This is a genomic window from Granulicella pectinivorans (genome assembly GCF_900114625.1).
GTDB classification, from domain to species: domain Bacteria; phylum Acidobacteriota; class Terriglobia; order Terriglobales; family Acidobacteriaceae; genus Edaphobacter; species Edaphobacter pectinivorans.
Genome location: NZ_FOZL01000002.1, coordinates 57672 through 285822, shown reverse-complemented (window position 1 = coordinate 285822; position 228151 = coordinate 57672). Strand labels below are relative to the sequence as shown.

At 62.3% G+C, this 228151-nt stretch carries 194 protein-coding genes, 1 tRNA gene and 1 other RNA gene (2 of these 196 only partly in view); 103 read left to right on the top strand and 93 right to left on the bottom strand.

The genetic code is table 11. The annotated features are described in order from the left end of the window. Positions 1 to 500 carry the end of an IMP dehydrogenase gene (gene guaB / locus BM400_RS19035; RefSeq protein WP_089842739.1) on the top strand. 1027 nt of this gene lie to the left of the window's left edge, so the window shows 500 of its 1527 coding nt (coding positions 1028-1527); its start codon lies off the left edge, out of view; its stop codon occupies positions 498 to 500. A 50-nt stretch (positions 501 to 550) separates the two neighbouring features. Here the strand turns inward: guaB and BM400_RS19030 are convergent, their stop codons facing one another. Continuing rightward, the gene (locus BM400_RS19030) at positions 551 to 1750 is read right to left on the bottom strand and encodes an MFS transporter (RefSeq protein ID WP_175529147.1); all 1200 of its coding nucleotides are present in this window, start codon (positions 1748 to 1750) and stop codon (positions 551 to 553) included. A gap of 54 nt (positions 1751 to 1804) precedes the next feature. Here BM400_RS19030 and BM400_RS19025 point away from each other — a divergent pair, with 54 nt between their 5' ends. The 4 genes from BM400_RS19025 (at position 1805) to BM400_RS19010 (ending at position 5492) form a co-directional block, all read left to right on the top strand. Continuing rightward, entirely contained in the window at positions 1805 to 2101 is a 297-nt protein-coding gene (locus BM400_RS19025; RefSeq protein WP_089842733.1) for a DUF503 domain-containing protein, read from the top strand. Positions 2102 to 2122: 21 nt separating this feature from the next. After that, positions 2123 to 2524, top strand: coding sequence for a 30S ribosome-binding factor RbfA (rbfA, locus tag BM400_RS19020; protein WP_089842730.1), 402 nt, complete (start codon positions 2123 to 2125; stop codon positions 2522 to 2524). A gap of 70 nt (positions 2525 to 2594) precedes the next feature. Next, the gene (locus BM400_RS19015; protein ID WP_245782034.1) at positions 2595 to 4463 is read left to right on the top strand and encodes an ArnT family glycosyltransferase; all 1869 of its coding nucleotides are present in this window, start codon (positions 2595 to 2597) and stop codon (positions 4461 to 4463) included. Positions 4464 to 4499: 36 nt separating this feature from the next. Then, positions 4500 to 5492, top strand: coding sequence for a GNAT family N-acetyltransferase (locus BM400_RS19010; RefSeq protein WP_089842728.1), 993 nt, complete (start codon positions 4500 to 4502; stop codon positions 5490 to 5492). A gap of 414 nt (positions 5493 to 5906) precedes the next feature. On the opposite strand, the gene moeB is transcribed toward BM400_RS19010, so the two are convergent. The 4 genes from moeB to BM400_RS18990 all read right to left on the bottom strand — a co-directional run bounded on the left by moeB (position 5907) and on the right by BM400_RS18990 (position 9174). Further along, entirely contained in the window at positions 5907 to 7124 is a 1218-nt protein-coding gene (gene moeB, locus BM400_RS19005; protein WP_089842725.1) for a molybdopterin-synthase adenylyltransferase MoeB, read from the bottom strand. Between the two features lie 344 nt (positions 7125 to 7468). Next, positions 7469 to 7759 carry a MoaD/ThiS family protein gene (locus BM400_RS19000; protein WP_089842722.1) on the bottom strand — a complete coding sequence of 97 codons (291 nt, stop codon included), beginning with the start codon at positions 7757 to 7759 and terminating at the stop codon, positions 7469 to 7471. Further along, positions 7756 to 8232 carry a M67 family metallopeptidase gene (locus BM400_RS18995; protein WP_089842719.1) on the bottom strand — a complete coding sequence of 159 codons (477 nt, stop codon included), beginning with the start codon at positions 8230 to 8232 and terminating at the stop codon, positions 7756 to 7758. Before BM400_RS18995 ends, BM400_RS19000 begins: the two co-directional genes overlap by 4 nt. 6 nt (positions 8233 to 8238) lie before the next feature. Beyond that, positions 8239 to 9174, bottom strand: a complete 936-nt coding sequence (locus BM400_RS18990) for a PLP-dependent cysteine synthase family protein (protein ID WP_089842716.1) — start codon at positions 9172 to 9174, stop codon at positions 8239 to 8241. Positions 9175 to 9252: 78 nt separating this feature from the next. Here BM400_RS18990 and BM400_RS18985 point away from each other — a divergent pair, with 78 nt between their 5' ends. The 3 genes from BM400_RS18985 (at position 9253) to BM400_RS21785 (ending at position 10337) form a co-directional block, all read left to right on the top strand. Continuing rightward, entirely contained in the window at positions 9253 to 9657 is a 405-nt protein-coding gene (locus tag BM400_RS18985) for a hypothetical protein (protein WP_089842714.1), read from the top strand. An 8-nt stretch (positions 9658 to 9665) separates the two neighbouring features. Then, a complete protein-coding gene (locus BM400_RS22180) occupies positions 9666 to 9830 on the top strand; it encodes a hypothetical protein (protein ID WP_175529146.1) in 165 nt (54 codons plus the stop codon). 111 nt (positions 9831 to 9941) lie between these two features. Continuing rightward, a complete protein-coding gene (locus tag BM400_RS21785) occupies positions 9942 to 10337 on the top strand; it encodes a hypothetical protein (protein ID WP_141224014.1) in 396 nt (131 codons plus the stop codon). On the opposite strand, the gene rsmI is transcribed toward BM400_RS21785, so the two are convergent. Continuing rightward, positions 10218 to 11081, bottom strand: a complete 864-nt coding sequence (rsmI, locus tag BM400_RS18980; protein ID WP_089842710.1) for a 16S rRNA (cytidine(1402)-2'-O)-methyltransferase — start codon at positions 11079 to 11081, stop codon at positions 10218 to 10220. The genes BM400_RS21785 and rsmI overlap by 120 nt on opposite strands. 41 nt (positions 11082 to 11122) lie before the next feature. After that, entirely contained in the window at positions 11123 to 12163 is a 1041-nt protein-coding gene (locus BM400_RS18975; protein ID WP_245782033.1) for a CBS domain-containing protein, read from the bottom strand. Between the two features lie 89 nt (positions 12164 to 12252). Between BM400_RS18975 and rsmD the strand changes: the two genes are divergently transcribed. Further along, complete coding sequence (gene rsmD / locus BM400_RS18970; RefSeq protein ID WP_089842704.1) at positions 12253 to 12825, top strand: 16S rRNA (guanine(966)-N(2))-methyltransferase RsmD; 573 nt, start codon at positions 12253 to 12255, stop codon at positions 12823 to 12825. A 1-nt stretch (position 12826) separates the two neighbouring features. On the opposite strand, the gene BM400_RS18965 is transcribed toward rsmD, so the two are convergent. From BM400_RS18965 to thiL, 3 genes are all read right to left on the bottom strand, one after another. Further along, positions 12827 to 13405: a hypothetical protein gene (locus BM400_RS18965; protein WP_089842702.1), complete on the bottom strand. Its 579-nt coding sequence runs from the start codon at positions 13403 to 13405 to the stop codon at positions 12827 to 12829. 68 nt (positions 13406 to 13473) lie between these two features. After that, positions 13474 to 14586, bottom strand: coding sequence for a cystathionine gamma-lyase (locus BM400_RS18960; RefSeq protein WP_089842699.1), 1113 nt, complete (start codon positions 14584 to 14586; stop codon positions 13474 to 13476). 168 nt (positions 14587 to 14754) lie between these two features. Beyond that, positions 14755 to 15666, bottom strand: a complete 912-nt coding sequence (gene thiL / locus BM400_RS18955; RefSeq protein WP_089842695.1) for a thiamine-phosphate kinase — start codon at positions 15664 to 15666, stop codon at positions 14755 to 14757. A 274-nt stretch (positions 15667 to 15940) separates the two neighbouring features. Here thiL and BM400_RS18950 point away from each other — a divergent pair, with 274 nt between their 5' ends. Beyond that, on the top strand, positions 15941 to 16993 hold the full coding sequence (locus tag BM400_RS18950; protein ID WP_089843920.1) for a M23 family metallopeptidase: 1053 nt from the start codon (positions 15941 to 15943) through the stop codon (positions 16991 to 16993). 37 nt (positions 16994 to 17030) lie between these two features. Next, positions 17031 to 17549, top strand: a complete 519-nt coding sequence (locus BM400_RS18945) for a hypothetical protein (protein WP_089842692.1) — start codon at positions 17031 to 17033, stop codon at positions 17547 to 17549. Between the two features lie 77 nt (positions 17550 to 17626). On the opposite strand, the gene BM400_RS18940 is transcribed toward BM400_RS18945, so the two are convergent. The 4 genes from BM400_RS18940 to rbsD all read right to left on the bottom strand — a co-directional run bounded on the left by BM400_RS18940 (position 17627) and on the right by rbsD (position 21046). Continuing rightward, positions 17627 to 18160 (bottom strand): thioredoxin domain-containing protein, encoded by a 534-nt coding sequence (locus BM400_RS18940; RefSeq protein ID WP_089842690.1) that lies wholly within the window; start codon positions 18158 to 18160, stop codon positions 17627 to 17629. Between the two features lie 48 nt (positions 18161 to 18208). Beyond that, positions 18209 to 19189: a threonine ammonia-lyase gene (locus tag BM400_RS18935; protein WP_089842687.1), complete on the bottom strand. Its 981-nt coding sequence runs from the start codon at positions 19187 to 19189 to the stop codon at positions 18209 to 18211. 138 nt (positions 19190 to 19327) lie between these two features. Beyond that, the gene (locus BM400_RS18930; protein WP_089843917.1) at positions 19328 to 20473 is read right to left on the bottom strand and encodes a YXWGXW repeat-containing protein; all 1146 of its coding nucleotides are present in this window, start codon (positions 20471 to 20473) and stop codon (positions 19328 to 19330) included. A 183-nt stretch (positions 20474 to 20656) separates the two neighbouring features. After that, complete coding sequence (gene rbsD / locus BM400_RS18925) at positions 20657 to 21046, bottom strand: D-ribose pyranase (RefSeq protein WP_089842685.1); 390 nt, start codon at positions 21044 to 21046, stop codon at positions 20657 to 20659. 57 nt (positions 21047 to 21103) lie between these two features. Between rbsD and BM400_RS18920 the strand changes: the two genes are divergently transcribed. Then, positions 21104 to 22033, top strand: coding sequence for an aldo/keto reductase (locus tag BM400_RS18920; RefSeq protein WP_217644134.1), 930 nt, complete (start codon positions 21104 to 21106; stop codon positions 22031 to 22033). Positions 22034 to 22118: 85 nt separating this feature from the next. Here BM400_RS18920 and BM400_RS18915 read toward each other — a convergent pair whose 3' ends face one another. From BM400_RS18915 to BM400_RS18880, 8 genes are all read right to left on the bottom strand, one after another. Further along, complete coding sequence (locus BM400_RS18915) at positions 22119 to 23693, bottom strand: EAL domain-containing protein (RefSeq protein ID WP_089842682.1); 1575 nt, start codon at positions 23691 to 23693, stop codon at positions 22119 to 22121. A 136-nt stretch (positions 23694 to 23829) separates the two neighbouring features. Next, a complete protein-coding gene (locus tag BM400_RS18910) occupies positions 23830 to 25395 on the bottom strand; it encodes an EAL domain-containing protein (RefSeq protein WP_175529145.1) in 1566 nt (521 codons plus the stop codon). 91 nt (positions 25396 to 25486) lie between these two features. Further along, positions 25487 to 26332 carry an amidohydrolase family protein gene (locus BM400_RS18905; RefSeq protein WP_089842675.1) on the bottom strand — a complete coding sequence of 282 codons (846 nt, stop codon included), beginning with the start codon at positions 26330 to 26332 and terminating at the stop codon, positions 25487 to 25489. Between the two features lie 205 nt (positions 26333 to 26537). Next, on the bottom strand, positions 26538 to 27881 hold the full coding sequence (gene fucP / locus BM400_RS18900) for an L-fucose:H+ symporter permease (RefSeq protein WP_245782031.1): 1344 nt from the start codon (positions 27879 to 27881) through the stop codon (positions 26538 to 26540). 188 nt (positions 27882 to 28069) lie between these two features. Then, positions 28070 to 29080: a zinc-binding alcohol dehydrogenase family protein gene (locus BM400_RS18895; RefSeq protein ID WP_245782030.1), complete on the bottom strand. Its 1011-nt coding sequence runs from the start codon at positions 29078 to 29080 to the stop codon at positions 28070 to 28072. Between the two features lie 205 nt (positions 29081 to 29285). Further along, positions 29286 to 31931: an ABC transporter permease gene (locus BM400_RS18890; protein WP_089842669.1), complete on the bottom strand. Its 2646-nt coding sequence runs from the start codon at positions 31929 to 31931 to the stop codon at positions 29286 to 29288. Continuing rightward, positions 31928 to 32266 carry a PadR family transcriptional regulator gene (locus BM400_RS18885; RefSeq protein WP_089842667.1) on the bottom strand — a complete coding sequence of 113 codons (339 nt, stop codon included), beginning with the start codon at positions 32264 to 32266 and terminating at the stop codon, positions 31928 to 31930. Before BM400_RS18885 ends, BM400_RS18890 begins: the two co-directional genes overlap by 4 nt. Before the next feature lie 96 nt (positions 32267 to 32362). Beyond that, positions 32363 to 33895, bottom strand: coding sequence for a DUF5060 domain-containing protein (locus BM400_RS18880; protein ID WP_089842664.1), 1533 nt, complete (start codon positions 33893 to 33895; stop codon positions 32363 to 32365). A 51-nt stretch (positions 33896 to 33946) separates the two neighbouring features. Here BM400_RS18880 and BM400_RS18875 point away from each other — a divergent pair, with 51 nt between their 5' ends. From BM400_RS18875 to BM400_RS18865, 3 genes are read left to right on the top strand one after another with little or no spacing between them, the layout of a single operon-like run. Next, positions 33947 to 34285 (top strand): MmcQ/YjbR family DNA-binding protein, encoded by a 339-nt coding sequence (locus BM400_RS18875; RefSeq protein WP_089843911.1) that lies wholly within the window; start codon positions 33947 to 33949, stop codon positions 34283 to 34285. 47 nt (positions 34286 to 34332) lie between these two features. Next, a complete protein-coding gene (locus BM400_RS18870; protein WP_245782029.1) occupies positions 34333 to 36540 on the top strand; it encodes a GH92 family glycosyl hydrolase in 2208 nt (735 codons plus the stop codon). 9 nt (positions 36541 to 36549) lie between these two features. Next, entirely contained in the window at positions 36550 to 37431 is an 882-nt protein-coding gene (locus BM400_RS18865; protein WP_089842660.1) for a Nif3-like dinuclear metal center hexameric protein, read from the top strand. Positions 37432 to 37438: 7 nt separating this feature from the next. On the opposite strand, the gene BM400_RS18860 is transcribed toward BM400_RS18865, so the two are convergent. From BM400_RS18860 to ribD, 3 genes are all read right to left on the bottom strand, one after another. Continuing rightward, positions 37439 to 38701, bottom strand: coding sequence for a dienelactone hydrolase family protein (locus tag BM400_RS18860; protein WP_089842657.1), 1263 nt, complete (start codon positions 38699 to 38701; stop codon positions 37439 to 37441). A gap of 82 nt (positions 38702 to 38783) precedes the next feature. Beyond that, on the bottom strand, positions 38784 to 39428 hold the full coding sequence (locus BM400_RS18855; protein ID WP_089842655.1) for a riboflavin synthase: 645 nt from the start codon (positions 39426 to 39428) through the stop codon (positions 38784 to 38786). Between the two features lie 9 nt (positions 39429 to 39437). After that, positions 39438 to 40610, bottom strand: coding sequence for a bifunctional diaminohydroxyphosphoribosylaminopyrimidine deaminase/5-amino-6-(5-phosphoribosylamino)uracil reductase RibD (ribD, locus tag BM400_RS18850; RefSeq protein ID WP_089842652.1), 1173 nt, complete (start codon positions 40608 to 40610; stop codon positions 39438 to 39440). A gap of 512 nt (positions 40611 to 41122) precedes the next feature. Between ribD and BM400_RS18845 the strand changes: the two genes are divergently transcribed. The 4 genes from BM400_RS18845 to BM400_RS18830 all read left to right on the top strand — a co-directional run bounded on the left by BM400_RS18845 (position 41123) and on the right by BM400_RS18830 (position 42617). Beyond that, a complete protein-coding gene (locus tag BM400_RS18845) occupies positions 41123 to 41371 on the top strand; it encodes a RebB family R body protein (protein ID WP_089842650.1) in 249 nt (82 codons plus the stop codon). Between the two features lie 281 nt (positions 41372 to 41652). Next, positions 41653 to 41922: a RebB family R body protein gene (locus BM400_RS18840; RefSeq protein WP_089842647.1), complete on the top strand. Its 270-nt coding sequence runs from the start codon at positions 41653 to 41655 to the stop codon at positions 41920 to 41922. Between the two features lie 35 nt (positions 41923 to 41957). Further along, positions 41958 to 42242: a RebB family R body protein gene (locus BM400_RS18835; protein WP_089842644.1), complete on the top strand. Its 285-nt coding sequence runs from the start codon at positions 41958 to 41960 to the stop codon at positions 42240 to 42242. Beyond that, complete coding sequence (locus BM400_RS18830; RefSeq protein ID WP_089842641.1) at positions 42243 to 42617, top strand: RebB family R body protein; 375 nt, start codon at positions 42243 to 42245, stop codon at positions 42615 to 42617. 55 nt (positions 42618 to 42672) lie between these two features. Here the strand turns inward: BM400_RS18830 and ftsY are convergent, their stop codons facing one another. The 6 genes from ftsY to BM400_RS18800 all read right to left on the bottom strand — a co-directional run bounded on the left by ftsY (position 42673) and on the right by BM400_RS18800 (position 49275). Further along, entirely contained in the window at positions 42673 to 43689 is a 1017-nt protein-coding gene (gene ftsY, locus BM400_RS18825) for a signal recognition particle-docking protein FtsY (protein ID WP_089842639.1), read from the bottom strand. A 379-nt stretch (positions 43690 to 44068) separates the two neighbouring features. Further along, a complete protein-coding gene (locus BM400_RS18820; protein WP_089842636.1) occupies positions 44069 to 45310 on the bottom strand; it encodes a GAF domain-containing sensor histidine kinase in 1242 nt (413 codons plus the stop codon). 103 nt (positions 45311 to 45413) lie between these two features. Continuing rightward, positions 45414 to 46406, bottom strand: coding sequence for an NAD(P)H-dependent glycerol-3-phosphate dehydrogenase (locus BM400_RS18815; protein ID WP_089842633.1), 993 nt, complete (start codon positions 46404 to 46406; stop codon positions 45414 to 45416). Then, positions 46403 to 47041, bottom strand: coding sequence for a glycerol-3-phosphate 1-O-acyltransferase PlsY (plsY, locus tag BM400_RS18810; protein WP_089842631.1), 639 nt, complete (start codon positions 47039 to 47041; stop codon positions 46403 to 46405). The genes BM400_RS18815 and plsY overlap by 4 nt, the downstream gene beginning before the upstream one ends. Positions 47042 to 47110: 69 nt before the next feature. Continuing rightward, positions 47111 to 48379, bottom strand: a complete 1269-nt coding sequence (locus BM400_RS18805; RefSeq protein ID WP_089842628.1) for a competence/damage-inducible protein A — start codon at positions 48377 to 48379, stop codon at positions 47111 to 47113. Positions 48380 to 48456: 77 nt separating this feature from the next. Next, complete coding sequence (locus BM400_RS18800; protein ID WP_089842625.1) at positions 48457 to 49275, bottom strand: hypothetical protein; 819 nt, start codon at positions 49273 to 49275, stop codon at positions 48457 to 48459. A gap of 52 nt (positions 49276 to 49327) precedes the next feature. Between BM400_RS18800 and BM400_RS18795 the strand changes: the two genes are divergently transcribed. After that, the gene (locus tag BM400_RS18795) at positions 49328 to 50365 is read left to right on the top strand and encodes a glycoside hydrolase family 43 protein (protein WP_089842622.1); all 1038 of its coding nucleotides are present in this window, start codon (positions 49328 to 49330) and stop codon (positions 50363 to 50365) included. A 99-nt stretch (positions 50366 to 50464) separates the two neighbouring features. Here BM400_RS18795 and BM400_RS18790 read toward each other — a convergent pair whose 3' ends face one another. Continuing rightward, positions 50465 to 50866 (bottom strand): hypothetical protein, encoded by a 402-nt coding sequence (locus BM400_RS18790; protein WP_089842619.1) that lies wholly within the window; start codon positions 50864 to 50866, stop codon positions 50465 to 50467. A gap of 102 nt (positions 50867 to 50968) precedes the next feature. On the opposite strand from BM400_RS18790, the gene BM400_RS18785 reads away from it, so the two are divergent. Further along, a complete protein-coding gene (locus BM400_RS18785) occupies positions 50969 to 52150 on the top strand; it encodes an MFS transporter (protein WP_089842617.1) in 1182 nt (393 codons plus the stop codon). 182 nt (positions 52151 to 52332) lie between these two features. Then, entirely contained in the window at positions 52333 to 53556 is a 1224-nt protein-coding gene (locus BM400_RS18780; RefSeq protein ID WP_175529144.1) for a GGDEF domain-containing protein, read from the top strand. A gap of 1 nt (position 53557) precedes the next feature. Here BM400_RS18780 and BM400_RS18775 read toward each other — a convergent pair whose 3' ends face one another. From BM400_RS18775 to BM400_RS18765, 3 genes are read right to left on the bottom strand one after another with little or no spacing between them, the layout of a single operon-like run. Further along, positions 53558 to 54643, bottom strand: a complete 1086-nt coding sequence (locus tag BM400_RS18775) for a Vgb family protein (protein ID WP_089842610.1) — start codon at positions 54641 to 54643, stop codon at positions 53558 to 53560. Positions 54644 to 54684: 41 nt separating this feature from the next. Continuing rightward, a complete protein-coding gene (locus BM400_RS18770; protein ID WP_089843908.1) occupies positions 54685 to 55170 on the bottom strand; it encodes a phosphatidylglycerophosphatase A family protein in 486 nt (161 codons plus the stop codon). 24 nt (positions 55171 to 55194) lie between these two features. Beyond that, a complete protein-coding gene (locus BM400_RS18765; RefSeq protein WP_089842607.1) occupies positions 55195 to 55413 on the bottom strand; it encodes a DNA gyrase inhibitor YacG in 219 nt (72 codons plus the stop codon). Positions 55414 to 55537: 124 nt separating this feature from the next. On the opposite strand from BM400_RS18765, the gene BM400_RS18760 reads away from it, so the two are divergent. Genes BM400_RS18760 through BM400_RS18750 form a run of 3 tightly spaced genes read left to right on the top strand, consistent with a single transcriptional unit; the run spans position 55538 to position 57446 of the window. Beyond that, a complete protein-coding gene (locus tag BM400_RS18760; protein WP_141224013.1) occupies positions 55538 to 56398 on the top strand; it encodes a hypothetical protein in 861 nt (286 codons plus the stop codon). 12 nt (positions 56399 to 56410) lie between these two features. Then, positions 56411 to 56971 carry an RNA polymerase sigma factor gene (locus tag BM400_RS18755; RefSeq protein ID WP_089842603.1) on the top strand — a complete coding sequence of 187 codons (561 nt, stop codon included), beginning with the start codon at positions 56411 to 56413 and terminating at the stop codon, positions 56969 to 56971. After that, positions 56961 to 57446 (top strand): hypothetical protein, encoded by a 486-nt coding sequence (locus BM400_RS18750; RefSeq protein ID WP_089842600.1) that lies wholly within the window; start codon positions 56961 to 56963, stop codon positions 57444 to 57446. The genes BM400_RS18755 and BM400_RS18750 overlap by 11 nt, the downstream gene beginning before the upstream one ends. Before the next feature lie 10 nt (positions 57447 to 57456). On the opposite strand, the gene BM400_RS18745 is transcribed toward BM400_RS18750, so the two are convergent. Next, entirely contained in the window at positions 57457 to 58827 is a 1371-nt protein-coding gene (locus BM400_RS18745) for an EAL domain-containing protein (protein ID WP_089842599.1), read from the bottom strand. Between the two features lie 244 nt (positions 58828 to 59071). On the opposite strand from BM400_RS18745, the gene BM400_RS18740 reads away from it, so the two are divergent. Continuing rightward, entirely contained in the window at positions 59072 to 60016 is a 945-nt protein-coding gene (locus BM400_RS18740) for a YHYH protein (RefSeq protein ID WP_089842596.1), read from the top strand. A 45-nt stretch (positions 60017 to 60061) separates the two neighbouring features. Then, the gene (locus tag BM400_RS18735) at positions 60062 to 61825 is read left to right on the top strand and encodes a DUF885 domain-containing protein (RefSeq protein WP_089842593.1); all 1764 of its coding nucleotides are present in this window, start codon (positions 60062 to 60064) and stop codon (positions 61823 to 61825) included. On the opposite strand, the gene BM400_RS18730 is transcribed toward BM400_RS18735, so the two are convergent. The 6 genes from BM400_RS18730 to BM400_RS18705 all read right to left on the bottom strand — a co-directional run bounded on the left by BM400_RS18730 (position 61816) and on the right by BM400_RS18705 (position 70007). Then, positions 61816 to 63432 carry a sensor domain-containing phosphodiesterase gene (locus BM400_RS18730; RefSeq protein WP_089842591.1) on the bottom strand — a complete coding sequence of 539 codons (1617 nt, stop codon included), beginning with the start codon at positions 63430 to 63432 and terminating at the stop codon, positions 61816 to 61818. The two genes, BM400_RS18735 and BM400_RS18730, sit on opposite strands and share 10 nt — an antisense overlap. Before the next feature lie 169 nt (positions 63433 to 63601). After that, entirely contained in the window at positions 63602 to 65401 is a 1800-nt protein-coding gene (locus tag BM400_RS18725; RefSeq protein WP_245782028.1) for a MiaB/RimO family radical SAM methylthiotransferase, read from the bottom strand. Between the two features lie 155 nt (positions 65402 to 65556). Beyond that, on the bottom strand, positions 65557 to 66324 hold the full coding sequence (locus BM400_RS18720) for a hypothetical protein (protein ID WP_089842586.1): 768 nt from the start codon (positions 66322 to 66324) through the stop codon (positions 65557 to 65559). A 336-nt stretch (positions 66325 to 66660) separates the two neighbouring features. After that, positions 66661 to 66807 carry a hypothetical protein gene (locus tag BM400_RS22175; protein WP_175529142.1) on the bottom strand — a complete coding sequence of 49 codons (147 nt, stop codon included), beginning with the start codon at positions 66805 to 66807 and terminating at the stop codon, positions 66661 to 66663. Positions 66808 to 67156: 349 nt separating this feature from the next. Next, entirely contained in the window at positions 67157 to 68167 is a 1011-nt protein-coding gene (locus BM400_RS18710; RefSeq protein ID WP_089843903.1) for a pectinesterase family protein, read from the bottom strand. 97 nt (positions 68168 to 68264) lie between these two features. Then, complete coding sequence (locus tag BM400_RS18705; RefSeq protein WP_089842580.1) at positions 68265 to 70007, bottom strand: MutS-related protein; 1743 nt, start codon at positions 70005 to 70007, stop codon at positions 68265 to 68267. A gap of 29 nt (positions 70008 to 70036) precedes the next feature. Between BM400_RS18705 and ffs the strand changes: the two genes are divergently transcribed. Beyond that, positions 70037 to 70134: signal recognition particle sRNA small type (gene ffs / locus BM400_RS18700), an RNA gene on the top strand. A 640-nt stretch (positions 70135 to 70774) separates the two neighbouring features. Here the strand turns inward: ffs and BM400_RS18695 are convergent. Beyond that, positions 70775 to 74392 (bottom strand): choice-of-anchor D domain-containing protein, encoded by a 3618-nt coding sequence (locus BM400_RS18695; protein ID WP_089842577.1) that lies wholly within the window; start codon positions 74390 to 74392, stop codon positions 70775 to 70777. Positions 74393 to 74590: 198 nt separating this feature from the next. Between BM400_RS18695 and BM400_RS18690 the strand changes: the two genes are divergently transcribed. The 3 genes from BM400_RS18690 (at position 74591) to BM400_RS18680 (ending at position 77074) form a co-directional block, all read left to right on the top strand. Further along, positions 74591 to 75616 carry a beta-ketoacyl-ACP synthase III gene (locus tag BM400_RS18690; RefSeq protein WP_089842574.1) on the top strand — a complete coding sequence of 342 codons (1026 nt, stop codon included), beginning with the start codon at positions 74591 to 74593 and terminating at the stop codon, positions 75614 to 75616. Between the two features lie 169 nt (positions 75617 to 75785). Further along, the gene (locus tag BM400_RS18685) at positions 75786 to 76346 is read left to right on the top strand and encodes a PadR family transcriptional regulator (protein WP_089842571.1); all 561 of its coding nucleotides are present in this window, start codon (positions 75786 to 75788) and stop codon (positions 76344 to 76346) included. A gap of 41 nt (positions 76347 to 76387) precedes the next feature. Next, positions 76388 to 77074, top strand: a complete 687-nt coding sequence (locus tag BM400_RS18680; protein WP_089842568.1) for a DUF2306 domain-containing protein — start codon at positions 76388 to 76390, stop codon at positions 77072 to 77074. Between the two features lie 100 nt (positions 77075 to 77174). On the opposite strand, the gene BM400_RS18675 is transcribed toward BM400_RS18680, so the two are convergent. The 4 genes from BM400_RS18675 to BM400_RS18660 form a co-directional block, all read right to left on the bottom strand. Then, positions 77175 to 78194 carry a hypothetical protein gene (locus BM400_RS18675; RefSeq protein WP_175529141.1) on the bottom strand — a complete coding sequence of 340 codons (1020 nt, stop codon included), beginning with the start codon at positions 78192 to 78194 and terminating at the stop codon, positions 77175 to 77177. 44 nt (positions 78195 to 78238) lie between these two features. Next, a complete protein-coding gene (locus tag BM400_RS18670; protein WP_089842565.1) occupies positions 78239 to 78955 on the bottom strand; it encodes a YqaA family protein in 717 nt (238 codons plus the stop codon). A gap of 56 nt (positions 78956 to 79011) precedes the next feature. Beyond that, entirely contained in the window at positions 79012 to 79863 is an 852-nt protein-coding gene (locus BM400_RS18665) for a menaquinone biosynthetic enzyme MqnA/MqnD family protein (protein ID WP_089842562.1), read from the bottom strand. 115 nt (positions 79864 to 79978) lie between these two features. Next, positions 79979 to 81205 carry an acyltransferase family protein gene (locus BM400_RS18660; protein ID WP_089842560.1) on the bottom strand — a complete coding sequence of 409 codons (1227 nt, stop codon included), beginning with the start codon at positions 81203 to 81205 and terminating at the stop codon, positions 79979 to 79981. Between the two features lie 43 nt (positions 81206 to 81248). Between BM400_RS18660 and dprA the strand changes: the two genes are divergently transcribed. The 3 genes from dprA (at position 81249) to BM400_RS18645 (ending at position 85927) form a co-directional block, all read left to right on the top strand. Further along, positions 81249 to 82415, top strand: a complete 1167-nt coding sequence (gene dprA, locus BM400_RS18655) for a DNA-processing protein DprA (RefSeq protein WP_089842557.1) — start codon at positions 81249 to 81251, stop codon at positions 82413 to 82415. Between the two features lie 264 nt (positions 82416 to 82679). Beyond that, on the top strand, positions 82680 to 85442 hold the full coding sequence (gene topA / locus BM400_RS18650) for a type I DNA topoisomerase (protein WP_089842554.1): 2763 nt from the start codon (positions 82680 to 82682) through the stop codon (positions 85440 to 85442). A 200-nt stretch (positions 85443 to 85642) separates the two neighbouring features. After that, on the top strand, positions 85643 to 85927 hold the full coding sequence (locus BM400_RS18645) for a DUF427 domain-containing protein (protein ID WP_089842551.1): 285 nt from the start codon (positions 85643 to 85645) through the stop codon (positions 85925 to 85927). A gap of 122 nt (positions 85928 to 86049) precedes the next feature. On the opposite strand, the gene BM400_RS18640 is transcribed toward BM400_RS18645, so the two are convergent. The 3 genes from BM400_RS18640 to BM400_RS18630 form a co-directional block, all read right to left on the bottom strand. Further along, on the bottom strand, positions 86050 to 87573 hold the full coding sequence (locus BM400_RS18640) for an ATP-binding protein (protein WP_089842548.1): 1524 nt from the start codon (positions 87571 to 87573) through the stop codon (positions 86050 to 86052). A gap of 160 nt (positions 87574 to 87733) precedes the next feature. Next, on the bottom strand, positions 87734 to 88210 hold the full coding sequence (locus BM400_RS18635) for a DUF4174 domain-containing protein (protein ID WP_141224012.1): 477 nt from the start codon (positions 88208 to 88210) through the stop codon (positions 87734 to 87736). A gap of 75 nt (positions 88211 to 88285) precedes the next feature. Next, positions 88286 to 89926, bottom strand: a complete 1641-nt coding sequence (locus BM400_RS18630; protein WP_245782027.1) for a hypothetical protein — start codon at positions 89924 to 89926, stop codon at positions 88286 to 88288. A gap of 99 nt (positions 89927 to 90025) precedes the next feature. Here BM400_RS18630 and BM400_RS18625 point away from each other — a divergent pair, with 99 nt between their 5' ends. Together BM400_RS18625 and BM400_RS18620 are read left to right on the top strand one after the other, a co-directional pair. Next, positions 90026 to 91054, top strand: coding sequence for a VWA domain-containing protein (locus BM400_RS18625; RefSeq protein ID WP_245782026.1), 1029 nt, complete (start codon positions 90026 to 90028; stop codon positions 91052 to 91054). A 126-nt stretch (positions 91055 to 91180) separates the two neighbouring features. Then, positions 91181 to 92275, top strand: a complete 1095-nt coding sequence (locus BM400_RS18620) for a VWA domain-containing protein (protein WP_089842538.1) — start codon at positions 91181 to 91183, stop codon at positions 92273 to 92275. Between the two features lie 204 nt (positions 92276 to 92479). Here the strand turns inward: BM400_RS18620 and BM400_RS18615 are convergent, their stop codons facing one another. Further along, the gene (locus BM400_RS18615; RefSeq protein WP_175529140.1) at positions 92480 to 94684 is read right to left on the bottom strand and encodes a DUF4139 domain-containing protein; all 2205 of its coding nucleotides are present in this window, start codon (positions 94682 to 94684) and stop codon (positions 92480 to 92482) included. Between the two features lie 191 nt (positions 94685 to 94875). Between BM400_RS18615 and BM400_RS18610 the strand changes: the two genes are divergently transcribed. Then, positions 94876 to 96021, top strand: a complete 1146-nt coding sequence (locus tag BM400_RS18610; protein WP_089843897.1) for an acyl-CoA dehydrogenase family protein — start codon at positions 94876 to 94878, stop codon at positions 96019 to 96021. A 223-nt stretch (positions 96022 to 96244) separates the two neighbouring features. On the opposite strand, the gene BM400_RS18600 is transcribed toward BM400_RS18610, so the two are convergent. Further along, positions 96245 to 99076 carry a PIG-L family deacetylase gene (locus BM400_RS18600; protein WP_175529139.1) on the bottom strand — a complete coding sequence of 944 codons (2832 nt, stop codon included), beginning with the start codon at positions 99074 to 99076 and terminating at the stop codon, positions 96245 to 96247. A gap of 66 nt (positions 99077 to 99142) precedes the next feature. Here BM400_RS18600 and BM400_RS18595 point away from each other — a divergent pair, with 66 nt between their 5' ends. The 7 genes from BM400_RS18595 (at position 99143) to BM400_RS18570 (ending at position 105978) form a co-directional block, all read left to right on the top strand. After that, positions 99143 to 99604, top strand: coding sequence for a hypothetical protein (locus tag BM400_RS18595; RefSeq protein ID WP_175529138.1), 462 nt, complete (start codon positions 99143 to 99145; stop codon positions 99602 to 99604). A gap of 51 nt (positions 99605 to 99655) precedes the next feature. Continuing rightward, positions 99656 to 100321: a Bax inhibitor-1/YccA family protein gene (locus BM400_RS18590; RefSeq protein WP_089842524.1), complete on the top strand. Its 666-nt coding sequence runs from the start codon at positions 99656 to 99658 to the stop codon at positions 100319 to 100321. A 54-nt stretch (positions 100322 to 100375) separates the two neighbouring features. Then, positions 100376 to 101788, top strand: a complete 1413-nt coding sequence (locus tag BM400_RS18585; protein ID WP_245782025.1) for an APC family permease — start codon at positions 100376 to 100378, stop codon at positions 101786 to 101788. 166 nt (positions 101789 to 101954) lie between these two features. After that, positions 101955 to 102086 carry a hypothetical protein gene (locus BM400_RS22870; RefSeq protein WP_281245523.1) on the top strand — a complete coding sequence of 44 codons (132 nt, stop codon included), beginning with the start codon at positions 101955 to 101957 and terminating at the stop codon, positions 102084 to 102086. A gap of 83 nt (positions 102087 to 102169) precedes the next feature. After that, positions 102170 to 103141 carry a protein-methionine-sulfoxide reductase catalytic subunit MsrP gene (gene msrP, locus BM400_RS18580; RefSeq protein WP_089842521.1) on the top strand — a complete coding sequence of 324 codons (972 nt, stop codon included), beginning with the start codon at positions 102170 to 102172 and terminating at the stop codon, positions 103139 to 103141. A 15-nt stretch (positions 103142 to 103156) separates the two neighbouring features. After that, complete coding sequence (locus BM400_RS18575; protein WP_089842518.1) at positions 103157 to 103861, top strand: protein-methionine-sulfoxide reductase heme-binding subunit MsrQ; 705 nt, start codon at positions 103157 to 103159, stop codon at positions 103859 to 103861. Between the two features lie 83 nt (positions 103862 to 103944). Continuing rightward, positions 103945 to 105978, top strand: coding sequence for a DUF1800 domain-containing protein (locus tag BM400_RS18570; RefSeq protein ID WP_089842515.1), 2034 nt, complete (start codon positions 103945 to 103947; stop codon positions 105976 to 105978). A gap of 380 nt (positions 105979 to 106358) precedes the next feature. Here BM400_RS18570 and BM400_RS18560 read toward each other — a convergent pair whose 3' ends face one another. Both BM400_RS18560 and BM400_RS18555 read right to left on the bottom strand, forming a co-directional pair. Continuing rightward, complete coding sequence (locus tag BM400_RS18560; RefSeq protein WP_089842509.1) at positions 106359 to 107093, bottom strand: PIG-L deacetylase family protein; 735 nt, start codon at positions 107091 to 107093, stop codon at positions 106359 to 106361. Then, positions 107084 to 107863, bottom strand: a complete 780-nt coding sequence (locus BM400_RS18555) for a ribonuclease HII (RefSeq protein WP_089842506.1) — start codon at positions 107861 to 107863, stop codon at positions 107084 to 107086. Before BM400_RS18555 ends, BM400_RS18560 begins: the two co-directional genes overlap by 10 nt. A 363-nt stretch (positions 107864 to 108226) precedes the next feature. On the opposite strand from BM400_RS18555, the gene BM400_RS18550 reads away from it, so the two are divergent. Then, on the top strand, positions 108227 to 109507 hold the full coding sequence (locus BM400_RS18550) for a hypothetical protein (protein WP_141224010.1): 1281 nt from the start codon (positions 108227 to 108229) through the stop codon (positions 109505 to 109507). A gap of 242 nt (positions 109508 to 109749) precedes the next feature. Here BM400_RS18550 and rplS read toward each other — a convergent pair whose 3' ends face one another. Beyond that, positions 109750 to 110106 carry a 50S ribosomal protein L19 gene (gene rplS / locus BM400_RS18545; RefSeq protein ID WP_089842498.1) on the bottom strand — a complete coding sequence of 119 codons (357 nt, stop codon included), beginning with the start codon at positions 110104 to 110106 and terminating at the stop codon, positions 109750 to 109752. Between the two features lie 105 nt (positions 110107 to 110211). Next, entirely contained in the window at positions 110212 to 110724 is a 513-nt protein-coding gene (locus BM400_RS18540) for a hypothetical protein (RefSeq protein WP_089842495.1), read from the bottom strand. A gap of 176 nt (positions 110725 to 110900) precedes the next feature. Between BM400_RS18540 and BM400_RS18535 the strand changes: the two genes are divergently transcribed. Continuing rightward, positions 110901 to 112058 carry an acyltransferase family protein gene (locus BM400_RS18535; RefSeq protein ID WP_089842493.1) on the top strand — a complete coding sequence of 386 codons (1158 nt, stop codon included), beginning with the start codon at positions 110901 to 110903 and terminating at the stop codon, positions 112056 to 112058. Between the two features lie 121 nt (positions 112059 to 112179). On the opposite strand, the gene trmD is transcribed toward BM400_RS18535, so the two are convergent. Next, on the bottom strand, positions 112180 to 113010 hold the full coding sequence (gene trmD / locus BM400_RS18530) for a tRNA (guanosine(37)-N1)-methyltransferase TrmD (RefSeq protein ID WP_089842491.1): 831 nt from the start codon (positions 113008 to 113010) through the stop codon (positions 112180 to 112182). Positions 113011 to 113180: 170 nt separating this feature from the next. Here trmD and BM400_RS18525 point away from each other — a divergent pair, with 170 nt between their 5' ends. Then, positions 113181 to 114017, top strand: a complete 837-nt coding sequence (locus BM400_RS18525) for a hypothetical protein (RefSeq protein WP_141224009.1) — start codon at positions 113181 to 113183, stop codon at positions 114015 to 114017. Positions 114018 to 114020: 3 nt separating this feature from the next. Here BM400_RS18525 and rimM read toward each other — a convergent pair whose 3' ends face one another. From rimM to BM400_RS18505, 4 genes are all read right to left on the bottom strand, one after another. Further along, positions 114021 to 114689 carry a ribosome maturation factor RimM gene (gene rimM / locus BM400_RS18520; protein ID WP_245782024.1) on the bottom strand — a complete coding sequence of 223 codons (669 nt, stop codon included), beginning with the start codon at positions 114687 to 114689 and terminating at the stop codon, positions 114021 to 114023. A gap of 20 nt (positions 114690 to 114709) precedes the next feature. Beyond that, positions 114710 to 115045, bottom strand: coding sequence for a KH domain-containing protein (locus BM400_RS18515; RefSeq protein WP_217644133.1), 336 nt, complete (start codon positions 115043 to 115045; stop codon positions 114710 to 114712). 257 nt (positions 115046 to 115302) lie between these two features. Continuing rightward, positions 115303 to 115560 (bottom strand): 30S ribosomal protein S16, encoded by a 258-nt coding sequence (rpsP, locus tag BM400_RS18510; protein ID WP_217644132.1) that lies wholly within the window; start codon positions 115558 to 115560, stop codon positions 115303 to 115305. A gap of 242 nt (positions 115561 to 115802) precedes the next feature. Next, positions 115803 to 116672: an alpha/beta hydrolase gene (locus tag BM400_RS18505; protein ID WP_245782023.1), complete on the bottom strand. Its 870-nt coding sequence runs from the start codon at positions 116670 to 116672 to the stop codon at positions 115803 to 115805. 57 nt (positions 116673 to 116729) lie between these two features. On the opposite strand from BM400_RS18505, the gene BM400_RS18500 reads away from it, so the two are divergent. The 8 genes from BM400_RS18500 to BM400_RS18465 all read left to right on the top strand — a co-directional run bounded on the left by BM400_RS18500 (position 116730) and on the right by BM400_RS18465 (position 124836). Next, positions 116730 to 117440: an esterase family protein gene (locus BM400_RS18500; protein WP_089842480.1), complete on the top strand. Its 711-nt coding sequence runs from the start codon at positions 116730 to 116732 to the stop codon at positions 117438 to 117440. Positions 117441 to 117530: 90 nt separating this feature from the next. Then, positions 117531 to 118739 carry an ATP-grasp domain-containing protein gene (locus BM400_RS18495; RefSeq protein WP_089842477.1) on the top strand — a complete coding sequence of 403 codons (1209 nt, stop codon included), beginning with the start codon at positions 117531 to 117533 and terminating at the stop codon, positions 118737 to 118739. 122 nt (positions 118740 to 118861) lie between these two features. Then, a complete protein-coding gene (locus BM400_RS18490) occupies positions 118862 to 119893 on the top strand; it encodes an ATP-grasp domain-containing protein (protein ID WP_089843886.1) in 1032 nt (343 codons plus the stop codon). Positions 119894 to 120114: 221 nt separating this feature from the next. Continuing rightward, positions 120115 to 121218: a carboxylate-amine ligase gene (locus BM400_RS18485; RefSeq protein WP_089842474.1), complete on the top strand. Its 1104-nt coding sequence runs from the start codon at positions 120115 to 120117 to the stop codon at positions 121216 to 121218. A 122-nt stretch (positions 121219 to 121340) separates the two neighbouring features. Beyond that, a complete protein-coding gene (locus BM400_RS18480) occupies positions 121341 to 122426 on the top strand; it encodes an aminopeptidase (RefSeq protein ID WP_089842472.1) in 1086 nt (361 codons plus the stop codon). Continuing rightward, entirely contained in the window at positions 122426 to 123658 is a 1233-nt protein-coding gene (locus BM400_RS18475) for an ATP-grasp domain-containing protein (protein ID WP_089842470.1), read from the top strand. The genes BM400_RS18480 and BM400_RS18475 overlap by 1 nt, the downstream gene beginning before the upstream one ends. Before the next feature lie 47 nt (positions 123659 to 123705). After that, complete coding sequence (locus BM400_RS18470; protein ID WP_089842467.1) at positions 123706 to 124059, top strand: PilZ domain-containing protein; 354 nt, start codon at positions 123706 to 123708, stop codon at positions 124057 to 124059. A gap of 24 nt (positions 124060 to 124083) precedes the next feature. Then, positions 124084 to 124836: a response regulator transcription factor gene (locus BM400_RS18465; RefSeq protein ID WP_089842465.1), complete on the top strand. Its 753-nt coding sequence runs from the start codon at positions 124084 to 124086 to the stop codon at positions 124834 to 124836. 68 nt (positions 124837 to 124904) lie between these two features. Here BM400_RS18465 and BM400_RS18460 read toward each other — a convergent pair whose 3' ends face one another. Beyond that, positions 124905 to 125489 (bottom strand): YceI family protein, encoded by a 585-nt coding sequence (locus BM400_RS18460; RefSeq protein ID WP_089842461.1) that lies wholly within the window; start codon positions 125487 to 125489, stop codon positions 124905 to 124907. Positions 125490 to 125691: 202 nt separating this feature from the next. Here BM400_RS18460 and BM400_RS18455 point away from each other — a divergent pair, with 202 nt between their 5' ends. Beyond that, the gene (locus tag BM400_RS18455) at positions 125692 to 126954 is read left to right on the top strand and encodes an MFS transporter (protein ID WP_089842458.1); all 1263 of its coding nucleotides are present in this window, start codon (positions 125692 to 125694) and stop codon (positions 126952 to 126954) included. A 36-nt stretch (positions 126955 to 126990) separates the two neighbouring features. After that, complete coding sequence (locus tag BM400_RS18450; RefSeq protein WP_089842455.1) at positions 126991 to 128544, top strand: GGDEF domain-containing protein; 1554 nt, start codon at positions 126991 to 126993, stop codon at positions 128542 to 128544. A gap of 6 nt (positions 128545 to 128550) precedes the next feature. Here the strand turns inward: BM400_RS18450 and BM400_RS18445 are convergent, their stop codons facing one another. The 4 genes from BM400_RS18445 to BM400_RS18430 all read right to left on the bottom strand — a co-directional run bounded on the left by BM400_RS18445 (position 128551) and on the right by BM400_RS18430 (position 131647). Beyond that, positions 128551 to 129519, bottom strand: a complete 969-nt coding sequence (locus tag BM400_RS18445) for a cytochrome D1 domain-containing protein (protein ID WP_089842452.1) — start codon at positions 129517 to 129519, stop codon at positions 128551 to 128553. A 16-nt stretch (positions 129520 to 129535) separates the two neighbouring features. Then, complete coding sequence (gene pdxH, locus BM400_RS18440; protein WP_089842449.1) at positions 129536 to 130165, bottom strand: pyridoxamine 5'-phosphate oxidase; 630 nt, start codon at positions 130163 to 130165, stop codon at positions 129536 to 129538. A gap of 125 nt (positions 130166 to 130290) precedes the next feature. Further along, on the bottom strand, positions 130291 to 131019 hold the full coding sequence (cobA, locus tag BM400_RS18435; protein WP_089842446.1) for a uroporphyrinogen-III C-methyltransferase: 729 nt from the start codon (positions 131017 to 131019) through the stop codon (positions 130291 to 130293). After that, positions 131012 to 131647, bottom strand: coding sequence for a precorrin-2 dehydrogenase/sirohydrochlorin ferrochelatase family protein (locus BM400_RS18430; protein ID WP_089842443.1), 636 nt, complete (start codon positions 131645 to 131647; stop codon positions 131012 to 131014). The genes cobA and BM400_RS18430 overlap by 8 nt, the downstream gene beginning before the upstream one ends. Before the next feature lie 233 nt (positions 131648 to 131880). Between BM400_RS18430 and BM400_RS18425 the strand changes: the two genes are divergently transcribed. Continuing rightward, a complete protein-coding gene (locus tag BM400_RS18425) occupies positions 131881 to 132801 on the top strand; it encodes a carbohydrate kinase family protein (RefSeq protein ID WP_089842439.1) in 921 nt (306 codons plus the stop codon). Between the two features lie 256 nt (positions 132802 to 133057). Then, positions 133058 to 133801 carry an outer membrane lipoprotein-sorting protein gene (locus tag BM400_RS18420; protein WP_175529137.1) on the top strand — a complete coding sequence of 248 codons (744 nt, stop codon included), beginning with the start codon at positions 133058 to 133060 and terminating at the stop codon, positions 133799 to 133801. Between the two features lie 18 nt (positions 133802 to 133819). On the opposite strand, the gene BM400_RS18415 is transcribed toward BM400_RS18420, so the two are convergent. Next, positions 133820 to 135550, bottom strand: coding sequence for a nitrite/sulfite reductase (locus BM400_RS18415; protein ID WP_089842434.1), 1731 nt, complete (start codon positions 135548 to 135550; stop codon positions 133820 to 133822). A 226-nt stretch (positions 135551 to 135776) separates the two neighbouring features. Between BM400_RS18415 and BM400_RS18410 the strand changes: the two genes are divergently transcribed. Further along, on the top strand, positions 135777 to 136469 hold the full coding sequence (locus BM400_RS18410; protein ID WP_141224008.1) for an SGNH/GDSL hydrolase family protein: 693 nt from the start codon (positions 135777 to 135779) through the stop codon (positions 136467 to 136469). Positions 136470 to 136471: 2 nt separating this feature from the next. Here BM400_RS18410 and BM400_RS18405 read toward each other — a convergent pair whose 3' ends face one another. The 3 genes from BM400_RS18405 to BM400_RS18395 all read right to left on the bottom strand — a co-directional run bounded on the left by BM400_RS18405 (position 136472) and on the right by BM400_RS18395 (position 142837). Then, entirely contained in the window at positions 136472 to 137578 is a 1107-nt protein-coding gene (locus tag BM400_RS18405) for a carboxypeptidase-like regulatory domain-containing protein (protein ID WP_089842428.1), read from the bottom strand. Between the two features lie 256 nt (positions 137579 to 137834). Then, positions 137835 to 138509 (bottom strand): phosphate signaling complex protein PhoU, encoded by a 675-nt coding sequence (gene phoU, locus BM400_RS18400; protein ID WP_089842425.1) that lies wholly within the window; start codon positions 138507 to 138509, stop codon positions 137835 to 137837. A 110-nt stretch (positions 138510 to 138619) separates the two neighbouring features. Next, positions 138620 to 142837, bottom strand: a complete 4218-nt coding sequence (locus tag BM400_RS18395) for a sodium:solute symporter family transporter (RefSeq protein ID WP_089842423.1) — start codon at positions 142835 to 142837, stop codon at positions 138620 to 138622. A gap of 92 nt (positions 142838 to 142929) precedes the next feature. On the opposite strand from BM400_RS18395, the gene BM400_RS18390 reads away from it, so the two are divergent. Continuing rightward, entirely contained in the window at positions 142930 to 143844 is a 915-nt protein-coding gene (locus tag BM400_RS18390; protein ID WP_089842421.1) for an N-acetylglucosamine kinase, read from the top strand. Here BM400_RS18390 and BM400_RS18385 read toward each other — a convergent pair. The 3 genes from BM400_RS18385 to BM400_RS18375 all read right to left on the bottom strand — a co-directional run bounded on the left by BM400_RS18385 (position 143841) and on the right by BM400_RS18375 (position 147471). Next, on the bottom strand, positions 143841 to 145193 hold the full coding sequence (locus tag BM400_RS18385; protein ID WP_089842418.1) for an Hsp70 family protein: 1353 nt from the start codon (positions 145191 to 145193) through the stop codon (positions 143841 to 143843). The two genes, BM400_RS18390 and BM400_RS18385, sit on opposite strands and share 4 nt — an antisense overlap. A 115-nt stretch (positions 145194 to 145308) precedes the next feature. Next, the gene (nagA, locus tag BM400_RS18380; protein ID WP_089842415.1) at positions 145309 to 146448 is read right to left on the bottom strand and encodes an N-acetylglucosamine-6-phosphate deacetylase; all 1140 of its coding nucleotides are present in this window, start codon (positions 146446 to 146448) and stop codon (positions 145309 to 145311) included. 36 nt (positions 146449 to 146484) lie between these two features. Continuing rightward, the gene (locus BM400_RS18375; RefSeq protein ID WP_089842412.1) at positions 146485 to 147471 is read right to left on the bottom strand and encodes a nucleoside hydrolase; all 987 of its coding nucleotides are present in this window, start codon (positions 147469 to 147471) and stop codon (positions 146485 to 146487) included. A gap of 119 nt (positions 147472 to 147590) precedes the next feature. Between BM400_RS18375 and BM400_RS18370 the strand changes: the two genes are divergently transcribed. Further along, complete coding sequence (locus BM400_RS18370) at positions 147591 to 149477, top strand: sensor domain-containing diguanylate cyclase (protein ID WP_089842409.1); 1887 nt, start codon at positions 147591 to 147593, stop codon at positions 149475 to 149477. 165 nt (positions 149478 to 149642) lie between these two features. Beyond that, a complete protein-coding gene (locus BM400_RS18365; protein ID WP_089842406.1) occupies positions 149643 to 150185 on the top strand; it encodes a DUF4142 domain-containing protein in 543 nt (180 codons plus the stop codon). 54 nt (positions 150186 to 150239) lie between these two features. Here the strand turns inward: BM400_RS18365 and BM400_RS18360 are convergent, their stop codons facing one another. The 4 genes from BM400_RS18360 to BM400_RS18345 all read right to left on the bottom strand — a co-directional run bounded on the left by BM400_RS18360 (position 150240) and on the right by BM400_RS18345 (position 155304). After that, a complete protein-coding gene (locus BM400_RS18360) occupies positions 150240 to 151766 on the bottom strand; it encodes a SulP family inorganic anion transporter (protein ID WP_089842403.1) in 1527 nt (508 codons plus the stop codon). 5 nt (positions 151767 to 151771) lie between these two features. Next, entirely contained in the window at positions 151772 to 152461 is a 690-nt protein-coding gene (locus tag BM400_RS18355; RefSeq protein WP_089842401.1) for a carbonic anhydrase, read from the bottom strand. 121 nt (positions 152462 to 152582) lie between these two features. Beyond that, on the bottom strand, positions 152583 to 152978 hold the full coding sequence (locus BM400_RS18350) for a hypothetical protein (RefSeq protein WP_089842398.1): 396 nt from the start codon (positions 152976 to 152978) through the stop codon (positions 152583 to 152585). A 103-nt stretch (positions 152979 to 153081) separates the two neighbouring features. Next, the gene (locus tag BM400_RS18345; protein WP_089842394.1) at positions 153082 to 155304 is read right to left on the bottom strand and encodes a beta-N-acetylhexosaminidase; all 2223 of its coding nucleotides are present in this window, start codon (positions 155302 to 155304) and stop codon (positions 153082 to 153084) included. A 135-nt stretch (positions 155305 to 155439) separates the two neighbouring features. Between BM400_RS18345 and uxaC the strand changes: the two genes are divergently transcribed. Beyond that, positions 155440 to 156855 (top strand): glucuronate isomerase, encoded by a 1416-nt coding sequence (uxaC, locus tag BM400_RS18340; protein WP_089842391.1) that lies wholly within the window; start codon positions 155440 to 155442, stop codon positions 156853 to 156855. Between the two features lie 66 nt (positions 156856 to 156921). On the opposite strand, the gene BM400_RS18335 is transcribed toward uxaC, so the two are convergent. After that, positions 156922 to 157560 (bottom strand): hypothetical protein, encoded by a 639-nt coding sequence (locus BM400_RS18335; protein WP_141224006.1) that lies wholly within the window; start codon positions 157558 to 157560, stop codon positions 156922 to 156924. 529 nt (positions 157561 to 158089) lie between these two features. Here BM400_RS18335 and acs point away from each other — a divergent pair. Together acs and BM400_RS18325 are read left to right on the top strand one after the other, a co-directional pair. Next, complete coding sequence (gene acs / locus BM400_RS18330) at positions 158090 to 160051, top strand: acetate--CoA ligase (protein WP_089842385.1); 1962 nt, start codon at positions 158090 to 158092, stop codon at positions 160049 to 160051. 97 nt (positions 160052 to 160148) lie between these two features. Further along, positions 160149 to 160841: a queuosine precursor transporter gene (locus BM400_RS18325; protein WP_089842382.1), complete on the top strand. Its 693-nt coding sequence runs from the start codon at positions 160149 to 160151 to the stop codon at positions 160839 to 160841. A 235-nt stretch (positions 160842 to 161076) separates the two neighbouring features. Here the strand turns inward: BM400_RS18325 and BM400_RS18320 are convergent, their stop codons facing one another. Further along, positions 161077 to 162453 (bottom strand): DUF1015 domain-containing protein, encoded by a 1377-nt coding sequence (locus BM400_RS18320; RefSeq protein WP_089842378.1) that lies wholly within the window; start codon positions 162451 to 162453, stop codon positions 161077 to 161079. A 122-nt stretch (positions 162454 to 162575) separates the two neighbouring features. Here BM400_RS18320 and BM400_RS18315 point away from each other — a divergent pair, with 122 nt between their 5' ends. Continuing rightward, positions 162576 to 162776, top strand: a complete 201-nt coding sequence (locus BM400_RS18315) for a hypothetical protein (RefSeq protein ID WP_089842375.1) — start codon at positions 162576 to 162578, stop codon at positions 162774 to 162776. Beyond that, positions 162773 to 163753, top strand: coding sequence for an SPFH domain-containing protein (locus tag BM400_RS18310; RefSeq protein ID WP_245782021.1), 981 nt, complete (start codon positions 162773 to 162775; stop codon positions 163751 to 163753). Before BM400_RS18315 ends, BM400_RS18310 begins: the two co-directional genes overlap by 4 nt. 244 nt (positions 163754 to 163997) lie before the next feature. Here BM400_RS18310 and BM400_RS18300 read toward each other — a convergent pair whose 3' ends face one another. The 3 genes from BM400_RS18300 to BM400_RS18290 form a co-directional block, all read right to left on the bottom strand. Next, positions 163998 to 164867: a TIM barrel protein gene (locus tag BM400_RS18300; protein WP_089842366.1), complete on the bottom strand. Its 870-nt coding sequence runs from the start codon at positions 164865 to 164867 to the stop codon at positions 163998 to 164000. A gap of 40 nt (positions 164868 to 164907) precedes the next feature. Next, positions 164908 to 165660 carry an ankyrin repeat domain-containing protein gene (locus tag BM400_RS18295; RefSeq protein WP_089842364.1) on the bottom strand — a complete coding sequence of 251 codons (753 nt, stop codon included), beginning with the start codon at positions 165658 to 165660 and terminating at the stop codon, positions 164908 to 164910. A gap of 95 nt (positions 165661 to 165755) precedes the next feature. Beyond that, positions 165756 to 166142: a VOC family protein gene (locus BM400_RS18290; RefSeq protein ID WP_089842360.1), complete on the bottom strand. Its 387-nt coding sequence runs from the start codon at positions 166140 to 166142 to the stop codon at positions 165756 to 165758. Between the two features lie 401 nt (positions 166143 to 166543). On the opposite strand from BM400_RS18290, the gene BM400_RS18285 reads away from it, so the two are divergent. From BM400_RS18285 to bglX, 26 genes are all read left to right on the top strand, one after another. Continuing rightward, on the top strand, positions 166544 to 167803 hold the full coding sequence (locus BM400_RS18285) for an efflux RND transporter periplasmic adaptor subunit (protein WP_089842357.1): 1260 nt from the start codon (positions 166544 to 166546) through the stop codon (positions 167801 to 167803). Positions 167804 to 167849: 46 nt separating this feature from the next. After that, positions 167850 to 168572, top strand: a complete 723-nt coding sequence (locus tag BM400_RS18280) for an ABC transporter ATP-binding protein (RefSeq protein ID WP_089842354.1) — start codon at positions 167850 to 167852, stop codon at positions 168570 to 168572. Positions 168573 to 168627: 55 nt separating this feature from the next. Continuing rightward, on the top strand, positions 168628 to 168897 hold the full coding sequence (locus BM400_RS18275; RefSeq protein ID WP_089842352.1) for a hypothetical protein: 270 nt from the start codon (positions 168628 to 168630) through the stop codon (positions 168895 to 168897). Positions 168898 to 168923: 26 nt separating this feature from the next. Then, the gene (locus BM400_RS18270; protein ID WP_089842349.1) at positions 168924 to 171377 is read left to right on the top strand and encodes an ABC transporter permease; all 2454 of its coding nucleotides are present in this window, start codon (positions 168924 to 168926) and stop codon (positions 171375 to 171377) included. Between the two features lie 73 nt (positions 171378 to 171450). Further along, positions 171451 to 174003 (top strand): ABC transporter permease, encoded by a 2553-nt coding sequence (locus tag BM400_RS18265; protein ID WP_089843883.1) that lies wholly within the window; start codon positions 171451 to 171453, stop codon positions 174001 to 174003. 61 nt (positions 174004 to 174064) lie between these two features. Then, a complete protein-coding gene (locus tag BM400_RS18260) occupies positions 174065 to 176596 on the top strand; it encodes an ABC transporter permease (RefSeq protein ID WP_245782019.1) in 2532 nt (843 codons plus the stop codon). Between the two features lie 54 nt (positions 176597 to 176650). Then, positions 176651 to 179164: an ABC transporter permease gene (locus BM400_RS18255; RefSeq protein ID WP_089842346.1), complete on the top strand. Its 2514-nt coding sequence runs from the start codon at positions 176651 to 176653 to the stop codon at positions 179162 to 179164. 65 nt (positions 179165 to 179229) lie between these two features. Next, positions 179230 to 181689 (top strand): ABC transporter permease, encoded by a 2460-nt coding sequence (locus tag BM400_RS18250; protein ID WP_089842343.1) that lies wholly within the window; start codon positions 179230 to 179232, stop codon positions 181687 to 181689. Between the two features lie 22 nt (positions 181690 to 181711). After that, positions 181712 to 182413, top strand: a complete 702-nt coding sequence (locus BM400_RS18245) for an ABC transporter ATP-binding protein (protein ID WP_089843875.1) — start codon at positions 181712 to 181714, stop codon at positions 182411 to 182413. A 44-nt stretch (positions 182414 to 182457) separates the two neighbouring features. Beyond that, positions 182458 to 184359, top strand: a complete 1902-nt coding sequence (locus BM400_RS18240; RefSeq protein ID WP_089842339.1) for a TolC family protein — start codon at positions 182458 to 182460, stop codon at positions 184357 to 184359. 128 nt (positions 184360 to 184487) lie between these two features. Continuing rightward, complete coding sequence (locus BM400_RS18235) at positions 184488 to 185873, top strand: sigma-54-dependent transcriptional regulator (RefSeq protein ID WP_089842336.1); 1386 nt, start codon at positions 184488 to 184490, stop codon at positions 185871 to 185873. Beyond that, the gene (locus BM400_RS18230) at positions 185863 to 187212 is read left to right on the top strand and encodes a sensor histidine kinase (protein WP_245782018.1); all 1350 of its coding nucleotides are present in this window, start codon (positions 185863 to 185865) and stop codon (positions 187210 to 187212) included. Before BM400_RS18235 ends, BM400_RS18230 begins: the two co-directional genes overlap by 11 nt. A gap of 29 nt (positions 187213 to 187241) precedes the next feature. Beyond that, positions 187242 to 187754: a bifunctional adenosylcobinamide kinase/adenosylcobinamide-phosphate guanylyltransferase gene (cobU, locus tag BM400_RS18225; RefSeq protein WP_089843869.1), complete on the top strand. Its 513-nt coding sequence runs from the start codon at positions 187242 to 187244 to the stop codon at positions 187752 to 187754. Continuing rightward, positions 187754 to 188794 (top strand): nicotinate-nucleotide--dimethylbenzimidazole phosphoribosyltransferase, encoded by a 1041-nt coding sequence (gene cobT, locus BM400_RS18220; RefSeq protein WP_089842333.1) that lies wholly within the window; start codon positions 187754 to 187756, stop codon positions 188792 to 188794. The genes cobU and cobT overlap by 1 nt, the downstream gene beginning before the upstream one ends. Beyond that, a complete protein-coding gene (gene cobS, locus BM400_RS18215; protein WP_089842330.1) occupies positions 188791 to 189546 on the top strand; it encodes an adenosylcobinamide-GDP ribazoletransferase in 756 nt (251 codons plus the stop codon). Before cobT ends, cobS begins: the two co-directional genes overlap by 4 nt. Further along, positions 189543 to 190136: a histidine phosphatase family protein gene (locus BM400_RS18210; protein WP_089842328.1), complete on the top strand. Its 594-nt coding sequence runs from the start codon at positions 189543 to 189545 to the stop codon at positions 190134 to 190136. Before cobS ends, BM400_RS18210 begins: the two co-directional genes overlap by 4 nt. Beyond that, positions 190133 to 190714, top strand: a complete 582-nt coding sequence (locus tag BM400_RS18205; protein ID WP_089842325.1) for a cob(I)yrinic acid a,c-diamide adenosyltransferase — start codon at positions 190133 to 190135, stop codon at positions 190712 to 190714. Before BM400_RS18210 ends, BM400_RS18205 begins: the two co-directional genes overlap by 4 nt. A gap of 188 nt (positions 190715 to 190902) precedes the next feature. Next, entirely contained in the window at positions 190903 to 191373 is a 471-nt protein-coding gene (locus tag BM400_RS18200) for a DUF4126 family protein (RefSeq protein ID WP_089842322.1), read from the top strand. Further along, positions 191370 to 192743: an FAD-containing oxidoreductase gene (locus tag BM400_RS18195; protein WP_089842319.1), complete on the top strand. Its 1374-nt coding sequence runs from the start codon at positions 191370 to 191372 to the stop codon at positions 192741 to 192743. Before BM400_RS18200 ends, BM400_RS18195 begins: the two co-directional genes overlap by 4 nt. 119 nt (positions 192744 to 192862) lie before the next feature. Continuing rightward, the gene (locus tag BM400_RS18190; protein WP_245782017.1) at positions 192863 to 193984 is read left to right on the top strand and encodes a LacI family DNA-binding transcriptional regulator; all 1122 of its coding nucleotides are present in this window, start codon (positions 192863 to 192865) and stop codon (positions 193982 to 193984) included. A 41-nt stretch (positions 193985 to 194025) separates the two neighbouring features. Next, positions 194026 to 195531, top strand: a complete 1506-nt coding sequence (locus BM400_RS18185) for a carboxylesterase/lipase family protein (protein WP_245782016.1) — start codon at positions 194026 to 194028, stop codon at positions 195529 to 195531. A gap of 43 nt (positions 195532 to 195574) precedes the next feature. Next, positions 195575 to 196093, top strand: coding sequence for a hypothetical protein (locus BM400_RS18180; protein ID WP_089842316.1), 519 nt, complete (start codon positions 195575 to 195577; stop codon positions 196091 to 196093). Between the two features lie 318 nt (positions 196094 to 196411). Next, positions 196412 to 199711 (top strand): TonB-dependent receptor, encoded by a 3300-nt coding sequence (locus BM400_RS18175; RefSeq protein WP_245782015.1) that lies wholly within the window; start codon positions 196412 to 196414, stop codon positions 199709 to 199711. A 115-nt stretch (positions 199712 to 199826) separates the two neighbouring features. Further along, entirely contained in the window at positions 199827 to 200969 is a 1143-nt protein-coding gene (locus BM400_RS18170) for a tetratricopeptide repeat protein (RefSeq protein WP_175529136.1), read from the top strand. Then, positions 200935 to 202665: a CRTAC1 family protein gene (locus BM400_RS18165; protein ID WP_245782014.1), complete on the top strand. Its 1731-nt coding sequence runs from the start codon at positions 200935 to 200937 to the stop codon at positions 202663 to 202665. Before BM400_RS18170 ends, BM400_RS18165 begins: the two co-directional genes overlap by 35 nt. 127 nt (positions 202666 to 202792) lie before the next feature. Beyond that, entirely contained in the window at positions 202793 to 205096 is a 2304-nt protein-coding gene (bglX, locus tag BM400_RS18160) for a beta-glucosidase BglX (protein ID WP_245782013.1), read from the top strand. A 100-nt stretch (positions 205097 to 205196) separates the two neighbouring features. Here the strand turns inward: bglX and BM400_RS18155 are convergent, their stop codons facing one another. Together BM400_RS18155 and BM400_RS18150 are read right to left on the bottom strand one after the other, a co-directional pair. After that, positions 205197 to 208157, bottom strand: a complete 2961-nt coding sequence (locus tag BM400_RS18155) for a glycosyl hydrolase family 28-related protein (RefSeq protein ID WP_089842310.1) — start codon at positions 208155 to 208157, stop codon at positions 205197 to 205199. Positions 208158 to 208194: 37 nt separating this feature from the next. After that, positions 208195 to 209589, bottom strand: a complete 1395-nt coding sequence (locus BM400_RS18150; RefSeq protein ID WP_089842307.1) for a glycoside hydrolase family 30 protein — start codon at positions 209587 to 209589, stop codon at positions 208195 to 208197. Between the two features lie 236 nt (positions 209590 to 209825). Between BM400_RS18150 and BM400_RS18145 the strand changes: the two genes are divergently transcribed. Next, the gene (locus BM400_RS18145) at positions 209826 to 212240 is read left to right on the top strand and encodes a heavy metal translocating P-type ATPase (protein WP_089842305.1); all 2415 of its coding nucleotides are present in this window, start codon (positions 209826 to 209828) and stop codon (positions 212238 to 212240) included. Between the two features lie 29 nt (positions 212241 to 212269). Here the strand turns inward: BM400_RS18145 and BM400_RS18140 are convergent, their stop codons facing one another. From BM400_RS18140 to BM400_RS18130, 3 genes are all read right to left on the bottom strand, one after another. Beyond that, positions 212270 to 213067, bottom strand: a complete 798-nt coding sequence (locus BM400_RS18140; protein WP_089842303.1) for a class I SAM-dependent methyltransferase — start codon at positions 213065 to 213067, stop codon at positions 212270 to 212272. Positions 213068 to 213157: 90 nt separating this feature from the next. Next, positions 213158 to 213397, bottom strand: coding sequence for an anti-sigma factor family protein (locus BM400_RS18135; RefSeq protein WP_089842300.1), 240 nt, complete (start codon positions 213395 to 213397; stop codon positions 213158 to 213160). After that, positions 213394 to 214041 carry a sigma-70 family RNA polymerase sigma factor gene (locus BM400_RS18130; RefSeq protein WP_089842297.1) on the bottom strand — a complete coding sequence of 216 codons (648 nt, stop codon included), beginning with the start codon at positions 214039 to 214041 and terminating at the stop codon, positions 213394 to 213396. The genes BM400_RS18135 and BM400_RS18130 overlap by 4 nt, the downstream gene beginning before the upstream one ends. A gap of 140 nt (positions 214042 to 214181) precedes the next feature. On the opposite strand from BM400_RS18130, the gene BM400_RS18125 reads away from it, so the two are divergent. The 3 genes from BM400_RS18125 (at position 214182) to alaC (ending at position 217875) form a co-directional block, all read left to right on the top strand. Continuing rightward, on the top strand, positions 214182 to 216572 hold the full coding sequence (locus BM400_RS18125) for a lytic transglycosylase domain-containing protein (protein WP_245782012.1): 2391 nt from the start codon (positions 214182 to 214184) through the stop codon (positions 216570 to 216572). A gap of 18 nt (positions 216573 to 216590) precedes the next feature. Next, a tRNA-Leu gene (locus tag BM400_RS18120) sits at positions 216591 to 216679 on the top strand. A gap of 20 nt (positions 216680 to 216699) precedes the next feature. Next, positions 216700 to 217875, top strand: coding sequence for an alanine transaminase (gene alaC / locus BM400_RS18115; protein WP_089842291.1), 1176 nt, complete (start codon positions 216700 to 216702; stop codon positions 217873 to 217875). An 89-nt stretch (positions 217876 to 217964) separates the two neighbouring features. On the opposite strand, the gene BM400_RS18110 is transcribed toward alaC, so the two are convergent. Both BM400_RS18110 and BM400_RS18105 read right to left on the bottom strand, forming a co-directional pair. After that, complete coding sequence (locus tag BM400_RS18110) at positions 217965 to 218300, bottom strand: c-type cytochrome (protein ID WP_175529135.1); 336 nt, start codon at positions 218298 to 218300, stop codon at positions 217965 to 217967. 22 nt (positions 218301 to 218322) lie between these two features. Next, complete coding sequence (locus tag BM400_RS18105) at positions 218323 to 220497, bottom strand: tetratricopeptide repeat protein (protein WP_089843853.1); 2175 nt, start codon at positions 220495 to 220497, stop codon at positions 218323 to 218325. A gap of 257 nt (positions 220498 to 220754) precedes the next feature. Between BM400_RS18105 and BM400_RS18100 the strand changes: the two genes are divergently transcribed. Both BM400_RS18100 and BM400_RS18095 read left to right on the top strand, forming a co-directional pair. Beyond that, on the top strand, positions 220755 to 221381 hold the full coding sequence (locus BM400_RS18100; protein ID WP_089842285.1) for a response regulator: 627 nt from the start codon (positions 220755 to 220757) through the stop codon (positions 221379 to 221381). Continuing rightward, positions 221378 to 221893 carry a hypothetical protein gene (locus BM400_RS18095; protein ID WP_089842283.1) on the top strand — a complete coding sequence of 172 codons (516 nt, stop codon included), beginning with the start codon at positions 221378 to 221380 and terminating at the stop codon, positions 221891 to 221893. The genes BM400_RS18100 and BM400_RS18095 overlap by 4 nt, the downstream gene beginning before the upstream one ends. Before the next feature lie 24 nt (positions 221894 to 221917). Here BM400_RS18095 and BM400_RS18090 read toward each other — a convergent pair whose 3' ends face one another. Together BM400_RS18090 and BM400_RS18085 are read right to left on the bottom strand one after the other, a co-directional pair. Beyond that, the gene (locus BM400_RS18090; protein ID WP_089842280.1) at positions 221918 to 224578 is read right to left on the bottom strand and encodes a multicopper oxidase domain-containing protein; all 2661 of its coding nucleotides are present in this window, start codon (positions 224576 to 224578) and stop codon (positions 221918 to 221920) included. A gap of 89 nt (positions 224579 to 224667) precedes the next feature. Continuing rightward, entirely contained in the window at positions 224668 to 225027 is a 360-nt protein-coding gene (locus BM400_RS18085) for a hypothetical protein (protein WP_141224004.1), read from the bottom strand. Positions 225028 to 225134: 107 nt separating this feature from the next. Between BM400_RS18085 and BM400_RS18080 the strand changes: the two genes are divergently transcribed. From BM400_RS18080 to rpmG, 3 genes are all read left to right on the top strand, one after another. Next, positions 225135 to 226079: a ZIP family metal transporter gene (locus BM400_RS18080; RefSeq protein WP_245782011.1), complete on the top strand. Its 945-nt coding sequence runs from the start codon at positions 225135 to 225137 to the stop codon at positions 226077 to 226079. Positions 226080 to 226161: 82 nt separating this feature from the next. After that, a complete protein-coding gene (rpmB, locus tag BM400_RS18075; protein WP_089842272.1) occupies positions 226162 to 226392 on the top strand; it encodes a 50S ribosomal protein L28 in 231 nt (76 codons plus the stop codon). A 3-nt stretch (positions 226393 to 226395) separates the two neighbouring features. Then, on the top strand, positions 226396 to 226548 hold the full coding sequence (gene rpmG, locus BM400_RS18070; protein WP_089842269.1) for a 50S ribosomal protein L33: 153 nt from the start codon (positions 226396 to 226398) through the stop codon (positions 226546 to 226548). Between the two features lie 155 nt (positions 226549 to 226703). Here rpmG and BM400_RS18065 read toward each other — a convergent pair whose 3' ends face one another. Then, positions 226704 to 227099: a GlcG/HbpS family heme-binding protein gene (locus BM400_RS18065; RefSeq protein WP_089842266.1), complete on the bottom strand. Its 396-nt coding sequence runs from the start codon at positions 227097 to 227099 to the stop codon at positions 226704 to 226706. Positions 227100 to 227461: 362 nt separating this feature from the next. Next, a protein-coding gene (locus BM400_RS18060) for an SDR family NAD(P)-dependent oxidoreductase (RefSeq protein WP_089842263.1) crosses the window boundary here: on the bottom strand, positions 227462 to 228151 show its 3' portion. The gene runs 87 nt beyond the window's last position; 690 of the gene's 777 nt are visible here — the last part of the coding sequence; the start codon falls outside the window, past its right edge; the stop codon is at positions 227462 to 227464.

The following is a 228151-nucleotide window of genomic DNA, read 5'->3' as shown; positions in this document are numbered from 1 at the left end:
CGGGCGACGTGACGAAGGCCATCGCGGCGGGTGCTTCGGTGGTGATGATGGGCTCGCTCTTCGCCGGTGTGGACGAAAGCCCGGGAGAGACGATTCTTTACCAGGGCCGTTCCTTCAAGGCATATCGCGGCATGGGTTCGCTCTCGGCGATGGCGCAGGGTTCGGGCGAGCGCTACTTCCAGGGCAAGGACGACATGAACGAGATCACCGCCGGAGAGCGTCCGAACATCACCGCCCGTGAGGGCTCGAGCCAGAACCGTCTGGCGAAGTTCGTGCCCGAGGGCATCGAAGGTCGCGTGCCGCACCGTGGACCGCTGGAGGCGATGGTCTACCAGTTGGTTGGCGGTCTGCGTTCCGGCATGGGCTACCTGGGTTGCGGGACGATTCCGGAGCTGCAGCAGAATGCACGGTTCATCCGGATCTCGAATGCCGGCCTGCGTGAGTCGCACGTCCACGATGTGGTGATTACGCGGGAAGCACCGAACTATCACGCGGAATAAGAGCACCCGCAAAGCCCCACGTCTCGTTGCCGAGACGTGGGGCTTTTGTGTTAAGCCTCAGCGTTTCGATCCAACCGGACCCACCCCAGATAGCACCAGATTCCCGCGAGGCAGATGACTGCGGCGAGTGCGAACGCTGGGACGAACGACCCGGTACGTTTCACGATCCAGCCCGTGATCACGGGGCCGGCGATCCCTGGGATATTTCCGATGAAGTTCTGAAAGCCCACCCAGCTTCCCACCTGGTTCCTGGGTGAAACCTGGAGAGGCACCATCAGGAGCCCCGCCATGACGATCCCAGAGAGCGCCGAGACGTAAAAGAGGCCGACTGCTGCTGTTCGCCCGGTCACCATGGAGGCGGGCAGGGCGATCATGCCGATGGCGAAGCCGGCCGCGATGACGAACCGGATGGCCCGCGTCAGGGTCCAGCCGCCATGGACCAGCCGCTTGACGAGCCATCCGCCGCCGACCTCGGTCATCGCCACGATGAGGTAGAAGGCGCTCGCGACCCATCCCAGTGCTTCAAGGGGAACGCCGCGGGCCTTGTACAGGTACGTCGGCCCCCAGTTCAGCACCAGGTACCAGAAGTAGTTCCAGCACGCGTACCCTGCAGCCATTCCCCAGGCGTTGCGGCTTGAAAGCGTCTTGCGGAGGGCCTCCCAGCTTCCCAGCCGGGTTGGCGGCGCGTCCTTGACCTGGGGCTTCGGGTACAGCAATAGCCAGGGCAGAAGCCACACCAATCCGCCAAATCCGGTGGAAAGAAAGAGCCATCGCCAGCCGAAGCGGCGGAGGATCCAGACCTCCACGACCAGACCCAGCGCCAGACCAAGCTTGCAGCCGACGTCGAAGACCGCAGCCGGGATGGAGCGCTCCTCCGGGAGGAACTGCTCTGCGATGAACTTCATGCCACCCGGCAGGTAAATGGCCTCTCCCATGCCCAGCAGCAATCGGCATAGAATCAGCGTCATCAGCCCGGTTGCCAGGCCGGTTGCCGCCGAGGCACCGCACCAGAGCGCGAAGCAGGCCGCGTACAGCCACTTGAGCGAGACCCGGTCTACCAGCCAGCCGACCGGCATCTGCGAGAGTACGTAGGTGACGGAAAAGGCGGAGAGTGCCCAACCCTCCTGGAGGGGGTCGAGGTGCATCTCCTTTGCGACGAAGGGCAGCGCTACACTCAGGCTGCCGCGATCCATATAGTTGATGAGGGAGGCGAGCGAGAGGAGAACCACCGGAGTCCATCGCCGCGGCATCCTGCTATTCTCCACCTCTAAATCCATCCGAATCCTCGCAGCGCCATCATACTTATGCCCATTGCCAAACTGACGATCGAGCTCGAAATCCCTCACGCGCAGTCGCTGAAGGACCGCCGCCAGGTGGTTCGATCCATCAAGGAAAAACTGCGCAACCAGTTCAACGCGGGCGTTGCCGAGATGGACGAGGCCCTGGTGTGGAACCGCGCCACCCTGGGAATCGTCGCCATTTCGAACTCCACGACGTACCTGAAGGGTCAGATGGAGATCCTCGACAAGGCCGTGACGGCGCTGGCCAATGGTCTGGGAGCGCAGATCGAGGACTCCTATGCGGAGATTCTGGACGAATAACGGTTTATCATAGAGATCACCATGCCCGAACCACGAGCCCGACAGTATCACCGTAATCGCGTAGCCAACACCTTCTCGGAAGAGATTGGTGCCATGCTCGAGGGCGAGCTCTCCGATCCACGTATCGCACCCGCTCACGTCACCGAGGTTGTGCTTGCACCCGGAGGCAAATCCGCCCGTATCTTCGTCGCCGTGCAAGGCACGTTCGAGGAAGAGGAAGAGACGCTGGCCGGCCTGACGGCGGCGCGGGAGTACGTTCGTTCCCAACTGCGCGACAGAATGGGCGTTCGCCACGTTCCCGAACTCAGCTTTGCCATCGACCGGTCGGAAAAGATGACCGGACGGATGGACGAGCTGCTCGGCCGGATGCGCAAACGCGAGAAGAAGCTGGCTGCGGCCCCGAAACCGATCGTAGAAAAATAGTTAAAAACGGCCTGAGGGGCTATTGTCAGAACAACGCTCTGATAGCCTTGTCTCGCCTCCATACTCCATCGTGACTGAACCCCTGCACCCTACAAACCCGGTGGCAAGCCCATCCAACGCGCTCCTTGTGCGCCTGCGCAGTGCCGTTTCTCTTCCGGCTCCGTCGGTGCTTTGGGAGGGTTTCGTCCTTCTGGCGGTGACGTTCGTGCTGCTTTGCTATGGTCTTGCGCCGTTGACCGGAGGCGACCGCCTTGGGCTAGTGGGTGCGGATGAGCCTCGCTATGCGCAGATTGCGCGCGAGATGCTGGCTGTCCACGACCAGTTCTGCGCAGCCGAGCATACGAGCCTGATTCCTTCGAGCTTTCGTGCCGCGGATATTCAGGCAGCGTACCGCTGCCTGCAGGCTGGGACGGTCACGCCGATCCTTTATGGGCAGCCGTGGCTGGAGAAGCCTGCGCTTTATTATTGGCGCGCGATGGGGTTCTTCCGGGAGTTTGGGGTTTCGGATTGGTCCGCCCGCCTGCCCTCCACGTCGGGTGCGCTGGCGCTGGTGATCTTGATCTATCTGCACATGAAACGGTTCCGGCCGGGAGGGCAGCTCGACGCGGCTTTGATTACGGCTTCGTCGCTGGCGATTATTGCCTTCTCGCGGGGTGCTTCGACGGACATGCAGCTTGCGGCGCCGTTCTGTATCGGCATGCTGGGGTGGTATGCGTGGTATGAGACGGGCAAGAAGTTCTGGTTGTTCGATCTTTATTTTTTTGGGGCCGCGGCTACGCTGGCCAAGGGGCCGGTCGCGCCGTTCCTGGCGTTGGTGATCATCTGCTTCTTCCTGGGGCTGCGGCGGGAGTGGTCGGCGCTGCGGAGGACGATCTGGATTCCGGGCGTGGTGCTCTACCTGGTGATGGTTCTGCCCTGGTATATCGCGGTGCAGCGGCATAACCCGACGTTCGTGCGGCAGTTTTTCCTGGAGCATAACCTCGAACGGTTTGCCACCAACAAGTATCAGCATCATCAGCCGGTGTACTTCTACCTGATCGTGATTCTGATCGGACTGATGCCGTGGACGGTGATCGGTATTCGCGCGCTGCTTTCGGCGTCGAAGGTCTGTATCGCGGAGTGGCGGGTACGGAACGATCCGAAGCGGTACCTGGGACACTCGCGCGCAGGCGACGCCTTCCCGGAGTTCCTGATTCTATGGGCGATTCTGCCGGTGATCTTCTTCTCGTTCTCGGGATCGAAGCTGCCGGGGTACATCCTGCCCGCGATTCCCCCGATCACGATTCTTACGGGCGACTACCTGAACCGTATTCGCCGGACGGGGCTTTCGAAGACGCTGATGGTCTCGCATGCCGCGCTGTGCGCCGTGATGGTGTTTGTGCTGGTGCTTTCGCCGCAGCATATGAAGTACGAGACGCTGGTTCCCTCGATCGCATGGCTGTCGTGGGCTGCGTTTGCGGCGGTGGCGATCGGGTTGACGGTGTATTTCATCACGCAGCGCTTCAGCATTACGCGGATTACGTATGCGACGCTGATCCCGGTGGTGGCTTCGCTGGTTTTTCTGCTTGGATTTCATGGCAAAGAGCTGGACCTGAACTACTCGGCGCGGCCTTTGGCGGTGGAGATCGCGAGACAGGCTCCGGGGATCGAGTTGGTGGCGACGCAGAATGTGAAGCGCGACATGGACTATGGGCTCGCGTTCTACCGGAACCGCGCCATGATTCACTACGAGACCGAAGGGGTGCCGGTGGGCGAGCACCTTCTGGTGATTCGCACGACCGACACGGAAGATCTGATCCGCTACCTGAACGGGCGGATCTATAAGCCGTTATTCCTCTATGAGTCGCAGGGGCTGGAAGTTTATAAGGTCTATGCAACCGGTGTTGGTGTGGCTTCAACGCCAGCGGTTCCCGTGGATACGGTCGCCTCCGTCCGATAGCCGTGCAGTAATATCCAAGCAGGGTACCGGGCACGCATGGCGACAGCAGCAGTCAGAACCGAACTCGAGATTCTCGACGTGCGCCACTTTACCGCGCGTCAGCTTCGGCCTCTGCTCGAGAACGAGGCCCGTGTGTGGCAGCAGAGGCTGCGCTGGAACTACAGCGATGCGACGGAGCTGCTTTTACAGTATTTGGACTCGCGCATTCTGCCTGGGTTTGTGGCGCTCGATCGCGGCAAGATCTGCGGGTTTACCTTCTGTGTGTACGAGGGATACAAGGCCGTGGTGGGCGATGCGTTCGCCGTCGATAACAATGCGATGTCCGCAATCGAGACGACGCAGGAGCTGCTTCGGCAGCTTCTGCAGGTGCTCAGGCACTCGCCGGAGATCGACCGGATTGAAGCGCAGTTGCTGCTGTATGACAGCGCCGTGATCGTGGAGCCGTTTCAGCAGGCACAGTTCGACACGCACCGGCGACTGTTTATGGAGGTCGGGCTCCGCGCGCGGGCGGGGATTCCGGCGATCGCGCCTCTGCCGACGGAGCTTGAGTTGAGGCGCTGGATGCCGGCGGACTATCAGCCTGCGGCGGAGCTGATTCATGCCTCGTACGAGGGGCACATCGACGCGCGCATCAACGACCAGTACTGCTCGCTGGCTGGATCGCTCCGGTTTCTGCACAATATCGTGCGATTTCCGGGGTGCGGGGTGTTTGAGGCAAAGTCGTCCTGGGTGATTACGGACCGCTCCTCGCGGGCGCTGGTGGGTGTCGTGCTTTGTTCGCGGGTGCAGCTCCATACGGCGCATATTACGCAGCTTTGCATCGCTCCGCGGTACCGGGGAAGGAGGCTGGGGGCGCATCTGCTGCGGCACTCCATGAATGAGCTGGCGCGGGCTGGCTGCGAGGCGATTACGCTGACCGTAACGGAGGCGAACGGGGCGGCTGTGGAGCTTTATCTGGACTCGGGATTCGAGATTTCGCATACGTTCGATGCGTATGTCTTCGATGCTCGGAACACGGTTTTGGGGTAATTGGTCTGGTGGGTTGGGTTTTGGTGGTTGGACCAAACGTGGTCTATTTTGGCATTTGTGGTGGATTTTAGGGGTTTGTGGTGAATCTTAGGATTTTCTTCGGGTTTTATGCCTGTTTCTTTGGGTTTTACCTGTAGTTTTCGGTGCGATGCAACGTGGTTTTTTGCATGGATAATGTGGACACGATGTGGTGAATTTAGGGTCGGGAGTTGCTCGGGTGCGGGGCGGCATTTGATTCTGCAGTGTGTGGGGTGAAACAGGCAACCGCAACGGCCCGGGGCTGAAGCCCCACTCTCATCCCAAGGGCAAGGGCAGAAGCAGATCCCCTTCGGGGATGACAACCAAAAGGGCAACGGCAAAAGACGAAGCGGGCTTTATGGGCCCGCTTCGTCTTTTCTGTGCTGATTCGGTTTCTCAGTACTTGGGCATCGTGGGGTCGATCTTGTCGGCCCAGGCCAGGATGCCTCCGGTGAGGTTGGAGACGTTGGTGAAGCCGGCGTTCTTGAGAGCGATGGCTGCCTTCTGGCTTCTTGCTCCCGAACGGCAGTGGACGATGACCTCGGCGTTCTTCTGCGGGGCCAGTTCCGCGATGCGCTTTTCGATGTCGCCCACCGGGATGAGCGGGGCGCCGAGGTTGGCGATCGGGTACTCGTGGGGCTCGCGGACGTCGAGGACAAAGATGTCTTCCCTGGCGTCGAGCTTGGCCTTGAGGGTCTCGACCGTGATCTGGGGGATGCCGTCGACTACGGACACTGCTGCTACCTCCTGGTTTTGTGCGACCTCAAGCGGACCGGTGGAGGTGGGCTTGGGGATGCCGCAGAACTGATCGTAGTCGATCAGGGCGGTGACCGTGGGATGCGTGCCGCAGACGGGGCAGTCGGGATTCTTGCGGAGCTTGAGCTGGCGGAAGGTCATGCCGAGCGCGTCGACCAAGAGCAGGCGGCCTACGAGGGTGTCGCCGATGCCGAGGATGAGCTTGATGACCTCGGTGGCCTGCATGACGCCGACGAGGCCGGGGAGGATGCCGAGGACTCCGCCTTCGGCGCAGGAGGGGACGAGTCCCGGCGGCGGCGGCTCGGGATAGAGGCAGCGGTAGCAGGGGCCTTCCTTGGTGGCGAAGACCGAGGCCTGGCCTTCGAAGCGGAAGATGCTTCCGTAGGCGTTGGGCTTGTCGAGCAGGACGCAGGCGTCGTTGACGAGGTAGCGGGTCTGGAAGTTGTCGGTGCCGTCGGCGATGACGTCGTAGTCCTTGAAGATCTCGAGGGCGTTGTCGCTGGTGAGCATCGTGTTGTGCTTGATGACGTTCACGCGGGGGTTGAGGCCCTTGAGCATGATCTCGGCGGAGTCGACCTTGAGCTTGCCGACTGTCGCTGTGGAGTGGATGATCTGGCGCTGGAGGTTGGAGTCGTCGACGGTGTCGAAGTCGACGAGGCCGATGGTGCCGATGCCGGCGGCGGTGAGGTAGAGGGCGAGCGGGGCTCCGAGGCCACCGGTGCCTACGCACAGGACCTTGGCAGCCTTGAGGCGCTGCTGGCCTTCGTAGCCTACCTCAGGGAGGATGAGATGACGGGAGTAACGGGCGATCTCGTCGTTGGTCAGCTTCGGGAGATCTTCGGTCGGGATGGGGCGCATTGGGTTCCTTCTTTGGTCTTCTTCTATTCGATGAGGCGGGTGCTGCGGGGATTCGTTTGCGGCTTGATGCGAGAGTCTGGGGTCTAAAGCCCGGACGTATCTCAGGAGCAAAAGCAAGAGAAAAGGCCCGGGTCTAAAGCCCCTTCTCTCTGCGTTTTATTCGTGGAGCTGAAGCCCCACGCTCATCACAACGGCAACGGCAGAAGCAGATCCGCGGCGCCTTCGGCAGAACCTTCGGGGATGACAAACCAAAGGGGCAATCGCAAAGACGACGGCAACCGCAGCTGCAACGGCAGATGCTTTTGGTTATAAGAATTTTGTTTTGGGATTAGTGCGGAGATTTGTTACAGACAACAGCTACAACAACCACCGGCGATCGAGGGGATGATCGTCAGTTCATCGGACTCCTGAACAGGAGCGGCTTCCTTCTCGGGAAGGTAGCGAACATCGTCGTCGTTCAGATAGATGTTCACGAATGAGCGCGTTTTACCTTCTGGGGTAAAGAGATGCTGGCGGAGTGCAGGGAACTGGGTCGTGAGTGCGTCGAGGGCACCGGACACGTTCTCGGCGGTAACGCCAATGGTCTCCTTTCCTTCGGTATACGCGCGCAGAGGCGTTGGAATGTGGATCTTCATGCTGTCTCTCCCTGCAATTGCTCGGTTTCAGCCGTTTGCACTACCTCTATGGTAATGCCTTCGTCCTGAAATGCCTTGTCTTCCTCGCCGGTTCCTGCGAGGAAGAACGAATTCGTGATTTTGGATGCGCCTTTTTCTACGGCGGTGATGATGTAGCTGCAGCCCATCCAGTGGGCCTCGGCGAAGTCGGTGCTCGACCACATCGCGGGGTGATCGGGGTGCGAGTGGTAGAAGCCTACGATGTCCCAGCCGGAGTTGCGGGCCTGGCGCTGGGCTTTTACGAGTTCGATGGGCGCGATGTGGTAGCGGTTGTGCGCGGAGTCGGTGCGGGTGTTGCCGGCGCGGACGATCTCGTGGACGTGGTTGCCGTCGGCCTCCCGTCTGCCGAGGAGGATGCCACAGCACTCGTGGGGATAGGTCTCTTCGCCGTGTGCGCGCAGGGCTTCGTAGTGTTTGTATGGGATGTGGATCATGTCTGTTTAGCCTTCGGTCCAGAAGCGTTCGCTGAGGTATTTGTCCGCGGAGTCGCAGAGGATGGTGACGATGACGGCTTCGCGTCCGGCCTTGTGCTCGCGCTCGGCGATCCGGAGGCAGGTGGCGACGGCGGCGGCGGCGGAGACTCCGACGAGCAGGCCCTGATGGCGGCCTAGGTCCTTGGCGACCTTGTAGGCAACCTCGGTGTCCATGTCGATGTTCTCGTCGGCGAGCGTGGGGTCGTAGATCTTGGGCACGATGGCGGTGGCCATGTGCTTGAGGCCCTCAAGGCCGTTGAAGGGGGAGTCCGGCTGCATGGAGATGCACTGGATCTTCGGGTTGAGTTCCTTGAGGCGGCGGGTGGTGCCTACGAAGGTGCCGGAGGTGCCGAGGCCGGCGACGAAGTGGGTGACCTGGCCGTCGGTCTGCTCCCAGATTTCGTTGGCGGTGGTGCGATAGTGGGCCTGCCAGTTGGCCGGGTTGGAGTACTGGTCGGCATAGAAGTAGCGGTCGGGTGCCTCGGCGGACATCTTGCGGGCCATGCGGATGGCTCCGTCGGATCCGTCGGCGGGGTTGGTCCAGACGATCTCTGCTCCGTAGGCGGAGAGGATGCGTTTGCGCTCGGGGGAGACGTTGGAGGGCATACAGAGGGTGACGGGGAAGCCGAGGGCGGCTCCGAGCATGGCGTAGGCGATGCCGGTGTTGCCGCTGGTGGCGTCGAGGAGGCCACCGCCGTTGAGGAGGAATCCGCGAGACTGGGCGTCCTTGACGATGGCCGAGGCGGCGCGATCCTTGACGGATCCGCCGGGGTTGGCCCACTCGGCTTTGCCGAGGATCTGGATGCCTTCGAGGTGAGCGGCGATGCGCTCGAGACGGATGAGCGGGGTATTGCCGACTCGTTCGAGGATGGTTGTGCCGAATGTGTTCACAGCGGTGATCATGCCTGGCTTCCGTAATGTAGCGAACATCCGTTTGAAGGTGTGCGGCGGATGTGCGATGGTTAACTTCGAGTCTAACTTATGGCAAAGAAGATACTGGTACGCAGCTTTCAGGATGTGCTCTCTGCTCTGGGCACGCAGCATTTTGATGTAGCACCGGCCTCGCAGGGTTCACGGGGTGCATTCCAGGTGCGCAAGTACGGGTGCGCGGCGGAGATTGCGCAGGCCAAGGACGGCTCGGTGGAGCTGATCGCGAAGCCTGGGTGGCTGCTGAATGGGCAGATTGCTCGGCTGGTGGATAAGGGATACCAGAAGTTTTTGAAGACCTCGACGCTGGAGATTCCGGCTACGGCGGATGCGCTGAAGGCGATTCATACGTTTTCCGAGGAGCTGAAACAGGCTTCGGGGGGGACGAGCTTGTTCAATGAGTCGCTGGGGACGACGAGCGACCGGTATGTTTATGATCGGGTGGCTGGGCGGGAGTAGGAAATCTTATGCAGCGGGCTGACTTTCTTGCGTTGGTGGAGAAGACGCTTGAGGAGGTTATTCTGCTCGCCGAGGAAGCGACGGGTAGGTCGCTTCCTCGGCGATTTGCGTTTCAGTGGCTTGGCGAGGGCTTTCCGCGGGTGACGGAAGGGATTGCCGAATACAGGGGCTGAAGCCCGACTTTTGGCAGTCCTGCGAGACCCAAGGCTGAAGCCTTGGGGTACGTAGAAGCAAGCGCAAAAGCAAGAGCGAAATGCGGGGGTCTCTCCACTGCGCGATGGACGATGATGCTGTCCATCGCTCCGGTCGAGATGACGCACGTTTGTGGTGGGCGGGAACTCGGCAACGGCAACGGCAACCGCAACCGCAACGGCAACCGCAACGGCAACGGCAACCGCAACGGCAACGGCAACGGCAACCGCAACCGCAACGGCAACGGCAACCGCAACGGCAACGGCAACGGCAACCGCAACCGCAACGCAAACGCAGAAGCAGATCCTTCGGGGATGACAACGAAAGGGGCAACGGCATCTGCGACTACATCACAAAGGCTTCGCGGGTTAGCGGAGGCGGTTTTGCTCGCGCTGGAGCTCGCGGTAGGCTTCGCTTTTGCCGATGCCTCGGGATTTGGCTACCCGTTTGAGGGCGTCTTTTTCGGGGATGCTTTCCTGCTTGACTAACGCGGCTACTTCGGCGGCGATGGAGAGTTTCGGAGCCTCGGCCTGGGTGGGCTGGAGGGTGAAGAGGAGGACGATTTCGCCTCTTACCTGGGCTCGGGCGGCGAGGGTGGTTTGGACTTCCTTGGCGGTGCCTCGGAGGAACTCTTCGTGGAGCTTGGTGAGCTCGCGGGCTACGACGACTGGCTGGGATGCGCCGAAGACGTCGGCGATGTCGTCGAGGGCGCCGAGGATGCGGTGAGGGGCTTCGTAGAGGATGTGGGTGGCGTTGCGGGGGAGGGCTTCGAGGGCCGTTTTGCGGGCGCCTTCCTTGGCGGGGAGGAAGCCGTGGAAGGTGAAGGTTTCGGTGGAGAGGCCGCTGGCGATGAGGGCGTTGATGGCGGCGTTGGCTCCAGGGATGGGGAAGACCTGGATGCCGGCGGCGATGGCTGCCTGGGCCAGGTAGCCTCCGGGGTCGGCTATGCCGGGGGTGCCGGCGTCTGAGACGACTGCGATGCGACCGCCGGTTTTCAGCTCGGCGATGAGTTCTTCGGTGCGGGTGCTCTCGTTGTGGAGGTGGTAGCTGACGGTGGGCTTCTGGATGGCGTAGTGATTGAGAAGCTTCTGGGTCTGGCGGGTGTCCTCGCAGGCGATGCGGTCGCAGGTGCGGAGGATACGCAGGGCACGGAGGGTGATGTCCTCGAGGTTGCCGATGGGGGTGGCGACGAGATAGAGGCCGGGTTCGAGAGGGGCGTCGGTGGTGGTCATCGTTCGATTCGCATGAGGGAGGGCAGGACGCGGCGGCGCGATTATTTTTCGCGGCGGGTGAGGTGGCCGCGGAGGGGGATGGACTGCGCCAGATGGTGGGGGGTGATGATGCCGAGGACGCGTTCTCCATCGAGGATGGGGATGAACTGCGTGGAGCCGGCGCCGGAGATGCGGCGGAGGGTCTGGACGAGGGAGTCTTCGGGGCGGGCTACCTCGAAGGTGCGGGCCATGACGCCCTGGACGTAGCTGTTGCCGCCGGCGGCGAGGGCTTCGGCGATGGACTGGCGGGAGACGGCGCCGACGATGAAGCCTCCGCGGACGACGGGGAAGACGTCCTGGAGGGAGTGGACGGCGCGTTCGAGGGCGTCTTCGAGGGTGTCGGAGGCGGAGAGGGTGGTGTAGTCGGTGAGCATGACGTCACGCATGGTGACGGTGTCGACCTCGGTCTGGAGGATGAGGCCCTGGTCCTCCATGTGGGCTCCGATGAGGCAGAAGAAGCCGAAGACCATGAGGACGGTGGAGCCGGTGAGGATGCCGGCGAGGATGAGGCCGACGGCGACGATCTGTCCCATGGAGGCGAGCTGTTTGGAGCGTGTGGCGGTGCGGGCGGCCTGATCGAGACCGTTGCGGAGGCGGCGGCCACCGTCGAGGGGCGCGGCGGGCAGGAGGTTGACGAGGCCAAGGAGGAGGTTGATCCAGACGAGGGCCTTGAGGAGATGCTCGGGGACGACCCAGGGGCGGGCGTAGAGGTTGAGCTCAGGCGCGATGGTGAGGATGAGGGCTCCGACGACGAGGCCGAAGGCGATGTTGGCGACGGGGCCAACGAGGGCCATGATCTGGCGGGTGGCGGCGGGTTGGTCGGCCTCGGGGACGGTGTAGGTGGGAACGCCTCCGGTGGGGAGGAGGAGAAGTCCGCGGAGTTCAAGGCCGAAGTAGGCGGCGGCGATGGCGCGGGCGGCTTCGCGGAGGAAGACGGCGAGGCAGAGGCTGATCCAGAGGAGGAGGCCGCGTCCTCCGCTGTTGGCGCGAGAGGCTCCGTAGCTGATCGAGAGACCGAGCAGGATGAGGAAGAACGCGTGCATTCTGACTTGTACACCGAGGATTCGACCGAACGGAAAACTCCAACCACGCATGACTTTGATTGTATGCGCTGGAGGCTTAGGATCGGAGCATGCGGGTTATTGGTGGAATGTACCGGTCACGGCTTCTGGGGGCTCCGAAGGGAGACTCGACGCGACCGACGTCGGATCGTTTGCGCGAGACGTTGTTCAATATTTTGCAGCCACGGCTGGATGGCTGCCGTTTTCTGGATCTGTATGCGGGGACGGGCGCTGTGGGGATCGAGGCGATCAGCCGGGGTGCGGCGCATGTCTGGTTTGCGGAGAATGCTGCGCCGGCGGTGGCCTCGATTCGGGCGAATCTGGCGGCGCTGAAGATCAATGCGGGGTATGCGATCGAGGATCGCGGGGTCGGGGCGCTCTGGCCGCGGCTGCAGAAGTTCACCGGGCAGATCGATGTGGTGTTTCTGGACCCGCCGTATGAGGCTGAGGCAGAGTACCTTGGGACGCTGGGGTATCTGGGGAGCCTGAAGGGACGGGCGATGCTGGCTCCGGGGGCGGTGGTGGTGGCGGAGCACAAGAGCCGGGCGAAGATGCCGGAGGTTTTTGGGGGGCTGGAGTTGGCGCGTGTGAGGAAACAGGGGGATGTTTCTTTGAGCTTTTATGAACTGAGGGCAGAGGAGTAGGTTAGAAGCCGCCGCCGGTGTGGGTGCCGGTTTTGAGGTCGATCTCGAAGGGGACTTCCTTGTCGGTGCGCATGTTCCAGCCGGTGCCGTGGAGGACTCCGTTGGTGGCTTCGCCGAGTGTGATGCCGTCCCAGGTGAGGCGTTGGGTGGTCCAGGCGAGGCCTGCGTTGCCCCAGGCCTGAATGGTGTGGAAGCCGGCGAAGAGGAGCAGGTCTTGGGTGGGGAGGACGGCGGTGACGGGGCGCTGATCGATGTGGGTGGATTGGGTGGGGTTGGTGGGATCGATGAGGTAGGCGTAGCCTCCGGCGACCGCGCAGAGCTGGGATGGGTTGGGGGTGGCGTAGACGCCGGTCGGCATGGACGGGTCGCGGTAGCCGAGGGCGCAGGTGGCCAGGAAGGCGGGTTCGCCGGGGGCGGGGCGGACGAGGAGGTAGAGGGCTCCGCGGGCGAGCGCATCTTCTTCACCGGCGATGGACATGGGGTAGGTGTATTGACGCGAGGGGGCGATGAGGGGGGGACCGGAGAGGAGTTGGACGGTCCAGGTGTGGGGGTATTGGTCGAGATGGAGGAGTGGGGGCATGTGGGGTCTCGTGGCGATTCAAAACCCACATCCCAGAAGCGGGATGTGGGGCACCCGGTTTTGTGGCGCTAGGTGAGGGCCTGGGCGATGTCTTCGAGGAGGTCTTCGATGTGCTCGCAGCCAGCGCTGAGGCGGATGAAGCCGTCGGGGATGGCGTCGCCTCCCCAGCGGTTGCGGCGCTCGGCGGTGGTGTAGACGGCTCCGAAGCTGGTGGCGTCGGTGATGAGCTTTGCTTTCGACAGGAAGGTCTCGGCTGCGGCTTTGGTGGGGAGGACAAAGCTGACGACAGGGCCGAAGAGCTTCATCTGGCGTTTGGCGAGCTCGTGGGCGGGGTGCGAGGGGAGGCCGGGGTAGAAGACGGCTTCGACCTCGGGACGTGTGGAGAGGAACTCGGCGATGGCCTGGGCGTTTTCGCAGGTGCGTTCGAGGCGCAGGGGGAGGGTGGAGAGCGATCGCTCGGCGAGCCAGGCCTCCATGGGGCCGGGGACGGCTCCGGTGAGGGTGCGCCACTGGTCGATGAGGGCGCGGTGTTCGAGGTCGCGGGTGGCGACGTGGCCGAGGAGGAGATCGCCATGGCCGGTCATGGATTTGGTGTCGGAGACGACGGAGAAGTCGGCGCCGAGGGCGAGGGGGCTCTGTCCGAGGGGGGTGGCGGTGGTGTTGTCGACCGCGACCAGGCAGCCGGCGGCGTGGGCTTTTTCGGAGAGGGCCGCGATGTCGCAGATCTCCATGCCGGGGTTGGACGGGGTTTCGAGCCAGAGGAGTTTTGCGCCTTCGAGGAGCTTGCCCTGCGCGTCGTTGACGGTGGGAGCGGAGCGAATCTCGACGCCGATCTTGGCGAAGTGTTCCTGCATGAGGACGCGGGCGGTGAAGTAGGAGTTCGAGGGGATGACGCAGATGTCTCCGGGTTTCAGGATCGCTCCGAAGACCGCGGCTACGGCGGCCATGCCGGAGGCGAAGACGAGGGCCTGCGCGCGGTAGCCGGGGCCGGACTCGATCTGCGCGATGGTCTTTTCGAGGACGGTGTAGGTGGGATTGTGGGAGCGGGCGTAGGTGTAGGGAACTCCGTCGGGCGATCCGGGGACGTGGAAGGCGGAGGCGAAGACGGGGCCAGCGTGGAGCGGAGCTCCAGGGATGGCGGGGGTGAGGGTGGAACGGATGATTCGCGTGGAATCGCGCATAGCTCAGTTTAGAACGGAGAAAAGACTGTGGGGGGAAGGGCGGAAAAAGCGGGAAAAAGAGACAAGGGCAACGGCCTGGGGCTTCTCTCGACGACTCGGGCTCGCTGCGGCAGGTGGGCCGAGTGGAGGGGGATTGGGGCAAGCAAATCGTGAGCTCTTGGTTTCGGGCTATTGCTTGAAGTGCTCCCAGCCTTGTGGCGGGAGAGGGATGCCGTCTGCGGTGATGCTGGGGTGATTTTTTTGGGGTTTGAGGATGCGGCCTATGGGGGTGGCGATGGATTTGGGGATGCGGGCGGACGAGGTGAAGAGGAGCTCGTAGTCCTCGCCACCGTGGAGGGCGTCGTTCTGCGTGGCGGTGGGGTGGATGGGGAGACTGGCGAGGTCGAGCTCGGCGCGGACCTTTGAGGCTTCGCAGAGGTGAGTGAGATCGGTGGAGAGGCCATCCGAGAGATCGATGCAGGCGGTGGCTTTGGTGCGGAGCTTCCGACCGATGGCGAGGCGCGGCTGGGGGAGGTGGTGGGTGCGGACCTTGCCCCCGGCGAGGAGGGTGCGGAGTTGGGCGGCGGCGGCTCCGAGTTGGCCGGTGACGTAGATGCGGTCGCCGGGTTTGGCTCCGGAGCGGCGCAGGGATGTGCCGGTGGGGGCGGTGCCGAGGAGGACGATGTCGGCGAGGATGTGGTGGGTGGGGGACTGTGCGGTGTCGCCCCCGGCCAGGGTTACTTTGCTGGCCTGGGCGAGGGATTGGAGGCCCTGAAGGAACTGCCTGGTCCAGGCGGAGGGGAGGTCTTTGGGGAGGGCGAGGGAGAGGAAGGCGGCGAGTGGTGTGGCTCCCATGGCGGCGAGGTCGCTCAAGCCGCGGGCGAGGCAGCGGTGGCCGACGACGCGGGCGGGATGGAGATCACGGCGGAAGTGGCGGTCTTCAAGGGTGAAGTCGGTGGTGACGAGGATTTCGGTGCCGGTGGGCGGGCGGAGGATGGCGCAGTCGTCGCCGATGCCCTTGGCAATGAGGGCGGTGGGGCTGGTGGCGAACTGTTGGCGGATCTGGGCGATGAGGGCCAGCTCACCTTTTTTCGGAGGCATTTGAGTTTTAGGATACGCGCGTGGGAACTCATCGCGGTGCTGGGAACCCACATCTCAGAAGCGAGATATGGGGCACCCGGATTTGTGCCGCGATGTTGCTGGAGGGGGGCAAGTTTGATACTTTTAGAGGGGTACGCCCACGAGATTCCTTCATCCGAAGATCGCAGACACGAATGGCGATTGGCAGATTTGATTTGCCCGGGTGGATTGGAAGCCTTCGATATCGTGCCGGAGAGCCGCCGGCAGGATCAGACCAGGGCAAAGGTTCCTTTTGATACACAACACGAAAGCCTCGAAGAAACGGTTTTATATCGTCTTCGTCAGCCGCGATGAGGAAGGAAGCCTGAAAAAGGTTCCGATTCCGCTGCGGTATGCCTATGTGTTTGTGGCGGCTGCGGTGATCGGTATGTTTACGATCACGGGGATGGCGGGTTCGTATACCCGGATGCTGATCAAGACGGCGCGGTTCAACGAGTTGCGTCATGACCAGGATTCGCTGCGCAAGGATTATGCGCATCTCGAGAAGCAGGCGCATGAGAAGGATGTGCAGGCGGCGTCGCTGGGGTCGCTGGCGACCGAGGTCTCGGCGCTGTATGGACTGACGACGAACAAGCTTGCGATTCCGATGGGGAAGCTGCACCTGGGACGACCGGGCAAGGATACGAACAGCAAGGTGGCTGAGGTGGCTACGGCGAAGGTGGTGGATCCTTCTGCCGTTCTGAACGATGACAGCTACTTCAAGTCGATCGACACGTTTTATGCTTTGCGCTCGGAGGCGATGAGCGGATCGACGGCGCGGGCGATCGCGGGTGCGATTTCGACGGGACCTGGGTTCGGCAGCAGGATTCGCGGATTCGATGCGGTGATGGGCGGCGATGATGTGGGGTTGGGGATTCCGTCGTTGTGGCCGGTGGTTGGCCCGATCTCGAGCAGCTTTGGGCAGCGCGAGGACCCGGTGACGGGGAACGGTGAGGGCGAGTTCCATAAGGGCGTGGATATTACGGCGGTGATTGGGACGCCGATCCGGGCTACGGCGGCGGGTGTGGTGAAGTCGGCTGGCATGGTGAACGGGTATGGCCGCGAGGTCATTATCGACCACGGGAACGGTATCGAGACGTGCTACGGGCATATGTCGGGCTTTGCGGTGGTGGGCGGTCAGACAGTGGTGCAGGGGCAGGTGATCGGGTATGTCGGGCATAGCGGCCGGACGACCGGGAACCATGTGCATTACGAGGTTCGGGTCCGGAATACGCCGGTGAATCCGCATAAGTATCTGCGGACGACGCTGGCGGATCTGGGTGTGGGCGACGGGAAGAACGGCGGATAGTTGCGGGGGCTGTCGGGGGTGTGGTTCACTTCAGTGCATGAGAAATGTTTCGACTCGCCGTAACTTTATCCGGACGGCTCCGCTGGCTGCCGGCGTGATGCTTCCGTTGAGTGGTTTGCCGCTGATGGCTGAAGAGCTGGCTGGAGCCACGGTTCCGTTCAAGAAGTTTTCCGCGAGCGATATGGCTGGGGAACTTGCGGGTGTGCAGGCCAACGATGGGACGAAAAATCTGATTGCTTCGCCGGGGCTTTCGGTGACGATGGCGATCAATGCGGAGACGAAGAAGAGCGGTAAGGAGTTCGAGGCGCATGCGACGCGGGATCACGTGTTCCAGGTGCTGGATGGAGAGACGGTGTATCACGTGGGCGGCACGCTGAAGGGTGCTCGGGAGACGAAGCCGGGTGAGTATCTGGCTCCGGATTGTGAGGGGTATACGAAGGTGACGCTGAAGAGGGGCGACTACCTGAGCGTGCCTCGGATGACACCGCATAAGAGGGTGACCGAGGGTAAGGTGAGCCTGCTGCTGATCAGTGCGAATACGGTTGCTACGACGTAACGCGAGGCGTCACTTGGGTGACAGGTAAGGGGCGGATGAGTGCGGGCGGCAGCCTGGGCTTATCCGCCTTTTTCTGTTCAGGCGATCAGCTTGAGGTAGGGGGGCTGGTCGGCGATGGTTTTGTAGAGGAAGGTGCGGGCCACTTTGCCGTCTTTCAGGAAGAAGATGCCGGGCATCTGGTTGGCGTCGTCCTGGAGGCTGCCGATGCCGTACTTTTTTATGCTGCCGGTGAGCCAGGACTGGATGACCTTGGGGATGAAGAAGTGGGTTGACCAGTGCTGGCGGCGGAGGCCGAAGGGTGGGGTGCGGTAGAGGATGGCTGCGGGGTCGCTGATGCGCTCCACGTTCGGCAGGTGGTAGTAGTCGAAGAAGGGCCTGGCGCGCTCCGGGGTGCCGAGGTGGACGAAGACGGGACGCACGTTGCGGCGGGAGAGTTCGTCGCGGAGGTTGGCGACGTCGCTGATGGCCTGTCGGCAGAAGGAGCAGCCGAAGTGGCGGAGGAAGATGAGCAGGACAGGGGACTGCCCGGTGAGGGAGAGCAGGGTGACGCCGGATTCTGTGCGGACTCCCGCCAGGGTGACGGAGAGATCCTGCGTGGTGGTTGAGAGCATGGAGGCCTGTGGGGAGTGTACTCCGGGTGGATACACTCCCCTTTGTCTTTAGTGTGCAGCTAGTTCGGATTCGAGTTGGGTGCGGAGGGCGGGGTCGAGGTTGCCGCCGCTGAGGATGACTACGGTTTTGGCGGCTTTCGGGAGCTCTTGGGCGTGGTAGAGGGCGGCGGCCAGGGTGACGGCACCGGAGGGCTCGGGGATGAGGTTGGTGGTGGAGAGGTAGACGCGCATGGCGTCGAAGATCTCTTCCTCGGTGACGTTGACGATGCCGTCGACGAAGGCGAGGATGTGCTCGAAGTTGAGGTGGCCGAGGGACTGGGTGCGGAGGCCGTCTGCGATGGTGCGGGTGGTGGAGGCGGCGGGCCACTCGACGAGGGTGCGGGTGCGGAAGGACTCGGTGGCATCGGCGGCCAGGGCGGGCTCTACGCCCCAGACCTGGGTGGAGGGCGAGAGGAGCTTGGTCCCGGTTGCGGTGCCGGAGAGGAGGCCCCCGCCGGAGACGGGGGAGAGGATGAGGAGGTCCTCGGTGCCGGCCTGTTCGAGGATCTCGACGGCGCAGGTGGCCTGTCCGGCGATGATGGCGGGATCGTCGTAGGGCGGGATGATGGTGTAGCCGTGCTCCGCGGCGAGCTCTTCGGCCTTGAGCTTGCGGGCGGAGCTGGCGGGGCCGGTGAAGACGACTTCGGCTCCGAGGGCTCGAGTGGCCTCGACCTTCACCGTGGGGGCGTTGTCGGGCATGGTGATGACGGCTTTGGTGCCGAGCGCACGGGCGGCGTAGGCTACGCCCTGCGCGTGGTTCCCGGAGGAGTAGGTGATGACGCCGCGCTTGAGGGCGGCGGGATCCCGTTCGGCGAGGAGCGCGATGGCGTTGAAGGCACCGCGGAGCTTGAAGGAGCCGATGGGCTGCGCAGACTCGTCCTTGATGAAGATGCCGGGGTGGCCGGGAAGGGCGATCAGAGGCGTGCGGAGAGCGGTGCCGGCGATGCGTGTGTGCGCGGCGCGGATGTCGTCCAGAGCGATGAGGGGCATGAGGATATTTTAGACCGCGTCGTGAGCGGTGGCGGCATACCACATCTCAGAAACGAGATGTGGGGCACCCGGATGGTGGCGGTGCAAAAGGGAAGGGCCGGGAGGTTGTCCCGGCCCTTCCTGGTTTACGCGTTGGAGTTAGCGGCGTCCGCCGCCGCCACCGCCGTGGAAGCCTCCACCGCCGCCACTGGGGGCGCTGAAGTGCTGCTGCGGGGCGTTGTATCCCTGAGCAGGACGCGCCTGCTGGACGGGCTGGTTGAAGTGCTGCTGCGGCTGGCTGAAGCGCTGCTGCGCAGGAGCCGACTGGACGAAGCTGCGACCCTGGTTCTGGTTGAAGTTCTGCTGCTGCGCCGGAGCCTGGGTGAAGCCGCGTCCCTGATTCTGGTTGCCGCCGTTGTAGGCCTGGGGGTTGGGGGTCTGGATCTGCTGGGGAGCGGCGAAGTTGCGCTGCTGGTTGTCGCCTCCCTGGTAGACGGGCCGGTTGCCCTGCTGCTGGTTGAAGCCTGCGCGGTTGGCCTGCTCATCGTTGATGCGGTTCCGCTGCTGATTGTTGAAACCGCCACGGTTCTGCTGATCGAAGTTGTTGCGGTTGCCCTGGTTGAAGCCACCGCGATTGTCTCCGTTGTTGCCACCGCGATTGAAGCCGATGTTGTTGCCGAAGCCGGCTCCGCGACGCTCATCCATGCGGGGATGGGGGTCGAAGCCGCGTCCGCCGGGGCGGAAGCTGCTGCCGTGCGAGCGATCGTCGTAGACGTTGCGGAAGCCGCGTCCACCGAGGTGGTTGTAGGCGGTGTTGTAGAAGAAGTGTCCACGGTTCCAGTAGCCGCCGTAGAAGCCGGTGCCGAAGTAGCCGAAGCCGTAGTTGACGCCGCCGTAGTAGCCGATGGTGGGTCCCCAGTAGCCGGCGTTCCAGAAGTAGGCTCCGTCATTGAAGCCCCAGTAACCGGGGGTCCAGAGGGCACCGTCATAGGGAGCCTCGACCCATGCGCCATCGACCCAGAAGTATCCCTGGGGGCCGTAAGCCCAATAACCCGGGGTCCAGATGTAGCCGTCGCCGGGGGCCTCGGGCTGGTCGTACTGGGGGATCTCGGGCGGTGCGACGTTGGCCTCGGCGTAGCCCTGGTTGTCATTCTGGGGATAGCCCTGATTGTAGTCCTGGCCGTAGTTTTGGGCGTGAGCGGCAGCGGGAGCGATGAAGGCTGTCGCGAGAGCAACCGTGCCGAGAATTGCGGCGCGGGCGTAGGTGCCAACGAAATTTTTGAGGTGAGCGGTAACGGTTGTCATGGTGGTGCTCCTGCTGGCGCGAACGCCCTTGCCGGATTTCCGGCCCGGCAATCTTTTTCCGGGTCCAGTGCTCCTGTTTGTTAAGACACAACCTGGAATGAATGGTTGCTCATTTCCGCAAGTATTTGTAAACAGGTTACTTTGGTGGCGCGGGATGCGAACTTCGGTCGCAGGATTCTTTCTTTATGCCGACTCCAGGATCATGTTGGCGTACTGGGTGGTGTCTCCGGTGCGGATGAGGCCGATGGCGTGGGGAACACGGAGTTTGAACTGCACGTGGGGCTCGTACTGGATGGCGAGGGGGTGGGCCAGGGTGGCGATGCGGGAGACGGTTTCGGGGGTGTTGTGCTCGCGGAACTCCTCCGCCATCCAGATGCGGCCGATGGTCCAGTTCTGCTGGATGGCGGCGAGAAGCTGCGCGACCTGCGGGACGTCGTCGATAAGGGAGATGTCGACGGTTTCGATGTGAGGCCAGAAGGGGAAGCCGCGGTCGGCGAGGACGAGAGTGTTGGTGTGGCGAATGCGGGCGAGCAGGGAGTTGATCTGCGGGTTCAGGATTCCGGTCTTCAACATGGGGTGGCCTCTGGATTTCTTTTACGATAACTGTAAAGGAATTTTGAGGAGGACGGGGTGGAACGCAAGGCATTGGGCGGGACGGGGCTGATGGTTTCGACGATTGGTTTTGGAGCTTCGGGGCTGGGGGAGGCGTTCGGGGAGATCGATGGAGTGGAGGGCACGCGGGCGGTGGCGCATGCCGTGGAGTGTGGGATCAATCTGTTCGATGTTTCTCCGTATTACGGGAATACGCTGGCGGAGACGCGGTTGGGGGAGGCGCTGGTGGGGCGTCGGGACCGGGTGGTGCTTTCGACCAAGTGCGGGCGGTACGGGGTGGATACGTTCGACTTTTCGCCGGGGACGATTACGGCTGGTTTGGAGGATTCGCTACGGCGGTTGAAGACGGACCATGTGGATGTATTGCTGGCGCACGATGTGGAGTTTGGGGACCTGGACCGGGTGATCGGGGAGACGATTCCGGCGATGCGGGCGATGCAGGCGGCGGGGAAGGCACGGTTTATTGGGGTGAGCGGGTATCCGCTGGGGGCGCTGGTGCGGGTGATGGAGGCGGTGGAGCTGGATGTGGTGTTGAGCTACTGCCGGTACAACCTGCTGAATACGGATATGGATGTGGAGTTGAGCGGGAAGGCCGCAGAGGCGGGGGTGGGTTTGATCAATGCCTCGCCGCTGCATATGGGGATTCTGGGGGGACGGCTTGTGCCGGCATGGCATCCGGCACCTGCGGAGGTACAGGCGGCGGGGGCTCTGTTTGCGGAGGTGTGTGGGCGGTATGGGGTTGCGCCGGGCGCTGCGGCGCTGCGGTTTTGTACGGATTATCCGGAGGTGGCGACTACGCTGGTGGGGATGGCGAGCGTGGAGCAGGTGGATGAGAATCTGGCGGCTTTGACGATGGAGGTGCCGGATGGGCTGTGGGGAGCGGTGGAGGAGGTTCTGGGGCCGGTGCGGGGGAGGGTTTGGGCGTCGGGGCGGGTGGAGAATCAGTGACGGTTGCGGCGGTACTCCCACCTCTCCAACGCGATACCCATTCGACAGGCTGAGGGCAGGTTGTGGGGCACCCGAATTTTTGCGCTTATCGTTGAATGAGGCGTTCGCGGAGGGCCTGGGCGGAGGCGGGTTTGCCGAAGAGCCATCCCTGGCCCTGGATGATGGCGTCGATGCCGGAGAGATAGGTGGCCTGCTCCTGGAGCTCGATGCCTTCGACGACGATCTTCAGTTGCAGTGCTTTGCCCATGGCGAGGATCTGCGGGACGATGTTGGCGGTGACGGAGTTGGTGCCGATGGTCTGGGTGAAGGCTCGGTCTACTTTGAGGACATCGACGTCGAGCTCGCTGAGGTAGGCGAGTGAGGAGTAGCCGGTGCCGAAGTCGTCGATGTAAACGGTGTGGCCGTAGGCGCGGAGCTGGCGGATGCTTTCGATGACGATGTCGCGTTCGGCGGTGGAGCGTTCGGTGAGTTCGAGGCCGATGCCTGCGGCTGGGACGTGCTTGGTCTGGAGCATCGTCTGGAGGCGTGGGATGAAGGTGTCGTCGGTGAGGTCCTGCGCGGACATGTTGACGGAGACGCGGAATCCGGGGGCGGAGCGGAGGATGTCGGCGAGTTCGTCGGTGACGCGATCGAGGACGAGGGTGGTGATGTCGCCGATGAAGCCTTGCTCTTCGGCGATGGCGATGAAGATGTCGGGGCGTACGGGTTTGTCGTCGTCATCGTTCCAGCGGACGAGGGCTTCGGCGGCGACGACGGAGCCGGTGAGTACTTCCACGATGGGCTGGTAGACGACGGAGAGGCGCTTCTGGCGTACGGCGCGGCGGAGTTGGTTGGGCAGGCTGTGGTCGCGTGTGCGCATGAAGAGGATGGTGCCGGAGAAGAGAACGCCGATGATGGTTCCGATGGCGGCGGCGATGAGGAAGAAGGGGCGGTTGGGGGTCCAGATGTCGGTGAGAGCGATGCTGGTGAGGACGCAGTCGGGGCGGATGGTGGAGCATGCTCCGTAGTAGAGGACACCGTCGCGGATGAGCTCGTGCCTGGAGAGGATGAGGTCGAGCTTGGCGGGACGGGGAGCGTTGGAGTAGGTGCGGAGGAAGGTGTGTTGCTGGAAGTTGACGACGCCGCCTGAGAAGTAGAGGGGCGGGCGATCGAACTCGGCGAAGACATCGGGGCTGAGGACGACGTTGGAACGACCGAACTCGACGATCTCTCCATGGGCTCCTTCGGCGGAGCTGAGGGGGACGTTGAAGTAGATCATGCGGCCGTTGTAGGTCTGGATGTCGGGCTTGCCGATCTTGATGGTGGGCTGCTCTACACCGGCGATGGCGGAGCAGAAGAACTGTCCGTCGTGCTCGCGGCCTACATCTTTGAGGTAGGGCGAACGGAAGAGGAGCTTGCGGAGATAGCTGACGTCCGGGTCGGAGCACTCGGGGAAGGTGGAAGCGTTGGCGGCGGCGAGTGTGGCGTTGATGTTCGCGGCGAGTTTTTCATCCTGCTCGAGGATCTCGGAGGCGTAGGTCTTGAGGCGGGCGGCCGCGGTGGCGAGGATGAAGAAGCGGGCGATGAGGAGGGCAAGGCCGGCGGTGAGCAGGCAGACGACCAGGAAGATGCAGGCGGACTGGGCTACATTCCGCGCGGTGGAACGCTGCTTCGGGGACATTCGTACACTCCTCGATACGGAAAAGGGTCGCAGAGAACCGGGCAACAAGACAGTCGGGGAGTTTCAGAGATGTTTCATGATGATGCTGGTGTGAAGAGATAGTACATGAGGAAGCAACGGCTGGGTGTGAGACTTTCTAAGTCGTTTGGGCTAAACGAGCTTTGAGGGCCTGGGGCGTGGTGGGGGCTCCGAAGTGCCAGCCCTGGGCCGAGATGTGGCCTTCCTCGAGGGCCAGGTAGGCTGCCTGTTCGGGACGTTCTACACCTTCTACGACGATGCGCAGATTGAGGGTGCGTGCCATGGAGAGGATCTGCGGGAGGATGGACGCGGTGATGGAGTGGGTGCCGATGGTCTGGGTGAAGGAGCGATCGACCTTGATGACATCGGCGGAGAGTTCGTTGAGGTAGGAGAGCGAAGAGTATCCGGTGCCGAAGTCGTCGATGTAGACGATGTGGCCGCGGGCGTGAAGCTGGCGGATGGCTTCGATGACGGTCTCGCGGTCGGAGGTGGAGCGTTCGGTGAGTTCGATGCCGATGCTGGCGGCTGGGACGCGATGGGCGTGGAGGAGGCTGTCGAGTCGCGGGAGGAAGTTGGGGTCGGTGAGGTCCTGCGAGGACATGTTGATGGAGACCTGGAAGGCAGGGTTGGCACGGAGGAGGTCGCCGAGGTCCTTGAGGACGCACTGGAGGACGAAGGTGGTGATGGTGCCGACGAAGCCATGCGATTCGGCGAGAGAGATGAAGAGTTCGGGAAGGACGGGGGCTCCGTCTTCGTCGGTCCAGCGGACGAGGGCTTCCGCTCCGATGGTGGCACCTGTGGAGACGTCGACGATGGGCTGGTAGAGGACGGTGAGGTCTTTGCGGCGGATGGCGCGGCGAAGCTGGCTGGCGAGGGTGCGGCGGCGGCTGTCCATGAAGAGCGCGGTACCGCTGAAGGCAAGGCCGATGAGTGCTCCGGAGAGTACGGAGGTGATGACGAGTGGGCGGTTGGGACGCCAGATTTCGCGGTAGGGGATGCCGGTGAGGACGCAGTTGGGGCGTGTGCCGGAGCATCGTGAGTAGAAGAGATAGCTGCCGCGGTGGGTGGCTCCGCTGGCGAGGATGAGATCGAGCTGCGGGGGGACGGGAGCGTTGGAGTAGGTGGTGACCATGGTGCCTTTGCCGGCGTCGATGACGGCGGCGGAGAAGAACATGGGCAGGCGGTAGAAGGCGTCGAAGGTGTCGGGGGGGAGGATGACGTTGGATCGATCGCTGGCGACGATCTCGCCGTGGAAGTTGTTATCGATGTCGATGGGGACGTTGTAGATGACGTTGTGGGAGCCCTGGGGGGTGAAGCCGCGATGCGATGCGACGACCGGGTGAGGAACGATGCCGGCGATGACAGAGCAGAGGAAGCGGCCGTCCTGTTTGCGGCCGATGTCCTTGATGTAAGGGGAGCGGAAGAGGAGGTGGCGGAGGATGACGAAGTCGGCCTCGGAGCAGGGTGGTGCGGTGGAGGCGTCGGCTGCGTCGAGGGTGTCGTTGATGTTGGCGGCGACCTTGTCGTCCTCGGCGAGGAAGTCGGAGGCGTAGGTCTGAAGGTGGGTGATGGCGGTGGAGATGAGGATGGAGCGCGCGATGAGCGCGGTGATGGCTGCGCCGAGGAACGTTGTGGCAAGGACAAAGCCTACCGCAGTGAGGAGATGGTGCTTCGGTCGCGGCACGGCCTGGCGCTCCTCTCTCTCGCTGCAAAATGCGACGGACACGGAGCGGCGAGTGTGTTGCCGGTCGTGTGTTGTGTCGTTGGACAGGATGTTACAGGAGTTGCGGTGCGAGGCGGTAGATTTCCCTTGCGTTGAGGCCGAAGACGGCATTCCGTTCTGTTGATGTGAATGTCGCGAAGAATTTTCGCAGGAGATCGAACCATGCGGCGTACTCGACGCCGGCGAGACATACGGGCCAGTCGGAGCCGGCGAGGAGGCGTGATGGCGTGAAGGCTTCGACGACGGTGTCGAGGTAGGGGGTGAGCTGCCCGGAGGTCCAGTGGAGTGGGTCGGCTTCCGTGACGAGGCCGGAGATCTTGCAGAAAACATTGGGGCGGCGTGCAAGTTCGCGGAGTTGGGTGGCCCAGGGCTCGAGGGCGCCTTCGGCGATGCGGGGCTTGGCGATGTGGTCGAGGACGAAGGGCTGGTTGGGGTGGCGGTCGACGAAGCGAATGGTCTGGGGGAGGTGTCGCTCGAAGATGAGGATGTCGTAGACGAGGCCGGTGTTTTCGAGGAGGTCGATGCCGGCGTTGAAGGCTTCGCCGAGGATGAAGTCGGGGTCGGGTTCGGCCTGGATGACGTGGCGGAGGCCCTTGAGGTAGGGGTTTTCGCGGAGGGTGTCGAGGTGGGCGGGGAAGCTGGGGGAGGCGATGGGGGCCCAGCCGACGACGCCTTTGATCTCTGGGGTGGTGGCGGCTGTTTCTAGGAGCCAGTGGGTCTCTTCGAGGGTCTGGCGGGCCTGGACGGCGATGGCTCCGTCGATGTTGGCGGCGTTCATCGCGGATGTTAGGTCCGCTGTGTCGAAGTCGCGGCGGAGGGGAGCGAGCGGGCCTTCGAGCCAGCCGAACTCTTCGGGGGTGAAGCGCCAGAGGTGATGATGGGCATCGATGGTGGTCATAGTCGATCCTGGGGGTTGGTCAGGCCAGGAAAAGAAGGCATACCGCAGGGGCTAAAGCCCATCTTTGTGAAGGCCTATGAAACCCCGGGGCTAAAGCCTTGGGATACCTGGACGGCAGAACAGACGAGGTGACTTCCAGAGAGGTTGGAGGCGTTGATCCCACGTCTCTGGATCGAGACGTGGGGACCAGGTTTGAGGTGGTTTTCTAGAGGGCTTCCGGGGATAGGTTGACTTCGTGGGTGGTGGCTGGCTTCTTGTTCATGAAGCCGTAGAGGGCTACGCCGACGGAGCAGAGGAGAGGCACCCAGAAGGCGGTGGCGAGGGAGCCGGTGCGGTCCTTGATGGCTCCCATGATGAGCGGGGTGACGGCTCCGCCAACGATGGCCATGACGAGGAACGAGCCGCCGAGCTTGGTGTTGGGGCCGAGATCCTTGATGCCGAGGGCGAAGATGGTGGGGAACATGATGGAGAGGAAGAACGAGAAGGTCATGAGGGCGTATCCGCCGAACATGCCGGGGCGGGTGATGCCGATGAAGACGAGGGCGACGTTGCAGACTCCGTAGAGTCCGGTGATGAGCGCGGGGGAGAGATAACGCATGATGGGCGTGGTGACGAAGCGGCCTACGGCGAGGAGCACCAGCGAGATGGTGAGCATGTAGCCGGCGGTCTTCTCGGTGACAGGAGTGTAGGCCTTGAAGTAGGGGATCAGGTTCGACCAGACGCCGACCTGGGCACCGACGTTGCAGAACTGGGCGACGACGGCGAAGAGGAAGTGCGGATAGCGGAGAAGGGCAGAGAAGGAGCCCTGGGGAGCGTCTGCGTCGGTGGCGGCGAGCGAGTCGAGGTAGCTGGGGAACTTGATGCGGGAGATGACGAAGGCCAGCAGGAGGACGACGGCTCCGAGGATAACGTAGGTGGGAACGACGCGCATGATCTCGGAGTGGAGATACGGTGCGTAGGTGCCGGCGGCCTTCATGGCGTCGACTTCGGTGGGTGTTTTCTCAATGCCGGAGAAGATGAACCAGGTGCCGAAGAGGAGACCGGCGATGGTGCCGGGAGGGTTGAGCGACTGCGCGTAGTTGAGGCGGCGCTCGCTGGTGGCTGGGTCGCCGAACTGCGCGATCATGGGGTTGCAGGTGGTCTCCAGGATGGAGAGTCCACAGCCTACGGTGAACAGCGCGACGAGGAAGAGGCTGTAGCGGCTGACGACGGCTGCTGGCCAGAAGAGGAGCGTTCCGGTGGCGAAGACGCAGAGGCCGATGAGCAGGCCACCCTTGTATCCGAAGCGGCGCGTGAGGAGCGCGGCGGGGATGGCCATGACGCCGTAGGCGAGGAAGTTGGCGGTGGAGACGAGCTGGGCCTGGAAGAGGGAGAGCTCGAAGGACTTCTTGAACTGCTGGACGAGGATGTCGGTGAGGTTGTTCGACATGCCCCAGAGAAAGAAGGCGAGGGAGACGAGGCCGAAGGCGAGCATCTGTCCGGAGGGAAAAACAGGGACGTTCTTGTCGGCGGGATTCTGGGTGGTGCGGGCGGGAGTCGAGACCTGCATTCTTCCTCTTTCTCGTTTTGTCTTGAGGACTGCATTGTAGGGACGCGGCGGGACGGTGTGCAAGGTAAAGAATGGAAACGTTTGTTCCGGATGCTTTCGAAAAGTAGTTTTTGCCTATGGAAAGAGAGGTTGCCCTGGTGAAACCCACATCTCAGAGTCGAGATGTGGGCACCCGATTTCGTGGCGCTTTAGTCGTTGAGGTTCACCATGATCTTGGTGAAGCGGCCGGGGGCGGAGCTCCACTCGGCGAGGATGGGAGCGGCTTCGTCGAGGGAGACGATGGCGGAGACGGCGTCGTCTACGGGGAAGTTGCCGGCTTCGAGCATGGCGATGACGGCGAGGAAGTCCTCGTGGAGGGCGTTGCGGGAGCCGAGGATGTCGAGCTCCTTCTGGACGAAGAGGCGGGTCTCGTAGGAGACGGGCTCCTTGGCGTAGCCGATGTAGACGACGCGACCTGTGAAGGCGACCTCTTCGACGGCGGCGCGGAAGGTCTGGGGGAGGCCGATGGCCTCGATCATGACGTCGGGGCCGTGGCCCTCGGTGATCTCCTGGAGGCGCGTGTGGAGATCTTCGCGGAGGGTGTTGATGCAGTGTCGGGCACCGGCTTTGCGGGCGACCTCGAGCTTGCGGTCGTCCATGTCGATGGCGATGGTGTTGGCTCCGCGAAAGGCGGAGGCGGCGATGGCTCCGAGGCCGATGCCGCCACAGCCGAAGATGGCGGCGGTGTCGTGGGGAGCGACTCTGCCGCGGGCGGCGGCGTGGGCGCCAACAGTCAGCGGTTCGACGAGGCAGAGTTCCTTGAGGGTGAGGGGAGCGGGGTAGAGTTTGGCGCGGGGGATGGAGACGTATTCTGTCATGGCCCCGTCGCGCTGGACGCCCATGGTCTGGTTGTGGAGACAGGCGTTGGGGCGGTTGCGGAGGCAGGAGGCGCAGGTGCCGCAACTGGTGTACGGCGAGAGGGTGACGAGGGTGCCGTTGGTGAGGTCTCCACCGTTGTCGATGACGGTGGCGGCGACCTCGTGGCCGAGGATGCGCGGGTAGCGGACCATCGCGTTGCCCCCGCGGTAGGTGGTGAGGTCCGTGCCGCAGAAGCCGACCATGTTGACCTTGAGCAGGACCTCGCCGGGACGAGCGGAGTCGAGCGTAGGGATGTGGGCGATGGTGGCTTTGCCTGGGCTTTCCATGCGGAATGCTTTCACGGGGGTTCCTTTAGTTCACGATAACTTTCTGGAGTATGCGGCCTTCCGGAATTATAGGGGGGCTGGAGGAACATGCAAACGATTGTGGGGAAAAGGTGGGAAAGGCGGGAAAAAGAGGCAAAAGCAGCGGCAAGGAGGATGGAAGGTCACGGCAAAACGTGCGCTGTCCTTCTGCTGCTCAGCATGGCGCACGTTTTGTCGTTTTTTATTCGGCTCTGAGGGCGTCTACCGGGTTGATGCTGGCTGCTCGATGGGCAGGGAGGAAGCTGGCGGCGAGGGCGGAGAGGCCGAGCAGGGTGGCGACTGCGGCGAGGGTTGTGATGTCCCAGGCCTGCGTGCCGAAGAGGAGCGTCTTCATGGTGGTGGCTGCGGCGATGGAGGCGATGAGGCCGATGGCGATGCCGATGATGGCGAGGGATCCGGCCTCGCGGAGGATGAGCTTGTAGACGGTTGTGCGCTGGGCTCCGAGGGCCATGCGGACACCGATCTCGCGGGTGCGCTGCGAGACGGAGTAGGCGACGACGCCATAGAGGCCGACGATGCCGAGAAGCAGGGCGGTGACGGCGAAGGCTCCGGCCAGCCATGCGGTGGAGCGATGGATGTACGCGGTGGAGGAGTTGGCGAGGATGAGGGCCATGGTGTCGGGCGAGTCGGCGAAGACGTCGGGAGCTTCCTTGTGGACCGCCTCGATGATGGTGGGGAGCATGGCTCCTTCGGATGTCGTGGTGCGCACGATGAGTTGGAAGTAGGTGTCGTTGCCTTGGGCGAAGGGTAAGTAGAGGACGGGCGTGATGGGCTTGTCGAGGGCGCCTTCGCGGATGTCGTCGATGATGCCGACGATCAGCATGGGGGATTCCGTGGCGATGGAGGTGTGCTGGAGCTGGTGGCCGACGGGGTCTTCGTTGGGGAAGTAGGCACGGGCGAAGGCGCGGTTGATGACGGCTACGCGCGTTGTGTCCTTGGTGTCCTGCTCGGTGAAGAAACGGCCCTGGGCGAGGGTTGCGCCGAGGGTCTTGAGGTAGGAGGGTGTGACGCAGAGGTACGGCATCTCGAGGTGTTCGCCGTGCCAGGGACGGCCGAGGACGCGGACCCACTCGGTGCCGCTTCCGCGCAGGGGCGTGGAGGTGGAGGAGGCGACGGAGACGACGCCGGGGAGCTGGGAGACGCGGTCGTGGAGGCGCTTTTCGAGGGCAGTGAGTTGTTCTTCTTTGGAGTACTGGGCGTCTGGCGCAGCGATGCCGAGGGTTGCGATGTGGTTGGGGCGGAAGCCGAGGTCGACGTGCAGGAGGCGGTAGAGGCTTTTGCCGAGGAGGCCGGCTCCAACGAGGAGGACCATGGCGGTGGCGAGCTCGATGATGACGAGGTTGGCTCCGAAGCGTCGCCATGCCATGCCGGAGACGCCGCGGGATCCGTCTGCGAGGCCTTGCTGGACGTGATGGAGGGAGAGGCGCAGGCGCGGGGTGAGGGCGAAGACGAGGAGAGCGCCGAGGGCGATGACGGCGGTGAAGCCGAGGATGCGCGGGTTGAGGCCGATGCCCTGGAAGAACGGCATCTGGTTGAGCATGCCGGTGGGGATGAGGGCGAGGAGAAGCTTCATGGCGATGGCGGCCAGGGTGAGGCCGATGGCGGTGCCCGTGCCGACGAGGAGGGCGGCCTCGGTGACGAACTGGCGTGTGATGCGGGCGGGTGAGGCTCCGAGCGCTCCGCGGATAGCAATCTCGCGGCGGCGGCTTTCGGAGCGTACGAGCAGGAGGCTGGCGACGTTGACGCAGGCGATGAAGAGAAGCAGGGCAGCGCCGCCGAGGAGGAGGAGAAGGATGGGTCGGATGTCGCCGACGATGTAGTCGGTGAGCGGGATAACGTTGGCTCCCTGTCCGCGGTTGTCGGTGGGGTGTTCGTTCTCAAGCTGTGCGGCGATGGCGAGGGTGTTGGCGAGTGCGGTTGCCACGGTGGCTTCGGGCTTGAGGCGCGCGAGGCCGAAGAGGGAGTGGCAGCTACGGCGCTTATCGCAGGATCCGCTTGGATTGAGGGAGAGGATGAAGTCGGGGGTGCCGATGGGGGCGAAGTGGAACTCGGGCGGTAGAACGCCGATGACGGTGACGGGCTCGTCGTTGATGGTGACGGACTGGCCGATGACGCTGGGGCTTTGGTTGAAGGTCTTTTGCCAGGTGGCGTAGCTGAGGAGGGCGGTGCGTGGAGCCGAGGGCAGGTCTTCGCCGGGACGGAAGTCGCGGCCGAGGACGGGCGCGATGCCGAGTGTGGAGAAGAAGCCGTCGGAGACGCGGGCGGCGGAGACGAGGACCTTGCCGCTGGGTGTGGTCATGAGGCCGCCCATGCGGCCGTAGACGTCGAGCGAGGAGAAGACGGTGTTGCGGGCCTTCCAGTCGAGGTAGTCGGGGTAGGAGAGGTTGGAATGTACGTAGAGGGGGACGCGCTCGAAGACGCCTACGAGGTGCGAAGGATCCTTGTAGGGCAGGGGCTTGACGAGTGCGGCGTCGACGAAGGCGAAGATGGAGACGGCGGCACAGGTGCCCAGGGCGAGCATGAGGATGGCGGTGAGGGTGAAGCCGAGGTTCTTGCGGAGCTGGCGGATGGCGAAGGTGAGGTCGTGGAGGAGATCGTCGAGCAGAGGCAGGGTGGAGCCTTCGCGGTAGGCCTGGCGGGTTCGCTCGACGCCGCCGAGGGAGAGGACGGCCTGTCGATGGGCTTCGTTGGGGCTCATGCCGGCGCGGAGGTTGGCGTCGGTGGCGAGGGAGATGTGGGCTTCGAGCTCGGCGGAGAGTTCGGCTTCGCGGTGCTTGTCGGGGAGGATGCCGGTGAGGCGTGCGATGAGACGTCGCAGGGCTTTCATGCGGACTCTCCCTCGAGGAAGCGGGCGAGGATGGCGGTGGTCTGGTTCCACTCTTTGGCTTCGCGCTTGAGCTGGGCGTGGCCGGTGCGGGTGAGCTTGTAGAACTTGGCCTTGCGATTGTTTTCGGAGAGACCCCACTCGCTGGCGATGGCCCCTTCCTGCTCGAGCTTGAGGAGGGCGGGATAGAGGGTGCCGTAGTTGAGCGCGAGTGCGTCACCGCTGGTCTGTTCGATGCGGCGGGCGATGCCGTATCCATGCTGCGGACCCATGGTGGCGAGGGTTTTGAGGACCATGAGGGCGAGGGTGCCCTGCCAGATGTCGGTGCGGTTGCCCATGCGCGTTTTCTCCTATTGCAATGCCATAGGAAGGATGGCACAGAGACCTATGGTATTGCAATAGGAGATTCTATGGGTTGGCCATAGGAGGGACGCTTAGAGGCGGGTGAAGCGCAGGGCGGCGTATGGCTTGACCGGCATGCGGATGCGGGACTTGCCGGAGTGCGTGCCGGGGATGGGGGTGATGGTGTGAGCGAAGATATCGAGGGCCTCGGCCTTGTAGGTCCCTTCGGGCAGCGGGAACTCGTACCAGAGGGGCTGGTGGAAGTCCATGAAGTAGAGGATCTGCCGGGGGGGCTTGCCGGTGGTATCGAAGGCGGTGGCGTTGAGGTAGTAGGGATCCGGCGAGGGGGTGAGCGGGGATTGGATGAGGGATTGGAGGAAGGCGATGTGGGCGGGGCTGGTGCCGTGGAGGTCGCCTCCGTGAGACCACCAGATGGTGGGTGTGGTGGCCTCGTCGAGTGTGGCGTCTTCGGGGAGGAAGGTCTCGCCGTGGGTGGCGTAGCAGCCCTGGATGAGACAGAGCCAGAAGCGTCGGGTGAGTTCGTCGCCGGAGACGTTACCCCAGCGCTTGTTGAGGTTGCCCTCGTACTGGATCTCGTCGAAGCAGACGGGCTTGTGCCATGCGTTGCGGTACTCGAGCGCCTTTTCGAAGGTGATGACCTGAAGGCTGGCGTGCGTGACCCACGGGTGGCTGTTGTCGTAGATGGGGCCGGAGTGATGGATAGAGCGGAGATGTGCGTGGGGGTCGTGCTGTTCGATGAGGTGGAAGAAGCGGTCGAAGTCGGCGAGCTTCTTGGAGTGCATGAGATCCCACTCGTTGGCGACGGACCACCAGAGATTGCGATAGCAGGAGAGGCGGGCGAGGAGGTAGCGGAGGTAGGCGTCGTCGGCTGCGGGCGGCATGGAGGCGAAGCCCCAGCGAGCAGGATCGTCGTAGGGATGGAAGAGGATGAGGTCGGCTTCGATGTGGAGGGCGCGGAGGCCGGCGAGGCGCTGCTCGAGGTGCGCGTAGAAGGCTGGGTTGGGACGGGTGAGGTCGAAGTGGCCGGGTGTTCCGGCGAAGGGGAAGAGCGTGGGCTCGTTGTGGTTGTACTCGTAGTGCTTGGGGAAGACACACATGCGGAGCTTGTTGAAGGGAGATTTTTTGAGGGTCGCGAGTGTTTCGGCCTGGAGCTTTTCCGGCTGATGGACCCAGGCGTAGCAGGTGGTGCCGAAGGGGAAGAACGGAGTACCGTCGGCGTGAGCGAAGTGGTAGGTATCGGCTACGCCTACGGGGCCGTGGCTGGTGGGCGGTGTGCAGAGAAAGGCTCCGGTGTGTCCGTTGAGCGTGGGGATGTTGCTTTGGGTGGTGAAGTACCAGGAGCCTTCGGCGTCGGGCATGAAGCGGATCCTGTATTGGCCGGCACCGTCGTAGAAGCCTTCGAGGGACACGGCGCGATGGCCGAGGGTGAAGGTCGCGGTGAGGGTGACTTCGGCGAAGGGATTGCCGGTGGATGGACCTTCGAAGGTGGTTTCGAATATCTCCCAGCGTGGGGTCGAGCGGACGTTCTTCGCGATGGGAGCAAGCGACGTGAGAGAGGCAGCGGAGGCAAGCTTGAGGGCTTCGCGGCGTGTGATCGGCGGCATGAGGAGAGTGTAGCTTGGCTGTGATTGATTCCGTGGACTAGGATGCATGCCATGAATGCTGAGGACTTTCGGCGTGTGGCTTTGAGTCTGGAGGGCTCGGAGGAGGGCTCGCACATGGGTGCGATGGACTTTCGTGTGGGCGGAAGGATCTTCGCGACGTTGGCCTCTGTGGCCGAGGGGTACGGGAACCTGATGCTGACAACGGAGCAGCAAGCTGCTTTTGTGGAGGAGCGACCGGACGTGTTTTTACCGATCAAGGGCGGCTGGGGACGCATGGGGATGACGCATTTGCGGCTTGCCGAGGCCGATGCGATGTTGCTGGAAGGCGCTCTGCGCGCTGCGTGGAAGCTGCGTGTGGAGAAGAATGCGAAGGGCAGGAAGAAGCGGTAAGGGACGCCGGCTTGCCAAGGGTGCGGACGATGACGAGAATGTCGGCTATGGCACATGACAGACGGGAATTTCTCAAGGGCTCCGGGTTGGCTGTCCTTGCGGGGTTGGGAACGGGCGCGGGGCGAGCAGAGGATGTGGCGGTGGCCACTTCTGCGGTGAGTCCAGGTGGCCGCGTGGAGCGCGTGAACATTCTGCAGGGGACGGATTCTACTTCGTTGTTTTCGCGGGGGAATACGCTGCCGATCGCGGCGGTGCCGTTTGGGATGGCGCACTGGACGCTGCAGTCGAGCGGGCATGGGCCGTGGTTCTTTCAGCCGCGGGATAACCGGCTGCAGGGATTTCGGTCGACGCATCAGTTGAGTCCTTGGCTGGGCGATTATGGGCAGGCGGTGTTTCTGCCATTCTCGGGTGAGGTCCAGGCGGATGCGGATGCGCGGGCGGCTTCGTACCGGCCTTCGGAGTCGACGCTGAAGCCGCACACGATGAAGATGCGGTTGATGCGGTACTTCGCCGATGTGGAGCTGGTTCCGACGGAACGGTGTGCGGCGATGGAGGTGACGTTCTCTGAAGGGAAGACGCGAGGGCTGCTGATCGATGTGCCGGGTGAGGCCACGGAGATGGTGGGAGATCGCGCACGCAAGACGGTGCGGTTCGCATCGACGGCGAATCGGGGTGGGGTGCCGCAGGGGTTTGCGACGTACTACGTGGTGCGGTTCGACAGGGCCTGGGCGGTGGAGACGAAGGTCAACAGCAAGGGAACCACGGTGGCCACGTTCACCTTTGACGATGCGGTGATGTCGCTGCGGGTGGGGATTGGAACTTCGTTTCTCTCGTATGAGCAGGCAGAGCGGAATCTTGAGCGCGAGATTGGGGCGCGGGGAATCGACGAGGTACGGTCGGCGGCAGCGAAGGTTTGGAATGAGCATTTGGGGAGGATTGCTACGGAGGGTGGGACTGCTTCGCAGGGTAGGATCTTCGACTCGTGTTTGTATCGGGCGCTGCTGTTTCCGCGGGTGTGGCATGAGGTGGATGGGGCCGGGAAGACGGTTCATTGGAGCCCGTATACGGGGCGGGTGACGGATGGCGTGATGTATGCGGACCATGGGTACTGGGATGTGTATCGGGCGTGGTATCCGCTGATGTCGCTGGCGTATCCGGAGCGTCTGGGCGAGATTTTGCAGGCGTGGGTGAATGCTTACCAGGAAGGCGGATGGCTGCCGCAGTTTCCTTGTCCTGGGTACAGGGCGTGCATGACGGGGAGCCTGATCGACGCGGTGTTTGGCGATGCGGCGGCGAAGGGGATCAAGGGCTTCGACATGGAGGCTGCGTATGCCGGGCTGAAGAAGCATGCAATGGGGCCGGGGGATCCGGATAGGGGGTATGGGCGGCGTGGGATTGAGGAGTATCTCCAACAGGGGTACTGCTCGACGAAGGTGGAGCAGTCGGCGGCTGAGACGACGGACGCGGCGTATGGAGACTTCTGCATTGGGCAAGTCGCGCGGGCGCTGGGGAAGACGGACGATGCGGTGTATTTTGAGAAGCGGTCGGGGAACTGGCGGAAGCTGTTCGATGAGGGTGTTGGGTTCTTTCGCGCAAAGCATCCGGATGGGAGCTGGGCGGAGCCGTTCGATCCGATTCGTTGGGGCGACCCGTATGTGGAGGGCGCGGCGTGGCAGCACCGTTTCGATGTGCCGCACGATGTTGAGGGGATGATGGCAGCGTATGGCGGTCCGGCGAAGATGGCGGATGCGCTGGAGACGATGCTGACCATGGCTCCGGACTTTCGCGTGGGCGCATACGGGCGGGAGATTCATGAGATGTCGGAGATGGCAGCGGTACGGTTCGGACAGTATGCTCACTCGAACCAGCCGGTACACCACATTCTGTATCTGTTCACTGCGGCGGGCAGGCCGGACAGGACGCAGTTCTGGGTGCGGAAGGTGATGGAGGAGCTTTACACGGAGGATGGATTTGCGGGGGATGAAGACACGGGGTCGATGGCGGCCTGGTATGTGCTGAGCTCGATGGGCGTGTATCCGGTGTGCGCGGGGAAGGCGGAGTACACGTTGGGGAGTCCGCTTTGGGAGCGAGTGGTGTTGAGGGTGCCGGGGAAGAAGGAGACGGTGATCTCAGCTCGAGGCCGTGGGGTATTTGTCTCGGGTGTTCGGGTGAATGGGGCGGCGCATGGTGGCGGGATGATCTCGCACGCGGCGCTGACTGACGGGGCGAAGGTTGAGTTTTCGATGCGTGGGTAGAGAAAGGGAATGACGATGCGTGGTCTGTGGCTGGTTGCGGTTTTGCTGGTGAGTGCGGGGAGTGTGGCGGCGCAGGAGATGACGGCGGCGGATGCGCTGGTGAAGGTGCGGGCGCGGTATCCGGCCGATGTGGGCGCGGGTACGGTGGATACGGTGAAGGCGGGGGATCCGTCCACGAAGGTGACGGGCGTGGCGACGACGTTTCTGGATACTCTCGATGTGCTGCGTGAGGCCAACAGGCGTGGGTTGAATCTGGTGATTACGCATGAGCCTACGTTCTACAACCACCTGGACCAGACGACGCTGTTGACGAATGACCCGGTTTACAAGGAGAAGCTGGCGTTTATCGAGGAGCACCATATGGTGGTTTTCCGGCTGCACGATGCGATCCATCGGGTGCCTCCGGATGCGATTGCGATGGGGCTTGTGGAGCGGCTTGGGTGGAAGGCTTACCTGCGCAAGCCGGATGAGCCTTACTTCGTGACGATTCCTCCGATCTCGCTGGTTGATCTGGCGAAGGAGTTACAGAAGAAGCTTGGGGCGGAAACGATGCGGGTGGTGGGCGAACCTTCGTTGCGGGTCACGAAGATCGGCATTGCACCGGGCTCCGCGGGGATGCCTCGGCAGGTGATGGCGCTGGAGCGGGATGATGTCGAGGTGCTGATCGCCGGGGAGGCTTCGGAGTGGGAGACGGTGGAGTATGTGCGGGATGCGAGCTCCGAAGGACGGAAGAAGGCGCTGATTCTGCTGGGGCATGAGCCTTCGGAAGAGGATGGGATGGAGCAGTGCGCGAAGGATCTGCGGGGCGTGTTTCCGGGGCTGAAGGTGGAACATCTTGTGGCGGGCAATGCGATGTGGACGCCGGATAAACCTGTGGCGGTGAAGAAGTAATTTGTAACTATTTTTGTTCGGCGGCGTGCATGACGAGGGCGAAGAAGTGGATGAGGCGCCAGGTGTCCATGGCGCTGGGCTTTGTTTCGCCGAAGTCGAGGTGGGAGAGGACTGGGCTGACGAGCGCGGCTTGCAGGTGCTGGTGTTCGAGCTCGGAGGCCATCCACAGGGTTTCGGCCGAGGGGATGATGTTGTCGGCGGCTCCGTGGAGGAGGTAGACGGGGGTGGTGAGGGTGCGGAGGCGCGGGCCGGGGGAGAGGCCTTCCATCTCGGCGGTGTGGTGGGCGCGGGCGCGAGCGAGATTGGCGCGGGTTTCGGGTGAAGTTGCGTCCATGAGGTGAAGGGCGATGAGGGTCTGGGCGGGGGTGAGGTTCTTGAGAGCGGCCACTTCGGCGGGTTTGTCTTCGTAGAGATGGGCTTTGAGGACGGCTCGGATGGGGGCGAGATCCCGGGGGGAGACGAAGTCTTCGAGGTAGTCGTATTCGAGGACGAGTGGGCCGTACTCGTGGGCGGTCAGGCGCTCGGTCGTGCCGTCGGGGCGGAGGTCGGTGTTGGTGGAGTAGAAGCTGAAGACACGGGCCATGGAGCCCTGGGAGCCGACGGCGAAGACGAACTTGAAGGCGGAGTGGAAGTCGGGGTTGGCGGCGGCGAGGAGGGAGAGGCCTCCTGAAAAGGACAGGCCCATGACGCCGACGGGGCCACCGGTGCGCTGTGCGAACCAGCGGGTGGTGTCGCCGATGACGCGGATGGAGGTGGAGTCGACGCGGTAGTCCTTGATGTTGGGGAGCTCTGGGGTAAGGACGCGGAGGCCGCAGGAGGCCATGGCGGTGGCGAAGCTCATGAGGCGGGGCTCGTCCATACCGAGGTGGTGGACGCCGTGGAGGACGACGAGCGCGGGGGCATTGGGGTGTTTGACGGGGACGTAGAGTCGCGCGCGAATGGGGCCTTCGGGCGTGGGGACCGTGAGTTCTTCGGTGACGACGGGCTCGGCGACGATGGCGGAGAGGGGCTTCGAGACGGGTTGGCCGGAGACGAGCTGGAGGACCGTCATGGCCTGGAGGTGGGCTTTGGTGAAGGGCCACGCGGTGAGGCAGAGGATGGTGACGCCGGCGATCAGAAGCGTGTAGAAGGCGAGGCGGTTGCGGCGGATGGCGGCCTGGGAGGCGCGGATGCGGTCGAGGGAACGCTGGCGGGTGGTGGCTATGGTTCCCGTAAGACGGGAGAGAGGGCTCGGGCGATTGAGACGGGGCTTCCGGCGCAGGATCGGCATGATGAGGCTTCATCATACGATGAGGCTCTTGGTAAACCCACATCTCGAAGACGAGATGTGGGTCCCCCGGATTTGCGGCTGTTTAGTAGCCGTTGGCCAGGAGGTAGGACTCGGTGAGTTCGTAGTGGGCGGGCCTGGCGCGCTCGGCGTACTTGGAGAGGACGTCGACCTCGATGTTCAACGGGGTTCCGGGGGCGTAGGTGCGGAGGCTGGTCGCGAGATAGGTATGAGGGATGATCGCGATCTGGACTTCGTGGCCGACGATGGAAGCGACCGTGAGGGAGATGCCCTCGACGGTGATGGAGCCTTGGGGGACGACGTACTGGACGAGTTGCGGGGGGAGCTGCAGCGTGAGGCGCCAGTCGGTGGTGGGTGCGTCGGGGGTGATGGGGGTGAGGCTGAGGAGTGTGGCGGTGCCGTCGACGTGGCCCTGGACGACGTGGCCTCCGAGGGGCGAGCCGGCGGGGGTGGGGAGCTCAAGGTTCACCGTGCTGCCGGGAGTGAGGTTCGAGAGGGTGGTGCGGGCGATGGTCTCGGCGGCGAGATCGGCTGAGAACTCGGTGTCCGTGATGGAAAGGGCGGTGAGGCAAACGCCTGAGACTGCGATCGAATCGCCGGTGTTGAGGCGTGGAGCGAGCGTGGGGGCGGCGACGGTGATGCGGGTGGCACCCGGGGTCGGGGTGACGGCGAGAACCTTGCCTGTGGCTTCGATGAGTCCGGTAAACATGCTTCTAGGTTAGCGCACCGGGCGTTGCAGAGACCAAGGATCGTGGATGTAGCCGGTCAGACGCATGTCGACCTTGTTGGTGTTCTGGAAGGGCTCGCGAGAGGTGCGGGTGAGCCGCTCCTGGAAAAGGAAGGGCGAGGCGATGCCGGTGGCGAAGTCCAGGCCTGCCGGACCGAGCTCGGTTTCGGTATAGAAGAGAACGCACTTGTCGACGAGGTCCTGCTTGAGGAAGGCTCCGTTGAGGGCTGAGCCGCATTCGAGCAGGAGGCTTGTGAGGTTGCGCTCGGCGAGGATGTCGAGGACGGCGTTGAGGCTGAGGAGGCCATCGTGGGTCGGAATGGCCTGGACCTGGGCTCCGGCGAAGCGGAGGTTGTCGGCGCGGTGGGTGGGGGCGTCCTCGTTGCAGAGGACGAGGAGATCGTCTTCGATGGTGTGGACGAGCCGCGAGTCGATGGGGAGACGGAGCTTGGAGTCGAGGACGATGCGCAGGAGCGGTCGGCGGCGTGGGAGTTTGGAGCGGTCGGCGAGAGAGGGGTCGTCGGCGAGCACGGTGCCGATGCCGGTGAGGATGGCGTCGGAGGCGTGTCGCAATCGCTGGACGTCGAGGCGTGCGAGGGGGCCGGTGAGCCAGAAGGGCTGGTTGGGGAAGCGGCGGCCGGGAGGCGGCGCGAGTTTGCCGTCGACGGAGAGGGCGGCCTTGAGGGTGACGAAGGGGCGGTGGGTGGTGATGTAGTGGGCGAAGGTGTCGTTGAGGGCGCGGGCTTCGGCGCAGAGGGGGCCGACGGTGACGTCGATGCCGGCGTTGCGGAGCTTGGCGATTCCTCGTCCGGCGACGAGCGGGTTGGGGTCCTGGGTGGCGACGACGACGTGGCCGACACCGGCGAGGATGAGCGCGTCGGCGCAGGGGCCGGTGCGTCCATGGTGGGAGCAGGGCTCGAGGGTGACGTAGGCGGTGGCGCCTTCGGGGTTCATTCCGCGGGCTGCCGCGTCTTTGAGGGCTACGATCTCGGCGTGGTCGAACTTTTCGTAGACGTGGGCACCCTCGCCGATGATCTTCCCCTGGCGGACGAGGACGCAGCCGACGACGGGGTTTGGGGAGGCGAGGCCGGAGGCCGCAGAGGCGAGGTCGAGGGCTCGCTGCATGAAGGGGAGATGATCGAGATGGGCTTCCAAGAGCGGCATTGTAGAACTCCACCCCCTATGGGGTAAATGTTTCAAAGTATTCAAAAATATAGGTTTATGTCTGGACTCGAACGTCGGGATCTCATATGTGGGGCTGGCTTCCCACTCTGTTGGATGCGGTGGGTGTTTCATGCTTCGGTTGCCAGGGTTGCTCTTCTGGAAGGTGGCGCTATGGTTTGGATTATAACGGTTGGCAGAACGACCAAACCGGTGTGCGGCTTGGCTTCCGTGACCCGAGATCGTGGTTCGAAAGACTGGGCGACAGGAAAAAGTCTCCGGGGTTATGACACGTTTCACTTTCTTGCTCTATTATTCTTCCCAGTTCGCGCAACGGCTAAAGTCAGTTTTGTCGTCCAGGCTTTGTACGAGACGACCTGCCCAGTGGACTATCCGGCCCTTCTCCTTTCTCTGCTGTTGCCTGCAAACCTCCCTCACGCGGATGCGGCAGTTTTTTACGCTTTGCGCTGAGTCCATCTACGCAGCCAACGAGAACGAGAAAGAGAAACAGTCCTATGGCATTTCCCACCTCAGTCAACAACCAGATTACCGACGCTGTTACGCAGGCTGGCGTTAAGGTCATTGGCGATGCTCCAGCGCTGGCTCTGGCTTTTTTTTACCAGGCGACGGCGCAGGCCATGGCTAACGCGGCCCACAACGCGACGTCGGCGCAGCAAAATGCGCAGATCCTGGCGCAGGCGGTGACCGCTGCCTGTGTCGCCTCTCTCAACGCTCCTTCCGTGGTGGAGAAGCCTGCTTCTTAGTCATCTTCCACGCATTCCTGCGCAGGAGCTTCCATGCCAAGCAAACGAACTGCCGATTCCGCCTCTGGGGAAGATGGTGCGCCCGGTGCAGCAGTACCGGATGTTGCCAGCCAGAATGTTCCGAACGATTCGGTCTTGACTGCTTCCCCCGGACCGTCTCAGCCGGACGCGTCCAACGACGCGGTCAGCAACGCGCACCGGCTTGCCCAACAAGCGGTCATCGATTCCCAGTCAAGCGAAGGCCTCGCATAACCGCAGCAGACAGAACGATCGGAGAGAAGATGGCATTTCCCACCGCAGTCAACAGTCAGATCACCGACTCCGTTACCCAGTCCGGCGTTAAAGTTGTTGGCGACTCGCCCGCCGTCGCTCTGGCCAACCTCTACCAGGCGACAGCTCAGGCGCTGGCAAATGCCGCACAGAATGCCACGATGACACAGCAGCAGTTGAACACCGTGGCCCAGGCGGCTAACGTGCAGGGGATAGCGACTCTTTACTCGCTGGACACTGCCACCACAGGAGTCGCCACCAAGAAAGTTCTGGGCAGCTAACCGCAGGCACTGCAACCGAAAGGATAAGGAGTTCCATGGCATTCCCTACTGCAGTTAACGATCAGATTACCGACTCCATCACCCAGTCCGGCGTTGAAACGCTGGCGTCCGCGCCCGCGATGGCCCTGGCCGCTCTTTATCAGGCCACGGCCCAGGCGCTTGCCAATGCAGCGCACAATGCTACGACCGCTCAGCAGCAGAACAATATCACGGCACAGGCTGCCACGGTGATGGGCGTCGCCACGCTGTACTCCGTCGACACAGCCAGCACGGGGAGCTCGACGTCCGACATCCTCAACGCAGGCACGAAAGGACTTTAAATGGATTCTCAGACTCCTCCCGAGCCGGTCGTCGATCAGGGAGTTGCGGAGGCACAGGCCGTTCCGGACTTCAGCGCCTTGTATGCCCTGGCAGGGCAGAAAGCGATCCAGGCGGCGGCCTTGCAGTCGCTCGCGAATGCTCTCTCTCTTACTCTTCACAATGCTGTCGCGGAGCAACAACATGGCCAGATGCTTCGCATGGCTTTTACTTCGGCCGCAGCCAGAGCCATTCTCGATGGCAAGCGTACCGAAGCGGAAGAGTTGCTCCATCTTGCGAAATCGTCCCTTGTCTCTCCAGACCTGTCCGACATTATGAACCAGATCAAGACGTATCTCGACACGATCGCTCAGCAGATGGCGCCTGCCAACGCCTGACGTAGTACACGCGTATCCCAAGTCTCATTTCGAGGTTTGGGATACGTGTGTGCGATTAGTCGAGGAGTGAGTCGATGAAGGATTCGGAGTCGAAGGGGATGAGGTCTTCGATCTTTTCGCCGGTGCCGGCGTAGACGACGGGAAGTTTGAGTTCGGTGGCGATGGCGAGGACGATGCCGCCCTTGGCTGTGCCGTCGAGCTTGGTGAGGACGATGCCGGTGACGTGGGCTGCTTCGGTGAAGAGGCGGGCCTGGGTGAGGCCGTTCTGGCCGGTGGTGGCGTCCATGACGAGGAGCGTCTGGTGAGGCGCGCCGGGGACCAGCTTTTCGGCGGTGCGGCGCATCTTGTCGAGTTCCTTCATGAGGTCGGTCTTGGTGTGGAGGCGACCTGCTGTGTCCACGATGAGGACCTGGGATCCGCGGGCCTTGGCCGCGGCGCAGGCATCGTAGAGCGCGGCGGAGGGATCGCCGCCCTGGCGGGTCTTGATGAGGGGGACGCCGGAGCGGGTGGCCCAGACTTCGAGCTGCTCGATGGCTGCGGCGCGGAAGGTGTCGGCGGCGCAGAGCAGGACGCTGCGGCCCTGGCTGGTGAGGAGTTGTGCGAGTTTGCCGGTGGTGGTCGTTTTGCCGGTGCCGTTGACGCCGACCATCATGATGACTTCGGGTGGGCTGGCGGGATGACGGACAGGGACGGCGACGCGGTCGAGGACGGCCTTGAGCTCGGCGCGGAGGAGCGTCTTGAGCTCGGCACCGGACTCGATGCCCTGGCGCATGGCGCGTTGACGGAGGGTTTCGAGGATTTCGGCAGTGGTGGTGGTGCCGATGTCGGTGGTGAGCAGGACGGCCTCGAGGTCTTCGAGGGAGCTCTCGTCGACGGCGCGGGTGAGCGCGAGGACGGCTCCCATGCGGTCGTTGAGCGTGGTGCGGGTGCGGGCGACCGCGGAGCGCATGCGGTCGAGGAAGCCGCGCTTTTCGGGGGCTGTCTCCTCTGGTTCGGGCTCGGGTACAGATTCGCCGGAGTGGAAGAGGGAGGTGGGGGTCTTATCGCGTTTGCCGAAGAGGTTGAAGGCCATGCTGACTTTAGTTTAGCGGAGTTGGAGGCGGGAGGTTCAGGATGACGGTGAGCGAGGTGCGCGCTGGCGACTGCGGCGGCGTTGGCCCCTCTTGAGGAGTGTCTCCGGACAAGCTATCGTCCGAACCGCGATTGGGCGGATGGCGAGCTGAAGCAGAGGAATGTGGGTGAGGAGCAGCGTGCGAGCGTACAGGCTTTTCTCGCTTCTATCTTTGGTACGAACCGCGATGCCTGGGACGCTCGTATCCTGACGGAGCAGAGGGTGCAGACGTCGACGCAGCAGTACCGCGTGGCCGATCTTGCACCACTCCGTATCGAATCCAATTGTGCCGATTGTGCGGACTGCTCCGCCGCTTTGTTTTTGAATCCAGATACTGTCGCTAGTCGGCGAACGGCAGAAAGATGGAAAAGACGGTTCCGTGGCGGGTGGGTGACTGGCTTGTTTGGATGCTGAGGGCGGCGTGGTGCTTATCCAAAACACCCTTACTGACCCATAGACCGAGGCCGGTGCCGCGTGGGGCTTTGGTGGAGTGGAAGGGCTCGAAGAGGCGCGACTGCGTGAGTGCGTCCATGCCCGTTCCGTTGTCGGCGACGATGAGACGAATGCCTGCTGTTCCGGTGCTCGGGGAGACGGTGTCGCGGATGCGGACCTCGATGCGTGGAGACGGTGATGCAGCAAGGGCGTCGAAGGCGTTGCTGACCAGATTCGCGATGACCTGATGCATGTCGGCGCGGTAGCAGAGCAGCGTGCGTTTCTGACGGTCGCTTACGTTGACTGCGATCCTGCACTGTTCGAGGCGCACGCGGAAGAGCTCAAGAACCGATTCGACGAGTTCCCCGAGGCGCGTTGGTACGGGGCTCTCGGATTGACGATGGAAGCGCAGGGTCTGGCGGATGGTGTGGGAGACGCGGGCCAGTTCGTCGAGGGTCTGGGCGAGGTAGACATCTTTGAGTGGCTCGGTGGGGGCGGAACCGGCGAGGTGCAGCAGGTTCGTCATGGACTGAAGCGGATTATTAATCTCGTGGGCGACGGCCGAGGCGAGGCGTCCGACGACAGCGAGCTTTTCGACTGTGCGCATGGTCTCGGCGGCGCGGGCGTTAGCTTCAATGGTCCGGCGGAGCTCGAGCAAGGCCATGACCTGGCGGGCGAGGGACTCCAGTGCCTTGAGCTGGGCGTCCGTGAGGGTGCGGGGTTGGGTGTCGATGACGCAGACCGTGCCAAGGATGTGGCCGCCGGGCGCGATGATGGGGGCTCCGGCGTAGAAGCGGATGTTGGGGTCGCCGAGGACGAGGGGATTGTTCGCGAAACGCGGATCGAGACGGGCGTCTTCCACGATGAGGGGTTGCGCGGTGGGAATAGTGCAGGCGCAGAAGCTCTGATTGCGCGGTGTCTCGCTGACGCCGAGTCCAAGCTTTGATTTGAACCACTGACGGTCGCTGGCGACGAGCGAGACGAGAGAGATCGGTGTGCCGCAGATGAACGAGGCAAGTGCGGTGATGTCGTCGTAACCCTGCTCGGGGAGGGAATCCAGGATAGAGTACGCGTCGAGTGCGGCGAGGCGAGTCTCTTCGGAGAGGGGTGGGGTGGCGCCTCCTTTTTTTGTTTGATAGACGACAGACATCGTCTATCAGTTTCTCACGCGTATGGGCAAGAAAAGGAGCGGGTTACGAGAGTTATCCATGCCAGGAAACCGAAGGTGGGCAGGGAATCGCTTCTTTTTCCGTCTACTCTTCGCGTCCCGGACGGCTCATCAGGTCGTTCATGGCCTCGCGTGGCGGCTTTTCCTCGTAGAGGATCGCGTACATCTGCTCGGTGATGGGCATCTCTACGCCGTAGCGCTTGGCCAGGCCGAGCGCGGCGGTGGTGGAGCGGACGCCTTCCGCGACCTGACCGTTGAGGCCGACCATGATGCTGGTGAGCGAACGGCCCTGGCCGAGCTCGATGCCGACCGTGCGGTTGCGTGAGCGGGAGCCGGTGCAGGTGAGTACGAGATCGCCGATGCCGGAGAGTCCGGCGAGGGTCTGGCGGCGGCCTCCGCAGGCGACCGCGAGGCGCGTGATCTCCGCGATGCCGCGCGTGATGAGGGCGGCGGCGGAGTTGTTGCCGAGGTGCAGACCATGCACAACTCCGGCGGCGAGGGCGATGACGTTCTTCAGAGCGCCGCCGAGTTCGACGCCGGTGACGTCGTCGTTGGTGTAGATGCGGAGCGAGGGCGAGGTGAAATCGCGCTGGAGGCTCTGCGCGAGCGAGCTTTCGGTGGTGGCGATGACCACGGCCGAGGGCGCGCCCTGGGCAACTTCGTGCGCAAACGACGGGCCGGAGAGGGCGGCGAAGGGGTTCTTGACGATGGAGCCCACGACCTGCGACATGCGCAGGAAGGAGTTGTCTTCGATGCCCTTGCTGGCGCTCATGATGACCTGGTTGCGGGTCAGGATGGGCGCGATGTGGGTGATGGTCTCGCGGAGGTGCTGCGAGGGGGTGACGCAGAGGATGATGTCGGCCTCGAAGATGGCGGCGGGGAGGTCGTTGGTGACCTTGACGTCCGCTGGGAGGGTGAAGCCGGGCAGGTAGGGGAGGTTTTCCCCGGTGTCGGTGAGGTACTCGGCGAGCTTCTGCGAGTGGGCCCAGAGGCAGAGGTCGTGGCCTCCGCGGCGGGCGAGTGAGATGGCGAGGGCTGTGCCGTAAGCTCCGGCACCGAGAATGGCAATACGGCTCATGCGGGCGCCTTCCCTGGATCGTTGTTTTCGTTCGTCTTCTTGGAACCGAAACGGCTTTCTGTGCCGGCAAGGAGACGAGCGATGTTGGCGTGGTGTTTCACGATGACAAGAAGTGGAATAAAGATAAAGCCAAAAAGGACGATGCGCGACATATTGTGCGCGAAGTGGAGCATGAGAAGCGGAATTGCCGCGGCCGCGACGATGGAAGCGAGCGAGACGATGCGGGTAAGTCGTACGACGGCGAGGAAGATGACGAGGATGCAGAGCGCCGTCATGGGGCTGAGGGCGAGGAAGACGCCGAGGGCGCTTGCGACTCCCTTGCCTCCGCGAAAGCCGAGCCAGATAGGGAAGATGTGGCCAAGGATGGCGGCAACCGCAGCCATGGTGGCGAGATCCCAGTTGCCTGGGGCGATGTGTTGGGCGATCTTGACGGCCACGTAGGCCTTGCCGAGGTCGAGGAGAAGGGTGGCGATGCCGAGTCCCTTGGCACCGGAGCGGGCCACGTTGGTGGCACCGATGTTGCCGCTGCCTGTGGTGCGGATGTCTTCCTTGCGGAAGATGCGCACCAGAAGATACCCAAAGGGGATAGACCCGAGAAGGTAAGCGATCGAAATGGAGATGAGCCAGGGGTTCATGCGCTGCCCTGAGTGTACCAAGGAGGCAGGTTCAAAACTATGCGATATGGCACAGCGCTTTGTCCGGTGTTAGATGAGCGTTTGCCGGATCATCTCCAGCGCGTGCTGGCTGGCCCAGAGACGGATGCGGTCGCGGTCTCCGGCGATCTGGATCTCCTTGACCTGCGTCCCGGTGGGAGTGGCGACGGCGATGTAGATGAGACCAATGGGTTTGTCGGCGTCGAGACCGGTGCCTCCGCTGGGTCCTGCGAGCCCTGTGATGCCGACACCGAAGCTGGTGGAGGTGCGCTGGCGGATACCTTCGGCGAGAGCTCGGGCGACTTCGGCGCTGATGGAGCCGTGGGTTGCGAAGAGCTCGGGGGGCACGCCGCAGAAGGCGGTCTTCATGGCCTGGTTGTAGACGACCACACCCCCCGCGAAGGTGAGGGACGAGTTGGGGATTCCGGTGAGTCGCTCGGCGAGGAGGCCTCCGGTGCAGCTTTCGGCGGTGGAGAGCGTGAGTTGGCGCATGCCGAGGTGGAGGAGGACGATCTCCTCCAGGGATTCGCCGCCGGAGGAGAAGATGGCGTCGCCCATCTCCTGCTCGACGAGGGCGCTGAGTTCTTCGACGCGGGCCTGGGCCTCGGCGAGGGTGTCCTTGGCGCAGAGGAAGTGGAGCTGGATTTCAGCGTGACCGGCGAGGATGGTGGTCTCGACGTCGGTGAACTGCTTGTAGATGGGGGCGGTGCGGGCGTCGACCTGCGACTCCGGAATGAGGCCCATGCGGAGGGTGCGCTTGGCCAGGAAGCGCGGTGGGAGGTTGGGGGCGAGGATGGGGAGGACGACATCCTTGAACATGCCCTTGAGTTCGCGCGGCGGGCCGGGGAGGAGGATGACGATCTTGCGGACGCCGTTGCCGTCTTGATTGGGAACCACGGTGTCGATGTATTGTCCGGGGGCGCTGCCGTTGGCGTTGGCGAGGATGGTAGCGCCGTCGATGACGTCGGTCTGCTTGAGGTTGTTCTCGGGCATGGCCATGCGGCGGGCGGCGAAGCGCTTGGCGAGGTCGGTGAGGAGGGTGGGGTCGCGGTGGAGCTCGCGCCCGAGAGCGGTGGCGGCGGCCTCGCGGGTGAGGTCGTCCTCGGTGGGGCCGAGGCCTCCGGAGAAGAGGACGATGTCGGCGCGGGAGAGCGCGATGCGGGCGGCTCCGGTGAGGTGCTCGAGGGAGTCTCCGACGATGGTTTTGAAGGCGACGGTGACGCCGAGGTCGTTGAGCTGCTCGGTGAGGTAGAGGGAGTTGGTGTCCTGCCGGTAGGGCGTGAGCATCTCGGAGCCGGCGGCGATGATTTCAGCGATCATGGTTTGTTTGCTCTCGGTATGGTTGGATGCAGACGCGGCGGTTTAGAGGTTTATTGTATTTCGGGATGAGGGAGTCGCTAGAGATTTGGAAACCAGAATCTCAGAGCCTCCTCATTGATCCCATCCGAGCCTCTCCACCAAAGCACGGGATAGTTCCAGTCGTTCTTTTTGTCCGGCTGCTTGCGCTCCGCGCTTTTGGGGTAGGTGGAGAAGAAATTCGGTAATCCCATTGGCACCAGCACCCCAGACAACCCCAGAATGTCAATCACAGTGCGGCGTTCCGACTGATTTGAGGCGAAGATGCCTTTGATCGCTTTCTCAAGATCGTTGGGGCGGCCATGTGGACTGAGCGTAGAAACCCTATCAAGGAGTTGCCTCAAATGCGAACGATCTTCTTGGGTCGCTTCTGGAACTTGTAGGGATGAAAACCATTCAAGGTCCAGCCCCGCATAGAGCGGCTGAGTGTGGCGCACGCCACCCCACTTCAAACGTTCGAAGTTCAAGATGTTGATATCGGTTTGGCGGGATTCCAGATAGTCTCCGCAGATGGCACAATCGATCCTGCCTCGAGCTTGAGTGTACGGATGAGGCTCCAAACGGAGAATCGCGCTGTAGCTTCCCAGTGCAGAGCGCAGATCCATGCGACGGCTCGAAAGGCTGGATAGAAATGCATTTGCGACGGCGTCAGGGTGGATGCGCTCTCGCATCGCAAGTGCTCGAGAGACAGATTGGTGATGGGTACTATCAAGCGGTTCGAACATGACACCCGCCAGCTTCGCATATTCAAGTTCCGAAGGAACGATCTCCCCTTTGATCCATCCCTGCGGAGACCAGTACTTACGGAACAGACTCTTCACGGCGACGGAATCAATCGGATTGGGCTGGCTGAAATTCACGCTCTTAGACTACGGTAGCCAACCTCGTGTCAAGGCGTTAAAGTGTCTGCCTATGCGTAGAGTTTTTTTCCTTGTCCTCTTCCTTTCGGCGAATCTGGTGCTGCATGCCCAGGACTATCCGCTCACGCTTTCTTCCATGCCACTCCACGATCCATTCATCCTCGCGGATGGTGCTTCGAAGACGTACTTCCTCTATACCTCGAACGTCCCATCGCTTACGGGAGAGAAGCGGCGGGGCACGATGGCGTATACGAGCAAGGACCTCAAGCACTGGAGCAAACCGTCTGTTGTCTTCACGCCTCCGGAGGAGTTCTGGGCGCACGATGGGGCGTGGGCGCCTGAGGTGCATGCTTATCACGGCCACTTTTACCTCTTCACCACGCTGCACAACACGACCAGGACGATTCCGCAACCGTCGCCGCTGGGGCACGCGACGTATGTGCGCGGCACGCTGATCGCGAGGGCGGATCGGCCCGGCGGACCCTTCATTCCGCTGAAGCAGGACGGGCCGGTTCCGCCGGCGGACTTCATGACGTTGGACGGGACACTGTATGTCGACCGGGCTGATCAGCCGTGGATGGTGTACGCGCATGAGTGGCTGCAGAAGATCGACGGTACTATCGAGGCGGTGCCGTTGCAGGCGGATCTGAGCGAGGCATCCGGGCCGCCCATCCATCTGTTCAAGGGCTCGGATGCTCCGTGGGTGAATGCGGAGGTCATTCCCAGTACGCGGGGTTCCATCTATGTGACGGATGGGCCGGAACTCTTTCGTACCAAGGACGGTCATCTGCTCATGCTGTGGTCGAGCTATGAGCATGCGCATGGGGCGACGGATGCCGGGAGCAGCTATGTGCAGACCATCGCGCGGTCACGCTCCGGCGAGATTCAGGGGCCTTGGGAGCAGCTTGCGCCGCTGGTCCATGAAGACAGTGGGCATGGGATGCTCTTTCACAGCTTCGATGGGCGGTTGATGCTTGTGCTGCATCGTCCGTTCAAGAACGCTCGGGGGAAGATCTATGAGATGCGGGATGCTGGGGACCATCTTGAGATTGTGCGGGAACGGATTGATTTGGATGAGGACGGGAGATAGAGCAGCACTGCCGGTACATTCAAAGCCATTCTTCCGCAATGGAGTGTTTGCGGAAACAGCCGGACCGAATTTGCCGAGAACGGGACTTTCGGGGAAATCTCACCAGAGATTGAGGTTTTTCAGCTCAGATCGAGGAATCAGCGTGACAGCCTGCGCGATCAAGAAGCACTCGCACCCGTATGAAGGATTGATTTCGAGTGCCACCCGATTCTCTGTTCTTAGCCGCTCAAGCTTATCAACTGCCAGCTTCTCTCCGTCGGGACTTGCAGCGAATCCATAGACGTCCACGTCGCTTCTGGTCAGGTCCTCTCCTTGACGCATAACAATGTCGAAGATGACGTTGCCCTGAAGAAGGCTGTCCACCCGCATCCTTGTCACATCGTTCGCGACCAACGCGAATGACTCGTTGCTTGCGGTCCTGATGAAGATGATCACCTGCGGTTCACGGATCAGGAGGCCATCTACGAACCCATCATGGAACTTGCTGTCGTAAGCGTTCATTCTCTAAATCGTCGCATAGAGCTTCACAGGTGAATGAATGGCATTCCTCGAAAACTGTGTTTGCGGCAACTTCAATCGCCAACTCCTGCGAAAATGAGTGGAATGCGTAAATCGCTTTTAGCTCTCGCTGTCGCGGCATTCGGGATTGGGACGTCGGAGTTCGTCATCATGGGCCTTCTGCCGGATCTGGCGAAGAGCTTTTCGGTGAGCATCCCCAAGGCCGGTGTGCTGGTCTCCGCGTACGCGCTCAGCGTGACGTTTGGGTCGCCGCTCATCGCCCTGCTGCTGGCGCGCACGGAGCGGAAGCGTGCCTTGCTGATCCTGATGGGGATCTTTGTGGCGGGCAACCTGCTCTGCGCCCTGGCCCCCACCTATGAACTGCTGCTCGGTGCGCGTGTGCTGACGGCGTTGTGTCATGGCGCATTCTTCGGGATCGGCAGTGTCGTCGCGACGAATATTGTGCCCTACAACCAGCGCACCCAGGCGGTGACGTTGATGTTCAGCGGCCTGACGATCGCCAATGTGCTGGGGGTGCCGGCCGGCACTGCGCTGGGGCAGGCGTTCGGATGGCGCGCGGCGTTTCTGGCGCTGATCCCGGTGGGTTTGATCGCGCTGGCTGCACTCTACCGTATGGTACCGGAGCAGCCCGCGGAGGCGATTGCGCTGAAGCATGAGTTTCGTGCGGTGGTGCGTCCTCAGGTGCAACTGGTGCTGAGCCTCAGCACGATCTCATCGGTCGCGCTGTTCTGCGTGTTTACGTATATCGCTCCGATGCTTGAAGTGGTGACGCATCTTTCGCCGCACGCCGTGACGTGGGTGCTGGTGCTGTTTGGCGTCAGCATTACGGTGGGGAATCTTGTCGGGGGGAGGCTTGGGGACTGGAGGCCGATGCCCCTGGTGCTGAGTGGTCTGGTGCTGTTGATCGCTCTCTTCCTGGCGATGCCCCTGGCGATGCCACATGTGGTGCCTGCGGTGGTGCTGGTGTTTGTGTGGGGGCTGATCCACTTTGGTGCGATCGCTCCGTTGCAGTCGCGAATCGTGGAGCAGGCCAAGGGTGCGCCGAACCTTGCTTCGACGCTCAATCAGGGGGCGTTCAATCTGGGGAATGCGCTTGGGGCGAGTCTTGGGGGGCTGGTGCTGACGGCTGGATACGGGTATCTGAAGCTTCCGTTCGCGAGTGCAGCGGTGGCGACGGTGTGTCTGGTGGTGGCTGTGGTGACGGTCTGGGTGGAGAAGAGGGACCAGGGGCAGTTGCTCACAGCCCCGGCTACGGACCCTCGCTGAATCATCCGGAGCACGATCCGCTCTTTCCCGCCAAACACCTGCTTCCATAACGTGGTGGTCCGCGCGGCGGGGTTGGTGCGAGCGAGATTACGTTGGTGTTGGCTGCGCGGCATCAAAACCCGCGTGGGTTTATGCAGTGTTCGCCGTTGCGGATGGCCGTAACAGGTATCATCGCCTTACCTGTGTCCTCCCCCATGGACTACCACACGCTGTTTGTCACGAGTCTGGTCTCACGCATCCTTGCGGTGATCGTTTTGTCCGGACTGGCGTTTGCCAACCGCACATTGCTTGGTCTGCGCTGGTTCTCACTCGCCCTTCTCCTGTGGGTGGTGCGTACTGCGATCGAGATGCTTCGCGGGCAGGCGCCGCTGGCCGTGACAATACCGCTTTGCACCTATGGCGCGAACGCGATCGCCTCATTTGTCTACCTGGCCATGTTCCTGGGCTTCCGCTGGTTCCTTCTTCGGACTGGGCCTCGCGGCAGGCTGGTTCCTGCGCTGGTGCTGGTGAGCATGACGCTGTATCCATCGGAGATCTTCTTCGGGCTATGGACCAGGTATCCCGTTGGGACGCTGCCTGCGCTGATCGCCGGTTTTGCTTCCGTGCATCTGCTGCTCACACGTGCGCGCCAGCCGTTCGTCGTTGTGGCTCGGGTGACGGCGTTTTTCTTTGCGCTCTTTCTTGTCTTTACCGGCTACCGGACGGTCGTGCTGACCCACAATATCGCAGCCCGCGGGCTTAGGGTTGGGGCATGGCCGGATCCACAGATCCTGGTCACCATGCTCGTATTGATGATCCTCGACTTCTGCTTCGTCGCGTCGTTTATCTGGTTTTACGTGGTGGAGACACAGTTCGCGCTGCGACAGCAGACTCGTACGGACGGCCTTACGGGCGCGTTGAACGGACGCGCGCTGGAGGTCGAAGCGGAGCGGGAGATGGCACGCTGCCGCCGCAACGGCGGTGCGCTCTCGTTGATCGTGCTGGATATCGACTATTTCAAGCAGTTGAATGACGCCCGGGGTCACGATGCCGGTGACGTCGCGTTGCGTTCTCTGGTCTGCCTGCTCCATGAAGAGCTGCGGCTGCATGATCTCGTCGCCCGGACGGGAGGCGAGGAGTTCCTGATCCTCCTGCCGGAGACCTCGTTGGCGGCGGCGCGTGTGCTGGCCGCGAGAATCCGTCTGCGGATCGAACAAAGCAGCTTCGGCTACGACGATGGTCTGCCGATCTGCATCACCGCCAGTCTGGGGCTCGCGGAACTGGCTGCGGGGGGGAACGACACGTGGCTTGCGCTGCGGCGTCGCGGTGACGCAGCGATGTATGCCGCCAAGCGTCTTGGCCGGAACCGCGTGGTGGAGCAGACCGAGGCGTCGCCTGTCCTGCTGTTTGATCCGGGCGAACGGTAGCCTAGATCAGCGGGCGTCCGTGGATGCCGATATCGAGGTGGTAGATGGCGTCTCGGGTGGCGAGGGCGCAGGCTCCGTGCTGGAGGAAGCACAGGCCGACGAGGTTGTTGCCCGAGACCGCGAGGGAGGCTTTGCCCTCGGGCGTGATCTGCACGATGCCACGCTGTCCGTGGAGGGATGCGGCGACGTAGAGGTTGTCTTCGATGTCGAAGGCCATGCCCTGTGCGCGGCCCAGGCCGCTGTAGAAGATCGATGCGTTGCCGTCGCGGTCGATGGCATGGATCGACTGGCTGGAGTTGGTGGTGGGGCCGGTGACGAAGAGGGTGCCGGCATCGTTGAAGGCAAGGTGATAGGCGGCGATCGATGGTTCGAGTGTGGCGAAGACGAAGATCTCGCGGGCTTCGCGCGTGTAGGCGGGCGAGATTTTGAAGATGGTCCCGGACCGGTCCCCGACGAAGAGGTTTCCCTCGGGGTCGAAGGCGATGCCGGTGGCGATGCCCATACCTTCGGCGTAGACGCTGAGGTCGCCGGAAGGCGTGATGCGGTAGATGGTGCCATCGGCACGGGAGCTGGCATAGAGATTGCCCTGCGGATCGAAGGCGAGGCCGGTGGGGTTGAGCAGGTTACGCGTGAAGGGGCGCATGACGAACTCGCCCTCGGGCGTGTGGGGCTCGATGCGGTAGATGGATACGGGGACCTGCTGGCCGCGGGATCCGGAGAGTGTGGCGAAGATGGCTCCGTCGGGCGCTACGGCTGGGTTGGCGACGGGGTGCAGGTCTTCGGCGATGAGGGTCGCAACGCTGAGAGGCAGGGCGTTCGAGGATGCGTGCGTGCGGTGCACGATGAGGTCGCCCTCGGGCGATTCCGGCACGCGGATGGTGAGGCGTGTGGGGCGCGAGAGAAGGATCGGGGCGGTGATGTCGTTCAGGGTAACGTGCGGCTGCTCGGCGGGATCGCCGTAGGGGCCGAGGTTCGTGCCGTGCACCTCGACCTCGCCGCCGGGCATGGCCGCGGGCGGAGAGAGGTGCGTGAGGTGCGGAGTCGCCGTTTCGTTTGCCGGTTTGCCGAAGGTGAAGAGTGGGGCCATGAAGTCTCAGAGTATGGTCAGCGGGTTGAGGATGCAAATGGCTAGTGGGTGAAGTGAGCGATCGCTTGCGCACAGACCAGCGCAAGGACACCTGCGGCTACGTCGTCGAGCATGATGCCGGTTCCGGTAGGGAGGCGTTCGAGCTGCCGGACGGGCGGCGGCTTGAGGATGTCGAAGAGGCGAAAAAGCAGAAGCGAGAGGATGGCGTGGGGCCAGTCGGGGGTGACGGCGATGAGCGCGATGAGCTGTCCGGCGACCTCGTCGATGACGACGTGCCCGGGATCTTCGCGACCGGACTCACGGGCGACGATGGTGGCGGCCGGTATGCCGATGAGCGTCGCGACCAGAGCTGCAATGGCGGTCCACAGGGCGAGGTGTGCCGGCTGGAAGAGATGCGCGGCGAGGAACCAGAGGACAAGTGCGGCGACGGAGCCGTACGTGCCGGGGCCGGGCTTCATCAAACCTGCGCCGAAGAAGGTGCCGACAGCCCACGCCCAGTGCGTGCGCTGCTTTGGAAAGGACGTCATGGGGACTTGCTTTTGGTGTCCCATTTAGTCTTCTTCGTCGCGTCGACGGTGGGGCATGCCCTGATCGAGGCCTTCCAGTACCTCGGGGTCTAGGATCGGCGAACTGATCTTGTAGTCGCCGGAGGCCCACTTGCCCAGGTCGAGGATGCGGCAGCGGTCGGAGCAGAATGGGAAGTCTTCGCATTCGGCGAGGACGACCTTGCGGCAGGTGGGGCAGAAGAGCGCTTTGGGTGCGGTAGCCATGCTTTTCTATTCTAAAACGTCGTGCTGCCGGACGAGTCCGTGCAGGGGCTGTTAACGCTTTGCCTCGGTGTGCGTTGTATCGGGTAGACAGCACAACCGAGGGGGAACGATGAGGAAGATTTTGTTGGGAACAGTTCTGGCGCTGGGGTTAGGGGTGGGGGTGGCACAGCCGAAGGCGGCTCCAGTGCCTGTGGCGGTGATTTCGCAGGACCAGATGGCGGATACACAATCGGCTTTGATCAAGCTGTTGCGGATGAGTCCCATGTTGACGGAGGTGGTAGAGCGCGACCCCTCTCTTTTGGCCGATCAGGCCTACGTCAGCCGCACGAATCCGCAGCTGGCGGACTTTCTTACGCAGCATCCGGAGGTGGCACGGAACCCGGAGTTTTATCTCTTCAATGGCATTGAAGGGCGAGCAGGGCATCGGCATGAGGTGCTCGATCGCAAGATCTGGCCGGAGCTTGACAGTCGTCCGGAGAGCCCTATGGCGCTCATGGTTTCGCAGTCGCTGGTTCCGTTCATGGTCTTCCTTTGTATCCTCGCCGCTCTGATCTGGCTGCTGCGGGTCTTTATGGAGAATCGGCGCTGGAATCGTGCCATCAAGCTCCAGGTGGATGCGCACGGCAAGCTGATCGAGCGGTTCTCGTCGAACCAGGAGCTGCTGGTCTACATGGAGACGGATGCAGGCAAGAAGTTTCTGGAAGCGGGCCCGGTGCCGGTGGACTTTGGACAGACGCAGAGGATTCCGAGTGCCGTGGGTCGTGTGCTGACTCCGCTGCAGATTGGCGTGGTGATGACGCTGCTTGGGGCGGGCTTCCTGATGCTGCGCAACAGCGTGCGTAACGGGCATCCAGTGTTTCTGGTGGCTGGAATCGTGGTGCTGATGCCTGGACTGGGATTTATCATCTCGGCTGGGTTGACATGGCTTCTGGCGGGGCGGCTGGGGATGATTCCCAGCGCCTCCAACACGCAGGACCGGATGTGAGGCGGGTACGCGATGACGTGGCAGGAGGCAATCCCCAAAATCCGGCAGGGCGCGCAGACGCCGGCGGCGTGTGAGGCCAGCATGGATCATGACGCGTTCGCCCTGTTCTACGAGCGGTCGTCGCGGCCTCTGTGGGCCTATCTGGCCCGGGTCTCCGGCGATCGCAGCCTGGCCGACGACCTCATGCAGGAGAGCTACGTGAGGTTTCTCGGCGCAAAGATTCCCGACGGCGACGTCGCGGCGCGGAAGTATCTTTTCCGCATCGCGTCGAACTTGCTGAAGGATTACTGGCGCAGGCCACGTGCGAGTTCGCTCGACGATATGGCCGAGGAGTTCTTCGCGGCGGCGGATGTTTCCTGCCAGAGCGACAGCGCCGCGCTGTTGGGGCCGTCGCTGAATCGGATGTCTCCACGGGAGCGGCAGTTGCTGTGGCTGGCGCATGCCGAGGAGTACACGCACAAAGAGATTGCCGAGGTGATGGGTCTGGCTTCGGCGAGTGTACGGATTATGCTGTTCCGCGCGCGGCACAAGATTGCGAAGGCGCTGCGGGAGAGGGGGATCGATGCGGTGTGAACGCGAGCATGAAGTCAAGGATCTGCTGGGGCGCGGGCATTGGCCGCAGGCCTCGGGTGAGGAACTGCGGGTGCACGTCGCGGGATGCGGGAAGTGCGGCGATCTGGTGATGGTGTCGCAGGCCTTTCGTGGAGCCCGCGCAACGGCGATGCAGTCTGCACCGGCAATGGCTCCGGGGTTGATCTGGTGGAGGGCACAGGTGCGGCGCAGGCAGTCCGCGTTGGAGCAGATTGCGCGTCCGGTGTGGGGTGCGCAGATCTTTGCCCTGGCGGTGACCGTGCTGTTGGGTGTGGGGCTTGTGGTGGTCGAGACCAGGCGCGGATTCGATTGGCAGAAGGGTGCGCAGGCGTTGCATCTGGAAGCCCTGCTGCCTATGGGCGGCGACGGCCTGGAGATGGTTCTGCTGGCGGCTTGCGTCGGCTTGGTCGCGGTGCTTGGAGGCGTGGTGGTCTATCTGGGGATGGAGCGGCGCTAGGTTCCCTCGTCTAGGCGAGAGCGGGCTTCGTGAGGGAAGGGGGCGTGATCGTGTAGAGAACAGCGTCGCTGCGTTTTCCGTCTGTCTGTTGGTTGGGTGGCGTGCCGATTCCCTCGACGATGCCGTCCCAGCGGAGAATCTCGCCGTTGGGGGAGAAGTGCAGGGGGAGTGTTGTTGGCGGTTGCTCGAAGGGCGTTTTGTATTCCATGACATCCACCACGGCGACAGAGATGCCGATGACCTCGCCGGCTTCGTCCCGTACGGGTTGACAGGATAGAAGGAGGTATTTTTCGGTCTCACTGGGGCCGGTGGCGGGTTGGATGATGGCGATCCTGGCGACGGCTTCACCCTTGAGGGAGCGGAGCAGAGATGGCTCGACGAACTCGAAGAGTTGCGGCACGACTTCCTGCATGGTGCGCCCGAGATGGGCGGCGACGCTGATGTTGTGGATGGCGGCGAGACGATGGTTAAGATTCACGTAGCGGAGGTTGCGATCGAGGAAGCACAGACCGACAGGCGCGCCCTCGTAGATAGCCTGGAGTTGCGCGAGGTGCTCGTTCGGCAGGGCCTCGAGGCTGGAGACCGACAATCCATCGCCGCACGGTGTGGGAGCCGCGGCGGTAGGGCGCGGTGGAGCGGCGAGGGCGCTCGAGAGGTCGAGGGCCTGGACCGGCTTTCCGTAGAGCCAGCCCTGCCCGACCTCGCAGCCAAGGCAGAGAAGCATGGCGGCCTGCTCCTCGGTCTCGATTCCTTCCGCGATGGTCTTTAGCCCGAGCGAGTGGCCGAGACCGATGACAGCGGCGACGATCTTACGGCTCTCCCGCCGGCTCGCCATGGAAGCGACGAAGCTGCGGTCGATCTTGAGCTCATCGAAGGGCAGAGCCTGAAGGTGGCTCAGGCTGGAGTAGCCGGTTCCGAAGTCGTCGAGTGCGAGACGGCAACCGAGGCTCTTGAGGTCGAGGGCGATCTCCCTGGCACAGCCGAGATCGTCCAGCAGTGCGCTTTCGGTGATCTCGACGACGAGATGGTGCAGCGAGTATCCCGTTTGCTCGGCCATGCGAAAGATATGGTCGGGCAGGGAACGGTTCTGAAACTGGATGGGAGAGAGGTTGACCGAGAGCGTGTGCGGCGTCTCGATGCTCTTGGCTGCCTGAAATGCCGCGAGAAAGATCTGATCCATGACCTCGTCGATGAGGTCATGCTCCTCGGCAAGCGAGATGAAGTTCGACGGCAGAATGAGACCGTGAACGGGGTGATTCCAGCGGGCGAGCATCTCAAATCCGGTGAGAAGTCCGGAACGAATTTCGACCAAAGGTTGGAAGCAGGGAACAAGCTGCCTCTTCTCGATCGCTTCTACGACATCCTGCAGCTTAGCGATCATGGTGAAGACTCTACACGTCGTCCATGCGGCGCTGTGTCGGGTGGAATACAAAGGGGGAAATTTAACGATATTTCTTCGCGAGGGGTGGGAAAATCGTGCATTCCCTGGCCAATCAGGTGTTGCATCCAGCTGCGTTCGAAATATTCATTCCGGATGTACTCCCGCCGTGCGGGTTCGCGTCTATCTCGATGTTCAGGGGCCCTCCAGAAGTTCTTCCATCACAATGAGATAGGAGTTACGCGCCATGACTGTGTTCTCCAGGCGTCTGCTCGCGGCTGTGTCCGCGATCGCGATCCTTCCTGCGCTCTGTTCGCTCTCCGGATGCGGCAGCGCGTCAGCGACGACCACCACAAGCACCACCACCGGCAACAATACGTCCACCGGCTATGACGCTGTTTACAAGGCGACGAACTGGGGATCGAATGTGACGGCGACGTTCCCCACTACCTGCACCATGACGCTGAAGACGACCGGTGTTCCGGCTTATCATGCGGCGTACTATCTGGCTCCGGTGACGGGGACCGGGACCGTGGTGGCGACGACGCCGAGCGGGCTGAAGCTTGGCGTGATTGCATACACTTCGATCGCGAACGCGCTCGGCGGCTCGTCGACGACGTACAACATCTGTCCGTCGAAGGCTGCGACGACCACCGCGACGAACATGGGCTCGATCGGGATGATGATCTCGGGCGTGGCCATGTTCAATGCGTACGAGGCGACGGGGACGGTGGCGGTCTCGGACAACGTTTCCTATACGTTCACCGATACGTCCGGGAACTCGCAGACGGCTTCGTTCCTCGACGATTGCAGCGGGCACTCGAATGGCGGAGCCTCGGCATCGGCGACCTGGCATTACCATGCGGTGCCCACGTGCGTCACCTCGCTGGTGGATACGGCGACGGGTCCTTCGCACCTGATCGGGATTGCGATGGATGGGTTCCCCATCTATGGAGGCCGCGACATCAACGGCGCTGTGATTGATGTGTCGAAGCTCGATGCATGCAATGGGATTACAAGCGCTACGCCGGAGTTTCCGGATGGCAAGTATCACTATGTGCTGCCCATTGGCGTAACGACGAAGCAGTCTTCGCTGGGTTGCTACGCGGGCTCCGTGACGGTGACGCAGGTGGCGATCGCCGAGCGGGCGAAGTGCGATATGAAGAACATGAAGGCGACGAAGGGCATGTAGAAGAATCCCGCTCCGGCGGCACGGCGGACCTGCTAAGCTGCCGGAATGCGCCCCTCTCCTTCGCTTGCCGCCCTTGTGTTTGTCGCCGGTCTATCGTTTCATTCAGCGTTTGCCCAGACAGTGGCCGACCGCATCGCCGCGCAGAACGCCCTCTTTGAGGAGCAGTACGAGACTGGGCTGAAGAACAGTCCGCAGAGGGCTACGGCGTTTGGAGACTATCGCTACAACGATCAGCTTGCCGATGAGTCGCTGGCCGCGATCGCGCGCAACGAGGCCACGAACGAGGGCTTCCTGAAGCGGCTGGCGGAGATTTCGACCGATGGCTTTCCAGAGCAGGACCGGCTCTCGCACGACCTGATGCTGCGTTCGCTTGACCAGCGCAAGGCGGACTACGGCTTCAAGGAGTATGAGATGCCGGTGTCGCAGATGGATGGGCCGCATACCGGTCTTGCGGATCTTCCGCTGGCTGTGCCGCTCGATTCCGTGAAGCATTACGAGGACTACATTGCACGTCTGCACCAGATTCCACGGGTGTTTCTGCAGACCGAAGAGGTGATGAAGGCGGGCATGAAGGATGGCCTGATGCCGGTGAAATTTCTACTGGAGAAGGTGCCGGCGCAGTGCGAGGGCGTGATCGCCGCCGACCCGTTTCTGATTCCGACGAAGAAGTTTCCGGCAAGCATCCCGGCTGCCGATCAGGCCCGGCTGACGAAGCAGATCACCGACACGGTGAACGCCGAGGTCTTGCCCGCGTATCAGCAGTTTGAGACGTTCGTTGCGAAGGAGTACGCGCCACACGGGCGCACGACACTTGCCGCGAGTTCGCTGCCCGATGGCGACCGTCGCTACCGCAACAACATCAGGAGCCGTACGTCAGTGAGCAACATGACGCCCGACCAGATTCATCAGCTTGGTCTGAGCGAGATCAAGCGCATCGAGGCGGAGATGCTGGCAATCGCGAAGAAGGAGGGTTTTGCCGATCTGGCGAGCTTTCGCGCTTCGCTGAAGACGAACCCGAAGTACAAGCCGACGTCGTCCGAACAGATCCTCGACGACTACCGCAAGTACATTGCGCAGATGCAGCCGAAGTTGCCTGAGCTGTTCACGAACATTCCCGGTTCGCCGGTGACCGTCGAAGCCATCCCCGCATTCCAGGCGGCTATGGCAACGCACTACCAGACGGGAACGCCGGATGGCAAGAGGCCGGGACGCGTGAGCGTGGCCACCTCCAACTTTGCGGAACGAACGCTGATCGACGATGAGGCGACGGCGTATCACGAGGGTATCCCTGGGCACCATATGCAGCTCTCCGTGGCGCAGCAACTCAAGGGATTGCCGAAGTTCCGGCTGCATGCGGCGAACTCGGGCTATATCGAGGGATGGGCGTTGTATGCGGAGCAGCTTGGCAAGGAGGTCGGTTTCTATAACGATCCGGTGAGCGATTATGGACGGCTTTCCAGCGAGCTGTTTCGCGCGGTGCGGCTTGTCGTCGATACAGGGATCCACTCGAAGGGATGGACGCGGGATCAGGTGGTCGCGTTCTTCCGTGAGTCGCAGGCGGTGGATGAGCCGACGATCCAGTCGGAGACGGATCGCTACATCGCATGGCCGGGGCAGGCGCTCTCGTACAAGCTGGGGCAGTTGAAGTTTCGCGAGCTGCGCGAGAGAGCGAAGAAGGAGCTCGGCCCGAAGTTCGACATACGCACGTTCCACGACGAGATGCTGAACGGCGGCGTGCTTCCGCTAGATATGCTCGATGCGCGGACGAATGCATGGATTGCTGCGCAGAAGGAGCGAGGCTACCGATGAGCGGCTATGCCGCTGCCGATCGACAACTCCGCCTCGTTCTGGGTTGCCTGTTCGCGGATGTCGATGTCTTCGACGGTGCCGTACCAGCGAACGATCGCGCCATCCTTGTCGAGGCTCGGTGAGCCTTTCGCGCGCATCCAGCGCCATCCCCCGCTGGCCTGCTTGACGCGATAGCGGATATCGATGGGAACGCCGCTGACAAGGGCGGTACGCAGCACGCGGAGTGCGGGGCCGATGTCTTCGGCGTGGACGTCTTCGAGCCAGGCAAGGTAGGTCGTGGGCTCTTTGTGCGTGGGGTTGGCGCGGACCCAGCGGGTGCTGACCTGAAGGCTGTCGCCGGCGGCGTCCATGGTCCAGGAGATCTGGTTGTTGAGCGCTTCAAGGTGCTTGTCGTGATCGTCGCGTTCCACGAGCGCCTCTTCGGACCGCTTGTGCTCGGTGACGTCGACGACGGCGACCGAGGCGCCAATGACCTCACCGCCTTCATCCCATGCGGGCTGGAAAGAGCAGAGAAGCATGCTGTCGAGCTGGTCCGGACCGCTTGAAGGCAGCGCGATCTCCACGCCGGAGAGGGCCTCTCCATCGAGAGCGCGCCGGAGGTATGGTTCGAAGCTCCCGAAGCGCTCGGGGTTGGATTGCTGGATCGTCTTGCCAAGATAGGTCGTCACGCCCTGTCCGCTGAAGGCCGCAAGACGTGCGTTGACGCTGACGAAGCGCATGTTGCAGTCGAGGAAGCAGAGGCCGACGGGCGCTCCATCGTAGATGGCTTCGAGCTGCGCGAGGCGCTGCGTGGGAAGGGCTTCGAGGCTTGAAATATTCCACGACTTGACGGTTGCATCGACGGAGCTGGAGATATGCGAGGTGCTCATCATGGTGGGAATCTGGGCGGCGGGTGCCGGTTTGCCGTAGAGGTATCCCTGACCGAGCTCGCAGCCTAGCGAAAGCAGCATGTCGGCCTGCTCCTCGGTTTCGATGCCTTCTCCGACTGTGATGAGTCCGAGCGAGTGACCGAGACCGACGATGGCAGCGACGATCTTGCGGCTCTCCCTCGTGGTCGTCATCTTCGAGACGAAGCTGCGATCGATCTTGAGCTCATCGAACGGAAGTGCCTGGAGGTGAGCGAGCGAGGAGTAGCCGGTGCCGAAGTCGTCGAGGGCGAGGCGGCAGCCGAGATCTTTCAGCCTGCGCGCCATGGCTTTGGCGCTGTCGAGGTCATCGAGGAGAGCACTCTCGGTGATCTCAATGTAGACGCGGTCCATCGGGAAGCTGGCGGAGGTGGCGAGGTTGGCGATGTGGCTGGGTACGTTGGGATCTTGTAACTGCGCCGGTGACAAATTGACGGCGAGGAAGAGCGGCGCGGGAAGATCGGGGGCGCAGTGGAAGGCTTTGCTGGAGACCTGATCGGTCAGATCTCCGATCAGGCCGTAGGCCTCGGCAATGGCGATGAAGTTCTCTGGGAGTACGGCACCGATCTCAGGATGCTGCCAGCGGGCAAGAACCTCAAAGCCGACCAGAGCGCCCGTATGCAGCGAGACAATTGGCTGGAAGTTGGGAACGATCTGGTTGTTTTGCAGCGCTGTGCGAACATCGCTCACTTGGACAGACATGCACAGACTGTATGCCACGTGGGATGTCGTGTCTACGACATTAGTGACAGCGAGCTATACAGCACATCAAATGTTGTGCACGGCCATCGTGGCGTGACGCGGTCAACAAATACATGGAAAAATGCAGCCACGGGAGTCTGAATGTCCGGGCTGCATTCTTCCGGGACGGCTAGTCCAGAATGCGGGCGACGACATCGTAGTCGTGTGATTCGGTGATTTCGGCACGATAGAACGTGCCGGGAACCAGAGCCTCATGCGGACCGAAGTCGTTGATGAAGACCTTGCCGTCGATCTCAGGGGCGTGAAGCGGCGTGCGGCCCTCCCACAGGAGATCGGTCTCCTCCGATGGGCCTTCGACGAGCAGGTCGATCTCGCGGCCGATCCAGGCCTGCTTGGCCTGCGTGCTGATCTTCTGCTGAAGCTTCATCAGTTTGCGGCGTCGCGCCTCGATGGTGCGCTTGGGAACCTTGAGTTCGGCGGCGAGTTCAAAGGCCTTCGCGCCTTCTTCGTCCGAGTACGTGAACACGCCGAGCCAGTCGATCTTCGCGGCGACGATAAAGGCCTCGAGCTCCTTATAGTCGGCCTCGGTCTCGGATGGGAAGCCCACGATGAAGCTGGTGCGGATGACGATGCCGGGCACGATGCGGCGGGCCTTCGCGATGAGGTCGAGGAAGATGCCCGCGTTGCCGCCGCGCTTCATCGTCTTCAGTACCGAGGCGCTCGCGTGCTGCAGGGGAACGTCGAGATACTTGGCAATCGTGTCGTGCTTCGCCATCGTTTCGAGCAGGCGCGTGGTGACCTTGTTCGGATAGGTGTAGAGGAAGCGCAGCCAGCGCAGGCCTGGCAGTACGGCAAGCGCGTCGAGAAGCTGTGCGAGGCCTTCCTTCAGACCGAGGTCTTCGCCGTAGCACGTGGTGTCCTGCCCGATGAGGGTGATCTCGCGAACGCCCTGGGCGATGAGGTTCTGGGCCTCGGCGATGATCGATCCCATGCGACGTGAGCGAAACTTGCCGCGCAGTTGTGGAATGATGCAGAAGCTGCACGGATGATCGCAGCCTTCGGCGATCTTGATGTACGCCGAGGCGCGCGGCGTGGTCAGGATGCGCGGCGTGGCATCGGAGTAGAGGTAGTCGGGCAGCGCGGCGATGGCGCCATCCCAACTCTCGCGGGAGAAGCGACCGGACTGCTCACGGGCGTCGCCTTCTGGGCGGCTGGTGGCTCCGGCAGGCTTGTCGGAGTGGGAGACGTGATCGACATGCTGGCCCGGGTGGTTCAGCGGAGCGGTTCCAGCGGTTGTGCCTGTTTCGGCGAGCGATTGTGCAATGCGGAGCTGCGGTGCGATCTCGGCGTCGTGCTCCGGATCGGCCAGCGGTCGCGAGTGCTGCGAGACAGCCGACGGAGCGCGGGAAACCAGGCCCGCGGAGAGGTTCTCGATCTCTACCTGCGTGTGATCGACAGGCGGATGCGCGATCAGCTCAAGGTCCGGCTGGGTCTGCGCTGCGATACTTGGCTGCCCGAAGTCCTGCGGCAGAATCTGGAAGGGCGAGTGGTTCGGCGTGGGCTTTGCGGTCAGGCCCGCGGCGGTGAGGATTGCTTCCAACTCGCCGGTACCGACGACCGCATCTACTTCCGGAATGTTCTTTTGGATCTCGTCGCGGTAACGCTCAACCAGGCATCCGGCTACGACGATGCGCCTGGCCTTGCCTCCGTTTTCGGTGCGGTGCTGCACCATCTCGAGGATTGTGTTCACGGACTCCTGCTTGGCGGAGTCGATAAAGCTGCAGGTATTGATGACGATGATCTCGGCGTCTTCAGCGTTGGGTGTCAGTTCCGCGCCGTTATGGTGCAGAAGGCCCATCATGACCTCGGAGTCGACGAGGTTCTTGGGGCAGCCGAGGGAGACGAAGCCGACTTTGGGGCGCGCAGCGGTAGGGGTTTGCTCTTCGAGAGTAGGGGCGGATACGTTCACAAGGCTTATTTTACGCGCATAAAGACTGTCCTGCCGTATGGATACCCAGCCCGGGCAGCGGCTACTGTATGACTTGGAACTGCTTCGCATGTGGCAGAACCGTTGGCCGAGAAGGAATTCTGTTCTCGACCAACGGAGCGCCCCGTCGAAGACTCTTACGGGTTAGCCGACTTCTTTCCATGAAAGAGCGCATGGTTGATGTCGGGCCAGAACTCTTTGAACATGAACGTCGCGGCGTCGATCCCTACGTTCGTGCCCCATTTGTCGGCGGTGTTGGAAAACGTCCGCTCGGGTCTCGGATAGTAGAGGTTCGAGATACCCGCAGCCGCCCCGGCTCCTACCACCTCGGAGATATTGAACGTCTCGCGGCCTGCGTCGTTGCGCGTGATGACGGAGCGGCTCAACGAATACCCGGTACGCTTCAGAAAACCGCCCTTGCCCAGCGTGTAGTAGCGCGTATCCTCCCGCGTGATCACCGGAACGATGAATTCGACGGAGTAATTCTCAATGGTCTGGTCGACGGCGTCGTGCCACAGGTAGCGTCCGTATCCCACGCCGCCGTGCCCGAACTCCGGCGTATTGTTCGTCCCCAGATCGAAGGCGGCAACGGCTGCGGGAAGGACGATCGCCGAGTAGTCGAAGCTGTCCTGAGAGGCCGTGACGAACTTCTCCTTCACGGTCTGCGCGGGCGGATGCGCGTTGGTGCTGACTGCGCGGAAGTTGGGGATGATACCGAGAATGCGCTTTGTTTGTAAGTCCTGATGACCGTCGGTCGAACCGGCCTGGCTGGCCTGTGCATCCGTAAAGTCCGGTGCATCCGGGAGCGACGACGAAGAGGCGAACTGCTGCGCGTGGACCGTGGTCAGGGACGTGCCGAGCAGCAGAGAGAGGATAGCAACGGGCAGTGCGAGTCGTTTTGTCATGATGGTTGTCGGGCCTGACAGCGCCGTTTCATCTTTGACTTCGCGACGCACGATCGCGATTCAACTTTCCTTCATTGCTTTTCTTCGAAATGCCCAGGCTATCGGGATAGAACCGCAGTGCGATCGCGCCAGCGACGATGATGCAGATCGCGTAACGATGCGCACCCTCCGGAAGCAGAGGGAGGCTTGAGTAAGAGAGACAAGCCGATATAGACCGATGCGAAGATGGTCACGAGAACTGCGGGGGCTGGTCGGAGAGACTCTCGAACGCAGTGAAGTCAGCTCATGTGGTGTTCCGGGGGGGGGGGCGCTTACGTATGCAGGCGCGGCACGAAGCTACCAGATCTTGGGCTTGAAGCCTGCATCGTCGAGCGTCTTCTTCAGCACGGGAACGGCGGCGAACTGCGCGTCGCGAGTTCCGCCAGCGAAGGCTTCGTCGGCCAGAGCGAGATGCATCTCACTGACGCCGAATTGCAGAAGCATCGTGCGATGGGTCTGCCAGGGGTGCGTTGGACTCTGAAACCAGGCCTTACTCGTCAAATCGTAGGCTATAAGCTGGGACTCGGAGTGTGCGTCGCTGAATTGAACTCTGAAAACGACATTTCCTGGTTCCTGACCGGACATCTGCGCTCCATGCGGGAGTTTGGAGTAACCGGACGAACCGGACACATTCGAAAGTAACATAGCTTCTTCTCTGGAATAGGCTGTATAGGGCTTAGCCTTTGTACGAAAGAAAGTTCAATTAGGTTTCAAGTTTTATTTTCTGAGTGTCCAGCCCGTATAACTTACTGAAAAATATAGCTCCATCTTGGCCCAACCGGTTCCTGAGCAGTTAGGGAATATTTGTGGCTTCGCGCTCTGGGTTCCAGTGGTCGGGGCCGCGGAGGAAGTTGAGTGGTGCGAAGGGGCGGGCTTCGGCGGCGGTGAGTTGGTAGGACCACGGCACGCGCGCGGAGGGGTTTGCGCCAGGTCCGGTGGAATGGAACTCGGCGTAGTACGCGGTAGATTCGTTGGAGGTTTTGCTCCAATTGTTCCAGCCGGCGGGGTCGAGGCCTGCGGGTAGCTCGGTGTTCAGGAAGACGACGCGGGAGTAGGGGCGCCAGGGGCGGCCGAGGCCGAAGGTGTTGTGCGGGGATCCGGCGTTGGGGTCGAGATCGGTGGTGACGCGGGAGTTGGCGATGACGTATCCGGTGGTCTCGGTGGGCTTGATGCGGGACTGGGCGGTCAGGAAGCCGGGGGCGAGGGCGTGCAGTTCAGAGTGGTCGAAGACGGCCGTAGCGTTGCCGAAGATGAAGTCGACGCCGCCGGCGATGTAGCAGGCGGTGTAGTACTGGCGGCCGTAGTCGGCGAAGAGGGTGTCCTGGTGGCCGAGGAAGCGGACGTGCTTGAAGATGGCCTTGTCGGACCGGACGGCGGCGGCTACGGCCTGTCCGGTGTTGCCGGCGGTGTTTTCGATGGTGAGGTTGGAGGCCTCGAACTCCGGCCCGTTGATCTCGACGGTCTCGGTGAAGAAGGTGCCGCCGGCGGTCCTGGCGTTGAGGGAGTTGGTGATGACAACGTCGGATGGGGTGGACCCCATGCCGATCCAGGTCATGCGGGGGCGGTTCTGGGTGACGATGACGCGCTCATGGTAAACGCCGGGGTAGATGTGGACGTAGACGCGTCCGGTGCCGGCGTCGGGGGCGTGGTCCATGGCCATCTGGATCGTCGGGTACTGCGTGGTGGACTCGATGCCGGTTTTGACGTCGGGGCGCACATCAACATGGACATCTGGATCCTTTTTCTGAGCGACGGCGGGGAGGGTGACGAGCAGGAAGAGGGCGGCGATCGCTTTGCAGGACATGCTCTCAAGGTAGAAGACGCGGGCTGGATGGGCAACGTGCATTCCCCGATATTCGCTGGAAACCCAGATCTCATGATCGAGATGTGGGGCACCCGGTTCATGGGCGATCCAGATTGAGGAGCTTGAGAAAGGCGAGGGCGTTGGTGGTGGTGTTGATGCCGGGCTTGAGCAGGTAGTCGAAGGCCAGCGGGTCGGTGGGGTCGGGGCTGGCCATGTGGACGTTCCGGCCTTTGTTTTCTGCGGTGGCGAGGGTGGTCAAGGCCAGGTCGTGAGTGGAGAGGGCTCCGATGGCTCCGGCGGCGAGGAGAGCCTGCAGGACTCCTTCGGCGGCGGTGAGGCGGTCGGAGGAGTTGGTGCCTGAGAAGAGCTCGTCGATGAGGAAGAGGGTGGGGGACTGGCGGGCGGCGGCGAGGATCTGGCGCAGGCGGTGGATCTCGGCGAGGAAACGGGACTTGCCTTCGGCGAGGGAGTCGGTGGGGGTGAGGGAGGTACCCAGGGTGAGGGGCGTGAGGCGGCATTCCCGGGCGGGGATGGGAGCTCCGGCGCGGGCGAGGACGACCGCGAGGCCGATGGAACGGAGCAGTGTGGATTTGCCCGCCATGTTCGAGCCGCTGATGAGGTAGAAGAGGCTCTCTTTCGCTAGAGATAGGTCGTTCGCTACGGCGTTGGGAAGAAGGGGGTGGGTGAGGGAAGATGCTTCGAACGTGGGGGAATGGGTATCGGGCAGAAGCTCGGCGCAGGTGTTTTCCGGGTGCTCGAAGGCGTAGGCGGCGAGGGCGTTGACGGCATCGAACTCGGCCCAGGCGGCGATCCACTGGCGCATGCCGGGGGCGTTTTCGAGCTTCCATTGATTGATCCGGATCGCGGCGTGGGTTCCTAGATTGAAGGCTAACGCGGGCAGGTAGAACCACTCGGTCTTGCGCTGCTCGACGAGGAAGAGGTGCTTCTGGAGCTGGGCGAGGGCAGTGTCGGCTGCGGGTGGCGGCTGATGCATGAGCTTGAGGCCGTCGCGGAGGATCTGGATCTGTCCGGGGAGGGGTTGGGTGGCTTCGAGGATGGGCAGGGCTTTGGGGCGGTAGATGAGCGCGATGGCGGCCTGCAGGCCGAAGACGGCGGCGAGATTGGGGATCAGGGAGTCGACGCTGAGACGGTTGGTGGACCATGCTGCGACCAGAAGGACGGCTATCGTGCTGATGGCGTAGAGGACGGGACGGAGGAATCCGGGGAAGTGCGCGGGCGGCTCGTCGAGCCAGAGGTCGAAGGTGTCGTGATGGGTGGGAGCGTAGGCGCTGGGGCCGAGCAGAGCAATCTGTTCGCGGAGCGCAGTGAGCGGGGTGAGTTCGGCGATGACCGACTGGCGGCGCGCAGTTTCGGCAGGTGGCGGCGGGTGCAGGAGGGTGTGGGCGAGGGCGCGCTGGCCAAGGCCGGTGCGGGTGGTGGCGAGGTGTTCGAAGAGGGAGTGGGGGCCGAGGATGTTGAGGTCTCGGTCGTAGAGGTGGTCGGGTTCGCGGAAGGCTTCGCCGTGCTGCGGGCGTTCGGGCGGCTGATGCGTGAGGCGGGCGATGCCGGCTTCGTAGAGGTACGTCAGGCGCTCGAGACGGTCGAGGGTGCGTTTTGCCCTGAGAAATGGCAGGGCAAGGGCTACAAGGGCCAGTATGGGGACTCCCGGGGTCCACAGGGGTGTGGCGTGCTGGTAGGCGGCGACGGCCAGCACCATCGTCGTGAGGGCGCTGGCGATGACGATGAGGAGCAGAAGGCTGTATCGGCTCTGGGTGGTTTTGCGTTCGGACTGAAGGTTTTGGAGGCGCGCTTCGTAGAAGCTCTGGGGTGCTTGGGGCATGGGGGCCTACGGTGTTATTATGACTCTTGTGCCGGGTCCTACGCGACGTAATCCCGCCAACCCCGCCAGGTCCGGAAGGAAGCAACGGTAACGGGCTAGTATGGGCGCAGTAGGTCGCCCGGTGCAAAATTTCCTCTCCATCGAAACCTGAGGCACCCGCGCAATGGCGCAGTAGGTCGCCCGGTGCAAAACCTCTTCTCCACTTAAACCTGAGGCACTCGCGCGATGGCGCAGTCGGTCGCCCGGTGCAAAAGACTCTTCTCCATCTGCAAAAAATCCTCCTTCAACGCTGAATCGATACCCCCCATAGGGCTTTGGCGGGCGCGGGTGCGCTTAACATAGGAAAAAGATTGTGGGGAAAAGGCGGAGAAGCGGGAAAAGGAAACAGGAGCCAGGCGGCTTCTGTGGCTCGCGGCTTTCAGCGATTGGTTCTACCAAGACATGTGGACGACGCACGGGTGGTCGATCCAATTTGAGTGAATGTGTCGATCTCACCACACAATTTGCAGTTTTGACACACTTCTAAGTGCTTGAAAGGAAAGCGCTTTGGGGTTTGTGGGGATTTGTGGTGGATTTCAGGGTTTTATGGGTGTTTCTTTGGTTTTCTTCAGGTTTTACCTGCAGTTTTTGGAACGGTAAAACGTGGGCATTTGTCTGGAAAGTGTGGACACTGGCTGGTTTCTCGCGTTCATGGGATCGCTCCGAGGCCGGGAAGGACGAAGGCCACCTCAGTGTGAGGTGGCCTTCGTCGTTGCTGCGTGATTCGCCTACTGCACTACGACCTGGACGGTGATGGTGTGGGAGACGCCGGCGGAGGTGGCTACGATACCGATGTTCCCGGTGCCGGAGGGGGTTCCGCTGGGGTTGAAGGTGACGCCTGCGTCGTTGCACCCGGCGAGAGCACCGAGGGTGGCGAGGAGGGCGAAGAGGGAGAGCAGGCGGGTGTAGCGACCGAGGCTCCTGCGCTTGATGGAGCCGGCCAGTGCGAGGAGGGTGAGACCGGCGAAGGAGATGCCGGCCAGACGCGTGGTTCCGTTGCTGGTGGCGGTGTGGTTCGCCGCACGGGTTGTGCCGGTGGCCTTAGCGTTCGGGGTTACCTGGCGGGTGGTGGAGATGGTGACGGTCGCCGTGGTGGTTCCGGTGGCGGCGAGGGTGACGGGAGTGGTGGTGCAGGTCTCGCCGGTGAGCAGGCCGGTGCAGGCGAAGGTGACCTGTCCGGTGTAGCCGCCGATCGAGGTGAGTGCGAGGGAGACGGTTGCGGTGTTGCCGTTGGTGACGGTCTGGGTCTGGGTGGTGGTGGTGAGGGTGAAGTCCGTGCCGGTGCCGGTGAGGGCGATGGTGGTCGGCGAGGTGGACGCGTTCGAGGTGATGGTGATGGTTCCGGTTGCGGCACCGGTTGCGGTGGGCTTGAAGGTCACCGAGATGGTGCAGGTGGCGGAGGGTGCGAGGGAGGTGCCGCAGGTATTGGTCTGCGCGAAGGTGGTGGTCGACACGGCGATGGACGAGAAGGTCAGGGCCGCGAAGCCGGTGTTGGTGACGGTGACGGTCTGGGCGGCGCTGGTGGAGCCGGAGAGTTGACCGGCGAAGGTGAGGGTGGAGGCCGAGAGGCTGATGGCCGCGGGTGCGGGCGGGATGGTGAAGTAGGCGACCACGGGGTCGTGATCGCTGACGCGCTCAGGACGGGTTGCATCGTTCTGATAGACGAGTGGGAAGTCGGCGTCGATGTGCGCGTAGACGAGGCGGGTCTCGAGGGGGACGAGGTCGCTGGTGACGACGACGTGATCGAGGACCTGGGCAGAGCCGGTTTCGACGTAGGACTGACGCTGCGCGGCGGGAAGGAGGGTGACGAGGTCGACGAGGTTGGGTGTGACGAGGTTCGCGACCGGCGGGGTGATGACCTGGGTGGAGGGGACGGGCTTTCCGGTGGTGACGCCGAGGGAGTCGACGAAGCCATCGGAGAACTCGAAGGCGTTGTAGTCGCCGACGGTGATGACGTGCTCGCCGGCGGCCTGGTAGCCCTGGATGAGGCGTGCGAGGTACTCGGCCTGGGCCTCACGCTTGAGGCGGACGGTGGCACCGGTGGAGGTGGGGTCGTCGACGTTGATCAAGGAGCGCTGGTGGACGCTGATGAAGGTGACGGGGTAGTCGGGTGCGCCGTTGGCGCGCTTGACGCCGAGGTGCATGACGAGCGGGGTGCGGTCGTTGAGGACGGCCTGGTTGCCGCCGGCGTTGGTGAAGGTGGTGGTGAGTCCGAACTGCTCGGCCTTGACGGTGTTGACGCGTGTGCTCTTGACGAGGACGCCGGTGTTGATGCCGGTGCCGTCGGTGGCGAGGAAGAGGTAGGGCTTGTAGACGGGATCGGTTTGTCCGGCGGTGAGTGCGTCGGCGGAGATCTTGTTGGCGAGATCGGTGAGGACGTTGATGTTCTCGATCTCCTGGGCTCCGATGATGTCGGGGAAGTTGAGGACGTTGCGGATGGCGAGCGATGCCTTGGCGAGGCGGCGCTGGTAGGCGGCGGTGGTGACGATGACGACGGACGAGCCTGGGTTATCGGCGTCGGCGACGTCGTTGTAGAAGCGCTCCATGTTGAAGCTGGCCGCGGTGAACTCGGTGGCGGCCTGTGCGGGGACGGGCTGCGCGGTCATGAGGCCGGTGACGGTGGGGCGGTTGGCGGCGTCGATGAGGATTTCGGGCGAGCCGAAGGAGAAGTCCATCACGCCGGAGACGCCGGTGAGGATGGCGTTCGAGGTAAGGTCGATGGCGGGTGCGCCGAAGGCGAGGGAGTCAAAGTAGAGGAGCTCTGGGTTGGAGTCCCAGACGGTGACGCCGGAGGGAATGGTGCCGTAGAGCGTGTCGGTGACGGAGACGCCGGGCTCGCGGAAGGGCCGGGGGACGCCGGTGACGACGCCATAGAAGCGGCCGTTGGAGGTGTTGGTTTCGGTGGCCTCGTTGAGCGAGGCGTCGGTTCCGGAGGTGGTGGTGACGGAGCCGATGGCGATGCGGCTGCCCTCGTACTGGGTGAACTGCTTGATGCCGCCGGCGGGGGAGTCCTGCGCTGCGGTGAGGGTGATGGGGGTGGGCAGGGTGTTGCCGGTGGTGAGGAGGGTGAAGGTCTGGGGGCCGTCGATCTCGGTGCCGGGGGTGAGGGTGGCCGAGGGATAGGCGGGATAGGTGTTGACCGTACCCTGTACCTGGACCTCGTTGCCGATGGCGATGTAGGAGGGCAGACGGGTGGATCCGGTGTAGACGAGGATGCCCTGCGGTGTGGTGGGGTTGGTGGTGGCGTTTTTGGACTCGATATAGAAGCCGTTGGACTTGACGCCGATGACGATGCCGCTGGTGGTGACGGCCTGGGTGGCGTACGTGGAGGGCTTGTTGGCCTGGATGGTCTGGATGCTGACGGTGGGCGGCGCGGCGGCTACCGTGAGGGCGATGGTGGGAGCGGCGGACTGGGCCTGCGCGTCGGACACGGAGACGGGGAGGGTGAAGGTGCCGGTCGCGGTGGGCGTGGCGGAGAAGCTGAAGACGTTGTCGCCGGCGGTGACGTCGCCGTGGGTGCCGTCATCGTAGAAGGGCTGGTTGGTGACGCCGCCGATGGTGCTGAGGTCCGCGGTGACCGCGATGCCGGTGCTGTTGGGCAGGGTTCCGGGGATGACGGTGGCGGTGAGGAGGGTGGTGTTGCCGAGGTAGAGGGTCGAGGGGGTGGCGAGTGCGGTGGCGGCGAGGGGGCTCGAACCGGTGTTGGAGCAGGGAGCCAGGGTGGAAGAGGCGTTGTGCGGGGTAGGCGTGCGCGCGGCGTAGTCGGTGGAGTTGTTGCCGGTGATGTTGCAGGCGTTGGCGCGGATGATCGCCGTGGTGGCGGAGGGCGCGGGTGCGGCGGTTCCATAGGCGCAGTTGGGAGTGGAACCGAAGGCCACGAAGTCAACGATGGAGGGATCGGTGGCGGGGCAGGCCGCGGTGAGTTTATTGGTCGAATTGACCAGGTAGATCTTGCCGGCAGTGGCGGCGATGGCGAAGGGGGCGTTGGGGGAGTCAGGTGTGGGGAGCGCGGCTCCGACCGAGCCTGCGGCGGCGGCGATGAGGTAGTACTGTCCGGGCTGGAGGGTGATGGAGGGGGGGAGCGTGGTGACCGAGGCGATGGTGGTTCCAGCCACGCTGGCGTATTGGATGGAGTAGTTGGAGAGGGTGAGGGTGGAGGAGGTCGGATTGAAGATCTCGACGTAATCCGCGTTGTACGTGGCTCCCGAGTTGCCACCTGCCCCATAGACCTGGGTGATGATGGCGCCGGTTGGTACGGAGGCTTGAGCGAGACCCGTGAGACAGAGAACGGCGACAACAAGGGCCCAGAGACGCGATGCGTATGGAGAGGAGGGGGAGGTGATCATCGCGCTAGTTTAGGCGAGGGAGAGAACCTTAGACGAGAGAATGCGATGAAAGTTTAGCCTCTCCTGTGGAAAAGACAGGTTAAAAGTTCTGGGTTTCGGGCGGCGAAGGACGTTGACAGGGAGGTTCACGGACTAAAAATCATGAATGGTGATTCATTTGTAATAGTTTTGTATTCTGGATGGGTTTAGTTTGAGGTGATGACTTTGAAGTTGACGTTGAAGCCCCGGGTAGCGGTTCGCGCGAAGATCAGTTCAGTAGGAACATACGTTCCACCAAAATTGCTGACCAATGCGGATCTTGAGAAGATGGTCGCCACGAGCGACGAATGGATTATCGAACGGACGGGGATTCGCGAGAGGCACGTCGTCGAGAAGGGTGTGGCGACGAGCGACCTTGCGGTAGAGGCCGCGAAGAAGTGTCTTGCGCGGCGCGGGATCGGGGCCGAGGAGGTCGAGGTCATCATCGTCGCGACGGTGACGCCGGATATGTTCTTTCCGGCGACGGCGTGCCTGGTGCAGGACAAGCTGGGGGCGAAGGGCGCGTGGGGATTCGACCTTTCGGCGGCGTGCTCGGGCTTTCTGTATGCGCTGCAGGTGGGCGCGAAGCTGGTGGAGAGCGGCGCGCACAAGAAGGTGATGGTGATTGGCGCGGATGTGATGAGCTCGATTCTGGACTATACGGACCGGACGACCTGTATCCTGTTCGGCGATGGCGCTGGCGCGGTGCTGCTGGAGCCCTGCGAGGGCGATGAGGTCGGTCTGGTCGACTATGTCCACGAGATCGATGGGTCGGGGGCTTCGAGTCTTTATATGCCGGGGGGCGGAAGTCTGCATCCCTCGACGGCGGAGACGGTCGCGGCGCGGATGCACTATGTCCACCAGGCGGGCGGCGCGGTGTTCAAGATTGCCGTGCGGAAGATGTCGGAGCTGAGCGAGGCCGTGCTGAAGCGGAACGATCTGACGGCCGAGGATATCGACCTGCTGATTCCGCACCAGGCGAATAAGAGGATCATTCTGGCTACGGCGGAGCGGTTGGAGATGCCGGAGGAGAAGATCATCATCAACATTGGCGAGTTCGGCAATACGACGTGCGGTACGATTCCGCTGGCGATGAACACGGCTCTGGAGCAGGGACGGCTGAAGAAGGGGACGAAGGTGCTGCTAGCGGCGTTCGGGGGCGGGTTTACGGTGGGAGCGACGCTGCTGCAGTGGGAGATGGATTAGCTCGTACTCCAGCTTGTAGGGAACAGGCGGGAAAGACGGATAAGAACGGCTACGGCTCTCTGTTTTGAGCTTCTGGCTCGTTTTTATCCGTTTTTGATTTGTGTGTTTTTTTCTTTCGTCAAGCGAATTCCTGTTGCTTTTATATCTTTTAGATATATATCTTTCGGATATGAAGAGTGATGGTGAGTTCGGGGCTACGGCGCATGCCTTGCTGGGGCTGCTGAGTATCCGGGCGATGTCGGGGTATGACATGCGGCAGATGGTGTCGGAGACGATTGGGCACTTCTGGAGCGAGAGCTATGGGCAGATCTATCCAGCGCTGAAGAAGATGGCCGAGGCGGGGCTGGTGGAGAAGAGGACCGAGACGCAGGAGGGAAGGCCGGACCGGCATGTGTATACGCTGACGGAGGCCGGACGGGCTCGGCTGGCGGGGTGGCTGGAGTTGCCGGTGAAGCGGGATGTGATTCGCAATGAGTTGCTGCTGAAGCTGTTTTTCGGGGCGCATGCCGGCGAAGGGGTGAATCGGGCGCATGTGGCTGCGTACCTGGAGGCTCAGGAGAAGGATGCGGCGATGTTCGCGGGGATGGCGGCGCATCTGCGCAAGACGTATGCGCGGGATCCTCAGATGCCATTCTGGCTGATTACGCTGAGCCGGGGGCGGCATGATGCGCTGGCGAGCGTGGCTTGGGCGAAGGAGACGTTGGAGGTGCTGGATGGATTGGCTTCCTGAGGATGTGAACGCGGTAGCGACAATGGGTGAGGGGGTTCGACATGGCAGGTAGACCGTTGTGGTTTCAGATGTTCCTGTTGCTGCATATTGCGGCGGGGTTTGGGTCGTTTCTGCTGGCACCTATTGCGTTGGCTACGGCCAAGGGCGGCAAGCAGCATAAGCGGTGGGGGATGGTCTACCTGTGGTGCATGGGGATTGTGGCGGGGACGGCTCTGCCGATGGCGATCTTCGCTCCGGTGCTGTTTCTGGCTCTGGTGGCGGTGTTCAGCTTCTATGCGGCGTTCGCGGGGTATCGGGTGCTGCGGCTGAAGGAGCTGGCGCGCGGCGGGAAGGCGCAGCCGATCGACTGGATTGCGGCGGTGGTGACGTTCTGCTCGAGCGCGCTGCTGGCTTGGCTGGGGTGGTTTCACGCGGAGAAGATCCAGGTGATTCCGGTGGTGGGGGTTGTGTTTGGGGTGATCGGGATGCGGCTGGCGTATGGGCAGATGAAGACATTTATCCGGAAGCCCACGGAGAAGATGTTCTGGTGGTACTCGCACCTGGGACTGTTTATCGGAAGCTACATCGCAGCGTGGTCGGCGTTCAGCGCGGTGACGCTGACGCGGGTTCTGGGGAACCAGTGGTATGTGTGGCTGTGGCCGTCGATTGTGGGGATTCCGGCGATTGTGCTGACGACGGCTTATTACAAGAGGAAGTTTGCGCCGAAGGTGAAGGTGGCGGCTGCTTAGCCATCACGACAAAGGACACTGGATCGAAGGAGAAAGCGGATAAGGACAGACAACGGCATTGTTGTCTGTCCTTATCCGCTTTGATCCTGTTTTCTTTGCGCTACACGGGTGGGGCGGGCGATGGGGTTGGCGTCGCTGCCGGTGTAGCTGGCGAGGCCGGGATCGGTGGGGTGTCGGGGGGAAGGGGCCGGCGGCCGGCGGGTTCGGGGGTGTCTTCGGCTTGTTCGATGTCGCCGGGGTTGAAGATCGTTGCGTTTTTGGGGAGGGTCATGCGGCCCTTGGTGAGATAGCCGACGGTAAGGGCTCCGGCGAACTCGGGCTGGAGGACGATGAGCGGGAGGATGTAGCGCTTGCTCTTGACGACCGATTCGGCCACGCCGTCGACGGCGTGGCTGCGGGGGATGCTGCCGGGGACCTGTGGGATGACGAAGGCCGTCATGTGCAGCTCGGGGTGCTTGTTGCCGTATTTGACGAGCGATTTGGCGACCTGCTTGGGGGTAGTGATGCCGAGGTCGGCGAGGATGCTGCGGTGGACGGCGCCGGGGAAGTTCATGTTGATGAGGGCACGGGAGAAGTCGGCGCAGTTGTGGACGAAGAGGTTGAAGTGGCCGACGTTGCGGCGGTCGTTGTAGTAGGCGATGAGCCGCTCGTCCTGCTCGGGGGTGGTGTCGACCTGGAAGCCATGCATCTTGCGGATGTAGGACTCGCCGACGAGCTGATCCCACTCGCCGCCGGGGACGGAGCCGTCGGGTTTGGGGGGTGCGAGCTCCTGGAGGTGGGCGCGCCAGTAGGCCTCGCGGATGGTGTCGGCCTGCTCCTTGTCGACCGAAGCGGGCACCTGGGTGACGTCGTCGACGGCATAGAGATAGGCGACGAGCGGCATGGCGATCCAGTCTTCGTGGTGGATCTTGTGGTAGCGGCTGATGACGGTGCCGAGCTCGCCGGGGCGGCAGGCGCGGAGCTGGGTGGGTGTTTCGGCGCAGACGTGGTTGAGGTAGATAGCGGCGTGGCCGGTGGGGTTGAAGGAGCCGAAGTGACCGTAGGGCTCTTCCATGAGCAGGGCGACCGAGCCGTGGGTGCAGGCTGCGGCGATCAGGAGGCCGAGGGCCGGGAGAATCATCGTGAGGCGAGGCTTGGGAATGGTCTTGCTCCTCTGGAACGGAATCAGGCGGCCGGCTGGCGAAACCGGACGTTCACGGATTTTGATGTTTTGTAGATTCTTACAAATGCTATGACGCAGAAAACAATGATGACGGACCACAGTGTGACGAGAAAAGGGACTGCCCAGCGCTGGGAGAACTTTGCCCAGAGCGAAAGGACCTGTTTGCCATAGTGGATGCCCAGCCAGAGGGCGATGATGTGGCGGCCGAGGCGGCTGAGGGTGAAGGTCCACATGAATTTCTCGCGGGACATCCGGAGGGCTCCGGCGGCGAGGACGAAGGGGCTGAGTGGCATGGGTGGGGGCAGGATGGCGGGTAGGGCGACGGCGAGGATGTTGTGATCCTCCATCCACTGGGTGACGCGTTTGAAGACCCGGGGCGGCACGCGTTTTTCGAGGAAGGCCATGCCTCCGGACTGGCCGACCTGGTAGGAGACGAAGCCTCCGATGGCGGAGCCGAAGGTGGCGAGGAAGACAAGCAGGCAGGCCTGGAGCCAGCCGTCTCGCTGGGCCGCGACGACGACGATCATGATGTCGGTGAGGCCGGGGATGGGGAGGGGGATGAAGGACGAGTCGACGATGGAGACGAGGAAGATGCCGAAGATGCCGAGGGAAAGGAAGAGATGGAGGAGCGGGTTGGAGTGGTGATGCGCTGGGGCAAGCGACGCAAGGATAGAGCCGGGGGCGGCTGCCTGGTGCAGGATGGCGAGCGGATGCGTCATTAGGGGTTCAGACGCGCAGTTGGGGGGAGAAGTTCCGGTATGTTTTGGATTTACTGCTAAGTTGTTAGAAAACGGAGCTTTGGAAGTGGAGGGAGAGCTCCGATGGAGGCTGCCTGTGCGCGAAAGAACTCGATGGCCTGGATGCAGTCGGGGTTGAGGATGTAGTGGATGTTCTCGTGGAGGTAGTGGCGGATGACGCCTGGCGGGATGGAGATGCGTGTGGTCCACTCGCGGACGATGTCTTCGCGATGGGCGAGGCCGGCGTCGCGGGATGCGGTGAGATCGCTGTGGAGGCGGGTGGCGGATTCGGGCGTGAGGGCTTCGGGGCGGACGGCCCAGACGGCGGCGACCCAGGGGAGATGGGTGTGATTGGTCCACTGCTCGGCGATGTCGATCCAGGTGCAGGGGCCGATGCGGGCTTCGATGGTGTGGCGGTTTTCGATGGCGAGGAGGGCTGGGTCGCCGATGAGGAGGGCGGCGTCGGCCTGGGTGAGCATGGCGACGGGGTCAGCGGACATGGGCGGGAGGAAGAGGGGATCGGAGGCGAGGAAGCTGCGGAAGAGGATCTGGGTGTAGGCGAGGGAGCTGCGGGAGGCTGTGTCGGTGGCGATGGTGCGGACGTCTTCGAGGGGGCGGTTGCCGCGGACGATGAGCTGGATGGAGCGGACCTTGTGAAGGCTGGCGATGGTGCATCCGGGGACGATGGCGAGGTCTTCGGTGAGGGCGGCGATGGGGATGAGGCCGAGATCGGCGCGACCGGCGAGGAGATCGGCGGCACACTGCGAGGGCAGGGTGTAGTTGACGTCGTAGCGCGTGGCGAGCTCGGCGGCGGCGGGGGCGTGCTCGAAGTTGTAGAGGAGTGGGGCGGGATTGAGGAAGTCGATGGCGGCGATGCGGAGGCGGGGCACAGATCTAGTTTAGCTTGGGTGGCGAAGAAAGAGTGATTTGCCGACGCTGTCAGCGTCTGTTCCTTCGCTCAGGATGACAGGTTTGCGGCTGCGCGGGGGAGGAGCTTCCGAATCGTCAGGCGGGTCGCTTCAGGCTGGCTGGATTTGGGGCCAGTCGGGTGGATAGGCTGCGGACGGGGCGTTCGAGGTAGAGGTAGCTGAGGGTCGCGGTGAGGTAGGTTGCGCCGAGAGCGATGACGGGGATGGCGATGAGCAGGTGGTGGCGGGCGAGGAGGTCGTGCTGGTTCACGAAGAACTGCATTGGCAGGTAGTGGAAGAGGTAGAAGGAGTACGAGATGCGGCCGATGCCGGTGAAGCCGGGGTGAGAGAAGATGCGCGTGGCGATGGCGCGCGGGTCGATGCACATGAGCATGAGGCCGGTGGTGGCGATGCAGTCGAAGGTGAAGCCGACGGTGGTGAAGAGGGGATGGTGGTGGCTGAGGGGCCAGCGTCTGCCGACGAAGAACTCGAGCAGGGCGATGGTCATGATGGGGGTGAAGAAGAGGGAGCGTGAGATGGCGCGGAGGCGCGGTAGGGCGAGGCGCCGGAAGGTTTCGCCGCGCACGATGAGGGCGAGGGCGGCACCGATGAGGTGCGAGTCGAAGCGGGTGAAGGGGTTGTAGTAGAGGAGGTCGGCGGCGAGCAGGCGCGGGTCGGCGTGGAAGAGGAGAAAGACGCGCAGGCCGAGGGTGAGGACGGCACCGATGAGGCAGAGGCGGATGAGGAGGCGGCGGTCTCGGATGAAGAAGAGGGCGAATGGCCAGACGAGGTAGAACTGCTCCTCCTGGGAGAGGGTCCACATGTGGCTGATGGTGGCGTAGAAGCGATGGCCGCTTGCGGAGACGTAGCAGAAGAACGAGGGGTCGGCGTGGTATCCGGCGATGCCGGCGGGGGTGAAGAGATTGCCGAGGCAGACGAGGAAGGAGAAGTTGTAGAGGCTCCAGACCGGGTGCAGGAAGAGCGCGATGAGGAGAAGGATGGCCCAGACGAAGAGGAAGGGGGGCAGGAGGCGGAGAGCTCGCCGGGTGTAGAAGGTGCGGAAGAAGCGTGCGTAGGGGAGCGCGTCGAAGAGGACGCCGGTGATGAGGAAGCCGGAGAGGACGAAGAAGAGGTCGATGGCGGACGATCCCCAGAAGAGGACCGGGTAGATCTGCGGCCAGGCGATGTTGAGGTAGTGGGCAAGGCAGACGACGAGGATGGCGAGGCCGCGGAGGCCATCGAAGGCGGGGTAGTAGGGGCGCAGGAGGGATTTCGCTGTCGGGTGCGATATGGTGGATTCGACGCGCGTGTCCGGTAAGGGCATGGGTAATTCAAAGCGTACCTCAGCAGAGCTTCAGGAGGGCAGGATGGGTGTTCAAGAGGGGGCGGCGGCAGAGATGCGCCGTCTGGGGTGGATGGCGTTGATGCTGACGCCGGGGATGGGAACCAAGGGGATTCACAAGGCGGTCGAGCGGCTGGGTGGGGAGCCGGAGCGGCTTTTTGCGGCTTCGCTGACGGAGCTGGAAGGGTTGCGGATTCCGGCGAAGGCGGCGCAGTTTTTGGCGGATGGGCGTGCTCGGGCGGCTGCTGAGGATGAGATCCGGCGCGTGGATGAGGCGGGCGGGTGTGTGATTTCGTTTGAAGATGATGCGTATCCGGCGAGGCTGCGGGAGATCTTCGATCCGCCGGCGGTGCTTTGGGTGAGGGGGAACCTGGAGGCGCTGAGCCGGGCGGGGATCGCGGTGGTGGGGACGCGGCAGCCGAGTCCGTATGGGGCGGGGATGGCGGAGCGGCTGTCGCGGGATCTGGCGCTGCGGAAGCTGGTGATTCTGAGTGGGATGGCGCGGGGGGTGGACACGGCGGCGCATAAGGGCGCGATCGAAGCAGGCGGAACGACGGTTTCGGTGTGGGGGACGGGGATCGATGTGATCTATCCGAAGGAAAACAAGAGGCTTGCGGAGCAGATTGTGGCGTGTGGGGGCGCGGTGATCAGTGAGTATCCGATGGGGACGTTTCCGGCACCGCAGAACTTTCCGATTCGCAACCGGATTTTGAGCGGGATGAGCGTGGGGGTGCTGGTGATTGAGGCGGCGGAGTACTCTGGGACGAGGATTACGGCGCGATGCGCGATGGAGCAGAACCGGGACGTCTACGCCGTGCCGGGGAACGTGACGAACAAGAACGCCTGGGGGCCTAACACGCTGATTAAACAGGGCGCTAAGCTGACGGCGAGCTGGGAAGATGTGTGGGAGGATCTGCCGCCGGAGATCCGGGTTGGGCTGGAGGGCGATGAATCGAAGGTAAAGGAGAGTGCATCCTTATTTAGCGACGTGGCTGCTCCGGTGGCGATGGGGGAGCACGAGCGCGTTGTGTTCGACAGGCTGAGGCAGGATGAGGCGATGCAACTCGACGACCTGATGGAAGGGTTGGAGGGTGTGCTGGGTTCTCCGGAGATCTTTACGGCGCTGTTCGAGCTGGAGCTGAGTGGACGTGTGAGGCAGTTGCCGGGGAAGAATTATGTGCGGACAATCTGAGGGGCGTTGAACCTTTTTGGTTTGTCGAGCGTTCTAATGGGTGATTACCGCCGTTGTGGAAACGTAGAAACAAGCGCAGATCCCCTTGGGGGATGACAACCGGACGGGCGACGGGAAAGGCTGTTCCATCCATAGATTTTGAGGTGGGATGAAAATGGCCGATTGGATTGTTTTCGGCAAGTCGTGTTAGGTTCGCAATGAAACAGGTGGATTTGGAGCGCGAAGCAATTGGGTTTCGCGGCTCTGGTGGAACGAAGGGAAGAAATGGCTAAATCTTTGGTGATCGTCGAGTCGCCTGCCAAGGCGAAGACGATCAATAAATATCTCGGGAATGAGTTCATTGTGGAGGCCTCGCTTGGCCACATCATGGACCTGCCGAAGAACGACATCGGCGTCGAGCTGAAGAAGCGGACGTTCGAGCCGACACTGATTGTGTCGCCTGGAAAAGAGAAGATCGTAGAGCGGTTGCAGAAGCTGGCGGCGAAGGCAGACTTTGTGTACCTGGCACCGGATCCCGATCGCGAAGGCGAGGCGATTGCCGCGCACCTCGCGATCCAGTTGCTGCCGATGATGAAGGACAAGAGCAAGCTGCGGCGTGTGACCTTCAACGAAATTACGCAGAAGGCTGTGAAGGCCGCGTTCCTGCTGGCTCGCGATGTGGACGAGAACCTTGTGGACGCGCAGCAGACGCGTCGTGTGCTGGATCGCCTGGTGGGTTACCAGGTTTCGCCTCTGCTGTGGGACAAGGTTCGCCGCGGGTTGAGTGCGGGGCGTGTGCAGACCGTGGCGCTGCGTTTGATTGTGGAACGCGAGAGCGAGATCAATGCGTTTCAGCCGGTGGAGTACTGGAACATCGGAGCTCGGCTGAAGGCTGGCGGCACGGAGTTCGGCGCGAAGTTCACGGGCATCGACGGGCAGGTTGCGCGTGTTTCCAACGGCGTGGACAAGGAGGGGAAGGAACAGTTTCTCTCCGGGGCGCTGGCGAATGGCGAGCTGACGGAAGCGGTCGTTGCGCAGTTGAAGAAGGCAAAGTGGACGGTTGCGTCCGTGGAGCGCAAGGAGCGGAAGCGGAATCCGACGGCTCCTTATACGACGTCGAAGCTGCAGCAGGATGCGGCGGGACGGCTGGGCTTCAATGTACGGCGCACGATGGGTGTGGCGCAGAGATTGTATGAAGGCGTGGAGATTGGCGCGGATGGGACGGTCGGTCTCATTACGTACATGCGTACCGATTCGACGCGCGTCTCGGCCGATGCGGTGACCGAGGCCCGGGAGTATGTCGGGAAGAAGCATGGCGAGAAGTATCTGCCGAAGGAACCACTGGATTATAAGGGCAAGAAAGACGCGCAGGACGCCCACGAGGCGATTCGTCCGACGCATGTGGAGTACACGCCGGAGTCGATTCGCGGCTTCCTATCGGAGGAGCAGTACAAGCTCTACAACCTGATCTGGCAGAAGTTTGTCTCGTCGCAGATGACGCCGGCGGTGTTCGACCAGACGACGGTGGAGATTGCGGCCAAGGCGGACAAGACGTACGACTTCCGCGTGTCGGGTTCGATCATGAAGTTCGATGGCTTCCTGGCGGTCTGGGAGAATGCGTCGGAAGATACGACTCTGCCGGATGTGGTTGCCGGGCAGGCGCTCGCGGTTGATGGGATCGATCCGGAGCAGAAGTTTACGGAGCCACCGCCGCGCTACAACGAAGCGAGTCTGGTGAAGGTGCTGGAAGAGCAGGGGATCGGGCGTCCTTCGACGTACGCGTCGATCATCAATACGATTCAGGATCGCGACTATGTGAAGAAGATCCAGGGCAAGTTCGTCCCGACGGAGATCGGCACGGTCGTGACGGGGCTGCTGGTGAAGAACTTTCCTTACATCTTCGATGCGCAGTACACGGCGAAGCTTGAGGGCGAGCTGGACGCGGTCGAAGAGGGCAAGGAGCGCTGGACGGACCTGCTGAAGGGGTTCTACGGGCACTTTGAGGAAGAGCTCGAAGTGGCCAGCGAGAACATGGAAGACATCAAGCGGAGCGAGGTGCAGACGGAGGAGATCTGCGACAAGTGCGGCAGTCCGCTGATTCTGAAGTGGGGCAAGTTCGGCAGCTTCTTTGCCTGCTCGGCTTTCTCGAAGGCGAAGCCGGTGACGGTGGCGGCGAGTACATGGAAGAAGGATCCGAAGGCCGTGGTCAAAGCGATTACGGCGAAGTTCCCGTATCCGATGCTGGTGAAGCCGTTTGTCTCGGATCTTCATGAGCAGCCGGTGAAGGCTGAGAACCAGAAGGAGCTGATTGCCGCGGTGAATGCTGCCGGCGGCGGTTCGGCGAAGGTGGTGGTTGAGCCGGATAGCTGCGACTTTACCAAGGAGAACTTCGCGGCGAAGCCGGATCTGACGGCTCCGGGCGCGGATGCCGAGGCGGAGGAGGAGTTCTGCGATAACTGCGGGCGGGTGATGGTGCTGAAGAATGGACCGTGGGGTCCGTTCATGAGCTGCCCGGGTTACTCGGACGATCCGCCGTGCAAGACGATCCGCAAGCTGACGCAGAAGGTGCAGCAGAAGCCTCCGGTGGAGCTGGAAGAGGCGTGCCCGAAGTGCGGGAAGCCGTTGCTGCTGCGGAATGGTTCGTATGGCGAGTTCATCTCGTGCTCGGGCTATCCGAAGTGCAAGTATGTGAAGCAGGAGCTGCTGGAGGTGCCTTGCCCGAAGTGTGGCGGGGATATCGCAGCGCGGAAGACGAAGCGGGGCGATACGTTCTACGGATGCACGAAGTATCCGAAGTGCGATTTTGCCTCGAACATCAAGCTAGTGAATGAGCCCTGTCCGAAGAAGAACTCGACGTATCTGCTGGAGTTGACGAACAGCGAGGGGACGTTCCTGGTATGTCCGCACAACCACGACGGTTTGCCGAAGAAGCGCGCCAAGAAGGGTGCTCCGGAGGAGCCGCCACCGGCGATTACCTGCAACTATAAGAAGAAGATCGCGGAGCCGGCTCCGGAGCCGGTGGAAGAGGTTGTGGAGAGCGCTGCGTAAGGGTTTTCGGGTGGCCTGACGTTGACCGGGAGGAGTTTCCTGCCGGCCGACGTCAGGGCTACCCGATTTCGTTGCGCAGGGCTGATATATCTCGTCGTTGGCTTTTCGTGGACAATTCTGTTACAAACGCTGGACGGCTGCTTTTCGGCGCGGGTACGTTCCGCGCGGTGCTCAGGTCCGTGGAGGTTTCAAAACTGGTTATGGCTAAGGCAGTCTGGAATGGTCAGACGATCGCTGAGAGCGAGACGTTTGAGATGGTTGAAGGCAATGTCTATTTCCCCGAAGAGTCGGTCAAGCGGGAGTTTCTGCGAGCCAGTTCTACGACGTCAAGCTGCCCATGGAAGGGGCAGGCGCGTTACTACACGCTGATCGTGGACGGCCAGGATAACCCGGATGCAGCCTGGTACTACCCCGATCCGAAGCCCTCGGCACGCAATGTGAAGCACCATGTGGCCTTCTGGCGTGGGGTTGAAGTCACCAAATAAAGATTGAACGGCTCACTCAAAGCGAGGCGTTACCAGGATCAAAGAGATGAGAGGCGGATCAGTCCAAGCAAGAGCTTGGCTTGTCCGCCTTTCGTTTTTCATTTGTCCCTTCCGAGTTGCTGTTAGAAGGCCTCAGCCTGATCGAGCGGCAACCGTACCTGGAAGCAGGTGGTGTTGGGGATGCTGGTGTCGACCGTGACGTAGCCGAAGTGCTTGCCGACGATGCGCTGGACGGTGTCGAGACCGAGGCCGAGGCCCTGGCCGACTGGTTTGGTGGTGAAGAACGGCTCGAAGATGCGGGATTTGAGGGCGTCGGAGATGCCCGGGCCGGAGTCCGCTACCTCGACCAGCGCATACTGGCCGGCGAGGTGAGTGGTGAGGCGCAGGGTGCCGCGGGGGGCATCGGGGCTGACGACCGGGTTGCGGTCGATGGCGTCGATGGCGTTCTCGATCAGCGCGGTCCAGACCTGATTGAGCTCCGAGCCATAAGCCCGGAGGGTGGGCATGGCACGATCGAAGTTGACCTCGACGGCGATGCCGCGCAGGCGCGCGTTGAACATCGCCAGTGTGTTTTCAAGGCTTTGCGCGATGTCGACCTCCTGGATCGGAGCCTGATCCATGTAGGAGTAGTCCTTGATGGCGGAGATGAGGTCGAAGATGCGGACTGTGGAGTTGAGGACCGTTTCCGCCATGCGTTCGACGCGCAGGGCGCTGGCGAAGGCGGAGACGGCGAGCGGCAGAAGCTCAGGCGAGGACATATCGGCGAGTTCCTGGAGCTGATCGACGCCGATGGTGGTCTCGGCGAGCGAGGGCGCGATCTTCCAGGGGTCGGGGACGTGATGCTGTTCAAGCCAGGCGGAGATGGCGTCTTCGCGGTCGGCAAGCTGGAGCGAACCGGATTCGACGGGCTGGATGGGCGAGTCGCCGAGGCCGAGCCGGGTCTGGTTGACCCAGTTCATGTAGGCGTTGCATGTGGGCTGGTCGAGGCCGAGTTCGCCGAGCCGGTACTTGTGCTTGCCGTACTCGCCGAGCTCCGTGAAGAGGGAGGCGGCGGACCGCTGGGCGGCGGAGGCGGGGTTGTTGAGCTCGTGGGCGAGGTTCGCGGCGAGCTTGCCGAGGGCCTGGAGCTTCTCGGTCTGCTGCTCCATGCGGGTGAACTCGCGGACGCGGTCGAGCAGGATGGAGACGGAGCGCTGTCCCATGGAGGGGATGGCGGCGAGCAGCTCGGGGAAGAGCGACTCGTGGATGCGGAGGGACCAGATGGAGCCCACGGAGTAGCCCTCGCCGCCGTAGGTCTTCATGCGCGAGAAGGGCAGTTTGCCGGTCATCTGGCCTGCGCGGCCGATGAAGAGCGAGACGGATCCGCCGCGGCGGCGCCGTACCTGGATCTCTCCGGTGAGGATGAACTCGAGCGTGTTGGCGGGCTCGCCCTCCTCGAAGAGCAGGGTTCCGTCTTCGCCGACGACCTCTGTGCCGTGGGTGGCGATCCAGGTGTACTCCTCGTCGGTGAGGCCTTCGAGGGCGGGGACGGAGCGGAGCGCTTCGACGATCTGCGGGACGGGGGTTGGTTGCTCGGGCGCATGCGGGAGGCGTCGGCCCTCTTTATAGGTGGGTTCGGAGAGATCGAGTTGTGGGGTCGTGGCCATGAGGGACACCTTTCTGGAGCCGGTGCTTCTGGTCTCGGCGGCGGCTGGGGAGCGCACATGCCGCGGAGAGGGGGTACCCGGGGGTTGGGCTGGCGTTTCCGGGTCGCGTGACGGAGTTTAAACCGAATTCACATGATAGATGACTTTGAGGCATACGAGGTTACGGTGTTTTTGGTTCCGTATGGCGGTCGTGGATTTCCTGCTGGCGCATCGGCATGGAATCGATGGTTTGGAGGAGGGTCCGGATGGGGATCGGGGTTTGGGAACGGAGCTTTTCGCCGCCGTCCTTGCCGAGGAGGACGACGGTGAAGGAGTTGGGTGGGATGTGGAAGCGCCGGCGGGCGGCGGCAGCGGCTTCGGGTTCCATGTGGGCGCTGGTGCCTGGGACGCATGCTGGTCTTGCCTCGGACGTGCTGGTGAGTGGGACCAGGAGGACTTCACGCTCCTGCAACTCGGATTGGTCCGCGGCAACGAGGTGAAGCTGCCGGAGGAAGTCCGGATCCTTGCCGGTGGGGGCGAAGACGAGAAGAGGCCGGTAGCGATCGCGCATTGTCTCCAGGGTGACGGTCGCGGGATCGTCGGCGCGGTGTTGCGCAGGCGTCAGCATGGCGAAGAATAGGAGAATATGCGCTCGCATGGCCACAAGAATAGCACGGGAGAATCCGCCGCGAATCCCTCATGCGAAGGGGGAAAGAACCATTCTTTTCGATGGTCAGGGAAGGAGGTAGGCATCGAAGTCTCCTTTGGAGCCTGCGTAGCGGTAGGAGCTGAAGGCGGCCCGGAAGGCGGGGTCGCGGTTGAACCAGGCGAGGAGGTCGTCGTGGCGGTCTTCGATGACCTGGCACTGGACGCTGGGGTCCTGGCAGCGGTTGATGAGGATGAGCTGAGGGTGCCAGCGGTTGAGGTCTTCGACCATGAAGCGGTGCTGGAGGGCTTCGAGCTCGGCGAGGCGGGCTGGGGGGATGATGTGCTGGGGGCGTGGGCCGGACTCGTTGCGGAGGAGCGCGGGGAGGATCCAGAGGTTGTTGGTGCGCTGCGCCCAGAGGAGGTGGTACTTGGCGGTGGGCATGACGGTGTCGTCGACGGAGGTGGTGAGAATGGCGACGGGGGTGTTGGGGGCGAGGTCGGTGAAGAAGGATTCGTCGGGGGCGTCGATGGGGAAGGAACGGGAGGGGATGAAGGGGTAGTTGGTGAAGTGGGCCGTGAGGCCGAGGGCTAGGAGGGAGAGCGAGAGTGCAGCCACGGGAGCGCAGGTGGGAACGATGAGTTCGTCCCAGGCGTCGGCAAGTTGGAGGGCGAGGGCGGCGGCGAAGAATGACAGCGCCGGGATCTGCTGGTAGTACCAGCCGGTGCCCTGGAGATAGTAGGCAGCGGTGCTGGCGAGGCCTGCGGCAAAGAGGAATGCGATGGTGAGACCGCTCTCGCGCCAGCCCTTGCGAAGGTAGAGTGCGAGCACACTCAGTGCTAGGAGATGCAGCTGAATCGCTTCGCCGGCGAGTTGCAGCGGGGTGAGGTGGCCGATGGCCCAGTAGACATCTTTGAGCAGGGGGACGACCTGGGTGAGGTAGTCGGGGGTGAGGGTGCGGACGGCGGCAAGATAGAGGGCACCGGTGGCCAGGATCGTGACGAGTTCCGGGCGGAAGAGTCTGCGTTTCCGGGTGGAGGCCAGGAGGAGAAGCTCGGAGGTGAGAACGAGCAGGGCGTTGTGGGGCTTGAGGCAGATGCCGATCGCGGCGGCCAGGGCAATGAGGATGCGTGTGGCGATGGAGAGACAGGTGGCGGTATTCCCATATCTCAGGTGCGAGATGTGGGGCACCCGGTTTTGTTGGCTGGCATCCAATGCGGCGGCTAATACGTAGGGTAGGCAGAGGATGGCGAGCAGATGGTCGCGCTGGCCGAAGTCGCGTGCAGGCATGACGGCGTAGATGACCACATATGCGAAGGTCAGAAACCAGCGCGTGTTCGCCTTCATGCCGGGGTAAAGACCTTGTAGGATTCTGTGGCTGAGGAGCGCGGAGGTGAGCTCGATGGCGACGACCGCAAGCTTGAACAGCACCGTGATGGGGATGTGTGTGAGTTGCGCGATATGCGCGAGCAGCAAGGACGCACCCATGATCAACGGTGGATTGGACTCGAACAGCTCGGGTCCGTAGAGCCTGGCTCCGGCGAGCATGCGCTGGGCGACGTAGAGGCACCAGAGCTGGTCATGGCCCACGGGAGGGAAGAGGGCGAGAAGCGCGGCCATGCCGAGAGCGGCGACTGTGAGGATACGAAAGACTTGTCCTCCCTTTGTGGATAGGGTGGCGGAAGCAGCAAGTGGCGGTGTAGTCTGCTGGCGTGGTGGTGTGGGCATAGGGGATATCAAAGCGTTTGCAGCAGACGCGGCATTGGGGATTCGGTTGTCTTGCAGGGCTTGTTCGGGGATGAGAGGGCTGGGAACATTATGCGGGATGTGACGGGTAGTAGACGGTTTGGGTTACGGCTGGGTTTGATTGCCTGTCTTTTTCTTGGCGGACATGTGTGGGCGCAGGAGAATCCGCTGGGACAGGTGGTGACGCCGCAGCCGGCGCCTGCACCGAAGACTCCGGCTGAGGTGAATCCCGCGGTGGTCGGGCCGGATGGGCAACCGCTGGTCAACACGCGGACGGCGCGGTTGCGTGTGGACGCGAGCCTGGTGCTGGTGCCGATGACGGTGACCGATCCGCTGGGACGGCTGGTGACGGGGCTGGAGAAGGAGAACTTCCAGATCTTCGACAATGGCGTGGGACAGACGATCAAGAGCTTCTCGACGGACGATACGCCGATTTCGATCGGCATCATCTTCGATTTGAGCGGCAGTATGAGCTCCAAGTTTATCCGCGCGCGGAAGGCGTTGACGGAGTTTCTGCGCACCTGCAACCCGCAGGATGAGTTCTTCGTTGTGGGGTTCAACGACCGGCCGGCGGTGATCGTCGACTATACGTCCGATGTAGACGATGTAGAGGCGCGGATGGTGATGTTGAAGCCCGAAAATCGCACAGCGTTAATCGATGCGGTGTATTTGGGCGTCAATAAGCTGAGGTCCGCGAAGCAGGAGAGGAGGGCGCTGTTGATTATCTCGGATGGTGGCGATAACCGGAGCCGTTATACCGAGGGGGAGCTGCGCCGCGTGGTGCGGGAGAGCGATCTGCAGATCTACTCCATCGGCATCTTCGACCAGTACGCGCCGACGCAGGAGGAGCAGATGGGACCGATTTTACTGACGGACGTGTGCGAGATGACGGGCGGGCGTTTGTTCAAGGTCGGGGATCTTGGCGACCTGGGCGATATCGCGACGCGCATCTCGGCCGAGCTGCGGAACGAATATGTGGTGGGGTACAAGCCTTCGGAGGTGAGGAAGGACGGGAACTGGCGTAAATTGAAGGTGCGGCTGCTTCCTCCGCCGGGCCTGCCTCAACTGACGGTTCACAATCGACAGGGGTATTATGCCCCCTCGCAGTAGAGCCGGTTTGCATTGATTTGGAAAGCGAGAACCAGACGAAGGATGGACGTGAGCGACGATTCGAGGTGGGGTTGGATAAGGTGCATCCAAGGGAGAAAGATGTCGTTCGTGGACCTGAGGGGTACTATGCACCGTCGCGGTAAGTTTTTTGCGGGTTTGATGATGATGGGGATGCTTTGCACGGCGCCGGTTTGGGGCCAGGCGCCTGTGCAGCCGTCGCTGACGGTGGATCGCGACGTCGCGCCTTCGCCCGATCCGGATCCGGTGGTGAAGCCGCAGGATGGTTCGACGCAGGGCGTTGGGCTGGGCCAGGTGCAGGGCAGCGCGGGCAAGTACACGCTGCGGCAGGATGCCTACGAGGTCGCGTTGAACGCGACGGTGCTCGACCAGGGCGGGCGCGCGATCCAGACGCTGACGAAAGACGACTTTCGCGTGTATGAAGATGGAGTGCCGCAGACGATCTCGGGATTTCGTCACGAGGATCTGCCGGTGTCGCTGGGGATTCTTATCGATAGTTCGGGGTCGATGTACGACAAGCGCGCGGCGGTCGATCAGGCTTCGCTCGACTTCGTGAAGCTTTCGAACAAGGCGGATGAGGCGTTTCTGGTGGACTTCTCGTGGGAGGCGTTCATCGACCAGGACTTCACCAACGATGTGAGCAAGCTGCAGCAGGGTCTGAGCTTCATCAAGTCGAGCGGAGGTACGGCGATCTATGATGCGCTGGTGGCCTCGGCGGACTATCTGCAGAAGAACGCGAAGCATCCGAAGCAGGTGCTGCTGGTGGTGACGGATGGCGAGGACAATGCGTCGTCGTCGACGCTGGAGCAGGCGATCCGCAGGATTCAGGATCTGGATGGGCCGGTGATCTACTGCGTGGGGCTGCTGTTCGGCTCGGATGTGAACAAGGGCGAGGCGAGGCATGCGCGGCGGGTGCTGGAGTCGCTGGCGGAGCAGACGGGCGGCGCGGCGTACTTCCCGAAGTCGATCAAGGAGGTCGACGGCATCGCGGCGCAGGTGGCCGAGGATATCCGGACGCAGTACTCGATTGCTTACCGGTCGACGAACCCACCGGAGAAGGGCGGATATCGCCAGGTGCATGTGGAGGCCAAGGGCAAGGGAACCGGGAAACTTTCGGTGAGGACGCGTACGGGGTACTTCCCGAAGACGGCGTCTTCGGGAAACAAGGATGCAGGGTTCAGTACGACTCCGAAGAAGCCCTAGTTTTGGCATCTGTTCCGATGCGCGTCTGCGGAAGGCCGGATTCCTATCCAATCGCCAGAGCTATTTCCACGAACAGAAGATCAAACGCCATTCAAAGGCATAAGGACAATGCAAAGAGTGGTGTAAAAACCACTCTTTGCATCTTCAACAGCTGGGCCACTCGTTAGGCCCTTGATCTCATCCTCTCCGGAACATCCTCCCGCATCAGATCGCCTCGTCGAGATGCAAACTCTCGATCTTATGGTTCAGATCGGCTTCGGCTGCCTGGCGCTGCTGTTTGAGGGCGGCGAGATCTTTATTCAGGGCGGCGAGCTGGTCCTCCTGCGCATTGAGCTCGTCGGTGTAGCGTTTGGTGAGGCTGCGCTCCTCGACCGAACTCTTGAGGGCGGAGAGGTTCTCGCGCAGACGCTTCTGGTCGTTCCCGATGTCGTTGATGCTTTGCTGCTTTTCCCGGATCTGTTGGTCGATCGCGGTCATGGCGCGCTTGGCCGCGAAGACCGGTTCAAGTTGGGCGAGCAGGGCGGGGCTCGCGTTGGCGTTCTTGAGCAGGAGGCTCAATTGTTCGTCGGAGGTGTTGACGAGGCGGTAGAACTGGTTGAGCGTACGGCGCTCGCCGATGTGGAGGCGTACGGTCTCGTTGGCCTTCGTCTCGACGCGGAACCGGTAGGTGGTGGGTGTGGTCTCGGTCGGTTTGGGGTCGGAGTCGAGCGTCCAGCCCTGGAGGTGTGGCTGCTCCACGATGACGGTTCGGGCCGTGGGGGCGGCGTTTTTGACGAGGTATTCGACCTCCGAGATCTCGGCGGTGGTCTCTTTCAGTACGCCCTTTGCAATGCTGATGTGCTGTACCTTGCGCGTGTCGTGGGAGTTATCGACCGTGACCCGTACGGCCTGGTCGGCGGCGTAGCTGAGGAGGCGGCGCTCGTTGGGGTGAATGGGATCGAGCAGGCCCTCGCCGCCGAAGCTGCCGTCTTCGACGATGGTGAACGACCCGCGGTCGAGGGTGAGGTTCGAGGTGTTGGTGATCCAGAGAGCGCGCAGTGCGACGGGTTGTTGGGGAGACCATAACGTGACGCGCTCGGCGTCGATCTTGGTCTGCAGGATGGGGACGAGGGCGGATTCGTTCTTGCGGATGGTGATGGGCTGGGCGATCTTGTACTCGAAGAAGTCGTCGAAGGCGCGGGTGGTGGTGTCGGGGGCGATGGAGTCGGAGGCGAGTGCCTGGTAGGAGCTATCGAGGCCTCCGTTGGAGAAGCGGTCTTTCAGGGTGTTCTGGGTGAGACCTCCCATGACGCCGCCGGCGCTTCCGCCCGTGAATCCTGCTCCGTAGGAGCGCGGGGCCATCTTCGCCTGTCTCTGTTCACTGCTGAGCGTGATGGCTTGGGCTTCGCTTTGTGGGGTTGCCGATGGTGGCGGGGCGCCGTCTTCCTTGAGCATCGCAACCTCGCCGGATTCATGCGTTTGCGGGGTGACCTGTGCCTCCTGCGGAAGTGGGATCTCGGGGCGGCGGGAGTAGTAGGGTGTGGAGAGGGGCTGGATGAAGCTCTGTGGGGCTCCGGCGATGAGGGAGAGTTGCACGTTGAGCCAGTCGGAGCCGGTGGTGTTGTCGACGACGGACCAGCCCTGGAGGGTTGCGGTCTGCTTGGTGGAGGTCGAGTCGGTGAAGAGAATGCGGTAGGTGGACTTCCAGATGGGGACTTCGGAGATGTAGGAGACATGGAGCTCGCGGGAGCCCTCGCCGTTGTCGTGCAGGGTGAGGTGGCGGAGTCCGCTGGAACGGGTGCTGGCGAGGAGCTGGAGGTAGCGCGTGACGTCCTGGTGGAGTTCGGTGTCGAGAAGGCGTACCTGCACGGCGGAGGTGAGCTCGAAGGTGCGGATAGCGCCGGTCTCGGAGACGACGGTGAGGAAGCGTTTTTCGGCGCCCTGCGTTGCATCGTCCTTCGTGGGGACGGTGCGGACTTCGATGCTGAGGAGGCGTCCGGTGAGGGTGGGTCCGGCGCCGGTGATGTCGACGCGTGCGCCGCGGATGGCGTTGTAGAAGTCGACGGAGGAGGCATCGGCACCAAGGCCCAGCGACAGGGATTTGAGCTGCTGGTCGAGGGGCGTGGTGGAGTTGTAGCCGGCGCCGGAGATGCGTCCGCCGCCGAGGTCGATGGCGGTGAGGGACTGGAGGACATCGTTGAGTTGGGCGGTGGTGAAGTCGATGGTGACGGCCTCCGAACCGGTGACCTTGCCGGTGTGCTCGAAGAAGCCGACGCCGTTTTTGTAGAGGGAGACGCGCGTGATGGGAAGAGGAGCGATGGTGGCTGCGGCTGTGGCGGGGATGGGGCGTTTGTTCTGCACGCTGGTTTGGGCGGGAAGGAGGGAGACGGGGGCGAGGAGGAGGAAGGCTAGCGGGAGAGCTCGGCGCACGGAGGGCCTTTCTGATTGCTGGGAGCAAAGTGCTGGGAGGATAGACTCCGGCGGGTTCGTAAAGGTTCCGGAAGCCAGAAGATTTTTGCGTTCTCTTTTCGGAACGGGGTGGCGGCGGATTTTTGCATGCACCTGCCAGAGTATGCATATTCGTGATAGAAGTATTAGCCAGAGTTATGCAGGAGGTCGAAATGTTCGGGTTAACGGAAGAGCAGGAGCAGCTAAGAGCGGCAGTCAGGGCGTTTGCGGAGGGCGAGGTGAGGCCCTTTGTTTCGGAGTGGGATGAGAAGAGTGAGTTTCCGCACGCGGTGGTGAAGAAGCTGGGGGCGATGGGGTTGATGGGGGTGATCTTTCCCGAGGAGCTGGGCGGCGCGGGGATGGGGTATGTGGAGTATGTGCTGGCGATCGAGGAGCTCTCGCGGGTGGATGGGAGTATCGGGATCATTGTGGCTTCTCATAACTCCCTGTGTACGAACCACATTATGCTGGCGGGCAATGACGAGCAGAAGAAGCGGTGGGTGACGAAGCTGGCGAGCGGAGCGTGGCTGGGAGCGTGGGGCTTGACGGAGCCTGGGTCGGGTTCGGATGCGGGTGGGATGAGAACGACCGCGGTGAAGACGGACGCGGGGTGGGTGATCAACGGGGGAAAGACCTTTATTACGAATGGGACGTATTCGGACTGCGCCGTGGTGCTGGCGCTGACGGACAAGGAAAAGGGCACGCATGGCGGCGTGTCGGCGTTCCTGGTGGAGCGCGGGATGGCGGGGTTTCGGTCGGGGCGCAAGGAGAACAAACTGGGGCTGCGGGCGAGCGATACGGCGGAGCTGATCTTCGAGGACTGCGTGGTGCCGGAGGAGAATCTGCTGGGGGCGGTCGGTGGCGGGTTTCGGGATGCGATGCGGGTGCTCGACGGCGGGAGGATCTCGATTGCGGCGCTGGCGCTGGGGATGGCGCGGGGGGCTTTGGATGCTGCGTTGCAGTACTCGCAGGAGCGGCGGCAGTTTGGGAAGGCGATCAGTGAGTTTCAGGCGATCCAGTTCAAGCTGGCGACGATGGCGACGGAGCTCGATGCGGCCTGGTTGTTGACGATGCGCGCGGCGCAGATGAAGGACGCCGGGATGAACGTGACGAAGGAGTCGGCGATGGCAAAGCTATTTGCGAGTGAGGCGGCTTGCCGGATCTGCGATGAGGGCGTGCAGATTCATGGGGGGTATGGGTTCATCAAGGACTTTCCGGCGGAGAAGTTTTACCGGGATGTGAAGCTTTGCACGATCGGGGAAGGGACGAGCGAGATTCAGCGGATGGTGATTGCCCGGGAGTTGTTGCGGGGGCGGTAGGCCCGGGCTACTGGGCGATGCTGGCGACTGCGACCGTCTCCGCACTGCGTGTCTGGGTGCGACGCAAGATGAAACGGCGGGCGGGCGATTCGACGAGGAAGAAGCTGACGATGCTAAAGGCGATGGCGAGCGTGATCCAGAGGGGGACCTGGACGCGCGGGTTCGTTGGGGTGATGGGGCGCAGCTTGCATATCGATTCCTGGAGGGCTGTGACACCCTTGCGCTAGCGTGCGACGGGTTGGATTCCCGACGCGGGATTTTTAGGGAGGCTGATCAGGTTTGCCAGCAGCCGGTAGGCTCCGGGGACGCCTTCGGGGAGTTGGCGGTAGAGGGCGTAGGCGAGGTAGACGTAGGCTCCGCGGCCGGTGCGGGCGTAGAGGAGGCCTCCCTTTTGGGGATCCTGGTCGGGGTCGTGGGTCTCGGTGAGGGCGTCGAAGTGATTGTCCCAGGAGGAGGCGAAGCCGTGGCCCAGCTCTTCGTTCCAGCCCTTGAAGTCGTCCGCGGTGAGCTTGTTGGGCCAGGACATCAGAGGGGCGTTGGGTGCGAGGATCTGGACGGGCTGGGCCTCGACGACCACGTTGTGGGCGGAGTCGCCTGGGACCTCGATGGGGTAGGGGGACTGGTCGCTGCCGTAGCGGGCGGTGTTGTACTGGACGATGACGACGCCGCCGGCTTTGGCGTAGTCGAGGAGAGCTTTGGAGTTGGAGAGCTCGGGGTGGGCGGCGTAGGCGCGGACGCCGAGGAGGACGGCGTCGTATTGGGACAGGTTGGCGAGGTCGGTTACGGAGAGGATGGTGGGTTTGACGCCGAGGTTGGGGAGGTAGGCGGCCACGTCGTCGCCGGTGCCGGGGAGGTAGGCGATCTTGAGGTGCGGGGCGGTGACGACGTCGACGGCGGTGGCTTTGTAGGTGGCGGGGGTGTATTGGTTGGTGGCGGGGAGGGTGGAGTAGCCGACCGGGCGGAACCCTTCGGCGTACTCACGGCCCTCGTAGGTGACGGAGGCGGAGAGATGGACGATCGAACCGGCGACGATGGTTTTGGGGGTCACGGTGAACGTGGACTCGACGGCCGGGCCGGCGTGGGTTGCGGCGAGGTTGACCAGCGCTGGATGGATCAGGATCGGCGCCTTGTCGGTGAGGCGGAGGACGGCGGTGGCGGCGGCGGATTGGGGGGCGGCAGGTGGGCGATGGGTCGCGGTGAGTGAGTCGTCGATCTGGACAGTGGTGTGGGTGATGAGGGGAAAGGAACGTTCGGCGGGAGAGACGATCCCCGCGGCATGATTGAGTGCGACCGAGACGGGCGGGACGATGACGACGGGTTGTCCCTGCTCGGGTCCGGAGGCGTAGCCGACGATGGCTTTGATCTCGAGGGGGACGCCCTGGTCGTTGAAGGGCTGGGAGGTGACGAGGGGGAGTGGCGTGGCGGGGGCGTCGCGGAGGGCTGGGTCGGCGATGTCGTAGAAGGGCTGCTCGATGCCTGGGCGGGTGAAGTAGGGGCGGGTGGGGGGGAGGACCTGGGCGATTTGGATCTCACGGAGGGCCTCTGGCGAGGTGTGGGGTTTGAGGGTGCTCTCGATGGTTCCGGTGAGGACGGAGACGTGGGTGTTGTCGAGTTCGATGGGGTCGGGGCCGTCGTTTGAGAGCTTTACCTTGTAGAAGATGTTCTTCTGGGTGGAGAGGAGATGCTGGCCGGCTTCGGGCTGGTCGAGGGTGGCCGTGAGGGTGATGCCGTGGGCGAGGAGAAGGGCGTTGTTGAGCTGGACGCGCTTGATGCGGAGCTCATGGAGGACGTTGAACTTCTGGTCATCCGCAAGCGTGCCTGAGTCTGTTGCGACGAGAAGAGTATCGAGCGTCTTGAGTGCCTCGCGCAGGGGAGCTGCGGTGGTCTCGGGATGTTCGACGGAGAAGAGTTTCTGGGCTTCGGCGATCTTCGCGTCGATGGACTGGAGGGTGGTGCGCAGGCTGGCTGGCGCGTCCGGAGCGAGGGTGGCGATGCCGGGGAGTGAGATGTCGATGCCCTCGAAGAAGCTCTGCTCCTTGTCCTTGGCGGGGACGCGGGAGCCGTAGCGGGTGTACGGGGCGTCGTAAGCAGTGGCGCGGGGTTGGCGGGTTGCGCCCCCGTTTTGCGTCTTCTGGAGTGCGAGACCTTTGCGGGCGAACTGGAGGTAGGTGTCGCCGTCCATGCCGGGATCGCTGCTGGGGGTTCCCTCGGGGATCAGCACGTTGGCGGCGGGGGGCGTGGCCGTCCACTGTTTGGTGACGTAGTTGTAGAAGCGCGCGGGGGTGCTCTTGCCGGTGGCGTAGTCGAACATGCCTTCGGGGCCGATACGGGCGAAGGGCTGACGGGCATAGACCTTGAGGGGCGCCCAGGGGGGAAGGCCCATCTCCGGGAAGACGTTGGGGTCGGCTGCGGCGGTGAAGACCTCCTGGTTCATCTGGCCGGAGACCTGGTGGTGGCCGTGGCCGTCGGTGACGCCGCCGATCCAGGTGCTGGTGAGGACGAGCGGGCGATAGAGGCGGACGGCGCGGACAGTGTCGTAGAGGACGCGCTTGTGGGTCCACTGCGCCAGGGTCTCTTCGGGGGTCTTGGAGAAGCCGAAGTCGACGACGGAGCCGAAGAACTGATCGACTCCCATGTAGCGGTCGGCGGCGAGGAGCTCCTGCGTGCGGATGAGGCCGAGGGCGTCGTTGAAGTCGGCGGTCATGAGGTTCTGGCCGCCCTCGCCGCGGGTGAGGGTGAGCATGGCGGTGCGGACGCCTTGTCCGCGGGATTCGTAGGTGAGCATGCCGCCGTCTTCGTCGTCGGGATGGGCGACGATCATCATGAGCGAGGCGCGGGTTCGCAGCTTCTTGAGGAGTTGCGCGAGGGCGGGTGCGCCGTGGTTGATGGGCAGCGTATCGGCCAGGGCAGGTGCGGAGACCTGCTCGCCGGCGAGGTTGGCGGGGTCCGGAGTCGGCGCAGGCTTCTGCGCGAAGGCCACGGCGGCAAGCAGAAGGGAAGAGGCGACGGCGAGGCTGCGACGGCTCAGCAGTGCGTAGGAAGATTGGGGCGCCATGTTGACTAATCTCTCATAGATTGGCTCCAGAGATGGCTCGCGAGCGCTGATCCGGGGGGATGCGGCATGACGACGAGGACGACGGAGGGATGGCTTCTGGTTCTCCAGGCGGTGGATGTGGCGTTTCTTCTGTTGCATGACTGGGTGCCGCTGGGGAGGCTGAGCAACCGGCAGGCGGTGCGGGAGGTCGATTCGGTGACGCGGCTCGCCGTTTCTACGCTAATCAGTACGGTACCCTGGGCGCTTGGGCTGGGGCTCTGCTGCGTGTACTGGCATTCTCCGCGCTGGCCGCACTGGCTGGAGTCGTACCTGGTGGTCAGCTACTGCGTTCTGCTTGCGGGAGCGCTGGTTGCGTGGTGGATCCCCTACCTGGTGTGGCCGAACCCGGAGCGGGCTGCGCGCTACAGGATCCGGTTTGCGGACACATTGCGGTTTCTGCCCGAGCGCAACGGAATCGCTCCGGATACTTTGCATGTTGCCTTCCATGGGATGGTGGTGGCAACGCTTGTGCTGCTGGTCCGGCTATGAGTCGAAGGGGTTTCTGTTGCGTCTAATAGACTAGTTGTTGGGAGTCATGCCATGAACGATTTCGATATGCGACGGCAGTACCCGATGATCATCGATGCTCCTCGGGAAGAGACAGCGTCTCTTCTGGCGAAGGTGCTTGGGATCACGGCAGTTGGATTTCTGATTACGGCCTTTGGTGTTGCGACGGCTCCTGCGGGCGGCTCGCTCATCGGCTTCCTTGCGGTGATCGCGCTGGTCTTCGGCATCAACTTTACGAAGAAGCAGAACGCCGGGTTAGCGCTTGCTTTGTTCCTGGCGTTGAGCTACTTCATGGGTTGGGAGATTGGGCCGCTGGTGCAGCGGTATATGCACACCATTGGACCGGATGTGGTCTTCCGTGCTGCCGGAACGACGGGCCTGGGCATGGCCGCGATGGGCTGCTTTGCGTACCTGTTCCAGATCAACTATCGCAAGGTGTCGGCGATCGGCTTCGTGCTTCTGATCGGCTTGCTGCTGGTGGGGATTGCGAGCATGTTCTTCCACTTCCTGACGCCGGATGCGTACTCGTGGATGACGCTGGGTATCTTCACGTTGCTGACGGTGGGTGATTTTGCGCGTATCCGCGCAGGTGGGGATGGCCGCTCGGCTGTGTCGCTCGCGCTCTCGATCTATCTGGACGCGATCAACATCTTCCTGGCGGTGCTTCAGTTGATGGGTGGGGGACGGCGGCGCGACTAAGCGCCGCTCGTTTCGCTTACACTGGAGTCTATCGAGACGAACGACAATGCGGGGTTGAAGCGCACGCTCGGGCTGCGCGGCGCAGTGACGCTGAACATGCTGGACATGATTGGCGTGGGGCCGTTTATTACGATCCCTTTGGTGCTGGCCTCCATGGGGGGCCCACAGGCGATGCTGGGCTGGATCTGCGGTGCTCTGCTTGCGCTGTGCGACGGCATGGTCTGGGCTGAGCTGGGTGCGGCGATTCCCGAAGCAGGCGGTACCTACAGCTTCTTGCGCGTGATGTTTCCGGGAATCACCGGCCGTTGGCTGTCGTTCCTTTTCATGTTCCAGTTGATGTTTTCTGCGCCTCTGTCGGTCGCCTCCGGATCGATCGGGTTGGCGCAGTATGGGGCGTATCTATGGCCCGCGCTCGGTCGCCACACGGTCACTCACGCGTTTCATGTGGGCGCTTATGCCGGGTCGGTGGTGGTGGGGCCTGGGCCTCTGGTGGCGATGCTTGCGGTGCTGGTCGCAGTGGCTCTGCTCTATCGCGGTCTTGAGAAGATTGGGCAGCTCTCGTCGGCGATGGGCGTGGTGGTTCTGGGAACGATCCTGTGGCTGTTGCTTACCGGGCTGGTGAAGGGGCACATCGCACAGGCGTTTGCGTTCCCGGCGGGGGCGTTTCACCTGGATCACGGCTTCTTCCTGGGATTGGGCGCGGCGATGCTGATCTCAACCTACGATTTCTGGGGCTACTACAACGTCGCCTTCCTGGGCGGCGAGGTCAAGCAGCCGGAGCGCACGATTCCGCGCGCCATCCTGATCTCCATCGTCGCGGTGGGCCTGATCTACATCGGCATGCAGGTGGCGGTGCTGTCGGTGCTTCCGTGGCAGCCTCTGCTGGGCGCGCAGGGTGTGGATGCTCGCCGCGCGGTGGTGTCGGCGTTCATGGAGACGGCGTACGGCACACGGCTTGGACCCATGCTGGGCAATGTGGCTGCGATCCTGGTGATGATTACAGCCTTTGCCAGCATCTTCTCGCTGCTGCTGGGGTACTCGCGGATTCCGTTCGCCGCGGCGCGCGATGGCAACTTCTTCCGGGTCTTTGGACGTCTGCACCCGACGCGGGGCTTTCCGTATGTGTCGCTGCTTGCCCTGGGGGCTCTGGCGCTGGTGTTCTGCTGGTTCTCGCTGGGTGATGTGGTGGCGGCGCTGGTGGTGTTGCGCATCTGCCTGCAGTTCCTGCTGCAGCATGTGGGCATCCTGTACCTGCGGCGGACGCAGCCGGATATGCCGCGGCCGTTTCGGATGTGGCTGTATCCGTTGCCTGCGCTTGGCGGGATTGTGGGCTTCTCGTACATCCTCTTTGGTCGCGCGCACTTCGGGCGGGAGTTGATGCTGGCGGCGGTGGTGGCCCTGGTGGGGTCGGCGGTGTACTGGATGCGCACGCGTCTTGCGGCTGGAAAAGTAACCTTGACCCGCTAGTTACCCTGCCGGGTAACCAGTTACAGAACCCATACGGTACCTGCGTGCGACACAGAGGCAATCACATCTGTAATGCCTTGAAAAAAAAGAGAAAAATCACTCTGAAATGGACGGCGGATGGAATCCAAAGAGGCTCCGTTTACGCATTCCAGATGAGAGGTTTTTCATGACGCAGACACGTAGTTGGACAGAAAAGATTTATGCCTTCAGCGGAGCATTGCTGGGTGGTGTGTTGCTGATCGCTTTGCTTGGCGTTGTACTGAGTTCGCTTGGTTACGGAATCATCTGGACGAACTAGTAACCTCCTGCGTCTAATGAGCGAAGGAGATTCCGGCAGATGGTTGAGCCGCTACTCCTACGCTCCCCGGGAAGGGAATTGGAATGATCGTTCGCAGCAGCAGAGGCAATGAGATTCGTTCTTCGGAGATCACTCCGAAGCAGGCATTTCTGGAGCACAAGGCGACCAGGCGAGGATTTCTTGCCGGTGCCGGGGCAATCGGAGCCGGTTTTTTGACGCATGGCCTGATGGAACCTGCCAACCACGTGTTTGCGGGGGAGAAGCTGAACTCCGTCGCCAGCAAATACACCGTGAGCGACACCCAGACGACCTTCCAGAAGGCGACGAACTGGAACAATTTTTACGAGTTCGGTACGGATAAGACCGATCCAGCCCACAACGCCCACACGCTGCATACGCGGCCGTGGACTGTGGAGCTGTCGGGGCTGGTGAAGAAGAAGCAGACGGTCGGTGTGGATGATTTGCTGAAGTACCGTCCCATCGAGAGCCGCGTCTATCGCCATCGGTGCGTCGAGGCGTGGTCGATGGTGATTCCGTGGGACGGCTACTCGCTTTCCGAATTGATCAACTTTGCTGAGCCGTTGCCTTCGGCGAAGTATGTGCAATTCATCTCGAAGGTGGACCGGAGCCAGATGCCGGAGCTTCCGAGCGGCTACGACTGGCCGTACTCGGAGGGGCTGCGCATGGATGAGGCGATGAACCCTCTGACGCTGTTGACCTTCGGCTGCTATGGCGAGGTGCTGCCTAACCAGAACGGCGCTCCGGTGCGCGTGGTGATTCCGTGGAAGTATGGCTTCAAGTCGGCGAAGTCGATTGTGAAGATCGTCTTTACGGATAAGCAGCCGAAGACGCTCTGGAATGAGATCAATTCCAGCGAATACGGTTTCTATTCGAATGTGAACCCGCAGGTGGATCATCCGCGGTGGTCGCAGGGCCATGAGCGGCGGATCGACACGGGGTTTCTGCCGCGGACGATTCCGACGCAGATGTTCAATGGATATGCCGACCAGGTGGCCTCGATGTATACGGGGATGGATCTGAAGAAAAACTATTAGTTGATACTGGTGGCTATGCCGACTCGTTTTCTCCCTTATGCCAAGGTGCTTGTGCATCTGCTTTGCCTGGTGCCTCTGTTCGTGCTGCTGCAGCGGTATCGCTCCGGCGCGCTGGCGCTCGATGCGGATCCTGTCAGCACCATTACGCACTTCACGGGCAATTGGGCGCTTTGGCTCTTGCTGGTTTCGCTGGCGGTGACACCGCTGCGGAGGGTGAGCCCGCAACTCTCGAACCTCATTCGTTTCCGGCGGATGCTTGGGCTGTATGCGTTTCTCTACGCAACGTTGCATCTGGCGACGTATGTGTTTCTCTTCTCGGGCTACGACGTGCAGGCGGCGATGGATGGATTGCGAGCGGGGCATCCGGGTGTGGTTTGGGAGAACTTCAAGCTGATCTGGCCGACGATGCTGGGCGATGTGCAGAAGCGGCCCTTCATCCAGGTGGGGTTGTTCTCGTGGGTGATCCTGCTGCTGCTGGCGTTGACCTCGCCGACGTTCGTGCTGCGGGCGATGGGCGGGAAGAACTGGCAGAGGCTTCACTACTGGGTGTATGCGGCGGCGGTGGCTGCTTGCGTTCACTTTTGGTGGCTGGTGAAGGCTGGGGTCCGGACTCCGTGGAAGGATACTGCGGTGCTGGCCGTGCTGCTGGGCGCGCGTGTGGCGTGGAAGGCGCTGGATAACCGGCGGAAGGCCGGGCTGGTGGCTTCGCGCGCTGCTTAGGGAGTGTTTGGCTGTTCCGCACAACTTCGTCCTGGGTTTGGGGGTCTTATCCAGCAGGACGATATTCGTTCGGAGGTCTCTCCATGTCCTTGCGTGTCTTCGGGATTACAGCACTCGCCGTCGTTTTGGCTTCACCGTTGTTTGGGCAGCAGAAGCCGGCTGTCTCCACAAAGAAGAAGGCGGCACCTCCCAGCGCCAAGACCAAGCCTGCGGCCCTGGTGGCTCTTAACGAGCGTGAGAGGGCGCAGCAGATGCTGAACCGGTTCACGTTCGGGCCGCGCCCGGGTGAGGTGGACCGCGTGCAGGCGGAGGGCACGGATAAGTGGTTTGAGGAGCAGATGCAGCCGGCGTCGATTCCGGATAAAGTGCTTGATCGTAAGCTCCAGGATTTTCCAACGCTTTTCATGACTCCCGACCGCGCGTTGCTGCAGTTCCCGGATCGTGGGGAGATTGAACGAGTCGCCAAGGGACAGGTGCCGTATCCGACCGATCCTGCACTGGCCTCGATGTACGAGGTTCTGGTCTTCAAGCAGGAGGACGACAAGGCGAAGAATAAGGTCGATGCCTCGGGCAAGAAGGCCTACGACCCGACTCCGGATGAGGTGGCTGCGGAGAAGAAGGCACAGCAGGCGGATGCGGCGCGCGTAGCCGGTGTGCTCTTCGCGTTGCCGAAGAACCAGCGCATGGCAGCGCTGATCAAGATGCCGGTGGCCGACCGGATTGCCTTCACGGGGAATCTTGCGGGTGACCAGAGGAATCTGCTGCTGAACGACTTTACGCCGCGTGAGAGGGAGATCTTCCAGGGGATGGCTGCCGGTCCGGGCGGTGCTGCATACCAGATCGGTCAGGAGCTTTCGCAGGCGAAGATGGTGCGGGCTGTTTTGTCGGAGAGGCAGTTGCAGGAGGTGATGGCGGATTTTTGGTTCAACCACTTCAACGTCTTCGTGGGGAAGGATGCGGACCAGTGGTACACCACGAGCTATGACCGGGATGCGATCCGGGCGCATGCGCTGGGGAAGTTTCGCGACCTGCTGATGGCTACGGCGAAGAGTCCGGCGATGTCGATCTACCTGGATAACTGGCTTTCGATCGGGCCGGATTCGATTGCGAATGGGGGCTCGGCACCGGGGGCGAAGAAGGGCAACAAGGGCCTGAACGAGAACTACGGGCGCGAGGTGATGGAGCTGCATACCGTCGGGGTGAACGGGGGGTATACGCAGGCGGATGTGACGGCACTGGCGGCGATTCTGACGGGGTGGAGCGTGGATCGTCCGTATGGCGGGGCGGGAGGATTCCTCTTCGATCCGAAGAAGCATGAGCCGGGTGTCAAGCAGTGGTTTGGGCATGAGATCGGGTCGGCGACCGTGGCCAGCGACGGTGGGTTGCAGGAGGGCGTGCAGGCTTTGACGATTCTCGCGGCCTCGCCGAAGACGGCGCATTTTATTAGCTGGAAGCTGGCGCAGCGGTTCGTGGCGGACGATCCTCCGGCTGCGCTGGTGGACCGCATGGCGGCTACGTATATGGCGAGCGACGGGGATATCAAGGCGATTCTGCGGACGCTGGCGCAGTCGCCGGAGTTCAACTCGACGAAGTACTTTCGCAACAAGGTGAAGACGCCGGTGGAGTATCTGGCTTCGGCGTTCCGGACGACGGCGACCGATCCGACCAACCCGGGGGCGCTGGTGCAGGCTGCAAAGACGATGGGAATGCCGGTGTTTTATGCGCTTCCGCCGACGGGGTACTACATTACGGCGGAGCAGTGGATGAACTCGAGTGCGCTGGTGGACCGGCTGAACTTTGCCTATAAGCTGACGAATAACCAGTTTGGCGGGCAGAAGTTCGATTCGCCGCATGTGCTGGCGCTTGGCCTCATGGAACAGCCGGCGGCAGCGGCGAAGGTGCAGCCGGCGGTGTTCGCGCCCGGGGATGCGACTCCCGATGGCGTGGATACGGTGCTGAAGGTGCTCGAGACGACGATGATTGGCGGGGGCGTTTCGGCGCAGACGAACCAGTTGATTCACAAGCAGGTGGAGAGTCAGGCGGCGCTGGGAACGGGGGATCGGCTCAATCTGTTGACGGCCCTGGTGATGGGGGCACCGGAGTTTCAGTTGCGATAGGTCGGACCACCCGCGTCAAAAGTGGTATGAAATCGCTGCTTGTGGGGCTGTCGGCGTATGTATGGTCTTCTAAAGATCTTATGCGGTGGCGATGCGGATTTGCCCATGTTTCACCAGCTATGTGTTGGTCGGTGGACTGTGGGCGGATGCGGGGACGATGTGGACCTTCGGCGGTGATCGTGCGTTGTGGGCAAAGTGGTATGGTCCGGCGTCGATGATCGCGCAAGTATTCGAACGAAGCCTTGGGTTTGAGGATGAGCCAGTCCTGGTTTTGGCCGTGTAAGACATCCCTCCATGGTTGCGGCCCGGACGGAGAAGGCATACCCGGAGGCTGAAGCTTTGGGGTACCTAGAAGTCAAGACAGGAACGCAGCGATTCGCCTATTCCAGGCCTTCGAAGAAGTGGGTGAGTTGTCTGGCTTCGCCCAGCTCGGGGGTGGCCATGAGGGTGTAGCGCTCGTGGCTGCCGTGGGCCTCGAAGATGGGCTTGGTGCGTTCCATGAGGGGGGCCTGGGAGACGTGCTGGCGGAAGGCTTCGATCTTCTTCTCGAAGACGGAGCGGATGTCGAGGGTGACGGTCCAGGGGATGGGGCTTGGGTTGGGGCGGTCGGGGAGGAAGAAGTCGGTGGTCTGGTGGAAGAGGCGGGTGGGCTTGAAGACGGGGCCGGCACCGGGGTAGCGTTTGGGGTTGCCTGCCCAGTGGAAGGCGGCGGTGGTGAAGGCCGAGACCATGGTGTGGTCGGGGTGAGAGTTGGCGGCGCCATCGGAGCCGAAGGTGAGGACGACCTGGGGCTGGAAGGCGCGGATGCGGGCGACGATACGGCTGGCGGCGAGGGAGAAGTCGGCGAACTCAAGCTGGGCGTCCTGGTAGTCGAGGAGCTCATGGTAGGTGACGCCGAGGACCTTGCAGGAGTCGGCGAACTCCTTGCGGCGGATGGCGCCGAGATCGGCTCCGGAGGTGGAGGCTCCACGGTGCGTGGCGGCCTGTCCGTCGGTGAGGCAGACGACGCAGGTTTCGACGCCTTCGGCGTGGGCGAGCGCGAGGGCTCCCCCAAAGGCGTAGCATTCGTCGTCGGGATGGGCGACGATGCAGAGAAGCTTTCTGGTTACAGCCATGATTCTCCTTGAGGGTCGGCGTCTTCGAGGTCTTCGCCGGAGAAGAGGATCTCTTCGAGGTCGAGCTGCCTGGGCACGGGGGCTTCCGGGAAGAAGGCCCGGATGGGGGCGAAGCTGCGACGGTGCAGGGGCGTGGGGCCGTGGGTTTCGAGGGCGCGGTGATGCTCGGGGGTGCCGTATCCCTTGTGAGAGGCGAGGCCGTACTCGGGGTGGAGTTCGTGGAGGTCACGCATCATGGCGTCGCGGTGGACCTTGGCGATCACGGATGCGGCGGCGATGGAGAGGCATAGGGCGTCGCCGTAGAAGAGCTTCGTCTGGGCGCAGGGGTGATCGATGCGCATGGCGTCGATGATGAGGTGGTCGGGCGCGATGGGGAGGCCACGGACGGCTTCGAGCATGGCGAGCTTGCTGGCCTGGTAGATGTTGATGCGGTCGATGGTCTCGGCGTCGACGGCTGCGATGGAGAGGGCGACGGCGGTCTTGCGGATGCGCGTGTCGAGCGCTTCGCGGTCCTCGGCGGTCATTTGCTTGGAGTCCTTGAGGCCGGCGTTGGCGAGGGCGGCCACGGCGCGGGGGAGGATGACGGCGGCAGCGACGACGGGGCCGAAGAGGGCTCCGCGGCCGACCTCGTCCACGCCGGCGATGAGGGTGAAGCCTTGATAGCGGAGGGCTTCCTCGGGCGCGTTGGAGCAGACGAGCTGCTTCAGCATCTGCTGCTTGGCGGTGGCCTTGGTGACTCCGGGCGGGACTGGGTAGCGGAAGGCCGGCATGCTGGTATTCAGTTTATAACCGGGGGCTGGCTGGCGGGGAGCAGGTTGCGGGTGTGGCGGATACGGATGAGTTCGTCTTGCGTTCGGAAGAGAGAAGGTGATGAGAAGAGCGTTTGTCAGAACCGATCCTGTCCAATCGCCTATTCTTCCTGCAAATTGAGGTCTGCAGTCGCCCCTGGCCACAAGTCCGTCTGACCTGCACCCCGTGAACTAAGACCTGTCGTTGGGAACCCTGGACTTGGCACGGACGCGTACTCCTCGCAAAGATCGCGATTTTCTTGCGTGCTGCGATAGAATCGGATTGCTTCAGCCTTCCAGTGCCCAAACGTAGTTCAAGAGTTCCCAATGTAGGAGATTCCCTGCATGAAATCCGCTCTTCGAAATACTGTTTTTCTTTTGTTTGCCCTGCTTGTCACGCCTCCGTTCGCTGCGTCCGCTCAAGGCATTACGGCAGTCTCCGGCTGGCGTGCTTCCGCTGAAGCCGACCCTTTCGCCAAGCCCGATCCAACCAGCGTCATGACTTCCGCGACACCGGTTGGGCTCTCCGGCCTTCGTGTCTCCCTCAGGACCGGATGCTCTCCAGAGTACGGTGGTTATTTTTCCATCTTTCTCCAGCTTCAAGGTGCGGCGTTTGACGCCGATAAGGGAACAGAGGTGCATAGTTCTCCCAGGATCTTCGGCGGGACGAATGTTTACAGCACAAACTACAACAACATCTACTACCAGACTCGCATCGATAACGGGGAACCAGTCAAAAATCCAGCTACCGCACTCGACGGCACCGATCATTCCTTCCGCGTGGACTTCACCAACGACAGCCTGACGCAGGGCCGGCAAGCTCTCATAGGCGCTAAGACGGGGGGTAGACCGATCACCCTGCAGATCAATCTAAAAGACCCGGTTTTTGCACACGCCCTCCGGCTTTGCACCACTGCCAGCGCCGCAGTTGCCAAAGAGCGCAGCGAAAAAGAAGCTGCGGAAGCGAAAGCAGCGGCAGATTCCAGGGAAGCATATGAAGCGTACGCCAAGCTGAAGGCAGAAGCTGATGCAACGGCAGACCGCGAGAGAAAGGCCGCGTTGAAAGCCGACACCGAACGCCGTCAATTGATCGAGAGTCAGCAGCATATGCCCGGTCCCATTCAGGGCGAACTCACGCTGAATGAACAGGCCTATTTGAAGGACTTCACGCGCTGCCTCAGCGTCACCAAGCTCGGCCCGCCGCCAATGGAGGCGCTCTACCGCCAGGGCTATGACGCGTTCATCGCCAGTCCGGCCCTCGACAAACAGTTGAAGCAATTGAGGATGTCGCAGGCCCCTGGACCTTCGTCTAAGTGGGTCCGCCTGAATCTCGTCTTCCGCACCACACGGCCAGTCAAGGCAGTGATCGCGCTCGGAGGCCAGTCCCGCGGCGACCTCTCTCTTCCAGCCAATACGCTGTTTACGGTCTTTCCCGAATCGGATGTTACGGCGCAAGGCTGCCACCAAACGTATACCTCCTATGACCCTGTCACCATGACAAGGCGAATCGGTGCCTTCCTGATCACGGCCAACTTCGGCAACTTTGAGCGCTATTACATCCCCGCCGACGCCGTGGCCTACGCCACCGACGCCCAAGCCTGGTGCAAAGACCACTGCCTCTGGTAATCAGTGCGGGAGGATGGGGCACGATAGGTTTCTTAAACCTCACCCAGGCTGCATATGAGGACGACCATGGATCACGAACAGGGAACAGACTGGATGTTCCCACAACCATTCGTCCGTAACGACAGGTTGGCTTATGGCTAGTGATGAACAGGTTTCGGCGATTTCTACTCAGAATGCTCTCGACAACAGAAAAGCCACGGCGATTGCCGTGGCTTTTCTGTTTCCCGGGAAGGGAAGGAGGTTTAGACGGCGCGGGCGACTTCGCGCAGACGGGCTGCCTTGCCGCGGAGGCCGCGGAGGTAGAACAGCTTGGCGCGGCGCACTTCGTAGGACCGGATCTTCTCGACCTTATCGACGACCTTGGAGTTGTAGGGGAAGATGCGCTCCACGCCCTGACCAAAGCTCATCTTGCGGACGGTGAAGGTGCCCTGGGGGCCCTTGCGGGATGCGATGACCATGCCCTCGAAGGCCTGGAGGCGTTCTTTCTCGCCTTCCTTGATCTTGACCTGAACGCGGACGGTGTCGCCGGGAGCGAATGCGGGGAGATCGGTCCGCTCGAACTTCGCGGCCAGCTTCTGCATGATGGGATGAATGGACATAATACAACTTTCTCGGTACTTGAAGTCGACTCCCAGTGTACACCATTTTGGCGCAAAACTGGTGCGGTTTTCGGACGAAAACCGTCGTTCGCGTTCAGGAGCGGCCTAGTTGATGGGTACGGCCATGCCCTCGTTCAATGATACCAGTTCGTTGGGATGCTGTTTCCAGCGGAGGGCGAGGGGCCTGGCGTCGGTGGCGGGGACGAGGAGTTCCCCGTCTTCGAGGGGGATGACGGGGACCTCGAAGGACTCGGTTGGGCCGGTGACCATGTGGTGGTCGATGTTGTAGGAGGTGATGTGGATCTGGCTGTCGACGAGGGGTTTGTCCATGCCGACGGGGAGGAATTTGCCCTCGAAGATGACGTCGCCGGACTGGTTGGCGATGCGGCACCAGTCGGTGGGGCTTTTGACGTCGGAGTGGCAGGAGACCCACTCGCCGCGGGTGTGGAGCTTGAGGTAGTCGAACTTGCCGGGGATGAAGGTGGAGTCGCTGGGCATGTTGACCGGGACGCCGGTGTGGTCGACCGCGAGGTAGTGGGACAGGTAGGCAAAGCCGCAGGCGAGGATGACGGTGAAGAGGGTGAAACCCCAGGTGATGCGCCGCGTTCTTGTCTGCATAGGTCTCCTTTTGGGATCGGATGCGGTGTTTGTCGCATGAGTATACGGTGGCCAGCACGTTTGCCGGGCTGTCGCCGATCAAGTGAGACCGCTCGGAGCGATTGCCTTCCATGTGACGAGGCGATCGCGCGGGCCGCTATAATTGGCTCATTCAACCCAAAGAGACCCCTTCCCAAATGGATAACAAGGAACACGCCCCTGCAGCGACGGCACCTCCTCGCCATATGCCCGCATTGGATGGACTCAGGGGCCTAGCAATTTCGCTTGTGCTCTGCTGCCATGCGAATGTGTTCATTGGTGCCCCCGCCCCAGGCAGTTCCACCTTCGATCATCTTCGTTATTTGATCCTGGGTGGTGGTTGGATCGGTGTGAATCTTTTCTTCGTGCTCTCCGGATTCCTGATCACCGGCATCCTCGTGGCCACAAAGTCATCCAGTCATTACTTCAAAAGCTTTTATGCACGCCGCTTTCTCCGCATCTTCCCCCTGTACTATCTTTACGTCATCGCGATCATTGGATTTACGAGGGCGGCCTACACGAATCTGGATCGGGCCAGCCTCCTCTTCTTTTTTTATAACTTTCGCGCGATCTCCCTTCAGCATCACCTGCTTTGGGTGAACTCCCTATGGTCACTTGCCGTCGAAGAACAGTTCTACCTCGTCTGGCCCATCTTGATCGTGTTGCTGAGACGCCGCACCCTCCAATACCTGTGTGTCGCCGGAGTTGTGTTTGCCCTTGCGCTTCGAATCTGGAGTTTCCCCCACGACGCAACATTTCAATCCACCTATTACTCGACTCTCTGCCGGATGGATGATCTGCTGATCGGTGCCCTTCTGGCTCTGTGGCGCTCCGACGAAGGGATTGAGATGAAGATGCGTCGCTATGAAGCGCCCGTAGGGATTGCCGCGCTGATCGGGCTCTTCGCCATCGCGGCGTGGACGGGGCACTTTATGGACTTTGTCACCTTCAACAACAAGGGCGCCTTCCGTCACAGCTCCGTGCTCATCCTCGGCCCCGGCATGACGCTGCTCGCCGCGTTGTCTGCTGTCATGGTGGCAAAGTGCTGGCACCAGAACCCCATCAACAGCATTTTTCTATTCTGGCCGTTGCGAAGGCTAGGGAAATACAGCTATGGCATGTATATGCTTCATTGGCCGCTGCTGTATCTCATTCAGCGGGCCCAGGAACGCATGCAGAGTCACTTTCACGTTCACGTGCACTCCTACTTCATTCTTCCTGCGATCTTCGTCACGTGCTACGCGGGCGCAGTGGCTAGCTTCTACGTCTTTGAAAGACACTTCCTGCGGCTCAAACGGCTCTTCCCAGCGCTCTGACCGAGGTTTCCCGCCCACGTGAGAGCGCGCTCTCTTCCATGGACATTCTTCGCAGCTATCGGTGGAAGAGACGCAACGGGACGATGGCCACGAAACACAGCTTATGACAGCAAAGAACAACTCAGCTTCCGCTGGCTTCCGTTTCTTCGCTCGCCTCGATTTCATGGAGGAGCTTCCGGTCGGCTTTGTTGAGGCTGGCTTTGGCGAGGAGGTCGGGGCGGTTGCGGAGGGTCTTTTCGAGGGCGGCGCGGCGTCTCCACTGGCGGACGAGGACGTGGTTGCCGTCGGTGAGGACGGGGGGGACCTGCGCGCCTTGGTAGTCGGCGGGGCGGGTGTACTGGGGGTAGTCGAGGAGGCCACCGGAGCCGTGGGTGGCGCGGGGTACGGCGTCGTCGGCCTGGGGGGCCTGGGAGTCGTCGGCCCCGAAGCTTTCGTGGAGGGAGGAGTCGGGGTTGCCGAGGACGCCGGGGAGGAGGCGGACGACGGTGTCGGCGATGACGGCTGCGGCGAGCTCTCCTCCGGTGAGGACGTAGTCGCCGATGGAGAGTTCGCGGTCGCAGAGGAGGGTGTTGACGCGCTCGTCGACGCCCTCGTAACGGCCGCAGATGAGGACGATACGCTCGGTCGCGGCGAGGGTGTGGGCGACGGGCTGGGTGAAGACACGGCCCTGGGGAGAGAGGAGGATGACGGACTCGCGGGTGGTATCGCGGTGGGGGAGGGGCGTGATGCCGAGGGAGGCGATGCAGTCGAAGATGGGCTGGGGCTTGAGGAGCATGCCCTCGCCGCCGCCGAAGGGGCGGTCGTCCACGGTGCGGTGGCGGTCGTGGGTGAAGTCGCGGAGGTCGTGGGTATGGATCTCCATGACGCCGGTGGAGAGGGCGCGGCGGAGGATGCCGGTCTCTAGAAAGCTGGTGAAGAAGCCGGGGAAGATGGTGAGGATGTCGATGCGCATGTCGGTTTTGCCGGGGGTGTGCGTCGTATGGATCGCACAGGTCGATTGTAACCGTGGTAGCTTTCAGGGGAGCGGGCAGCGGTCGACGTGCCCCTGTACTCTTGACTGTTCTTTTGCAGATCTTCTCTGAGCGAGGTCCACCCCGTATGTTTTTGAAGACCCTCTTTTCTGTGGTACTTGTATCGATGACGATGGCTGCTGCGGCACAGGAGGTGGGACAGAGCACCTCCACGCCAGGGCCTGCACCGCTGGGTTCGACGGCAACGATCACCGTGATTCCGGGTGGGCAGGAGGATCGGCGTGTTCCGGTGAAAGAGAAGATCTCTTCGCCGGAGGTCCCGATCCGCGATTACCCGATGCGACCCTTCTCGAAGGCCGGTGTCGCGGTGAAGATCAGCACGATGGGAGCTGGGTTCGATGTGGCCACTCCGCTGACACGCACGCTGAACCTGCGCGGAAGCGCCATGTTCTTTACCTTCGGGCACGATTTTACGACGGACGGCATCCCGTACAACGCATCACTGGACTTCAAGGGGGGAGCGGTGAACGTGGACTGGTTTCCGTTCCATGGGGGCTTCCATGTGAGCCCAGGCGTCTACTTTCTGAAGAGCGATCTGGGCGGGACGCTTCTGGTTCCTGCCGGCCAGACGTTCACGCTGAACGATGTCGATTACACGAGCAGCGGGGTGGACCCGATCCATGGCAACGGAAGTCTGGTCTTCCCGCATACGGTGGGACCATCGCTGACGGTGGGCTGGGGGAACATCCTTCCACGCAGCGGAAAGCACTGGTCGGTGCCGTTCGAGATTGGCGCGGCTTACTTTGGGAAGCCTTCGGTGACGCTCAACCTGGCGGGGGTGGCGTGCCAGGGGGTGAACTGCTCGAGCGTGGCGACGGATCCTGACACGCAGAAGAACGTGAAGGCCGAGCAGAATACGCTGAACGACGATCTGAAGGCGCTGCAGACGTATCCGATCGTTTCGATTGGGGTTTCTTATCAGTTCTAGGGATTAGGGCTTGGCGTTGACTTCGATGAGGCCTTCGGGGAGGCGCATGAGGATGCGCTTGGCGTCGGGGTCGATTTCGACCAGCCATGCCTTGACGAAGGGGATGAGGATCTCTTCGCCCTCGGGGGTGAGAACGGCGAGCAGGGGAGCGGCGTCGTCGAGACGGCGTGAGCCATCGGGGGTGGTAGGCAGGTGGACATCGTCGACGGTGCCCACCAGAAGATGAGGCTCCCGTGCCACGTCATAGACAGCGCACTCCAGCAGGTCGCTGATGTAGGAAGCGTCTTCCTCGGGTTCGAGGCGTTCGTGGTGGGGAACGATGACTTCGAGCCCTGCGAGGGTCTCGGCAGCGTTGATGGAATCTATGCCGGCGAAGTGCAGGACGATGCGTCCGTTGTTCTTGCCTACGGGGAGGAAGAAGCCGATGACGGTGGCGGGGCGTGCGGCGGACTCGGGGCCATCATAGCCTGGCTTGGCGAGAAAGACGCGCGGTTCGCCTTCGAAGCGCTCGGGAAAATCGGTGAGGAGTTCGGCGAGGACCTCGCCTTTGCGGCCCTGCGGGCGAAGGATGGAGGCGAGAATGACCCAGGTACACGACTTCGCCGAATCGCCGTCGAGTGGGGGAGGAGCGGCATCGCTCGACGGAATCGGTTTTTGTTGGACTGGCTTCACTCTTTTTGGAGTTTACTTTGCTATTCGTCGTTCGCGGTGGCCGTTGCAATCTGGCTGCTGGATCGTGGTGCTTCTCCATGCTCCAGGATGTCGAGCGAGAAGCGATGGTGCAGCTTCATGCTCGCAGCCCCGAGGATGGTGCGAAGCGAACGCGCCGTCCTACCCTGCTTACCGATGATTTTTCCGACATCTTTTTGAGAGACGCGGAGGCGGATGACCGTAGCATCGCCATCAGCGATGGTTTCGACTGTTACCGACTCCGGTTCGTCCACGAGGGCTCGAGCGATATCGAGCACCAAATCCTGCATACCCGCAACTACTTCCGCCCGACTTTCGGGCAGGGGCCTCTGACTCATCGTTTACACCTCTGGGAGAAAAAACCGCCGAGCACACTTGTCTCCGTACCCGTTTGCCTTTTTAGAATCAAGGTCTTTTGGTACATACGACGCAAAACAGATGCTTGGAGGTGCCGCAAGCCTAGAAGAATGTCAGGCTTCAAACATAAAGACCCGCTTTCGTAAGCGAACCTTCACAGAGAGTGTACGCCAGAGATGCGATTCCCCCTTTGGAAAAAAGAATCCGAAAGGGGGAAATTGATCCGACTGGAAAATTCTTATGCGGTGATAGCGGGCTCAGCGGCTGGAGCCTGAGCGAGGAGCTTGCCAACGCGCTCGGAGAGCTGGGCTCCGTTGCCGACCCAATAGTCGATGCGGTCACGCTTGAGGGTGACGGTCGCGGGATTGGTGCGGGGGTTGTAGGTTCCGACGACTTCGACGGAGCGGCCGTTGCGGGCGCGGTCCTTTTCGATGACAACGATACGGTAGTGGGGCTGCTTGCGGGCGCCAACGCGGGCGAGACGGATCATCAACATGTGGGGCATTACCTTTCAGGGCAGTTGGTATTAAGAGTTGCGGTCGGGGACCGCGGACTGCTCGGATTGCCTCAACGTGGAGTCATGTCCGGGCTCGCCTCCTGGGTGGGAGGCAACATCTAAGTATCGCTGGATTTGGGCGTTTTTGCAAGGATTGGATGCTTTTGGCATTCCTGGATGTCCGGGAACGCCGGACCCCATTCCTTCCGATGAAGCCGGAAAGGATGGGGATCCGCGGAGGATCAAGAGGCGGGGAAGAGGAAGCGGAGGACGTTGGGGAAGCGGCTGGCCCAGGCGCGCTCGTCGTGTACGGCTCCGGGGTCGCGCTGGTAGGCGAGGTCGATGTTGTCGCGCCAGCCGCGCTTGAGGAGGCGCTGGTGGAGGAGGTCGGCGTCGCGCAGGTGGCGGAGGCCTTCGGCGGTGCCCATGTCCATCCAGATGCGGGTGCTGGGGCGCTTCCTGGAGTGGCCTACCGTTGCCAGGATCGACCGGCGATCCCACCAGATAGAGGGGCTCATGACGGCGAGTTTTCCGAAGATATCGGGGTGGTTGAGGCCGAGGAAGAGGGAGATGAGTCCGCCGAGCGAAGAGCCGCCGAGAGCGGTGTTGGCGGCGTCCGGCAACGTCCGGTAGGTGCGGTCGATGAAGGGCTTGATCTCTTCGATGAGCATGCGGCCGTAGGTGGCGCCTTCGCCGCCGGCCATGCGCGGATCGCGGGTGGGGGTGTACTCGGCCATGCGGCGGAGACCGGCGTTGGCGATGCCGACGAGGATGATGGGCTCGGTCTGGCCGGCTTCGGCGAGGGCGTCTTCGGTGGAGGCGGCCTGCCAGGTGCGGCCGGGAACGTAGGAGAGACGCGGGTCGAAGAGGTTCTGGCCGTCGTGAAGGTAGAAGACGGGGAAGCGGCGGGCGGGGTCTCCGTCGTATTCGACGGGGAGGTGGACGGAGAGGATACGCTGCTTTGGCTGCGGCAGGATCTCGGAGTGGAAACACCAGTTGTCGAGCGCGGGTGCGTCGGGGCTGCCGGGATCGTCGAGGGTGAAGCTGGGCGCGGCGGGATTGTCCTCCCAGGGGGTGGGTGGCGGGGTGTGTTCGAGGCTGGAATGCTGCAATTTCAGGGGGCTTGCTCCCGTGCGCTAGGATTGCATCAGAGTAGCAGAGGGAGGCCCATGCACCGCGATTATCGAAAGTGGTTTTCCCCGCGTCTTGGCCGGGATATGGAGCTTCTGGTGTTCGGGCACGGCGGTCTGCCTATCCTGGTGTTCCCGACGAGCTGCGGTCGATTCTTCGAGTTTGAAGACCGGCAGATGGTGGCGACGATCGCCGACAAGATCGACCGGGGCGAGATGCAACTGTTCTGCGTGGACTCGGTGGATGCGGAGAGCTGGTACAACCGCGATGTGCCGCCGCGATGGAAGATTGCGCGGCAGGTGCAGTACGAGGGGTACATCATGCAGGAGGTGGTGCCTTTCGTCCGGCAGTTGAACCATAATCCCAAGTTCGCGACGATGGGGTGCAGCTTCGGTGGGTACCATGCGCTGAACTTCGCGTTGCGGCACCCTGATGTGTTTACGGCCTGCCTGTCGATGAGTGGGGCGTTCGACATGACCAGCTTCCTGCATGGGTATTTCGATGAGGACGTTTATTTCCAGACGCCTCCGCTGTACCTGGCGAACCAGCATGATGGGTGGTACTTCGAGCGGTATCACCGTAACACCTACATTTTGGCGACCGGCCATGAAGACCAGTGCTGGGACGCGAATGAGCGGATGGCGCGGGTGATGCGAGAAAAAGGTGTCCCGGTGCGGCTGGATGTCTGGGGGGACGGCACAGGACACGACTGGCCGTGGTGGCAAAAGATGATGTGTGTGTATTTGTAAGGAACGCGATTTTCTTTTGACGGGCTGAAGGTGAATAGCTCTAGAATATCTCCGGTTGCAGTGGTAGGCTTTTGAAACACTTTCCCAGAGATGATGGCTAAACGCACGCAAGTCTCCGTTCTCATCGTTGCAAGCACGTGGTGGCCCCTGACGGCTCGACTCGCGATGTCTTTGCTTGCCCATGGTTGCCGGGTGTCGGCGCTTTGCCCGGCGGGTCATCCGATGCGTTTCGTGGAGGGTATCTCCAGCGTGCATATGCTGCGCGCGTACCGGCCTATGCGGACGCTGAAGCGCACGATCGAAGCGGACAAGCCGGATGTGATTCTTCCGGGCGACGATACGGTGGTGTGGCTGCTGCACCAGACGCACGCGCTGTATCCGGAGCTGCGTCCTCTGATTGAGCGGTCGCTGGGGAACGCGGCGTTTTATCCGGAGATCCGGGGTCGCGATGCGCTGCTGCAGGTGGCGAGGGAGCTCGGCATCCGGACGCCTGTGAATGCGGTTGTGAAGGACGTCGCGGACCTTGACGCGTGGCTGGAGACGAATCCGTTTCCGGCGGTGATGAAGGTGGATGGCAGCTTTTCGGGTCGGGGCGTCGTGGTGGTTCATTCTCGCGAGGAGTGTGTCGCGGTGCTGGAGCGGTTCCAGCGGAGGTCGAGTTTTACGTCGGCGGGTGGCCGTTGGGTGGTGAATCGCAATCCGCTTGCGTTGTGGACGTGGAGGCTGTTGAAGACGGCGACGGTGAGTATCCAGCAGTGGATTCCGGGGACTCAGGCGACCGCTATGTTCGCAGCGTGGGAGGGGAAGGTGTTGGGGGGGCTTGCGGTGGAGGTGCTGGCTACGACCGAGCCGCAGGGAGCCTCGACGGTGGTGCGTCCCGTGCAGGATGTGGAGATGCTGGAGGCGGGGCGGCGGATTGCGGAGCGGTTGGGGATCAGCGGCTTTTTTGGGCTGGATTTTATGCTTGACGATGCGACGGGCAAGCCATATCTGCTGGAACTGAACCCGCGCTGCACACAGCTTGGGCATCTGCGGGTGCAGGGGATGCCGGATCTTGCGGGTGTGCTGGCCGCGGCGATTGCGGGTGGGCCGCCGCCGGAGGCCGGGGAGTCGCTTCCTGAGGGACCGATTGCGTTCTTTCCGCAGGCGCTGGGCGGGGATCCGAAGACGAGGGAGCTGTTGCCGGTGAGTTACCTGGATAAGCCGGTGGAGCAGCCGAAGCTGGTGGAGGCGCTGAATGGGAAGGCGTGGCCGGAACAGCAACTGGCGTCGCGGGTTTATCTGAAGATTCGTGGATAGAGTTTTGCGGCGGGAGTAGGGTAGAGGCAGGGATTCACCGGGGCGAGGGCAACGGCGCGTCCGTCCCCTGGATCAAAGACCGAAGAGAAACGGCAGGAATACAAACCACAGGGATGGTGCAGATGAAGAAGATCGGCGTTTTGTTCGGCATGGAGAACACGTTTCCGGGAGCACTGGTGAACCGGATCAACTCGATGGAGATCGAGGGCATCACGGCCGAGTTTGTCCAGGTGGGCGGGGTGGAGATGGCTGCACCTTCTGGCTACGCGGTGATCGTGGACCGGATCTCGCACGATATGCCCTTCTACCGGTCTTTTCTGAAGAACGCTGCGTTGAGTGGGACGCAGGTGATCAACAATCCGTTCTGGTGGTCGGCCGACGATAAGTTCTTCAACTATGCGCTGGCCTCGAAGTTAGGGGTGGCTGTGCCGCGCACGGCTCTGCTGCCGCATAAGTACTTTCCGCCGAACATCGAGAGCAGCTCTCTGCGGAACCTGCAGTTCCCTCTGGATTGGGATGCGATCTTCGACTATGTGAAGTTTCCTGCGTTCCTGAAGCCGCACGATGGCGGTGGATGGCGGGATGTGTTTCATGTGCATAACCGCGAGGAGTTCTTCGCGGCCTACGACCAGAGCCGCGACCTGTGCATGACGCTGCAGGCGGCGGTGAAGTTCAAGGAGTATTTTCGATGCTATGTGGTGGGGCAGGAGAAGGTGCGGATTATGGCGTACGACCCGCGCCGTCCGCATGAGCACCGGTATGTGCTGGAGCCGCAGGAGTATCCGAAGGGTCTGTTGAAGCGCGTGGAGAAGGATGCGCTGACGCTTTGCAAGGCGCTGGGGTATGACCTGAACACGGTGGAGTTCGCGGTGGAGGATGGGATTCCGTATGCGATCGACTTCATGAATCCGGCTCCTGATGCGGACCGGTTCTCGGTGGGGGAGGAGAACTTCGAGTGGATCGTGAATGCAGTAGCGGAGCTTGCGGTGAAGAAGGCCAGGGAGGCGCATGCGCCGGATTTGAAGGAGCTTCGGTGGGGTGCCCTGTTGACGGGGGAGAGCAAGGCTCCGGCTAAGGCAGCGGTGAAGAAGGCTCCTGCGAAGAAGGCTCCTGCGAAGAAGACGGCGGTGAAGAAGGTGTTGCCGGGGACGTAAGGACGGCATACCCAAGGAGCTAAAGCCCGGTTTTGTGGCGGGCCTGTGAGACCCAAGGCTGAGCCTTTGGATACCTATAAGCAAGGGCGAAAACAACTGCAACCGCAGACTCCCTTTGGAATGACAATCGAAGGGCAACAGCAGAAGCAGATTCCCTTTGGGGAATGACCACCAGGGGCAATGGCAAAAGAACGACAGGAAGAGCTGCTTGGAGACAGTGCATGAAGCCATCGTTTTCGTTGGGGATTGAAGAGGAGTATCAGACGATTGATCCAGTGACGCGGGATCTGCGGTCGCATGTTTCGACCGAGATGTTGTCGCAGGGCAAGCTGAGGCTGGAAGAGCGGGTGAAGGCCGAGATGCACCAGTCGGTGATCGAGGTGGGGACGCGCATCTGCAAGAACATCCAGGAGGCTACCGAAGACCTGTATGACCTGCGACGCAACATGATCGGGCTGGCGGAGGAGAATGGACTGGTGCTGGTGGCGGGCGCTACGCATCCCTTCTCGGACTGGCGGGAGCAGGAGATCTATCCGGACCCGCGGTATGCGCAGGTGGTGGAGGATTTGCAGCTTGTGGCGCGGGCGAACCTGATCTTCGGGCTGCATGTGCATGTGGGGATCGAGGACCGCGAGGCGGCGATTCGGATCATGAATTCGATTCGTTATTTTCTGCCGCACATCCTGGCTCTGTCGACCAACTCCCCGTTCTGGCAAGGGATGAAGACGGGGTACAAGAGCTACCGGGCGAAGGTGTTTGAAAACTTTCCGCGGACGAATCTGCCGGATACGTTTGGGAGCTACTCGGAGTTTGAGAACTACATCAACCTGCTGATCAAGACGAACTGCATCGACAATGCGAAGAAGATCTGGTGGGATGTGAGGCCGCATCCGTTCTTCAACACCGTGGAGGTGAGGGTGTGCGATATCCCGATGCGGGCGCAGGAGTCGATTGCGATTGCGGCGCTGATCCAGGCGACGGCGGCGAAGCTGTGGAGGCTGCACGCCTGCAATCAGGACTATCGGCAGTACTCGCGGGCGCTTGTGATGGAGAACAAGTTTCGCGCGGTGCGGTATGGGCTGGATGGGAAGATGATCGACTTCGGCAAGCAGATCGAGGTGCCGATGCGAGAGCTGATGCTGGAGTACCTGACCTTCGTCGACGATGTGCTGGATGAGCTGGGGAGCCGTAAGGAGATCGAGTACATCCACACCATGATGGAGCAGGGGACGGGCGCGGACCGGCAGTTGAAGGTGTTCGAGGAGACTGGGGACTTGAAGCAGGTGGTGGACTACATGGCGCGGGAGACGCGGGCGGGATTGTAGGCGAGTCTTTTTGAGAGCCTGAGTCGCCAAGGCTGAGTTTCAGACGCGTTTTGAACAGGGAGGCATTGACGTGGATTGGAGTTTATGAAACTCCAATCCACGAAACGCGGTATTCTACAGCCATGATTGCTGGCGTGATTAAGGATCAGGTGAATTCGACGGCGGCCCCGGAACATCACGGGTTGCGCGAGGTTTCGTTCCCCGAAGCGTACGGTCCGGGTGCCCGCAATGCCGTGACGACATGCCTGCGCATCCAGCCGGATGAGAAGGTGACGGTGATTACCGACCAGAGCTGCGTGGAGATTGCAGCGTCCATCGCGCATGAGTTGGACAAGATTGGCTGCGCGTGGAACGGCTATGTGCTGGAAGAGGTTGCGCCGCGGCCACTGAACGGGATGCCACGCGTGATTCTGGACGACATGGAGACGTCGCAGGTCTCGATCTTTGCGGTGAATGTGCAGCAGAATGAGCTGAAGAGCCGGATGGAGATGACGGACGTCGTCAACCGGCGGCGGATGCGGCATGCGCACATGGTGAACATCACCGGGGAGATCATGGTGCAGGGGATGCGCGCCGACTTCATGGCGATCGACGCGCTGAGCCAGGCGGTGCTGGACAAGGTTCGCAAGGCCACGTACGTGCGCGCCACGACGGCTGCGGGGACGGATATTCATGCGCAGCTTTCGCCGGACTATCGCTGGTTCAAAACTTCGGGCATCATCAGCCCGGAGAAGTGGGGCAATCTGCCGGGTGGTGAGTGCTTTACGGCGCCGGGCGAGGTGAATGGAGTGTTTGTGGTCGATGGCGTGGTGGGCGACTATCTCTGTGCGCGCTATGGGCTGCTGCGGGAGACTCCGCTGACGATCAATATCGAGAGCAACCGCATTACGAAGGTGGAGTGCTCGAACAAGGAGCTGGAGCGCGAGTTCTGGGCGTATACGCATACTGACGCGAACTCCGACCGGGTGGGTGAGTTTGCCATCGGGACGAACATCGGTGTGGAGCGCGTGATCGGGAACATTTTGCAGGATGAGAAGTTTCCGGGGATTCATATTGCGTTTGGCGATCCGTATGGAGCGCATACGGGTGCGCCGTGGAAGTCTTCGACGCATATCGATGTGGTGGGGCTCGGGTTCAATATCTGGCTGGGCAACGCCGACGGCGAAGAGCAGATCATGCGGGATGGCGACTTTTTGCTGGAGGTCTGATGCTGCAGCCGTATCGCGAGGAGTTCAACCGGAACTTCGCGGCGGAGAAGTACGCCGCGCTGCAGAAGAATCTTGACGAGGCCACGCGCACGAAGGTCGAATTCCGGGTTGCCGAGACGCCTGTTTTCTTTGATCGCGCCTTGCTGGATGAGATTGCGGCGGTAGGGATCGAACTGACGCGGCAACTGGTTGAAAGTCCTCCCTACATGCGGGTTTCGGCTGAGTCGATTCCTGCGGCTTACAACGTTCGCGGTGAGTCTGCCCAGCCTCACTTCATGACGGTGGACTTCGGGCTGGTGCGCGATGCGGACGGGGTTTTGCAGCCACGGCTGGTGGAGATGCAGGCCTTCCCCTCGGTGTTTGGCTACCAGGATGTGCTCTCGCGGGAGTATGTCGCTACCTATGGGCTGGACAAGGGACTGAATTGGTATCTGGGTGGGCATGATGAGGCGAGTTACTGGGAGTTGCTGCGGAGGGTGATCGTTGCGGAGCACGATCCGAAGCAGGTTGTGCTGATGGAGGTGGAACCGGACAGCCAGAAGACGTTGCCGGACTTCAAGGTGTACGAGGACCGGCTGGGGATCGTGACGGTCGATATCGCGAAGATCCGGCAGGAGGGGCGCAAGCTCTTTTATCAGGATGGCGCGGGGGAGTGGGTTCGGATTCTGCGGATCTTCAACCGGGCGATCGTCGACGAGATTGAGCGCAAGGGGATTCGGTTGGGGTTCGACCCGACCGCGGAACTGGACGTGGAGTGGGCGGGGCACCCGAACTGGTTCTTCCGGATCAGCAAGTTTTCGCTGCCGTACCTGGATCACCCGTCGGTGCCGAAGGCGGTTTTTCTGGATGCGTGGTTCCGGGGTGAGGGGAGTAACGCGTTACCCGTGGACCGGAGCAGGATTCTGCTGAAACCTTTGTACTCGTTTGCCGGAAAGGGGATCCAGTTCGCGCCGTCGGATGAGGAACTGCGGGCGATTCCAGCGGGGGAACGCTCGCTGTATCTATTGCAGGAGCGCGTTTCCTTCGAGCCGGTGGTGGAGACGCCGTTCGGGATGACGCAGGCCGAGATTCGCGTGATGTACGTGTGGCCGGATGGCGGAGTGATGGAGCCGGTGATCAGCCTAGTGCGGATGGGACGGGGATTGATGATGGGGGTGGACCACAATCGGAACCAGGAGTGGGTTGGGGGATCGGCGGCGCTGTTCCCGGATTGTTTTCCAGACAACAGATGAACCGTTAGGTTAGAATTCAAGCTCTCAGCAAGGTTTAAGAGGCGGATATGTTCAAGCCAGGCGGTGGGCCCACGGCACGGGATTGGCAGAAGTTGACGAGTGATACTCCGGTTCGCTCGGCGGTTCGCTTTCCTATCCGCATGGCGATTCGGCTGCAAACGGAGCATGGCGAGGTCGATGCGGTGACGGAGGATGTTTCCGCGAATGGACTGCTGTTTACCGGAAGGCATCTGCCGGATGCAAACAGCCGAATTGAGTTTACGATGACAATGCCGGGTGCAATTATGGGTCATTCGAAGGATACGGTCATCCATTGCACCGGCCGGATCGTACGTCATCAGAAGAGGGTTACCGATGAGATTGCGGCAGCGGTGATCGACGAGTATTTTCTTACTGCGTAACAAGTTTTTTTGGAAACGAGGGTGATGCTGAATTCCCAGGACGAGATCGAAGACGAGGCATCCACACCGGTCGGCATTCGGGTGATCCTTGCCGACTCCCAGGCCATCTACCGTGTGGGTATGCGGAAGGTCTTCGCCATTGAGGACGATATCCGCGTGGTGGCCCAGGCGGAGTCGCTGGCGAACCTGCATGCGGCATTGCTGCGCTATCCCACGGATGTGGTGCTGCTTGAAGGGCAGTTGATTGCAGGGACGACGGATGCGATTCCGGATCTGGTGCGCGCCGCGCCGGACGCGAAGCTGATTGTGCAGGTGGTGGAGACGGACGAGTCGAACACGGTGGATCTGTACCGCCGTGGCGTGCGGGGTGTTGTTCCCCGGTCGATTACGCCGGACCTGCTGATCAAGTGTGTGCGCAAGATTGCCGCAGGTGAGACGTGGATCGACAACCAGTCGATCAGTTGGGTGATCGACGCGTACCGTTCGCAGGCGACCACACTGACGAGTCCGCGCGTGCAGCCGAAGCTCTCGAAGAAAGAGCTTGCGATCATCAGTTGCATCACGCGCGGGATGCGGAACAAGGAGATTGCGTACCAGATTGGGACGACCGAGCAGGTGATCAAGAATTACCTGCGCAAGGTGTACGACAAGCTGGGCGTCTCCGACCGGTTGGAGTTGGCGCTGTACTGCCTGCATCACCAGTTGCTGAAAAAGTACTCGATGGATACGGAGCCGTTGAATCCGGCGCCGGCGCTGCCTCTTCGACCGAAGATATAGAAAGGCTTCTTAAACAAAAAAGGCTCGGGGGAGTGATTCCGCCCGAGCCTTTCTGTTGCTGTCGAAGCTTACTGGACCTTGTCGATCTCGACGTCGATGGTGAACTTCACGTCGTCGGAGAGCATGGCCGAACCGAACTTCGTTCCGAAGTTGAAGTTTGAGCGGCTGAGCGAGCCGGTTGCGGAGAAGCCGGAGATGATCTTGCCGCCCTGGCCCTTCTGCGCGGGAGCGGGGCCGTCGAGGTCGAAGGTGACGCTCTTGGTCACGCCGGCGAGGGTCAGGTCACCGATGAGCTGGGTCTTGCCGCCTGCGGAGACGAGCTTGGTGGACTTGAAGGTTAAAGTGGGGTTGGCGGCGACGTTGAAGAAGTCGGGGCTCTTGAGGTGCTTGTCGCGTGCTTCGACGTTGGTGTTCACGCTGTTGGCGTCGATGACGGCTTCCACGGTGGACTTGGTGATGTCCTTCTCGTCGAGGGTGACGGTACCCTTGATGCCGGTGAGCGTACCGCGCACGGTGCTGACGCCGAGGTGCTTGACTGCGAAGCCGATGCTGGAGTGTGCGGTGTCGATGGTCCAGGTGGAGGTCTGGGCGTTGACGGCGGGCGCGAGCGCGAGGCCGGCGGAGGCGAGTACGAGGAGGAGAGCGCGTTTCATTGAGATATGTCCCTTTCGGAGAGCGTGTTGCGGAGCCGGAACTGGTTCATTGGCCGGGTGGACAGAGTCCGAGCCTGTATTTCAGAGCCACGACTCAGTGATCGTCTGGACTGTGATGCTACACGTCTTGGATGTGCAAGTGACAGACTAGATTCGCTTTTCGCGGCGATTTTCCGCTTCAGATGCTAGGATGGGCGCAACAATGAGCATCGTTACGGAATTGCGCGCACTGACGCGGACGCAGAGGGCCACTTTTTTCGCCTGTTTCCTGGGCTGGACGCTCGACGCTTTCGACTTTTTCCTGCTTACCGTCTGCCTGAAGGCGATCGCGGCAGACTTCCATGTGGGCATCAAGCAGGTGGCCGAGGCGCTGTTCTGGACGCTTGCGATGCGGCCTGTGGGGGCGTTTCTCTTTGGGGCGATGGCGGAGAAGTGGGGACGGCGTCCCACGCTGATGATCAACATCATCTGCTTCTCGGTCTTCGAACTGGGCTCGGCCTTCGCACCGACGCTGGCCAGCTTCATGGTGTTGCGTGCATTGTTTGGCGTGGCGATGGGCGGGGAATGGGGCGTGGGTGCCGCGCTGGCGTTTGAGACGCTGCCGGCGAAGGGGCGCGGGTTCTTCTCGGGGGTGCTTCAGGAAGGCTACGTCTGCGGCAATCTTTTGTCGGCTGCCGTGTTCGGGCTGTTGTTTTCGCATCTGCACGGTACGGGCCTGTTGACCGGATGGCGCGTGATGTTCATGATTGGCGCTGCTCCGGCGCTGCTGGCGTTTTATTTGCGGTTCAAGGTGGAGGAGTCGCCGGCATGGCTGGCGGCGCGCGCGGAGAAGCAGGGCAAGGTCGCGGCTCCGTTCGAGTGGGCGTTGGTGTGGAAGTATCTGCCGACCTTTCTCTATCTTGTGGTGCTGATGACGGCGTTCACGAGCTTCAGTCATGGCACGCAAGATTTGTACCCGACGTTTCTGCAGAAGGACAGGGGCTTTCCTTCGGGGACAACGGGCTTTGTGATCGTGATTGGTAGCCTGGGGGCGTTGTCGGGCGGCATTCTGTTCGGCACACTGTCGGAGCGCTTCGGAAGGAAGAGGGCGATTGTGATCGCGGCTTTGCTGGCGTTGCCGATGATTCCGCTGTGGGCGTACTCCCACGGGCCGGTGGCGATGGCCGCGGGTGGATTCCTGATGCAGCTTGCGGTGCAGGGTGCCTGGGGGGTGATCCCGGCGCATTTGAATGAGCTTTCGCCGGGGCCGGTGCGTGCGGTGTTTCCGGGGCTTGCCTACCAGTTGGGGAACCTGTTGTCGTCGAAGAACGGACCTTTCCAGGAGGCGCTTGCGACGAAGTATGCGGGAGGAATGCTGGGGCCCGTGCTGGCCGGGACGGTGGTGGTTGTCTCGATTGTGGTGGCTGCGCTGACGGCCGCTGGGCCGGAGGCGAAGGGCACCGTGATGACGGTCGCGGAGGATTGATTTTTCTCTCCGGTTTCCCGCGAGGATGCGGGATACTTGCTTGGTTGCAGATTTGGGGGCGGGCTGTTGGACGTGCATGCGGGGATTCGTGAGAGAGGTCGCTGGGGCATCGCTGGACTCTGCCTGCTGACTATCGCCGCGGTTGCCACGACCGCCTGGGTCGGTCTTGTGCTCGGACGTGGCGCGGGACACGTGCCCGCGGTGTGGTGGGCCAATGCGGTCCTGCTTGCGATCGTCCTGCTGAACCGCCACCGCGATCGCTGGGCCTTGATCGCCGCGGGGTATCTCGGCAATGTGCTGGCGCACCTCTTGATGCGCGATCCTCTGAGCCAGGTTGTGCTGCTGTCGTTGTGCGATACCAGTGAGGCCACCTTCGCGATCTTCGCGGTGCAGTGGCGCATGCCGATCGAGTTGGAAGGACGGTTCGATCTGACGGACCGGGGGCGTCTGCTGCGGTTCGTGTGCTTCGCTGTGCTGCTGGGCCCCTTGATGGCGTCGGCGCTGGCCGGTTTGATCCTGTACCTGCTCGAGGGCTCGAACTTGATGACGGCGCTGCGGTGGTTTCCGCCGAGCGCGCTGGGCATGGCGATCGTCACGCCTCTTCTGCTTGGGCTGGCCCGACGCGAGACCAAGGCGCTGTTTGCGCCGCATCGCATTGTCAAGACGCTGCTTTACCTGGGGTTCCTTGGCGCGACGACTCTGGGGATCTTTTCGCGGGGACAGTTTCCGTTGCTGTTCCTTCTGTTTCCGCCGCTGGTCTTCCTTGTGGTCGAACTGGGGGTGAGCGGAGGGGCTCTGGGTGCGTGCGTGGTCGCTGCGATCGGGAGCGCCTTTACCGTGGCTGGGCACGGCGTGATGGCGCAGACCGAGGGGTCGACGCTTGAAGGCAGGATCCTGATCCTTCAGCTCTTTCTTGCGACGGCCGTTCTGAGTGTCGATGTTGTTGGGCTGGTGCTTGGCGACCTGAAGCGGTCGGCTGCCATAGAAGAGGCCGCACGGGGCAAGTTGTACGACGCGCTGGAGACGCTGGAGGGAGTGGCGCGGCTGGATCCGACGACGCGTATCGCCAATCGCCGGCGTCTGGATGAGGTGCTGGAAGATGAGTGGCAGAGGGCGGTCCGGGATTGTTCGAGCTTGTCCATCGTGTTGATGGATGTGGACCGCTTCAAGAGCTACAACGACCTTTACGGGCACATCGCCGGGGATGAAGCGTTACGGCTGGTCGCAGAGATTGCCGGACGCAGCCTCCAGCGTCCGGGGGATCTGCTGGCGCGTTTTGGTGGTGAGGAGTTCGCGATGGTGCTTCCGCATACGACGGAGCAGGGAGCCTCGCAGATTGCAGAGCAGGTGCGCCGCGCCATCCGCGAGGCGGCTTTGCTGCATGAGTCGCCGGCGGGGCAGGTGCTGACGGTGAGCCTGGGATATGCCACGGCGGTGCCGGTGCGTGGGCAGTCGGTGCTGTCGCTCGTGGAGGCCGCGGACCGGGCGTTGTATCGGGCCAAGCGGCTGGGGCGGGACCGTGTGGAGGCGGCTGCGAGTCTCGTCTCTCGACTGGACGATGCAGGCGGGGGCGAGGTGGCTCCCGCCTGACCACGGCTACTTCGCCCAGGCGAGTCCGTCTGCGCCGTTGCCGGCTTCGATGCTGGTGGGGACCGTCCAGCTCGTTGTGTCGATGACCGCTACCTGCTTGAGGCACGAGACGTAGGCCATCTTTCCGTCGGGTCGCACGACGACCTCCTGCGGGGCTCCGGGCATGTCGAGCGTCTTGACGATGGCCATGGTCTTGAGGTCGAGGACGGCAACCTTGTTTTTGTCGCGCAGGGTGATGATGAGGTACTTCCCATCTTTCGTCGGGGCTGTTCCGTAGCCGAGGCCAGCGAGTGGAACCCACTGCCTGATCGTGTTTGTCGCGGTGTCGATGACGGCGAGTTGCGGCTTCGTCTGATCCGACGTGAAGACCCACTTGTCGTCGTTTGAGATGGAGATGCGCTGCGTGTTGCCGGAGATGGGGATGGTCGTGACGATCTTGCGGGTGGGGATATCGATGACCGTGACGTTGCCCGGGCCTACGTTGGCCGTGTACATGCGCTTGCCGCTGTGGGAGACGATGAACATGTGCGACTGCTCCTGCCCGGTGGGCAGGGTCGCGATGGGCTTCCAGGTCTTCGGGTCGATGGCAGTGACGGCCTTGTCAAGCTCGGTGGAGACATAGAGCGTTCTGCCGGTGGGATCGAATAGGGGCATGTGCGGACGGACGCCGTGGGGAAACTCGATCGTGTGGACGATTTTGCCGCTGGCGATATCGATGATGTCGATGGAGTTGCCGTCGGTGCCGGGTTTACCGACGCCGGAACTGCCGTAGATGGGTACGATGGCGGTCTTGCCGTCGGGGCTGGCGATGACCTCATGGCCGGTGACGCCGTGGACGTCGATGGCCTGGATCTGCTTGTTCGTCGCGGGGTCGATGACCGAGAGCGTGTGGTCCTTCTGGTTGGCGACGAGGAGGTGCTGCGCGGGGAGCGCGAGCGGAAGCATCAGGAAGCCGAGAAAGATTGGGTTTTTCATCGGGAGGAGGATATCACTACGGATAAAGTCTCGTCCTCACCCAAGCGTCGCCATCGCGGGTAAAGAGCATGCGGTCGTGCAGACGGTCGCGGCCGTCCTGCCAGAACTCGATGCGTTGAGGCTGTATGAGGAAGCCGAGCCACTGTGGGGGGCGGGGGATTTCGCCGGGGAACTGGTGGGCGAGAGCCTCGGCCGCGACTTCAAGGGCCTCGCGGCTGAGGAGGGGGTGGCTCTGGTAGCTGGCAACGGCGGCGATCTGGCTGCCACGCGAGCGGGAGTGGAAGTACTGGTCGGCGTCGGCTGCGGGGAGTTGCAGCACTGGACCCTGTATGCGCACCTGGCGCCTCTGCGTCTTCCAGTGGAAGCAGGCGGAGGCGTAGGGATTCGCCGTGAGTTCTTCGCCCTTTTGGCTCTGGCCGTTGGTGTAGAAGGAGAAGCCGCGTTCGTCGAGGCGCTTCATCAAGACCATGCGGACGTTGGGATGACCTTCGGGGGTGGAGGTGGCGAGCGCCATGGCGTTGGGGTCGTTCGGCTCGGTCTCTGTTGCGGCGTCAAGCCAGTGCCGAAAGAGGGCAAAGGGATCGACGGATTGTTCGAGGGCCGGTTCGAAGAGTCGTTTGGTGAGTGCGGGTGTAGCGGCTGCCATGGATGCAGGGTCTCCTGGGGAGGACAGATGATTCAACTCATCCGAGCGTATGCCTTTGACCTCGCAGGACATAGGCCTGATTGTGGTGGGGTTTGGTGATGTGAACGAAAGTTCGCTCGATTTGGTCAGGATTGGATTTTGATGGCGTGACCGACGAGAAGTAACACGGGGGCCGGACCTACGTGCTCGTCCAGGAGGGAGGCGAGGGTCGAGACGTGCGTCTGTTGATGGGGTGTGGTGGCGCGGGAGATGGCGGCGACGGGGGTATCGGGATCGACGCCGGTGGCGATGAGGTCGTCGGCGAGTGCGCGGAAGTGGCGGCCGGGCATGTAGAGGGCGAGGGTCGCCTCGGCGGGAAGAGAGCCGGTCCAGATGGGTGTCTGGTGACCTGCCTTGTGGTGGCCAGTGGCGAGGATGAGGCGGCTGGCGGCGGCGCGATCGGTGAGTGGCGTGAGAAGCTGGGCGGCGGCGGCGAAGGCGGTGGTGATGCCGGGGACGATCTCCACGGGGATGTTGGCGTCGCGGAGTGCTTCGAGCTCCTCGCTGGCACGGCCGAAGATGAGTGGATCGCCGGATTTGAGGCGCAGCACCGACTGGCTGTCGCGGGCGGCGGCGATCATCATGGCGTGAATTTCGGGCTGTGTAACGCGGGGCTGGCCGCAGCGCTTGCCGACAGAGACGAGTTCGGCTGAGGGGTTCGCGAGGGCCAGGATCTCCGGGGAGACGAGGTCGTCGTGGAGGATGGTGGTCGCGGTTTCGAGGAGCTTCAGGACACGGAGCGTCAGGAGTGCGGGATCGCCCGGGCCAGCGCCGGCGAGATAGACGGTTCCGGATTGTGCGGCTGGATTAGTCATGCTTGGGGTTGGTGAGGGCGTGTTGACGGGCGAGTTGGCGGGAGGGGCAGCCGTCGTATCCGCAGACCTCGCGCTGGGCAAGTTGATGGAGGAGAAGCTTGCGCTCGTCGTTTAGCGGCTCCATCTGGGTGACCTCACGGCGGAGATTGCCGAGATCGGTGAGCCAGTCGCCGGTGTCGAGGGGGAGCTGCGCGTTGATCTCCTTGCGGAGGCGCTGGGCGAGCGCCGGGGAGGCACCGGCGGTGGAGATGGCGATCTGGAGGTCGCCGCGCCGCACGACGGAGGGGAAGTAGAAGTCGCAGAATGGCGGGTCGTCGACGGCGTTGCAGATGATGTTCTTGCCGGTGGCCTCGAGATAGACCGCGCGGTTGACTGCGCCGACGTCGGTTGCGGTGACGACGAGGAAGGTGCCGTCGGCGATATCGCCGGGTGCGTACTCGCGCCGGAGCCAGGTGATTTCGCCGGCCTGGGCGAGCTCGACGATCGATGGGCGGGCCTCGGGGGCAATGACTGTGACGGCTGCGTGCGCGGCGCGGAGCGACTCGATTTTCGACTCAGCAAGATTTCCTGCGCCGATGACGATGCAGGGCCGGCCGGTCAGCTTGAGGAAGATGGGAAAGAGATCCATGAAGTCCTTTTTGGGTAGAGACCCCCCACACCCCTACTTTCAGCCTAAAGTCTTCAAAAGATGATCTTTAGTTCTGGACTTCGGTCTGCAGAAGACGGAGGGGCGACGTGAAACAGGGGCTTTCCGGAGGCATGTTTTGTCAAGCCTCCTACTCTCTTTCAGTATAGAGTCTGGCGCTCGCGAGGAGCGATAGAAGAGCTTACGAGGCGTGTTGGGAGGTTTACACTGGAGCTATGCAGGAAGAAGTGATCGATCTCGTCGGTGTTGGACTGAATGCAACAGATACCGTGATTGCGCTGAAGGATTTTCCTCTTCGCGGTTCGAAGACGGAGTATAGCGGGGCCGAAGTGCTCCCGGGCGGTCAGGTGGCTTCGACGGTTGTGGCGTGCCAGCAGTGGGGGTTGAAGACCCGCTATGTGGGGAAGCTGGGCGAAGATGTCGCTGCCGCGCTGCATCGTGAGGCGTTCAAGGCGGCTGGTGTGCAGACCCGGATTGTGACGGTGCCGGGCGGGGCCAGCGCACAGTCGCTGATCATCGTGGACACGGGTGGTGAACGGACGGTGCTGTGCCGTCGCGATGAGCGGCTGACCTTGACGCCGGGCGAGTTGAAGCGAGAGTGGATTGTGAATGCGCGGGCGCTGCATGTGGATGGCTACGATACCGCGGCGGCGACGCAGGCTGCCATCTGGGCTCGTGAGGCCGGTGTACCTGTGGTCGCCGATCTGGATGAGCTTTATCCGGGCGTTGAGGCTTTGATTGAGAAGATCGACTTCCTGATTGTGAGCCGGGACTTTCCGTTGCGGCTGATGCGCGAGACCGATCTTGCGACAGCGCTGAAGGGGATGCATGCGCGCTTCGGCTGCGGGTTGACGGCGGCCACGCTGGGCGAGGGCGGTGTGGTCGCCTGGGATGGAAAAGAGATGCATCGGGCAGCCGCGTACAAGGTTCCTGTCGTGGATACGACCGGTGCCGGCGATGTGTTCCATGCGGGCTTTATCTACGGCCTGCTGCAGAACTGGGAGATGGGGCGGCGCCTGGATTACGCCTGCGCGGCGGCTGCGCTGAACTGCATGAGCGTGGGAGCTCGCGGGGGTATCGAGACCGTCGCGAAGATCGAAGAGCTCATGAAAAGCGGCGAGCGTTACAGCCTGTAGCCTCGCAGGGCTCTTTCATGGCATCCAACTTCGCGTTCACGAACTGTCCGTTCCTTAAAGCGGTCCCGTTCCCCTTTTGCATCTTATCTGTTGTGATCCGCTGCCGATGATGCCTTTAGGGGTGTAAAGTGTCGGCCAGCCGGATGATGGGCGGCGCATTCACGCAGACGCATTCACGCAGAAATGACCAACTTTCTACGTGGTCTTTGCACAGCATACGGTGCAGGGTGATGGAATGGGCCTCAACGGGGGGTGCATGATGCGGACATCACGAGATCTCTTCGCGGCCACGGTCCTTCTGCTTCTGCTCTGTGGAGAGTTTGCGTTCGCGCAGGACAGTCGCGCCGCCGACATTCTGGCCCAGGTCGTGAAGAAGAATCGTGAGCGCCAGGCAATGCTGGGTGCTTATTGTTCGGATCGGGTGTACCGGATTGAATATCGCGGAGTGGGCGGTCTGCATACGGCGCGGATGGAGGTCCATGCGGAGTATCGGGCACCGGGAGTGAAGCACTTTACCGTGACGAGCGAGACGGGTTCCAAGGCCTTTGGCGACAAGGTGCTTCGCCGCCTGATCGAGAGTGAAGAGGAGAGCTCCAAGGCCGAAAACCAGGTGCAGATGATGGTTTCGGCGGACAAGTACGATGCCACGCTGGTGGGGCGCGAGGCAATTCGCGGAGTGAACGCGTGGGTTCTTGACGTGAAGCCGAAGGAGCCTTCGAAGTTTAATTACGACGGTCGTATCTGGGTGAGCCAGGATGACCTCGCGATCATGCGGGTGGTGGGGCACCCGGCGAAGAATCCCTCGTGGCTGGTCAATCGGACGGACTTCGACTCGGAGTATCAGCGGGTTGGGATCTTCTGGCTGATGGCGAAGAATACGACCGTGAGCCATGTGCGCGTGGGCGGTGAGGCTACGCTGACGATCGACTATGGGAAGTACACGGTGGATACGCTGCCGGAGAAGGTGCAGACGGCGCGGGTGGTCTCTGAAGGCCACTGATGCGCCGCCTACGATGCTTTAGGCGTCGGCCACGTGGCGTCCGCCGGCTGGGGGCATATCGCGTTCGACGGGAGTGACGGGGGCTCCGTTCAACTGTGCGCGAAGTTCTTCGTCGCTGGTGCGGTTGAAGTAGGCACGGAGGTCTTCGCCGGGGGTGCGGACGGCGAGATAGCCCTTCAGCAGGCGCTCGATGGCCTCGGGGCAGTCTGTGGCCGCGGCGCGGTAACCGATCTGGCGGGCGGGCTTGGCATACTTGCCTACGGCTCCTCCAACGCAGAAGTAGAAGGCGTCGACGAGCTTGCCGTCCTTCTTGATTTTCTTTCCTTCGAGGCCGATGTCCGCGATCCAGCTTTGGCCGCAGGAGTTGGTGCAGCCGGTTACGTGGAGCTTGATCTGCTGATCGAAGCCGGGCATGCGGCCCTCCATCTCCTCGGTGAGCCACTTGGAGAATGCCTTGGTTTCGGCGATGGCGAGCTTGCAGAACTCGGTGCCGGTGCAGGCGATGGCACCGCGCCAGAAGGGCGAGACCTCGACGCGCAGATCCATCGCGTTCAGATCGGCGATGAGGGCGTGGACGTTCTCGTTCTTGATGTTGGTCAGCAGGATGTTCTGCGCGATGGTGGCTCGGAGGCTGCCGTCGCCGTACTTGTCGGCGAGGTCGGCGAGCTGGTGGAGCTGGTCGCCGGAGAGGCGGCCGCCCATGACGGATGCGCCAACGGCGGAGAGGCCGGTCTGCGACTGCGGCGTGATGCCGATGTGGTCGCGGTAGACGTCGTCGGGGACGACATCGGCTTCGAGTGGCGAGGGATCAAGCTTGTAGCCAAGCTGGGCTTCGATGGCCTCGAGCATGGATTCGGCGGTCCAGCCGTGCTTCATGAAGAGGTACTTGATGCGGGCGGCGGTGCGGCTCTGACGGAGTTCATCCTGGGCCTTGAAGATGCGGACGACGGCGACGACGGCGTCATAGGCCTTGTCCTGCGGGATAAAGGCGGGGATGCGGACGGCGATGTGCGGCTCTGTGGAGAGGCCGCCGCCGACGCGGAGGGTGTAGCCGATCTCTTCGACGCCGTTGACGACGCGCTTGATGGCGGTGAGGGCGACGTCGTTGATCTCCGGGTAGGAGCACCAGAGCGGGCAGCCGGTGACGGTGATCTTGAACTTGCGCGGCAGGTTGTAGAACTCCGGGTTCGCGGTCAGCTTCTGGGCGATCTCGAGCGCGAGGGGGCTGCCATCGATCATCTCGTGGCCGTCGATGCCGGCCAGAGGGCAGCCGGTGACGTTACGGACGACGTCGCCGCAGGCTCCCTTGGGAGACAGGCCGACGGCGGTGAGAGCGTCGGTGACCTCGACGAGCGCGGAGATGGTGAGCCAGTGGAGCTGGATGTTCTGGCGGGTGGTGATGTCGGAGAGGTTGCGTGCGTATTTCTTGGTGAGGTCGGCGATGACGCGGGTCTGCGCGCTGGTCAGAATGCCGTTGGGCAGACCGATGCGCATCATAAAATACTCGGTCGCCTTGCCCTCGCCGCCGACGCCGCCGGTGACGCCCAGGCCGTCGCCCTGCGTGTAGACGCCCCACCACTTGAAGTAGAGATTGGACCACTCGGGCGCGACGGAATCGCGGCCTTCCCTGGCGTAGCCGCGGACCTCGTCCCAGCTCTCCCAGGGGTTCTTCAGGAGCTTCAGCCTCTCGGACTTCTGGGCTTTGGTTTCCTTGATGGGGGCGGCGACGGGAGCGGTAGCGTCAGGCATCGGGTTCCTTAGAGTGGATTGCACAGAAAAGCCCACGTTTGTTGGCGTGGGCGCTTGGTTACGGCTTTGCGGGAGAGAGTGCTCAGAGCAAAGAGGTCGGCGCCTGGGTCGCAGGACAACAAGCCGCGTTGGAAGGACAGACCATTCCTAGTAAGCGTAGCTTCCGGGGGATAGCCGAGTCAAGGGTTGAAACGGTAGGATGGTGCCCGAAACCCAAGGAGACTCGATGTTCAAGCATGGATGCCGTTGGTTCGCCGTTGCAGTCGCTCTCGCCTCTGTGTTGGCCGCCGGAGCTCAGACCGGCTCCCAGACCCGCCGGACGGTTACGGAGAAGATCGAGTGGACGTGGGAGGTAGCTGCCGATAAGCCTGATCCGGCGCTGCCCAATGTGCTTCTGATCGGCGATTCGATCACGCGTGCGTATGCCCCGACGGTGATCGCGGCGCTATCGGGCAAGGCGAATGTCTACTTTGTCGCTACGTCGGCTTCTGTGGGTGATTTTCGTCTACCGCACCAGATCGAGGAGTACTTTGCGATGACACGACCCATCTCGTGGGCGGTCGTCCACTTCAACAACGGCATGCACGGATGGGGGTATACCGAGGACGAGTATGCACGGTACTTCCCGGAGATGCTGAATGCCATCCGCGACGGGGCACCTGCGGCAAAGCTGATCTGGTCGACGACCACGCCGGTCCGCGTCGCGCAGGCTTCGGGGGCGTCGCTCCCGCGGATTGAGGCGAGGAACCAGATTGCGGCAAAGATCATGGCGAAGGAGAATATCCCGACCGACGACCAGTATGGGCTGATGCTGTCGCACCAGGATCTGCACTCGGACGATGTGCACTTCAAGGATGAGGGTAGCGCGATCCAGGGTAAGCAGGTGGCCGCGACGGTGCTGAAGGCTCTCGGGAAGTAGCCTTACTGTACGTTCGAAGCGACCTCAACCGGCTTGCCCTTCGCGTAGGTGGGGATGTTGGTCGTGGTCTTCCGGAGCAGGAACTCGCGGACGAGGTTCGTGCCGGCGTGGAAGCCGATGCCGATGGCCGTGTTGCGGAAGGTAAGACCGACCGTCCGGTCCTGCTTTTCCCGGTAGAGATTCGCGATGGAGGAGGCGACGAGGCTGCCCAGGATGCGCGAGTAGTTCAACTGGCGGTGACCGTTGTCGCCGCGGCAGATGACGCCGGAGGAGATGGCGTACCAGGCCCGGGATGTGGTCGAGCCGCTGCCCATGTAAAAGTAGCGGGGATCCTGGTGGAAGATGCTGGGGAAGACGGCGGAGCCGAGGACGCGGCCGGTGACCTGGTCGGCGTAGGCGGCACCGTAGCGCTTGGCGTAGCCGGAGGCACCGTCGCCGTATCCGGGGAAGGTGTTGTGCGCCTGCTCGACGCCGGCGACGATGCCGGTGCCGATGAAGGCTACGGGATCGAGAAACGAGTGGTACGCGAGCGAGAACTTGTGGTGCGCCTTGAGCGGCGCGGCGTTCCAGATGTAGGTGGTGTAGAAGTTGGGCAGGATGCCGAGGACGCGCTGCTTTTCTTCGGCCGCGACCTGCTCGGAGGCGATCTCATCGGGGGTTGCTACCACGGTGACGGAGACGGCGTTGTGATTGAGCGGGAGCGCGATGAGGGGCATCTCCTTCTGCTCGCCGGCCAGGAGGCGGACGTTGGGGAACTCGAGCGACTCGAGCCCGGAGGATGCAATCGTCACGTTGTACGTGCCTGCGCCGAGGCCTGTGATCGAGAAGAAGCCGTCGTTGTCGGAGAAGACGACGATTGGAATTTCGTTGGGGCCGGTCAGGGTGACGGTGGCGTGCGGAATGGTGACGCCGGTGACGTCTTCGACCCTGCCGGTAATGGCGGCGGTGCCCTGCGGAACGGGGGCGGGCTGCTGCGGCATCAGAAAGCCGGGTGCATCCGGCAGAGATTCCGCTATGAGCGCGTGCTGAGCGCGTGCGGGCAGGCAAAACAAGAGGGTCGCGGTAGCGAGTGGGAGGGCAAGGAATCTCGCCGTGCGATGGGTCTTCATGAGGTCTCCTGGTAGGCATTCTGCGCCAGGGGAGGTGGCGAAGGGATGAATGTGACGCGATTCTTTGAGTATGATGCCGATTTTTCGATCGGTGATGCGACTATGTCAATGATTCGATGGAGAATAGACGTTACCCTCGGAGAAACGTCAACTCCCTGGGCTGCTGTCTAGAGCAAATGTCTTAGTCGATCTTCGTGCTGCTCACAAGGACGGCCGCTGCGGCGCAGGGAGAGGCGCTGCGGCATCCATGCAGCGGCTAGTCCGACTCCACCAGCGACAGCTTGTGACGCACATCGGATCCACGGACCCAGAAGATGACGTCTTCGGCGATGTTGGTGGCGTGATCGGCGGCGCGCTCGAGATTGCGGGAGATGATGATGGCCGAAAGCGCCTGCTCGGAGGACTCCGGCTGTCTCTGCATCAGTTCGATCAACTCGGTCTGAACTGCGCGGTTCATGACGTCGACCTCGTCGTCCAGGGCGAGGACGGACTCGGCCAGCTTGGCATCGGCTTCGAGTAAAGACTGAATCGCCCGGCGGATCATCACGCCGACCTTTCCGCCCATCTCCTGCATATCAATGGGCAGGTCGATGAGGGACTGGGCGTTCAGAAGGATCACGCGGCGTGCGATGCCGGTCGCCTGGTCGCCGATGCGTTCGAGATCGCCGTTGATCTTGATGACGGAGAGGATGAAACGGAGGTCGACGGCCATCGGCTGCTCTTTGGCGAGGAGTTCGTAGGCCATCTCGTCGACGGTGGTCTCGGCGGCGTTGATGGCCTGCTCGATCTCGAGGACGTGATTGGCAAGCGAGGTGTCGCGTGAGACGTAGGCCTCGACGGAGAGTTCAAGGGCCTGCTGGGAGAGCGCGGCCATGGCGAGGAGCTTGTCTTTGAGGGCCGCGAGCTGCTGATGGAAGTTGATGCGAGGCATAGGTTATTTTGACCCAGATTTGTTGCCAGCGTGTGAATATCCTGTCCTGGTGGAGGGGAGCCCTGCGCGGGCAGCGGTCACTTCGTGACGTGTGACTGCTTCGCGCGGCGCTACTGGTAGAGGAGATAGGGGATGCGCTTGGCGCGGAAGGCATCGAGCGAGGGCTTCCAACTTGCGGCGATGGCGCGTGGGTCGTCGCCACGGGTGAGGGCGGCGAGGGTGTCGGCGTTAGCGATGATCCGGATGGTGCGATCGAGGTTGAACTCGGTGGGGTAGAGCTTGTGGACGCAGGTGATGATCTCCATGCCGAGCTCGGGAGTGTCGAGGATGGTGCGGTCGGTGATGGTGAGCTTGATGCCGGGGATGGTCTGGCCGTGGTACGGATAGTGGTCGGGCGTCTCCTGAATGGGCATGGTGGTCGCGGAGAAGGCGATGCCGGGGATGTTGCGCGGGACGAGACAGGCGAGGACGGCTTCGGGCTTCAGGTAGGGTGCGCCGAAGTGCTCGAAGGGGGTTGCGGTGCCACGGCCTACGGAGAGATTGCTGGTTTCGAAGAGGCCGATTCCGGGGTAGAGCGTGGCGGCATTGACGGACCGGAGGTTGGGGCTGGGGTTGTTCCAGACGATGCCGGTCTGGTCGAGGTATTGATCGCGGGTCCAGTTTTGAACGGTGACGACGGTGAGGTGGGCTCCGATGCCCTTGGTGGCGGGTGCGGAGGTGGCTTTCGCGCCAGCAGCGAAGATCTCGGTGGACTGAGCGGTCGGGGTGGCCTCGGTGTTGTAGTAGCGGGCGAGCTCGCCGATGGTCATGCCGTGGCGGGCTGGGAGCGGCGTGTAGTCGATGTAGGCCTGACGGCCGGGATCGGAGATGGGACCCTGCACGGCGAAGTCGGTGCCGGAGGTGGGGTTGGGGTGGTCGAGGACGATGATTTCAAGATCGTGGTGGTAGTCGCGCTTCTCGGCGGCGGAGGCTTCGAGGAAGTAGGCCATGGCGGTGTCGAAGGTCCAGAAGCGGTTGCCGACGTCCTGGAAGTCGACGAGGACGGCGTCGAGATCTTTGAGCTGGTCGTGGGTGGGACGGCGGTCGCTGGGTTTGGGGCCGTAGAGGCTGGTAATGGGGAGGTGGGTGGCGTCGTCGAACTCGGCCTTGATCGCTGTGGTCTCCTGCTTGGCGGAGAGGCCGTGCTCGGCGGCGAAGAGGGTGGTGAGGTGGATCTGGGGGACGGCCTTGGAGGCTTCGGTGGCGATGACGTCGATGGTGCGTCGGCCCTTGGAGTCGGTGCCGGCTACGTTGGTGAGGATGCCGAGGTTGAGGCGATTGTTATGACGGGCGGCTGCTTCGGTGAGCTGGGTGTAGTGGGATTGTTCGAGGACATCGATGCCGGTGAGGGTCTTGGTGGACGAGGTTGCCGGGCTGGTGAGCCCGAGAGCTTTCGCAACCGCCGTGGCCACGAGTCCGCGGAGCTGACTGATGGCACCGCCCACGCGGGGGTGGACGGCGTTCGAGAGGAGAACGACGTAGGTGTCGGAGGTGGGGTCCATCCAGAGGGTGGTGCCGGTGAAGCCGGTGTGGCCGAAGCTGCCGATGGGGAAGATGGCTCCGCGGGGGCGGGAGAAGGCGGTGTTGATATCCCATCCGAAGGCGCGGACGGGGATGCCGCGGGTGGGGGTGCCGTCGGGGTTGAAGATGACGGCTTCGGTGCTGGCGGTGGCGGGCTGCTCGGGCGTGGTCATCAGCTTGAGGGTGGACTGCTTGAGGGGGAAGGGGCCGGTGTTGTGGAGGAGTTTTTCGAGCAGGGCTGCTGCGTAGAGGCCTACGTCGTGCGTGGTGGAGAAGACGCCGGCGTGTCCGGCGACTCCGCCCATGCGGCGCGTGGTGGGGTCGTGGACGGTGCCACGGAGGAGGTGGTCCCAGTCGGGGTTGAGGGTGGGGTCGGTCTTGCTTTCGTCGTCGTGGGCGGTGGGTGCGGTCCGTGGGTCGAGGGAGTAGGGCGACCAGGTGTGCGGGAGGCAGACGACGCCGATGCGGCCGATGGGTTTGGGGCCGGGGGCTACGTTGGCTCCGTAGTGGATGACGGGGCCGCAGGTTTTGTCGTAGGGGTGGTAGTAGGTGTCGGTCATGCCGAGTGGCTTGAAGATGTGCTCGGCGACGTAGACGTCTTCGGGCTGGCCGGAGAGCTTTTCGACGAGGGCTCCGAGGGTGATGAAGTTGATGTCGGAGTATTTGAAGGTATGTCCGGCGGGACCGTAGAGGGTGGATTCCATGGCGCGCTTGATGCCTTCTGCTTTATCGGGGGTGACGAGGCCCCAGGGGTCCTTGATGGACACGTCTTCGGGTAGTCCGGAGTAGTGGGTGAGGAGCATGCGGATGGTGACGGCTTCCTTGCCGTTGGCGGCGAAGTCGGGGAGGTATTTGGCGACGGGGTCGTCGAACTGGATCTTGCCCTCTTCGTAGAGCTGCATGATGGCGGTGGCGGTGGCGAGGCACTTGGTGAGCGAGGCCATGTCGAAGATGGTGTCGACGGTCATGGGCTCGGCGGGGGAGGGCTGGCCGTCGAGGCCGGGCTCGCCGTCGTATTTGCGCACGCCGTAGGCCTGGGTGAAGAGGACCTTGCCGTTGTGTCCGACCTGGACGACGGCGCCGGGAAGTTTGTGGGCGGCGATGGCGTCGTTCATGAGGGTGGAGACGGGGGTGAAGTCGGGTGTCTGGGCGTTGGCGCTCAGGCCTGCGACGGCGAGCACGACGACGGCTGCGGTGGCCTTGGTGAGGGACTGCTTGCGGAAGATGAGCGAGAACAGGGAACCGGTCACAAACGTCACGAGCGCTCCTAGGAACACGTACCAGGTAAAGGCCACCTTGGGGAGGGTGATGGGGCCGATCGGGTTGGGAAGGATCTGAATGCTCTGCAGAAAGAAGACGACGTTGAAGGCGAAGCCGGCGACCATGCCGATCATGGCTCCGGTCTGCGTGGCGTAGCGGGTGAGGGTGCCGAGGAGGAAGACGCCGAGGAGCGCACCGTAGGCCACGGAGGCGATGCTTAGGCCGGTTTCCACGACGTGGCCCTTTCCGCCAACTTTGAGTGTGTAGGCTGCGGCGGAGAAGAGGATGCCCGCCCATGCGACGGTGGAGAGCTTTGCGACGAGGTTGCGTTTGCGGGAGGCTTCTTCATCGGAATCACCGCGGAATCGCTTGCGCCAGGGGAGATAGAAGTCGACCACCGTGGTGCTGGAGAGGGAGTTGATGGCGGCGGAGAGGTTGCTCATGGCGGCCGCCAGGATGGCGGCGACGAGCAGGCCGGCGATGCCGGTGGGCATTTCGTGGACGATGAAGCTGGGGAAGATACGGTCGGGGCTGATGAGGCCCGCGGGGCCACCGGCGAAGGGTGTCGGGCGCAGTGAGTAGAAGACGTACAGGCCGGCACCGATCAGGAGGAAGAAGGCGAACTGAATGAAGATGACGACGCCGGAGGAGAGAAGCGCGAGGCGCGATTCCTTGAGCGAGCGGGCGGCGAGCATGCGCTGCACCATGAGCTGGTCGGTGCCGTGGCTGGCCATGGTGAGGAAGGAGCCGCCTACGGCTCCGGCCCAGAAGGTGTAGGACGAGGTGAGGTTGAAGGAGAAGTCGAGCCAGTGGAACTTGCCCGCTGCGCCGGCTACAGCGTGGATCGTGGTCCATCCGCCGGGGACGTGGTTGCCGAGCGTGATGAGCGCGACGACGGTGCCACCGACGTAGATCGCCATCTGGACGACGTCGGTCCAGATGACCGCGGCCATGCCTCCCTCGAAGGTGTAGAGAAGCGTGAGGATGGTGATGATGGCGATGGAGAGAAGGTCGCCTGTGCCAATGGCGATGCCGACGACGATGGATACGGCAAAGACGCGGACGCCCTCTGCCGCGGCGCGGGTGAGGAGAAAGAGTCCTGCGGTGACCTTATGGAGGGTCGAACCGAAGCGCTGGTTGATGAGCTGGTAGGCGGTCAGCATCTTGCCGTCGAAGTACTTGGGCAGGAAGAGCATCGCGACGACGATGCGGCCGATCATGTAGCCGAGGACCACCTGCAGAAAGCCGAAGTCGCCCGCGAAGGCCACGCCGGGGATGGAGATGATGGTGAGGGTGCTGGTCTCGGCGGAGACGATGGATAGCGCGATGGCCCACCAGGGGATCGTGTTGTCGGCGAGGAAGTAGCTCTTGAGCGTCTGCGCCGGGGCACCGCCCGCGACCTTTTTGGTGCGGAAGCGCAGCCCAAATAGCGTGATGCCGACCAGGTAAAGCACGATCAGCACGAGATCCAGAGGGTGAAGACGCGTTGCGGAAACGGGAAGCTGCATGAATGGGAGTGTATCGGAGAGGCGGCGCTTAGGTCATAGGGCTTAGGGCCCAGATAGCAACGAAGGGGCTGAACCCTGTAGTATCACCAGCGATGAGTTTGTATTTGGCGATCGATGCAGGTGGTACGAAGACAGTGTGCTGTGTCGCGGATGAGACCCGCGAGCTGGCCCGCGTAAGTTGCGGCACTGTGAAGCTGATGCGTGTCTCCGAGGCGGAGGCGACGGATCGCCTGACGGGCCTTGTTACGGAAGCCGCCGCGGTCGCGGGTGTGTCGCTGAGCGATGTTACGCGGACGTGCATGGGGATCGCTGGGCTATCGATCTCGGCGGTGCGGGTGTGGGCGGAGAACACGCTCGGCAAGCTGGTGGGCGGCGAACTTCTTCTGTGTGGCGATGAGGTGATTGCGCTGGATGCGGCGTTTCAGGGCGGGCCGGGGATTCTGGTGATTGCGGGAACGGGGTCCAACATCGTCGGTCGTGCGGCGGATGGCACGATGTATTCGGCGGGCGGCTGGGGGCCGGCGATCGGGGATGAGGGCTCGGGGTTCTGGATTGGGCATGAGGGCGTGAAAGCGGTGTTCTGGGGACTCGACCGGGGTGTGCCGACGACGATGCTGAAGGCGATCCAGGAGGCCTGGGGGGCGGATACGATCGGCGACGTGGTGGCTGCGGCGAATGTGCGCCCGGGACCGGATTTTGCAGCGCTTGCACCGGTGGTGGCGTGGTGCGCGGAAGAGGGCGACGATCTCGCCCGGGCGGTGCTGGAACGGGCTGGCGACGACCTTGCCGACCAAGTGGCTCTGGTGCGTCTGAAGATGGAGGAGTCGGGCGACCCGGGTACGGTGGGCGTGGCCTTTGTGGGCAGCGTGCTCGACCGCATCGAGACGGTACGGACTTCGATGGTGAAGTCGCTGGCGGAAAATGGGGTCAATGTCACGGTGAAGGAAGTGGCCGAAGACTCGCTCGATGGGGCGCTTTGGCGGGCTCGGATGGGGCTGAAGTGCTAGCGGAGCGCCAGTCCCCGCGCCACTGATGTGAATTCGTTTCCGGTCACGACGCGATCCGCTCCAAAGCGAGTTTCGAAGATCTTCCTTACGGCTGGGACAAAGCTTGTGCCTCCGGTGAGGAAGACGCGATCCACCTTCCCCGGACGCATGGACGAGGACGTCATCAGGCCGTCGACGCAGGCTTCAATCGCTTCGAGCTCGGGCTGAATCCAGCCCTCGAAATCGGCACGCGCTACCTCGGACGAGAGGCCACGGCTGCCGGTGGGATCGAGCTCCGGGAAGCGGAATGTCGCGGTCTCTTTGCGGGAGAGATCGATCTTCAGCCTTTGCACGGCCTGGTGAAGCTGATAGCCGAGGTCCTCTTCGATCAACGTGATGAGCGACGCGACCTTTTCGGGCTCCTCGGCGCGTGCGCGCGCGGCCTTCAGGATCTCGGTGACGTTGCGTGTCTTGAGGAACGACAGGTAGTGCCAGCGTTCGAGGTTGGCGTAGATCCAGGCGGGGACGGCGGGGATGATCTTGAGTTCGCGTTGCGGGGGGAGGACTGCGGCGCGGCCGGGGAAGCGCTTGGGGACAGGCGGCGCGAAGGGATTGTCGTAGGTCTTTTCGAGGGTGTCGGCGCCGAGGCCGGGGGAGACGAGTTTGCGCACGATGCGGGCGTCGAAGGCGTCTCCGGCGAGGCCGAGGCCGGAGTTTCCGATGATCTCGCGGGCGCTCCGGAACGAGGGCCCGACAGGCAGGAGCGAAAAGTCGCTGGTGCCGCCGCCGAAGTCTCCGATGAGGATGGTTTCGTCGTGGTCGAGCGAGGCCTCATAGGCGAAGGCGGCGGCGACCGGCTCCAGCTCGAAGGTGACGGAGGGGAAGCCGGCCTGCGCGAATGCTGCGCGGAGCCGCTCCGTCGCGTAGGCGTCGTCCTCTTCGTTTTCGGCGGAGACGAATCGCACGGGGCGTCCTACGTTTACGGTGGCGTCAGCAGCAAGCGGCGCGCCGAGGTGCTTCTCCAGGCCGATCCGCAGGTCGGTCAGGATGCGGGCGATCAGGTCTTCGAGCGTATATCTGCGACCGAAGACTTCGGTCCCGGTCAGGGTGCGCGACGGGAGATAGGACTTCAGCGACTGGATCAGCCGTCCCGGCATCTCGGCTTCGAGATAGTGCTCAATCGCCTGTGGCCCGGTCGACGAGACGACGCGGCCCTTCTGCTGCTCCAGATAAAGGACGGAGCGGAAACTTTCCGTCGCCGACGCGCGGGCAGGGAACTGTACCAGTTCGACCGCGCCTGTGCCGCGCTCGATGGCGACCGAGCTGTTGGTCGTGCCGAAGTCAATGCCGATTTTAAGCGGGGAGGTCATGGTCGAATTCTTTGTACGAAAGATGGAACGTCTTGGTTCGCGTGGTTGTTTCAGAGACAGGTGTGGGCGTCAGCTCGGATGTTCCGAACCGCCGTTCCCGGCAAAAAGCGAATCCTTAGTTTACTGCCTTCCCACGAAGGATCGTCTGCTCCAGGCGCCCACTTGCGGCGAAGCGATTGAAGTTGCCCACCGTCCCGGGCCGTATCGCCGGCTCCAGCCCAAGCATCCGGGCTGGATTGGCCGAGGCCAGATTGACCGCAATGCCCAGACTCGCTCCGGTCATCGCCTGTACGTTCGCGACTGCCTTATCCATGGTGAGGATCGAGCCGGCGAGGGTCTCTTTGCCACGATCGAGATCGGACTTTAGCAGTGCCTTCCCCTCCGCGACGGCGACGTCGAAGGTGCCGAGCGTGTAGGCCCCGTCGGGCATGCCTGCAGCGGACATCGAATCCGTGACGAGGATCGCCAGCTCAGGCCCCTTGGCCTTCAGCCAGAGGCGCACCAGCTCCGGCGCGACGTGGATTCCATCGCAGATCAACTCCGCGAATAGGCTGGATGAATCGAGCACCGTTCCCAGGACTCCGGGGGCTCGATGATCGAGCGCTCGCATGGCGTTGTAGGTGTGGGTCGCCGAGGACGCGCCTGCGTCGATTCCGGCCTGTGTCTCGGGAGATGTGGCGTTCGTGTGGCCGAGGCTCACCCTCACTCCGAGAGCTTTGCAGTGCGCGATCAGGTCAAGTGCGCCGGGAATCTCCGGCGCAATGGTGATCAGGCGGATGTGCCCGCGGGCAGCTGCCTGGAACCGGTCGAAGAGCTCAATCGACGGCGGAAGAATATCGCCCTCCGGATGTACGCCGCGTTTGGCGTGGGAGATGAACGGCCCCTCCAGATGCACGCCGATCGGTGTCGCCACGCCATCGTGGGCGCGTTCGATCTCATCGGCGATCGCCTCTAGACCACGAAGCGTTGCATCGATAGGAGCGGTGACGGTGGTCGCCAGATACTGGCCGACGCCGCGCGTTGCCAGGAAGCGATTGAACTCGACGAAGTCTTTCGGGCTGGCGGTCATCACATCGTGGGACATGCCCCCGTGCGTATGCACATCCAGGAACGCAGCGGTCAGCGTGTCGTTCGCGTGTGGCAGGGTGGGGTCGGATTCGATCTCGGCGATCAGGCCATCGTCGCCTACGGTGATGACGGGATACTCCACGGAGCCAATCGGCGTAAGCAATCTGCGAGCGGTAAGGGTCTGCATGTCGTTTCCAGTTTATCCTCGCACCGGCACCGAGGGTCAGTGGGCGGGCGCTAATCCGGCAAACCCCTTGTGCTTGTATCCGTCGAGAATCGCGGAGAAGCCTTCGTTGCTGAGGGCGTTGATCAGAAAGTGGTGGCCGGAGGTTGTCTTGGTTGAGAACGTGTCTTCGCCTGTGGCCGTATCCATGAGGACCGTTCCGTTGCCCGAGTCTGTCCAATAGGTGACGCCCTTGTGGGTAAGGCCACGCGCCGCGTAGAGAATGGACATGCTGTCCCACGAACCGCGCTGCGTCGACTTCGCCAACTGAAACGCATAGACGCCCGGATGCGTTGTCGGATCGTCGCTTGCGGGAGGCCCGGACAGCGCCTTGGCCCCGTCCGCGAAGCTGATCAGCCAGATGGGCGGGTAGCCGTTCGGTGTGGTCCAGGTCGCAAACACCGTTGCCGAGTCCGCGGGGTCGGAGTCCAGATTGAACTCAAATCCCCTTGGATAGGCTCCACCCATCACAACGAGCTTCGCCACCTTGGCTTTCACAAGCTCCGGACCGCCTTTGCTGGCGAGCAACTGCGCGACGCAGGTGAGGAAGCCGGTCGCCACGACCGTCACGGACTTGTCCGGCTGCTTTGCCAGCGTCTCGCGATAGACCGTGACGCAGCCGGGATATTTCGCCCGGGTGTCTCCCAGATCGAAGTGCGAGATCAGGCCACCCAGCCATGTGCTCTGGTTGCATTGGTTCTTGACGCAGAGCGGATTGTCCGGGGCAGCGGTCTGATTGGCACCGACTGGGATGCCGGGGCGGCCGTAGTAGGTGTTGAAGACCTTCATCGCCGGAGCCGCGAGGGGATGGGCGCTGTCGGCCACGGTGGCGAGAATCGTGATTTCGCCTGCGTCTGCCAGCTTGTGCAGGGTCGCGAAGTTTACGGGGCAATCGTTGTCGTTGGTGCAGTCGTCGTCGTAGAGCACGCGTGTCTGCGCCAGTGCGGCGGAAGAGGCAAGAACGAGAAACAGCACCAGGGTCTTCATGGCTCACCAGTGTACGCGGGGGCTCGATACGTTCATCGCATAAAATCCCCTTCAAACTACCCAAAAACCGGACAGTTAAAAGAAACCGATATCCGCCCAAACCCATTACACTGAACGCGTTGACCACCAAAACGTTGAGCGAGAGACTGCCAGAAAAGGCCGGCGATTCTCCGAAGACGGAACCAGCAGGATCGCAGTCCTCCAGGTCTCTGCGTCTGCTGACGCTCTCGTGCGCCCTGGCCGTGGTTCTCCTCGGTGTGGCCGTGATCCTCGGCTGGTTTACCCAGAACGAACACCTGATGACCGTGCTGCCGGGCTTCGTGAGGATGAAGTCGAACACGGCTGTCGGCTTTCTGGCCTCGGGTCTCGGTCTTCTTTGCCTGCTTTCACCCGGGAGGGGGACTCGCTATGCCTCGCGCCTGTTCTCGCTCGGCGTCCTGGTTCTCGGCTGCCTCACGCTCCTCGAGTACCTCTACGGATTCAACTTCGGCATCGATCAACTCCTCTTCGTCGACCACGTCCAGGTCATCTATCCGGGCCGGATGGCGCCGACATCCGCCACCAGTTTCGTCTTTGCCGCCACCGCACTTCTTTTGCTCACCGGCAATCGCATGGCTCGCATCCTCGCCCAGTTCATCGCGCATCTGCTCGCGGCGATCTCGTTTGTGGCGATCGTCGGATACCTGTACGGCGTCCAGATCTTCTATGGTTCGAGCGGCTACACCTCCATGGCGCTCCACACCGGCGTGGGCTTTCTGATCCTCTCTGCAGGTCTGATCCTCAAGCAGCCGGACTCGATCGTCCTTGGCGTCCTGCTGGCGCCGGAGCGGGGAGGATGGCTCGCACGGCGCATTCTTCCCGCGATGATGCTGTTGCCAGTGCTGCTCGGGTGGCTCTTTCTGCATCCCGCAATCAACTTCGGGCGACCCAGCTTTGGCATGGGGCTGCTGGCCGTCACGATGGCTGGGACGGGCACAACCGCGCTATGGTTCCTTGCCCTGTTCCTGAACCGTGAAGAGCGGCAGCGCGCCGAGATCATCCAAATTCGCGAGCAGAGCGCTTCCACCATCCGGCAGTCGGAGCGCGAACTGCGACTGATTACCGACCACCTGCCCACGTTGCTCTCCTACATCTCGCTCGATGGGCGATTCCTCCGCGTCAATCGCATCTACGAGGAGTGGCTTGGCCTGGAAGCGACGGAGATTGTGGGCCGTTCGGTGCATGAGCTGCTTGGCAATCTTTACTGGGAACGCAGCGCCTCTGCGCGTGAGGCTGTCCTCGGTGGCCGCACGGTTACCTTCGAAACGGACTACCCGACGGTCCATGGGGAGCGCCTGACCCGGGTGACGTATGCTCCCGATCTCGACGAGCAATGTCAGGTGCGGGGCATCGTCTGCATGGTGCTCGACATCGACGAGCGCCGCCGCGCTGAACAAGCCGTGCGCAAGACGGAGCGATTGGAACAAGCGAATCGCGACCTGCAGGAGCTTGCACTGACCGATCAGCTTACTGGTCTGCGCAACCGTCGTGCGTTTGACGAGCGGCTTCGCTCCGACATGGATGCTGTGATTCGGGGCGGCCTATCCCTTTCGCTCCTGATGCTCGACGTCGACAACTTCAAGGTGCGGAACGATACCTGGGGACATGCCGAGGGCGACGCCGTGCTGCGCCGTCTCGGTGCCATACTTGCCTCGGCGATCCGGGCTCCGTATATCGCTGCGCGTTACGGCGGCGAGGAGTTCGCGGTTCTGCTGCCTGGGAGCGATCAGCGTCTTGCGCGTCTGGTGGCGGACCGCATCCAGCGTATGGTCGCCGAACAGCTTTGGAACCACACGCAGGTCACGCTGAGTATCGGTATCGCCACGACGAGCAACTTCACGCATAACCCGCAGGAGCTCATCCAGGCTGCCGATGGAGCGCTCTACCGTGCCAAGCGTGAAGGCAAGAACCGCATCGTTCCAGCTCTCTCGACCGAGGTCTTTCTCTCGCCGCCGCCAGTGCAATAGAACGGACAGGCAACGATTTTCCCTTTGTTTGCAGCTTATAGAAGAGGAAGGGGTCGCAGGCAGACTCGCAAGCGCTGAGCAAGCCGAATCGGCCCGGGTACGATTTTCTGTCGGCTGGCACTCGCCTGTTCGCGCCGACATGACCGCAATCCCGAGGAGTTAGTCATGAAGATGCATACCGGCATGAAGTGCGCCGCGGCAGGTCTGTCGCTGGTGCTTGGACTTGGTACGGCACTGGCACAGGACACAACCTCCGACGACAAGAAATTTCTTGCCGACGCAGCCCAGGGCAACCTTTACGAGATCAATCTTGCCAAGCTTGCCCTTCAGAAGTCCGGCGACACCAATGTGAAGATGTTCGCCTCGAAGATGATCAAGGATCACGAGATGCTCATTGCGAGCATGAAGCCCCTCGACCGCAAGCTGGGTGTGAAGGAGCCGACCGGCCCATCGATTGCCGATCGTGCGAAGTACGAGGAGCTCAAGCTCAAGTCGGGTATCAGCTTCGACCGCGCCTACGTGGAGGCGATGGTGAAGGACCACAACAACGATCTGAAAGCCTTCATGGATGAGGAGCAGAAGACGACCAACCCCGAAGTGAAGGCTGCCGTGGCCAAGGGTGAAGCGGTTGTCCGTGAGCACACCGAGATGATTGACGGTATCGCGAAGCAGGGCGGTATCGATGTCCCGCCCATGCCTGGCGCTTAGAAAGAGAAACCCATTACGGGGGAGCCGGCACCTCGGATTGGCCGGCTCCCTACGTCATGATTGCGTCGCCGGTAGCCAGTACTTCTTCTCCAGCGATTCGCGGTCCACGACGATCTCAAGTTGGTTGCGCGCCTGATTGTTGATCCAGTCCTGCATCAGATCCAAGCAGGCATGATCGATGTACGTCAGCTTGTCTGTCCTCAAATGCACGATGGAGCCGGCGGGGATAGCATCGAGCGCAGCGGTGATAATAGGGATCCGCAGGAACGTTGCCGAACCTTCGATATGCAGATCCACCACGTTCGCCGCCTGCGTGTCGAATGCCGTCGGATGTTTGTGCGCCACGCTGTAGATTCGCAGATGCGTGGACCGGTAGATCAGCTTCACCAGTGAAAGAACGACACCCGTCAACACGCCCGTGAGCAGATCCGTCGCCACGATGGTGAGCATCGTCGCCACATAGATGAGCACGGGGACGCGGCCGAACTTCGACAGATGGCGCATATCCTTCACCTTGATGAGGTTGAAGCCGGTAAAGACCAGCACCCCGGCCAATGAGCAGATCGGCACCATCCGGAGCACGCCGGGAAGTAGCACGATCATGGCCAGGATCCAGACACCATGCAAGATGGCCGACAGGCGGCTTGTTGCTCCTGCCTGAACATTTGCCGAGCTACGGACGATGACGCCGGTCATGGGAATTGCGCCCACCACGCCACACAGCATGTTGCCCGCGCCCTGCGCCATCAGTTCGCGGTCGTAGTTGGTCTTTACGATCGACTGCATCTTGTCAACCGCTGCGGCCGAGAGTAGCGTCTCTGCGCTCGCGATAAACGCAATCGTTGCTGCCGAACCAAGCGTCTTCGCATGGATGCTCGTGAATGCCTCAAGCGTAGGCAGGTGCACCACGTCCAGCAAATTTCCAGGTACCTGCACATAGTTCAACTCCAGATGCATCACGCGCGCGATCACCGTCGCGGCTGTAATTCCGAGGAGAGCGCCGGGCACGAGCTTGAGCGACTGAGGCCGGTACTTCTGCCACAGCACCATGATCCCGATCACCATCAGTGCGAGCAGGACGGCGACCTCTTCGCGGCTCCCGTCGATGGGGAAGATGCCCTGCGTGATCGCCGGCCAGATGGCCTTCGCATTGGCAAGGCCCGTTCCCTTGGGCTTGTTGTCGAGCATGACGTGGAACTGCTGCAACACGATCAACAGGCCGATGCCGGCGAGCATTCCGTGAATGACCGCCGGCGAAATCGCCCTGAACCAACGCCCCGCTTTGATGACGCCTGCCAGAATCTGCAACGCACCCGCGATCACCAAGATCGGCCCCAGGGCCGAGAAGCCCTGGTCGCGGATGATCTCAAAGATGATGACCGCCAGACCGGCCGCGGGTCCGCTTACCTGCAGCGGAGCCCCGGCCAGAAAGCCCACAACGATACCACCGATGATTCCCGTGAGAATGCCCGCCGCCGGGGGAGCTCCGGAGGCAAGCGCGATACCCATGCACAAGGGCAGGGCGATGAGGAACACAACCAGAGAAGCGGAGAGATCCTTGATGTAGGCAGGCTTCATCATTTTCCTCACGATGCCATCAGGTGCAAACGGGGCTGGTTGACGGACGTGGGGGTTTCAGCCGAGAGCGGCAGGAAACGTCCCTGTTGTGCGTCGTAGCTCTGGATGCGCCCGCTATGAATCTCGTAGACCCATCCGTAGAGGTTCATCTTGCCGCGTGCGAGAGCCGCCGCCACCGAAGGATGCGTCTGCAGGTTTGCGAGCTGTGCAATCACATTGGCACGGGTAAGACCACGCAGCCTGGCTTGCGGATCGTTCTCCTCTTCGGCGTCGTGCAACTCGTGCGCTTCATGCTGCTCGAGCATCTGCATCGCGGAGGTGGAGTGCTTCAGCCATGCATCGACGGTCGGCATGTTGTCGTGCTTCTTGCCGCTGAGGACAGCCTTCATCGCGCCGCAATCCGAGTGTCCGCACACGATGATGTTCTCGATGCCAAGAGCGAGCACCGCGTACTCGATGGTGGCGGAGACGCCGCCCGTGGCCTCGCCGTAGGAGGGGACGATATTGCCTGCATTCCGGCAGATAAAGAGATCGCCCGGATTGGACTGCAGAATCATGTCCGGCACCACGCGCGAGTCCGCGCAGGTGAGGAAGAGCGCCTGGGGCTTCTGCCCGGTGGCAAGGTGGTTGAACAGGCTGGCATGCTTGGGAAATACTTCGGCGCGAAAACGCGCATGACCTTCAAGGAGTCGCTGCATAAGAACCTCAATTTCTCTGTTGCGGACGCGCCAATGGGCGCAATCCTGACCGGTGCGGGGCACGTATCGACGCACACATCCACACTTCAAAAAAGCGGACAGATTTTAGAGAGAGTTTTTCTTAGGCAACAGGAGGGGCACGGCCACGATGCGGCGATCCCGGGAGCAGGGAAGCGACCGCCTCATCCTGGGGTGCGACAACTTCCACCATGACCCACTGGACCGGAGTGAAGGTTGCTGCGGGAATAAGAGCGACGACGGCTGCAGCATGATCCGGCGTATGCGGATCGAATGCCTTCAGCTTTGCAACGGCGTCGGAGTCGTGGTCGCCATCGGCACTGTACGAGCCCGAACGCGAACGATGCGAAGAGCCGCTATTGCGCCCGGTACCGGTGTGGTGCGCGTGCGCATGGCCAAGCAGGTGCGGAGCGGAGAACGAGCAGATTCCAAGAAGCACAGCAAGCAGCAAACTCCACTGGAGCTTGGTCTTGTGCACGATTTGGCTGCGGTTCACCATGCTACGAATTTACACCTCTTTTGCCTTTAGATGATTGAAACGACGAAAGGTAACGCCCAAGATTACAAATCTTTGACGAAACCTTCCGTCACGTCCGGAATGATTACTGATTCACCGCACAGCAGGCCACTGGAGGCGCCGGAGGGATATCCAGGGTGGACGCCGATGGCAGCGTCTTTACCTCCGAATACTGCCTTTGCGCCGAGCGGAAGCGATCTACGCGCGCGATCCAGAGGCGGATTGCGTTGTCGTACCTCTCCAGGATCGGGCGCAGCGCATAAGGCCTGTTCGTGCGCAGCCACGTCTGCTGAAAAAGATCCCGATGCAGCGAATATGCCTGGATCAGATCCTGCAGCCGGCCGTTCACGCCGTTGATGTCGGAGAGCTCGCGGTTGACGGAGTGGAGCGAGTTATCGGATCTGCGTGCCTGGGCGCTCATCTGGGCCAGGATGGGGATGTCGGCCTGCGCCCGCGCATACCCCGCCGCCATCTCATCCGCAAGCTGGAACTTCAACCCGAGAAAGTCCACACGCCGCGCCCCAAACTCCATGGCATCCAGCGCATTCGACTCCCGCAGTGTCGTCGGATTCGAAGGATAGGCATTCGCCGGATCCGGCGTATCCGAGTAAGCCAGCGCCGGTGCGCCTGCCACCAGCATCTTCGGCGTAGCGAACGCCGGGGCCGCATTCCGCGCCTCATGAATCAACTGGATCGCCTTCTCCGCGTGCAGTCTCAACTCCGCATTCAGTGGGCGCATCTTCGCCGCGAACTTCTGCCCATCGGGAGACCACGGATCAACCCAGTACAGTCCATCTGAACCCTCTGTCGGTGCAATCACCTTGGCCTGCGTCATCAGGTCCATCGCGGCCATCAACTCCATCTGGGCCTGGTTGATCTTGCCGGTCTTATCCCCGTGGAAGACCTCGCCATATGCCTGCTGATAGGCCGGAATCGAGCTCTCCCCCTGCTGCCAGGCAGCAGCCGCGCCAAACAGAAGCCCATACCAGTTCTGATCCGCCAGCGACTCGCCATCGTCGTTCCAGAGCGTATTCAACTGCCCCGTTGCGCCGTACTTCTGCCCGTCCCGTGTGAACTGCTGCACATCCGGTAAACCCAGGTTGAAGTTGGGATACACCTGACGGTAGTTATTGATGGCCGGAGCGACCCAGACCTCGATCCCCGCGTTCGAGTAAGGCGTGATGATCTTTGCGAATCCCGTCGGGCTGGGCGAATACCCCCAGGCTACGGCGATCGTCTGGTTCTTGAAGTTCTGCGGCATGGCCTTCAGCAGCGCAGGAGCATCCTGGGCGATATCACCCCAGAACAACAACTTCTTATGCAGAGGCTGAAGGGCCGTCACGATGTTCTGCATAAAGTCGAGGTACACCGCCGCGCGCCCCCGCGCATCGACATCGGACTTCGTCTGCCCAACGCCGAGATCGAAGGTTTCGTCCGCACCGAGATGCAGAAACGGCGAGTTCGGATAGTCCTGGGCGAGCTCCGTGAACCAGCTCTTGATGATCTCGAGCGAATGCGGCTGGCCGGGCGCCAGCACAGCTCCATGCGGCGTCTCCGCAACCTGTGCATATTGTTCCCAGTTTAGAATGTGCCGCAGATGCCCAAAGGCCTCCTGCTCCGGCAGGACGGTGATGTGGTACTTCGCCGCGAAGGCCGAGAGCTCTTTCGCATCCGCCGGAGAGATCGATCCATTCGGCACCGAAGCGAGGGGATCGGTGATGTACTGCTGCGTCTCTTCGTAGTACGGCGAGTAGATATTCACCTTATAAGCCGCCAGCGTCTGGATCAGGTGCTTCTGGAATGCCAGCGTAGGCACCGGCCCGCGCGACAGATCGTCATGCAACCCGCGATACTTCATCGCCGGCCAGTCGCGGATTGTGGCCGCATGCAGAACAGACTTCGCGCCCGTGCCGTCGATCATCTGCTTTACCGTCTGCGCTCCGTAGAAGAGTCCAGCCTCGGTCACGGCATTGACCGTCAGTGTCAGCGCGTTCACGGAGATGGTGTAGCCCTCGGCGGCCTCGGTCGCAGGCACGTTAGTCGACGAGCGCCGCGCAAGTTGAATGGTGAAGCCCGCACCTGTGGGCACACCGCGCGCAGCCAGTGTTTGGGAAAGGTCGTCCGCCGCAAACTGGTCCTGCGGATCGCATCCCGGACAGACTACCCGTACGCCCCCCGCCAGCGACTGCTCCGGCAAGACCGCGACCTCGCGCGGCATCGGAATCAACTTCAGGGAGGGGGCCTGCGCGGAGCCAACCGCGGCAATCGAGAGCAACGCAACAACGGGGAGACCACGAAAGAATCGCATGGCACTACCGTACAGGATGGAAGGTACCCCGATAAAGCCCCGGTTTCCCAGCACATCAGCCAGAGGTCCGACAACTTTGATACGCTTCTAGGGCTGGCGTCCCATGCCGCCCATCTTTTCGAAAGAGGTTTCACGATGCTTGATCCAAACAGGCTTTTCCCGGCGGAGCCCGCCATCCGCAGCGTCGCCGCTCGGCTCTACGACGCCGTCAAGGACCTCCCGATTATTTCGCCGCACGGCCATACGGAACCCCGTTGGTTCGCCGAGAACAAGCCCTTTGCCAACCCCACGGCGCTCTTCCTGCAGCCGGATCATTACGTCTTCCGCATGCTCTACTCGCAGGGTGTCCCGCTTGAGTCGCTCGGCGTCCCTCAGGCTGGCGTGAAGGGAGATCCGCATGCCGCCGACAACATCGATCCGCGCGAGGCCTGGCGCGTTTTTGCGAAGCACTACTACCTCTTCCGCGGTACTCCGACCCGCCTCTGGCTCGACTACGCTTTTTCGACGAACTTCGGCCTCACCGAGCGACTGAAGCCCGAGAACGCCGACCACTACTACGACATCATCGACGAGGCTCTTCAGACTCCCGAGTTTCTTCCCCGATCGCTCTACGAGCGCTTCAATATTGAGGTCCTCTCCACCACCGATACCGCTACCGACTCACTGGAGTACCACCAGGCCATCAAGGCCTCGGGCTGGAAGGGCCGCATCTTGCCCACCTTCCGCCCAGACGCCGTCATCGACGCCGAATACGTCGGTTTCAAGGAGAACATCGAGAAGCTCGGCGCCATCACGAAGGAAGATGTGACGAACTGGAAGGGCTACCTGAACGCTCTGCGGCAGCGCCGCCAGTTCTTCATCGCCAATGGAGCTACCGCCACCGATCACGGTCACCTCACCGCCATGACCGCCGATCTGCCGATCGACGAGGCGACACGCCTCTACGAGCGCATCTATACCGGTAAGACCGAGGCAGGCGATATTGAGCTCTTCCAAGCGCAGATGCTGACCGAACTGGCCGGCATGAGCGTGGAAGATGGTCTGACCATGCAGCTCCACCCCGGCTCGGTGCGCAACCACAACCTTGGCGTCTACGAGAGGTTCGGCCGCGACAAGGGATGCGATATTCCCTCGCCGACCGAGTACGTGCGTTCGCTTCGGCCGCTCCTTTCGAAGTACGGCAACGAGCCCGGTTTCACCTTCATCCTCTTCACGCTGGACGAGACGACGTACTCTCGCGAACTCGCGCCGCTGGCCGGCCACTATCCGTGCCTGCGTCTTGGGCCGAGCTGGTGGTTCCACGATTCGCCCGAGGGGATGATGCGTTTTCGCGAGCAAGTGACTGAAACTGCTGGGTTTTATAACACCGTAGGTTTCAATGACGACACGCGTGCGCTCTTGTCTATTCCTGCACGACACGATGTGGCGCGTCGCGTGGATTGCGCGTTTCTGGGTCGCCTGGTGGCCGAGCACCGCATCGATGAGGATGAGGCCTTTGAACTGGCTTCCGACCTTACCGTCGGGCTGGTGCGCAAAGCGTACAAGCTCTAGAAGACTCCTCTTCCGTAAAGGAGAAAGGCCTCCCGTTGGAGGCCTTTCTCCTTGCAGGCAAAGAAGTTATGCGGCGCGTCGGGGCTTTCCGGAGCGGGGAAAGTCGAGGGAGGGGTGGGTTGCGGGGAGGATGTGCTCCCCGGAGGCTGTTCTCGCCTGTTCCTGCATCGTGATTTGGGCCTGGAGGTCGCGTTCCGTCTGTGCCGCCTTATGGGCTACGGCTGCGGCGTGGGCTGCGTGGTCTGCCGCTTCAGCCGCTGCCTGGGCCTTGGCCTGTGCGGCTCTTGCCGCCTCTGCCAGCGCCACCGCCCGGGCCTTGGCCGCTGCTGCCTGGGCCAGCAGAGCCTCGGCGGGGTCTTGCTCGCTTACAGACTCTGCGTAAGTCTCGACAAAAGAGCTGGTCGGCTGCGCGTAGAGACGCGCCGTGAGTTCGTAGGGGTCGCGGCCCTGCGTGTAGTTGCGGGATGTCTGCGGACGGGCAGAAGGTTGCGTCCTGGCGACGGGTATTACTGGGGGAGGTGCAGACTCAGGAGAAGCAAAGACCGGTACCGAATCCGACTTTGGAGTCGCAATCGCTTTGCGTGCCGTTCGCCCTTCAAGCTCAGCGTGTTGCTTCGCCTTCTTTTTCTTGTCTCCCCAAAGGGCGATCGCACAGGGCGCGATCAACATCAGAACAAAGACAACGGCCGGTGTGGAGTCGAGCATAAGCGTTCCTAATCCTTGCTGTGCTTCAACGGGTGCAGCGGCTTGCAAAACGTGAGTGTCCGCTCGCTCAGAAAATTGTAGAACTCCATGCGCCTGGACAAAGGGAAAGTACATCCGGGGAACATGTTTGGTTTCATCGGATCATACGCGTCCGCATATCCTTCAAACTTCCTATGGATGAGAGTAGACCCGAGCCTGTTCCCTTGTACTCATTTTGTTGAAAACAAGTGCTTTTGGCGGTAAAAGCTTACTTTTTTGCATGTCGGTGATGTTTTTGGTAATGAAAAAGTAACCAATTATTTGTAACCAGGTTAGGCACATATCCTGCGGCGGCGCATGGACGGGAATCCGCGGTCGCCTAGATGACCCTAGGACCGGAGCCCTACTGGATTGCACGACGCTCGCAAATCACTTATCCAACCATGAGGATGGCGATTTGATGGTCGTATTCGCAATGAGATACCTTTTCGGGTAACACAATTGTGGCCAGTCGATGTGTGACGGGGTACGCAAGAGGGATTGGATCGAGATGCTGGAAGAAAAACTGACTGAAAACTTTTCGTCGCTGCTCCGTGAGAACCGTGTCTTTCCGGCGCCTGCCGACTTTGCCGCCAAGGCGCACATCAAAAGCGAGTCCGAGTACGAGGCGCTTTATCGCCGCAGCGTCGACGATCCGGAGGGCTTTTGGGGCGAGGCTGCAAGCGAACTGGAGTGGTTTGCCCCCTGGAAGAAGGTGCTCGAGGGCGAGTTTCCGGATGCGAAGTGGTTCACGGACGGAAAGATGAATCTGTCGCATAACTGCGTCGACCGCCACGCCAATGGAGCGCTGAAGGACAAGGTCGCGCTGCTGTGGGAGGGTGAGCCGGGCGAGGTTCGGAAGATCACCTACGGGGAGCTGCATGGCGAGGTGCAGAAGTTTGCCAATGTTTTGAAGAACATCGGGGTGAAGCGCGGAGACCGTGTCGCCGTGTACATGGGCATGTGCCCGGAGCTTGCGATTGCGCTGCTGGCCTGTGCGCGCCTTGGAGCGATTCATTCGGTGGTGTTTGGCGGTTTTGCAGCGCATGCGATCTCGGACCGGGTGAACGATTCGGCGTGCGTGGCGGTGATTACGCAGGATACGAGCTATCGGCGTGGTTCTGAGATCAAGCTGAAGGCGATCGTCGACGAAGCGCTGCAGAAGTGTACGAGCGTGCAGCATGTGATCGTGTATCAGCGGTCGGGTTCGCCGGTGAACATGGTGGAAGGGCGCGATCTCTGGTGGCATGAGGCTGTCGCGGCTGCTTCGGCGGAGTGCGCTCCGGAGTGGATGGATGCGGAGGATCCCCTTTATATTCTCTATACTTCCGGGACGACGGGTAAGCCGAAGGGGCTGGTCCACACGACCGGCGGCTATGCGGTGGGCACGTACCTGACGACCAAATATGTCTTCGATCTGCGACCGGACGATGTGTACTGGTGCACCGCCGATATCGGCTGGGTGACGGGCCACAGCTACGTGGTGTACGGGCCGCTGCAGTGCGGCGCGACGGTCGTGATGTACGAGGGGGCTCCCAACTGGCCGCAGAATGACCGGTTCTGGAAGATCGTCGACGACCATCAAGTCACTGTTTTCTATACGGCACCGACCGCGATCCGCGCGTTTATCAAGTGGGGGGATCAATGGGTGAAGGGCTACTCGCTGGCTTCGCTGCGGCTTCTGGGTACTGTCGGCGAACCGATCAACCCGGAGGCGTGGATGTGGTACCACCGGGAGATTGGCAAGGAGCGCTGCCCGATCGTCGATACGTACTGGCAGACGGAGACGGGGATGCATGTGCTGGCTCCGATTCCGGGTGCGATTGCGGCTAAGCCGGGTTCGGCGACCAAGCCGTTTTTTGGCGTGGTGCCGGAAGTCGTTACGAAAGAGGGAGATCCGGTTCCGGCGGGGCAGGGCGGCCTGCTGGTGATTCGTAAGCCCTGGCCGGCGATTGCACGGACGATCTATGGGGACCACGCGCGGTATGTGTCGTCTTATTTCTCGGAGATTCCGGGCTCGTACTTCACCGGAGATGGTGCCCGGAGGGATGAGGACGGGTATTTCTGGCTGATGGGCCGGGTGGACGACGTCATCAACGTCAGTGGACATCGGTTGGGCACGATGGAGATCGAGTCCGCGCTGGTGGCGCATGGCAAGGTCGCGGAGGCTGCGGTGGTGGGGCGTCCGGACGAGATGAAGGGGCAGGCGATCGCTGCGTTCGTCACGCTGGAAGAGGGCGTTGAGCCCACGGATGCGCTGAAACAGGAGCTACGGCAGTGGGTTGCGAAGGAGATCGGAGCGCTGGCTCGTCCGGACGATCTGCGCTTTACACAGATGCTGCCGAAGACGCGTTCGGGCAAGATCATGCGGCGTCTGCTGCGAGAGTTGGCAACGACGGGAACGGTGAGCGGTGATACGACGACGCTCGAGGACTTTGGTGTACTGGCTAAGTTGAAGGAAACAGACGAGTAATGGCGGAACAGGGAACCCGCGCTTCGATCTCGGGGCGCGGGTTTTTTTGCGTCAAAAATCGCACCGAAGCGCGCACTCCTGCAATCTAAAGGGAACCATGACAGGCACCGACAAACGAGCGGGGAGATTTATCTACCTCGATGCGCTGACGACGGCGTTCGTCGTCATTCTGCTGGTTTCGAACCTTGTGGCGCAGAAGGTGGTGAAGATTGGGCCGGTGTCGACCTCGGCTGCCATGCTTTTGTTTCCTATCACTTACATCTTTGGGGATGTCTTCACGGAGATCTATGGGTTTGCCGCGTCGCGACGGGCGATCTGGCTGGGGTTCTTTGGGACGGCTCTGCTGTATGCGGTGAGCGCGGTGGCGATTCTGCTGCCGTCGGACCCGGGGTGGCACAATCAGCAGGCTTTTCAGACGGTTTTCGGGTTTATTCCGCGGATTCTGGCGTCTTCGCTGATGGCGTTTTGGGGTGGGGAGTTTGCGAACTCGTACACGATGGCGCGGATGAAGCTGTGGACGAATGGGGAAAAGCTTTGGACGAGGACGATCGGATCGACCGTGGTGGGTCAGTTGGTGGACACGACCTTAGTGATTTCATTGATGTTTGTTGGTCAGTTGCCGCTTGGAACGATCTTCAAGATGATCTGGACGGGTTGGCTGCTGAAGGTGGGGTATGAGACGCTGGCGACGCCTCTGACGTATGCGGTGATTGGGTGGCTGAAGAAGGCGGAGGGTGTGGATACGTTCGATCGGGCGAGGGACTTCAACCCGTTCCGGTTTGGCAGATAGGCTTGCCTAATCCTCGCGTATTTCAGGGTTTGTGGTGAATTTCAGGGTTTTGTGGTTGGACTTGGGTTTTTGTGGGTGTTTCTTTGGGTTGCTTTGGGGTTTACCTGTAGTTTTTGGGATGGGAAAACGTGGGCGATTGTATGGATAATGTGGCCATCTGGATGGATATTCGCGGCAACGAAAAGCCCCACATCTCAGAAGCGAGATGTGGGGCACCCGGATTGTTGGCAGGACGTTAGTCGAGGGCGTAGATGGCGAGGCCGCTGAGGAGTTTGGGGTAGAAGTCGGTGGACTTCTGGGGCATGACCTCGAGGTTGAGGGAGATGTCTTTGAACTGGTCGAGGGTGACGGGCTTGATGAGGAAGGCGATGTCGGCCTCGCCGTCGACGACCTGCTGGGCGGCTTCTTCGGCCGAACGGATGTAGCGGATGTTGTCGAGGCGGGCGATGGAGTCGTGGGAGAGCGCGAGGACGCCTTCGAGGAGGATGCGGTGGAGCTGCACGACGTCGAGGGCGGCCTTGCGGGGGGTGAGGTCGGAGAGGGCTTTCGCCATCGCCTCGGGCCTGGCCTTGAGGAGGTGGTGGAAGATCTCGCCGGTCTTCGCGTCGCGTGAGACGGCGAGCATCGCAGTGCCCTCGGTTCCGGTGAGCTGAGCGGTGGAGGCGCTGGTGACAGGGGTGATGTCGAAGAAGGGCTCGGCTGCGGTGAGGAATGCCTTGGGCGAGAAGTCCTTGAGGCCGAAGACGACGCGGTGAGTGGGGAGGATGGTGATGCCGGGGGCTTCCATGTTGACGAAGGTCATCATCATGGCGGCTTCGGGGTAGGCGGGGACGGGGAGAAGGGGGTGACCTTCGTCGGCGCGGTTGGAGGGGGACTCGTCGGTGCCCTGGAAGGTGTGGCCGATCTCGGCGGCGCGCTCCTTGGAGTAGGTGACGGAGGTCTCGTAGCGGTGGTGGCCGTCGGCGATGATGAGCTTCTTGTCGGCCATGGCGGTGAGGATGAGGTTGATGAGGGTGGGGTCGGTCAGCTTCCAGACGCGGTGGACGACGTCGTACTCGTCGGTGATGGCGAGGTCGGCTGGGGTGGTGGTGCCCATTTCAGCGGTGCCGAAGATGAGTTTTTCGGCGGTGAAGGCCGGGTCGGAGTAGAGCATGTAGATCTGCTCGCAGTAGGCGCGGGTGGCCTTGAAGAGGGCGAGGCGATCGGACTTGTGCTTGGGGAAGGTCTGCTCGTGGCGGTAGACGATGTGGTCGGCGTAGTCGTAGAGGTGGCCGAGGGCGATGAAGCCTTTGCGTTCGCGGATCTCGTCGGTGCCGGGGACCTGGTAGGTCTGGGAGTAGCCGTAGAGGGCGGGCTCGGACTCCTCTTTGAGGATGCCTTCGGCGCGGAAGCTGGTGAGGGTCTCGGCGGCGCGGGTGTAGACGTTGTGGTCGTCGTTGTCGGTGGGCTCTTTTTTGCCGAGGATGACGCGGATGAGGTTATAGGGTGAGCGGTCGTAGTAGGCCTGCTGCATCTCCGGGGTGATCTTGTCGTAGGGCTGGGTGACGACGTCTTCGAGCTCGACACGGGTGGGGTCGTAACGGAGTGCGCGGAAGGGGTAGATCTTGGCCATAGAGCTCTATTGTAGCGGTCGCCTGTTACAGCAAATGCCGTAGAGCGCTGCTTCTGAAAATTCCAATGGTAAATCATTTCAAATAGGAGTATAATGTTTCTCGGTTGTTGGGCCGGGAAAGAATGGCCAGGGACCTTGTGAAGCAGTTCTGGAAGTCGCTTCTTTCTATCGTGGTTGTCATGCTGCTCTACGAGGGCATGGTGACGGCATTCCACCTCTTAAATCTCCCGAGTGATCTGAGCGTCTTCGCCGGCGTGTGCCTGCTGCTGTGTCTGGCGGCGGGTGGATTCATCGTGTTTCGGTTTATCTGGAGGCGGATATGACGTTATTTGGGGAATTTATGAAGGTTGGCAGCGGACGCAAACAGGGTGACGACGAACCGGCGGTCGATGCTGGCCGTTTGATCAAACGCGGTGCCTTCCTGGCTGGGTTGTTGCTTGCGGGCATGGTCTTCTTCAACTACATCGTTGCCGTGACTCGTATTGGGGCCGGCTATGTTGGCGTGGAGGTAGTCTTGAGCGGATCGCAGCGCGGCCCGTCGGAGATCCCGATCCGGACGGGCTGGGTCTTCTATAGCCCGCTGCGCTCGCAGATCATCGAGTTTCCGACGTTCGTCCAGACGGTGAAATGGACGCACGACATGAACGAAGGCCGCGCGGCGAACGAGGAGATGAGCTTCAACTCGAAGGAGGGGATGGAGATCTACTCGGATGTTTCGCTGTCGTATGCGATCGAGCCGCGCCAGGTTCCGGACTTCTATGTGAAGTACCGGGTGAGCGACCTGGAGACGTTTACGCATGGCATCCTGCGGGATATTGTGCGGAACAGCCTGAACGAGGTGGCATCGACGTATAGCGTGGAGCAGATCTATGGCGAGCAGAAGGCGCAGTTTCTGGCGAGCGTGCAGGCCCTGATTCAGCAGAAGCTGGCGCCGGTCGGCGTGGGGATCCAGCAGTTCGGATTCATTGGCGCGCCGCGGGTTCCTTCGGTGATTGCGTCGGCCATTACGGCGAAGGCGCAGGCGATCCAGGATGCCGAACGCGCCCGGAACGAACTGGCCAAGACCCAGGCAGAGGCGGCCAAGACGGTTGCTGAAGCGGAGGGTGAGGCCAAGGCGGCTGTGATGCGTGCGAACGGTGAAGCGGAGGCGAACAAGATTCGCCAGACTTCGCTGACGCCGCAGTTGCTGGAGCTTCGGAAGATCGAGAACCAGAAGGCGTTGATCGATCGCTGGAACGGCGCGTTGCCTACCGTGCAGACCGGAAACGGCGGTCTCTTGATGGAACTGCCGAAACAATAACGGCAAATGGAGGTTGCTTCGACTGCGGTTGGCGCATGGTGCGCGCCAACCGCAGTCGATTTTCTTTGGTACTGGAACAAGCAACGGCAAAGGCGAAATACGGGGGTCTCTCCACTGCGCGATGGACGAAGATGCCGTCCATCGCTCCGGTTGAGATGACGAGATTTTTTGCTGGGTCGATGACGAGATTTTTTGCTGGGTTGACGACGAGCGTTTTTGCGGGGTCCGAGGGCGGGCGGGGCGGCTAGGATTTGGCGGCGGCTATGGCATCTTCGCGGACTTTGACCAGGGTTTGGAAGGGGTCGCCCAGGGCGTGGTACTCCATGGCGACGAAGCCCTTGTAGTTGAGGTGGGCGAGGAGGCGGAAGATCTGGTCGTAGCGGATCTCGCCGGTGCCGGGCTCGTGGCGGCCGGGGACGTCGGCGATGTGAACGAGGCCTACGAGATCGATGTTGTTCTGGAACTTTTCGAGGAGGTTTCCGGCCTGTCTTTGCTCGTGGTAGACGTCGTAGAGGACCTTGAGGCTGGGGCTTCCGACCTGGCGGCAGATGTCGAAGGCCTCGGTGACGCCGGTGAGGTAGATGGTGGGGTTTTCGAGGGTGTCGATGGGCTCGATGACGACATTTTTGTGGGCGCGCTCGGCGAGGGCAAGGATGCGCTTGAGGTTGTCGACGCAGACCTGGGTGGTGGAGCCCTCGAAGCGCTTGCCGGAGGTGAGGAGGAGTTGGGGACAGCCGAGCTTGTCGGCGGCGGCGATGGCGTGGGCCATGCGGGGTTCGAGGTCTTCGACGCCCTTGGGATCGGAGAAGGTGATGCCGGTGCCGGCCATGGAGTCGACGGTGAGGTTGGCGGCCTTGATCTGGGGGACGACGCGGGCGTAGTCGGCGTCGGTCCATTTGGTCCATTCGCCGACGAACTCGATGCCCTGATAGCCGGCTTTGGCGGCGATGGCGAGACGGTCTTCGAAGGCTGGGGCGGACTTCGAGAGGGTGCCGAGCATGAGGGAGAAGCGGAAGGGGATTCCGTAGGCTGCCTGGGACCGGGCGTGGATGGGAAGGAGGGTGGCGGCGGCTGCGGTGAGGGCGGTGTGGGTGAATTGGCGGCGGCTGAGCATTGGGGGGAATTATAGGTGGGTTGTGGGAGCCTGGTCTGGACTAGGGGTGGTTTGTGGAGGACCGCTCGGCTTCGATCTGGCTGCGAACGATCGCTTCGTTGGCGCGGTCGCCCTGGGTGGGGTCGCCGCTGATGTCTTTGGCCCCGCTCAGGGTAAGGGCGCGGGTGACGAAGGGGTGTCTGTTCACGATGGATGTGTGCAGAGGGCTTTCTCCGTCGAGGTTGATGGCGTTGAGGGCGGCTCCGTGTGTGACGAGGTACTGCACGACGCCGGTTTTGCCGGTGGCGGCGGCGAGGTGGAGGGGGGTGTCGCCGTGCTGATCGACCGCGTCGATGGGGACGCCGTGAGCGAGGAGAGCTTTGACGACGGAGAGGTCGCCTTCAGCGGCGGCGCGGTGGAGGAAGGCGGAGGCGTGGGGGCTGGCGGCGAGGCGGGCGGCGAAGAGGCGGTCCCAGAAGGAAGACGGGATGAGGAGGATGCCGAGGACGGCGATGGCGGCGGCTACGGTGGACAGGGTGGTGCGCTGGATGGGGCGATGCCTGCAGGCCCATAGGAGAACGGCGGCGATGCAGGGGATGGTCCAGAGGGTAAGCAGGAAGGGAAAAGAGAGGAGGAAGGCGAAGGTGCCGTGCGCGAGGGAGAAGCCGACCATCTGGGGGCCGGATCGCCAGGTGAGCAGGGTTTCTTCCCAGAGGAGGCGGCCGGCGATGAGGGCGGAGCCGAGGCTGAGGATGGCTCCGGGGAGGAGGATGAGTGGATGGAGGCGTTTGGGTGGGGATTTCGGCTCCGGCATGGTGGTGATTGTACTGCCCGGTGCGTTGGGTCGGGTGGTCCGGGAGCCTGCCCACCCTGTTTCGCCGGTGGCGGCTCGACAGGGTGGGTTCGCTTTTATGCGGCGATTTCGGTGGCGGAGAGCATGGTGCCGATCTCGACGAGGATGCCGCCGGGAGCGGTGACGAAGAAGCCGAAGCGGTTGCCGGAGCGGAGCTTGGGCTCGGGGGCATCGAGGCCGTAGGCGCGGAGCTGGTGGAGGAGCTCGAGGACCTCGGCGCGGGTGGCCTGGAGGAAGCCGATGTGGAAGATGCCGGGGTAGGTGGGGCCGTCGACGGTCTTATCGAGCATGAGGGTGAGGATGAAGCCTTCGCGCTCGAGGACGGTGAGTTCGTCCTTGCCGCGAACGGTGAGGACGCGGAAGTGGAAGATGGCCTGGAAGAAGTGGGAGAGGGCGGGGACGTCAGTGGTGATGAGGTTGATGTGATTGAGAAGGGTGTTCATTGCGGTCTCCGAAACGTTGGGGAGTCGCGTGCCCAAAATGCAAAAGGCCCACGCGACGGTTGAGCAGTGCAACGCGCACTGCTGCCTTCGCCATGGGTCTCTACCGGTGTTCCGGCGGACAAATTCCTGGTTTCCGGGTGGGTTCCAGGGGCGGGACTACCAGCCCGCCAATGCTTTTCTCGGCTGGTGGGATTGTAGCACTGGTCCTGCGGGACGGCCTCTGGGTACGGTGCGGCTCCTTTGCCGCGCTGTGGAGTCGTGCGGGGCTCCTGATTGGTTGGGTGTCCGTTTGTGGACAGTTCGATTTTGGATTCGGACGGAACGTTTTTCTGGAAAGGCCGTATTTGCTGGCATACCGGCATTTTGGGTTTGGCATGGGACGTGCATTACTCCGGAGTGCGATGGATATCTCTAGACCTGATTTGAAGAAGTCGAAGCGGCGGCGGCAGTTTGTGATGGGCGCGGTTGCGCTTGTCGTACTGGCGGGTGCTGGTGTGTATGTGGCGCGGTTGAAACCGGCATCGCCGTCGGTGGATCGCTCCACGGTGTGGACGGACACGGTGAAGCGCGGGCCGCTGTTGCGGCAGGTGCGCGGTCCGGGCACGCTGGTTCCGCGTGAGGACAAGATCCGGCTGATTCCGGCGGAGACGGAGGCGACTGTGGTCCGGATCCTGGTACTGCCTGGTGCGAAGGTGGCGCCGGACACGGTGATTATGGATCTGGTGGATCCTGCGACGCAGGAGGCGCTGCTGGATGCGCAGCTGCAGCTGAAGGCGGCACAGGCAGATTATCTGAATACGAAGGCCAAGCTGCAGAGCGATCTGATGACGCAGAAGGGTGGGGCGTCGACGGTGAGCTCGGACCAGAAGCAGGCGGAGCTGCAGGCGCAGACGGACAAGAGCCTGTATGAGCTGGGTGTGATTTCGGGGCTGACGTATTCGGCTTCGAAGGGCAAGGCGGACGACCTGAGGACGCGCAACGGGATTGAGAGCGAGCGGCTGACGCTGAATGAGAAGGCGATTCTGACGCAGCTTGCAGTGCAGCAGACGAAGGTGGACCAGGCGCAGGCGCTGCTGTCGTTGAAGCAGAAGGATGCGGGGGCGCTGACGGTGCGGGCCGGGATTTCGGGCGTGCTGGTGGATCTGCCGCACCAGGTGGGCGAGCATGTGGCTCCGGGGACGACGCTGGCGAAGGTGGTGCAGCCGGACCAGTTGAAGGCGAGCTTGAAGATTGCGGAGACGCAGGCGCGGGACATCTCGATCGGTCAGCCGGCGGAGGTGGATACGCATAACGGCGTGATTGCCGGGAAGGTGATGCGGATCGATCCGGCGGTGGTGAACGGGACGGTGACGGTGGATGTGGAGTTGGCGGGTGCGCTGCCGCAGGGTGCTCGTCCGGACCTGAGTGTGGACGGGACGATCGATCTGGAGCGGATGGGCGATGTGTTGTATGTCGGGCGGCCAGCGTTCGGGAACGAGAACTCGACGATTCAGTTGTTCAAGCTGAGCGCGGACGGCAAGACAGCGGTTCGGGTTCCGGTGAAGGTTGGACGGGCCTCGGTGAATAGCCTGCAGGTGATTGAAGGATTGAATGTTGGCGACGTCGTGATTCTGTCGGATATGTCTCGATGGGATGGGACGGACAAGATTCAGTTGGATTAGGGATCAGGAAAAGCAACTAGTTTCGTTACATAAAACAGGAGAGACGATGAACGATACGGCGATTATTTCGATTGAGCAGATGACGAAGGTTTTCTACACGGACGAGATCGAGACGCATGCGCTCTCGGGGATTCATCTGGAGATCAACCGCGGCGAGTATGTAGCGATGTCGGGGCCTTCTGGCTGCGGGAAGTCGACGCTGCTCTCGATCATTGGGCTGCTGGATACGCCTACGGGTGGGACCTACACGCTGAACGGCAAGCAGGTGGCGAATCTGAACTTCGCGGATCGTTCGCGGATTCGCAACCAGGAGATCGGGTTTATCTTTCAGAGCTTCAACCTGATTGGCGATCTGACGGTTGCGGAGAATGTGGAGCTGCCGCTGACGTACCGGCCAGGGATGCAGGCGGCGGAGCGGAAGAGGCGGGTGCAGGAGTCGCTGGAGCGGGTGAATATGGCGCATCGCATGCGGCACTATCCGGCACAGCTCTCGGGCGGTCAGCAGCAGCGTGTGGCTGTGGCGCGTGCTCTGGCTGGGTCTCCGGCGATTCTGCTGGCGGATGAACCGACGGGTAATTTGGACTCGAAGAATGGCGAGGCTGTGATGTCGCTGCTGCAGGAGTTGCACCAGGAGGGCGCGACGATCTGCATGGTGACGCACGATCCGCGGTTCGCGGCGCATGCGGAGCGGCAGGTGCATCTGTTCGACGGCAAGGTGGTGGCCGAAGGGGAGATGACACAGTTGCTGGCTGAGGCACAGAGGAGTTAGGGAGGCGGTTGTACGTTGAAGAACACTTTCAACTGACAACTCCTGCGGAGGAGTTATGGACGAATTGAGGATATACGCGCGGGATCTGGGGGCGGAGGTACGGAGAGTGCCTTCGCTTTTGATGGTGGCTTTGGCTCTGCTGTTGTTTGCGTTGAGCACGAGCTCGGAGGTGGTGGCGGATGCGCGCATGGCGTTGCTCGATGAGCTGCATGCGGGCTGGGCTGCGGTGCAGATGGCGTCGGTTTCGGCTTCGGGCGGACAGGACTGGAAGCGTATGCGTCTGCGTTTTGCGGTCGCGTCTTTGGATGATCTTGAGTTGCAGTAGCAGAGGCGATTTTGGGAGACGGTGCGATGAGTCAGATGATGCAGGATATTCGGTATGCGCTGCGGCAGATGAGGAAGTCGCCCGGGTTTGCGTTGATCGCGGTGTTAACGCTGGGGCTGGGCGTGGGCGCGGCGACGGCGGTGTTCAGTGTGATCGACGCAGTGATGATCAGGCCGCTGCCGTTTGCGCAGCAGGACCGGCTGGTGTTCACGCATGTGAAGGCGGGCGCGGGGTATCAGCAGCCGTGGTCGTACAAGAGCTACGTGGATGCGCGGGCACAACTGAAGACGTTCGACGCGCTGGCGGGGTACTCGGCGTTCGGTTCGGTGAACATGGAGGCCGCGAGCGGGCCGGTGTCGGTGCATGCGGTGAAGGGCACGGACAACTTCTTCGATGTGTTCGGCGTGAAGCCGATGCTGGGACGCACCTATGTGCCGGGTGAGGATATGCCGGGCAGGGATGCCGTCGCAGTGTTGAGCAACGAGCTGTGGCGCACGCAGTTTGGCGGGCGTGCGGATGTGGTGGGCACCGTGGTGCGGCTGGATGGGGCGCCGTATACGGTGATTGGCGTGATGCCCGAGGGATTCCGGTTTCCACTTTCGGTACGCAATGCGGTGTACACGCCGCTGCATGGGAATGCGATGTGGATGAAGTCGCGCGGGTCGCACTGGCTTCCCACGGTGGGCAAGCTGAAGGAGGGTGTGAGCAAGGCGCAGGGCGAGGCGGATCTGACGCGTGTGCTGACGGATCTGGGCAGGGCGTATCCGGACACGGATGGCGGACGCGTGGGAGACCTGGTGTCGCTGAACACGATGGTGAGCGGTGAGGCGACGAAGCCGTTGCAGACGCTGATGCTGGCGGTCCTGGCTTTGCTGGCGATTGCCTGCGTGAATGTCGCGGGATTGCTGTTGGCGCGTGCGGTGAAGAGGGAGCGGGAGATTGCGATGCGGGCGGCTGTGGGCGCTTCGCGGGGCAGGCTGCTGCGGCAGATGGTGACGGAAAGCCTGCTGCTGGCGGGCTTGAGCTCCGTGCTGGGTGTCGGGCTGGCATATGGCCTGCTGGCGGCGATGAGGACATACCTGGTGACGGCGCTGGCACGCGGCGCGGATGTAACGGTGAACGGATTTGTGCTGGTGGCGGCGGTGGTGTTTGCGGCATCGACGGCTGTGCTGGCTTCGCTGGTCCCGGCGGTGCGTCTGTCGGGGCTCGACCCGATCCGGATGCTGAAGGGCGGAGGGGCGGCGGCCAACGGGCGTGGGCAGCACAGACTGCGTGCCTCATTCATTGCGGCGCAGGTGATGTTGTCGTTGACGCTGCTGATCGTGGCTGGGCTTTTGTTGAAGTCGTTGTCGCGGGCGCGCGGCACGGATCTTGGGTTCGATGGCGCGCATATTCTTGCACTGGAGATCGACCTCTCGCCGGGAAGCTATGTGGGCAAGGATCCGGTGGCAACCTTCTTCACTCCGTTCGAAGAGCGGGTGCAGCATTTGCACGGCGTGGTGGGTGCGGGTTTGATCAATATTCTGCCGCTGCAGGCGTGGGGCTCGAACAGCGATGTGCATATCACGGGGCAGCCACCGTATCCGGCAAACCAGGAGATGCTGGCTGAGGTGCGGGTGGTTTCACGGGGATACTTCGACGCGATGGGAATCCAGATGCGCGCGGGCCGGATGCTTTCGGCGGGGTTGGATGGCGCGGTGCTGGATGGGGCCGGGCAGAAGAGCACGCATGTGGTGGTGAACGATGCGTTCCAGAGAAAGTTCTTTCCGCATGGCGGAGAGGCTGTTGGCGCGCATATCGATGACAGCGACAAGGCGGAGGAGAAGACCGGCATTGTTGGCATGACGACGAGCGTGCGGCAGAATCTGCTGGATCGTCCGATGGCCGAGATGGATTACCTGATGGACTCGATCCAGGTGAAGGACAGGCTGGGGATGATGCCTTCGATGACGCTTGTGGTGCGGACGGAGGGCGATCCGCGCACGGTGATTCCGGAGCTGAGGTCGGTGCTGCATGACGTGGATCCGACGGTGCCGTTCCGCGAGCCGGAGTTGATGACGGATGTGGTGGCGGACCAGTTGGTGATGGAGCGGATGGAGAGTTGGTTGTTTGGTGTGTTTGCGGCGATCGCGGTGGCGTTGTCGCTGGTGGGGCTGTATGGGCTGGTGAGCCACGAGGTGGAGATTGGGACCCGCGATATCGGGGTGCGGATGGCTCTGGGCGCTACGCGCGGATTGGTGATGCGTATGGTGTTGGGGCGGGTTCTGCTGTTGATTGGCATGGGAGCCGTGCTCGGGTTGGGGCTTACGTTTGCGCTGAAGAAGGCGATCGGGTCCGTGGTGGAGATGCAGGCGGGACGGGATACGGGCGTGATGTTCGGGTTGGCTCTGGGGCTGGTGGCGATGGGGGCCTTTGCGGCTTTCTTTCCGGCGAAGAGGGCTGCTTCGATTGAGCCGATGGAGGCTTTGCGGAGTGAGTAACGGCAGGGACCAGGGCTAATCCTCAAGGCAACCGCACGAGCAAGGCAGAAGTGAGTACTGGACGGAGATGGCGATGAACGAGATTTGGCGGGATGTGAAGTATGCTGTGCGGCAGTTGGTGAAGGCCCCGGGTTTTACGATGACGGCGGTGCTGACGCTGGCGCTTGGCATCGGCGCCAATGCGGCTATCTTTACGCTGGTGCATGCGGTGCTGATGCGGCATCTGCCGGTGCCGCATCCGGAGCAACTGGTGCGGGTGGGGGATGAAGACGATTGCTGTGTGAATGGCGGGTTTCCGGACAAGAACAAGTACTCGTTGTTCTCCTACGACCTGTATGTGCATTTGCGGGATAACACGCCGGAGTTTGAGCAACTGGCGGCGATGCAGTCAGGTGTGGGCGATGGTTCGGTGATTGCGCGGAAACAGTCGAGCTCTTCGCCCGCGCAGCCGGGCAAGGGCGAGTATGTTTCGGGGAACTACTTTGCGGTATTCGGGGTACAGCCTGCGGCGGGGCGTCTGCTGCAACCGTCCGACGACCTGGCGAATGCGGCTCCGGTGGTGGTGATGGGCTATCAGACCTGGGAGCGGGATTTTGCGCGGGACCCTGCGGTGGTGGGGTCTACGTTCGAGCTGAATGCGCATCCGTTTACGGTGGTCGGGGTGGCGCCGGAGGGTTTCTATGGAGACCGGTTGGATGTGTCCGTTGCGTACTACATGCCGATGGCGCAGGAACCGGTGCTGCACGCGGCTTCGCCGTTGCTACACCGGAAGGGAAGCAACTGGGTTTATCTGCTGGGGCGGGTGAAGCCCGGGGTTGAACTTGGACCGCTCGCGGCAAAGATGAGCGGCGCGTTGCGGCAGTGGCTTGGCGAAAATGTGGAGATCTACAAGACCGAAGACGGCAAGGTGCAGCTTGGCAAGACGACGACGGTGCTGGTTCCGGGGGCGTTGGGGATTGCGAATACGCAGGAGCACTATGCGACCGGGTTGCATCTGCTGATGGGGATTGCGGGCCTGGTGCTGCTGATTGCGTGCGCGAATATTGCGAATCTGGTGCTGGTGCGAGGGCTGGCCCGGCGGGCTGAGACGTCGATTCGGATGGCTCTGGGAGCATCACGGGCGCGGTTGATCCGGCAGATTCTGACAGAGAGCGTGGTGTTGGCGGTGCTGGGCGGCGTGGCTGGTCTGGCGGTGGCGTATGCGGGTGCGCGTGCTTTGCTGGCGCTGGCGTTCGATCGCGGTGGGATGATGCCGATCGATGCGGCGCCTTCGCCGGTGGTGCTGGGATTTGCGTTCGGGATTTCGCTGGTGACGGGCGTGGTGTTTGGGCTGGCACCGGCATGGATTACGTCGCATGGTGAGCCGGCGGAGGCGCTGCGGGGATCGGGACGGTCGACGAAAGAGGGCGGCTCGCTGGTGCAGAAGACGCTGGTGGTGGTGCAGGCGGCGCTGTCGCTGGTGCTGCTGGTGGGGGCGGGGCTGTTGACGCGGAGTTTGAGCAAGCTGGAGCACCAGGACTTCGGGTTGCAGACGGAGCACCGGGTGATTGTGCATGTGAGTCCGCAGCAGGCGGGGTATACGCCGGAGCAACTGCCTGGGCTGTATCCGACGATGTACGAGCGGTTGAAGGCGCTGCCGGGTGTGGAGCGGGTGGGGATGAGTCTGTATACGCCGATGGAGGGCAACAACTGGGGCGAGGGTGTGACGTTTGCGGGTCGGCCACCGACTGGTCCGCGTGAGGATACCGGGGCTTCGTGGGTGAGGGGGAATCCGGACTACTTCGATGCGATCGGGCAGAAGGTGGTGAAGGGACGGGGGATCACGGATCAGGATACGGAGACCTCGCGCGGCGTCGCTGTGGTGAACGAGGCGTTCGTGCGGAAGTTTTTCAAGAATGGCGCGGAGCCGATTGGGGCGCACTTCGGTACGGACGGGCCGCCGAGCGTGGGCGATATGGAGATCGTCGGCGTGATGAAGGATGTGAAGTACAACAATCCGCGCAGGCCGGTGAGGCCGATGTATATGCGTCCGCTGTTGCAGAAGGCGGCGAGCAATCAGAATCCGAAGGGCGAGGCGGGTTCCACGTATATTGGCGCGCTGGTGATCCAGACGAAGGGCTCGACGGATGGGATGGAGGCGCAGGTGCGGCAGACGCTGGCGAGCATCAACTCGAACCTGACGGTGCTGCGGTTCGAGACGTTCGATGAACAGATCGCGGGGCAGTTTACGCAGGACCGGATGATTGCCCGGCTGACGCTGATGTTCGGGCTGCTGGCGCTGGTGCTGGCGGCGATCGGTCTGTATGGCGTGACGGCGTATACGGTGGCGCGTCGGACACCGGAGATCGGGATTCGGATGGCGTTGGGCGCGGCTCGTGGGAGTGTGGTGCGGATGGTGCTGCGGGATGCTCTGTTGCAGGCGGGGATTGGGCTGGCGATCGGGATTCCGGTGTCGCTGATCTGCGTGCGGTATGTGAAGTCGCAGTTGTTTGAAGTGAGCGGGAACGATGTGGGGACGCTGGCGGCGGCGGCCGGTGCTCTGGCGGTTGCGGCGCTGGTGGCCGGGTTGATTCCGGCGAGACGTGCGGCGAGTACGGATCCGGTGAAGGCTTTGCGGAGCGAGTAAAGCAGGGTTCAGGGCTTAGGGCCCAGGGCCCAGAAGGCAACGACAATGGCAACTACCTTTGATGGGCTGTGAGGAAATGATGAGCGGACTTTGGCAGGATGTGAAGTATGGGGTGAGGCAGATGATGCGGTCGCCGGGGTTTACGGTGACGGCGATTCTTACGCTGGCGCTTGGGATCGGTGCGAATACGGCGATCTTTACCGTGTTCAACCAGGTGCTGCTTCGCATGCTGCCGGTAGAGAAGCCGGAAGAGTTGCAGCAGGTGACGTATACGGGCACGAACATGGGCCGGATGAGTGTGTTTGGCGGCGACAGCTCCATGTACTTCTCGTACCCGATGTATAAGAAGCTGCGGGACAAGAACGAGGCGTTCCGCGGCTTGTTTGCCAACGTGGAGACGTCGGTTGGCGTGCTGGTGAAGAACGAGTCGGAGTCGGTGGACACGGAGATGGTGAGCGGCAACTACTTCCAGGTGCTGGGTGTTCCGGCGGCTGCGGGGCGGACGCTGTTGCCGTCCGATGATGTGGTGAAGAACGGCAGTCCGGTGGTGGTGCTGAGCGATGCGTTCTGGAAGGCGAAGTTTGCGGGTGACAAGGGTGTGGTGGGCTCGACGCTGCTGGTGAACGGGCAGCCGTTCACGGTGGTGGGCGTGGCTCCGGCGGGTTTTTCGAGTGCGATCAATGGGTTCAGGCCGAAGCTGTTTGTGCCGATCACGATGCGGGCGGAGGTGAACCCTGGGTTGGACGATTTGGATGACGAGAGGTCGATGTACCTGAACGTGGTTGGACGGTTGAAGCCTGGGGTATCGGCTGCGGCGGCTACGGCGGGACTGACGGTGCTGTGGAAGCAACTGCGCGCGGAAGAGCTGGCGCGGATGCATATGCACTCGGCGAAGTTCGCGGATCGTTTTGTGGCGAAGTCCGAGATCAAGCTGGTGCCGGATGCGAAGGGCTTCTCGCCGCTGCGCGACCAGTTGCAGACGCCGTTGAAGATTTTGATGGGCATGGTGCTTTTGCTGGCAGCGATGACCTGCATGAACCTTGCGAATCTGCTGATGGTGCGTGGTGCCGGGCGTACGCGGGAGTTCGCGGTGCGGTTTGCGCTGGGCGCGGCGCGTGGCCGGATTGTGCAGCAGATGCTGGTGGAGGGCGTAGTGCTGGGCGGGCTGGGCGGCGCGATCGGGCTGGCGCTTGCGCCTACGGCGGCTACCTTCCTGGTGAGGAAGATCACGGACTCGACGGGCGAGACGGCGTTCAAGACGATGCCGGATGCGTGGGTGCTGGGTTTCACGCTGGTTTTGTCGTTGGGGATCAGCGTGCTGTTCAGCCTGGCTCCGGCGTGGCAGATGATGAAGCCGGATATGGTGGAGTCGCTGAAGACGAAGGCCGGCGGCATGCTGGGTGGAGCGCAGCGGTTCCGGACGGCGGCGATTGCGTTGCAGATTGGTCTGAGCGTGCTGCTGCTGAGCGGTGCGGGGTTGTTTGTGAGGACTCTGCACCAGTTGAAGGGGCAGGATATGGGGCTGTCCACGGATCACCTGGTGGAGTTCTCGGTGGACACGACACTGTCGGGAATTCCGACGACGGATACGGTTGCTTACCAGAGCAGGGTGAGGGCTGCGTTGCAGGCTTTGCCGGGCGTGAAGGCGGTGGGTGGGACGACGGACCAGATCCTGGCGGGGAACTCTTCGCAGGGGAATATTACGGTGGAGGGATATCAACCGGCTCCGGACGAGAACATGGATACGGAGGTGGCGGGTGTGACGCCGGGGTACCGCGAGGCGCTTGGGATCAGCCTGCTGGCGGGGCGTGATTTTACGGAGGCCGATGCGAAGGGTGCGCCGAAGGTGGCGATGATCAACAGGTCGCTGGCGGTGAAGTACTTCGGGTCGGTGGAGAAGGCGCTGGGCCACATGATTACGCAGGGCGGCGGCGACAAGGTGAAGCTGGACACGCAGATTGTGGGCGTGGTGGCGGATACGAAGATGCGCGGCGTGCGGGCGGGAACGGTGCCGTTTCTGATGCAGCCGTTCGACCAGGTGAGCCATGGGATGGAGGGGATGGAGTATTACGTGAAGACGACGCAGGCTCCGGAGGCTGCGGAGAACATGATCCGCGGCGCGGTGCATGGGGTGGATCCGAAGCTGATCGCGGACTCGATGAAGACGATGGATGAGCAGATTGATTCGAACATCTCGAATGAGCGGATGATCGCGCTGCTGGCGGCGTGCTTTGCGATGGTCGCGCTGCTGACGACGGCGGTCGGTTTGTATGGTGTGCTGGCGTTCGCGACGGCGCAGAGGACGCGGGAGATCGGGATACGGATGGCCCTGGGCGCGCAGCGCTGGGGTGTGGTGCGGATGGTGCTGGGCGATATGGCGAAGGTAGCGGGCGTGGGGATTGTGGTTGCCTTGCCGGTTTCTGTGGCCGTGGCACGGCAGTTGAAGAGCCAGATGTTCGAGGTGTCGGCGTTCGATCCGATCACGATGGCGGGATGCGTGGTTGTGACGGGCGTGATGGTGCTGGTGGCTGCGGCGATTCCGGCGCGGCGGGCAGCTACGGTTGAGCCTACGGAAGCGTTGCGAACAGAGTAAAGCAGGCTTAGGGCTTAGGGCTTAGGGCTTAGGGCCCAGGGCTGAGGAGACACGATGGTTCTGGATACGGTTTTGCGGGATGTTCGGTATGCGGCGCGGGGGTTGCGGCGGTCGCCTGGGTTCCTTGCTACGGCGGTGTTGACGCTGGGGCTGGGGATCGGGGCTACAGCCACGATGTACTCGGTGGTGCATGATGTACTGCTGGCCCCGCTGCCGTATCCGGAGGCGGAACGGCTGGTGGGGATCGGGTTTCGGTTTCCGACGGAGAAGCCGGCGGCTGAACAGACGGGTGGGACCGCGGACTTTATCAAGGCGCATGCCAAGAGCTTTGAAGCGGTGGGGATAGCGGATGACTCGAGCTATGGGATGAATCTGTCGGCACCGGGCGGCGCGAAGCCGATGCGGCTGGAGTCGGCAAAGGTCTCGGCGGGGTTTTTTCCTACGCTGGGGGTGACGCCAGTTCTGGGGCGGACGTTCGCTGCGGAGGACGATCTGCCGGGTGGACCGAAGGTTGCGATGCTGAGCTACTGGGTCTGGCAGAGGACGTTTGGCGGAGACGCGGGTGTGGTGGGCAGGGCGATTCGGCTGAATGAGGAGCCGTATACAGTGATCGGGGTGCTGCCGGAGGCGGTGTCGCATACGGGCGAGGCTCCGGATGTGCTGACGATGAATGCAGGGATCTGGCTGCCGGCGCAGATAAGCACGAAGGACCCGGGGTACGACGGGGATAACTATGTGATGATCGGGCGGCTGCGGCCGGGTGTTTCGATGGCGCAGGCGCAGCGAGAGCTGGATAGCCTGACGGGGCCGATGTATGAGGCGTTTCCGATCTACAAGGACTGGATGACAACGGATGGGAGTGGCGGGAAGATTCGCCATGCGTATCGGGCGTGGCCGTTGAAGACGGTGATGGTGACGGATGTGAAGCAGAGCCTGCTGGTGCTGCTGGCGGCGGTCGCGGCGGTGTTGCTGGTGGCTTGTTTGAATCTGGCTGGGCTGATGACGGCGCGGGCGGCTACACGAACGCGGGAGCTGGCGCTACGGACGGCGCTGGGCGCTACGCGGAGCGGGTTGCTGCGTTTGCTGGTGAGTGAGAGTTTGCTGCTTGCCGTGACAGGTGGAGTGTTGGGGTTGGGGATCGCGCAGATGGCGAAGCCGTTGCTGCTGGCTTCGGCTCCGATGGCGATTCCGGTGGTGCATGGTGCGGGTGATGGGTGGAGTGTTGTGGCCGTCGTGGTGGGCGTGGCGTTTTTGACGACGCTGGTGTGCGGTCTGCTTCCGGGATGGACGGTGTTCCGGCAGGATGCGCAGGCGGCTTTGAAGGGTGGGCAGGCGGCGGGCGCGAATGTGGCGCAGGTGCGTGTGGGCAAGGGCTTAATGGTGGGGCAGGTGGCGGTGGCGATGGTGCTGTTATCGGCGGCTTCGCTGTTGCTGGGAAGTTTTTTGAAGATGCAGGCTGTGCCTTCGGGAGTGGAGACGAAGCGGTTGGATGTGGCGCAGGTGCTTTTGAAGGGCGAGGTGTACGGAACGAATCTGCACACGGCGCAGTTTGTGGAGAAGGTGGTTGGGGAGCTGGGGCAGTATCCGGGCGTGACGCGGGTGGCGGCGGTGAATGGGTTGCCGCTGGATCGTGGGTTGAATATGGGCGGGTATCCGGCGGACCAGCCGAATCTGAAAGCAGTGATTGAGTTCCGGGCGGTGACGCCGGGGTACTTCAGGACGATGGGCGTGCCGGTGATGGAGGGCCGGGAGATTACGGTGGAGGATCGGGCGGCGTCGGCCCATGTGGCTGTGGTGAGCGCGACGGCGGCGAAGAGGTGGTGGCCGGGCAAGCCGGCGATCGGGCAGGCCGTGGTGTTTGGAGGGACCGAGCGATACACGGTGGTGGGGGTGGCGGCGGATGTGCATTCGCACTCGCTGACGGAGCGTCTGGGCGCGGTGGTGTATGTGCCCATCGACCAGATGTCGGATGCGATGACGAAGATTGTGAATGGGTGGTTTCCGACGACGTTCGTGGTGAGGACGGCGGCGGATGTCGACGTGGCCGCTGCCGTGGCGAAGGCGGTTGCGGACGCCGATCCGGAGATGCCGGTGGCGAAGCTTTCCACGATGCAGTCGGTGGTGGATAAGACGGTATCGGGGCCGCGGTTCTTTAGCTGGCTGGCGGGTGGGTTTGCGGGATTTGCGCTGCTGCTGACGGTGATTGGATTGTTTGGGCTGTTGAGCTACCAGGTGACGCAGAGGACGCGCGAGATTGGCGTGCGGATGGCGATTGGCGCGGGGCGGGGGGAGATTCTGCGGCTGATTCTGGGGCGTGGGCTGGCCTTGACCACGGTGGGATTGGTGGCGGGTGGGTTGATGAGTCTGGCCGTGCCGAAGGTGGTGGGGAGTGTGCTCGAGGATGTGGTGAATACGGGCGGCGCGGCGATTGGTGGCGTGCTTTCGAGTTCTTTTTCGGCTTTGAGTTTTGCGGCGGCGGCGATGTTGCTGGCGGCTGGGTTGGCGAGCTGGTTGCCGGCTCGCCGGGCGGCGGCTGTGGAGCCGGTTGAGGCTTTGCGGAGTGAGTGAAGGCAGTTCTGAGTCGCCAAGTGTACCTTGTCAGTTTTTCGGTTTGGAGTTTTGAGGGCTTTTTTATGAGCGGTATTTGGCAGGAAATTCGGTTTGGGCTGCGGCAGATGCGGAAATCACCGGGGTTTACGGTGACGGTGGTGCTGACTCTGGCACTGGGAATTGGCGCGGCGACCTCGGTGTTTTCGCTGGTGGACACGGTGCTGCTGCGGCCTTTGCCGTTTGCGGATCCGGAGCGTTTGATGGCGCTTGATACGCTGTCGCTGGCGCGTGGAGGAGGCAACTCCGGGGCGACGATGGCGGATGAGACCTCGTATCCGAACTTCTTCGATTGGCGGGAGCAGTCGAAGAGCTTTGAAGTGATGGCATCATACGCCGGCGCGGCGTTCAGCCTGGGGGCTGGCGAGCATACACCGGCGCGGCGGATGGCGGGGATGGTGGTGAGCTCGGACTTCTTCCGTGTGCTTGGTGTCGCGCCGGTGCTGGGGCGTGGGTTTGTGCGGTCGGAGGAGCAGGCCGGGAGCCGGTCGGTGGTGATCAGCGATGGGCTTTGGCGGTCGGTGTTCGCTGGCCGCCCGGATGCGGTGGGGAAGAGCATACGGCTGAACGAAGAGAGCTTCACGGTGATTGGGGTGATGCCGCAGGGGTTCCAGTTTCCGGGGTATGCGAGTACCGCGCTGTGGGTGCCTCCGTCGGGGACGATGGAGGGGAAGAACCCGTCGGGTATGCAGCGGGGATGGAGCCAACTGGATGTGATTGGTCGACTGAAGGCCGGGGTGACGGTGGAGCAGGCTGGGTCGGAGATGACGGCGATCCAGAAAGGACTGTCGGTGCGGTATCCGGATGACGACAAGAAACAGATTGGTGTGAGGGTGATTCCGGAGGATGTGAAGGTCGTTGGGGATGCGCGGAAGCCTTTGCGGATCCTGTTTGGAGCGGTTTCGTTTCTGCTGCTGATGGCCTGCGTGAATGTGGCCGGGCTGCTGCTGACGCGGAGCTCGGCGCGGGGGGCGGAGCTGGCGGTGCGGTCGGCGCTGGGCGCGACGCGGATCGCGCTGGTGCGGCAGATGCTGGTGGAGTCGGTGACGATGTCGGCGATGGGCGGGATGTTCGGGGTTGCGCTGGCTTCGCTGGCGCTGAAGCTGGCTCCGCGATTTCTGCCGGAGAATCTGCCGCGGGTGACGGAACTGGCGATGGATGGGCGGGTACTGGGGTTTGCGATTGCGGCTTCGGTGGTGACGGGTCTGGTGTTTGGAGTGCTGCCGGCTTGGCGGATGTCGAGGCTCGATCCTGCGACGGCTTTGCGGGATGGCGGGCGGAGCACGACGTCGGGCAAGGGTCAGCAGAGGCTGCATGGCGCGCTGGTGGTGGGTGAAACGGCGATCGGGCTGGTGCTGCTGGTGGGCGCTGGGCTGCTGATCCGGAGTTTCGACCGGCTGATGAGCGTGGATCCCGGGTTCTCGCCGCAGCATGTGCTGACGTTCCGTGTTGCGATGCCGGGTGGCCGGTACAAGGACGAGAAGACGATGCAGTTTGTGCAGAGTCTGCAGGAGCGGATGGCCGCGGTGCCGGGGGTGAAGGGGTTGACGTATGCGTTTCCTTTGCCTTTGACGGGCGGCGACATGCACATCTCGTTTTCGATCGACGGAAGGCCGACGATGCCGGGCGATGAGCCTTCGGCGCGGGTGAGTACGGTGGCGTCGAACTTCTTTCAGACGATGAAGATTCCCTTGTTGAAGGGAAGGTACTTTACGGCGGCGGAAGACCAGCCGAAGGGGCCACCGGTGATGATCGTGAACCAGGCGTTCGCGGACAAGTTCTTCCCGGGCGAAGAGGTTCTGGGCAAGCGGATCAAGTCGGATCTCTCGAACGATGATCCGGCGCCGTGGGCGGAGATTGTTGGGGTGACGGGAAACGTGACGCGGATCGGGGTGTCGGAGAGTGCACAGCCGGAGTACTACCTTCCGTATGCGCACGCGACGCTGCGCGGGCCGTCGTTTGCGATGCGCGTGGACAAGGATCCGACTGCGTATCTCGATACCGTCCGGACGCTGGTGGCGGAGCAGGATGCGGCGGTGCCGGTGTATGCGACGAGTACCTATACGGAGCTGGTGGCGCAGAATACCGCGCAACAGAGGTTTCAGACGATTCTGCTGACGGGCTTTGCGGCGATTGCGTTGCTGCTGGCGGCGATTGGCCTGTATGCGGTACTGAGCTACATGGTGGGGCAGAGGACGATGGAGCTTGGACTGCGACTGGCGCTGGGCGCGCAGAGGTCGGATGTGTTGTCGCTGGTGTTGCGGCGTGGCTTGCTGTTGGCGGGGTGCGGGCTTGCGATTGGGCTTGTGGCTTCGTTCGGACTGACGCGCTATATGACTTCGCTGCTGTTCAGCACGAAGGCTTTGGACACGGTGACTTTTTGCGGGATGACGGCGTTGCTGTTCGTGGTTGCGGCTGCTTCGTGCCTGGTGCCTTCGTACCGGGCATCGCGGCTGAATCCGAACGATACGCTCCGCCAGCAGTAGAGATGAGAGACGAGGAATGACGATGATCGAGATGAAGGGTTTGGAGCGGAGCTACAAGACGGGGCACACGGAGAACTGGGTTCTGCGCAGGGTGAATCTGACGATTCGCGCGGGCGAGTTCGTGACCGTGATGGGGCCTTCGGGCGCGGGGAAGAGTTCTCTGCTGAATGTGCTGGCGATGCTCGATGACGGATGGCGAGGCGAGTACTGGCTGGGCGGTGAGGCGGTGCATGCGATGGGACGGAAGCAGCGCGCGGAGATTGCGCGGCGGCGGATTGGGATGGTGTTTCAGAGCTATCACCTGCTGGATGACCTGACGGTCGCGGAGAATATCGAACTGCCGCTGACGTACAAGGACATCTCCAAGAGCGAGCGGCAGGGGATGGTGGCGGACACGCTGGACAAGTTCCAGATTGTGGGCAAGAAAGATCTGTATCCGAACCAGCTTTCTGGCGGGCAGCAGCAGTTGGTGGGGATTGCGCGTGCGGTCATCCATCGGCCGGATCTGCTGCTGGCCGATGAGCCTACGGGCAATCTGCACTCGGCGCAGGCGGCGGAGATTATGGAGTTGTTTCAGAAGTTGAACGCGGAGGGTACGACGGTGGTGCAGGTAAGCCACTCGGATGTGAATGCGAGTTATGGTTCGAGAACGATCGAGCTGCGGGATGGTTGGATGTATCGGGATACGGCTGGTGTTGTGGATGCAGCGGGGGTGAAGGCTTGAGGAATTTTGTAACAAAGTCGGTTGCTATTTTTGAGATTGCCTTTTTGGTTGGAAGCGCGCATGGACAAGCGGCGCAGAACAAGGCGACCGAGAGCGTTGCGGCGAATAACGCCAAGAACGGCACGGTGCAGAGCGCGGCGACGGCGGCACAGCCTGCGCTGCGTCTGGATATTCCGCACTCGTTCAATCCGATCGATGCGTATCGGGCTTCGCTGGTGGCGGCTCCGAACCTGGCGAATTCGCCGCGGATCGACCAACTGATTCAGAACGGGGAGCTGGTGCTGTCGTTGAAGGATGCGATCTCGCTGGCGCTCGAGAACAACCTGGATCTGGCGATTGCGCGGTACAACATCCCGATTGCCGAGGCGGATATTCTGCGGACGAAGGCGGGCGGATCGTTCCGCGGTGTGAACACGGGTGTGGTGCAGAATACGCCGGGCGGTGGTGTGGGCGGGTTTGGTTCGGGGTCGAGCGGCGCGGGTGCGGGTGGTACGTCGGGCGGTGCGGGTGGTGCGGGCTCGGGGGCTTCGGGATTGGTGCAGTCGACGCTGGGTACGGGTACGAATGTGAACTCGTATGATCCTACGGTTACTGCGCAGGTGAACTCGGAGCACCAGACGGCTCCGTTGGCCAACCAGCAGACGTACGGCGTGCCGTCGTTGCAGACGAACACGATCAACGGGAACTTCGGGTATGCGCAGGCGTTCGCCACGGGCACGACGTTTTCGGCGTACTGGGACAATAGCCGCACGGCGCAGAACAGCCCTTACAACATCCTGAATCCGCAGTTGACCTCGGGGTACAGGGTGCTGGTGCAGCAGCAGTTGCTGGCGGGGTTTGGTCTTGGGCCGAATCTGCGTTACCTGCGGATTGCGAAGAACAACCAGAAGATTTCGGATGAGGCATTCAAGCTGCAGGTGATTACGACGATTACGCAGATCGCGAATATGTACTGGGATCTGGTGGCGGCGTATGACGATGAGCAGGTGAAGACGCGGCTGCTGGACTTTGCGACACAGACGCTTGAAAGCGGGCGGAAGCAGCTTGAGTTGCAGGCGATTCCGGCGATGGATGTGATGAAGGACGAGCAGGAGGTTGCGAGCCGCGAGCAGGATGTAACGATCGCGAAGACGACGCTGCAGTTCCAGGAGCTGTTGATCAAGAATGCGCTGACGAAGAACCTGGACGATCCGATTCTGGAGGCGATGCCGGTGCGGCCTACGGACCGGATCAGCGATATCGCGGCGACCAACGGGCCGACGGAGGACCTGATTGCGACGGCTCTGCGGGACAGGATCGAACTGGGCGAGTCGGGGATCGATCTAGAGAACCGGCGGATCAGCCGGGATGCTGCGCGGAATGCCTTGCTGCCGTCGCTGACGGCGACCGGATTTTATGCCGGCAATGGATTGGCAGGACCGGTGAATCCTGCGCAGACTACGCCTTCGACGGCACCGGTTGGTTTTGGCGGTGCGGTGTCGAATGCGTTCAATAACAGCGCTCCGGATTACTATGTGGGGCTTTCGTTGAATTTGCCGCTGCGGAACCGGGTGGCGAAGAGCGATCAGTATCGTTCGGAGCTGGAGGCGCGACAGGCTGAGCTTCGGTTGCAGCAGTTGAAGAAGCAGATTCGTATTGAGGTCCGGAACGCGCAGTATGCGTTGACGCAGAGTGTGGCGAGGGTGACTTCGGCGCGGAAGGCTCGCGATCTGGCGGAGAAGACGTTCACGATCATGGGCAAGGAGCAGGAGCTTGGTGCAGGGTCGCAGTTCCAGACGCTCACGGCTCGGCGGGACTTCGCCGCGGCCGAGAGTGCGCTGGTGGCTGCGATGACGGCTTACCAAAAGGCTAAGATTGAACTGGACAGGGCTGTGGGCGCTACGTTGGAGCAGAATGCGATTGCGATCGATTCGGCGAAGACGGGCGTGGTGCAGGCGAAGAACTAGGGAGTAGGGAACAGGGAGTAGAGGCTCTGTTGTTCTTTTGATGTTTTGGGGCTTCCACCCACCTTTGCGGCGAGGAGGTTGTCGCGAAGGTGGGGTACACGTTGGTTGGGTCTGGATAGGTTGGTTTGATGGCGAGTGGTAAGGGTTGTGACGATTGCCGGTTGCTGGTGGCGGACGATCATCCGCATGTGATCGAGGCGCTGGAGCTGTTGTTGAAGCCGGAGGGGTTTGGGCTGAAGTGTGTGCGGAACCCGGCGGCGGTGATCGATGCGTTGCAGTATGAGAGCTTCGATGGGTTGCTGCTGGACCTGAACTACTCGCGGGATACGACGAGCGGGCAGGAGGGGCTGGACCTGGTGTCGCAGGTGCATGCGCTGGATCCGCAGGTGCCGGTGATCGCGATGACGGCGTGGGGGAATATCGAGCTGGCTGTGGAGGCGATGCGGCGGGGCGCTACGGACTTTATTCAGAAGCCGTGGGAGAACGCGCGTCTGCTGAACGTGCTTTGGACGCAGGTGGAGCTTTACCGGTCGCAGAAGCAGACGCGTCGGCTGGAGGCGGAGAACCAGATGCTGCGGACGCTGCGGGCGGATGGCGCTCCGGAGATGATTGCGGCGGCTCCGGCGATGCGGGCAGTGGTGGAGATGATTGCGCGAATTGGTCCGTCGGATGCCAATGTGCTGGTGACGGGGGAGCATGGGACGGGCAAGGAGGTTGTGGCGCAGACGCTGCACCGGGTGTCGGGACGTGCTGCCCGGCCTTTGGTGGCGGTGAATACCGGCGCGTTGTCCGAAGGCACGTTCGAGAGCGAGATGTTCGGGCATGTGAAGGGGGCGTTTACCGACGCGAAGGCAGACCGGATGGGGCGGTTCGAACTGGCGGATGGGGGCACGCTGTTTCTGGATGAGATCGCAAATATTCCGGTGAGGCAGCAGGCCAAGCTGCTGCGAGTGCTGGAGACGGGTGAGTTGGAGAAGGTTGGGTCGTCGCGGACGAAGTCGGTGGATGTACGGGTGCTTTCAGCCACGAATGCGGATCTGTCGGCTTCGGTGCTGGCGAAGGAGTTTCGTGAGGATCTGTTGTTCCGGTTGAATACGGTGGAGATTCGTTTGCCTGCGCTGCGGGACCGGAAGGAAGATATTCCTGCGCTGGCAGGGCACTTTCTGGCGCGGTATGCGGGACGGTATCGCAAGGTGCTGCATGGGGTGGAAGCCAGCGCTTTGCAGACCATGATGGCGTATGCGTGGCCGGGCAATGTGCGGGAGCTGGACCATACGATGGAGCGTGCGGTGTTGATGGCTCGGGGGACCGAGGTTGAGGTGGGAGATCTGGGGCTGAATCCGGCGAAGGTGGGCGGGGCTTCGAGCCTGGACGATATGAGCCTGGAGATGGTGGAGAGCGTGTTGATCCGCAAGGCGCTGGGCCGGGCGAACGGCAATGTGAGCCATGCTGCGGATGCGCTGGGGCTGAGCCGCGGGGCGTTGTATCGTCGTATCGAGAAGTATGGCCTCTAACGAACGAAAACGAATGGCGCTGGGGCCGAAGGGGAAGCGGCTCAGCTTCGAGTTGAGGCTGCGGCAGAAGCTGTGGGGGATGGGTGTGCCGGCGTTGGTACTGGCGGGGTACCTGCTTTGGGACGAGGGATGGTTCGCGGTGCTGGTGGGCGTGTGCTGCGTGGCGATGGGGTGGGCGCTGGTGGTCTCGCTGGTGATGGAGAGCGTCGTGAAGCCGATGCAGACGCTGTCGAACGTGATTGCGGGGCTGCGGGAGGATGACTTTTCGTTTCGGGCGCGGGGTGGGCGACGGAACGATGCGGTGGGGGATCTGGCGATTGAGGTGAATGCGCTGGCTGCGATGTTGCAGATGCAGCGAGGGAGTGCGCTGGAGGCGGTGGCGCTGGCGGAGCGCGTGATGTCGGCGATGCAGACGCCGGTGCTGGCGTTCGATGGGGTGGGCCGGGTGCAGATGATGAATCCGGCGGCGGAGAGGGTGTTTGGGCTGGAGCTGGGGGCGGTGATGGGGGTTCCGGGGGCGGCAGTGGGGCTGGATGGGCTGCTGGTGCAGAAGGAGGAGGAGCCGGTTTCGCTGGGTGGGGCCGAGGCGGGATCGCGCTGGGTGGTGAAGCGGACGGGCTTTCGGATGCAGGGGATTCCGCATGTGCTTGTGGTGCTTTCTGAGGTGAGTTCGGCGCTGCGAGAGGAGGAGCGGAATGCGTGGCGGCGGCTGGTGCGGGTGATGGGGCATGAGATCAACAACTCGCTGACGCCGATCAAGTCGATTGCGGGGAGCCTGCGGATGCGGCTGCCGAAGGAGGGTGCGGACGACCTGGCGAGGGGGCTGGGGGTGATCGAGAACCGGGCGGAGAGTTTGAATCGATTTCTGCAGGCGTACCGGCAGTTGTCGGGGTTGCCGAAGCCGCGTTTGGGGCGGGTTCCGGTGGGTCTGCTGGTGGAGCGGGTGGTGTCGCTGGAGCGTGGGGTGACGGTGGAGGTGGTGCGGGGTGAGGCGGAGCTGAGCGTCTGGATCGATGAGGACCAGGTGCAGCAGGCGCTGATCAACCTGGTGAAGAATGCGGTGGAGGCGGCGATGGGGCCGGATACGGACTCCAAGCCGATGGTGCAGGTAGGTTGGGGGCGGGACAAGGGCGAGGTCGCGATCTGGGTGCTGGATAACGGGCCGGGGATTACGAATCCGGATAATTTGTTTGTGCCGTTTTATACGACGAAGCCGGAGGGGACGGGGATTGGGCTGGCTCTGGCGCTGCAGATCGCCGAGGCGCACCAGGGGACGGTACGTCTGACGAACCGGACGGATGGGATCGGGTGCCGGGCGGAGATTCGGCTGCCGGTTTAGGGCAGCTATACTTTCCCTTTGGGGTGGGCATGAGATCGATCACATTGGTGCTGGGTGGCGTGCGGAGCGGCAAGAGCCGGTATGCGCTTTCGCTGGCGGAGTCGATGGCTGGGCCTCGGGTGTTTGTGGCGACGGCGTACGTGAGCGACGACGAGATGGCGGCGAAGATTGCGCGGCATAAGCTGGAGCGGTCTGCGGCGTGGACGACGGTGGAAGAGACGACGGAGCTGGGGCGGGCTTTGCGTGATGTCGTGGGGACGGCCGGCGTGGTGGTGGTGGATTGCCTGACGATGTTTGCGGCTTCGGTGATGGAGGGGCGCGAGGCGGAGGTCGATGCGCTGGTGGAGGCGTTGGCTGCGGCGCCGTGCGCGGTGGTGGTGGTCTCGAATGAGGTGGGGAGTGGGGTGGTTCCGGAGTACGCTTCGGGGCGGAGGTATCGGGATCTGCTGGGGGAGATCAACCAGAGGGTGGCCCGGGTTGCGGACGATGTCATTTTGATGGTGGCGGGGTTGCCGCTGGCCGTGAAGGGTCGGGTGGCCTGATGGCGGTGAGTGAGGTTTGGCGGGCGAAGGCGAGGGCTCGGCTGGATACGCTGACGAAGCCACTGGGAAGCCTGGGGCGGCTGGAGGATGTGGCCGCGCAGGTGGCAGCGATCCGCCAGGAGAAGGCGATGGAGCCGATGCGGGCGGCGGTGTACTGTTTCGCGGCGGATCATGGAGTGACGGCGGAGGGAGTGAGCGCGTATCCGAGCGAGGTGACGCGGCAGATGGTGCTGAACTTCGTGGGGGGTGGGGCGGCGATCAATGTGCTGGCCAGGCTGCATGGGGTGGCGCTGACGGTGGTGGATGTAGGGGTGGACGGGGAGTTCGAGGGGATCGCCGGGATGGTGCATGCCAAGGTGCGGCGTGGATCGCGGAATATGCGGCGGGAGGCGGCTATGAGTGCTGCCGAGATGGCCGCGGCGATGGATGTGGGGGCTCGGATGGCGGCGGAGGCCGCTGCGGCGGGCTTCGGGATGGTTGCGGCAGGGGAGATGGGGATTGGGAATACGACGGCGGCGAGCGCGATGACGGCGGCGCTGACAGGGGTGGGGGCGGACGTCGTTACGGGGAGCGGAACCGGGGTGGGTTCGGTGCAGCGGAGTCGCAAGGTGACGGTGGTGGAGGAGACGTTAGCAGCTCATTTTGGGATTGGGGGCTCTGTGGAACGCCCGTCGTGCACGCAGATTCTTGAGTGCGTGGGTGGGCTGGAGATCGCGGCCATGGCAGGTTTTTACCTGGGGGCGGCTCGGGCTGGGCTGGTGGTGGTGTGCGATGGGTTTATCGCTACGGCGGCGGCGGCGATTGCGGTGGGGATGGAGCCTGAGGTGGCTGGGTACCTGATTGCGGGGCATAAGTCGGAGGAGCCGGGGCATGCGGTGCTGCTGGAGCATCTTGGGCTGCGGCCTCTGCTGGACCTGGGGATGCGGTTGGGCGAGGGGACGGGCGCGGTGCTGGCGATGCCGGTGATTGCCTCGGCGATGGCGCTGTATGGGCAGATGGCTACGTTCGGCGATGCGGGCGTGAGCGAGGCGGGGGCATGAGCCTGCGGACGATGCCGGGGGATGCGCTGGCGGCCGTGCGTTTCCTGACGAGGATCCCGGTTCCGGATACGGAGTATGACCCGGCAGCGCTGTCGCGGGCGGTGGTCTGTTTCCCGGTGGTTGGGCTCCTGGTTGGTGGGCTGGCGGTTTTGGTGGCGAAGGGGCTGGCGGGGCATCTGGCTCAGCCGGTGGTGGCTCTCCTGGTCGTGGTTTTTCTGGTGCTGGTTACCGGCGGGTTGCATGAGGACGGGCTGGCGGATGCGGCGGACGGATTTGGTGGCGGGTGGACGCGGGAGAAGATTCTGCTGATCATGCGGGATAGCCGGATTGGCAGTTATGGGGCGCTTGCGTTGATTTTCAGTGTGGGTCTGCGGGTTTTGCTGCTTGGCACCATGGCTCCGGGGAGGGTGGCGGGTTCGCTGGTGGCGGGTGCGGTGCTGAGCCGTTGGACGGTGCTTCCGCTGAGTGCGTGGCTGGGATCGGCACGGGCGGAGGGTGAGGGCGAAGGGGCCCGGCTGGCGGGAAAGACTCCGTGGCGGATGGTGCTCGCTGGATCGTTTCTGGCGTTTGGCAGTGTGGGGTGGATATTGGGTGGAAGGTCATGGTTACCTATCCTGGCAGTGGTTACGATTGCGTGGGTGACGGGCGTGTTCTATCGGACTAAGATCGGCGGTATGAGTGGAGATTGTTTTGGTGCTACATGCCAGCTCGCTGAATTGGTTGTGTACGTATGCGGAGCGTGGACGGCATGAGTGAAATTTTGTTTATCCGTCATGCTGAGACGGACAGCATGGGAACCTTCTGCGGAAGCTCGGACCCGGATGTGAATGGGGCGGGCATGGAGCAGATTGCCGGATTGCTGGCGGGCTGGCGCGGTGAGAAGCGGTTTGGCGAGGCGGTGGATGCGGTGTTTTCGAGCGACCTGCGGCGCGCGCAGACGACGGCCGAGGCGCTGGCGGGGGCGTTTGATCTTTCAGTCGAGGTGCGGCCTGGGCTGCGGGAGATCGATTTTGGAGACTGGGAAGGGCTGAGCTGGGACGAGATCTGGGAGACACACCGCGAGTACGCGGAGAGATGGATCGCCGAGTTTCCGAAGCTGCCGGCACCGCAGGGTGAGCCCTATGAGACGTTTCGCGACCGGGTGCTGGCTGAGGTTCAGGAGCTGAAGGCGATCTCGAAGGGGCGGAAGCTGGCGGTGGTGACGCATGCGGGCGTGATGCGGGTGATCCTGATGGAGCTGCTGGGCGTGAGCGAGTCGGCTGCCTGGGAGAGAACGCGTACGTACTGCTGCGTAGTGGGCTACGGCACGGCGACAAAGCGACGAAAGGCCGAGAGGGAATGAGCGGAAGCATTGCAACGAAGACGGGAGACCGGGGCCGGACGGCCCTGGCGGGTGGAGTACGCGTTTCGAAGTCGGATATGCGGGTGGAGTCGTACGGTGGGGTGGATGAGCTGAATACGTTCCTGGGATTCGCGCGGAGCATCTGCACGAACGCCGAGATCGCCGGTTGGACGGAGGGGATTCAGAGGACGCTGTTCAGCGTGGGAGCGTCGCTGGCGACACCGCCGGAGAGCCGCAAGAAGGAGTCGGCGCTGACGCAGGCGGATGTCGATCATCTGACGGACCTGGTGCATCGGATCGAGGCGATGGACGGGATTCTGGCGGACTGGAGCCTGCCAGGGGCGCATAAGGAGTCTGCCGCCTATGAGATGGCGCGGACGGTATGCCGGAGGGCGGAACGGCAGGTGGTGCGGTTCGTCGAGGATGGCGGCGATGTGGAAGATGTCGTGATTGCGTATCTGAACCGGCTTTCGGATCTGATCTGGCTGTTTGGCCGGATGATCGAGGTCCAGGCCGGGGTGGATGCACGGCTGCGAGACGACGGAGCGGGTGGGGCGAAGTGGTCGAGGGCCTGGTAGGGCTGGTCAACGCAAGGCGTAACCAGGATCGACAGGATAAAAGACGGATGAGGACAGGCAACGGCCTGACCTTTTTTATCCGTGGGACTGGTTCTTAGAGAACGGGACGGTGGATCGGGCGCAGGTAGTATGGTTGCAGTCCACGGGCCTGCGCCTGCTTTGCCAAATTCTCTCTCCGGAGATTTCTTATGCATCTCGCCCTCTTTGCGATTTTGATTGGAGTCATTGCCGGGCTCCGCACGTTCATGGCACCAACGGCGGTGAGCTGGGCGGCGAAGTACGGTCTGCTGACACTGGTGGGGACGCCGCTGGCGTTTCTGGGGTATCACTGGACGGCTTATATTTTTACGGCTTTCGCTCTTTTGGAGCTGGTGGCGGATCAGTTGCCGTCCACGCCGAGCCGGAAGGTTCCGCAGCAGTTCGGGGCGAGGCTTGTGACGGGAAGTCTGGCTGGAGCGGCCATTGGCGCGGGGCTTGGGGCGATCTGGGTGGGGCTGGTGTGCGGTGCGATTGGCGCGGTGATGGGGACGCTGGGCGGTGCGGCGACTCGGGGAGCGCTGGCGAAGGCTTTTGGCAGGGATACCCCGGCGGCTTTGTTGGAAGATTTGGTGGCGATCGTGGGCGCTTACCTCATCGTGACGCATCTATACGTGGTATGAAGACCTTTGACGCAATCATTATCGGGGCGGGGCAGGCCGGACCTGCGCTGGCGAACCGGCTGACACAGGCCGGACAGACTGTGGCGTATGTCGAACGGAAGCTGTTTGGCGGGACGTGCGTGAACACGGGATGCACGCCCACGAAGGCGATGGTCGCGAGCGCGTATGCGGCGCATGTGGCGCGGCGGGCGGCGGAGTATGGCGTCGGTGCCGGTCCGGTGACGGTGGACATCAAGGCGGTGCAGGCCCGGCGGGACAAGATCGTGATGAAGTCGCGGACGGGGGTGGAGTCCTGGCTGCGCGGCAATGAGAAATGCACGGTGTTTCTGGGCACAGCAACGTTTGAGTCGGCGACAACGGTGCGCGTGGGGGATGATCTGCTGGAGGCGAAGCAGGTCTTCTTGAACGTGGGCGGACGGGCTACCGTTCCGGATATGCCCGGGGTGCATGAGGTCCCGTACCTGACGAATACGAGTCTGCTGGCTCTGGATGTGCTGCCGAAGCACCTGGTGATTGTGGGCGGGAGCTATATCGGGATCGAGTTCGGGCAGATGTACCGGAGGTTCGGCAGCGAGGTCACGATCATCGAGAAGGCCGGGCGGCTGGTTGCGAAGGAAGATGAGGATGTGTCGGCCGCGGTGAAGGAGATCCTGGAGGCGGAGGGGATCACGGTGCGGCTGAACGCGGAGTGCATTCATATGGCTCCGCATGGCGATGGCGTGAGCGTGGGGGTGAACTGCGATACGGCGGATCATCCTTCGATCGGGTCGCATGTGCTGCTGGCGGTGGGGCGGACTCCGAATACGCAGGACCTGGGGCTGGAGAAGGCTGGGGTGAAGGTCGATGCGAAGGGGTACATCGTGGTGGATGACCAGCTACGGACCTCTGTGGCGGGGATCTATGCGTTGGGCGACTGCAACGGAGAGGGCGCGTTTACGCATACGGCCTATAACGACTACGAGATTGTCGCGGCGAACCTGCTGGATGGAGACCCGCGCCGGGTGAGCGACCGGATTCCCTGCTATGCGATGTATATGGATCCTCCGCTGGCCCGGATTGGGATGACCGAACATGAGGTGCGAAAGAGCGGCAGGAAGGCCCTGATGGGGACGAGGCCGATGACGAAGGTGAATCGGGCTCTGGAGAAGGGCGAGAGCCTTGGGTTTATGAAGGTGTTGGTGGATGCGGAGACCGAGAAGATTCTGGGGGCCTCGCTGCTTGGGGTGGGGTGCGATGAGGCGATCCACGGGCTGCTGGATGTGATGTACGCGGAGAAGCCGTATACGACGATCTCGCGAGCGGTGCATATCCATCCGACGGTTTCGGAGTTGATTCCCACGCTGTTGCAGGGGTTGAAGCCGCTGGAATAGATAGCCCTGGAGGCTGCTGTGGTTCCCGTCTCAAAATCGCGATGGGGACGTCCCGGTTTGTGGCTCTGTACGAGGTACCATGGGAACTGCGCTGCGTCGGTAAGCGTATACCTTTCTCCATGGTCGATAAGACGGCAAAGAAGGCTGGTTCGAAGACGAAGGTGACCGCTGCTCCCGAGGAGACGGCGTCGTCTCCGGCACTGGTGCGGCCCAGCCTGAAGATGCTGGCCGCTCACCTGGGTCTGAGCGCCTCGACGGTTTCGTTTGTGTTGAACGATGTGCCGGGACGGTCGATCCCGGAGGTGACGCGGGAGCGGGTGAAGGCAGCGGCGCGCGAGTTCAACTATCAGCCGAGCCTGATTGCTCGCAAGTTGCAGGGCCAGAGGGTAAATACGGTCGGGATTCTGCTGCCGGAGCTGGGTGACGGGTATCACTCGCAACTGATCGGCGGGGCGGGCGACTGGCTGATGCAGCAGGGGTTCTTCTACTTCACGGTGCATCACAAACATAAGCCGGAGCTGGTGAGTGCGTATCCGGAGATTCTCGAGGCGCGGGGCGTCGAGGGGATTTTGGCGATCGATACGTCCCTGGAGAAGAATATTCACCTGCCTACGGTGCTGGTGGCCGGGCATACCGAGCACCGGAATATCTCGAACATCATCCTCGATAGCCACCTGGGCGCGGAGCTGGCGCTGGGTCATTTGTATGAGCTGGGGCATCGGGAGATCGTGTACATGAAGGGGCAGCTTGTGAGCCAGGATACGCAGGCTCGCTGGGCTGCGACGATGGACGTCGCGGACAAGCTGGGGCTGAAGGTGGAGGAGAGCATGATCATCCGGCTGGAGCAGGACTCTCACTCGCCGGAGATCGGGTATCCGGGCATCAAGAAGATGGTGATGGACGGGAAACGTTTCACGGCGGTGGTGTGCTTCAACGACGTGGCGGCGATGGGCGTGATTCGTGCCTTGAGCGACTGCGGATTGCGGATCCCCGAGGACGTTTCGGTGATTGGGTACGATGACGTGCAGGCGGCGGCGTATCACGTTCCCAGCTTGACGACGATTCGGCAGCCACTGCGGAAGATGGGCGAGATTGCGGCGATGACGTTGCTGGATAAGCTGGCGGGCAAGCAGACGGAACATATCCTGCAGGTGGAGCCGGAGCTGATTGTGCGGGAATCGACCAGTGCGGTGCATGAGACGTGCTGGACGACGCGTGACCTGAGCGCGGCGGTTTCGTGATGGTGTAGGCTCTTTCGTGACTGGAGAGCGACACGATGGGGATGATGATTTCTCGCAGAATGTTTGTGGCCGGGGCTGCTGCCTCGGCTTTTGCTTTGCGCGGCGGGGCATGGGCTCAGGGGCCTGACGGGCTTGTGGTGCGGACGAAGAGCGGGGTTCTGCGTGGGGAGATGGCGGGGGATGCGCGGGTGTTTCGGGGCGTGCCGTTTGCGGAGGCACCGGTGGGTGCGCTGCGGTTTCGGCCCCCGGTGAAGGGAAAGGCCTGGACCGGTGAGAGGGCTGCCACGGAGTTTGCGGCTGCGGCGATGCAGCCGGGAGGGGGAACGTTTTCACAGAGTGAGGACTGCCTGTACCTGAACGTCTGGGCTCCGAAGGGGAAGGGGCCTTTTCCCGTATTTGTCTGGATTCATGGGGGTGGGTTCACGGGCGGACGGTCGTTCGACCCGGTGCAGGATGGGGCGAAGTTCGCCAATGCTGGAATCGTTTGCGTTACCGTCGCATACCGGCTGGGTGTATTCGGGTTTCTGGACTTCGAGCCGCTGCTGGGTGCTTCCTATGCGGGCAGTGCGAACAATGGCTTGCGGGATGTGATCGCTTCGCTGGCCTGGGTGAAGGAGGATATCGGGGCGTTCGGCGGGGATGCGGCGCGAGTGACGATCGGGGGCGAGTCGGCGGGGGCGAAGCTGGCCGACATCCTGATGGGTGTGCCTTCGGCGGAGGGGTTGTTTCACCAGGTGATCTCGGAGAGTGGCGGCGCGGAGCGGATTGCTCCCAGGGCGAACGCGTTGAAGGTGGGGAAGGGCTTTGGTGAGGTCTGGGGCAAGGGAGATCTGCTGACGGCGGACCCCAAGGCCTTGATCGAGGCGCAGACGAGCTTCATGAAGACATGGCCGCAGCACTTTCCGCTGCGCGCGGAGATCGACGGCGTACTGATTCCGCGGTTGCCGGTGGAGACGATTGCAGCGGGCTCGACGAAGGGGAAGAGGCTGCTGATTGGGACGAACCGGGAGGAGAGCGCGTCGTTCATCGGGCCGCATCCGGCGAAGGATCCGGGGGCGGGAGACCTGGGGAATCTGCCGGTGGGGACGTTCGATGAGGTGTACGCGAAGTACGCGGGGCTGTATCCGGAGATGAGCGTCGAGGGGCGGAGGATACGAGCCACGACGGCGGAGGAGTACTGGATCCCGTCGATGCGGGCGCTGGATGCGCATGTGCGGGGCGGAGGCAAGGCGTGGGACTACCGGGTGGACTTCTTCGAGACGACGGGACGCCTGAAGGACTATGCGTACCACTCGCTGGAGACGCCGATGATTTGGGACAAGCCTCGTGAAAGTGTGGGGAATGCGGTGGCGGAGGCCTCGCTCAGCGGGCAGATGCATGCGGCGTGGGTTGCGTTTATCCAGGGCGAGACGCCTGCGGCGGCGGGGCTTCCGGTGTGGCCGGCTTACAGGAGCGATACGCGGGATACGATGATCTTCGATACGACGAGCAGGATTGAGGCCAAGCCGCAGGAGGCTGAGATGCGGCTTTGGGACGGATTGCTGTAGGGTGGCATGGTTGCGGATTTCACGATTGGTTTGGAGGATTCTGATGAAGCGCTGGTTTCGAATGATGCTGATGATGGTGTGTGTGGCACCTGCCCTGGCGCAGGCTCCGGGGATTGTGGCGCCGGCACCGATGCCGGGTGTGCTGGCGACGATAGAGGTGCAACGGCTGATGCCGACGTCGGTGTTTTTCGAGGGGCAGACGGCGACGGTGCAGATCCGGAACAGCTTTGGCGTGCGGTTCCGCGATCATGGGCTTCTGCTGGCTGGGCTGGTGGACACCGGCGGGTACTCAAGCGCGATTCGTGACCGGTACCAGTTTTACCTGCTGGCGGACACGACGTTCGAGATCGGCGGCAAGCGACTTGGGCCGGGTGCCTATGGGTGCGGGTTCCTGAGCGATGGGCTGTTGGTGATGGATCTTGGCGGGCATGACGTGGTGAAGACGGCGACGACGAAGGATGCGGGGATGGCGCGGCCTCGGCCTTTGCAGATCACGGGAACGGCGGATGAGGCGCGGCTGTATCTGGGGCGCGAGTACGTGACGATCCGGCAGGTGAAGTAGTTCCTGGCGCTGGCGACTCCCGGGTGGGGGATCGCCGGCTGTGGTGCTGCAGAAGGATTCCCCTATTGCACATGTGGTCTAACCAATCCCTGGAGGAGGACTTTTCTCCTCCAAAAGGTTGACGTGTGCGCGGAAAAAGCTTCTTAGACAAGCGCTTGTCTGTGTTTTTTCTGGGGAAATTCCCTATTGCAAAAAAGAACTTGACAGCCTTCCTTCGGCGGAGCTTGAATAGGGGCCGACTTCGAGACAACCTTAGACAAGCGTTTGACTTGGTTCCGGTTGCCTTGAGGTCTTTGATGGACTTTTTTCGGAGGCAGTATGAAGAAGCTTTGGTCGGCGGTTGCGCTGATTGCGTTCGTTCTCATGTGTACGGGCTCCACCTTGTGGGGGCAAAATTCTAACTCGGCGGATATTCGTGGTACGGTCACGGATTCGAGTGGCGCCGTTCTTCCCGATGTGACCGTTACGGTGCTGAACCTCGAAAAGGGTGTGAGCGAGGAGTACCACACGAACTCGGCCGGCCTGTTCGATACGGGTTCGATCGTGACCGGCGTGTACAAGGTCTCATTTTCGAAGGATGGCTTCAGCCAGTTCGTTCGTTCGTCGGTCACGCTGAGCGTGGGAACGACGCAGATCGATGCCAGGCTGGCGGTCGGCAGTGTGAGCCAGGAGATTGTGGTCAACACGGATGTTCCGCTGATCAAGACCGAGTCGGGCGAGCAGTCGACGACGCTGGTGGCGAAGGAGATGCAGGCTCTGCCCAACCAGGGACAGGACTGGCAGAACTTCGTGAAGCTGATTCCGGGCGCGACCGGCACGACGCAGTATGGCGCGACGGGGCAGGCTCTTTCGGTGAACGGCAACCTGCCTTACAACGCGGTGCTGAACGACGGTGCGTCGTCGGCGCTGTCGCACTCGGGCAACGCGGATGTGTCGGTGTTCGAGACGGTGCAGGAGGTGCAGATCAATACCTCGGCCTTCTCGGCGCAGTATGGCATCGGAGGCGTGGCGTTCAACCAGATTTCGAAGGGCGGCACGAACAAGTGGCATGGGTCGCTGTATGAGTATGCGCAAAATGACTTCCTGAATGCGCGCAACTACTTCGCCAAGGCTGCTCCTTACCTGCGGTTCCATAACTTTGGCGGCTCGTTCAGCGGTCCGGTGGTGATCCCTCACCTGTTCAACGGTCATGACAAGGCGTTCTTCTACTTCAACTACGACCAGGTGATCAACCTGAGCGCTTCAACCGGCTTTGCGACGGTACCGACGGTCGCGATGCGCAACGGCGACTTTACGGGGCTGGCCGCGATCTACGATCCGAGCACGAGCACCTATGCCACGTATGTGGACAGCACCGGCAAGACGGTCACCGCGATCAAGCGCACACAGTTTGCGAACAACAAGTTGCCCACTCTGGATCCCGTGGCGGTGAAGGCGCAGGCTCTTCTTCCTTTACCGAACGTTGCCGGTACGGTATCGGCTTCGACCGGCATCACGAGCAACAACTACGCGTACTCGGTGCGCGGAAGCAATCCTTTCAAAAAGTACTTCGGCCGGTTCGACTACCAGTTCTCTCCGAGCAACCGTCTTACGGCTTCGGTGACGAAGCGCGATAACCCGGCACTGTACACGAATGCTCTTCCTTGCCCATTGAACTGCTACACGGGCGACGTGGACAGCACCAACTCGCAGATTACCGATGTATGGAACATCAGCTCGCGCACGATCAACGAGCTTCGCATCGGATATACGAATCAGTTGAACTTCTTCGCCACGCAGACGGCTGGCAAGGGCTATCCCGCCGCGCTTGGTCTTCAGTTCTCGAAGGCCGATATCTTCCCGACGATCAACATCAGCAGCTACACCGGACTCTCGGCTGGAACGACGGCTGTGTACAAGGAGCACAACTTCGATCCTTCGGATGTGGTGACGATGGTGCGTGGACACCATGTGCTGCACTTCGGCGGCGAGTACCTGATCTTCCAGGACAACTCGACGGCGTGGGGCAACGTCAACGGAGCGACGACGGGCTTTACCAGTGTGTACACGCAGTGCACGTATTGCACGGGAACGAAGCAGGTTGCGGCTTCGGGCAACGCTTACGCGGACTTCCTTCTGGGCGATATCCAGAACTGGTCGGCAAGTGTGACGCCTGAGTTTGCCGGACGCCAGAAGGCTCCGCAGATGTTCGTGCAGGATGACTGGAAGGTTCGTTCGAACCTGACGATCAACCTGGGCCTCCGCTACCAGATCATGCAGGGTTGGAGCGACGCGAAGAAGAACCAGAGGACGTTCGATCCGCTGGTGATGAATCCTGTCACCGGTACGTTGGGCGGGCAGTGGTATGCGGCGAACGCAGACCATGGACGCACGCAACTGCAAAACAATGTGTACGACACATTCCTTCCTCGTGTAGGTTTTGCGTACACGCTGAACCCGACGATGGTTGTCCGCGGTGGCTACGGCATCTACGCTTACCTGTGGAGCCTTGATACCTACGGCAGCGGTGAAGGTTCGGCCTTCGGTTCTTCGGGCAGCCTGAGCGATACGACCAACGGCTTCACGCCGGCGGGCTCTCTGTCGGGTACGAATCCTCAGTTCGTTTATGTCGCGGCGAGCACGAATCCTGGCAACTTCACGGGTGCGGGCACGTCGACCTCCTACAACCAGCAGAACACCCCGGTCGCGAAGATCCAGCAGTACAACCTGACGATCGAAAAGCAGATTGGCAGCAACATGGCGGCAACCGTCGCGTATGTGGGCAGCAAGTCCAGCAACTTGAACTTCTCGGTCGATATCAACCAAGTGCCTGTTGGCAAGCTCGCGATCAGCGATCAACAGTTCCGTCCGTTCCCCAACCAGGGCAACATCACGGGCAGCACGAACAATGCCAGTGCCAACTACAACTCGCTGCAGTTCACCTTCCAGCGCCGCCTGACGACCAACTTCTCGATCAACACGAGCTATGTCTGGTCGCACTTCCTCGACGATGCGGATTCGTCGGCGTGGGGCAGCCGTGGCGGCACGCTCACCTACCAGAACGCAAACAACGTGGATGCCAACTACGGTCCGTCGAACTTCGATACGCGTCATGCGTTCAAGGGCAACGCGATCTACCTGCTTCCTTTCGGACGTGGACAGTACTTCCTGAACAACAACAAGTTCGTGGATGAGTTTGTCGGCGGATGGAACCTGGCTTCCACCTTCGTGCTGCAGTCGGGTAACCCGTTCACGGTGACGGTGCCGAGCAACATCGCGCAGTCGTATACCTCGGGCAACCTGTATCCCAACCGGATCGGTGATCCGAGGGGTGCGCGTACGCTGACCAACTGGTTCAACCAAGCAGCGTTTGCGGCTCCGGCGAATGGAACGTTCGGCAACAACCAGAGGAACGACGTGTATGGCCCTGGCATCATCGGACTCGATCTGTCCATGGGCAAGACGTTCAACCTGTGGGCGGAGCGTTACAAGTTCCAGCTTCGCATCGACGCCACGAACGCGCTGAACCACGCCAACTTCTCGAACCCGAGCTCCTCGTTCGGCGTGAACTCGGGTGTGATCACGGGAACGACCAACAGCGGACGTAACATCCAGCTCGGCGGACGTTTCTCCTTCTGATAACCTCGGGAAGTGGATAGCGGCTTCGGTCGCTGTCCGCTTCCCGATTTGTTTTTAAGGCTGAGCTTTTATGTCGATGTTTCATCGAATGCGGTGTGGCCTGGCCGGTGTATCGATGGCCCTCGCATCTTTCTGCTCCGCGCAGACGATTACGCCGCAGGAGCATGCACGGCGAGCCAATGAATATCTGAAGGCGAAGCAGCCTGAGAAGGCGATTCCGGAGTTCGCGGCGCTGGTTGCGGCCGATCCGAACAACGTGGATGCCGAAGCCAATCTTGGAGTGCTGCTTTATTTTCAAGGGCGCTTTACGGAGGCGGAAGGTCCGCTGAGGAAGGCGGTGGAGCTGCAGCCGGAGCTGGCGAAGATACGCGGTTTGCTGGGGCTCTGCGAGTACCAGATGGGACATCTGGATGCGGCTCGCGGCGATCTTTGGGGGGCTTTGAACGGCGACCTGGATCCGAAGTTCCACAGGGAAGTTGGGCTGACGCTGGTGGAGGTGGATACGGCGCGGAACGATCTTCCATCGGCGGCGGTGACGATTGGCAAGCTGCTGGAGACGGCCCCGGCCGATCCGGAGATCCTGTATGCGGCGTACCGGGTGCATAGCGATCTGGCCGGTGAGGCATTGTTGAGTCTATCGCTGGCCGCGCCGAAGTCGGGGCAGATGCAGCAGGCGATTGCACATGAACTCGAGCGGGTGCGCGATCTGCCGGGAGCGATTGCGAATTTTCGCAAGGCGATCGCCGCGAATCCGAATCTGCCGGGAGTTCACTTTGAGCTGGCCGAGGCGCTGCATGGGTCGGACAGCCAGGAGATCAGGGCGCAGGCCGAGGCGGAGTACAGGATCGCGCTCGCGAAGAATCCGCATGAGGTCCAGGCGGCGGTGCGGCTTGGGGACCTTGCCGCGGACCGCTCCGATATGGTGGGAGCCAGGGGATTTTATGAGCGGGCGTTGAAGGATCAGCCAGGCAATGCGGAGGCTGCGATCGGGCTGGCACGGGTGTACAGCGAGCAGAACGAGAACGACAAGGCGCTGCCTCTGTTGCTCGATGCGTTGAAGGCCGATCCGACGAATATGCTGGCGCACTTTCGGCTGAGTGCGCTGTACCGGACGATGAAGAGGCCGGAGGATGCGAAGAGGGAGCTGGCGGAGTATCAGCGGTACAAGGCGATGAAGGAAGGGCTGCGGCAGGTGTATGGCGCGATGAAGATTGAGGCTCCGCATGGTGCTGCGGACGATGCGGGGGCGGCCCATTAGAGCTCTGGTGGTGGGTGTTCTGGCGCTGGCGGCGGGCTGTGTCGTGGCACAGAAGGCGGGGCCCTTTGAGCCGGGGTTTGTGGATGTCACGGCCTCGACAGGGATCAAGTTTGCGCATCTGTCGAGCCCGGACCAGAGGTACATCGTCGAGTCGATGAGCGGTGGGGTGGTGCTGTTCGACTATGACGGCGACGGCTGGCTGGACATCTACTTTACCAACGCTCCGAGCGTGTCGATGGCGATGGCGGGCAAGAAGGCGCGGGGGGCGCTGTATCGCAACAACCACGATGGGACGTTTACGGACACAACGGATAAGGCCGGGATTGCGACGCCCTGCTGGGCCATGGGCGCGGCGGTGGCGGATGTGACGAATAGCGGCAGGCAGGATCTGCTGGTGAGCTGCTTTGGTGGGGTGGTGCTGTATCGCAACAATGGGGATGGCACGTTTACGGACGTGACGGCGAAGGCGGGGCTCGCGCAGGATTCAGGGTGGGCGACCGGGGTGACGTTTGGCGACTATGACGGCGATGGATTTCCGGATTTGTTCGTGCCGCATTATGTGGACTTTCACCTGGATGATTTGCCGAAGTTTGGATCGGCGAAGACGTGCCAGTATCACGAGGTGGCGGTGCAGTGCGGGCCGCGTGGGCTGAAGGGTTCGGGGGATGCGCTGTACCACAACAACGGCGACGGCACGTTTACTGAAGTTGCGGCGCAGGCTGGGGTGGACGACAAACAGCACTACTTCGGATTGGGCGCGGTGTGGACGGACTTCGATAACGATGGCAAGCTCGATCTCTTTGTGGCGAATGATGGTGAGTCGAACTATCTGTATCGCAACCAGGGCGATGGGACCTTCAAGGAGGTCGGCGCGGATGCTGGTGTGGCGTTCAGCGAAGATGGCGTGGAGCAGGCCAACATGGGGCTTGCCGTGGGTGACTTTGAGAACAAGGGGCGGATGAGCGTCGCGATCAGCCACTTCAGCGATGAGTACATGACGCTGTATCGCAATGATGGCGCGATGAACTTTACGGATGTGTCGCACTCGGCGGGTGTGGCGCGGGCCACGGTGCCGTATGTGGGGTGGGGCGATGCGTTTCTGGACCTGGATAACTCCGGGTGGCTCGATCTGATGCTGGTGAACGGGCATGTGTATCCGCAGGTGGACTCGGCGAAGCTCGGGATTCACTATCGTGAGCCGGCTGTGCTGTTCCGCAATCAGCACAATGGGAAGTTTGAAGAGGCGAAGATGGGCGCGGGGGATCCGCTGGCTGTGCCGCAGGTGAGCAGAGGGCTTGCGGTGGGCGACCTGTTCAACCGCGGTGCGCTGGATGTGGTGATCGAGAACCTGTTGGGCGAGCCGGAGGTGCTTTCGTCGCGGCCCAATCCCGCGCATCATTGGGTGAGCGTGGAACTGGAGGGCGCGCCGAAGAATCGGATGGCGCTGAATGCGCGGGTCCATGTGAGTTCCGGGGGCGTGACGCAGATGGGCGAGGTGCGGTCGGGTGGAAGCTATCTGTCGCAGAGCGATCTCCGGCTGCACTTTGGGCTTGGAGGGGCGAAGGAGATTGAGACGATGGTGGTGGAATGGCCAGGAGCGACTCCGCAGACGTTTCATCATGTGGCGGCGGATGGTTTCTACCATTTGAAGCAGGGTGGAGAGTTGATCCGGGGGAACGCCTCGACTAGGAAATAGGGCTTTCGTCCGGTTTTCGGACGAAGGGATGGACAATGAAACAATCGTTTGTCTACTATGGTTTGTCCGACCCTGCTGTTGGCCCAGTGCAAGCGGAAGGCGGGCTTTCCCTTCTGGAGTGTGTCGTATGGATTATGTCTTCGAGAGCCCCCGGCGTTTTATGCGCGCCGTCGCAGTTTCTCTGCTGCTTCCTGTTGTGCTGACGCCCGTGATGCCGATGATGGCGCAGACGCCTTCTCCCAGTGCGAAAGAAGCGCGCTTTGTCGATGATCTGCTGAAGAAGATGACGCTCGAAGAGAAGATCGGGCAGATGAGCCAGATCGCTCTGAACACCGACGACGCGGGCAAGGCCGAAGACATGGTCAAGGCGGGGCAGGTGGGCTCGTTCCTGTTCGTCACCGATCCGGCGCGCATCAATGCGCTGCAGCATGTCGCCGTCGATCAATCGCGGTTACATATTCCAATCCTGTTTGGGTTCGATGTGATTCACGGCTTCCGCACGGTGTATCCGGTGCCGTTGGCGATGGCTGCTTCGTTCAAGCCTGAGCTGGCTACGTTGGCCCAGAGGCATGCGGCGATGGAGGCTTCGGCTGCGGGTGTGCGCTGGACGTTTGCGCCGATGGTGGACATTGCGCATGATGCCCGGTGGGGACGCATCATGGAGGGCGCGGGCGAAGACCCGTATCTGGGCGCACGCATGGCCGAGGCTCAGGTGCGCGGCTTCCAGGGTTCCTCGTTGAGCAATGCGGATAGCATTGTGGCCTGCGTGAAGCACTATGCAGGCTATGGGGCGGCGGATGGCGGGCGTGACTATGACTCGTCCAATATCTCGGATGCCGATCTCGAGAACATTTATCTGCCTCCGTTCCATGCGGCGGAGAAGGCGGGCGCGGGGACATTCATGACCGCGTATATGGATCTGAACGGCGTGCCGGCTGCGGGCAATCGCTGGCTGATGCGCGATGTGCTGAAGGAGCGTTGGGGCTTCAAGGGATTCATCGTCAGCGACTGGGATGCAGTGCATGCACTGCAGACGCATGGCATGGCGAAGGATGCCGCGGATGCGGCGGCGATCTCGGCCAATGCGGGCATGGACATGGAGATGACGGGCCATGTGTTTCGCGACAATCTGCCGGCGCAGGTGAAGAGTGGCGCGGTGAAGATGGCGACGATCGACGAGGCGGTGAAGCGCATTCTGAGCGTGAAGTATGAGCTTGGTTTGTTCGAGCATCCATATGCCGATGTGGCTGCGGCTCCGGGTAAGTTTGTGAATGCGGAGCAGAGGGCCGCGGCGCGCAAGGCTGGTGCTGAAGTTGCGGTGCTGCTGCGGAATGAGGGAAATCTGCTGCCGTTGAAGAAGGCTCCGGGAACGATTGCGGTGATTGGACCGCTGGCGGACTCGAAGGTGGACATCGGTGGATCGTGGAGTCTGGCGAGCCATCCTGCCGACAACGTCAGCGTGCTGGAAGGACTGAAGCAGCGGTTCGCGGCTACGCCGGATGTGGTGAAGTACGCCAAGGGCGTGGAGATTGAGCGGACGGGACACTCGATCTTCGATCCGCAGTTCCCGCCGGTGCCGGTGACGATGCATACCGACGCGGAGAAGAAGGCAGCGTTCGACGAGGCGATTGCCACGGTGAAGTCGGCCGATGTGACCATCATGGTTCTGGGCGAGTCGCAAAACATGAATGGAGAGAAGGCTTCGCGTTTGTCGCTCGATCTGCCGGGTAAGCAGGAGGAGTTGCTGGAGGCGGCGGTGGCTACAGGTAAGCCGGTGGTGCTGGTGCTGATGAATGGGCGTCCGCTCTCAATCGATTGGGCTGCTCAGCATGTGCCGGCGATTCTGGAGGCCTGGTATCCGGGGACTGAAGGCGGCAATGCCGTCGCGGATCTGCTGTTTGGCGATGCTGTCCCGGGTGGGAAGCTGCCGGCTACGTTCCCTCGTTCGGCTTCGCAGGAGCCGTTGTTCTACGCGCACTATCTACGGCAGAATCCGCACGAGACCGCTGCGCTGTACTGGGATGGATCGAGTGCTCCACTGTATCCGTTTGGATATGGGCTGAGCTATGCGAAGTTCTCGATGAACAACCTGAAGATGAGCTCGGCTAAGGTTGCTGCGGATGGAACCATGCAGGTGTCGATCGACGTGAAGAATGACAGCAATGTCGCGGGCGATGAGGTGGTGCAGCTTTATACGCACCAGAGAGCGGGAAGCGCATCGCGTCCCGTGCGTGAGTTGAAGGGCTTCAAGCGCGTTTCGTTGAAGGCTGGCGAGACGCAGACGGTCACGCTTGCGCTCGATAGCCATGAGCTCGGATTCTGGAGCTCGGCGACGCGGAAGTTTGCTGTAGAGCCGGGCACGTTCGACCTCTGGGTTGGGAACAGCTCGGCTTCTACGGAAAATCATGCAACGTTCGAAGTTACAAAATAGAAAGCGATGCTCTTGTCTCGGTGACGAGGTTGCACTCTACGGCAAAGCCCCACCCTTTCGAGGTGGGGCTTTGTCATGATGGAAGGGATGCGGCTGTTCTTTATGGGGCTTTCGACGCGGGTGGGATGGCTGCTGCGTAGAGGGAGGTGCGAGCCACGATATAGAGGGTGCGGCGGTCCTTGCCACCGAAGACGATGCTGGTAGGATGCTCGGAGACGTCGATCTGGCCGATCTGCATTCCGTCGGGGCGGTAGATATAGATTTGTCCGGCGGCCATGTAGATGTTGCCGTCGGGACCGACCACGACGGACTCGCCACCCTGGGTCGCGAAGAGTTTTACGTTCGAAAGGCCGCCATCGTCTTTGACGGTGGCGGTCCATGTCTTCTTCTGGCGCTCATCGCTGATGTAGACGGTCTTGCCGGTAGTGGCTTTGCCCAGGGTGAAGGCGCGGAGGATATCGGCCATCTTGATGCCGTAGTAGAGCTGGCCCGAGACGAAGTCTTCACCGGCGGGCAGAAAGGTGCTGCCGTCGGGGGAGATGTACTGCCATGGTGTCAGGGTGGCGAAGTCGTTGTTCATGTCCACATCGAAGCGCCAGTGGTCGACGGAGAAGACGGCCGTCGCGCCGGGGTGAGGCGTGGAAGGCTGGGGCTTGAGGAGGGTGAGTTCGGTAGATGGGGCGTCGGGTTTGAAGGTGTAGACCGTGCCGGTGCCTGCGTAGGAGACGGCCATGAGGTTGTCGCTCTTGTCGAAGAAGATGTTAGCGACGTCCAGGGGGGCGTCGCGGACGGTTTCGAGGCGCTTCGATGCGGGCAGGTAGCGGAAGATGTGGTTCTTCACGGTGTCGACGAAGTAGACATTGCCGTGCGAGTCCGTGGTGGCGCTGGAGGCGTTGAAGTAGCCGCTGGCGATGCGGTGGGCTTCGGGGTGTTTGGCTAACGGCGCGTTGGAGGTGTGCTCGGGGATGGTGAGGGAGGCTAGCTCAAGCTCGCGGTTGGTGGTGTGGCTGTCGTCGTCGACGACGGACGCGTCGAAGGCCGCTTTGCTATCGGAGTAGATGTGCAGGTTGCGGAAACGGATGTTTTTCGAATTTGTAACGTGGATGGTTGCAGGGTAGGGAACGAAGCTCGAGACGACACGGTAGCCGTGCATCTCTGCGACGGTGATGTTCTCCGAGTCCTCGATTTCGAGCGGGAGACATTGCCCGCCTTCGCCACGCTCTTCTTCGGTTTGCAGGGCCACGAGCTCGACGTTGGCGGCCCGCTTGATCTTGACCTCGTTGCGAACGTGGTGCTCGCTGGAGAGCTCGTAGATGTGGCTCTCGGTCTTGGTGTCGGAGATATAGAGGCCTGCCTGCGAAAAGGTGTCGGGCGTCCAGATGTTGGTGAAGACACCGCCTCCACCGTTCAGGATCCAGAGGCTTGGGTACTGGGCGTCCCACTTGTAGGCGAGGTTGGGATCGGCCGAGTGGGCGTTGTTGTAGGGGTTCATGCGGGTGCCGTCGGCGTTGTTGGTGCCATGGCCACCGAGGAAGCGGACGTCGTTCATCATGGAGTCTTTACCGGCCATCCACATGACGGCGGCAGCCCGGCTGTTGATGCCGCCGGGGAAGAGGCCGATACCTTCGACGATGGTGGAACCTCCCGCAGGAGCGAGCAGCATGGGTTTCGGTTCGCCAGGGCCGTCGAAGCCGGGTGTGGAGTCGGCGAGGTCGAGCTGCGTGGTGCTAGGGTGAAGGCCGATCAGGACGGTATCGGGGCGGAGTTTGAGGGTGTCGGTGAGGAGATAGCGGCCGCTGGGCAGATAAACGGTGCGGTTGGTGTCGATGACGTGCTGGAGGGCCGCGGTGTCGTCCGTGGTGCCGTTGCCTTTGACGCCGAGTTCGAGGGCGTTGGCCCATCCGATCTGCGTGGGCAGCGGCCGGATGGCGGGTGCTGCGGCGGGCGGCAGGGCGGTGAGGGGCTTTGTGCTGATTCTGGTTACAATCTCACCTCTGGACTGCGGTGTATCGAAGGTCAGGCCGTGGAGGAAGGTGTCGACGCGATAAGTGGCGCCGCTGCCGGAGAACGTCTTGCCGCTCTGGCGCAGTTTGGCGAAGGTGGCGACACGGTCGACGAGGGCGTTTTCGATGTTGATCTCCGTGAGACGCGAGTCCTCGTTGGAGATGACGATGGCGGGTCCGGAGATGTTCTCGAAGCGCGAGTCTTTGATCCAGAGCTCTTCGATGTGTTTGGGCTCGATGTCGATGGCGGTGGGAACGTTCTTGAAGGTGACCTTGATGAGGGCTAGGCCGGCTTCGTGCTCGTGGATGGAGGCTTCGCGCTGTCCGTCGAAGGTGGAGTCGAGCAGCGTAAACTGCCAGCCGGGCGAGGGACGTCCGGTCATGATGGCGTATTGGCCGCCGTAGAAATGGAGGTCTTCGGCCTCGTTGCCGACGTCCTGCAGGGCGGACATGCCGGAGCCGATGTGGAAGTCCATGTGGGTGAGAAAGCAGTGCTGCGCGTAGTGCAGGCGGATGCCGACGGCGCCGGGATTGCCGTCGGCGATGTCGAAGTCGATGTTGCTCATGGCGGAGTAGAAGGTGCCGGGGTTTGCGTCCGGTACGCCGAGTGTGGCGGGCACGGTGCCCGGGAACACGACCGGAGGCGGACGCCGTGCATTGGGGCGCTGCACGCCGCCGGTGCGTTGTGCGTTGATGCGGCCGCCGGTGAACATGACCATGTAGGACGGTCCGGTCTGGTAGCCCGGGGTGTTGGCGGCCAGGGTGAAGACGGGCCGCGTGGGGCCGTAGCCGATGAGCCGAATGCTGGGCCAGATGTAGAGGGTGTGGGTCAGCCGATAGTTGCCGGAGGGGATGAAGACGATGCCCTGGTGGGTGGTGTCGGCTACCTTGTCGATGGCCTTCTGGAGGGCGGCGGTGTCGTCGGCGACGCCGTCGCCCTTGGCTCCCGTGAGGTAGACGGCGGTCTTGTCTTCGAGACGAACGGGGTAGAAAGACTGGGCGTGAGCGGCGATGGACGTGGCAGCGAGCGCCAGGACAAGAGGGCGGATGAGAGACATGTGCGGCTCCGTAAATTTGTAACGAATGTGGTTGCGATTACCAGACGTAGGTCGCGACAGCCCCGGCAGGGAGGGTGGCGGTGGCGGACTTGCCCTTGGCTCCGAAGACGAAGGTGCTGACCTGGTCGGTGGTGTTGCTGACGATGAGGACGTGCTTCTTCTTCGGCGTGAGGAAGGCCACGTGAGGAAGAGCATCCGCTGGGCCCGTGGACGCGATGCGGACGGAGCCGGGAGGAACGAACTTCGAGGCCTGGGAGGCTGTGTAAAAGGCGATGTTGCGGGTGATCTTATCGCCGTCGAGGGTGATGGCTCCGGTGCAGATGGGGCATCCTCCGCTGGCGGTGTGTGGGCCGTTCTGCGGATCGGCGGCGAGGTTCCAGAGCAGGACGTTGCGGCTCCAGTTCTGGGGTGCGCCGATGATCAGGCGGGCGACGGGCTTCGCGAGTTGCAGACCGGTATCGTTCTTGCGCGCGATGACCATCTGCTCGGTGAAGTAGAGGTTCTTATTGGGGAAGGCATTGTGCGTGGTGGTCATAGCGGTGATCTCGCCGCGGTAGAGGTGGTAGCCGGAGCCGTTGGTGTACTTGGCGGCGGCGGGGTTCTTCAGCAGGTCGATGGAGTAGTTCGGGTTGTCGCAGTTGTGATCGAAGGAGATGATCTTCGTGTGGAGGCCGGCCTTTTCGAGGGCAGGTCCGAGGTAGTTGCCGATGAAGTCGGCCTCCTGCTCGGAGGTGACCACCATGCTGGGGGTGTTCTTGGGGTTTTCAGGCTCGTTCTGCGGTGTCAGGGCGTCGATGGGGATGCCGGCGGCCTGCATGCCCAGGAGGTATTTCACCCAATACGTGGCGTAGGCACCGTAGTACTCGTGCTTCAGGCTGCCGCCCTTGGCGTTGTTGTTGTCCTTCATCCAGGAGGGCGCGGTCCATGGCGAGGCGAGGATCTTGATCTTGGGTGTGACCTTGAGGATCTCCTTCAAGACCGGGATGACGTCGGCCTCGTCGGGTGCAAGGGAGAAGTGCTTGAGGTCGGGGTCGGTTTCGCCGTCGGGCATGTCATCGTAGGTGTAGACGTGGTCGTTCATGTCGGACGCGCCGACGGTGACGCGGAGATAACTGGTGCCAACATCGGCGGGGCCGTTGCCGAACAACTCCTGGATCAGCGCGGTGCGGGCGGCGGGCGACATCTTCATCATGAGCTGGGCGGAGCCGCCGGTAAGGGCGTAGCCGAAGCCGTCCATAGTTTGGAACTTCGTCTTGTCGTCGACGAGGATGCCTGGGGCTTTACTCTTTGCGAACGCCAGGCGCTGGGGCTGCTCGGCGAGGAGGCTGGTCCTGTCGGGCGTGGTGAGCCAGACGGTGGCTTGCTGGGCTGCGGCGGGAAGGGCGAATGCGCTGAGGGACAAGACGGCAAAGACGATACGGGCAGGGTTCACGTGCGGAGGACCTCGGTCGGTTGGAAAATTATTGGGATCGACATACGCTTGCGGGACGCATCCATTCAGCGCCCCGGGAGGTGTGGCTGTCAAGAGGGGGATATGGCATTTGCCCTTGAAACAAGCGATTGTCTTTGTTTTCGGAGGCAGGTGTAAGGATCGCTGCGCTCCTGCGTTTTCACGGGTGTGCCTTGGTGTTTCCAGGGGCGAGGTCGATACTGAAAGGGGGATACATCATGAGCTGTTGCGAGAAACCTGCGGAGAAGGTGCTGGATCCGGTGTGCGGCATGACCGTCGATCCAGCTACGGCGAAGCACTCCGTGGCACATGCGGGAACGACGTACTTTTTCTGCGGGGCAGGGTGCAAGGCGAAGTTCGAGGCCGATCCCGGAAAGTATCTCGCGCCGAAGGTCGCGGCAACTCCTACCGAGGCTGAGGCGAAGACGGAGCACGTCTGCCCGATGGACCCTGAGGTCAGCCAGATGGGCCCCGGGGCATGTCCGAAGTGCGGCATGGCGCTTGAGCCGGCCGTGATGGCGGCGCCGGCGGTGCGGCGGGAGTGGGTGTGTCCGATGCATCCGGAGGTGGTGCGGGATGCGGCTGGCGCGTGCCCGATCTGCGGGATGGCCCTGGAGCCGCGGGAGGTAACGATCGCGGAGGCGAATCCGGAGCTGGAGGCGATGTCCCGGCGGCTATGGGTAGGGATCGCGCTGACGCTTCCTCTGCTGGCGGTGATGGTTCTCGATGCGTTTGGACGGTCTCTGACCGGGGCGTGGGTCGGGTGGGCGGAGTTCTGCTTCGCGACGCCGGTGGTGCTTTGGGGCGGATGGCCGTTCTTTGAGCGCGGCTGGGTGTCGATCGTCAATCGCAACCTGAATATGTTCACGCTGATCGCGATGGGATCGGGGGCGGCGTATCTCTATAGTGTGGTCGCGGTCGTTGCGCCGGGAGTGTTTCCAGCTTCGTTCCGGGACAGGATGTCGGGGCAGCCGGGGCTCTACTTTGAGGCGGCTGCGGTGATTACGGTGCTGGTGCTGCTGGGGCAGGTGCTGGAGTTGAAGGCGCGGAGCCAGACGGGTAGCGCGATCCGGGCTTTGTTGGGACTCGCTCCGACAACAGCGCGGAGGATTGCCGCCGATGGTACTGAAGCGGAGGTTGCGCTCGCGGAGATTCGCGTGGGCGACCGGCTGCGGGTAAGGCCGGGAGAGAAGGTGCCGGTCGATGGCGTGGTGGTCGACGGGAGCAGCTCGGTCGACGAGTCGATGGTGAGCGGCGAGCCGATTCCGGTGGAGAAGATAGCGGGCGCGAAGCTCATTGGCGGTACCGTGAATGGCACGGGCGGCTTTGTGATGCAGGCCGAGCGGGTGGGAGCGGAGACACTGCTGGCGCGGATTGTGAAGATGGTGAGCGAGGCGCAGCGGTCGCGGGCTCCGATCCAGCGGCTGGCGGATACGGTGGCGGGGTACTTTGTGCCTGCTGTTCTGCTGGTTGCGGCCGTGACGTTCGTGGTCTGGGCGGTGTGGGGGCCTCAACCCCGCATGGCGCACGCGCTGGTCAGCGCGGTGGCTGTCCTGATGATTGCGTGTCCCTGCGCGCTTGGTCTGGCTACGCCGATGGCGATCATGGTAGGAACCGGTCGTGGCGCGCGCGAGGGGATTCTGATCCGGAATGCAGAGGCGCTGGAGACGTTTGAGAAGGTCGATACGCTGGTGATCGACAAGACCGGAACGCTGACGGAAGGCAAGCCCCGGGTTGCGAAGGTCGTTCCGGCGGAAGGTTTCGACGAGGGCCAGGTTCTTCATTTGGCAGCGAGTCTGGAGCAGGGAAGCGAGCATCCCCTGGCCGGTGCGGTGTTGGCTGCGGCTCGTGAGAAGGGCATCGTGCCTTCGCCGGTCACGGGCTTCCAATCGGTGACCGGGAGCGGGATCCACGGCGTGATCGCTCGGAAGGAAGCCTACCTCGGGAAGTCGGATTGGCTGACGAAGATCTGCCCTGCCTGGAAACCTGACTACGGCTATGAGTCGCAGCTTCAGACGGAGGGGCAGACGGTCGTTGCTCTTCTGTATGACGGAAGATTCGCCGGCTGGATGGGCATCGTCGATCCAATCAAGAAGACAACGCCGGAGGCGATCCGGCAATTGAAGCAGGCGGGCCTGCGGATTCTTGTGATGAGCGGCGACAGCGGGCGCACCGCCTCAGCCGTGGCGAAAGAGCTCGGTATCAGCTTTCAGGGCGATCTCCTCCCGCAGCGGAAGGCGGAGGAGATCCAGAAACTGCAGGCGTCCGGAGCCATCGTTGCGATGGCGGGCGACGGGGTGAACGACGCTCCGGCGCTCGCGCAGGCGCAGATCGGGATTGCGATGGGGACCGGGACCGATGTCGCAATGGAGACGAGCGGGATCACGCTGGTCTCCGGCGATCTGCTGGGAATCGTCAAGGCGCGGGTTTTGAGCCAGAAGACGATGCGAAACATCCGGCAGAATCTCTTCTTCGCCTTCTTCTACAACGTCATTGGCGTGCCGGTCGCGGCGGGAGTGCTGTATCCGGTGTTCGGGGTGGTGATGAGTCCCATGATTGCGGCGGCGGCGATGAGTCTGAGTTCGGTTTCGGTGATCGGGAATGCGTTGCGATTGCGGTCGGCGAAGTTGTAGCAGGCGGCTTCCGTGGAGTTTGTCGGCTCCTACGCTCTCTTCGATTTCCGGCCATACACGAAATGCTGAGCGACTTTGCTCTGGAATCGATGCGCGCGGGCGCGTTTCTGGATGATCTCCGCATAGGCGTTGCGTGTCGCTTCGCGAGCGTTTTCGGGAGCATCTTGCAGAGCTCGCCAGGCCGGATGGTCCATGCGCTCCTCGAGAAACGCAATGGCTTTGTCCAGCTCGACCCAGTCGTCGCTGACCACTTCCGTGGCGATGTGTGTGGCGATAAGACCGGCATCTTCCAGCAACGCGCGACACTTCGTGGGGGTATCGGCGACCGTGTCATAGGGCAGAAGAATACCCTGTGCCGCCGCCGCTTCGGCGACCATTTCGGAGAGGCCAAATGGCTTCGCAGGGACATCAAACGCGAGGTGGCCGTTCGGCTTCAGCCAACCCACCCAGCGTCTGAGTGCAGCGGGGATATCCTGCATCATCACCAGGCCGGAGGCGCAAAAGATGAAATCCACGCTCTCCGCGGGCAGATCGAACCGCTCGGCGTCGGCCTGGAGAAACTGCACATGCGAAAACGCAGCTTCCGTTGCCTTGCGCCGGGCTTCGGCAAGCATGCCTGCGGAGAGGTCGATGCCGAAGACGCTTCCCGTGGGGCCTACGATCTCCGCGGCCTTCAAAGCGGCTGCGCCTGTGCCCGTCGCTACATCCACCACGCGCATGCCGGGCTGCAAGGGCGCAGCCGATACCAGCAGACCCAAGATGCGCCGGTGGGTCTCGTTGGCGTCATAGGTTGCACCGCGCCGGTCAAAATGGGTCGCATCGCTCATAGGAGGAGAGTCTCAAATTTGCATGGAAAGAGAAAAACCCAAGGCAGCAGAAGCTCGGCCTTGGGCTGGGTGGTGCATATCTTTGGGGATTTACTTCGCGATGGCGCGACACTTGGTCATGATCGCGGTATGGATACGGTTCTGAAGTTCCGGGGAGAACTCGTAGATCTCGTTGTCGCGATAGACCTCGATGGTCTGCTTGGTGGTGTCGAGGACGACGTGGCAGTGGTGGCACTCGGCAATGTGGTGCTTTACCTCGACCATGAGCTCGGCGCCGATCTGGCCGTCGAAGTAATCCGTTAGCTTGCTGAGGAAGTCAGTGCAGGTCACGGCTTGGGCCCCTCGTTCTTATTCTGCCGGAAATACCGGCTGAGACGCTCCCGCAACTGCAGGCGCGCTCGTAAAAGTCTCGACTTGACGGCGGGTACGCTTAAACCAAGCGCCTCGGCGGTCTCTTCCGTCGACAGGTTTTCGATGTCCCTCAGTGTGAAAACGGTTCGGAAACCTGGGGGAAGACCCTGAATTGTCTTGCGCAGGATCTCTCCGAGCTCTGAGGTGCCGAATTGCTGCTCCGGATTGGGGCTCCAGTCGGCGAAGTCGCGGGGGATCGATCCCTCGTCGGTCTGGACGTTTTCGTCCATCGAGACGGTCTTGGAGGTCTTGCGCTTGCGCAGGCGCATCAGGCTCTCGTTGACGGCGATGCGGACGAGCCAGGTGGAGAATTTGGAGTTTCCCTGAAACTGGTCGAGCTTCTCGTAGGCCTTCAGGAAGGCATCCTGCGTAATGTCTTCGGCGTCTTCGCGGTTCTGGGTGATGTGCTGGGCTACGCGGAAGACCTGCCGGTCGTACTGACGGACAAGCTGCTCAAAGGCGGCGGTGTCGCCTTCTTTGGCGCGTGCGACGAGCGCCACGTCGGGATGGATCTCCTCGGGGACGAGCGGAACTGCCGGGATGAGGGTCGATGCCGTTGACATGCAATCTCGATCATAAATGGGATTGCGTTAGGAGCAAAGCGGCATCCAACCAGAAGAATGCACCGAAGCCTATGCCGGAACAGGTTCGCGGCGGGCATTCGGGGGTGCGGCGGAGGCCGAATCCAGCTAGATTGAAGAGCATGGGGTTCTCCCCGAAGGGCGTGACGACGTTGGGTAGATGGTTTGGGCTAAGGATGAATGTGTTTCTGGTTACCGCGCTGGCGCTGGCACCATGGAGCGCGAGCGAGGCGATGCAGACGTCCTCGGCACACAAAAAAACGGTGCAGAAGCACGCTAAGACGGCCAGCAAGACCGCGAAGCCTGCGGCAAAGGGCTCTGCCCGGGGTACAAAGGGGCATGCGAAAACGACCGTTTCCGCCGCACGGGGCAAGACGGCGGCCCATGCCGCCGCTGCCGCGGCGATCAGCGCCCAAACGGCGCGGTTGAACAGTGCGTTCCTGGCCTCGTCGCAGTTGCGGCCCATGGCACAGCAGCTTGCGGCCACGCGCTCCGCAATGGCGTATGACGGTGTTTCGAGCTACGCGAAGGCGCATCCGGGCGACGGCGCCGCCACGGCCTACCTCGCTCTGGGGCACGCCTACATGCTGGACAAGCGGTTTGCGGACGCCGCCGCCACCTACCGGATGGCCGGCTCGGCGGGCGACGCGCTCAGCGACTATGCGGACTATCTCGGGGCCCAGGCGGCGCTCGCGGCCAACCACAGCACGGAGGCCTACGGGCTGTTGGACCGCTTTGCCGAGCGCCACCCCGGAAGCATCTTTATTCCGAACGCTCCGGTGCTGCTGGCGAACCTGTATCTGTCGGCCAATAATCCGCAGGGTGCGCTGAAGGTGCTGTCTTCCCCCGACGCCGCGCCGCAGTCGACCCATGCGGACTTCCGGTTCGCGCAGGCGAAGGCGTACCAGGCGATCGGCGACACGGCCAATGCCTCGGCGCTCTACCGCAAGATCTTCACCGCCCAGCCGATGACCGGCGAGGCGTCCCAGTCGCGCAACCAGCTTGCCGCGATGGGCGTTCCGCTGAGTGCGGCGGAGCGGAAGATCCACGCCGATGCCCTCTACAACGCAAAACACTATGCCGAGGCGAGTGTCGAGTACCATTCCCTTGAAAAGAACGATCCGGGGCTCAGCCAGGGGGATCGCGATGCGCTCGAGATCTATGCGGCGGTATGCGACCTGCGGCTGAAGCGGCTTGGACGCCGCGATGCGGAGAAGCTTCCGCAGACCGACGATGACAGCGCCGCACTGAAGAAGTATCTGCTCGCCGAGATTGCGCGGAACGAGAACGACACGAAGGGCAACGACCGCGAGGTGGCGGACCTGGTGCAGAGGTTCCCGCACAGCCGCTGGACGGAGGAGGCCCTGTACTCGGGCGGCAATATGCATCTGCTGAAGCATGAGCAGGTGGAGGCGATCTCCGACTATGAGAGTCTGGTGAGGCTTTTTCCCAACAGCACCTACGCGCCCTCGGCCCACTGGCGCTGCGCATGGATGAGCTACCGGCTGCGCAAGTACACCGAAGCGGCGCGGCTGATGGATGAGCAGATCACGATGTATCCGGCAAGCACAGAGGCATCCAGCGCGCTGTACTGGCGCGGGCGTCTGTACGAGGATGAAGGGCGCGACTTCGGGCAGGCTGCGAACTACTATCGCGCACTGAACGCGAACTACGTGAACTTCTACTACGCGGTGCTGGCGCGGCAGAGGCTGGCGGTGATTGGTGGACAGTCGGGTGCGGTACAGCCGGCGTCTCCGCTGGCTTCGGTACGCGTTCCGGCGGTGCCGGCGCTGACGGGTGAATTGCCGGAGAACGATCCGCACCTCATCAAGGCACGCCTGCTGGCGAACGCCGCGTTAAATGAGTTTATCGGGCCGGAGATCCAGGCCAGTGCGGACTCCGCGCAGTGGGGCGCTCTGGCGCAGGCGGAGATCTATGTGTCGTTCGGCGAGTACACCCGCGCGTTGCAGTCGATGAAGCATAGCGGCATTCCGTTCTTCTCGATTCCGATGAACAAGGTGCCGGTGGTGTATTGGCATCTGTTGTTTCCGCAGCCCTATTGGAACGACCTGGTGGCGAACTCGCAGAAGAACGGGCTCGACCCCTATCTGGTCGCTTCGCTCATCCGGCAGGAGTCGGAGTTCAACGCCGGCGCGGTCAGCCCGGCGAACGCGTACGGCTTGATGCAGCTTCTGCCCTCTGTGGGCAAGGCAGCGGCGAAGAAGGACGGCCTCAAGGGCATCGATGCGCGGTCTCTGCTGAACCCGTCGATCAACCTGCAGCTGGGCACGACGAATCTGAAGCAGGTGCTGGACCGTTTTGGCGGACAGGCGGAGTACGCGTTGGCTGCCTATAACGCAGGCGACACGCCCATCCGGCGCTGGCTGTCGACCAACGACTATAAGGACGTGGCGGAGTACGTGGAGTCGATTCCCTATAGCGAGACCAGAGAATACGTGCAGGCGATTCTGCGCAATCGTGAGATGTACCGTGCGCTGTATCCTGTTCGGTAGCGGTAGACTGAAGACACCGCCCGAGTGGTGAAATCGGCAGACACAGCGGACTTAAAATCCGTAGCCCTTCAGTGGGTGTGGGGGTTCAAGTCCCCCCTCGGGCACCAACTTCGTAAAGAAGGAAGACATGGAAGAGTTTAGAAGGCTGAGCAGGCTACCCGCCTATGTGTTCAACATCACCGGCGAGCTCAAGGCTGCGGCGCGTAAGCGTGGCGAAGATATCATCGACTTCGGGATGGGGAACCCCGATGGGGCTACGCCGAAGCATATCGTCGATAAGCTGATCGAAGCAGCGCAACGCACCACGACGCATCGCTACTCGCTCTCGAAGGGCATCCCTCGTCTGCGCAAGGCCATCTGCGGCTGGTACAAGCGGCGCTACGATGTCGACCTGAACCCCGATACGGAAGCGATCGTGACGATCGGTTCCAAGGAGGGCATCGCGCATCTCTGCCTCGCGCTGCTGGACGATGAGGATACCGTTGCGGTGCCGAACCCGAGCTATCCGATCCACATCTTCGGACCCGTCATCGCGGGCTCGCGCGTGCAGAGCATTGAACTCGAGCCCGATCAGGATGCGCTGATCGCGAAGCTGGAGTATGAGCTTCCGCGCATGGAGCCGCGCCCCAAGATCCTCATCCTGAACTTCCCGGCGAATCCGACCGCGGCATGTGTCGACCTCTCCTTCTTCGAGCGCCTCGTCCCCCTGTGTACGGAGCTTGGCATCTACATCGTGCATGACCTCGCCTATGCGGACCTCACCTTCGATGGATACCGTGCGCCAAGCCTGATGCAGGTGCCGGGCGCAAAGGAGATCGCGGTCGAGTTCTTCACGCTCTCGAAGAGCTACAACATGCCGGGCTGGCGTGTGGGCTTCATGGTCGGTTCGACGAAGCTGGTGGGCGCGCTTGGGCGCATCAAGAGCTACTTCGACTACGGCACGTTCACCCCCATTCAGGTGGCGGCGATCGCGGCGCTCGAAGGGCCGCAGGACTGTGTGGCGGAGATCACCGGCATCTACAAGGCACGGCGCGACGTGCTTGTCCCAGGCCTGAACAAGCTTGGTTGGCCGGTCGATCTGCCCAAGGCAACGATGTTCGCGTGGGCGAAGATTCCGGAGCAGTTCGGCATGAAGTCGCTGGAGTTTTCGAAGAAGCTTCTGCACGAAGCGAAGGTTGCCGTGAGTCCCGGCGTCGGCTTCGGCGAGCATGGCGACAACTACATCCGCTTCTCGCTGATCGAGAACGAAGAACGTACACGACAGGCGCTGCGCGGCATCAAGCAGATGTTCAAGGCGGGCTAGGCCTCACGTTTTCCTGGCTTAATCGAGCCGCCCTCGTTGATGGTGGAACAGCCATCAACGAGGGCGGCTCAACTGTTTGCAGCATGCGCCTATCGACTCGCTTGAACCTCTTTGGGAGCCTTTTTCTTGTTGTGGAGCATGTCCACAAGAGCGGATATCTCGTCCGGTTGCAGAACATCCCCAAAGGACGGCATCTCCTGCCCGCCGTCGTGAATCTGTCTGGCGATAGCGTCTTTCTTCAGACGTTTGCCGACCGTGAGCAGTGACGGACCCTTGTCGGGGATGCCGGCGAAGTTGGCGCCATGACAGTGCTCGCAGCCCTTCTCATGGAAGAGCGTCGCACCGGAGAGAGGCGAGGGCTGCTGTGCCATGCCCGAGTGGAGCGCGGCACATGTGAGAACGAGAGTGAGGAGGCTACGATTCACTGAGGACATTGTCGCATCGGCTCTAGTTCTGGGTAGCGCTGAAGCTCGTGGGAAGCGGACCATCGATGCGATGCGCCGGGGCATCCAGCTCATGCGTGTGCCAGACGACGCTCTCGCTGGCCACATCGCTGTGGGTACGCAGATAGTCGAGTGCAAAGCGGTTGGCGCTGGGATCGTCCTTCTGGTCGGCGAAGCTCGCGGACTGCTCGGCTGCTTTGTCCTTGAGACCGAGACGGCGGTAGAGGATAGCCAGTAGATAGTGCGCTGCAAGGTCATCGGGATCGATGTCTTGCACGATCTCGTATTCGTCCCTGGCCTGCGCATACTTGTGCTGCTGGTAGTAGGAGAAGCCAAGCTCGCGATGCGCGTCGCGGGAGCGTGGGAAGGCTTTGGTGACGGCGATGAGATCGGTCACCGCCGCATCGAGTTCGCCGCCGTTGCGTTCCACAAGGGCACGGTAGTAGAGGGCGCGTGAGTTGCCGGGCGACAACTGCAGGGCCTGCGCTAGATGAGGCCTCGCATCGTTGTAGCGCTCCCACTGAATCTCCACGATGGCCTGGTTCGTGTAGGCATCGGCGTAGTCGGGACGCAGCTTCGCGACATGGGCGAAGGCATCGACCGATGCCGCATACTGCTGCGCGTCCAGCAGGGCGATGCCGTAGTTGTTCCAGCGCATCCAGGTCGCGTTCTCGGCGGGTGTGGGCGCGACCGGCTTGTTCTCTCCAACCTCCACAACGCGCGAGGCCGAGACCATATCGATGATGGGCTCCTCATAATGCTTGCTGCCGGAGAGGTTCATCCCGAAGTCGATGAAGTGCTGATTGAAGCGCCTGTACTTCACCGTAGCCGTCAAAGTCACAGGGCCAGAGGCAGCAGGCATGTGGAAGGAGTACCGCACAAGCTGCGAGCGTCCTGACTGTATGGTGTTGTTGTAGGCGACGATCTTGGTCTGCCACACCTCGTGGTCGGCGTTCAGCGTTCCGCTCGCGCTGATGAGCCGGTTGGTGAACGAGTGGGCACGCTCGTCGAGATCGCCACCAGGCTTCAGGAATCCGCTCTCGAACAGCGTCTTGCCGCTCGCATCCTTCACGGTAAAGTCCACCCACGACTCGTACATATCGCGCTGCTCAGGAACATGCGAGTGCGCAATGCCCTTGTTCTGGATGACGACGTCGGCAGTCAGCAGCTCACCGGGAGCGACGGTATAAGATACAAGGCCAAGCGGTGCGGAGATGGTGGAGTTGGCATGCTCGATTGCGAAGAGATCCACGTTGAAGACGCTTGCCTGAAGAAACTTCACGATGCGTTCGGCCTGTTCATCGAACCCGTAGAACTTCGGGATGATGGTGTTGGCCCCCAGCCAGCGATGCGAGGCCAGTTGGCCGTGCTTCGCGCCTGGGTCCCGCAGCGTGATCGCCTCGCGCGGCATGTGGCATGTCTCGCAGGTGGAGACCGAATCCTTGACATAGAAGGGAAGTGGCGACTGCTTCGCAAAGGAAGAGTTCTGCCACTCGTCGTAGAGGAAGATCGCGCGCTGCCACTTGTAGTCGTTCAATTGCTTTGGCAGCGCGGCCTTGTGGCAGCTAGCGCAAAACTCCGACGACTTGTAGAACGGCTTCATGACCGCCGCGGAATGCCGGTCGAGGTGCGCAAGGATCTCACCATCCGTGACCGGCCGCGCGATGCCGTTGCCGTTCTCATCGACCAGCACGGCGGGCGTTCCCAGCACATACGATCCCGTGCCGCGCGTGTCGACCTTCTGGATCGCATGGCACACCGCACAGGTCACCCCGTCGGCATCGAACGGCCGCCGCTTCGTGGAACCCTGCGTCAGATTCCCCGCCACCATCGCCACGGGATCATGGCAGCCTTCGCAGTGCCGCGTATATTCGACGCCCTTCTGGTCCGTCAGCAGGTTGACGTTGCGCAGATACCACGGCGCGCGGTTGGAGTTCGAGTGCGCGGATTGTCGCCACTGGCTGTGCGCCTCCTGGTGGCAATGCCCACAGTACTGCGCCGTGGGAAAGGTCTTCGGGTCGATAAACTCGCCGGTATCGGTCGTCATCAGCGAAGGCAGGAAATGGGCATCCTTGCTGAAGTGGTCGTTGTACTTCTCATTCACCTTGTCGTTGTAGGCCTTGCGGGCCGCTGCAGCCTCATCCGCCTCGGAGCTTGCAACCACCAAGCGCAATGGCATCGTGGAAGCAAGCAATCCCGTCAAAAAAAGAACGCTCGCGAAGGCAGCCAGGGGAAGGGAGCGTTTGCGAGCGTTTCTCAGGAGGCGTTGCGTCATGAATGAGTCGTATTCCGTGCAGCGGTTCGTCGAACCGAATCATAGCGAAACAGAGGCAGCATGGGAAAGGACAATATGGGACGAGGCGCGTCTCCACCTTTTGGATGATCTTTGTCCGACCGGCTTATACTTTTCACACGCGGAAGAAGAGGACGCGAAGCGTGGAGAGACGAGTTCGCATTCTGGTGGTCGATGACCACCACGTCGTACGCAAGGGCCTGGTCGCCCTGCTGTCGACGATCCCCACCGTCGAGGTGGTCGGCGAGGCCAGCGATGGCATGGAAGCCGTCGCGCTGTTCGGCACCCTGAAGCCGGACATTACCCTCATGGATCTTCGTCTGCCAAAGATGGGCGGCGTCGAGGCCATCGCCCAGATCCGCAAGGATACCCCGGCGGCACGCATCATTGTCCTCACAACCTTCGATGGCGACGAAGACATCTACCGCTCCCTGCAGGCGGGGGCGAAGGCTTATCTCCTGAAAGGGATGACGACCGAAGAGCTCCTCTCGACCATCCATGCGGTCGACGCGGGCCGCACACGCATTCCCGCGCAGATCGCGGAGAAGCTCGCCGAACGCATGGCATGGCAGGACCTCACGGCGCGCGAGCTGCGCGTGCTCGAAAGAATCGTCGCGGGCCGGGCCAACAAGGAGATAGCGGCGGACCTCAAAATCTCCGAGACGACCGTCAAGTCACACGTCAACAGCCTGCTCAGCAAGCTGGGCGTCGCGGACCGCACGCATGCGGCAACGCTCGCGTTGCAGAGGGGGATCGTCCATCTCCCATGATCGCTCTTCGTCGATGGATCTGCCTCGTTGCGCTTCTTCTCACAGCCTCGCCTCTGCTGGCTCAGGGCTGGCGCGCGGCCACAATGCCCGAGTTGGAGCAGGTGCTCCCCTCTCGGGCGCCGGTCGTAAAAGAGCGCATCGAGACCGAGATGCGAACGGCCTCGGGGATCATCGATGCTCGCGGGCAAGTCATTGCTGCGGTGGTGCTCATCACCGCGGGCTACTCCGCCGAAGGCAAATACTCGCACTACCTTCTTGTGCAGCATGCGATCCAGATCGATGAAGTCACGCTGGGTCCAGGAAGATACGTCTTCGGCTGGAATCGAGTCGCAACGGGCCTCGAGCTGCATCTCTACGACGCGTCGACAGGGGCGGAAGAGGGCTCTGCGCTGGCGCATCCCATGAAGCCCGGAATGCGTGTCGAAACCTTCCGCATCTGGCCGCCGAACGAGCGTTCCGTGATGCAGATCGGCCGCTTTGAGACCCCCTATCGTCTTCTCCCCGGGCATTGACCCGAAGCGCAGCGACATCCCCTGCTAACGGGGCATCTCCAGCCCTCCGTGCAGAACGCCGTATTGCAGGTCGACCCCACTCTGCCACGCATCGCCAAGTGTCGTCAGATACCCAATCTGCATTTGTAGCAAATTCAGTTGCGAATGCAGAACCTGCGGATACGGCAGCGCCATCGCGTCGTACTTCACCTTGTACAGCTCATACGCCCTCTGTGCTCTGGGCAGCATCTCCGTCTTGTACCGGTCCGCTGCAAACCGCGCCGCAAGATAGGCCTGCGCCACCGGCTCTGCCTTCTGCCGCAACGCCAGCCTTGCCCGAACCACCTCCTGCCTCGCCCTTTCCACCTCCGCTTCATTGGCCGCGACGGAGCCCTGGTTCCGGTTCCACACTGGCAGTGTCACCGAGGCACTCGCGAAGCTCTGTGGTCCTGCAGCCCGGGCAGGGAAGTCGGTCACATGTTCAAAGTTGTACTGCTCTCCCGCCCGCACGACGACATTCGGAATCACCTCGCGCTGCGCCGCACGCAACTGCGCCTCGCTCACCCCAACCTGTTGCTCCAGACGCTTCACCATCGGGTTGCTGTCGCCAATCGATGCCGCCATCTTCTCCGCATCCATCTCAGGCAGCGCCTCCAGATCCCCAGCCACACGACTCACGCCCAGATCCTGCCGTCCCGACACCGCAGCCAGCACCGCAAACTCCTCGAGGTATCTCCTCTGCGCGGCCACGAAATCAACCTTCGCCTGTTCGGCTTCCACCTCCGTCTGCAGAATGTCCGGAGCATCCGCCTGTCCCACATTCGCAAGCTGATGCACCGTCTCGACCGCATCCAGCGCCACCCCTGCCATCTGCTTCCTCACCTCTACCACCGCCTGCGCCACCAGCGCCGCGTAGAACGCTCGCGTCACATCGTTCTTCACCCGAGCCCTCTGCTCCTCCACGCCAATCGCATCCGCCTTGCCCTGCTGCCGGTACACATCGCGTCGCAGCCCAAGCTTGCCCCCCATCACAATCTCCTGCTCGACATACCCTCCCTGCTCGCCGCCCCCATACGTTCCTCCGCGAATCTGCTCTCCCTGATACCCCACGCTCGGATTCGGATACAGTCCCGCCTGCAAAGCCCGCGCCGCCGCGCCTTTGACCATCGTCTGTGCCTGGGAGATCGTGGGGTTCTGCTTCTCCGCCATGGCCAGAAAGTCCTCCAGGAAAAGCGCAGGCCGCCTCTCAAGCCCACCCAGCAGCTCCGGCGCCGCGACCGACCCCCCCGTCCGCTTCGTCGGATTCTCCGGCTCCTGCAAAGCCTGCGTATCCCGCACCCGCGGACCAGTCTGCACCGCGGGCTTCGACATATCCATCCCCGGCATATGCTGATGCTGCGTCATCGGCATGGACATATCCATCCCGGGCATCGACTGCCCCCAGGCCATCCCGCCCATTAAAAAAGCCACCAAAACAGGAACAATCTTTCCCAGGATCGAAGCGTACGGATCCCGCGCCCTCTTCGCGGCGTTCATCTTCCCAATCACCGCATCGTATTCCGCCGGCGGCAGCACGCGCACAAACGTCATCATCCCCGCCATGTATTGGCTCCAGCCCGCCTTCAACCCATGGTTCTCCGGAATATCGACGGCCGCATCCATCGCCATCATCGGCCCTTCCATAAACGCATCCTGCGGATACCCCGGCACATCGTTCGCCTGCTTCGACACGCCATCCGTCATGCCCATGCCATCCCCGCGCGTCATCTTTCCCGCAATCGACGACATTTGGTTCATCATGTGGTGCGGCAGGTGGCAGTGCAGCATCCAGTCCCCCGGATTCTTCGCCACAAACTCCACCGTCCTGCTCTGCGCTACGCCTACCAGCACCGTATTCCCCGGCCACCACCCCGCCTCGGGAATCCGTCCACCCTCCGTGCCGGTCACATGGAACGTGTGCCCATGCAGATGCATCGGATGGTGATCCATCCCCATATTCACAAACCGTATCCTCACCCGATCCCCCAGCCGCACAATCAGCGGCGTCGTCGCCGGCCCTGATTTGCCATTCAGCACCAGCCAGTTGAACTCCATCTTCATCGAGTCCGGAACCGTATTATTGGGCAGCACCGCGTACTCCTGCAGATGCACCACAAAGTCCTTCTCGCAGTGCGGCTCGTACGCCTTGCGCGGATGCATGATGAACGCACCCAGCAACCCCACCATCTCCTGCATCGCCATGTGCGAGTGGTAGAAGTACGTGCCCTCCTGGTGGATCTCGAACTCATACGTAAACGACGCCCCCGGCAACACCGGCTCCTGGCTGATCCCCGGCTGCCCATCGTTCGCAATCGTGTCTTCAAAGCCATGCCAGTGAATCGAACTCGCCTCCGGCAGGCGGTTCTCAAAGATCACCCTGACCTTGTCGCCCTGAAATACCTGGATCGTAGGCCCCGGAGCCGACCCATTGAAACCCCAAAGGTCCAGCGTCTTCCCCGGAGCGATCTCCTGCTGCAACACCTCCGCAATCAGGTGGAACACCTTCCAGTCGCCATCCATCGTGAACGGCAGGTCGCCTACCTCGGTCGTCACCACCGGCACGTGCGCGCCAACCGTCTTCGGCACCGCGGCCGTCATCTTCTCTGAAGCAAACAGCCCCGCGCCTACACCCAACACACTTTGCAAAAACGACCGGCGATTCGCCATACAGCTCTCCTCTGTTCCAAAAACGCACAAACACCATCACGAGCCTTTGAGAAGCTCACGAATCAGCTTTGGTGACAAAGAGAGAAGGATTAAACGCGCATCACGACAACCGGCCTGGGTGGCGCCTTCGCCAAACCACGCACAGCCGCCGCGGCAACCGGGTGGACTGCATCCACGCGAATCGCCGAAGCCATCACAGCCACAACCGCCAACTGGTGAACATCCACGTCCGAGCGGTCGACCACTGCATCGTCCTGCGCGCAGACCGTCGCATGCGAGGCTGCGGCATGGACGGAAGCCATCGGTCCCATCCCCGTGCAGTCTGTCATGCTCGACGCGTCATGGCAGGGAGCCTTCGCCGCGCAGGCCACTCCGCAAACCGGTCCAAAGCACGCCACGGCCATGACGACCATCAGCAGCAAACCCGTCCATGCGGAACGAAACCTCATCCTTCCACGATACTCCAGCATCAATAGGGAAGACAAAAGCGCGATACCATTACTCTTTAGGCCTTTGTCCTGCCGGACGTGCGCCCTGCGCGAACGGCGGTCACGTTGTGACAGGTAGACCGGTCGGGGCACCACAAAATTCTGCGGGCCTCCCGCTGGTCGGCAGCAAAGGCAACTCTCGACCATCGGGAGAGCCACGCGAAGCAGGAACAGGCGTACGAACGCCCGTCGCCCGCCTAGGGCACTTTCAAGGAGCAGTTATCACCGCCGTCTGGATCATCGCCCCCATCCTCGCCACCGCCGCCGTGCAGCTTGCCGCTACCGCCGCGGCCTGGCTTCTGCGTGCTCGCGAGGAGGCGCTCCGCCGCCAACTCCCCTATATCGTCGCCCTCGCCGTCGGCGTCCTCCTCGCGACCGCGCTCCTGCACCTTCTCCCGGAGGCCATCGAGCAACTCGGAAACCACGCCCTCACCTGGCTCCTCACCGGCGCCGCCATGATCGCGCTCTTCGCCGCCGAGCGTCTCTTCTTCGTCATCTCCGGCACCGGCGCCGAGCCGGAGATCGGCGAACCCTGTGCCGAGCACCACCACCAGCACACCCCCCAGGGCGCGCGCCCCGGATCCCTCATCCTCGCCAGCATGCTCCACAGCTTTGTGGATGGAGCCGCCGTCGCCGTCGCCTTCCTGGCCTCGCCGCGCATCGGCTGGCTCACTGCCCTCGCCATCTCCCTGCATGAGATTCCGCACCGCATGGGCGACTTCGCCCTCCTTGTCCATCTCAAGGTACCTCTCCCCCGCGCGCTTCGCCTCACCCTCTACGCAGGCCTCCCGTCGTTCCTCGGGGTAGCCGCTGTCCTCCTCGCCGGAGCCCACTCGGTTGCCACCATCGCCTGGCTCCTGCCCATCTCTGCCGGTAGCTTCCTCTACATCGCGACGGTCAACCTCCTGCCGGAGCTCGAACGCGAAAAGCGCCTCTCCCGCGTCCTCCTGCAGATCGCCTGCCTCTGCGTTGGAGCCGGTTTGGTGATGGCGGTAGGCGGCCTCGGCGGGTGAGAAAAGGCCACAAAAGGCTGACAAATCCTCCAGAATGCTGTATAAAGGTCTGTAGGGTTTTCCCCGAGAATAAGGAACCGTCATGGCCAAGGTATGTCTAGTAACGGGCAAGCGCCCGATGAGTGGTAACAAGCGTTCGCACGCGAATAACAAGTCGCGTCGCCGCTGGGAGCCGAACCTGCAGTGGAAGCGCGTTTGGGTAGCCTCCGAAAAGCGTTTCATCCGTATGCGCATCAGCATGGCCGGACTGCGTAACATCACCAAACTCGGATACGACGCAGCTATGCTCAAGTCCAAAGCGAAGGCGGCCTAAACCATGCGGACAATCATCAAGCTCGTTTCGTCGGCCGGCACTGGCCACTTCTACACCACCACCAAGAATCCGAAGCTCAAGAGCGGCAAGCTTGAGCTCTCGAAGTACGACCCCAAGATCCGCAAGCACGTCCCCTACCGCGAAGCCAAGGCATAAGCGGTAGAGACGGGTTCCTGCACGAAAAGCCTGCTTCTCATCCTCCAGTACCAAGAGGAGAAGAAGCAGGCCTTTTGTCGTATCCATCGGAATCGCCGCTGAATCGGGTAGCTCACATCTCGCTTCTGCGATGTGGGCTACCACCCGTCACCGAACTAATATGCCGCCACACCCGCCTCAGCCACCGCATGGTCCTGCGCTCCGGAACCACCGCTGACGCCGATCGCTCCCACAACCTTCCCGTCCTTCTTGATCGGAATTCCGCCGGCGAAGATCATCACCTTCCCATCGTTCGAAGCGTGGATCCCAAAGAACTGATCGCCCGACTGAGAGTTCGCTCCCAGGTCCTTGGTCGTAATGTCGAACGCACGCGAGGTCCAGGCCTTCTTCTGCGAGATATCGATCGAGCCTAGCCAGGCATTCTCCATCCGCTCAAACGCCACCAGGTTTCCACCCGCATCGACCACCGCAACGTTCATCGGCTGCCCAATCTCTTCCGCCTTCTTCTCCGCTGCTGCGAGGATGCGACGAGCGTCTGCTAACTGAATCATGATCTTTCTCCTTGTCTCTCCCCTTAGAGACATTCGATGGCTAATCAGATGGCTGACCCAGGCTCCGAATCAGTCAAATGTGGGCGATCATCGGCGCGAAAAGATCGTGCTGCTCAAAACCAGCATTCTGGCCATCGTTTCCATGCATTCATCCACGTTTTACCGTCCAAAATGGACAAAAAAGCGTGTGGTGAAACACAGGGAAATTTACATTCCCCACCCCGTAAGCCCTTTAGAAAACCATGATTACCGTGGATGCACATGAATTGGGCATCGCGCGCGACTTGATGTCCCAGAGGTCTGACCTCTAGACGCAAAAAGGCGGCTCCGACCGAGGTCGAAGCCGCCTGCTGAACCCTGCTTTACTGATTCACGCCGCTAGCCAGGAACCCGCCGTCGACGACCAGAATCTCGCCGGTCACAAACGCCGAAGCATCGCTCGCCAGATAGATTGCGGAGCCAACCAGCTCCTCCGTCTTGCCGAAACGCCCCATCGGCGTGCGCATCCGCAGCTCCTTGCCGCGCTCGCTCTTGTCCAGCAACTCCGCGTTCAGGGCGGTCCGGAAGACGCCCGGAGCGATCGCATTGACGGTCACGCCCTGCGAGCTCCACTCAACGGCCAAAGACTTCGTCAGGGCGCCAACTGCTGCCTTCGAAGCGGCATAAGCCGTTACTTCCTTAAGACTTACGAACGTATTCAGGGAAGCGATGTTGATAATGCGTCCGTATCCGCGCTCCAGCATATGCTTGCCGAAGATCTGGCAGGCCCGCAGCGTTCCGGTCACGTTGGTGTCCATGATGTCGTTCCACAGATCCTCGGGGAAATCGAGGGTTGGCGCGCGCTTGATCTTGCCTGCGCAGTTGATCAGGATATCGACCTGTCCGAACTCCGCCAGCGTGCCTTCCAGCAGCTTCTCGAGCGAACCACGGTCGGCCACATCCGAGGTCAAACGCAGCGACCTGCGGCCCTTGCCCTCGATCGTCGTTGCCGCCTCATCGACCTGCTCCTGCCGCCGCGAACTCGCGACCACATCCGCGCCGGCCTCTGCCAG

Excerpts from the sequence above, each read along its gene's own strand:
- BM400_RS18855 (WP_089842655.1), bottom strand. The coding sequence starts at position 39,428 with ATGTTTACCGGACTCATCGAAGCCACAGGCAAGGTTCTCGCCGTCACC.
- BM400_RS18125 (WP_245782012.1), top strand. The coding sequence starts at position 214,182 with ATGGGGTTCTCCCCGAAGGGCGTGACGACGTTGGGTAGATGGTTTGGG.
- BM400_RS18430 (WP_089842443.1), bottom strand. The coding sequence starts at position 131,647 with ATGGATCTCTTTCCCATCTTCCTCAAGCTGACCGGCCGGCCCTGCATC.
- BM400_RS18540 (WP_089842495.1), bottom strand. The coding sequence starts at position 110,724 with ATGCAGACAAGAACGCGGCGCATCACCTGGGGTTTCACCCTCTTCACC.
- BM400_RS18635 (WP_141224012.1), bottom strand. The coding sequence starts at position 88,210 with ATGCGAGCGCATATTCTCCTATTCTTCGCCATGCTGACGCCTGCGCAA.
- BM400_RS18170 (WP_175529136.1), top strand. The coding sequence starts at position 199,827 with ATGGCCCTCGCATCTTTCTGCTCCGCGCAGACGATTACGCCGCAGGAG.
- BM400_RS18275 (WP_089842352.1), top strand. The coding sequence starts at position 168,628 with ATGGACGAATTGAGGATATACGCGCGGGATCTGGGGGCGGAGGTACGG.
- BM400_RS18790 (WP_089842619.1), bottom strand. The coding sequence starts at position 50,866 with ATGAACGCTTACGACAGCAAGTTCCATGATGGGTTCGTAGATGGCCTC.
- BM400_RS18280 (WP_089842354.1), top strand. The coding sequence starts at position 167,850 with ATGAACGATACGGCGATTATTTCGATTGAGCAGATGACGAAGGTTTTC.
- BM400_RS22180 (WP_175529146.1), top strand. The coding sequence starts at position 9,666 with ATGCAGCGGGCTGACTTTCTTGCGTTGGTGGAGAAGACGCTTGAGGAG.
- plsY (WP_089842631.1), bottom strand. The coding sequence starts at position 47,041 with ATGAACCCCTGGCTCATCTCCATTTCGATCGCTTACCTTCTCGGGTCT.
- BM400_RS22175 (WP_175529142.1), bottom strand. The coding sequence starts at position 66,807 with ATGCTTCTGCAATTCGGCGTCAGTGAGATGCATCTCGCTCTGGCCGAC.
- BM400_RS18185 (WP_245782016.1), top strand. The coding sequence starts at position 194,026 with ATGATGATTTCTCGCAGAATGTTTGTGGCCGGGGCTGCTGCCTCGGCT.
- BM400_RS18705 (WP_089842580.1), bottom strand. The coding sequence starts at position 70,007 with ATGCCCCAAGCACCCCAGAGCTTCTACGAAGCGCGCCTCCAAAACCTT.
- rpmG (WP_089842269.1), top strand. The coding sequence starts at position 226,396 with ATGCGGACAATCATCAAGCTCGTTTCGTCGGCCGGCACTGGCCACTTC.
- BM400_RS18345 (WP_089842394.1), bottom strand. The coding sequence starts at position 155,304 with ATGCGATTCTTTCGTGGTCTCCCCGTTGTTGCGTTGCTCTCGATTGCC.
- BM400_RS18335 (WP_141224006.1), bottom strand. The coding sequence starts at position 157,560 with ATGCTCGACTCCACACCGGCCGTTGTCTTTGTTCTGATGTTGATCGCG.
- BM400_RS18775 (WP_089842610.1), bottom strand. The coding sequence starts at position 54,643 with ATGGCCCCACTCTTCACCTTCGGCAAACCGGCAAACGAAACGGCGACT.
- BM400_RS18195 (WP_089842319.1), top strand. The coding sequence starts at position 191,370 with ATGAAGACCTTTGACGCAATCATTATCGGGGCGGGGCAGGCCGGACCT.
- cobU (WP_089843869.1), top strand. The coding sequence starts at position 187,242 with ATGAGATCGATCACATTGGTGCTGGGTGGCGTGCGGAGCGGCAAGAGC.
- BM400_RS19030 (WP_175529147.1), bottom strand. The coding sequence starts at position 1,750 with ATGCCGCGGCGATGGACTCCGGTGGTTCTCCTCTCGCTCGCCTCCCTC.
- BM400_RS18960 (WP_089842699.1), bottom strand. The coding sequence starts at position 14,586 with ATGCGCGATTCCACGCGAATCATCCGTTCCACCCTCACCCCCGCCATC.
- BM400_RS18840 (WP_089842647.1), top strand. The coding sequence starts at position 41,653 with ATGGCATTTCCCACCGCAGTCAACAGTCAGATCACCGACTCCGTTACC.
- BM400_RS18360 (WP_089842403.1), bottom strand. The coding sequence starts at position 151,766 with ATGATGAAGCCTGCCTACATCAAGGATCTCTCCGCTTCTCTGGTTGTG.
- BM400_RS18405 (WP_089842428.1), bottom strand. The coding sequence starts at position 137,578 with ATGAAGACCCATCGCACGGCGAGATTCCTTGCCCTCCCACTCGCTACC.
- rsmI (WP_089842710.1), bottom strand. The coding sequence starts at position 11,081 with ATGACCACCACCGACGCCCCTCTCGAACCCGGCCTCTATCTCGTCGCC.
- BM400_RS18915 (WP_089842682.1), bottom strand. The coding sequence starts at position 23,693 with ATGTCCCCGAAGCAGCGTTCCACCGCGCGGAATGTAGCCCAGTCCGCC.
- BM400_RS18935 (WP_089842687.1), bottom strand. The coding sequence starts at position 19,189 with ATGCCCCTCATCGCTCTGGACGACATCCGCGCCGCGCACACACGCATC.
- BM400_RS18555 (WP_089842506.1), bottom strand. The coding sequence starts at position 107,863 with ATGCCGGCCTTCCGCTACCCAGTCCCGCCCGGAGTCACCAAGGCCACC.
- BM400_RS18720 (WP_089842586.1), bottom strand. The coding sequence starts at position 66,324 with ATGACAAAACGACTCGCACTGCCCGTTGCTATCCTCTCTCTGCTGCTC.
- BM400_RS18765 (WP_089842607.1), bottom strand. The coding sequence starts at position 55,413 with ATGGCTACCGCACCCAAAGCGCTCTTCTGCCCCACCTGCCGCAAGGTC.
- BM400_RS18575 (WP_089842518.1), top strand. The coding sequence starts at position 103,157 with ATGCCGACTCGTTTTCTCCCTTATGCCAAGGTGCTTGTGCATCTGCTT.
- BM400_RS18390 (WP_089842421.1), top strand. The coding sequence starts at position 142,930 with ATGAGTTTGTATTTGGCGATCGATGCAGGTGGTACGAAGACAGTGTGC.
- rpmB (WP_089842272.1), top strand. The coding sequence starts at position 226,162 with ATGGCCAAGGTATGTCTAGTAACGGGCAAGCGCCCGATGAGTGGTAAC.
- BM400_RS18965 (WP_089842702.1), bottom strand. The coding sequence starts at position 13,405 with ATGCCCCCACTCCTCCATCTCGACCAATACCCCCACACCTGGACCGTC.
- BM400_RS18795 (WP_089842622.1), top strand. The coding sequence starts at position 49,328 with ATGCGTAGAGTTTTTTTCCTTGTCCTCTTCCTTTCGGCGAATCTGGTG.
- rbsD (WP_089842685.1), bottom strand. The coding sequence starts at position 21,046 with ATGTTGAAGACCGGAATCCTGAACCCGCAGATCAACTCCCTGCTCGCC.
- rpsP (WP_217644132.1), bottom strand. The coding sequence starts at position 115,560 with ATGTTGATGATCCGTCTCGCCCGCGTTGGCGCCCGCAAGCAGCCCCAC.
- BM400_RS18860 (WP_089842657.1), bottom strand. The coding sequence starts at position 38,701 with ATGCCGATCCTGCGCCGGAAGCCCCGTCTCAATCGCCCGAGCCCTCTC.
- pdxH (WP_089842449.1), bottom strand. The coding sequence starts at position 130,165 with ATGGCAGCCGCTACACCCGCACTCACCAAACGACTCTTCGAACCGGCC.
- BM400_RS18065 (WP_089842266.1), bottom strand. The coding sequence starts at position 227,099 with ATGATTCAGTTAGCAGACGCTCGTCGCATCCTCGCAGCAGCGGAGAAG.
- BM400_RS18490 (WP_089843886.1), top strand. The coding sequence starts at position 118,862 with ATGAAGAAGATCGGCGTTTTGTTCGGCATGGAGAACACGTTTCCGGGA.
- alaC (WP_089842291.1), top strand. The coding sequence starts at position 216,700 with ATGGAAGAGTTTAGAAGGCTGAGCAGGCTACCCGCCTATGTGTTCAAC.
- BM400_RS18165 (WP_245782014.1), top strand. The coding sequence starts at position 200,935 with ATGGTGCTGCGGACGATGCGGGGGCGGCCCATTAGAGCTCTGGTGGTG.
- BM400_RS18180 (WP_089842316.1), top strand. The coding sequence starts at position 195,575 with ATGAAGCGCTGGTTTCGAATGATGCTGATGATGGTGTGTGTGGCACCT.
- BM400_RS19025 (WP_089842733.1), top strand. The coding sequence starts at position 1,805 with ATGCCCATTGCCAAACTGACGATCGAGCTCGAAATCCCTCACGCGCAG.
- BM400_RS18425 (WP_089842439.1), top strand. The coding sequence starts at position 131,881 with ATGCAGGAAGAAGTGATCGATCTCGTCGGTGTTGGACTGAATGCAACA.
- BM400_RS18500 (WP_089842480.1), top strand. The coding sequence starts at position 116,730 with ATGCACCGCGATTATCGAAAGTGGTTTTCCCCGCGTCTTGGCCGGGAT.
- BM400_RS18820 (WP_089842636.1), bottom strand. The coding sequence starts at position 45,310 with ATGTCTGTCGTCTATCAAACAAAAAAAGGAGGCGCCACCCCACCCCTC.
- BM400_RS18445 (WP_089842452.1), bottom strand. The coding sequence starts at position 129,519 with ATGAAAAACCCAATCTTTCTCGGCTTCCTGATGCTTCCGCTCGCGCTC.
- BM400_RS18235 (WP_089842336.1), top strand. The coding sequence starts at position 184,488 with ATGGCGAGTGGTAAGGGTTGTGACGATTGCCGGTTGCTGGTGGCGGAC.
- cobA (WP_089842446.1), bottom strand. The coding sequence starts at position 131,019 with ATGACTAATCCAGCCGCACAATCCGGAACCGTCTATCTCGCCGGCGCT.
- BM400_RS18355 (WP_089842401.1), bottom strand. The coding sequence starts at position 152,461 with ATGCAGCGACTCCTTGAAGGTCATGCGCGTTTTCGCGCCGAAGTATTT.
- BM400_RS18255 (WP_089842346.1), top strand. The coding sequence starts at position 176,651 with ATGGTTCTGGATACGGTTTTGCGGGATGTTCGGTATGCGGCGCGGGGG.
- ftsY (WP_089842639.1), bottom strand. The coding sequence starts at position 43,689 with ATGGCCTTCAACCTCTTCGGCAAACGCGATAAGACCCCCACCTCCCTC.
- BM400_RS18410 (WP_141224008.1), top strand. The coding sequence starts at position 135,777 with ATGTTCAAGCATGGATGCCGTTGGTTCGCCGTTGCAGTCGCTCTCGCC.
- BM400_RS18145 (WP_089842305.1), top strand. The coding sequence starts at position 209,826 with ATGAGCTGTTGCGAGAAACCTGCGGAGAAGGTGCTGGATCCGGTGTGC.
- BM400_RS18870 (WP_245782029.1), top strand. The coding sequence starts at position 34,333 with ATGGCACATGACAGACGGGAATTTCTCAAGGGCTCCGGGTTGGCTGTC.
- cobT (WP_089842333.1), top strand. The coding sequence starts at position 187,754 with ATGGCGGTGAGTGAGGTTTGGCGGGCGAAGGCGAGGGCTCGGCTGGAT.
- BM400_RS18740 (WP_089842596.1), top strand. The coding sequence starts at position 59,072 with ATGACTGTGTTCTCCAGGCGTCTGCTCGCGGCTGTGTCCGCGATCGCG.
- BM400_RS18320 (WP_089842378.1), bottom strand. The coding sequence starts at position 162,453 with ATGGCCAAGATCTACCCCTTCCGCGCACTCCGTTACGACCCCACCCGT.
- BM400_RS18640 (WP_089842548.1), bottom strand. The coding sequence starts at position 87,573 with ATGGCCACGACCCCACAACTCGATCTCTCCGAACCCACCTATAAAGAG.
- BM400_RS18815 (WP_089842633.1), bottom strand. The coding sequence starts at position 46,406 with ATGAGCCGTATTGCCATTCTCGGTGCCGGAGCTTACGGCACAGCCCTC.
- BM400_RS18670 (WP_089842565.1), bottom strand. The coding sequence starts at position 78,955 with ATGACGCATCCGCTCGCCATCCTGCACCAGGCAGCCGCCCCCGGCTCT.
- BM400_RS18805 (WP_089842628.1), bottom strand. The coding sequence starts at position 48,379 with ATGATCGCTGAAATCATCGCCGCCGGCTCCGAGATGCTCACGCCCTAC.
- BM400_RS18245 (WP_089843875.1), top strand. The coding sequence starts at position 181,712 with ATGATCGAGATGAAGGGTTTGGAGCGGAGCTACAAGACGGGGCACACG.
- BM400_RS18590 (WP_089842524.1), top strand. The coding sequence starts at position 99,656 with ATGAACGATTTCGATATGCGACGGCAGTACCCGATGATCATCGATGCT.
- BM400_RS18570 (WP_089842515.1), top strand. The coding sequence starts at position 103,945 with ATGTCCTTGCGTGTCTTCGGGATTACAGCACTCGCCGTCGTTTTGGCT.
- BM400_RS18205 (WP_089842325.1), top strand. The coding sequence starts at position 190,133 with ATGAGCGGAAGCATTGCAACGAAGACGGGAGACCGGGGCCGGACGGCC.
- BM400_RS18090 (WP_089842280.1), bottom strand. The coding sequence starts at position 224,578 with ATGGCGAATCGCCGGTCGTTTTTGCAAAGTGTGTTGGGTGTAGGCGCG.
- BM400_RS18745 (WP_089842599.1), bottom strand. The coding sequence starts at position 58,827 with ATGATCGCTAAGCTGCAGGATGTCGTAGAAGCGATCGAGAAGAGGCAG.
- cobS (WP_089842330.1), top strand. The coding sequence starts at position 188,791 with ATGAGCCTGCGGACGATGCCGGGGGATGCGCTGGCGGCCGTGCGTTTC.
- topA (WP_089842554.1), top strand. The coding sequence starts at position 82,680 with ATGGCTAAATCTTTGGTGATCGTCGAGTCGCCTGCCAAGGCGAAGACG.
- BM400_RS18875 (WP_089843911.1), top strand. The coding sequence starts at position 33,947 with ATGAATGCTGAGGACTTTCGGCGTGTGGCTTTGAGTCTGGAGGGCTCG.
- BM400_RS18495 (WP_089842477.1), top strand. The coding sequence starts at position 117,531 with ATGATGGCTAAACGCACGCAAGTCTCCGTTCTCATCGTTGCAAGCACG.
- BM400_RS18630 (WP_245782027.1), bottom strand. The coding sequence starts at position 89,926 with ATGCCCACACCACCACGCCAGCAGACTACACCGCCACTTGCTGCTTCC.
- BM400_RS18845 (WP_089842650.1), top strand. The coding sequence starts at position 41,123 with ATGGCATTTCCCACCTCAGTCAACAACCAGATTACCGACGCTGTTACG.
- BM400_RS18265 (WP_089843883.1), top strand. The coding sequence starts at position 171,451 with ATGAACGAGATTTGGCGGGATGTGAAGTATGCTGTGCGGCAGTTGGTG.
- BM400_RS18930 (WP_089843917.1), bottom strand. The coding sequence starts at position 20,473 with ATGACAACCGTTACCGCTCACCTCAAAAATTTCGTTGGCACCTACGCC.
- BM400_RS18755 (WP_089842603.1), top strand. The coding sequence starts at position 56,411 with ATGACGTGGCAGGAGGCAATCCCCAAAATCCGGCAGGGCGCGCAGACG.
- BM400_RS18995 (WP_089842719.1), bottom strand. The coding sequence starts at position 8,232 with ATGATCCACATCCCATACAAACACTACGAAGCCCTGCGCGCACACGGC.
- BM400_RS18620 (WP_089842538.1), top strand. The coding sequence starts at position 91,181 with ATGCACCGTCGCGGTAAGTTTTTTGCGGGTTTGATGATGATGGGGATG.
- BM400_RS18295 (WP_089842364.1), bottom strand. The coding sequence starts at position 165,660 with ATGCCGGAGCCGAAATCCCCACCCAAACGCCTCCATCCACTCATCCTC.
- BM400_RS18130 (WP_089842297.1), bottom strand. The coding sequence starts at position 214,041 with ATGTCAACGGCATCGACCCTCATCCCGGCAGTTCCGCTCGTCCCCGAG.
- BM400_RS18105 (WP_089843853.1), bottom strand. The coding sequence starts at position 220,497 with ATGCCATTGCGCTTGGTGGTTGCAAGCTCCGAGGCGGATGAGGCTGCA.
- uxaC (WP_089842391.1), top strand. The coding sequence starts at position 155,440 with ATGCTTGATCCAAACAGGCTTTTCCCGGCGGAGCCCGCCATCCGCAGC.
- BM400_RS18595 (WP_175529138.1), top strand. The coding sequence starts at position 99,143 with ATGACGACGAGGACGACGGAGGGATGGCTTCTGGTTCTCCAGGCGGTG.
- BM400_RS18465 (WP_089842465.1), top strand. The coding sequence starts at position 124,084 with ATGCTGAATTCCCAGGACGAGATCGAAGACGAGGCATCCACACCGGTC.
- BM400_RS18485 (WP_089842474.1), top strand. The coding sequence starts at position 120,115 with ATGAAGCCATCGTTTTCGTTGGGGATTGAAGAGGAGTATCAGACGATT.
- BM400_RS18830 (WP_089842641.1), top strand. The coding sequence starts at position 42,243 with ATGGATTCTCAGACTCCTCCCGAGCCGGTCGTCGATCAGGGAGTTGCG.
- BM400_RS18155 (WP_089842310.1), bottom strand. The coding sequence starts at position 208,157 with ATGTCTCTCATCCGCCCTCTTGTCCTGGCGCTCGCTGCCACGTCCATC.
- BM400_RS18660 (WP_089842560.1), bottom strand. The coding sequence starts at position 81,205 with ATGCCCTTACCGGACACGCGCGTCGAATCCACCATATCGCACCCGACA.
- BM400_RS18085 (WP_141224004.1), bottom strand. The coding sequence starts at position 225,027 with ATGAGGTTTCGTTCCGCATGGACGGGTTTGCTGCTGATGGTCGTCATG.
- BM400_RS19010 (WP_089842728.1), top strand. The coding sequence starts at position 4,500 with ATGGCGACAGCAGCAGTCAGAACCGAACTCGAGATTCTCGACGTGCGC.
- BM400_RS18250 (WP_089842343.1), top strand. The coding sequence starts at position 179,230 with ATGAGCGGTATTTGGCAGGAAATTCGGTTTGGGCTGCGGCAGATGCGG.
- BM400_RS18310 (WP_245782021.1), top strand. The coding sequence starts at position 162,773 with ATGACGTTATTTGGGGAATTTATGAAGGTTGGCAGCGGACGCAAACAG.
- BM400_RS18785 (WP_089842617.1), top strand. The coding sequence starts at position 50,969 with ATGCGTAAATCGCTTTTAGCTCTCGCTGTCGCGGCATTCGGGATTGGG.
- BM400_RS18200 (WP_089842322.1), top strand. The coding sequence starts at position 190,903 with ATGCATCTCGCCCTCTTTGCGATTTTGATTGGAGTCATTGCCGGGCTC.
- BM400_RS21785 (WP_141224014.1), top strand. The coding sequence starts at position 9,942 with ATGATGCTGTCCATCGCTCCGGTCGAGATGACGCACGTTTGTGGTGGG.
- BM400_RS18350 (WP_089842398.1), bottom strand. The coding sequence starts at position 152,978 with ATGGTGAACCGCAGCCAAATCGTGCACAAGACCAAGCTCCAGTGGAGT.
- nagA (WP_089842415.1), bottom strand. The coding sequence starts at position 146,448 with ATGCAGACCCTTACCGCTCGCAGATTGCTTACGCCGATTGGCTCCGTG.
- BM400_RS18210 (WP_089842328.1), top strand. The coding sequence starts at position 189,543 with ATGAGTGAAATTTTGTTTATCCGTCATGCTGAGACGGACAGCATGGGA.
- BM400_RS18685 (WP_089842571.1), top strand. The coding sequence starts at position 75,786 with ATGAAGAGTGATGGTGAGTTCGGGGCTACGGCGCATGCCTTGCTGGGG.
- BM400_RS18315 (WP_089842375.1), top strand. The coding sequence starts at position 162,576 with ATGGCCAGGGACCTTGTGAAGCAGTTCTGGAAGTCGCTTCTTTCTATC.
- BM400_RS18600 (WP_175529139.1), bottom strand. The coding sequence starts at position 99,076 with ATGGCGCCCCAATCTTCCTACGCACTGCTGAGCCGTCGCAGCCTCGCC.
- BM400_RS18480 (WP_089842472.1), top strand. The coding sequence starts at position 121,341 with ATGATTGCTGGCGTGATTAAGGATCAGGTGAATTCGACGGCGGCCCCG.
- BM400_RS18285 (WP_089842357.1), top strand. The coding sequence starts at position 166,544 with ATGGATATCTCTAGACCTGATTTGAAGAAGTCGAAGCGGCGGCGGCAG.
- BM400_RS18230 (WP_245782018.1), top strand. The coding sequence starts at position 185,863 with ATGGCCTCTAACGAACGAAAACGAATGGCGCTGGGGCCGAAGGGGAAG.
- BM400_RS18905 (WP_089842675.1), bottom strand. The coding sequence starts at position 26,332 with ATGACCACCATCGATGCCCATCATCACCTCTGGCGCTTCACCCCCGAA.
- BM400_RS18880 (WP_089842664.1), bottom strand. The coding sequence starts at position 33,895 with ATGCCGCCGATCACACGCCGCGAAGCCCTCAAGCTTGCCTCCGCTGCC.
- rsmD (WP_089842704.1), top strand. The coding sequence starts at position 12,253 with ATGCGGGTTATTGGTGGAATGTACCGGTCACGGCTTCTGGGGGCTCCG.
- dprA (WP_089842557.1), top strand. The coding sequence starts at position 81,249 with ATGGGTGTTCAAGAGGGGGCGGCGGCAGAGATGCGCCGTCTGGGGTGG.
- BM400_RS18095 (WP_089842283.1), top strand. The coding sequence starts at position 221,378 with ATGATCGCTCTTCGTCGATGGATCTGCCTCGTTGCGCTTCTTCTCACA.
- BM400_RS18680 (WP_089842568.1), top strand. The coding sequence starts at position 76,388 with ATGGCAGGTAGACCGTTGTGGTTTCAGATGTTCCTGTTGCTGCATATT.
- BM400_RS18645 (WP_089842551.1), top strand. The coding sequence starts at position 85,643 with ATGGCTAAGGCAGTCTGGAATGGTCAGACGATCGCTGAGAGCGAGACG.
- bglX (WP_245782013.1), top strand. The coding sequence starts at position 202,793 with ATGGATTATGTCTTCGAGAGCCCCCGGCGTTTTATGCGCGCCGTCGCA.
- BM400_RS18470 (WP_089842467.1), top strand. The coding sequence starts at position 123,706 with ATGTTCAAGCCAGGCGGTGGGCCCACGGCACGGGATTGGCAGAAGTTG.
- rbfA (WP_089842730.1), top strand. The coding sequence starts at position 2,123 with ATGCCCGAACCACGAGCCCGACAGTATCACCGTAATCGCGTAGCCAAC.
- moeB (WP_089842725.1), bottom strand. The coding sequence starts at position 7,124 with ATGCGCCCCATCCCGACCGAAGATCTCCCGAAGCTGACCAACGACGAG.
- msrP (WP_089842521.1), top strand. The coding sequence starts at position 102,170 with ATGATCGTTCGCAGCAGCAGAGGCAATGAGATTCGTTCTTCGGAGATC.
- BM400_RS18730 (WP_089842591.1), bottom strand. The coding sequence starts at position 63,432 with ATGTCTGTCCAAGTGAGCGATGTTCGCACAGCGCTGCAAAACAACCAG.
- BM400_RS18550 (WP_141224010.1), top strand. The coding sequence starts at position 108,227 with ATGAAATCCGCTCTTCGAAATACTGTTTTTCTTTTGTTTGCCCTGCTT.
- BM400_RS18835 (WP_089842644.1), top strand. The coding sequence starts at position 41,958 with ATGGCATTCCCTACTGCAGTTAACGATCAGATTACCGACTCCATCACC.
- BM400_RS18395 (WP_089842423.1), bottom strand. The coding sequence starts at position 142,837 with ATGCAGCTTCCCGTTTCCGCAACGCGTCTTCACCCTCTGGATCTCGTG.
- BM400_RS18415 (WP_089842434.1), bottom strand. The coding sequence starts at position 135,550 with ATGCCTGACGCTACCGCTCCCGTCGCCGCCCCCATCAAGGAAACCAAA.
- BM400_RS18885 (WP_089842667.1), bottom strand. The coding sequence starts at position 32,266 with ATGGGCAACCGCACCGACATCTGGCAGGGCACCCTCGCCCTCATGGTC.
- fucP (WP_245782031.1), bottom strand. The coding sequence starts at position 27,881 with ATGCAGGTCTCGACTCCCGCCCGCACCACCCAGAATCCCGCCGACAAG.
- BM400_RS18460 (WP_089842461.1), bottom strand. The coding sequence starts at position 125,489 with ATGAAACGCGCTCTCCTCCTCGTACTCGCCTCCGCCGGCCTCGCGCTC.
- BM400_RS18140 (WP_089842303.1), bottom strand. The coding sequence starts at position 213,067 with ATGAGCGATGCGACCCATTTTGACCGGCGCGGTGCAACCTATGACGCC.
- BM400_RS18260 (WP_245782019.1), top strand. The coding sequence starts at position 174,065 with ATGGGCTGTGAGGAAATGATGAGCGGACTTTGGCAGGATGTGAAGTAT.
- BM400_RS18455 (WP_089842458.1), top strand. The coding sequence starts at position 125,692 with ATGAGCATCGTTACGGAATTGCGCGCACTGACGCGGACGCAGAGGGCC.
- BM400_RS18190 (WP_245782017.1), top strand. The coding sequence starts at position 192,863 with ATGGTCGATAAGACGGCAAAGAAGGCTGGTTCGAAGACGAAGGTGACC.
- BM400_RS18675 (WP_175529141.1), bottom strand. The coding sequence starts at position 78,194 with ATGATTCTCCCGGCCCTCGGCCTCCTGATCGCCGCAGCCTGCACCCAC.
- BM400_RS18750 (WP_089842600.1), top strand. The coding sequence starts at position 56,961 with ATGCGGTGTGAACGCGAGCATGAAGTCAAGGATCTGCTGGGGCGCGGG.
- rplS (WP_089842498.1), bottom strand. The coding sequence starts at position 110,106 with ATGTCCATTCATCCCATCATGCAGAAGCTGGCCGCGAAGTTCGAGCGG.
- BM400_RS18710 (WP_089843903.1), bottom strand. The coding sequence starts at position 68,167 with ATGTCCTGCAAAGCGATCGCCGCCCTCTTCCTGCTCGTCACCCTCCCC.
- BM400_RS18365 (WP_089842406.1), top strand. The coding sequence starts at position 149,643 with ATGAAGATGCATACCGGCATGAAGTGCGCCGCGGCAGGTCTGTCGCTG.
- BM400_RS18535 (WP_089842493.1), top strand. The coding sequence starts at position 110,901 with ATGGATAACAAGGAACACGCCCCTGCAGCGACGGCACCTCCTCGCCAT.
- BM400_RS18940 (WP_089842690.1), bottom strand. The coding sequence starts at position 18,160 with ATGCTCTCAACCACCACGCAGGATCTCTCCGTCACCCTGGCGGGAGTC.
- BM400_RS18290 (WP_089842360.1), bottom strand. The coding sequence starts at position 166,142 with ATGAACACCCTTCTCAATCACATCAACCTCATCACCACTGACGTCCCC.
- phoU (WP_089842425.1), bottom strand. The coding sequence starts at position 138,509 with ATGCCTCGCATCAACTTCCATCAGCAGCTCGCGGCCCTCAAAGACAAG.
- BM400_RS18690 (WP_089842574.1), top strand. The coding sequence starts at position 74,591 with ATGACTTTGAAGTTGACGTTGAAGCCCCGGGTAGCGGTTCGCGCGAAG.
- BM400_RS18375 (WP_089842412.1), bottom strand. The coding sequence starts at position 147,471 with ATGAAGACCCTGGTGCTGTTTCTCGTTCTTGCCTCTTCCGCCGCACTG.
- ribD (WP_089842652.1), bottom strand. The coding sequence starts at position 40,610 with ATGCCGCTCTTGGAAGCCCATCTCGATCATCTCCCCTTCATGCAGCGA.
- BM400_RS22870 (WP_281245523.1), top strand. The coding sequence starts at position 101,955 with ATGACGCAGACACGTAGTTGGACAGAAAAGATTTATGCCTTCAGCGGA.
- BM400_RS19000 (WP_089842722.1), bottom strand. The coding sequence starts at position 7,759 with ATGAAGATCCACATTCCAACGCCTCTGCGCGCGTATACCGAAGGAAAG.
- BM400_RS18385 (WP_089842418.1), bottom strand. The coding sequence starts at position 145,193 with ATGACCTCCCCGCTTAAAATCGGCATTGACTTCGGCACGACCAACAGC.
- BM400_RS18300 (WP_089842366.1), bottom strand. The coding sequence starts at position 164,867 with ATGCTCAGCCGCCGCCAATTCACCCACACCGCCCTCACCGCAGCCGCC.
- BM400_RS18420 (WP_175529137.1), top strand. The coding sequence starts at position 133,058 with ATGATGCGGACATCACGAGATCTCTTCGCGGCCACGGTCCTTCTGCTT.
- trmD (WP_089842491.1), bottom strand. The coding sequence starts at position 113,010 with ATGCGCATCGACATCCTCACCATCTTCCCCGGCTTCTTCACCAGCTTT.
- BM400_RS18175 (WP_245782015.1), top strand. The coding sequence starts at position 196,412 with ATGAAGAAGCTTTGGTCGGCGGTTGCGCTGATTGCGTTCGTTCTCATG.
- BM400_RS18695 (WP_089842577.1), bottom strand. The coding sequence starts at position 74,392 with ATGATCACCTCCCCCTCCTCTCCATACGCATCGCGTCTCTGGGCCCTT.
- BM400_RS18890 (WP_089842669.1), bottom strand. The coding sequence starts at position 31,931 with ATGAAAGCCCTGCGACGTCTCATCGCACGCCTCACCGGCATCCTCCCC.
- BM400_RS18610 (WP_089843897.1), top strand. The coding sequence starts at position 94,876 with ATGTTCGGGTTAACGGAAGAGCAGGAGCAGCTAAGAGCGGCAGTCAGG.
- BM400_RS18735 (WP_089842593.1), top strand. The coding sequence starts at position 60,062 with ATGCGCCCCTCTCCTTCGCTTGCCGCCCTTGTGTTTGTCGCCGGTCTA.
- BM400_RS18770 (WP_089843908.1), bottom strand. The coding sequence starts at position 55,170 with ATGACGTCCTTTCCAAAGCAGCGCACGCACTGGGCGTGGGCTGTCGGC.
- BM400_RS18270 (WP_089842349.1), top strand. The coding sequence starts at position 168,924 with ATGAGTCAGATGATGCAGGATATTCGGTATGCGCTGCGGCAGATGAGG.
- BM400_RS18325 (WP_089842382.1), top strand. The coding sequence starts at position 160,149 with ATGACAGGCACCGACAAACGAGCGGGGAGATTTATCTACCTCGATGCG.
- BM400_RS18475 (WP_089842470.1), top strand. The coding sequence starts at position 122,426 with ATGCTGCAGCCGTATCGCGAGGAGTTCAACCGGAACTTCGCGGCGGAG.
- BM400_RS18990 (WP_089842716.1), bottom strand. The coding sequence starts at position 9,174 with ATGATCACCGCTGTGAACACATTCGGCACAACCATCCTCGAACGAGTC.
- BM400_RS18945 (WP_089842692.1), top strand. The coding sequence starts at position 17,031 with ATGAGAAATGTTTCGACTCGCCGTAACTTTATCCGGACGGCTCCGCTG.
- BM400_RS18865 (WP_089842660.1), top strand. The coding sequence starts at position 36,550 with ATGACGATGCGTGGTCTGTGGCTGGTTGCGGTTTTGCTGGTGAGTGCG.
- BM400_RS18515 (WP_217644133.1), bottom strand. The coding sequence starts at position 115,045 with ATGAGTCAGAGGCCCCTGCCCGAAAGTCGGGCGGAAGTAGTTGCGGGT.
- acs (WP_089842385.1), top strand. The coding sequence starts at position 158,090 with ATGCTGGAAGAAAAACTGACTGAAAACTTTTCGTCGCTGCTCCGTGAG.
- BM400_RS18975 (WP_245782033.1), bottom strand. The coding sequence starts at position 12,163 with ATGCACGCGTTCTTCCTCATCCTGCTCGGTCTCTCGATCAGCTACGGA.
- thiL (WP_089842695.1), bottom strand. The coding sequence starts at position 15,666 with ATGCCTCCGAAAAAAGGTGAGCTGGCCCTCATCGCCCAGATCCGCCAA.
- BM400_RS18985 (WP_089842714.1), top strand. The coding sequence starts at position 9,253 with ATGGCAAAGAAGATACTGGTACGCAGCTTTCAGGATGTGCTCTCTGCT.
- BM400_RS18560 (WP_089842509.1), bottom strand. The coding sequence starts at position 107,093 with ATGGCTGTAACCAGAAAGCTTCTCTGCATCGTCGCCCATCCCGACGAC.